General features: G+C 61.0%; 216 protein-coding genes and 12 pseudogenes (1 of these 228 only partly in view). 126 read left to right on the forward strand and 102 right to left on the reverse strand.

The window, feature by feature from the left end:
- The 10 genes and pseudogenes from X265_RS11385 to X265_RS11430 form a co-directional block, all read left to right on the forward strand.
- Positions 1–288, forward strand: the end of a protein-coding gene (locus X265_RS11385; protein WP_128964911.1) for a hypothetical protein. The gene continues 729 nt to the left of window position 1, outside the view; only the last 288 of its 1,017 coding nucleotides appear in the window; the start codon falls outside the window, past its left edge; the stop codon is at positions 286–288.
- Positions 285–1,382: a HupE/UreJ family protein gene (locus X265_RS11390; protein ID WP_244659508.1), complete on the forward strand. Its 1,098-nt coding sequence runs from the start codon at positions 285–287 to the stop codon at positions 1,380–1,382. The genes X265_RS11385 and X265_RS11390 overlap by 4 nt, the downstream gene beginning before the upstream one ends.
- A 1,071-nt stretch (positions 1,383–2,453) precedes the next feature.
- Positions 2,454–4,061, forward strand: coding sequence for a flavin-containing monooxygenase (locus tag X265_RS11395; protein WP_128964912.1), 1,608 nt, complete (start codon positions 2,454–2,456; stop codon positions 4,059–4,061).
- Positions 4,062–4,486: 425 nt separating this feature from the next.
- Entirely contained in the window at positions 4,487–5,248 is a 762-nt protein-coding gene (locus X265_RS11400; RefSeq protein WP_128964913.1) for a molybdate ABC transporter substrate-binding protein, read from the forward strand.
- A gap of 138 nt (positions 5,249–5,386) precedes the next feature.
- Positions 5,387–6,147 (forward strand): IS5 family transposase gene (locus X265_RS11405; RefSeq protein WP_373291760.1). Its coding sequence is split into 2 segments (ribosomal slippage): positions 5,387–5,954 and positions 5,954–6,147, totalling 762 coding nucleotides; the frame shifts between segments, so codons are not numbered across the junction.
- 55 nt (positions 6,148–6,202) lie between these two features.
- A pseudogene (locus tag X265_RS11410) lies at positions 6,203–7,165 on the forward strand (IS701 family transposase); the annotation flags it as partial.
- Positions 7,166–7,446: 281 nt separating this feature from the next.
- Positions 7,447–7,854 carry a hypothetical protein gene (locus X265_RS11415; RefSeq protein ID WP_128964914.1) on the forward strand — a complete coding sequence of 136 codons (408 nt, stop codon included), beginning with the start codon at positions 7,447–7,449 and terminating at the stop codon, positions 7,852–7,854.
- 154 nt (positions 7,855–8,008) lie between these two features.
- On the forward strand, positions 8,009–9,472 hold the full coding sequence (locus X265_RS11420; RefSeq protein WP_128964915.1) for a GH1 family beta-glucosidase: 1,464 nt from the start codon (positions 8,009–8,011) through the stop codon (positions 9,470–9,472).
- 117 nt (positions 9,473–9,589) lie between these two features.
- The gene (locus X265_RS11425; protein WP_128964916.1) at positions 9,590–10,822 is read left to right on the forward strand and encodes an acetyl-CoA C-acetyltransferase; all 1,233 of its coding nucleotides are present in this window, start codon (positions 9,590–9,592) and stop codon (positions 10,820–10,822) included.
- 342 nt (positions 10,823–11,164) lie between these two features.
- Positions 11,165–11,467: an HU family DNA-binding protein gene (locus X265_RS11430; protein ID WP_128964917.1), complete on the forward strand. Its 303-nt coding sequence runs from the start codon at positions 11,165–11,167 to the stop codon at positions 11,465–11,467.
- A gap of 69 nt (positions 11,468–11,536) precedes the next feature.
- Here X265_RS11430 and X265_RS40395 read toward each other — a convergent pair whose 3' ends face one another.
- From X265_RS40395 to X265_RS11465, 8 genes are all read right to left on the reverse strand, one after another.
- Positions 11,537–11,692, reverse strand: coding sequence for a hypothetical protein (locus tag X265_RS40395; protein WP_164938521.1), 156 nt, complete (start codon positions 11,690–11,692; stop codon positions 11,537–11,539).
- A 5-nt stretch (positions 11,693–11,697) separates the two neighbouring features.
- Positions 11,698–14,091: an endopeptidase La gene (lon, locus tag X265_RS11435; RefSeq protein ID WP_128964918.1), complete on the reverse strand. Its 2,394-nt coding sequence runs from the start codon at positions 14,089–14,091 to the stop codon at positions 11,698–11,700.
- 8 nt (positions 14,092–14,099) lie between these two features.
- A complete protein-coding gene (locus tag X265_RS11440) occupies positions 14,100–14,480 on the reverse strand; it encodes an Hsp20/alpha crystallin family protein (protein ID WP_128964919.1) in 381 nt (126 codons plus the stop codon).
- Between the two features lie 184 nt (positions 14,481–14,664).
- Positions 14,665–15,237 carry a YciE/YciF ferroxidase family protein gene (locus X265_RS11445; RefSeq protein ID WP_128964920.1) on the reverse strand — a complete coding sequence of 191 codons (573 nt, stop codon included), beginning with the start codon at positions 15,235–15,237 and terminating at the stop codon, positions 14,665–14,667.
- Between the two features lie 102 nt (positions 15,238–15,339).
- Entirely contained in the window at positions 15,340–15,546 is a 207-nt protein-coding gene (locus tag X265_RS11450; RefSeq protein ID WP_128964921.1) for a hypothetical protein, read from the reverse strand.
- Between the two features lie 88 nt (positions 15,547–15,634).
- Entirely contained in the window at positions 15,635–16,315 is a 681-nt protein-coding gene (locus X265_RS11455; protein WP_164938522.1) for a glutamate-cysteine ligase family protein, read from the reverse strand.
- The gene (locus tag X265_RS11460; protein ID WP_128964923.1) at positions 16,287–16,823 is read right to left on the reverse strand and encodes a carboxylate-amine ligase; all 537 of its coding nucleotides are present in this window, start codon (positions 16,821–16,823) and stop codon (positions 16,287–16,289) included. The genes X265_RS11455 and X265_RS11460 overlap by 29 nt, the downstream gene beginning before the upstream one ends.
- 3 nt (positions 16,824–16,826) lie before the next feature.
- Positions 16,827–17,645 (reverse strand): gamma-glutamyl-gamma-aminobutyrate hydrolase family protein, encoded by an 819-nt coding sequence (locus tag X265_RS11465; protein WP_128964924.1) that lies wholly within the window; start codon positions 17,643–17,645, stop codon positions 16,827–16,829.
- Positions 17,646–17,920: 275 nt separating this feature from the next.
- On the opposite strand from X265_RS11465, the gene X265_RS11470 reads away from it, so the two are divergent.
- The 11 genes from X265_RS11470 (at position 17,921) to X265_RS40400 (ending at position 36,306) form a co-directional block, all read left to right on the forward strand.
- On the forward strand, positions 17,921–18,547 hold the full coding sequence (locus X265_RS11470; RefSeq protein WP_128964925.1) for a MarC family protein: 627 nt from the start codon (positions 17,921–17,923) through the stop codon (positions 18,545–18,547).
- A 171-nt stretch (positions 18,548–18,718) separates the two neighbouring features.
- Positions 18,719–19,372 carry an L-fuculose-phosphate aldolase gene (locus X265_RS11475; protein ID WP_188637457.1) on the forward strand — a complete coding sequence of 218 codons (654 nt, stop codon included), beginning with the start codon at positions 18,719–18,721 and terminating at the stop codon, positions 19,370–19,372.
- Positions 19,373–19,379: 7 nt separating this feature from the next.
- Positions 19,380–21,167 (forward strand): chloride channel protein, encoded by a 1,788-nt coding sequence (locus X265_RS11480; RefSeq protein ID WP_128964926.1) that lies wholly within the window; start codon positions 19,380–19,382, stop codon positions 21,165–21,167.
- A gap of 99 nt (positions 21,168–21,266) precedes the next feature.
- Entirely contained in the window at positions 21,267–22,613 is a 1,347-nt protein-coding gene (locus tag X265_RS11485; protein WP_128964927.1) for an alpha/beta hydrolase, read from the forward strand.
- A 238-nt stretch (positions 22,614–22,851) separates the two neighbouring features.
- Positions 22,852–23,232: a hypothetical protein gene (locus X265_RS11490; protein WP_128964928.1), complete on the forward strand. Its 381-nt coding sequence runs from the start codon at positions 22,852–22,854 to the stop codon at positions 23,230–23,232.
- Between the two features lie 2,737 nt (positions 23,233–25,969).
- Positions 25,970–32,983 (forward strand): type VI secretion system tube protein Hcp, encoded by a 7,014-nt coding sequence (locus X265_RS11500; RefSeq protein ID WP_128964929.1) that lies wholly within the window; start codon positions 25,970–25,972, stop codon positions 32,981–32,983.
- Positions 32,984–33,885: 902 nt separating this feature from the next.
- Positions 33,886–34,047, forward strand: coding sequence for a hypothetical protein (locus X265_RS42050; protein WP_308421739.1), 162 nt, complete (start codon positions 33,886–33,888; stop codon positions 34,045–34,047).
- A gap of 96 nt (positions 34,048–34,143) precedes the next feature.
- Positions 34,144–35,070, forward strand: coding sequence for a non-homologous end joining protein Ku (gene ku, locus X265_RS11510; RefSeq protein ID WP_128964930.1), 927 nt, complete (start codon positions 34,144–34,146; stop codon positions 35,068–35,070).
- Entirely contained in the window at positions 35,067–35,402 is a 336-nt protein-coding gene (locus tag X265_RS11515; RefSeq protein ID WP_128964931.1) for a hypothetical protein, read from the forward strand. Before ku ends, X265_RS11515 begins: the two co-directional genes overlap by 4 nt.
- On the forward strand, positions 35,403–36,077 hold the full coding sequence (locus X265_RS11520; RefSeq protein ID WP_128964932.1) for an HAD family hydrolase: 675 nt from the start codon (positions 35,403–35,405) through the stop codon (positions 36,075–36,077). It abuts the gene before it with no gap.
- A gap of 91 nt (positions 36,078–36,168) precedes the next feature.
- On the forward strand, positions 36,169–36,306 hold the full coding sequence (locus X265_RS40400) for a hypothetical protein (RefSeq protein WP_164938525.1): 138 nt from the start codon (positions 36,169–36,171) through the stop codon (positions 36,304–36,306).
- A gap of 76 nt (positions 36,307–36,382) precedes the next feature.
- Here X265_RS40400 and X265_RS41280 read toward each other — a convergent pair.
- The 3 genes and pseudogenes from X265_RS41280 to X265_RS41940 all read right to left on the reverse strand — a co-directional run bounded on the left by X265_RS41280 (position 36,383) and on the right by X265_RS41940 (position 38,505).
- Positions 36,383–36,651 (reverse strand): annotated as a pseudogene (locus X265_RS41280) (hypothetical protein).
- Positions 36,652–37,444: 793 nt separating this feature from the next.
- Entirely contained in the window at positions 37,445–37,627 is a 183-nt protein-coding gene (locus tag X265_RS11530; protein WP_128969217.1) for a hypothetical protein, read from the reverse strand.
- 743 nt (positions 37,628–38,370) lie between these two features.
- Positions 38,371–38,505, reverse strand: a complete 135-nt coding sequence (locus X265_RS41940; RefSeq protein WP_283815013.1) for a hypothetical protein — start codon at positions 38,503–38,505, stop codon at positions 38,371–38,373.
- 336 nt (positions 38,506–38,841) lie between these two features.
- Between X265_RS41940 and X265_RS41035 the strand changes: the two are divergent.
- A pseudogene (locus X265_RS41035) lies at positions 38,842–38,955 on the forward strand (PEPxxWA-CTERM sorting domain-containing protein); the annotation flags it as partial.
- A gap of 873 nt (positions 38,956–39,828) precedes the next feature.
- On the opposite strand, the gene X265_RS42055 reads toward X265_RS41035, so the two are convergent.
- The 5 genes from X265_RS42055 to X265_RS11570 all read right to left on the reverse strand — a co-directional run bounded on the left by X265_RS42055 (position 39,829) and on the right by X265_RS11570 (position 42,358).
- Positions 39,829–40,047, reverse strand: coding sequence for a hypothetical protein (locus tag X265_RS42055; protein WP_164938526.1), 219 nt, complete (start codon positions 40,045–40,047; stop codon positions 39,829–39,831).
- 298 nt (positions 40,048–40,345) lie between these two features.
- Complete coding sequence (locus X265_RS11555) at positions 40,346–41,401, reverse strand: HD-GYP domain-containing protein (RefSeq protein WP_128969219.1); 1,056 nt, start codon at positions 41,399–41,401, stop codon at positions 40,346–40,348.
- A gap of 20 nt (positions 41,402–41,421) precedes the next feature.
- The gene (locus X265_RS11560) at positions 41,422–41,670 is read right to left on the reverse strand and encodes a hypothetical protein (RefSeq protein WP_128964935.1); all 249 of its coding nucleotides are present in this window, start codon (positions 41,668–41,670) and stop codon (positions 41,422–41,424) included.
- 15 nt (positions 41,671–41,685) lie between these two features.
- Positions 41,686–42,009, reverse strand: coding sequence for a PilZ domain-containing protein (locus tag X265_RS11565; RefSeq protein WP_128964936.1), 324 nt, complete (start codon positions 42,007–42,009; stop codon positions 41,686–41,688).
- On the reverse strand, positions 41,969–42,358 hold the full coding sequence (locus X265_RS11570) for a hypothetical protein (RefSeq protein ID WP_128964937.1): 390 nt from the start codon (positions 42,356–42,358) through the stop codon (positions 41,969–41,971). The genes X265_RS11565 and X265_RS11570 overlap by 41 nt, the downstream gene beginning before the upstream one ends.
- Before the next feature lie 253 nt (positions 42,359–42,611).
- Between X265_RS11570 and X265_RS42240 the strand changes: the two genes are divergently transcribed.
- The 6 genes and pseudogenes from X265_RS42240 to uraD all read left to right on the forward strand — a co-directional run bounded on the left by X265_RS42240 (position 42,612) and on the right by uraD (position 46,365).
- Positions 42,612–42,902 carry a hypothetical protein gene (locus X265_RS42240; RefSeq protein ID WP_373291752.1) on the forward strand — a complete coding sequence of 97 codons (291 nt, stop codon included), beginning with the start codon at positions 42,612–42,614 and terminating at the stop codon, positions 42,900–42,902.
- Positions 42,903–42,922: 20 nt separating this feature from the next.
- Positions 42,923–43,656, forward strand: a pseudogene (locus tag X265_RS11580) (IS5 family transposase); the annotation flags it as partial.
- Between the two features lie 97 nt (positions 43,657–43,753).
- Positions 43,754–44,035 (forward strand): hypothetical protein, encoded by a 282-nt coding sequence (locus X265_RS41295; RefSeq protein ID WP_128969220.1) that lies wholly within the window; start codon positions 43,754–43,756, stop codon positions 44,033–44,035.
- 88 nt (positions 44,036–44,123) lie between these two features.
- Positions 44,124–44,537 carry a DUF3830 family protein gene (locus X265_RS11590; RefSeq protein ID WP_128964938.1) on the forward strand — a complete coding sequence of 138 codons (414 nt, stop codon included), beginning with the start codon at positions 44,124–44,126 and terminating at the stop codon, positions 44,535–44,537.
- Entirely contained in the window at positions 44,538–45,473 is a 936-nt protein-coding gene (gene puuE / locus X265_RS11595; RefSeq protein ID WP_128964939.1) for an allantoinase PuuE, read from the forward strand.
- Positions 45,474–45,477: 4 nt separating this feature from the next.
- A complete protein-coding gene (gene uraD / locus X265_RS11600; RefSeq protein ID WP_128964940.1) occupies positions 45,478–46,365 on the forward strand; it encodes a 2-oxo-4-hydroxy-4-carboxy-5-ureidoimidazoline decarboxylase in 888 nt (295 codons plus the stop codon).
- Here the strand turns inward: uraD and X265_RS11605 are convergent.
- Positions 46,362–49,085 (reverse strand): molybdopterin-dependent oxidoreductase, encoded by a 2,724-nt coding sequence (locus X265_RS11605; RefSeq protein ID WP_128964941.1) that lies wholly within the window; start codon positions 49,083–49,085, stop codon positions 46,362–46,364. The two genes, uraD and X265_RS11605, sit on opposite strands and share 4 nt — an antisense overlap.
- Positions 49,082–49,909 carry an FAD binding domain-containing protein gene (locus X265_RS11610; RefSeq protein WP_128964942.1) on the reverse strand — a complete coding sequence of 276 codons (828 nt, stop codon included), beginning with the start codon at positions 49,907–49,909 and terminating at the stop codon, positions 49,082–49,084. The genes X265_RS11605 and X265_RS11610 overlap by 4 nt, the downstream gene beginning before the upstream one ends.
- A 153-nt stretch (positions 49,910–50,062) precedes the next feature.
- On the opposite strand from X265_RS11610, the gene X265_RS11615 reads away from it, so the two are divergent.
- On the forward strand, positions 50,063–51,412 hold the full coding sequence (locus tag X265_RS11615; RefSeq protein WP_164938527.1) for an 8-oxoguanine deaminase: 1,350 nt from the start codon (positions 50,063–50,065) through the stop codon (positions 51,410–51,412).
- A gap of 103 nt (positions 51,413–51,515) precedes the next feature.
- Here X265_RS11615 and X265_RS11620 read toward each other — a convergent pair whose 3' ends face one another.
- The 4 genes from X265_RS11620 to X265_RS11635 all read right to left on the reverse strand — a co-directional run bounded on the left by X265_RS11620 (position 51,516) and on the right by X265_RS11635 (position 56,222).
- Positions 51,516–52,592: a BMP family ABC transporter substrate-binding protein gene (locus X265_RS11620; protein ID WP_164938994.1), complete on the reverse strand. Its 1,077-nt coding sequence runs from the start codon at positions 52,590–52,592 to the stop codon at positions 51,516–51,518.
- Positions 52,593–52,671: 79 nt separating this feature from the next.
- The gene (locus X265_RS11625; protein ID WP_128964945.1) at positions 52,672–53,589 is read right to left on the reverse strand and encodes an ABC transporter permease; all 918 of its coding nucleotides are present in this window, start codon (positions 53,587–53,589) and stop codon (positions 52,672–52,674) included.
- Entirely contained in the window at positions 53,576–54,667 is a 1,092-nt protein-coding gene (locus tag X265_RS11630) for an ABC transporter permease (RefSeq protein WP_128964946.1), read from the reverse strand. The genes X265_RS11625 and X265_RS11630 overlap by 14 nt, the downstream gene beginning before the upstream one ends.
- On the reverse strand, positions 54,651–56,222 hold the full coding sequence (locus X265_RS11635) for an ABC transporter ATP-binding protein (protein WP_128964947.1): 1,572 nt from the start codon (positions 56,220–56,222) through the stop codon (positions 54,651–54,653). Before X265_RS11635 ends, X265_RS11630 begins: the two co-directional genes overlap by 17 nt.
- A gap of 571 nt (positions 56,223–56,793) precedes the next feature.
- On the opposite strand from X265_RS11635, the gene X265_RS11640 reads away from it, so the two are divergent.
- Positions 56,794–57,906, forward strand: a complete 1,113-nt coding sequence (locus X265_RS11640) for a hypothetical protein (RefSeq protein WP_128964948.1) — start codon at positions 56,794–56,796, stop codon at positions 57,904–57,906.
- Between the two features lie 81 nt (positions 57,907–57,987).
- On the opposite strand, the gene X265_RS11645 is transcribed toward X265_RS11640, so the two are convergent.
- From X265_RS11645 to X265_RS11670, 6 genes are read right to left on the reverse strand one after another with little or no spacing between them, the layout of a single operon-like run.
- Entirely contained in the window at positions 57,988–58,473 is a 486-nt protein-coding gene (locus tag X265_RS11645) for a nucleoside deaminase (protein ID WP_128964949.1), read from the reverse strand.
- 14 nt (positions 58,474–58,487) lie between these two features.
- Positions 58,488–60,020 carry an ABC transporter ATP-binding protein gene (locus X265_RS11650; protein WP_128964950.1) on the reverse strand — a complete coding sequence of 511 codons (1,533 nt, stop codon included), beginning with the start codon at positions 60,018–60,020 and terminating at the stop codon, positions 58,488–58,490.
- The gene (gene biuH, locus X265_RS11655) at positions 60,017–60,700 is read right to left on the reverse strand and encodes a biuret amidohydrolase (RefSeq protein WP_128964951.1); all 684 of its coding nucleotides are present in this window, start codon (positions 60,698–60,700) and stop codon (positions 60,017–60,019) included. Before biuH ends, X265_RS11650 begins: the two co-directional genes overlap by 4 nt.
- Before the next feature lie 10 nt (positions 60,701–60,710).
- Positions 60,711–61,637: an ABC transporter permease gene (locus X265_RS11660; protein WP_128964952.1), complete on the reverse strand. Its 927-nt coding sequence runs from the start codon at positions 61,635–61,637 to the stop codon at positions 60,711–60,713.
- Complete coding sequence (locus X265_RS11665) at positions 61,637–62,749, reverse strand: ABC transporter permease (protein ID WP_128964953.1); 1,113 nt, start codon at positions 62,747–62,749, stop codon at positions 61,637–61,639. Before X265_RS11665 ends, X265_RS11660 begins: the two co-directional genes overlap by 1 nt.
- Positions 62,746–63,858 carry a BMP family ABC transporter substrate-binding protein gene (locus X265_RS11670; RefSeq protein WP_128964954.1) on the reverse strand — a complete coding sequence of 371 codons (1,113 nt, stop codon included), beginning with the start codon at positions 63,856–63,858 and terminating at the stop codon, positions 62,746–62,748. The genes X265_RS11665 and X265_RS11670 overlap by 4 nt, the downstream gene beginning before the upstream one ends.
- Before the next feature lie 319 nt (positions 63,859–64,177).
- On the opposite strand from X265_RS11670, the gene X265_RS11675 reads away from it, so the two are divergent.
- Complete coding sequence (locus X265_RS11675) at positions 64,178–65,551, forward strand: hypothetical protein (RefSeq protein ID WP_128969221.1); 1,374 nt, start codon at positions 64,178–64,180, stop codon at positions 65,549–65,551.
- Positions 65,552–65,656: 105 nt separating this feature from the next.
- Here the strand turns inward: X265_RS11675 and X265_RS11680 are convergent, their stop codons facing one another.
- The gene (locus X265_RS11680; protein ID WP_128964955.1) at positions 65,657–65,878 is read right to left on the reverse strand and encodes a hypothetical protein; all 222 of its coding nucleotides are present in this window, start codon (positions 65,876–65,878) and stop codon (positions 65,657–65,659) included.
- Between the two features lie 354 nt (positions 65,879–66,232).
- Between X265_RS11680 and X265_RS11685 the strand changes: the two genes are divergently transcribed.
- On the forward strand, positions 66,233–66,415 hold the full coding sequence (locus X265_RS11685) for a hypothetical protein (RefSeq protein WP_128964956.1): 183 nt from the start codon (positions 66,233–66,235) through the stop codon (positions 66,413–66,415).
- 21 nt (positions 66,416–66,436) lie between these two features.
- Here X265_RS11685 and X265_RS11690 read toward each other — a convergent pair whose 3' ends face one another.
- The 3 genes from X265_RS11690 to X265_RS11700 form a co-directional block, all read right to left on the reverse strand.
- On the reverse strand, positions 66,437–67,816 hold the full coding sequence (locus X265_RS11690) for a vWA domain-containing protein (RefSeq protein ID WP_128964957.1): 1,380 nt from the start codon (positions 67,814–67,816) through the stop codon (positions 66,437–66,439).
- A 5-nt stretch (positions 67,817–67,821) separates the two neighbouring features.
- Entirely contained in the window at positions 67,822–68,769 is a 948-nt protein-coding gene (locus tag X265_RS11695; protein ID WP_128964958.1) for an AAA family ATPase, read from the reverse strand.
- Positions 68,770–68,911: 142 nt separating this feature from the next.
- Positions 68,912–69,112: a hypothetical protein gene (locus X265_RS11700; RefSeq protein WP_128964959.1), complete on the reverse strand. Its 201-nt coding sequence runs from the start codon at positions 69,110–69,112 to the stop codon at positions 68,912–68,914.
- 227 nt (positions 69,113–69,339) lie between these two features.
- Here X265_RS11700 and X265_RS11705 point away from each other — a divergent pair, with 227 nt between their 5' ends.
- Positions 69,340–70,314 carry a quinone oxidoreductase family protein gene (locus X265_RS11705; protein ID WP_128964960.1) on the forward strand — a complete coding sequence of 325 codons (975 nt, stop codon included), beginning with the start codon at positions 69,340–69,342 and terminating at the stop codon, positions 70,312–70,314.
- A 48-nt stretch (positions 70,315–70,362) separates the two neighbouring features.
- On the opposite strand, the pseudogene X265_RS41300 reads toward X265_RS11705, so the two are convergent.
- Positions 70,363–70,632: pseudogene (locus tag X265_RS41300) on the reverse strand (hypothetical protein); the annotation flags it as partial.
- A 98-nt stretch (positions 70,633–70,730) separates the two neighbouring features.
- Positions 70,731–71,339 carry a S24 family peptidase gene (locus X265_RS11715; RefSeq protein WP_128964961.1) on the reverse strand — a complete coding sequence of 203 codons (609 nt, stop codon included), beginning with the start codon at positions 71,337–71,339 and terminating at the stop codon, positions 70,731–70,733.
- Positions 71,340–71,504: 165 nt separating this feature from the next.
- Here X265_RS11715 and X265_RS11720 point away from each other — a divergent pair, with 165 nt between their 5' ends.
- Both X265_RS11720 and X265_RS11725 read left to right on the forward strand, forming a co-directional pair.
- Complete coding sequence (locus tag X265_RS11720; protein ID WP_128964962.1) at positions 71,505–72,038, forward strand: GcrA family cell cycle regulator; 534 nt, start codon at positions 71,505–71,507, stop codon at positions 72,036–72,038.
- Positions 72,039–72,088: 50 nt separating this feature from the next.
- Entirely contained in the window at positions 72,089–72,652 is a 564-nt protein-coding gene (locus X265_RS11725; protein ID WP_128964963.1) for a hypothetical protein, read from the forward strand.
- A gap of 43 nt (positions 72,653–72,695) precedes the next feature.
- Here the strand turns inward: X265_RS11725 and X265_RS11730 are convergent, their stop codons facing one another.
- Entirely contained in the window at positions 72,696–73,052 is a 357-nt protein-coding gene (locus X265_RS11730; RefSeq protein ID WP_128964964.1) for a hypothetical protein, read from the reverse strand.
- Between X265_RS11730 and X265_RS40415 the strand changes: the two genes are divergently transcribed.
- From X265_RS40415 to X265_RS11745, 4 genes are all read left to right on the forward strand, one after another.
- The gene (locus tag X265_RS40415; RefSeq protein ID WP_164938529.1) at positions 73,051–73,209 is read left to right on the forward strand and encodes a hypothetical protein; all 159 of its coding nucleotides are present in this window, start codon (positions 73,051–73,053) and stop codon (positions 73,207–73,209) included. The two genes, X265_RS11730 and X265_RS40415, sit on opposite strands and share 2 nt — an antisense overlap.
- A 32-nt stretch (positions 73,210–73,241) precedes the next feature.
- A complete protein-coding gene (locus X265_RS11735; protein WP_244659491.1) occupies positions 73,242–73,706 on the forward strand; it encodes a hypothetical protein in 465 nt (154 codons plus the stop codon).
- Positions 73,707–74,093: 387 nt separating this feature from the next.
- The gene (locus tag X265_RS11740) at positions 74,094–74,279 is read left to right on the forward strand and encodes a hypothetical protein (protein ID WP_128964965.1); all 186 of its coding nucleotides are present in this window, start codon (positions 74,094–74,096) and stop codon (positions 74,277–74,279) included.
- 136 nt (positions 74,280–74,415) lie between these two features.
- The gene (locus X265_RS11745; RefSeq protein WP_128964966.1) at positions 74,416–74,757 is read left to right on the forward strand and encodes a phasin; all 342 of its coding nucleotides are present in this window, start codon (positions 74,416–74,418) and stop codon (positions 74,755–74,757) included.
- A 159-nt stretch (positions 74,758–74,916) separates the two neighbouring features.
- On the opposite strand, the gene X265_RS11750 is transcribed toward X265_RS11745, so the two are convergent.
- The 3 genes from X265_RS11750 to X265_RS11760 all read right to left on the reverse strand — a co-directional run bounded on the left by X265_RS11750 (position 74,917) and on the right by X265_RS11760 (position 78,300).
- Positions 74,917–75,237, reverse strand: coding sequence for a c-type cytochrome (locus tag X265_RS11750; protein ID WP_128969223.1), 321 nt, complete (start codon positions 75,235–75,237; stop codon positions 74,917–74,919).
- A 278-nt stretch (positions 75,238–75,515) separates the two neighbouring features.
- A complete protein-coding gene (locus X265_RS11755) occupies positions 75,516–76,346 on the reverse strand; it encodes an alpha/beta hydrolase (protein ID WP_128964967.1) in 831 nt (276 codons plus the stop codon).
- Positions 76,347–76,503: 157 nt separating this feature from the next.
- Entirely contained in the window at positions 76,504–78,300 is a 1,797-nt protein-coding gene (locus tag X265_RS11760) for a ShlB/FhaC/HecB family hemolysin secretion/activation protein (RefSeq protein ID WP_128964968.1), read from the reverse strand.
- Positions 78,301–78,429: 129 nt separating this feature from the next.
- On the opposite strand from X265_RS11760, the gene X265_RS11765 reads away from it, so the two are divergent.
- Complete coding sequence (locus X265_RS11765; protein ID WP_128964969.1) at positions 78,430–79,668, forward strand: FecR family protein; 1,239 nt, start codon at positions 78,430–78,432, stop codon at positions 79,666–79,668.
- A gap of 60 nt (positions 79,669–79,728) precedes the next feature.
- Positions 79,729–82,467: an EAL domain-containing protein gene (locus X265_RS11770; protein ID WP_164938530.1), complete on the forward strand. Its 2,739-nt coding sequence runs from the start codon at positions 79,729–79,731 to the stop codon at positions 82,465–82,467.
- Positions 82,468–82,583: 116 nt separating this feature from the next.
- Here the strand turns inward: X265_RS11770 and X265_RS42060 are convergent, their stop codons facing one another.
- Complete coding sequence (locus tag X265_RS42060; protein ID WP_347339914.1) at positions 82,584–83,093, reverse strand: DUF1236 domain-containing protein; 510 nt, start codon at positions 83,091–83,093, stop codon at positions 82,584–82,586.
- Positions 83,094–83,256: 163 nt separating this feature from the next.
- Between X265_RS42060 and X265_RS42065 the strand changes: the two genes are divergently transcribed.
- Positions 83,257–83,445, forward strand: coding sequence for a hypothetical protein (locus X265_RS42065; RefSeq protein WP_308421737.1), 189 nt, complete (start codon positions 83,257–83,259; stop codon positions 83,443–83,445).
- 410 nt (positions 83,446–83,855) lie between these two features.
- Here the strand turns inward: X265_RS42065 and X265_RS11780 are convergent, their stop codons facing one another.
- Positions 83,856–84,884, reverse strand: a complete 1,029-nt coding sequence (locus tag X265_RS11780; protein ID WP_128964972.1) for a glycosyltransferase family 4 protein — start codon at positions 84,882–84,884, stop codon at positions 83,856–83,858.
- Positions 84,885–85,016: 132 nt separating this feature from the next.
- A complete protein-coding gene (locus X265_RS11785; RefSeq protein WP_128964973.1) occupies positions 85,017–85,226 on the reverse strand; it encodes a hypothetical protein in 210 nt (69 codons plus the stop codon).
- A 172-nt stretch (positions 85,227–85,398) separates the two neighbouring features.
- Here X265_RS11785 and X265_RS11790 point away from each other — a divergent pair, with 172 nt between their 5' ends.
- On the forward strand, positions 85,399–85,815 hold the full coding sequence (locus tag X265_RS11790; RefSeq protein ID WP_164938531.1) for a hypothetical protein: 417 nt from the start codon (positions 85,399–85,401) through the stop codon (positions 85,813–85,815).
- 203 nt (positions 85,816–86,018) lie between these two features.
- Here the strand turns inward: X265_RS11790 and X265_RS11795 are convergent, their stop codons facing one another.
- Positions 86,019–86,279 (reverse strand): hypothetical protein, encoded by a 261-nt coding sequence (locus tag X265_RS11795; protein ID WP_128964974.1) that lies wholly within the window; start codon positions 86,277–86,279, stop codon positions 86,019–86,021.
- A 242-nt stretch (positions 86,280–86,521) separates the two neighbouring features.
- On the opposite strand from X265_RS11795, the gene rocF reads away from it, so the two are divergent.
- The 4 genes from rocF (at position 86,522) to X265_RS11815 (ending at position 89,834) form a co-directional block, all read left to right on the forward strand.
- Positions 86,522–87,499, forward strand: a complete 978-nt coding sequence (rocF, locus tag X265_RS11800) for an arginase (RefSeq protein WP_128964975.1) — start codon at positions 86,522–86,524, stop codon at positions 87,497–87,499.
- 156 nt (positions 87,500–87,655) lie between these two features.
- The gene (gene soxC / locus X265_RS11805; RefSeq protein ID WP_128964976.1) at positions 87,656–88,924 is read left to right on the forward strand and encodes a sulfite dehydrogenase; all 1,269 of its coding nucleotides are present in this window, start codon (positions 87,656–87,658) and stop codon (positions 88,922–88,924) included.
- On the forward strand, positions 88,911–89,450 hold the full coding sequence (locus X265_RS11810; RefSeq protein ID WP_128964977.1) for a c-type cytochrome: 540 nt from the start codon (positions 88,911–88,913) through the stop codon (positions 89,448–89,450). The genes soxC and X265_RS11810 overlap by 14 nt, the downstream gene beginning before the upstream one ends.
- A gap of 105 nt (positions 89,451–89,555) precedes the next feature.
- Entirely contained in the window at positions 89,556–89,834 is a 279-nt protein-coding gene (locus tag X265_RS11815; RefSeq protein ID WP_128964978.1) for a hypothetical protein, read from the forward strand.
- Positions 89,835–89,840: 6 nt separating this feature from the next.
- Here X265_RS11815 and X265_RS11820 read toward each other — a convergent pair whose 3' ends face one another.
- A complete protein-coding gene (locus X265_RS11820) occupies positions 89,841–91,055 on the reverse strand; it encodes a mandelate racemase/muconate lactonizing enzyme family protein (RefSeq protein ID WP_164938532.1) in 1,215 nt (404 codons plus the stop codon).
- Positions 91,056–91,228: 173 nt separating this feature from the next.
- Here X265_RS11820 and X265_RS11825 point away from each other — a divergent pair, with 173 nt between their 5' ends.
- On the forward strand, positions 91,229–91,414 hold the full coding sequence (locus tag X265_RS11825) for a hypothetical protein (RefSeq protein WP_244659490.1): 186 nt from the start codon (positions 91,229–91,231) through the stop codon (positions 91,412–91,414).
- A gap of 139 nt (positions 91,415–91,553) precedes the next feature.
- Here the strand turns inward: X265_RS11825 and X265_RS11830 are convergent, their stop codons facing one another.
- Positions 91,554–92,801 carry an NRAMP family divalent metal transporter gene (locus tag X265_RS11830; protein WP_128964981.1) on the reverse strand — a complete coding sequence of 416 codons (1,248 nt, stop codon included), beginning with the start codon at positions 92,799–92,801 and terminating at the stop codon, positions 91,554–91,556.
- 280 nt (positions 92,802–93,081) lie between these two features.
- On the opposite strand from X265_RS11830, the pseudogene X265_RS41305 reads away from it, so the two are divergent.
- The 3 genes and pseudogenes from X265_RS41305 to X265_RS11845 form a co-directional block, all read left to right on the forward strand.
- Positions 93,082–93,573, forward strand: a pseudogene (locus tag X265_RS41305) (phytanoyl-CoA dioxygenase family protein); the annotation flags it as partial.
- A 225-nt stretch (positions 93,574–93,798) separates the two neighbouring features.
- Positions 93,799–93,975 carry a DUF3606 domain-containing protein gene (locus tag X265_RS11840; RefSeq protein ID WP_128964982.1) on the forward strand — a complete coding sequence of 59 codons (177 nt, stop codon included), beginning with the start codon at positions 93,799–93,801 and terminating at the stop codon, positions 93,973–93,975.
- 52 nt (positions 93,976–94,027) lie between these two features.
- Positions 94,028–94,276 (forward strand): hypothetical protein, encoded by a 249-nt coding sequence (locus X265_RS11845; RefSeq protein WP_128964983.1) that lies wholly within the window; start codon positions 94,028–94,030, stop codon positions 94,274–94,276.
- A 50-nt stretch (positions 94,277–94,326) separates the two neighbouring features.
- On the opposite strand, the gene X265_RS11850 is transcribed toward X265_RS11845, so the two are convergent.
- Positions 94,327–94,512 (reverse strand): hypothetical protein, encoded by a 186-nt coding sequence (locus X265_RS11850; protein WP_128964984.1) that lies wholly within the window; start codon positions 94,510–94,512, stop codon positions 94,327–94,329.
- Positions 94,513–94,821: 309 nt separating this feature from the next.
- On the opposite strand from X265_RS11850, the pseudogene X265_RS11855 reads away from it, so the two are divergent.
- A pseudogene (locus tag X265_RS11855) lies at positions 94,822–96,231 on the forward strand (IS1182 family transposase).
- Positions 96,232–96,389: 158 nt separating this feature from the next.
- The gene (locus X265_RS11860) at positions 96,390–97,349 is read left to right on the forward strand and encodes an ABC transporter substrate-binding protein (protein WP_128964985.1); all 960 of its coding nucleotides are present in this window, start codon (positions 96,390–96,392) and stop codon (positions 97,347–97,349) included.
- A 165-nt stretch (positions 97,350–97,514) separates the two neighbouring features.
- On the opposite strand, the gene X265_RS11865 is transcribed toward X265_RS11860, so the two are convergent.
- The 3 genes from X265_RS11865 to X265_RS11875 form a co-directional block, all read right to left on the reverse strand.
- Entirely contained in the window at positions 97,515–97,889 is a 375-nt protein-coding gene (locus X265_RS11865) for a nuclear transport factor 2 family protein (RefSeq protein ID WP_128964986.1), read from the reverse strand.
- 78 nt (positions 97,890–97,967) lie between these two features.
- Entirely contained in the window at positions 97,968–98,408 is a 441-nt protein-coding gene (locus X265_RS11870; RefSeq protein ID WP_128964987.1) for a nuclear transport factor 2 family protein, read from the reverse strand.
- A 59-nt stretch (positions 98,409–98,467) separates the two neighbouring features.
- Positions 98,468–99,223: an SDR family NAD(P)-dependent oxidoreductase gene (locus X265_RS11875; RefSeq protein ID WP_128964988.1), complete on the reverse strand. Its 756-nt coding sequence runs from the start codon at positions 99,221–99,223 to the stop codon at positions 98,468–98,470.
- Positions 99,224–99,323: 100 nt separating this feature from the next.
- On the opposite strand from X265_RS11875, the gene X265_RS11880 reads away from it, so the two are divergent.
- Positions 99,324–100,226, forward strand: a complete 903-nt coding sequence (locus X265_RS11880; RefSeq protein WP_128964989.1) for a LysR family transcriptional regulator — start codon at positions 99,324–99,326, stop codon at positions 100,224–100,226.
- Between the two features lie 255 nt (positions 100,227–100,481).
- Here the strand turns inward: X265_RS11880 and X265_RS11885 are convergent, their stop codons facing one another.
- On the reverse strand, positions 100,482–102,146 hold the full coding sequence (locus tag X265_RS11885) for a methyl-accepting chemotaxis protein (RefSeq protein ID WP_128964990.1): 1,665 nt from the start codon (positions 102,144–102,146) through the stop codon (positions 100,482–100,484).
- A 466-nt stretch (positions 102,147–102,612) separates the two neighbouring features.
- Between X265_RS11885 and X265_RS11890 the strand changes: the two genes are divergently transcribed.
- The 3 genes from X265_RS11890 to X265_RS11900 all read left to right on the forward strand — a co-directional run bounded on the left by X265_RS11890 (position 102,613) and on the right by X265_RS11900 (position 105,352).
- Positions 102,613–102,828, forward strand: a complete 216-nt coding sequence (locus X265_RS11890; RefSeq protein ID WP_128964991.1) for a hypothetical protein — start codon at positions 102,613–102,615, stop codon at positions 102,826–102,828.
- Positions 102,829–103,166: 338 nt separating this feature from the next.
- The gene (locus tag X265_RS11895; protein WP_244659489.1) at positions 103,167–105,050 is read left to right on the forward strand and encodes a diguanylate cyclase; all 1,884 of its coding nucleotides are present in this window, start codon (positions 103,167–103,169) and stop codon (positions 105,048–105,050) included.
- Between the two features lie 59 nt (positions 105,051–105,109).
- The gene (locus X265_RS11900; RefSeq protein ID WP_244659492.1) at positions 105,110–105,352 is read left to right on the forward strand and encodes a PilZ domain-containing protein; all 243 of its coding nucleotides are present in this window, start codon (positions 105,110–105,112) and stop codon (positions 105,350–105,352) included.
- Between the two features lie 189 nt (positions 105,353–105,541).
- Here X265_RS11900 and X265_RS11905 read toward each other — a convergent pair whose 3' ends face one another.
- From X265_RS11905 to X265_RS11920, 4 genes and pseudogenes are all read right to left on the reverse strand, one after another.
- A complete protein-coding gene (locus tag X265_RS11905) occupies positions 105,542–106,171 on the reverse strand; it encodes a tyrosine-type recombinase/integrase (protein WP_128964993.1) in 630 nt (209 codons plus the stop codon).
- 163 nt (positions 106,172–106,334) lie between these two features.
- Complete coding sequence (gene istB, locus X265_RS11910; RefSeq protein WP_128963656.1) at positions 106,335–107,198, reverse strand: IS21-like element helper ATPase IstB; 864 nt, start codon at positions 107,196–107,198, stop codon at positions 106,335–106,337.
- Positions 107,199–107,206: 8 nt separating this feature from the next.
- A pseudogene (gene istA / locus X265_RS11915) lies at positions 107,207–108,697 on the reverse strand (IS21 family transposase); the annotation flags it as partial.
- An 83-nt stretch (positions 108,698–108,780) separates the two neighbouring features.
- The gene (locus X265_RS11920; RefSeq protein WP_244659512.1) at positions 108,781–109,485 is read right to left on the reverse strand and encodes a methyltransferase domain-containing protein; all 705 of its coding nucleotides are present in this window, start codon (positions 109,483–109,485) and stop codon (positions 108,781–108,783) included.
- Between the two features lie 539 nt (positions 109,486–110,024).
- Between X265_RS11920 and X265_RS11925 the strand changes: the two genes are divergently transcribed.
- Positions 110,025–110,855: an ABC transporter substrate-binding protein gene (locus tag X265_RS11925; RefSeq protein ID WP_128964994.1), complete on the forward strand. Its 831-nt coding sequence runs from the start codon at positions 110,025–110,027 to the stop codon at positions 110,853–110,855.
- 525 nt (positions 110,856–111,380) lie between these two features.
- Here the strand turns inward: X265_RS11925 and X265_RS11930 are convergent.
- The 4 genes from X265_RS11930 to ligD form a co-directional block, all read right to left on the reverse strand.
- Complete coding sequence (locus X265_RS11930; RefSeq protein ID WP_164938995.1) at positions 111,381–112,049, reverse strand: SOS response-associated peptidase; 669 nt, start codon at positions 112,047–112,049, stop codon at positions 111,381–111,383.
- 17 nt (positions 112,050–112,066) lie between these two features.
- Entirely contained in the window at positions 112,067–112,480 is a 414-nt protein-coding gene (locus X265_RS11935) for a hypothetical protein (protein WP_128964995.1), read from the reverse strand.
- Between the two features lie 104 nt (positions 112,481–112,584).
- Positions 112,585–112,746: a hypothetical protein gene (locus X265_RS40420; RefSeq protein ID WP_164938533.1), complete on the reverse strand. Its 162-nt coding sequence runs from the start codon at positions 112,744–112,746 to the stop codon at positions 112,585–112,587.
- A 3-nt stretch (positions 112,747–112,749) separates the two neighbouring features.
- On the reverse strand, positions 112,750–113,673 hold the full coding sequence (gene ligD / locus X265_RS11940) for a non-homologous end-joining DNA ligase (protein WP_128964996.1): 924 nt from the start codon (positions 113,671–113,673) through the stop codon (positions 112,750–112,752).
- Positions 113,674–113,810: 137 nt separating this feature from the next.
- Here ligD and X265_RS11945 point away from each other — a divergent pair, with 137 nt between their 5' ends.
- From X265_RS11945 to X265_RS11970, 5 genes are all read left to right on the forward strand, one after another.
- Positions 113,811–114,005, forward strand: a complete 195-nt coding sequence (locus X265_RS11945; protein ID WP_128964997.1) for a DUF3606 domain-containing protein — start codon at positions 113,811–113,813, stop codon at positions 114,003–114,005.
- A gap of 1,223 nt (positions 114,006–115,228) precedes the next feature.
- Entirely contained in the window at positions 115,229–115,363 is a 135-nt protein-coding gene (locus X265_RS41945; RefSeq protein WP_283815016.1) for a hypothetical protein, read from the forward strand.
- 369 nt (positions 115,364–115,732) lie between these two features.
- Positions 115,733–115,867, forward strand: coding sequence for a hypothetical protein (locus X265_RS41950; RefSeq protein ID WP_283815017.1), 135 nt, complete (start codon positions 115,733–115,735; stop codon positions 115,865–115,867).
- Positions 115,868–116,189: 322 nt separating this feature from the next.
- Positions 116,190–116,450, forward strand: coding sequence for a hypothetical protein (locus tag X265_RS11960; protein ID WP_128964999.1), 261 nt, complete (start codon positions 116,190–116,192; stop codon positions 116,448–116,450).
- A 586-nt stretch (positions 116,451–117,036) separates the two neighbouring features.
- Positions 117,037–117,294 (forward strand): hypothetical protein, encoded by a 258-nt coding sequence (locus X265_RS11970; protein ID WP_128965000.1) that lies wholly within the window; start codon positions 117,037–117,039, stop codon positions 117,292–117,294.
- On the opposite strand, the gene X265_RS11975 is transcribed toward X265_RS11970, so the two are convergent.
- Together X265_RS11975 and X265_RS11980 are read right to left on the reverse strand one after the other, a co-directional pair.
- Positions 117,291–117,533: a hypothetical protein gene (locus X265_RS11975; RefSeq protein ID WP_128965001.1), complete on the reverse strand. Its 243-nt coding sequence runs from the start codon at positions 117,531–117,533 to the stop codon at positions 117,291–117,293. The genes X265_RS11970 and X265_RS11975 overlap by 4 nt on opposite strands.
- Complete coding sequence (locus X265_RS11980) at positions 117,530–117,730, reverse strand: hypothetical protein (protein WP_128965002.1); 201 nt, start codon at positions 117,728–117,730, stop codon at positions 117,530–117,532. Before X265_RS11980 ends, X265_RS11975 begins: the two co-directional genes overlap by 4 nt.
- A 340-nt stretch (positions 117,731–118,070) precedes the next feature.
- On the opposite strand from X265_RS11980, the gene X265_RS11985 reads away from it, so the two are divergent.
- Positions 118,071–118,253 (forward strand): hypothetical protein, encoded by a 183-nt coding sequence (locus X265_RS11985; RefSeq protein WP_128965003.1) that lies wholly within the window; start codon positions 118,071–118,073, stop codon positions 118,251–118,253.
- A 247-nt stretch (positions 118,254–118,500) separates the two neighbouring features.
- The gene (locus X265_RS11990) at positions 118,501–118,833 is read left to right on the forward strand and encodes a hypothetical protein (protein WP_188637461.1); all 333 of its coding nucleotides are present in this window, start codon (positions 118,501–118,503) and stop codon (positions 118,831–118,833) included.
- A gap of 48 nt (positions 118,834–118,881) precedes the next feature.
- Here the strand turns inward: X265_RS11990 and X265_RS11995 are convergent, their stop codons facing one another.
- Positions 118,882–120,402 (reverse strand): FAD-dependent monooxygenase, encoded by a 1,521-nt coding sequence (locus tag X265_RS11995; protein ID WP_128965004.1) that lies wholly within the window; start codon positions 120,400–120,402, stop codon positions 118,882–118,884.
- A 319-nt stretch (positions 120,403–120,721) separates the two neighbouring features.
- On the opposite strand from X265_RS11995, the gene X265_RS12000 reads away from it, so the two are divergent.
- Complete coding sequence (locus X265_RS12000; protein WP_128965005.1) at positions 120,722–121,444, forward strand: Crp/Fnr family transcriptional regulator; 723 nt, start codon at positions 120,722–120,724, stop codon at positions 121,442–121,444.
- A 122-nt stretch (positions 121,445–121,566) separates the two neighbouring features.
- Positions 121,567–121,923, forward strand: coding sequence for a DNA-binding transcriptional response regulator (locus tag X265_RS12005; protein WP_128965006.1), 357 nt, complete (start codon positions 121,567–121,569; stop codon positions 121,921–121,923).
- A gap of 22 nt (positions 121,924–121,945) precedes the next feature.
- Here the strand turns inward: X265_RS12005 and X265_RS12010 are convergent, their stop codons facing one another.
- Together X265_RS12010 and X265_RS12015 are read right to left on the reverse strand one after the other, a co-directional pair.
- The gene (locus X265_RS12010) at positions 121,946–122,191 is read right to left on the reverse strand and encodes a hypothetical protein (protein ID WP_128965007.1); all 246 of its coding nucleotides are present in this window, start codon (positions 122,189–122,191) and stop codon (positions 121,946–121,948) included.
- Between the two features lie 164 nt (positions 122,192–122,355).
- A complete protein-coding gene (locus X265_RS12015) occupies positions 122,356–122,556 on the reverse strand; it encodes a hypothetical protein (protein ID WP_128965008.1) in 201 nt (66 codons plus the stop codon).
- A 1,036-nt stretch (positions 122,557–123,592) separates the two neighbouring features.
- Between X265_RS12015 and X265_RS12020 the strand changes: the two genes are divergently transcribed.
- The 4 genes from X265_RS12020 (at position 123,593) to X265_RS12030 (ending at position 125,893) form a co-directional block, all read left to right on the forward strand.
- Positions 123,593–123,793, forward strand: coding sequence for a hypothetical protein (locus X265_RS12020; RefSeq protein WP_128965009.1), 201 nt, complete (start codon positions 123,593–123,595; stop codon positions 123,791–123,793).
- 127 nt (positions 123,794–123,920) lie between these two features.
- The gene (locus X265_RS12025; protein WP_128965010.1) at positions 123,921–124,250 is read left to right on the forward strand and encodes a nuclear transport factor 2 family protein; all 330 of its coding nucleotides are present in this window, start codon (positions 123,921–123,923) and stop codon (positions 124,248–124,250) included.
- 43 nt (positions 124,251–124,293) lie between these two features.
- The gene (locus X265_RS40425) at positions 124,294–124,470 is read left to right on the forward strand and encodes a hypothetical protein (RefSeq protein WP_164938534.1); all 177 of its coding nucleotides are present in this window, start codon (positions 124,294–124,296) and stop codon (positions 124,468–124,470) included.
- Positions 124,471–124,765: 295 nt separating this feature from the next.
- On the forward strand, positions 124,766–125,893 hold the full coding sequence (locus X265_RS12030; protein WP_244659513.1) for a GGDEF domain-containing protein: 1,128 nt from the start codon (positions 124,766–124,768) through the stop codon (positions 125,891–125,893).
- A 24-nt stretch (positions 125,894–125,917) separates the two neighbouring features.
- Here X265_RS12030 and X265_RS12035 read toward each other — a convergent pair whose 3' ends face one another.
- Both X265_RS12035 and X265_RS41045 read right to left on the reverse strand, forming a co-directional pair.
- A complete protein-coding gene (locus tag X265_RS12035; protein ID WP_244659514.1) occupies positions 125,918–126,556 on the reverse strand; it encodes a response regulator in 639 nt (212 codons plus the stop codon).
- 516 nt (positions 126,557–127,072) lie between these two features.
- A complete protein-coding gene (locus X265_RS41045) occupies positions 127,073–127,333 on the reverse strand; it encodes a VOC family protein (protein WP_208764271.1) in 261 nt (86 codons plus the stop codon).
- 217 nt (positions 127,334–127,550) lie between these two features.
- Between X265_RS41045 and X265_RS12045 the strand changes: the two genes are divergently transcribed.
- Both X265_RS12045 and X265_RS12050 read left to right on the forward strand, forming a co-directional pair.
- Positions 127,551–127,877 (forward strand): hypothetical protein, encoded by a 327-nt coding sequence (locus X265_RS12045; RefSeq protein WP_128965013.1) that lies wholly within the window; start codon positions 127,551–127,553, stop codon positions 127,875–127,877.
- Between the two features lie 114 nt (positions 127,878–127,991).
- Entirely contained in the window at positions 127,992–128,363 is a 372-nt protein-coding gene (locus tag X265_RS12050; RefSeq protein WP_128965014.1) for a VOC family protein, read from the forward strand.
- 176 nt (positions 128,364–128,539) lie between these two features.
- Here X265_RS12050 and X265_RS12055 read toward each other — a convergent pair whose 3' ends face one another.
- Positions 128,540–128,776, reverse strand: coding sequence for a hypothetical protein (locus X265_RS12055; RefSeq protein ID WP_128965015.1), 237 nt, complete (start codon positions 128,774–128,776; stop codon positions 128,540–128,542).
- A 391-nt stretch (positions 128,777–129,167) separates the two neighbouring features.
- Between X265_RS12055 and X265_RS12060 the strand changes: the two genes are divergently transcribed.
- Entirely contained in the window at positions 129,168–129,389 is a 222-nt protein-coding gene (locus X265_RS12060; protein ID WP_128965016.1) for a hypothetical protein, read from the forward strand.
- Positions 129,390–130,032: 643 nt separating this feature from the next.
- On the opposite strand, the gene X265_RS12065 is transcribed toward X265_RS12060, so the two are convergent.
- Positions 130,033–130,275, reverse strand: coding sequence for a hypothetical protein (locus X265_RS12065; protein ID WP_128965017.1), 243 nt, complete (start codon positions 130,273–130,275; stop codon positions 130,033–130,035).
- Positions 130,276–131,270: 995 nt separating this feature from the next.
- Between X265_RS12065 and X265_RS12070 the strand changes: the two genes are divergently transcribed.
- Positions 131,271–131,504 carry a hypothetical protein gene (locus X265_RS12070; protein ID WP_128965018.1) on the forward strand — a complete coding sequence of 78 codons (234 nt, stop codon included), beginning with the start codon at positions 131,271–131,273 and terminating at the stop codon, positions 131,502–131,504.
- A gap of 578 nt (positions 131,505–132,082) precedes the next feature.
- Here the strand turns inward: X265_RS12070 and X265_RS12075 are convergent.
- A complete protein-coding gene (locus tag X265_RS12075) occupies positions 132,083–132,280 on the reverse strand; it encodes a hypothetical protein (protein WP_128965019.1) in 198 nt (65 codons plus the stop codon).
- A gap of 97 nt (positions 132,281–132,377) precedes the next feature.
- On the opposite strand from X265_RS12075, the pseudogene X265_RS12080 reads away from it, so the two are divergent.
- Positions 132,378–133,058 (forward strand): annotated as a pseudogene (locus X265_RS12080) (transposase); the annotation flags it as partial.
- Positions 133,059–133,085: 27 nt separating this feature from the next.
- Here X265_RS12080 and X265_RS12085 read toward each other — a convergent pair.
- On the reverse strand, positions 133,086–133,355 hold the full coding sequence (locus X265_RS12085) for a DUF7662 domain-containing protein (protein ID WP_128965020.1): 270 nt from the start codon (positions 133,353–133,355) through the stop codon (positions 133,086–133,088).
- 268 nt (positions 133,356–133,623) lie between these two features.
- Between X265_RS12085 and X265_RS12090 the strand changes: the two are divergent.
- The 4 genes and pseudogenes from X265_RS12090 (at position 133,624) to X265_RS12105 (ending at position 136,749) form a co-directional block, all read left to right on the forward strand.
- Positions 133,624–133,831 (forward strand): annotated as a pseudogene (locus X265_RS12090) (cold shock domain-containing protein).
- A gap of 78 nt (positions 133,832–133,909) precedes the next feature.
- On the forward strand, positions 133,910–134,176 hold the full coding sequence (locus X265_RS12095; protein ID WP_128965021.1) for a hypothetical protein: 267 nt from the start codon (positions 133,910–133,912) through the stop codon (positions 134,174–134,176).
- Between the two features lie 398 nt (positions 134,177–134,574).
- Positions 134,575–135,033: a PilZ domain-containing protein gene (locus X265_RS12100; RefSeq protein ID WP_244659515.1), complete on the forward strand. Its 459-nt coding sequence runs from the start codon at positions 134,575–134,577 to the stop codon at positions 135,031–135,033.
- Between the two features lie 369 nt (positions 135,034–135,402).
- Positions 135,403–136,749, forward strand: a complete 1,347-nt coding sequence (locus X265_RS12105) for an IS5 family transposase (protein WP_128963208.1) — start codon at positions 135,403–135,405, stop codon at positions 136,747–136,749.
- Here the strand turns inward: X265_RS12105 and X265_RS12110 are convergent.
- The gene (locus X265_RS12110) at positions 136,733–137,359 is read right to left on the reverse strand and encodes a helix-turn-helix domain-containing protein (protein WP_128965022.1); all 627 of its coding nucleotides are present in this window, start codon (positions 137,357–137,359) and stop codon (positions 136,733–136,735) included. The genes X265_RS12105 and X265_RS12110 overlap by 17 nt on opposite strands.
- A gap of 941 nt (positions 137,360–138,300) precedes the next feature.
- On the opposite strand from X265_RS12110, the gene X265_RS12120 reads away from it, so the two are divergent.
- A complete protein-coding gene (locus X265_RS12120; protein WP_128965024.1) occupies positions 138,301–138,744 on the forward strand; it encodes a hypothetical protein in 444 nt (147 codons plus the stop codon).
- A 1,205-nt stretch (positions 138,745–139,949) separates the two neighbouring features.
- On the opposite strand, the gene X265_RS12135 is transcribed toward X265_RS12120, so the two are convergent.
- Both X265_RS12135 and X265_RS12140 read right to left on the reverse strand, forming a co-directional pair.
- Positions 139,950–140,255, reverse strand: a complete 306-nt coding sequence (locus X265_RS12135; protein ID WP_128965026.1) for a hypothetical protein — start codon at positions 140,253–140,255, stop codon at positions 139,950–139,952.
- Between the two features lie 387 nt (positions 140,256–140,642).
- Positions 140,643–141,809, reverse strand: a complete 1,167-nt coding sequence (locus X265_RS12140; RefSeq protein WP_128965027.1) for a hypothetical protein — start codon at positions 141,807–141,809, stop codon at positions 140,643–140,645.
- A 219-nt stretch (positions 141,810–142,028) separates the two neighbouring features.
- Here X265_RS12140 and X265_RS12145 point away from each other — a divergent pair, with 219 nt between their 5' ends.
- Positions 142,029–142,841 carry a PEP-CTERM sorting domain-containing protein gene (locus X265_RS12145; RefSeq protein WP_164938535.1) on the forward strand — a complete coding sequence of 271 codons (813 nt, stop codon included), beginning with the start codon at positions 142,029–142,031 and terminating at the stop codon, positions 142,839–142,841.
- A gap of 266 nt (positions 142,842–143,107) precedes the next feature.
- Here X265_RS12145 and X265_RS12150 read toward each other — a convergent pair whose 3' ends face one another.
- Together X265_RS12150 and X265_RS12155 are read right to left on the reverse strand one after the other, a co-directional pair.
- The gene (locus X265_RS12150) at positions 143,108–144,964 is read right to left on the reverse strand and encodes an ATP-binding response regulator (protein ID WP_164938536.1); all 1,857 of its coding nucleotides are present in this window, start codon (positions 144,962–144,964) and stop codon (positions 143,108–143,110) included.
- Positions 144,883–145,482 (reverse strand): response regulator transcription factor, encoded by a 600-nt coding sequence (locus tag X265_RS12155; RefSeq protein WP_128965030.1) that lies wholly within the window; start codon positions 145,480–145,482, stop codon positions 144,883–144,885. Before X265_RS12155 ends, X265_RS12150 begins: the two co-directional genes overlap by 82 nt.
- Positions 145,483–145,676: 194 nt before the next feature.
- Here X265_RS12155 and X265_RS12160 point away from each other — a divergent pair, with 194 nt between their 5' ends.
- A complete protein-coding gene (locus X265_RS12160) occupies positions 145,677–146,291 on the forward strand; it encodes a PEPxxWA-CTERM sorting domain-containing protein (protein WP_128965031.1) in 615 nt (204 codons plus the stop codon).
- Between the two features lie 888 nt (positions 146,292–147,179).
- On the opposite strand, the gene X265_RS12165 is transcribed toward X265_RS12160, so the two are convergent.
- The 3 genes from X265_RS12165 to X265_RS12175 form a co-directional block, all read right to left on the reverse strand.
- Positions 147,180–147,677 carry a lipocalin-like domain-containing protein gene (locus X265_RS12165; protein WP_128965032.1) on the reverse strand — a complete coding sequence of 166 codons (498 nt, stop codon included), beginning with the start codon at positions 147,675–147,677 and terminating at the stop codon, positions 147,180–147,182.
- Positions 147,678–147,803: 126 nt separating this feature from the next.
- A complete protein-coding gene (locus X265_RS12170) occupies positions 147,804–148,793 on the reverse strand; it encodes a dienelactone hydrolase family protein (protein WP_128965033.1) in 990 nt (329 codons plus the stop codon).
- Positions 148,794–148,866: 73 nt separating this feature from the next.
- A complete protein-coding gene (locus tag X265_RS12175; RefSeq protein WP_128965034.1) occupies positions 148,867–149,967 on the reverse strand; it encodes a helix-turn-helix transcriptional regulator in 1,101 nt (366 codons plus the stop codon).
- A 716-nt stretch (positions 149,968–150,683) separates the two neighbouring features.
- On the opposite strand from X265_RS12175, the gene X265_RS12180 reads away from it, so the two are divergent.
- The 11 genes from X265_RS12180 to X265_RS12235 all read left to right on the forward strand — a co-directional run bounded on the left by X265_RS12180 (position 150,684) and on the right by X265_RS12235 (position 160,685).
- Entirely contained in the window at positions 150,684–150,869 is a 186-nt protein-coding gene (locus X265_RS12180; RefSeq protein WP_128965035.1) for a hypothetical protein, read from the forward strand.
- A gap of 22 nt (positions 150,870–150,891) precedes the next feature.
- Positions 150,892–151,620, forward strand: coding sequence for a sulfite exporter TauE/SafE family protein (locus X265_RS12185; RefSeq protein ID WP_128969229.1), 729 nt, complete (start codon positions 150,892–150,894; stop codon positions 151,618–151,620).
- 9 nt (positions 151,621–151,629) lie between these two features.
- Positions 151,630–152,028, forward strand: a complete 399-nt coding sequence (locus tag X265_RS12190) for a CidA/LrgA family protein (RefSeq protein ID WP_128965036.1) — start codon at positions 151,630–151,632, stop codon at positions 152,026–152,028.
- Complete coding sequence (locus X265_RS12195) at positions 152,015–152,740, forward strand: LrgB family protein (protein ID WP_244659480.1); 726 nt, start codon at positions 152,015–152,017, stop codon at positions 152,738–152,740. The genes X265_RS12190 and X265_RS12195 overlap by 14 nt, the downstream gene beginning before the upstream one ends.
- 181 nt (positions 152,741–152,921) lie before the next feature.
- Positions 152,922–154,472: an amidase gene (locus tag X265_RS12200; protein ID WP_164938537.1), complete on the forward strand. Its 1,551-nt coding sequence runs from the start codon at positions 152,922–152,924 to the stop codon at positions 154,470–154,472.
- Between the two features lie 59 nt (positions 154,473–154,531).
- A complete protein-coding gene (locus tag X265_RS12205) occupies positions 154,532–155,449 on the forward strand; it encodes a hypothetical protein (protein WP_128965039.1) in 918 nt (305 codons plus the stop codon).
- A 58-nt stretch (positions 155,450–155,507) separates the two neighbouring features.
- Complete coding sequence (locus tag X265_RS42245) at positions 155,508–155,672, forward strand: LuxR C-terminal-related transcriptional regulator (RefSeq protein WP_128965040.1); 165 nt, start codon at positions 155,508–155,510, stop codon at positions 155,670–155,672.
- A gap of 1,056 nt (positions 155,673–156,728) precedes the next feature.
- Positions 156,729–157,028: a hypothetical protein gene (locus X265_RS12220; protein WP_128965041.1), complete on the forward strand. Its 300-nt coding sequence runs from the start codon at positions 156,729–156,731 to the stop codon at positions 157,026–157,028.
- A gap of 527 nt (positions 157,029–157,555) precedes the next feature.
- On the forward strand, positions 157,556–158,824 hold the full coding sequence (locus X265_RS12225; RefSeq protein ID WP_128965042.1) for a CaiB/BaiF CoA transferase family protein: 1,269 nt from the start codon (positions 157,556–157,558) through the stop codon (positions 158,822–158,824).
- 64 nt (positions 158,825–158,888) lie between these two features.
- Positions 158,889–160,118 carry an acyl-CoA dehydrogenase family protein gene (locus X265_RS12230; protein WP_128969230.1) on the forward strand — a complete coding sequence of 410 codons (1,230 nt, stop codon included), beginning with the start codon at positions 158,889–158,891 and terminating at the stop codon, positions 160,116–160,118.
- 9 nt (positions 160,119–160,127) lie between these two features.
- Entirely contained in the window at positions 160,128–160,685 is a 558-nt protein-coding gene (locus tag X265_RS12235) for a flavin reductase family protein (RefSeq protein WP_128965043.1), read from the forward strand.
- 31 nt (positions 160,686–160,716) lie between these two features.
- On the opposite strand, the gene X265_RS12240 is transcribed toward X265_RS12235, so the two are convergent.
- The gene (locus X265_RS12240) at positions 160,717–161,625 is read right to left on the reverse strand and encodes an NAD(P)-dependent oxidoreductase (RefSeq protein ID WP_164938996.1); all 909 of its coding nucleotides are present in this window, start codon (positions 161,623–161,625) and stop codon (positions 160,717–160,719) included.
- Positions 161,626–161,802: 177 nt separating this feature from the next.
- On the opposite strand from X265_RS12240, the gene X265_RS12245 reads away from it, so the two are divergent.
- From X265_RS12245 to X265_RS12270, 6 genes are all read left to right on the forward strand, one after another.
- Complete coding sequence (locus tag X265_RS12245) at positions 161,803–162,786, forward strand: ABC transporter substrate-binding protein (RefSeq protein WP_164938997.1); 984 nt, start codon at positions 161,803–161,805, stop codon at positions 162,784–162,786.
- 77 nt (positions 162,787–162,863) lie between these two features.
- Complete coding sequence (ilvD, locus tag X265_RS12250; protein ID WP_128965046.1) at positions 162,864–164,558, forward strand: dihydroxy-acid dehydratase; 1,695 nt, start codon at positions 162,864–162,866, stop codon at positions 164,556–164,558.
- Between the two features lie 125 nt (positions 164,559–164,683).
- The gene (locus X265_RS12255) at positions 164,684–165,529 is read left to right on the forward strand and encodes an ABC transporter ATP-binding protein (RefSeq protein WP_128965047.1); all 846 of its coding nucleotides are present in this window, start codon (positions 164,684–164,686) and stop codon (positions 165,527–165,529) included.
- Positions 165,530–165,543: 14 nt separating this feature from the next.
- Positions 165,544–166,311, forward strand: a complete 768-nt coding sequence (locus X265_RS12260; protein WP_128965048.1) for an ABC transporter permease — start codon at positions 165,544–165,546, stop codon at positions 166,309–166,311.
- Positions 166,308–167,075, forward strand: coding sequence for an ABC transporter permease (locus tag X265_RS12265; protein WP_128965049.1), 768 nt, complete (start codon positions 166,308–166,310; stop codon positions 167,073–167,075). Before X265_RS12260 ends, X265_RS12265 begins: the two co-directional genes overlap by 4 nt.
- Positions 167,076–167,113: 38 nt before the next feature.
- Positions 167,114–168,160, forward strand: coding sequence for a 2,5-dihydroxypyridine 5,6-dioxygenase NicX family protein (locus tag X265_RS12270; RefSeq protein ID WP_128965050.1), 1,047 nt, complete (start codon positions 167,114–167,116; stop codon positions 168,158–168,160).
- Here X265_RS12270 and X265_RS12275 read toward each other — a convergent pair.
- Genes X265_RS12275 through X265_RS12295 form a run of 5 tightly spaced genes read right to left on the reverse strand, consistent with a single transcriptional unit; the run spans position 168,157 to position 173,882 of the window.
- Complete coding sequence (locus X265_RS12275) at positions 168,157–169,149, reverse strand: 3-hydroxybutyryl-CoA dehydrogenase (protein ID WP_128965051.1); 993 nt, start codon at positions 169,147–169,149, stop codon at positions 168,157–168,159. The genes X265_RS12270 and X265_RS12275 overlap by 4 nt on opposite strands.
- A 3-nt stretch (positions 169,150–169,152) precedes the next feature.
- Positions 169,153–170,241 (reverse strand): NAD/NADP-dependent octopine/nopaline dehydrogenase family protein, encoded by a 1,089-nt coding sequence (locus X265_RS12280; RefSeq protein WP_128965052.1) that lies wholly within the window; start codon positions 170,239–170,241, stop codon positions 169,153–169,155.
- Positions 170,238–171,764 carry a class I adenylate-forming enzyme family protein gene (locus X265_RS12285; protein ID WP_128965053.1) on the reverse strand — a complete coding sequence of 509 codons (1,527 nt, stop codon included), beginning with the start codon at positions 171,762–171,764 and terminating at the stop codon, positions 170,238–170,240. Before X265_RS12285 ends, X265_RS12280 begins: the two co-directional genes overlap by 4 nt.
- A gap of 2 nt (positions 171,765–171,766) precedes the next feature.
- Positions 171,767–173,056, reverse strand: a complete 1,290-nt coding sequence (locus X265_RS12290) for an acyl-CoA dehydrogenase family protein (protein WP_128965054.1) — start codon at positions 173,054–173,056, stop codon at positions 171,767–171,769.
- A 7-nt stretch (positions 173,057–173,063) separates the two neighbouring features.
- On the reverse strand, positions 173,064–173,882 hold the full coding sequence (locus X265_RS12295; RefSeq protein WP_128965055.1) for an alpha/beta fold hydrolase: 819 nt from the start codon (positions 173,880–173,882) through the stop codon (positions 173,064–173,066).
- 194 nt (positions 173,883–174,076) lie between these two features.
- On the opposite strand from X265_RS12295, the gene X265_RS12300 reads away from it, so the two are divergent.
- The 4 genes from X265_RS12300 (at position 174,077) to X265_RS12315 (ending at position 179,471) form a co-directional block, all read left to right on the forward strand.
- A complete protein-coding gene (locus tag X265_RS12300; RefSeq protein ID WP_128965056.1) occupies positions 174,077–174,838 on the forward strand; it encodes an SDR family NAD(P)-dependent oxidoreductase in 762 nt (253 codons plus the stop codon).
- Positions 174,839–174,879: 41 nt separating this feature from the next.
- Entirely contained in the window at positions 174,880–175,716 is an 837-nt protein-coding gene (locus X265_RS12305) for an enoyl-CoA hydratase family protein (protein ID WP_128965057.1), read from the forward strand.
- A 97-nt stretch (positions 175,717–175,813) separates the two neighbouring features.
- Complete coding sequence (locus X265_RS12310; RefSeq protein ID WP_128965058.1) at positions 175,814–178,165, forward strand: bifunctional salicylyl-CoA 5-hydroxylase/oxidoreductase; 2,352 nt, start codon at positions 175,814–175,816, stop codon at positions 178,163–178,165.
- A gap of 55 nt (positions 178,166–178,220) precedes the next feature.
- Complete coding sequence (locus X265_RS12315) at positions 178,221–179,471, forward strand: flavin-dependent oxidoreductase (protein ID WP_128965059.1); 1,251 nt, start codon at positions 178,221–178,223, stop codon at positions 179,469–179,471.
- A 9-nt stretch (positions 179,472–179,480) separates the two neighbouring features.
- Here the strand turns inward: X265_RS12315 and X265_RS12320 are convergent, their stop codons facing one another.
- Together X265_RS12320 and X265_RS12325 are read right to left on the reverse strand one after the other, a co-directional pair.
- Positions 179,481–179,939 (reverse strand): cupin domain-containing protein, encoded by a 459-nt coding sequence (locus X265_RS12320; RefSeq protein ID WP_128965060.1) that lies wholly within the window; start codon positions 179,937–179,939, stop codon positions 179,481–179,483.
- Positions 179,940–179,970: 31 nt separating this feature from the next.
- A complete protein-coding gene (locus X265_RS12325; protein ID WP_128965061.1) occupies positions 179,971–181,143 on the reverse strand; it encodes an ABC transporter substrate-binding protein in 1,173 nt (390 codons plus the stop codon).
- 248 nt (positions 181,144–181,391) lie between these two features.
- Between X265_RS12325 and X265_RS12330 the strand changes: the two genes are divergently transcribed.
- The 3 genes from X265_RS12330 (at position 181,392) to X265_RS12340 (ending at position 184,217) form a co-directional block, all read left to right on the forward strand.
- Complete coding sequence (locus X265_RS12330; protein ID WP_164938539.1) at positions 181,392–181,910, forward strand: MarR family winged helix-turn-helix transcriptional regulator; 519 nt, start codon at positions 181,392–181,394, stop codon at positions 181,908–181,910.
- Positions 181,911–182,045: 135 nt separating this feature from the next.
- Entirely contained in the window at positions 182,046–183,737 is a 1,692-nt protein-coding gene (locus tag X265_RS12335) for a benzoate-CoA ligase family protein (RefSeq protein ID WP_128965062.1), read from the forward strand.
- A gap of 15 nt (positions 183,738–183,752) precedes the next feature.
- The gene (locus X265_RS12340) at positions 183,753–184,217 is read left to right on the forward strand and encodes a RidA family protein (RefSeq protein ID WP_128965063.1); all 465 of its coding nucleotides are present in this window, start codon (positions 183,753–183,755) and stop codon (positions 184,215–184,217) included.
- A gap of 14 nt (positions 184,218–184,231) precedes the next feature.
- Here the strand turns inward: X265_RS12340 and X265_RS12345 are convergent, their stop codons facing one another.
- Entirely contained in the window at positions 184,232–184,960 is a 729-nt protein-coding gene (locus X265_RS12345; RefSeq protein ID WP_128965064.1) for a CBS domain-containing protein, read from the reverse strand.
- 204 nt (positions 184,961–185,164) lie between these two features.
- On the opposite strand from X265_RS12345, the gene X265_RS12350 reads away from it, so the two are divergent.
- Positions 185,165–187,000, forward strand: a complete 1,836-nt coding sequence (locus X265_RS12350) for a PHA/PHB synthase family protein (RefSeq protein ID WP_128965065.1) — start codon at positions 185,165–185,167, stop codon at positions 186,998–187,000.
- Here the strand turns inward: X265_RS12350 and X265_RS12355 are convergent.
- From X265_RS12355 to X265_RS12365, 3 genes are read right to left on the reverse strand one after another with little or no spacing between them, the layout of a single operon-like run.
- Positions 186,997–187,956 (reverse strand): CHAD domain-containing protein, encoded by a 960-nt coding sequence (locus X265_RS12355; protein ID WP_128965066.1) that lies wholly within the window; start codon positions 187,954–187,956, stop codon positions 186,997–186,999. The two genes, X265_RS12350 and X265_RS12355, sit on opposite strands and share 4 nt — an antisense overlap.
- Positions 187,957–187,981: 25 nt before the next feature.
- The gene (locus X265_RS12360) at positions 187,982–189,514 is read right to left on the reverse strand and encodes a bifunctional aminoglycoside phosphotransferase/ATP-binding protein (RefSeq protein WP_164938540.1); all 1,533 of its coding nucleotides are present in this window, start codon (positions 189,512–189,514) and stop codon (positions 187,982–187,984) included.
- Positions 189,515–189,525: 11 nt separating this feature from the next.
- The gene (locus tag X265_RS12365) at positions 189,526–190,509 is read right to left on the reverse strand and encodes a zinc-dependent alcohol dehydrogenase family protein (RefSeq protein ID WP_128965067.1); all 984 of its coding nucleotides are present in this window, start codon (positions 190,507–190,509) and stop codon (positions 189,526–189,528) included.
- 174 nt (positions 190,510–190,683) lie between these two features.
- Here X265_RS12365 and X265_RS12370 point away from each other — a divergent pair, with 174 nt between their 5' ends.
- A complete protein-coding gene (locus X265_RS12370) occupies positions 190,684–191,523 on the forward strand; it encodes a universal stress protein (RefSeq protein ID WP_128965068.1) in 840 nt (279 codons plus the stop codon).
- Positions 191,524–191,595: 72 nt separating this feature from the next.
- Positions 191,596–194,286: a bifunctional acetate--CoA ligase family protein/GNAT family N-acetyltransferase gene (locus X265_RS12375; RefSeq protein ID WP_128965069.1), complete on the forward strand. Its 2,691-nt coding sequence runs from the start codon at positions 191,596–191,598 to the stop codon at positions 194,284–194,286.
- Positions 194,287–194,295: 9 nt separating this feature from the next.
- Here the strand turns inward: X265_RS12375 and X265_RS12380 are convergent, their stop codons facing one another.
- Positions 194,296–194,796: a phage holin family protein gene (locus X265_RS12380; RefSeq protein WP_128965070.1), complete on the reverse strand. Its 501-nt coding sequence runs from the start codon at positions 194,794–194,796 to the stop codon at positions 194,296–194,298.
- Positions 194,797–195,072 carry a hypothetical protein gene (locus X265_RS12385; RefSeq protein WP_128965071.1) on the reverse strand — a complete coding sequence of 92 codons (276 nt, stop codon included), beginning with the start codon at positions 195,070–195,072 and terminating at the stop codon, positions 194,797–194,799.
- Between the two features lie 132 nt (positions 195,073–195,204).
- Here X265_RS12385 and X265_RS12390 point away from each other — a divergent pair, with 132 nt between their 5' ends.
- From X265_RS12390 to X265_RS12400, 3 genes are read left to right on the forward strand one after another with little or no spacing between them, the layout of a single operon-like run.
- Entirely contained in the window at positions 195,205–196,341 is a 1,137-nt protein-coding gene (locus tag X265_RS12390) for an ABC transporter permease (protein WP_128965072.1), read from the forward strand.
- 2 nt (positions 196,342–196,343) lie between these two features.
- Positions 196,344–197,114, forward strand: coding sequence for an ABC transporter ATP-binding protein (locus X265_RS12395; RefSeq protein ID WP_164938541.1), 771 nt, complete (start codon positions 196,344–196,346; stop codon positions 197,112–197,114).
- 3 nt (positions 197,115–197,117) lie between these two features.
- A complete protein-coding gene (locus tag X265_RS12400) occupies positions 197,118–198,221 on the forward strand; it encodes an ABC-type transport auxiliary lipoprotein family protein (RefSeq protein WP_128965074.1) in 1,104 nt (367 codons plus the stop codon).
- Positions 198,222–198,234: 13 nt separating this feature from the next.
- Here the strand turns inward: X265_RS12400 and X265_RS12405 are convergent, their stop codons facing one another.
- Positions 198,235–198,552, reverse strand: coding sequence for a c-type cytochrome (locus X265_RS12405; RefSeq protein ID WP_128965075.1), 318 nt, complete (start codon positions 198,550–198,552; stop codon positions 198,235–198,237).
- 151 nt (positions 198,553–198,703) lie between these two features.
- On the opposite strand from X265_RS12405, the gene X265_RS12410 reads away from it, so the two are divergent.
- A complete protein-coding gene (locus X265_RS12410; RefSeq protein WP_128965076.1) occupies positions 198,704–199,417 on the forward strand; it encodes a Crp/Fnr family transcriptional regulator in 714 nt (237 codons plus the stop codon).
- A gap of 1,805 nt (positions 199,418–201,222) precedes the next feature.
- Here X265_RS12410 and X265_RS12415 read toward each other — a convergent pair.
- Both X265_RS12415 and cysK read right to left on the reverse strand, forming a co-directional pair.
- Positions 201,223–202,911, reverse strand: a complete 1,689-nt coding sequence (locus tag X265_RS12415; protein ID WP_128965077.1) for a methyl-accepting chemotaxis protein — start codon at positions 202,909–202,911, stop codon at positions 201,223–201,225.
- Between the two features lie 784 nt (positions 202,912–203,695).
- Positions 203,696–204,745, reverse strand: coding sequence for a cysteine synthase A (gene cysK, locus X265_RS12425; protein ID WP_128965079.1), 1,050 nt, complete (start codon positions 204,743–204,745; stop codon positions 203,696–203,698).
- Positions 204,746–204,941: 196 nt separating this feature from the next.
- On the opposite strand from cysK, the gene X265_RS12430 reads away from it, so the two are divergent.
- Positions 204,942–206,723: an adenylate/guanylate cyclase domain-containing protein gene (locus X265_RS12430; protein ID WP_244659482.1), complete on the forward strand. Its 1,782-nt coding sequence runs from the start codon at positions 204,942–204,944 to the stop codon at positions 206,721–206,723.
- A 665-nt stretch (positions 206,724–207,388) separates the two neighbouring features.
- Here X265_RS12430 and X265_RS12435 read toward each other — a convergent pair.
- A complete protein-coding gene (locus tag X265_RS12435; RefSeq protein ID WP_128965081.1) occupies positions 207,389–207,724 on the reverse strand; it encodes a PilZ domain-containing protein in 336 nt (111 codons plus the stop codon).
- Positions 207,725–208,756: 1,032 nt separating this feature from the next.
- Between X265_RS12435 and X265_RS12440 the strand changes: the two genes are divergently transcribed.
- The gene (locus X265_RS12440; RefSeq protein WP_128965082.1) at positions 208,757–209,359 is read left to right on the forward strand and encodes a PAS domain-containing protein; all 603 of its coding nucleotides are present in this window, start codon (positions 208,757–208,759) and stop codon (positions 209,357–209,359) included.
- Between the two features lie 225 nt (positions 209,360–209,584).
- Positions 209,585–209,710: a hypothetical protein gene (locus tag X265_RS41955; RefSeq protein WP_283815010.1), complete on the forward strand. Its 126-nt coding sequence runs from the start codon at positions 209,585–209,587 to the stop codon at positions 209,708–209,710.
- Here the strand turns inward: X265_RS41955 and X265_RS41960 are convergent.
- Positions 209,707–209,841: a hypothetical protein gene (locus X265_RS41960; RefSeq protein ID WP_283815011.1), complete on the reverse strand. Its 135-nt coding sequence runs from the start codon at positions 209,839–209,841 to the stop codon at positions 209,707–209,709. The two genes, X265_RS41955 and X265_RS41960, sit on opposite strands and share 4 nt — an antisense overlap.
- 350 nt (positions 209,842–210,191) lie before the next feature.
- On the opposite strand from X265_RS41960, the gene X265_RS12445 reads away from it, so the two are divergent.
- Positions 210,192–210,467, forward strand: a complete 276-nt coding sequence (locus X265_RS12445) for a PilZ domain-containing protein (protein ID WP_128969233.1) — start codon at positions 210,192–210,194, stop codon at positions 210,465–210,467.
- Here X265_RS12445 and X265_RS12450 read toward each other — a convergent pair.
- From X265_RS12450 to X265_RS12460, 4 genes and pseudogenes are all read right to left on the reverse strand, one after another.
- Positions 210,464–210,694, reverse strand: a complete 231-nt coding sequence (locus tag X265_RS12450; protein ID WP_128965083.1) for a hypothetical protein — start codon at positions 210,692–210,694, stop codon at positions 210,464–210,466. The two genes, X265_RS12445 and X265_RS12450, sit on opposite strands and share 4 nt — an antisense overlap.
- A gap of 399 nt (positions 210,695–211,093) precedes the next feature.
- A pseudogene (locus tag X265_RS42250) lies at positions 211,094–211,198 on the reverse strand (choice-of-anchor K domain-containing PEP-CTERM protein); the annotation flags it as partial.
- Positions 211,199–211,588: 390 nt separating this feature from the next.
- Positions 211,589–211,717 carry an ATP-dependent DNA ligase gene (locus tag X265_RS42255; protein WP_373291750.1) on the reverse strand — a complete coding sequence of 43 codons (129 nt, stop codon included), beginning with the start codon at positions 211,715–211,717 and terminating at the stop codon, positions 211,589–211,591.
- Between the two features lie 601 nt (positions 211,718–212,318).
- The gene (locus X265_RS12460; protein WP_128965084.1) at positions 212,319–212,681 is read right to left on the reverse strand and encodes a hypothetical protein; all 363 of its coding nucleotides are present in this window, start codon (positions 212,679–212,681) and stop codon (positions 212,319–212,321) included.
- 300 nt (positions 212,682–212,981) lie between these two features.
- Between X265_RS12460 and X265_RS12465 the strand changes: the two genes are divergently transcribed.
- From X265_RS12465 to istB (X265_RS12475), 3 genes and pseudogenes are all read left to right on the forward strand, one after another.
- Positions 212,982–213,170 (forward strand): hypothetical protein, encoded by a 189-nt coding sequence (locus X265_RS12465; protein ID WP_128965085.1) that lies wholly within the window; start codon positions 212,982–212,984, stop codon positions 213,168–213,170.
- A 186-nt stretch (positions 213,171–213,356) separates the two neighbouring features.
- Positions 213,357–214,847 (forward strand): annotated as a pseudogene (istA, locus tag X265_RS12470) (IS21 family transposase); the annotation flags it as partial.
- 8 nt (positions 214,848–214,855) lie between these two features.
- Positions 214,856–215,719 (forward strand): IS21-like element helper ATPase IstB, encoded by an 864-nt coding sequence (istB, locus tag X265_RS12475; RefSeq protein WP_128963210.1) that lies wholly within the window; start codon positions 214,856–214,858, stop codon positions 215,717–215,719.
- A gap of 108 nt (positions 215,720–215,827) precedes the next feature.
- Here istB (X265_RS12475) and X265_RS12480 read toward each other — a convergent pair whose 3' ends face one another.
- Complete coding sequence (locus X265_RS12480) at positions 215,828–216,742, reverse strand: class I SAM-dependent methyltransferase (RefSeq protein WP_128965086.1); 915 nt, start codon at positions 216,740–216,742, stop codon at positions 215,828–215,830.
- Between the two features lie 848 nt (positions 216,743–217,590).
- Here X265_RS12480 and X265_RS12485 point away from each other — a divergent pair.
- The 3 genes from X265_RS12485 (at position 217,591) to X265_RS12495 (ending at position 223,389) form a co-directional block, all read left to right on the forward strand.
- The gene (locus X265_RS12485) at positions 217,591–221,187 is read left to right on the forward strand and encodes a GAF domain-containing protein (protein WP_128965087.1); all 3,597 of its coding nucleotides are present in this window, start codon (positions 217,591–217,593) and stop codon (positions 221,185–221,187) included.
- 12 nt (positions 221,188–221,199) lie between these two features.
- The gene (locus X265_RS12490; protein ID WP_128965088.1) at positions 221,200–221,589 is read left to right on the forward strand and encodes a response regulator; all 390 of its coding nucleotides are present in this window, start codon (positions 221,200–221,202) and stop codon (positions 221,587–221,589) included.
- 750 nt (positions 221,590–222,339) lie between these two features.
- Positions 222,340–223,389 (forward strand): HD-GYP domain-containing protein, encoded by a 1,050-nt coding sequence (locus X265_RS12495; RefSeq protein ID WP_128965089.1) that lies wholly within the window; start codon positions 222,340–222,342, stop codon positions 223,387–223,389.
- A gap of 151 nt (positions 223,390–223,540) precedes the next feature.
- Here the strand turns inward: X265_RS12495 and X265_RS12505 are convergent, their stop codons facing one another.
- Together X265_RS12505 and X265_RS12510 are read right to left on the reverse strand one after the other, a co-directional pair.
- Complete coding sequence (locus X265_RS12505; RefSeq protein ID WP_128965090.1) at positions 223,541–224,437, reverse strand: MBL fold metallo-hydrolase; 897 nt, start codon at positions 224,435–224,437, stop codon at positions 223,541–223,543.
- A gap of 2 nt (positions 224,438–224,439) precedes the next feature.
- The gene (locus X265_RS12510) at positions 224,440–225,426 is read right to left on the reverse strand and encodes a Bug family tripartite tricarboxylate transporter substrate binding protein (protein WP_244659510.1); all 987 of its coding nucleotides are present in this window, start codon (positions 225,424–225,426) and stop codon (positions 224,440–224,442) included.
- A 152-nt stretch (positions 225,427–225,578) separates the two neighbouring features.
- Between X265_RS12510 and X265_RS12515 the strand changes: the two genes are divergently transcribed.
- Positions 225,579–226,385 carry a helix-turn-helix domain-containing protein gene (locus tag X265_RS12515; protein WP_128965092.1) on the forward strand — a complete coding sequence of 269 codons (807 nt, stop codon included), beginning with the start codon at positions 225,579–225,581 and terminating at the stop codon, positions 226,383–226,385.
- 206 nt (positions 226,386–226,591) lie between these two features.
- The gene (locus X265_RS12520) at positions 226,592–227,566 is read left to right on the forward strand and encodes an ABC transporter substrate-binding protein (protein ID WP_128965093.1); all 975 of its coding nucleotides are present in this window, start codon (positions 226,592–226,594) and stop codon (positions 227,564–227,566) included.
- Positions 227,567–227,652: the final 86 nt, after the last annotated feature.

Genomic DNA, 227,652 nt, shown 5'->3' on the forward strand with positions numbered 1-227,652 from the left:
ATCATTGATACGGCGCTGCGCGCATTCGATGCGAGTGCCGTCGAGACGCGCATCGGTCCGGCCGATCCGTCGCAGCTCGCGCGCTACGGCCTCAACCTGCCGCACCTGATTCTGCTGGCGTTCGCGCGCGACTCGTCTGCGCCGCTGGCGCGGCTCGAATTCGGCGCGCCAGCCGATCCCCTCGACCGCTACGCCCGGCTCGCGCCCGACGGTGCCGTGGTCACTGTCGCCGAGTTCGAGATGCGTCGGCTCACCGAGCTGTTGCGTGCGATCGGAGCGGGCTCGTGAGATATCCGCTACTCTGCGCGATCCTGCTTGCCGCCTTCTCGCAGAGTTTGGCGCTGCCGGCAGCGGCGCACCAGATCAACCTCTTGACGACGCGCCTTGCTCTCTCCCACGATCGTACGGTCACCGTCGAGATGGGGCTCAAGGGCAGCGACGTCGACCGTCTGATCGGCACCAGGCTCTATGATGCAAAGGAGGACGCGGTCGATCCCGCCGCCGTCGCCGCTGCCACACCGGCAATCCTCACCTATCTGAATGCGAATCTCGGCATATCAAACAATAGCGGTGTTGCGTGCGCCGCAAGCCAGGGGAGGATCTTCGCCGACGGTGACGGTGTCATCTTCCGCAATACGTATTCCTGCGCAACTGTTCCCGGCGACATCCTCTATCGCTCCATGGTTCTGACCGAGAACGACCCGACCGCGCGGCAGGTCGTCCTCATCGTCCAAGGCGGGCAGGAGGCGCAGGCGCTGCTCGATGCCGACAAAACGACCGTGACGCTGTCGGCGCCGCCACCCTCGCTCGCCTCGACGATGCACAGCTATCTGATCGCCGGCATCGAGCACATTTTTCTCGGCTATGACCATATCGCCTTTCTAGTCGCCGTCGTGCTGTGGGCTACACGGATCATGCCGGTCATCAAGATCGTGACGGCGTTCACGATTGCGCATTCGATTACGCTCTCGCTGGCCGCGCTCGGCATCGTCGTCATCCCAAGCCGGATCGTCGAGCCGGCGATTGCGGCGTCGATCGTATTCGTTGCGATCGAGAATTTCTTCTCGCGTGACCTCGACCGGCGCTGGCGAGTGACCTTCATGTTTGGGCTGATTCACGGTTTCGGTTTTGCCAGCGTTCTGAAGGAGATCGGTGTCCCGCCACACGCGATCGTGCCGGCACTTGCGGCGTTCAACATCGGCGTCGAGATCGGCCAGGTCGCGATCGTTGCAATCGTAATTCCGGCGCTGATCGCCCTTGAGCAACTCGCGGCGATTGGCAGAGCCAAGCCGGCAAGGCGCGCAGCTTTGGTTTATGCGCTGTCGGCTGTGATTACAGTGCTCGGCAGCTATTGGTTCTTCACGCGCGTGCTCGATGCATAACAACCGAACCGATCGGATCGGCTGATAAAAGCATCTCTGCGATCCATTCGATACTACCCGAGCCCGCGCCGGTCGGGGAGTAGCAAGGGGCATCGTCCCGCGCATTGCGCCGGCTTTCATGGCGAGGGACTTTGGAGGGAGCAGAACGGGAGCATCGAATGATAGGCGAGTGCTACTCGTCCAGTCGATAACTAATAGGCGATACTCTCCCCGTCGGTTCCCCCCGATAGCTGGCAAGCGCAATAACTTTCTATGAGAGCACGCTAAATGATCGAGTGCGTCTATCCTTAAGAGGAGTAGGGTCCTTTGGAAGTCCGCTTTGATATGCAGAGCGGAAGAGCCTGAGCCGGCTGACCGATTCTGCGTTTGACCGTAGCCGACCATGCCCAAGCCTCACCGCCTGGCCATGTACGCGCCGGCATATCCGCCCACGGCGCCTTCCCCATGCTGTGACCGTGCTCCCCGTCGGCCTTACGACGAAGGTACTGTACTTGCCGAGCTCACTGCAAAGCTGACGCACGCGCGAGATGCCATCCAGATCTGCGTGTACTGGCCTGCCTGGGGGAGCCATGCTGCAGAGCGACCCGGTGCGCCGTTTCTCGACGCTGCTCGGGAGGGGCCGTTCGTGTGGGTCAGGCGCTAGTTTATAAGCTGGAAGAGATCCTGGATTTGCCGGCCGAGACCATCGCACGCGCTAGGAAGGCGACGAAGCGTCGCTGCGCGCCTGCGATCAGCAGCGCTTTTGTGATGCCAAATACACCTCGTCCGAGCAGCGCCCGTCGATGGCCCATGACATGCAGAGGGTCCGAGAATTTGGTTCCCGCCCGCCGTCCATAAGAGGAGTTGCAGCAGCATTGTTCACATCTGGCCGGCTCGGTCTTTGAAGGAGTGCATTCGAGAGTTTGGAGGGTGACGCCAGGCAGTGAGCTGCATTGAGCAGAGAGGCGACCTTGAGCGCACGTACCGGGACGGTTATGTTAATCGAAATCACCATGGCGCAGCGCACCATCGCCTTACGGCGCTGCCGGAATACCTAGCCTATATTTGGCGGCGTAGTGAGCGAGTGCAGCAATGTCGAATAAACCAATTGAGCTGGACGCGCTGGTTGTTGGCGCGGGTTTTTCTGGTCTTTACCAGCTGCTTCGGCTTCGGGATAACCATGGCTTGAAAGTCAAAGCTGTAGAAGCGGCTCATGGTGTTGGGGGCACGTGGTTCTGGAATCGCTACCCTGGAGCTCGGTGCGACTCTGAAAGCCATGTTTATTGGTACACGTTTTCCCTTGACTTGATGCAACAATGGGAGTGGTCCGAGCGCTATCCTGGCCAAGCAGAAATTCTGCGCTATCTGAATTTCGTTGCCGACAAGCTTGACCTGAAACGCGACATTCAATTCGGTACTCGGGTCGCGGCGGCGCATTATCAGCAAGCCACCAATCGCTGGCACATCCGTGCAGAAACGGGCGAGACCTTTATCGCGAAGTTTCTCATTACTGCAGTCGGCTGCCTGTCCAGTGCCAACGTGCCCGACATACCCGGGCTGAAGACGTTCAAGGGTGAGTGGTACCACACGGGGCAGTGGCCGCACGAAGGCGTCGAGTTTGCGGGTAAGCGGGTGGGAATAATCGGCACCGGATCGACCGCCATCCAGGCGATCCCGGTGATTGCTGATCAAGCGAAGCATTTGACTGTGTTTCAGCGTACCGCGAACTATTCAGTCCCAGCACGCAATGCGCCGCTGACGGCGGATTTCAAGCAGTACGTTAAACGTAATGCTCGCGAAATACGCGCGACCACACATCAAACTTACAATGGCATGGGGTTCAAGGTCGCGGAACGCAAAGCGGTCGACACGCCGCCAGAGGAGCGCGAGAGGATCTATGAGGAGGCCTGGGAGCGCGGGGGGCTGCAGTTCCGCGCATCCTTTGAGGACATGCTCATTTCTAAGGAAGCAAACGACACGGCCGCCGAGTTCATAAAGAGGAAAATCCGCTCGATTGTGAAGGATCCCAGCACCGCAGCGGTCCTCGCTGACATTGATCATCCGTATGCGGCCAAGCGACCGCCGATCGATACCGACTATTTTGAGACTTACAATCGGCCGAATGTCACGCTCGTGGACGTCAAAGCTGCGCCAATCCGGCAGATCTCTGAGACTGGAATTCGCACGGACGAGGCCGAGTACCCCCTGGATATCATAGTTTTCGCGACAGGGTTCGATGCGATGACGGGACCGCTACTCAAGATGGATATCCGCGGTCGCGACGGGATCGCACTGAAGGATGTGTGGGCGGCCGGACCACGCAACTACCTGGGTTTGCAGGTCGCTGGTTTTCCAAACATGTTCACGATCACGGGGCCGGGCAGTCCATCAGTTTTGTGCAATATGCCCGTCGCCATCGAGCAACATGTCGACTGGATCACCGATTGCATCGCTCACATGCGGACTAACGGACTGGAGCGCATCGAGGCACGGGCCGACGCCGTCGATACATGGGTAAGCGAAGTCAACGAGGCTGCTGCCCGAACACTGCTGCCGCAGGCAAAGCATTCCTGGTATCTCGGGGCCAATATTCCGGGCAAGCCGCAGGTGTTCATGCCGTATGCGGGCGGATTGGTCCGTTATCGCCAGATCTGCCAGAACGTCGTTACTCGCGGCTATGAAGGTTTCGCTCTATCCTAAGCATTTGCTACCGAATTCCGGGCCGCCACCTCTCACCGGCCCAAGCGTCGCCGGAAAGTTGCCGCCGCAGGTGCAAATCCTGGTTGACGCCTAGGCCGCTGTGCTCCTGGCGCGGGATACGCGGGGCGCTTGAACAACAAAGGCGACATTCGAGGCCGGGAATATGATTCCCGATTGCTACCTAACACTTTAGCCCTGATTGGGAGGCAGCGGCATCAACCAGGCCGTGTACCCATAAACCCAGCGGCGTGATGCAACGAAGGCAATGTCGGCTTCGCGCCAACAGCGGCTGAGTTCGTGCGGCGGCGCAATATGTCGCGATAGGCCACTTTCGGACCTCCGGGCGATTCGGCGCTTGCAGGCAGGTAAATATGGCGCTGAGCAGTCGAACTGCTAAGCTGCGTGAACCCAGTGTGGAGCACATCATGACAGCGCTGAGTTTTGCGCGCGCGGCATTCCTCGCGTCAGTGTTTATTACATTTCTGGTCGAGAACGGACACGCAGCCGAGCTGCGCGTTCTGGCGGGCGGCGCGATGACTGCGGTGTGGGCTGAGGTGAAACCGAAGTTCGAGCAAGTCACCGGACACCAGCTCGACATCTTCTTCGGCACTACGCCAAATTTGATCAAGGAGGCGACGTCGGGAAAGTCGTTTGACGTCGGCGTCGTGCCGGTCGAGGTGATGCAGGACGCAGCAGCACGTGCAAAGTTCACCGCCGGCACGACATCCGATGTGGCGCGCGTTGGCCTAGGTGTTGCGGTGCGAGCTGGCGCTCCAAAGCCCGACATCGGCACACCTGACGCATTTAAGGCTGCGCTGCTCAAAGCACAGTCGATTGCGACACTGCCGGCAAGCGCTGCAGGTGCGCAAGTGATGAAAGCATTCGAGCGACTTGGTGTCGCCGACGCAATCAAGGGCAAGCTTCAGGCAAAAGCGGCACCAGCGGAGATCGTTGCGGCAGTTGCAAAGGGCGAAGCGGAGCTAGGCGTGTTCTTGCTGAATGTGCTCACCGCTCCTGGCCTAGACGTCGTCGGCCCATTCCCTGCGGACCTGCAGCAAGAAGTCGTCTTTACGGGCGCGGTTGCCGCGGACACAAAGCAAGGAGATGCCGCAAAAGCGCTGCTCGGGTACCTCAAGTCGCCGGAAGCAAGAGCCATCATCAAGGCGAAGGGAATGGCGCCGGGCTGAGGCAACCGGGGGTCATTTTCGACGGTTTCAACAGGATTGTCGGCGGGCTGCCCGTAAGCGTCCAACCGCCGCCTGCCTCGAAGCGTTGCGGCGGACCAGGTCGCTGTGATTCAAGCTTCCAAACTGGGGGTTCGAATCATGCGCTACGAACTCGCCGATCATGAATGGATTGCCATCCAACCCATGCTGCCGAACAAGCCGCGTGGCGTTCCTCGGGTGAACGACCGTGGTGTCCTCCATGGCATCTTCTGGGTCCTGCGATCCGGGGCACCTTGGCGCGATTTGCCTGATCATTTTGGCCCTTACACGACCTGCTGTAACCGTTTCGTCCGCTGGCAGCGGGCTGGCGTCTGGGGCCGCATCATCGACGCGCTTGCCGCTGCCCATGACGCCGCTGTTCAGATGATAGACACCTCCATTGCCCGCGTGCATCAGCATGGAGCCTGCATCACGCGAAACCAGCGCCAGTCGATTGGAAGGTCACGCGGTGGCCTAACGAGCAAAATTCATGCGGTTGTCGATAGCAATGGTCTGCCCGTACGGCTGGCGCTGAGCTCCGGTGAGGCCCACGACGTCCGGCTTGCCGGAAAACTGCTGTCTCGTCTGAAATCCGGGTCAATGCTGCTTGCCGACCGTGGCTATGATGCCGACTGGATCAGAGAGCTTGCTATGAAGAAGGGCGCGTGGGCCAACATCCCGCCGAAAAGCATCGCAGCGATCCGATCTGTTTCAGTCCCTATGTCTACCGCGCTCGCAACCATGTCGAGCGGTTCTTCAACAGGATCAAACAATGCCGTCGGGTGGCGACGCGCTACGACAGGCTCGAGGCCAACTATCTTGCCTTCGTTCAACTCGCGTCGATCAGGCTATGGCGGCGCCTCAATGAGTCCACGTCCTAGCACTACTTTGGCAGATTGTCGATTTTGCCGTGCTTTATAGGATTCTAGTTTTTCAATGATTCATGGGTGGTCGGCTCTTGGAGGGCTGATCATGGCGGGATGGGAAGACGAACTTGAACGCTGGCTGATGCCGTTTTTGGATCGGCTGGGTCACAAGACCCGGCAGCGGATGTGTCCTCTGTATGTTGCAGGACTGATCGGTCCTGGCGATCGCAAGAGCGTTCAGCTGATGGCGGAGCGCCTTGCCACGGGCAACTACGACCAGCTGCACCATTTCATTGCGGACGGTGTCTGGGACGCGACGCCGCTGGAGAGGGAACTGCTCAACCAGGCGGACCGACTTGTCGGCGGCAAGGATGCGGTGCTGGTTATTGATGACACTTCACTGCCGAAGAAGGGCGAACGCTCGGTTGGTGTTGCGGCTCAATATGCGTCGGCTCTCGGCAAAACGGCAAATTGCCAAACGCTGGTATCTTTGACGCTTGCGCGCGGCGAAGTGCCAGTGATGGTCGCGTTACGTCTCTTTCTGCCTGATAGTTGGACAAGCGACGTGGCTCGTTTGAAGCGCGCTCGCGTGCCAGTCGAACACCGAACGCCACGGTCCAAGCCGGAAATTGCTTTAGCCGAGATCGACCGCGCGATGGCAGCCAACGTGCATTTTGGATGTGTGCTGGCGGATGCAGGATACGGACTTAGCGCACCGTTTCGACAAGGGCTAACAGATCGCGGGCTGACATGGGCTGTCGGGATCCCTCGGCACCAGAAAGTGTATCCGGTCGATGTGAAGCTCATTTGGCCGATCACCAAAGTCCGTGGCAAACCACGAAAGCACCACGTGCCCGATATCTTATCGATTGCGGCAGAACAAATGCTGGCCAGCGCCAAATGGAAAACCGTGAGTTGGCGTAGCGGAACGAAAGGTCGGCTTAAAGCTCGTTTTGCTGCTCTCCGTGTCCGCACCGCTGACGGCCCTGCGCAGCGAATATGGGATAAAGGTCAGCAGCATCTCCCAGGCGACGCAAACGAGCCAGACTGCTTCCGGATCGATCCAATCCACTTGACCTCGGGACTGAACACCTAGGGCGAGGACAGGCCAAGAACGGCAATTTCACATCGCGCGCTAGTTGCACCTGCGGGAAGTCGCTTTCCACTTGCGGTGGACCTGCTCCACGGCATTATCGAGCACTCGCAGCCGGCTTGCGACGAGATTCTCCGGATTGGCACGGTGTGCCGGATTAACGCTTTGTTAGTGCTCCTCGTGCGGATGATCGGAAGGGAATACCAGGGGAGGTTGCTCCCATGCTGAAGGACGGCACCTACACGGCGTGGTACAAGACCCCCCTCGACCAGGGCACCGGGATCGTCCATGTCGCGGACGGCCAGATCTGGGGCCGCGACAGCCTGATGACGTATCACGGCTCCTGCAAGATCGATGGCGATCGGTTCACGGCAACCGTGTCGACGAAGCGTCATACGGAGGGACGCGACACGGTCTTCGGTACCTATGATGATCTCACGCTGGACATCGAGGGGACCTGTCCCGACAAGATCGCAACCTACACGGCGACAGCAGGGCAGGCACGGGGAGTGGTCCTTCAGGGAACGCTGATTCTGACGGAACCTTCGGCGGCTCGGCCTGAACGAACCGGGCCGATCCCGGCCTTTAGTCCCGGCAAGCTGCCAAAGCTGCCGAAACGGTCGCGCTGAGCGCAGGCGCCGTCGCGGCTTGCTGCATCGCCTGCTGCGACATGTCGCCCGGAAGCAGCGCGATTCTGTATCCTCAAATTTTGGTGTCGGCGCTTCTCAAATCGCCTGCGTCCCGTCATTGTGCCGCCGCGTCACTCATCTCGGGGCAGCATCAATGTCGGACCAGGTCTCGCGTCGCCAGTTCGCGAAAATCGCGGGAGTATCGGCAGCTGCAATGACGGGCCCGCTTGAGGCCGCCGACGCCAGGCCACCGACCGAGTCGCGCAACGCGCAGACCTTCCCGGCGGGCTTCGTCTGGGGTACGGCGACCTCGTCCTATCAGGTTGAGGGCGCGGTCAACGAAGACGGGAGAGGGGCTTCGATCTGGGACAAGTTCGTCCGTATCCCCGGCAAGATCGAGGACGACACGACCGGGGATCGCGCCGCTGAGCATTATCACCGCTACAAAGCCGACATCGCGCTCATCAAGGAACTCGGCTGCAAGGCCTATCGCTTCTCGGTGGCGTGGCCGCGGGTGTTCCCGGACGGTGACGGCAAGCCCAATCCGAGAGGGCTTGATTTCTACAATCGCGTGGTCGACGAACTCCTGAAGAACGGGATTGAGCCGTGGCTGACGCTCTATCATTGGGACATGCCGCAATCGCTGCAGGACCGTTTCGGCGGCTGGCGCTCGACCGAGACCTGCAAGATCTTCGGCGATTACGCGGCCTATATCGCCGAGCACCTGACCGATCGCGTCAAGAACGTGTTCACGCTGAATGAGAGCGGTCGCTTCGTCTATTTCGGCTATGGCATCGGCATCGATGCGCCGGGCCTCACCTTGCCGCAGGCCGACGTGAACCAGATCCGGCACAACACCGCGCTCGCGCATGGGCTCGCGGTGCAGGCGGTGCGCGCCCATGGCCGCTCCGGCACGCGTGTCGGCCCGGCCGAGAACGTTGATGCCTGCATTCCCGCGATCGATACGCCGGAGAACGTGCGTGCCACCGAGATCGCGCTGCGCGAGCTGAATGCCGGTTATCTCAACGTCATCATGACCGGCCGCTACACCGAGGCGTTCCTCAAATATGCCGGCGCGGCCGCGCCGAGATATACCGACGCGGAATTGAAGATCATCTCCTCGCCGGTCGACTTCCTCGGCCTCAACATCTACGCGCCGCAGCATTACATCGTCGCGGCCGACCAGGGCGCGGGCTTCATGCCTCTGCCGATCCCGAAATCGTTCCCGCACATGAATTCGGACTGGCTGCGCGTCGGCCCCGAAACGATCTACTGGGTGCCGAAGCTGGCCGCCAATATCTGGAAGACGAACGCGATCTATATCAGCGAGAACGGTACCTCCGGCGAGGACCAGGTGACGCAAGACGGCAAGATCTACGACACCGATCGCATTATGTACCTGCGCAATTATCTCGCCCAGCTCCAGCGCGCCACCGCCGAGGGCGTACCGGTACGGGGCTATTTCCTATGGAGTCTGATCGACAATTTTGAATGGGTGTTCGGGCTCAGCAAGCGCTTTGGGCTCTATCACGTCAATTTCGACACCCAGGTGCGGACGCCAAAGCTGAGCGCGAGCTTCTATCGCAACGTGATTGCAAAGAACGCGGCGGGAGCGTGATGGTGGATTTTACGCGCAGCGGAAAATCCCGGCGAGAGGCCGTAGACGCCGCGCATTGACTCCGCTGTGCCCCTGATTCAAAACCACCCCCAACACTGATAACAAGAGGACACGCCCATGAGCGACGCGCTGATCATCGATGCCTGCCGCACCCCGCGCGGCATCGGCAAGGCGGGCAAGGGAGCCCTCTCCGGCATTCATCCGCAGCAATTAGGTGCCACCGTGCTGCGCGCGCTCGCCGATCGGACGGGCATCGACACGGCAGATGTCGATGACATCGTCTGGGGCTGCAGCGCGCAGGTTGCGACGCAAAGTGGGGATCTCGGCCGCATGTCGGCGCTCGATGCCGGCTATGACGTACGCGCCAGCGCCGTGACGCTGGATCGCTTCTGCGGTTCTGGCATCACCAGCGTCAACATGGCCGCAAGCTCGATCATGGCAGGGGCGGAAGACCTCGTTATCGCCGGCGGCTGCGAGATGATGTCGATGGAAGGGCGCCGCGGCGGCGGTCCGATGATGATGGACGCCGGCAATTTGCGGCTTCGCGCCCGGCACCCGCAGTCGCATCAGGGTGTCTGCGCCGATGCCATCGCGACGCTCGAAGGCATCACGCGGCAGGACGTCGACGCCCTCGGGCTGGAGAGCCAGAGGCGCGCCGCGCAGGCGATTGCCGGCAGTCACTTCAAGAAGAGCCTCGTGCCGGTTCATCGCGAGGACGGCAGTCTCGCACTAGACCATGAGGAATATCCGCGGCCGCAGACCACGATGGAGGGGCTCGCCGCGCTGAAGCCGGCGTTTCCCGCGATCGCCGACTATGCGCTGGACGACAAGGGAACGACCTATCGCGGCCTGATCCTGCAGAAATATCCCGATCTCGACATCGACTTCGTGCACCATGCCGGGAATTCGTCCGGCGTTGTCGACGGAGCCGCTGCGATCCTGCTGGCGTCACCGTCTTACGCGAGCGCGCATGGCCTTAAAGCCCGCGCCCGCGTGGTTGCGATGGCGAATATGGGGGACTCGCCGACCCTGATGCTGAACGCGCCCGTCCCGGCCACGCGCAAGGTGCTGGCGAAGGCGGGGCTCTCCATCGACGACATCGACCTGTTCGAGATCAACGAAGCCTTCGCGGTCGTTGCGGAAAAATACATCCGCGATCTCAAGCTCGACCGCGCCAAGGTCAACGTTAATGGCGGTTCAATCGCGCTCGGCCATCCCATCGGCGCGACCGGCTCGATCCTGATCGGCACCGTGCTCGATGAGCTCGAAAGGCGCGACCTCAAGCGCGGTCTCGTCACCATGTGCGCCGCCGGCGGCATGGCGCCGGCCATCATCATCGAACGCGTCTAGCCGATCGCCCGTCGGTTTCTCCCTGTTTTTACGGGGAGGAAGACCGCCGACATGCGGTCCGACCCTTATTTTTCAGGGTGAAACATGCGCCTCCTTTCACAAAGAGGCCGGTCTTCGCTTGTCGAAAGCGGCGAATCAGTTCTAGCAAGATGTCGTGCGGGCCTTTGAAACAAGGCAAAATCCGCTGCTCAAGGCTCCTTCCACCCTGGAAGTGGCTAAAATGCAGGGTTTTTTGCTACAGCGGGGCAAAAAGCCCGTAAAATCGCGACAAAACTGTGCAGAAGGCTATAGGCCTTCGCCGGTTGGTCTAATATGCAGCCGTCACGAATCAGAGGAGACACGATGGCAACCCAAATGTCCAAATCGCAGTTGATCGAAAAGATTGCGACCGCCACAGAGCTTTCCAAGCGCGACGTCAAGAGCGTCATGGAGACGCTGACCGACGTCGGCCACAAGGAGCTCAAGAAGAACGGCCTGTTCCTGGTGCCGGGCTTCGCCAAGTTCGTGGTCATCAAGAAGCCCGCGACCAAGGCGCGCAAGGGCACCAACCCGTTCACGGGTGAAGAGATGATGTTCAAGGCCAAGCCGGCCCGGAAGATCGTCCGCGCCCGCCCTGTCAAGGCCGCCAAGGACGCCGTGGCCTGATAACGCAAAGGCCCCCTCGTATGGGGGGCCTTTTGTTTGGGGCAGCCGCGAGGGCCTGAGACGGAGGGCTCAACCCTTGCGGCGCTTCACCCGGACCGGAATCGGTTGAAGCCGCGGCTCGGGTCCTGCGAGCGCATCGCGCACCCGGTCGATGGCACGATCGAGCAGCTGGCGCAGCCGCTGCGCCTTCCGCGATCTTCTCGCGTCTTCCAGCAGTTTCTTCATCGTGTTCACTCCGCCGCTTCGACCTTGGCTTCATCAGGCTCAAGCGCTGCGGCGATCGCCTCGTCGACGCGCTCCAGCCAGATGAATTCGAGATTGTCCCGCGCGCTTTTCGGGATGTCGTCGTAGTCCCGCTTGTTGCGCGCCGGCAGCATCACCCGCTTCAATCCGGCGGCGGCCGCAGCCACCACCTTTTCCTTGATGCCGCCGACCGGCAGCACCAGTCCGCGCAGCGAGATCTCGCCGGTCATCGCCGTGTCGCTGCGCACCGTGCGATTGGTGAGCAGCGACGTCAGCGCCGTAAACATCGCCACGCCCGCGCTCGGCCCGTCCTTCGGGGTTGCGCCCGCGGGGACGTGAACATGGATGTCGCTCTTCTCGAACGCTTGCGGATCGATGCCGAGCTGCGAGGCCCTGCTCTTGACCAGCGTCATTGCCGCCTGGACGCTCTCGCGCATGACGTCACCGAGCTGACCGGTCAGGATCATCCCGCCCTTGCCCGGCACCCGCGAGGCTTCGATGAACAGGATGTCGCCGCCGACCGGCGTCCAGGCAAGACCCGTGGCGACGCCCGGAATGCTGGTGCGCTGTGCGATCTCGCCTTCGAAGCGCGGCTGGCCCAGTACGGTGGCGATATCCTTCGTCGTCACCACGACCTTGGCAGCCGTGCCCTCGGCAACCTGCACCGCCGCATGGCGGAACAGCTTGCCAATCTCGCGCTCAAGGTTACGCACGCCGGCTTCGCGGGTATAACCCTTGACCACCAGCTTCAGCGCCTCGGGCTCGATCTCGGCCTGCTCGGCGGTGAGGCCGTTGGCCTCCAGCTGCCGCCGCACCAGGTAGCGCCGCGCGATCTCCAGCTTCTCGTCCTCGGTGTAGCCGGCGAGGCTGATCAGCTCCATGCGGTCCAGCAGCGGCCCCGGAATCTGGTCCAGCATGTTGGCGGTCGCGATGAAGACGACGCGCGACAGGTCGAACGGCACGCCCAGGTAATTGTCCCGGAACGTCCCGTTCTGCTCGGGGTCGAGCACCTCCAGCATGGCGGCGGAGGGATCGCCCTGCACGCCACGGCCCATCTTGTCGATCTCGTCCAGCATCATCACGCAGTTGCGGGCACCCGCCTTCTTGATGCCCTGGATGATGTTACCGGGCAGCGCGCCGATATAGGTGCGGCGGTGGCCGCGGATCTCGGCCTCGTCGTGCACGCCGCCCAGGCTGACGCGCACGAAGGGACGCCCCATCGCGCGTGCGATGGACTGGCCGAGCGAGGTCTTGCCGACCCCGGGCGGCCCGACAAAGCACAGGATCGGAGCCTTGCCCTGTGGCGCCAGCTTGCGCACGGCCAGATATTCGATGATCCGGCTCTTGATCTTCTCCAGGCCGAAATGGTCGGCGTCCAGAATGGCGCGCGCCTCCTTGATGTCGATCGGCTTCTCCTCGGGCAGCGCCCAAGGCAATTCGATCAGCCAGTCCAGATAGGTGCGGACCATGCCGGCTTCACCGGCGGCTTCCGGCATGCGCTCGTAGCGGCGCAGCTCCTTTTTGGCATGCGCGTCCGCTTCCGGCGGCATGTTGGCCTTGGCGATGGCAGCCGTCAGCTCGGCGACCTCGGCGGCCTTGCCGTCGCCTTCGCCCAGCTGACGCTGGATGGTCGCCATCTGCTCGCGCAAGATCGCCTCACGCTGCCGCTCGTCGAAGCTGGCGCGGGTCTTCTGGCCGATTTCGTTGCTGATGCGCAGCACCTCCAGCCGCTCGGCGAGGTGCTTCGACACCTTCTCGACGCGCAGGGCGAGGTCGATGGTCTCCAAGACCTCCTGCTTGTCCTGCGGCTTGATGTCCATGAACGAGGTCGCCAGGTCCGCCAGCGCGCCGGGCGCGGTCGTGCTCTGGAACATCGCGACAAGCTCGGGCGGCGCCTGCGGCAGCAGCTCGATCGCCTCGATCGCCTGCCGCTGCAGGTTCAGGGCGCGCGCCTCGATCTCGGGCGAATTCGTGGTCGGCTCGGGGATCTGCTGGATCCGCGCAGCCGGGAACGGCGTCCCCGGCAGGAAGTCGAGAATGCGCGCGCGCTGCACGCCCTGGCAGACGATGTGATGAGTGCCGTCGGGCGCGGTAATATAGCGCACGATGTTGGCGATGGTCGCGACCCGATACAGGTCGTCGGGGCCGGGCTCGTTGATCTCGGGGCTGCGTTGCAGGACGATGCCGATCGGCCGCTGCTCGCGCAGCGCCTGCTGCGCGGCGGCAACCGACTTCGGCCGCGCGATCGCGATCGGCGCGATGGCGCCGGGAAACAGCACCATCTCCCGCACGGGGATGATGATCAGTGCGTCTTCGGGAATCTTCACGTCGGAACCGTTCTCGGAATTGGTCTGTGCGGTATTCATCTGTTCGGTGGCCATGATCGACCTCAGGATTTGGCGAGGCGCAGTGCGACGCAGCCGTCCATCACGAAGCGGCTGATGGCGTAGCGACCAAGGGGCAATGCAATGCGGCGTTCAAAACGCCCCTGCGGCAGTTCGAGCCGGTGGATCCGGGCATTGCGAAGCTCCGGCGGCAATGTGCGCTGTCCGGAAATGACCAGCACGCCGTCATGGATGACAGTCTCGACATTGTCCGGATTGACGCCGGGAAGCGCGACCAGGATCAGGAGTTCGTGCTCGGTCTCGAGCACGTCGATCGGCGGCTCCCAGCAGGCTTCCTGCCGGCCGAACTGCTGGCGCATGCGTTCGCCGCGGGTCAGCTGGTCCAGGGCTTCGGACAGCATCCAGTCGAAGGGATTTTTGGGCATGGCTAAACTCGGGGAAGGCGCTGCGGTTGGAAAACGAGGATATGGGGATGGTTCCCGCAAATTCCAGCATCGCGCGTTTGCAGCATGCCTGGCCCCCGAAGGCGAGGAGCCACTTGCGCTCAGACGCACTGACGCCGCGGAGATGTTCCGCGGCGTCGGAGGTAACAATTGGACGAACCTGATGTCAGGCGGCGGCCCGGTAGTCTTCTTCCGCCTCGAGATTGATGACGGAGGTGGCGAGTTCGCTCAGCGTATGGTCGGTCGCCTCTTCCTCGTCCAGCGTCTCCTGGAGCAGCCTTGCAGCGTCCTGCATGCCGAGCTCCTCAGCCCAGGTACGCAGGGTGCCGTAACGGGAGATTTCGTAATGCTCGACCGCCTGCGCCGCGGCGAGCAGGCCGGCGTCGAGGGCAGGGGCGTTCTTGAAATCCTTCATGATCTCGGCGCCCTCGTCAGTAATGCCGTTGATCGCTTCGCAGGGCTTGCCGCGGGCCGGCTTGCCCAGCATCTTGAAGATCTGGTCGAGACGTTTGACCTGGCCTTGCGTCTCGCGCAGATGCTTGTTGAAGGCGGCCGCGAGGTCCTTCGAGTTGGCCGCCTTGGCCATCTTGGGCAGGGTCTTGATGATCTTGTTCTCGGCGAAATAGATGTCCTTCAGCGTTTCCAGAAACAGGTCGCTCAGTGTTTTCTGGGGCTGGCGCGACCGCGTGCTTCGCGTCGATGATTTCTTGCTTGTGCGTTTCTTTGCTCTTTTGGCCATAAATCCTCCTGTCGAGGTGAACGGGAAGGCACCCCCTTCCTCTATCCTCGCGCGATCAAGACGCGGCGAGGTCAAAGGTTCCCATTCGGGCGCATAAGCCCGCTAGCCGGTTCGCTTGTAGGGGTCTTCCTGACGCTGTCGCTCCTCGGTCGCGCGATCGAGGCGCGCGCGCTCGCTGCGGCGCAGATGGCCGGCCTTCATCACCCCGTAGACGAGCACGCCGCCGAGCACGAACGCGCCGATAAACATCAGCCAAACCATCTGGACCGAGGCGTGCCCCAGCAGCATGCCAACTCCGCTGTCGCTCATGGATGATCTCCACCTTATTTCATTTCTTGCGGTTCAATTGAGCTAAAGCGGCGCCCCGAAGGTCGTTCCTAGTTGCGAACGCGACGCGTCAGACCAGATCGGCCAAAGGCTGCCGGGCCGGAGGGCCCTTCGGTTCGCCGCCCCGGGCGGTGAAGTCGCCGGCCTCGGTGGACGTCCGCAGCCATTTCGTGACGTCGCCGATTGCTTCCCGCGGCGAGCGGCCGAACTTCCGCAGGCCGCGGAAATATTCGAGCTGAAGATGCGCCGACGTGCCGCGCTTGGGGATCGACCTGAGATGCTGGATGTCGTCCTCGATGCCGAGATGCGCGATATCGCCCGCGAGCTTGGCGATCACGGCCTCGAGCCAGCTTCGAAACGAGATCGGCTCGAAGGAGGCCAGATCAATATAGGTGCCGTCGGTTCCGTAGCGCTGGGCCCGCCATCGATTTTCCTCGATTAGCGCGCGGTGCACGGCCGAATGGGTCGCGTTGAGATCGGGATGATGGACGGCGTGCCTGACCAGGGCGCGAAACAAGGCCGCGATCGCCACCGAGTCCACGATCGCCGTGCAGCAGTCGGTGATGCGAAGCTCCAGGGTGGGGTGCTGCAGAGAGGGCCGCAGCGCCCACCAGACATAGGTCGCGTTGGGGACGATGCCGGCGTCGACCAATGTCTTCACATAAGTCTCGTATTCGGCGAGGTTGCGGAACATCTCGGGAAAGCCCGTCCGGGGCAGGGCGTCATTGGCGGCATTGCGGTAGCCCAGCAATCCTGTGGGGGTAGCCGCACCAGAACGGTGAGGACGTCGACAGCGCCAGCAGCAGCGGCAGGAACGGCACCAGTCGGTGCATGATCTCGACACGCAAGTCCGGATCGGGCACCTCGACATGGACGTGCAGCCCGCTGATGGGGTTGCCGAGGCCGACCATTCCGAGATCGTTGATGACCTTGCTGTAGCGGCGCTTGCGCGTCATGCGCTGCTGTTGCGGCTGCGCCAGCGGATGCGTTCCGGCCGCCAGGATGCCGACGCCGTGGTTCTTGCCGACTTCGGCAAGGGCCGCGCGATAGCGCGTAAGCTCGGCTATCGCATCGGCTGAATTCGCCAGCGGGGGCGTCGCGACCTCGATCTGCGATTGCAGGATCTCGGTGGTCAGACGTTCACCGAGGCGTTTCTGCGCCGCCGCCATGTAGGGCTTGGGCAACTCGGAGCGCGGCGCGGCCGATTGGCGGTTGACTAGAAAATATTCTTCCTCGATCCCGAAGCGGTAGCGGTGCATGGCCTATGCGGTCTCCCGCGCTGTCGCATGCTGGTGAACCGCGTCTCCAAATGCCGAGATGATGCGCGCCGAGGTGTGGTCGGTGCTCGCCCAATAGTCGGGATGAAAGAGCGTGCCGAGCGCAAAGGTGCTGGCACCCTCCACGCTGACGGCTTCGATGGAGCCGTCCTCGGCCACTGCTTCCGCGACGAGGCCCGGCGCCAGGTCGGCGATCAGGAAGCTGTGCAGCGAATTCACCGTGATGGTATCCGCGCCGCAGATCTCCTGCAGCAGACCGTCCCTGCGCAGCGTCAGCTTTTGCCGCAGCCGGTAGCGCGCATCCTCATTGTCCGCCCCGGGGGTGCCATGGCGTTTGTCCTCGGGCAGATCGTCCGGCTCCTTCGCCAGCGTGCCGCCGAAGGCGACGTTCAGCTCCTGGATGCCGCGGCACACGAACAGCGCGGGGAGGCCGCGAGCCAGTGCGCGCGGGATCAGGTGCAGCGCGACCTCGTCGCGGAATTCGTCGAAAGGGCCGTCGCGGGCCTCGTCCGCCATCTGGCCATAGCGGGAGGGATGGACGTTGGTCTGCCCGCCGCCGACGAACAGGCCGTCGAGGCCATCGAGATAGGCGTCGATATCCGCCGCGGGTGCCGCCGGCAGGATCCGCGGCACGGCACCGGCCACGAGGCCGATTGCATTCACGCAAATCAGTGCGACCGAGGCGAGCTGTTCGCCGCGCGCAATCATGGTGTCGGAGAGAATGCCGACCTGCGGCGCACCGCCGCGGCCCTGCCACTGCCCGCGCGAGGCGCTGCGCTGCCACTGCTGGAGGCCGTCGGCCACTGCATCCGCCGCGCTCCCGAATTGATGGATCGCGGCCTTGAGTTCTCTGACATTTGCCCCTAATCGAAGCGCCCAGCGGCTGCAGGCAATGGGATCGTGCGGATCAATTCTGGAAAGGGGCTCGTGCAATTGTCTCGACTGCTCTTGCTCGGATGTTGATGCCTTTTGAAACGGCAGTCGGCGCGATTGGTTGCTGGGGCATCGAGCGGCTCGATTTTTTTTCCGAGCTCGAGGGTTAACTTTTGTTATGGCGCATCGCGCCGGGAGGCGCGTGCATGATCGACTTCGCCCTGTCCGCTTTCGTCACGCTGCTGCTCGTGGTCGATCCCGTCGGCCTCGTGCCGGCCTTCCTGGCCGCGACCGCCGGCATGCCTGGCAAGGTCAAACGGACGATCGCGCTGCGGGCGCCGCTGATCGCGGCCTCGATCCTGGTCGTGATCGCGCTGGTCGGAAACTGGCTGCTGCGCCAGCTCGGGATCGGCATTCCCGCCTTCCAGATCGCCGGCGGGCTCTTGCTGTTCGGCGTCTCCTATCAGATGATCTTCGGCGACCGGCCGCATCGCGAGGCGCGAGAGGCCGACAAGGCGACCGCGGAGCACGCCTCCGATGTGGCGGTGTTTCCGCTCGCCATTCCCATGATGTCCGGCCCCGGCGCGATCGCGACGACGCTGCTGCTGGCCGGTGATGCCGGCTATGGGGCCAAGCTCGCCATCATCATGGCCGTCGTCGTGTCCGTCTGCCTGCTCTGCATGTTCTGCTTCGTTTCAGCGCACCTGATCGCACGGACGCTCGGGCGCACCGGCAATGCCGTGCTCTCGCGCGTGCTCGGCATGCTGCTCGCCGCCTATTCGGTGCAGTTCGTGATCAACGGCATTGCGGCCGTACGGGCCAGCCTCGCGTAGGATTGTGACGAACTTTTAATCCATTGATTTTACGATCGATTTCTTGGCGCAATGAGGGCGCAGGCAAGGCCGCGCCCGAACGGGTCCGCTTTCGCTTGCGCTGCCACATTGCTTTGACGTACTTCCGGTCTAACAAGCGCCCATCGCCAAGAAGGTGGAGATGAGATCGAGATGTCGATGACAGTGGACGAGCTCGGCAAGAGACAGGCCATCATCGACGCCTGCCGGCGCATGAACGCGCTTGGCATTAACCAGGGGACATCAGGCAACATCAGCGTGCGGCATGGCGATGGGCTGCTGATCACGCCCACCAGCGTGCCCTATGACGCCATGACGCCGGACCAGATCGTCTTCATGGCAATGGACGGCTCGCACGCGCCCAACCAGAAGCCGTCGAGCGAGTGGCGCTTCCATCTGGACATCCTCAAAGCACGCGACGACGTCAGCGCCGTGGTGCACGCTCATCCGACCTATTGCACCATCCTGGCGATCATGGGCATGGAGATTCCGCCGGTGCATTACATGATCGCTGCCGCCGGCGGCGACAGCATCCGCTGCGCGCCCTATGCGACCTTCGGGACGGCGGAATTGTCCGAGCATGCGGTGCGCGCGCTGGAGGACCGGCTCGCCTGCCTGCTCGACCATCACGGCATGATTGCGATCGGCAAGACGCTCGGCAAGGCGATGTGGCTCGCCGTCGAGGTCGAGACCTTGGCGCGGCAGTATCACGGCTGCCTCCAAATCGGTAAACCGCCGCTGCTCTCCAGCGCTGAGATTGAGCGGGTCCGCCAGCGCATGGCCGGCTACGGCCTATCGGAGGGTTAGGCGGGCAGTGTTCGCGCGGATCAGATATTTCGTTGACGGCAAGGGGACCAACCGCACCATGGTGCGGCTGCGCGCGCTGTTGCGCAGCAATGAGTTCTACCTCATCCCGCTCGCGCTGGTGATCGGTACGCTGGCCGGCGCGATCGTGACGTTGATGGCCGAGATCGCGCAGATCGCCCACGTCATCATCTACGGCATTCCCATCGACGTGCGTCTATCGGCCAACACCTATATCAGTCCCTGGGCGGCGATGCTCGCGCCGGCGCTGGGCGGCCTCTCGCTTGGTGTGATGGAATGGTGGCGGCGGCGGTTGAAGATCTCCAGCGCGGTCGACCCCATCGAGGCCAACGCGCTGCGTGGCGGCAATCTGTCGATGCGCGACAGCGTGGTGGTGTCGAGCCAGACGTTGATCTCGAACGGCTGCGGCGCCTCGGTCGGTCTCGAGGCCGGCTATACGCAGATCGGCTCGGGCATTGCCTCGCTGTTCGGAAAGTTCTTCAATCTTCGCCGCAACGACCTCCGCCTGGTGGTCGGTTGCGGCGCTGCGGCGGCGATCGCGGCGGCGTTCGGCGCGCCGATCACCGGCGCATTCTATGCCTGCGAGCTGATCGTCGGCGTCTATGCCGTCGGCAGCGCCGCACCGATCCTGGCGGCTTCGCTGGCGGGCGCGCTCACGGCGCAATGGCTCGGCGGCGCGCCTTACTCGCTCGAAATCCCCAAGGTCAGCGCCGTCGGCGTCGAGCAATATCTGGCCCTGATTGGGCTGGCTCTCGTCACCAGCGGCGTCGGCATCGCCGTGATGCGGTCCTCGCCGGCGTTCGAGCGACTGTTCAAATGGCTGCCGGTCTGGCTTCGTCCGGTGCTCGGCGGCCTCATCGTCGGGAGCTTTGCCCTCGTCACGCCGCAGGTGCTCGCGGCCGGCCACGGCGCCATGGTGCTCGACCTCTTTCACGAGATGACGATCGGCCTGATCGCGATTGTCATCGCGCTCAAGGTGACAGCCTGCCTGATCTCGCTCGCCTCCGGCTTCCGCGGCGGCCTGTTCTTCGCCTCGCTGTTCGTCGGCAGCCTGATCGGAAAGTTCTTCGCCGCGGTGCTGCTGCTGATCAGCCCGAGTTTCGCGATCGACCCGCTGGTGGCGATGCTAACCGGCATGGCGACGCTGGGCGTTGCCATCGTCGGCGGGCCCCTGACGATGTCGTTCCTTGTGCTCGAGATGACGCGCAATGTCGACGTCACCGCCGTGGTGCTTGCGGGCTGCATTGTCACCTCGATCTGCGTCCGCTTCATGTTCGGCCATTCCTTCTCGACCTGGCGCCTGCATCTGCGCGGCGAGACGATTCGCAGCGCCAACGACGTCGGCTGGCTGCGCAACCTGACCGTCGAGCGGCTGATGCGCTCCGACGTCGGCAAGGTGCCCTCGACCACCACCATCGCCGCGACGCGCCGGGAATTCGTGCTGGGATCGCGCCCCGGCATCGTGATCGTCAACAATGCTGACGAATATGTCGGCCTCGTCCTGCTGCCCGACCTGTTCTCCAGCGACCTCGACACCATCGCCGACGACATCCAGGTCATCGAGCTTGCACGCCTGACCGACATCGTGCTGATCCCGGAAATGAACGTGAAGAGCGCGATGGCCGTGTTCGACGAGGCCGAGGCCGAGATGCTGGCGGTGGTCGATTCCACCGATAGCCGCAAAGTGGTCGGCTTCCTAACCGAGACCTTCGCCCGCCGCCGCTATGTCGAGGAAATCGACAAGGCCACGCGGGGCGTGCTGGGCGCGTTGTCGTAGGCCGAACCCGCCCCGCGGCAGGCTGCCCCTGGCACGCTGAGCGGACTTGCCAGATCGTTCACAACCTCTAGGCTGGAGAGGGACGGTCAGGCAACGGCCTTGGCCGCATTCAGCGACGAGGGACGTGCGATGTCGGACACGCTTCGCCTGTTGCTTGCCTTGCTCGAACTCGGGCCGCGGCTGAAGGATCTGCTGGGGGACAAATGGCCCCCTTACGCCGAGGAATTGCAGGAGCTCGCCAGGCGCGCCGGCGAGGGAGAAGATCCGGGCAAGCTTCGCCAGTCGCTCGACCTCTTGCTCGTGCGCCTGCTCGCGGAACCGCCCGCGGTGGAATTGATCGAGCGATTGATGGAGGACATGGCAGCGCCCGTCGCCATCAAGGAGACCGTGACCCGTCGCGGTGGGGTGTCGTCCGTCGTTCCGGATATTGTCCAGCCGCACACCGATCAAGCGACCGGCGTCGTCACCATCCCCGTCTTCTACGGCACCGATCGCGCGCGCGGCGACGATGCGCCGGCGACCTATTTTGGCGGTGCGCGCGGGACGTTGTCCTTCGGTGTCGCGGAGGTCAGCGTGCCCACCCGCGGACGCGACCTCGGAGAGCTCACCGGTCCCAGCTGGTGGCGCCTCGAATTCTCGCCCAATCCGGCCAAGCACGTGATCGTCAAAAGCGTCGGTCCGCTCAGCCGGGACGCCTTCGTTGTGAGCCTGAAGGATTCGCTTGCGGCGGCAGACCTGCACGACGTCCTGATCTTCGTGCACGGCTACAACGTGACGTTCGAGGACGCAGCACGGCGGGCCGGCCAGCTTGCAGTGGATCTGAAGTTTGCCGGCCGGACGCTGCTCTATAGCTGGGCGTCGGCGGCGGACACCAAGAAGTACACCGTGGATGAAAGCACGATCGATTGGTCGCGCGATCATTTCGAGGCGTTTCTCCAACTTGCGCTCTGCGAAGTCGGCACCGGCAAGGTCCACGTCATCGCTCATAGTATGGGCAACCGCGCGGTGATCAACACGCTCGAACGGGTCAAGTCCTGGCAACTGCCGGCAGGCGCCGCCAAGCTCGGCCAGATCATCTTTGCCGCACCCGACATCGATCGCGACCGCTTCGTTCAGCTCGCGGCAAAATTCAAAGGCTGCGCCGCGCGGCTCACGCTCTACGCTTCCTCTCGCGACGTCGCACTGCTGGCCTCGAAATTCGTCCACGGCTATCCGCGCGCAGGCGAGGCCGGCGAGGCGCTGACGGTCGTCGACGGCGTCGACACCATCGATGCGTCGCTAGTCGACACCAGCTTGGTCGGCCTGCGTCATTCCTATTTCGGCGAGAAGCGATCGATCCTGAACGACATGTTCAACCTGATCGCGCAGCAACTCGCACCCGACCAGCGCTTCGACCTCCAGGTCGCAGGTGACGCGGTCCGGAAATACTGGAGCTACCGGCCCTGAACGCAAGCACCAAGCGTGCGGAGCGCGTCATCACCGCCGTCCGCGTTTTCCGTCGCCCGGGCCGAAGGGCGCGGTTGTTCATGAACCGCTCATGTTGAATGGATCAAGTTCGATCTGGTGTCCGATGTACGATCGTTCAAAGCGCGGCGGATTGCCGCGATCGAGCAACCGTTTCAATGGTTTGCGCATTGTGTGTTGTTTGCCTATCTCTTCTCTGGCGAGAGCAGAGGATGTCAAGATGATTAACAGGACCATGAATTCGAGCGCTGGCCGGGCTGCGCTGGCCGCGTTCACCAGTTTCGCCCTTGTCGTGGCGTCCCTGTCGCCGTCCGCCGCCGCGTCTCCTACGCCGGCCAAGGCAGCGCCCGCCGTGGCGGGGCAAGGCTCATCCAACGCAACCGATTTCAGCGCTGCCCGGCGTCACTATCGGCATTATCGGCGCGGACCGAACGCTGCGGGGCTCGCCTTTATGGGTCTCGCGGCCGGCCTGATCGGCGGCGCGATCGCCGAGAGCCGGCGGCAGGAATATTACGACAACTATTATTATGGCGGCCCGCGCTATTATGGCCCCGGCTACGGCTACTATGGCGGCCCGCGCTATTACTATGATCCCTACTGACGGGCAAAACCCCTGCAGCAGGGTGTTAAGCTCCGATTACAGAAATTCGGAATAACTTATGTATCGCTCACGCCGGCCTGATCTTGAGGGCGATCGTAGGTCGTCACGTCTGCGAGTCGGGATGCGGTGGACGCGGCAGCGTCGGCACGATGGGTAGCGGGCAGCCCGAAACCGCGGGCGGACGAACGGCGCTGTCAAATTCGTCGCGCCCACATTCTTTCGGCGCGTGTGCACATTGCTGAAAGTCCCTGTGGCATCAGCGGCGCGCGTACGACATAACCGTGTGGTCCTGGCCCCAGCCATTTTCGACTTCGATGTTCGGCGCGTCTTGTTCAGCCCAAGAATTCGATAACCCGCAATCCGACAACTGACGGCTTTTCGCAATCGCCGCCCACGCCATTCGAGGCTCAGCTGGTCTGGGACCGTGCCAGAGGCAGAGTTCCGATCCAGCCGGTGCGCAGTCCACTATTCTGTCTAACGAGCCGTCCCTCAACGCCCTTTTGTCCTGCATCCAGCCGCCAGTTCATGCCTTGCGTTTGCTAGACAGCTTTCGGTGTCTTCTGCAGGGCTGGAGTATGGGTGCCGCTCAGGAGCTTCTGAAAATGAGCAATGTTCTGCTGGCAAGTGAACCTTTTCAAGCAGATCGGTTGGCCGTGTGGTTGCTAGGCTAGTGGCGATGCTTCTCGTTCCGAATAAGGGCGCAACACTGCCAGGGAACCATCACCACGCAAACTCTCGCTTGCGGCTGGGTGCCACACCTGAATTCCACCTGGGGCTTGCCGAGCGCTAGATCAGAGCGTCGATCGTTCGTTGCAGCCGAGATATGTTCTTCGCTTCCGTCTCGATTTGACGGTTCGTTTCAGAGTCCAAGGATCGCGCATCCGGGGGCGTGTCGGCCTCTAATCGCTCGATGCGCTTTCGAGATAGTTCAAGGATCTCTTGAAGCTGCTCTTTCCAGAGAGCGGTCATGGCTGCAATGCCTACGCAAGACTAGTCGGCTTAACGTTGTCTCTAATGGTTCATAAATTACATCTCTTTTTGCTTTGTGCCACCCGCAAGAATACCGGATTCGGCGCCCCGAGGCATCGAACCGAAAGGGGCCGCCTCGCAGCGACCCCTTGCCGGTTGAAATGCTTGTTCGGGATAGGAAATCCAGCCCCGGCGGGGGCCAGCTTAGAGCTTTCGGAAGCGCCGATAATCCGGACGAATACCGAAAGCGATGCTGTCCTATTCCTGGACCGGCGAAGGGTCTCACGCCACCAGCCGCAACTTGCTAACCGCCGCCGTCCCGATGATCCGCCGCAACTCGGCCGCGATACCGTCCAGCACCGCACGTTTTTCGTTCAGTAGTTGTAGACTTTACCAGTGACCGTCGGCACGATTACCTCGGCCGCCTTGACCGCCGCGTGGTCGAGACATTTCGCGATCCAGGCATCATCAAAGCCCAGATCACCGGCCAAGGTCGCTGCTGTTCGGCGCTAGTCATGTAGGGTGACAAGCACTGGCAAGCCACTCGCAAGGCTTCGTCTTCGAAAGTCCGGTCTATCCGGGGCAGCCGCTCTACCGTACCGCGATGAGTGCCGCACTGCGCGGCACCAAGCACGAGACCTGCAAGACCAAGACCAGGACTAAGACTAAAACTAAGACCAAGACTAAGACGCCCGGTGTGAGCGAATTGCTTGGCCTTAAGCGATTTGCCCCACGACCTTTGTAGGACCGCTGCCACACTTGCGGGCGAACTCGGTTACTAGCAGGCTGCGATTGCGAAGTGCTTGAGCAAGCCGTGATGGTGAGTTGGCCAATCCAAGGCTCCGTGATGACTCGACTCTCGATGCGATGGTGAAGCGCGGCAAAACCCATGAAGAGGATTTTGTCGATCATCTCGGTAGCAGGGGAGCTCCGTCGCCGTCATTGCCGGTGTTGGCGTCGGTGACGCCTGGGTTGCCCAAACGCCGGAGGCGATGGCGCATGACGATGCGGTGATCGCCCAGGCGGCCTTGCAGGATGGGAATTGAAGTGGTCGCGCCGCCGTGCTGCGGCGCGTTGAGACACCGAGCGGTTTGGGCGCGTCGTCATACGAGGTCATCCACCACAAAGTTCTCCCGTGAGACTAAGGGCAACATGGTCCTGCAGCTCAGCACCTACTCGGACCTACTGGCGACCGTGCACCAGAAGGTTCCGGAGACGGCGTATGTCGTGACACCCGGGACGGAGGACCTTCAACTTGTTGCACTAACCAAAGCGCGGCGCTGATGATGATCAGCACCGGCCAGGTGTCTACAGCGTGGCCGATTTTGCGTCGTTCTACTCACATCAAGCGAAACCTAGTGGCCTTTGCAGCAGTGCCCCGCACGATCGCCGACCCGGCCGACCATTGCGAGGTCTGCTGATGGCGCGGGCTGCGATGCCGGGCCGATCCGCGAGCTTGTGCGGCTATTAATGCTGGCGGGATTTGTGAATTGCTTCACATAACGATGCTGCGAATGCTGTCGGTGCGCAAACTAGATCGTTCTCGCTCCATGTTGCAGACGTGGTCGGCGGATTGGAGCCGAATCTTATGCTAGCATCAAGGCGCCTCCTTGACAGAGGTGGCGTGAAAAGCTTTGATTACCCGCGTTTTCTGAAAAGTGATTTTTTGCTGCACTTGGCGCAGTGGGCGAACGTGTCTTCTAGAGCACCGTCAGACTAAGCTGAAGAGGAAGGCTCGCTGTTCATCGTCAGGCTTCGGAGATATTGCATGTCCGATTCACTTGCCTCTTGGAACCGCATCAAGAACATCTCCGGGTTCAGTGACGGCGTCCATTCCGGACCGCCGCTGGCTGCGCCGCTGACATTGCCGGCGAGTGGAGTTGCGCCCGACAGCGCAGGCGCCTCGCTGGACTACTACGTGCGCTTCTCGATGTATGACGGGACGACGTTCACGGTCGACGGCAACAAGCTGTTCGGCCTGCATGGTTTCTCGTTCAGTGACGACCAGACGCTCAACATCGGCAGCCAGTCGACTGGTGCAGGAGCGGGCAAGGTCACCTTCAATCCCTTGCATCTGAGCTTCTCGCAGCTCGGCCTGGATCCGAAGCTGTTCCAGATGCTCGCCTCTGGTACGGCGTTCAAGGAGGTTGATGTCCTCGGCTACCACGAGAGCGGCGATACCAGCCATCTTGCGGTCGACTACAGCTTTGGCCTGGCTGCAGCCAAGACGTTGGGCATCAATGACAGCGGCATCACCACGCTCGACCTCGAATACGGCGCCGAGGCGATGCAGATCTTCAATCAGCATCTCGACGGCTCATACTCCTCGACCCCGGATGCGACGTCATCCTGGAACCGCATCAAGAACATCTCCGGGTTCAGCGACGGCGTCCATTCTGGACCGCCGCTGGCTGCGCCGCTGACATTGCCGGCGAGTGGAGTTGCGCCCGACAGCGCAGGCGCCTCGCTGGACTACTACGTGCGCTTCTCGATGTATGACGGGACGACGTTCACGGTGGACGGCAACAAGCTGTTCGGCCTGCATGGTTTCTCGTTCAGTGACGACCAGACGCTCAACATCGGCAGCCAGTCGACTGGTGCAGGAGCAGGCAAGGTCACCTTCAATCCCTTGCATCTGAGCTTCTCGCAGCTCGGCCTGGATCCGAAGCTGTTCCAGATGCTCGCCTCTGGTACGGCGTTCAAGGAGGTTGATGTCCTCGGCTACCACGAGAGCGGCGATACCAGCCATCTTGCGGTCGACTACAGCTTTGGCCTGGCTGCAGCCAAGACGTTGGGCATCAATGACAGCGGCATCACCACGCTCGATCTCGAGTACGGCGCCGAGGCGATGCAGATCTTCAATCAGCATCTCGACGGCTCATACTCCTCGACCCCGGATGCGACGTCATCCTGGAACCGCATCAAGAACATCTCCGGGTTCAGCGACGGCGTCCATTCCGGACCGCCGCTGGCTGCGCCGCTGACATTGCCGGCGAGTGGAGTTGCGCCCGACAGCGCAGGCGCCTCGCTGGACTACTACGTGCGCTTCTCGATGTATGACGGGACGACGTTCACGGTCGACGGCAACAAGCTGTTCGGCCTGCATGGTTTCTCGTTCAGTGACGACCAGACGCTCAACATCGGCAGCCAGTCGACTGGTGCAGGAGCAGGCAAGGTCACCTTCAATCCCTTGCATCTGAGCTTCTCGCAGCTCGGCCTGGATCCGAAGCTGTTCCAGATGCTCGCCTCTGGTACGGCGTTCAAGGAGGTTGATGTCCTCGGCTACCACGAGAGCGGCGATACCAGCCATCTTGCGGTCGACTACAGCTTTGGCCTGGCTGCAGCCAAGACGTTGGGCATCAATGACAGCGGCATCACCACGCTCGACCTCGAATACGGCGCCGAGGCGATGCAGATCTTCAATCAGCATCTCGACGGCTCATACTCCTCGACCCCGGATGCGACGTCATCCTGGAACCGCATCAAGAACATCTCCGGGTTCAGCGACGGCGTCCATTCTGGACCGCCGCTGGCTGCGCCGCTGACATTGCCGGCGAGTGGAGTTGCGCCCGACAGCGCAGGCGCCTCGCTGGACTACTACGTGCGCTTCTCGATGTATGACGGGACGACGTTCACGGTCGACGGCAACAAGCTGTTCGGCCTGCATGGTTTCTCGTTCAGTGACGACCAGACGCTCAACATCGGCAGCCAGTCGACTGGTGCAGGAGCAGGCAAGGTCACCTTCAATCCCTTGCATCTGAGCTTTTCGCAGCTCGGCCTGGATCCGAAGCTGTTCCAGATGCTCGCCTCTGGTACGGCGTTCAAGGAGGTTGATGTCCTCGGCTACCACGAGAGCGGCGATACCAGCCATCTTGCGGTCGACTACAGCTTTGGCCTGGCTGCAGCCAAGACGTTGGGCGTCAATGACAGCGGCATCACCACGCTCGATCTCGAATACGGCGCCGAGGCGATGCAGATCTTCAATCAGCATCTCGACGGCTCATACTCCTCGACCCCGGATGCGACGTCATCCTGGAATCGCATCAAGAACATCTCCGGGTTCAGTGACGGCGTCCATTCCGGACCGCCGCTGGCTGCGCCGCTGAAATTGCCGGCGAGTGGAGTTGCGCCCGACAGCGCAGGCGCCTCGCTGGACTACTACGTGCGCTTCTCGATGTATGACGGGACGACGTTCACGGTCGACGGCAACAAGCTGTTTGGCCTGCATGGCTTCTCGTTCAGTGACGACCAGACGCTCAACATCGGCAGCCAGTCGAGTGGTGCGGGAGCGGGCAAGGTCACCTTCAATCCCTTGCATCTGAGCTTCTCGCAGCTCGGCCTAGATCCGAAGCTGTTCCAGATGCTCGCCTCTGGTACGGCGTTCAAGGAGGTTGATGTCCTCGGCTACCACGAGAGCGGCGATACCAGCCATCTTGCGGTCGACTACAGCTTTGGCCTGGCTGCAGCCAAGACGTTGGGCATCAATGACAGCGGCATCACCACGCTCGACCTCGAATACGGCGCCGAGGCGATGCAGATCTTCAATCAGCATCTCGACGGCTCATACTCCTCGACCCCGGATGCGACGTCATCCTGGAACCGCATCAAGAACATCTCCGGGTTCAGCGACGGCGTCCATTCCGGACCGCCGCTGGCTGCGCCGCTGACATTGCCGGCGAGTGGAGTTGCGCCCGACAGCGCAGGCGCCTCGCTGGACTACTACGTGCGCTTCTCGATGTATGACGGGACGACGTTCACGGTCGACGGCAACAAGCTGTTCGGCCTGCATGGCTTCTCGTTCAGCGACGACCAGACGCTGAACATCGGCAGCCAGTCGACTGGTGCAGGAGCAGGCAAGGTCACCTTCAATCCCTTGCATCTGAGCTTCTCGCAGCTCGGGCTGGATCCGAAGCTGTTCCAGATGCTCGCCTCTGGTACGGCGTTCAAGGAGGTTGATGTCCTCGGCTATCACGAGAGCGGCGATACCAGCCATCTTGCGGTCGACTACAGCTTTGGCCTGGCTGCAGCCAAGACGTTGGGCGTCAATGACAGCGGCATCACCACGCTCGATCTCGAATACGGCGCCGAGGCGATCCACGTGTTCGATCTCAATCAAGCGCCAGTTGCGCTGTACGGGAGTGCCACAGGTAACGAAGACAATTCCATTTCCGGGCACGCTATCGCGACTGATCCTGATCAACTTCCCGGCCCGATTACGTACAGCCTTGTATCCAGTCCTCAACACGGAACGATCGATTTCCATCAAGATGGTTCGTTTGTTTTCACGCCGACTGCAGATTTCAATGGGACTGATTCCTTTACGTTCCAAAGCAGCGATGGAGATCTGACGTCGAATGTCGCGACATTCAAGCTGAACGTTCGCGAGGTCAACGACGCGCCAATAGCTAACGCGGATGTCAAAACGACAACCGAAAACAGCAAGCTCGTCTTCGCCGCGTCCGATCTGATCGCCAATGATGTTCCTGGGCCCACGAATGAAGCCGACCAGCACTTGAAAGTGACGTCAGTTTCCGCAACGCCAGACACCCATGGTCGGGTTTCGCTGGTCGGCGGCCAGGTTATTTTTACGCCCGACAAGGACTATATCGGAGGCGCCTCATTCAATTATACGGTCACTGATGACGGAACAACTGACGGCCGCAGCGATCCCCAGAGCAGTTCCGGAATTGTGAGCATTAACGTCCTATCGACGAAAAATCTAACCTACCTGTTGAAGGTGGACGGGATTCAGGGCGATTCGACAGTGAAGGGCTATGAGGGTGCCTTCACGGTTGACGAGTTCACGTTCAACGAGCTGACCAAGCTGGCCGCGGGGGCGGGCGGTGGTGGTGCAGGCAAGGCGCAGTTCGATCCGTTGACGGTCGATATCGGCAGGCTCTCGGCCGGGCTGGTAAAGCTCCTGGCAGATGCAGCGACAGGCAGGCACATCCCCACGATTGAGCTTGTGGGTCTGAAGCCGCAGGGCGATGCGCTGCAGAAGCTCTATGACCTGAAGCTGACCGACGCGACGGTGGCAGGCTTTGCCAGCGACGGCGGCCACGACACGGCGATCGCTTTCGACTTCAACAGAGGCAGCGAGACGATCGCAGGTCAGAATGCCGACGGTTCGCTCAATGCGGGTCAGACCTTCAACTTTACGGCCGGCCCGCTCGCGCCCGTCGACCACGACATCCTGACGGCGTTTGCGCATGATCACAGCGGGCCTCAGCTAACCTACCTGTTGAAGGTGGACGGGATCCAGGGCGATTCGACAGTGAAGGGCTATGAGGGTGCCTTCACGGTTGACGAGTTCACGTTCAACGAGCTGACCAAGCTGGCCGCGGGGGCGGGCGGTGGTGGTGCAGGCAAGGCGCAGTTCGATCCGTTGACGGTCGATATCGGCAAGCTCTCGGCCGGGCTGGTAAAGCTCCTGGCAGATGCAGCGACAGGCAGGCACATCCCCACGATTGAGCTTGTGGGTCTGAAGCCGCAGGGCGATGCGCTGCAGAAGCTCTATGACCTGAAGCTGACCGACGCGACGGTGGCAGGCTTTGCCAGCGACGGCGGCCACGACACGGCGATCGCTTTCGACTTCAACAGAGGCAGCGAGACGATCGCAGCTCAGAATGCCGACGGTTCGCTCAATGCGGGTCAGACCTTCAACTTTACGGCCGGCCCGCTCGCACCCGTCGACCACAACATCCTGACGGCGTTTGCGCATGATCACAGCGGGCCTCAGCTAACCTACCTGTTGAAGGTGGACGGGATCCAGGGCGATTCGACAGTGAAGGGCTATGAGGGTGCCTTCACGGTTGACGAGTTCACGTTCAACGAGCTGACCAAGCTGGCCGCGGGGTCGGGCGCTGGTGCAGGCAAGGCGCAGTTCGATCCGTTGACGGTCGATATCGGCAGGCTCTCGGCCGGGCTGGTAAAGCTCCTGGCAGATGCAGCGACAGGCAGGCACATCCCCACGATTGAGCTTGTGGGTCTGAAGCCGCAGGGCGATGCGCTGCAGAAGCTCTATGACCTGAAGCTGACCGACGCGACGGTGGCAGGCTTTGCCAGCGACGGAGGCCACGACACGGCGATCGCTTTCGACTTCAACAGAGGCAGCGAGACGATCGCAGCTCAGAATGCCGATGGTTCGCTCAAGGCGGGTCAGACCTTCAACTTTACGGCCGGCCCGCTCGCACCCGTCGACCACAACATCCTGACGGCGTTTGCGCATGATCACAGCGGGCCTCAGCTAACCTACCTGTTGAAGGTGGACGGGATCCAGGGCGATTCGACAGTGAAGGGCTATGAGGGTGCCTTCACAGTTGACGAGTTCACGTTCAACGAGCTGACCAAGCTGGCCGCGGGGGCGGGCGGTGGTGGTGCAGGCAAGGCGCAGTTCGATCCGTTGACGGTCGATATCGGCAAGCTCTCGGCCGGGCTGGTAAAGCTCCTGGCAGATGCAGCGACAGGCAGGCACATCCCCACGATTGAGCTTGTGGGTCTGAAGCCACAGGGCGATGCGCTGCAGAAGCTCTATGACCTGAAGCTGACCGACGCGACGGTGGCAGGCTTTGCCAGCGACGGCGGCCACGACACGGCGATCGCTTTCGACTTCAACAGAGGCAGCGAGACGATCGCAGGTCAGAATGCCGACGGTTCGCTCAATGCGGGTCAGACCTTCAACTTTACGGCCGGCCCGCTCGCGCCCGTCGACCACGACATCCTGACGGCGTTTGCGCATGATCACAGCGGGCCTCAGCTAACCTACCTGTTGAAGGTGGACGGGATCCAGGGCGATTCGACAGTGAAGGGCTATGAGGGTGCCTTCACAGTTGACGAGTTCACGTTCAACGAGCTGACCAAGCTGGCCGCGGGGGCGGGCGGTGGTGGTGCAGGCAAGGCGCAGTTCGATCCGTTGACGGTCGATATCGGCAAGCTCTCGGCCGGGCTGGTAAAGCTCCTGGCAGATGCAGCGACAGGCAGGCACATCCCCACGATTGAGCTTGTGGGTCTGAAGCCACAGGGCGATGCGCTGCAGAAGCTCTATGACCTGAAGCTGACCGACGCGACGGTGGCAGGCTTTGCCAGCGACGGCGGCCACGACACGGCGATCGCTTTCGACTTCAACAGAGGCAGCGAGACGATCGCAGCTCAGAATGCCGACGGTTCGCTCAATGCGGGTCAGACCTTCAACTTTACGGCCGGCCCGCTCGCACCCGTCGACCACAACATCCTGACGGCGTTTGCGCATGATCACAGCGGGCCTCAGCTAACCTACCTGTTGAAGGTGGACGGGATCCAGGGCGATTCGACAGTGAAGGGCTATGAGGGTGCCTTCACGGTTGACGAGTTCACGTTCAACGAGCTGACCAAGCTGGCCGCGGGGTCGGGCGCTGGTGCAGGCAAGGCGCAGTTCGATCCGTTGACGGTCGATATCGGCAGGCTCTCGGCCGGGCTGGTAAAGCTCCTGGCAGATGCAGCGACAGGCAGGCACATCCCCACGATTGAGCTTGTGGGTCTGAAGCCGCAGGGCGATGCGCTGCAGAAGCTCTATGACCTGAAGCTGACCGACGCGACGGTGGCAGGCTTTGCCAGCGACGGAGGCCACGACACGGCGATCGCTTTCGACTTCAACAGAGGCAGCGAGACGATCGCAGCTCAGAATGCCGATGGTTCGCTCAAGGCGGGTCAGACCTTCAACTTTACGGCCGGCCCGCTCGCACCCGTCGACCACAACATCCTGACGGCGTTTGCGCACCTGCATCAGGATCTATTCCTAGTCTGATCGTCATCGGATGATCAATAGCACGCGACCTGCGAAGGGGCCGCGAAGCTCAAGTTAGCGGTGTCAGAAGTTGAGAGGGGGTTATCAATCGACGTCTTCGATACGCATACGCGAACGCCGCGAAACTGATTTAATACCCGCGGAGCGTCACGCCGCGTTGAGCTCGGATTCTGTGATGCGCCGGAATTCGAACAGCAATTCCTGAGGGTGCTTGGCAAGATATCCGACCACCTTGCGGTTGCGGAGCAGGTTTGACACGTAGCCGACCGCCAGCACCAGGTTGAATTACGATCATCAGCTCGGCGCCCCGATCTGTCGGATCGGTCCTAGCTTGCGCAGTTCTGAAAAGGAGTTGAGTGCGAGGTGCTTCTCCTTCAGCAGGTCGACCACCTCAGCGAAGTTGCGCAATCAGGTCGGGGCACATCCGCCGCAGCGCGCGATTGATCTCGATGTAGCGGTAATCCCGGTCGGGGCTGAAGCCGATAAGCATCTGTTGCAGCTGATGGGCAACTCGGATCGGATATTCGAGTTCGTCCTGAGGTTATCTCGGCTTTCCCTTCGAGTCAGAAGCCTGAGAAGGTACGAAATAGCCGGCGCAGTACGGCTGACCTACTTTCGGAAGTTATAGAAGGGCCCAACCCGGATAACTTGTAAAATCGAATGCTGGCCTGAGGGCCGGCTCAAGATGGATCAAGGACGCGCAGAAAGCTGGCTGCCCCCTTGTTAAGCGACTCGTTTCAGCCAAATCAGATCATCGCGTTTAGCTTTCCGGATAATGGTTCACCACTGTGCGTCGATTCCTGAATTGGTTCTTCCGCAACCGGGAAACTGGTGCCATTACGATTGCTCAATGGTCGAACCCAATCCTTTGAATCGTCATAGCAGCCGGCGCTCTGCTTCCGATGGGGCCTTCAGTCGGCACGCTCGGTTTCGTCCTGACCGTAGTCTTCAAGGGCGCGCTTTTCGTCTGGGCCGCCGATGAGATCGCCCGCGGCGCGAATCCCTGGCGGCGTTGGCTGGGGGCGGTTGTAGCCGCCTATGAAATGGTGACCCTCCTCACCTAGAACCCTACATTGATCCAGGGGCGGCGAATCCGAGGTCGGAACCGGGGTGCGCCATTCGTCTTAAGTTCGTGTGTCAAGACTCTGGAGTTCCGCGTAATGGCCCCCCACGCCAACTGGAAAGGGTTTCTTCGTCTTTCCCTCGTGACCTGCCCGGTGGCGCTCTTTCCAGCGACGTCGGAGAGTGAGAAGATCGCTTTCAACCAATTGAACCGGTCAACGGGCCGACGGGTCAAATACCTGAAAGTCGACGCCGATACCGGGGAGGGGGTCTCTAGCGAAGATATCGTCAAGGGCTACGAGTTCGAGAAGGGCCAATACATTGAGGTGTCGAAAGCGGAGCTTGAAGAGATCGCGCTGGAGTCCACGCGTACCATCGAGATCGATGAGTTCGTCGATCGTTCCGACATAGACCCGAGATACCTGATCAGGCCCTATTACTTGCGTCCAGACGGAAAGGTGGGCCACGAGGCCTTCGCCGTCATCCGCGAGACAATCCGTGAGATGGAGAAGGTTGCGATCGGCCGGGTCGTGCTCACGAACCGGGAGCATATCATTGCGCTGGAGCCGCTGGACAAAGGGCTTGTCGGCACACTGCTCCGCTACCCCTATGAGGTGCGCAGCGAGCAGGAATATTTCGATGAAATCCAGGGCGTTAAGGTCACAAAAGACATGCTGGATCTCGCCAAGCACATCGTGAACCAAAAGGGCGGGCGGTTCGATCCGGAGAAGTTTGAGGATCACTACGAGAGCGCGCTAGTTGACCTCATCAATCAGAAGCGCGCAGGCAAGACCATCGGCCCGAAGGAGCCGCCCAAGGGCGAAAACGTCGTCGACCTCATGGAAGCCCTACGGCGCAGCGTCGGGCAAGAGGCAACGCCGGCCAGGGCGGCCAAGCCAGCCAAGAAGTCAAAGAAGGCGGGGCCCAGCCAGAAGGAGATGTTGATGCCGATCACCGGCAAGAAGCAGGCAAAGGAGTTGGCTGCCAAGAAGCCGGCTGCTGGAACCCGGAGCAAGTCAGCGTGAAGCATCTTGTCACGCTAGACGGCCGCTACATCGTCGTCCGCAGACGGCTCTGGCGGATAGCGAGCCCGGACCTCGAAGAAGACGAGAAGTCGAAGCTCGTGAAACAGCTCATGGCTACCAGGCGGGCGGTCCGGAACGCGAAGGCTAGTGCGGATCTCGATGCCCAGAGGGCGGCGCATCGGGCGGTGGAAGACGCCAAGCGCGCCTTGGCGAGCGGCGCTCCCGTCTGGTGGAAGGACGGCCCGCCGGACCTCAATCGCTATGTGGCTAAGAACACGCCTTACGCCGAGTGGTATACCGCAATCGCCAGATCGCGCCACAAGGAGGTGTGAATGCCTAAAGCTGCAATCTTCGACCTCGACGGGACTCTTATCGATTCCGTCGATCTTCACGCTCTTGCTTGGCACGAAGCAATGGTGAAGTTCGGCCATGACGTCAGCTTCGCGCAAGTTCGAAGCCAGATCGGAAAGGGTGGCGACAAGCTCATTCCTGTCTTCCTTTCCGAGGCCGAGCAGAAAGACCACGGCGAGGAAATGGAGGCCTGGCGCGGCAATCGCTTCAAAAGCGCCTATTTGCCGCTGGTGCGCCCATTTTCGGCGGTGCCAGACCTGCTGCGCCGGATTCGGCATGCAGGCATCCGGCTTGCAGTCGCTTCGTCGGCTAAGAAAGATGAACTAGCCACATACCTCGATATCGCAGGCATTGCCAATCTGGCGGAAGTGACCACTTGTTCAGACGACGTGCAGCAGTCCAAACCCGCCCCGGACATCTTCGAAACCGCTCTCGGGAAACTCGGCATCACGGGCAGCGATGCCGTAGCCATCGGAGACACACCTTACGACGCCATCGCGGCCAGAAAAGCCGGGATCACGACGATCGGTGTTCTAGCAGGTGGGTTCACCGAGGACGAGTTAAGGCGGGCGGGATGCGCCGAAATTTACCCTGGTCCAGCGGCGCTCTTCGCCTGCTTTGAGAACTCTTTGCTGGCCATGTCGCGCACCGCCTAACAAACAAATCCAGCGAGTGCATTCAATGTCCAGCCTTGAACCTCTGACTGCCCCTGGCGACACATAGAACAGGTCCGCTAGGATGTCGCAAATGACACTTCTTGCTCAGGCTGTTTCGGTCGCTCTTTCTCGCAATCATTTATCGACACGCCTAATGAAACAATTGTTGCTGTTCGAGCTTGCTCGCTTTTTTGTTTGGATTCCCGCCGCAATCCGTGCAGCCAGGTGATGCTGGCGGGATCCAGTTCAGCTGTCAGGACTAACGTTGGATCCATCCGAACCCAATATCGCGATTACCCGCCGCTTCAGCAACTTCCGTCCGGACACTCCGGGCACGTGTCGCCGACCGAATCCAGGACGTCGCAGATCGCCGCGACGGCTTCAGTGGGAGAGGTCCCGAGAGTGGCTGCCGGTGGGCGAGTGCGATGGCGCGATCGCGGGCGTGAGGGTCAGCGCGGTCCTTCGCCCAGCCATGCTCTTCGCATTCTTGAATGGCGCCGGCCTCCTGCAGCACAGCGACCGCCCAGCCGCGCAGCGTCCGGATCACTGATCGCCTTTCCTTTGTCATCAGCATAGTGAGCGCTCCTGCAAGGTCGAATCCGTCCGCCCGCCTGCTCGTTCCGGGCGGTAAGCACGTGGCAGGGATTCGCAGCCGGTAGGGATGAAGCTTGTCCACCTGTTCCGCCGGTCACGTGCCCATCGGTGCCGGCGCGGCTCGGTAAGGCGCCTTCTTGGCTAACAAACTTACGATTGGCTAACAGCTTTGTGAGGGACGACGCCTAATGTCTGCGCGTTAAAGGCCATATACAGCTTGGGCGACTTGGAATGCGCAACAGGCAGAGCGGCTGGCGCTGGTCTATGAACAGATGGAGCAAGGCAACCTCCCGGCACAGTTGCCGCGGTAATCAGGTCTCGCGGATCGGCTCGGCGCGACGGTTGTCCAAACTCGCCCGGCGCCGCTGTGGAAATGCCTGAAGAGTTGAAGCGTGGCTACCCGACCGAGTTCGCGACGGTCCGCCAGATGGTGACGGCGACCATCATGCATGCCAGGCCGAGCCGACCAAGCCGTGCGGCTTCTAAGCCTAAAGACGGTGATCGGATTGCGAGGATAGACATCAAGGGCGGCCTCGCCGCGCTGTGCGGCAATCGCGCGCATCTCGCCGGCGGTCGCCGAGGCCGTGGCGGAGAGCTTGTTAGTGGTAGCATCGCGTGGTAGCAATGCTCCAGCAGCCAAGTTGATTTTACTTGTTTTTCAGTGCTTTCCGGCGTCGCCCTTCGTCTCCCCTAGCGATCGCCAGTTCTTGAAGACTACCGCCGAAATCGCGCTCTCCGCTCGATTGCTTGGGCAAACGCAGCCTCTAAATCCGCTAATGCAGACGCTGGTGAGGAGGATGAACCTCACACAACTGCTCCAATCTCAGCTCCAGCCGCTCGTTCAGCAGCATCAGCGCTCTGAGCGCATCGCGCAGATCGCCGTCACAAGCGGCTACGATCTCATCGACTGCCAGCTCGTATTCATCAAGAGCAGATATGGTGCGTTCTCGTGGCATACGAACAACATCCAAACAGAAACCTAAGTAGATCGCGTCATTATGGGGGCATTTTCCCCGTAATTCACAAGCGGCATATGTTGTTGCGGGGGTGCAACCTGCGCGACCATCGGAGGTGCCAAGTTGGTTCATTGACGCGACCAAAGCGCATCTCAATCTTGCTCCGATAAATAAGTCGCGGGGGATGAAGGTGTTTGATGTCTATCGCAATGGGGCGAGTGACCTGCTCGTTCTAAGTTTAGGCTCGCCGATACCGGCAGCTTACTCCGGAAAAAAGTGGCGCAAGAGCAGACGGAGAATTCTGAAGGTTAGCGATGAGATCAAATCAGCCGTTCAGCGACACGGTTACTACGTTCGCAGCTCGCGGGTCACCAAAGATCGGGTGGTCTAAGCGGAGCGGGAGCCTGCGGCACTCTTCACAACGCCATATCTTCGCAACTCGTGCCCGGCAGCCGTCAAATTGAACCCTACGATTAGACCTAGGCGTCTTAACGTCAGGAGGGCGAGAGGGTCGCACAATTCGATGGAAAGTCCGGCTCTCAATACAGCTATGGTGCGCTGTTCATCGCTATCGAGATCAGCCCATGAGATGTCCACCACATGGCTTTCGCGTTAAACCATTATCTAAGACCCAAATGTGTGTCTGATTTGGCGCAGGATAGCCATGGCGGCATCGCTGTACCGACCGCCTCAAGTATTGATCCAGCTGCCCCGTCCTAATCAGCTCATCGCTAAACAATTGTTCAAAACCCAAATGAGTGCCTGATTTGCCGCAGCATGCCCATCGCGGCATCGGTGTACCGACCGTTAGTTAGATATTGATCCAGCTGCGCTGTGGTAATCATCGCCACAACTGCCACTGCAAAGCCCTTAAACATTGGGCCTCTCCTTCAAAAGACCGCCAACTCGGCGTATTGAAAGATTTAAGCGTTCTCAGAATTTGCTGCCGCCTATGCGACCTAATATGGAAATGGTGGCAGTGATCAGTAACCACTTCCTTAACGGGCCCGATCTCGATGCGCGAACCGGGCTCCGGACATGCACGGTCTCGTCCTGCCAAACTCGGTCCTCACCATCAGGCGTATCATGCGAGCGGGTCGCAAGTGATTTGGGTGTGCTTGGTGACTGCACCGAGGTATCTACCACGCGAGAGTGCCTGCCTTTCAACGCTGGACCTTTTCCAAGGGGTAAGCACCTCCGCAGGCTCCACGAAAGTGGCAGCCGTCCCCGAGCCGTCCACATGGGCCATGATGATGCTCGGCTTCTGCGGCCTTGGCTTCATGGCGTATCGGCGCAAACAGATCGGCAGCGCGCTCGCAGTCACCTGAGCGCCTCCGCATCTGATCGATCACGACAAAGTCGCTCCTGATCGGGGCGGCTTTTTGCTACCATCACTAGATGCTCACCCTTCGCCCGATCGGCCCAGATGACTATTCGGTTCACGAGGAAGGCGACCGATCGGCCGCATCCGCTTCGCTAGCGACCGTGCGCCAGCGCTGTGGCTATGGGCGTCACGGTGACCTTGCCGGGTCCGCCGTTCGACTTAGCCTGTAAGTGCCGAACGGTAGAGCGCAGAAAATAGCTGCTGCTGTTCTTATCTGATTCAAGCTGGCGTTCTGCGTGCGCTTGGCCAACTTGCGGGGAACGTGTTTGATGTCTATGGGCTCGCCGATGCCAGCAGTTTGCTCCGGCAAAAGCTGGCGCAAGGGCAGAAGAAAAATTCGCGGATTGGAGCCTCGGCGTGGCAATGTAAACCACAGCAAAAAACTAAGTAGATTGTGTCACTGGCCTCGCGAATAGTCCGACGATCCCCGCAGACGTGCGAGCTTTTCAGCGTCAATTGCAGCTCGCACTTCTCGTGCCGCTTTTAAGGCCCGCCGCATGAAGGGGTCTTCCGTATCCTTAGTGAAGGTAATGAGGCGGACACACTGCTGGCAGTTGATCTGATGGCCGTCACGCACCCTCTGTGATCGTTCATTGAACAGCCTGGTGCAGAACGGGCATCTGACTTTGACTTTGTCGTCCATCGACGCCGACCTCTACCGATTTGACAAGCTATGATTCTCATCTAGCTGCTGTTTCGATCGAGTAAACCGATCCGCCCACATGCGGTTAATAGCTGTTAGTGATGGCGCACCACTCGTCCGTCCGTCCTTCCCGAACCCTCACGCCGCATCGCTTGGCCCACGTGGCGACTCAGCTTATCGATCCCGCATAAAGCACGCTGCTGCCCCTCCTTCAGCGACACGGAAGCCGCCGCCCGCAAGCCGATCGAGATCGCCAGCGTCATCGAGCTGGTGCAGGGCAGACGGATCTACATCGAGCTTATCAACGCGCCGTTCCTCAAGATGAGAGGCAGCGGCGAGGAATTTCGCGCAGGCATCGCGCTCGCGCTCGAGCGCGGCTGGATCGAGCTGCATGGGTCGGGGACGTTCGTTCGGTTGGTCAACGTGCCGTTCTTCAATATGGGCGGTAGCGGCGAGGATTTCGCGCAGGCATCACGGTCGCCCAAGACGGCGGCTGGCTCGAGCTGCACGAGTCAGGGACGTATCTGCGGCTGATGAAGGCAACTCTTTCGCTTGACCGTGAGAGCTGCAGGTCCCGCCCGCTTTGCCCCGAGAAGCGGACTAAAAGCAGACTGCTCAGAATGGGAGCGATGGGTCAGGTAGCGAAAGTTTAGCTATTCGGTGATTAGTTCCGCGCCATCGGCCGCGCGGGCTACCGATTCAGCGCGACCTCCTTGAATGCAATCACGAGCGCCTTTTCGAGTTTTCCTTGCATGCCCAAGAGAGTGCCGTATGCCTCGGCCCGAGACATCGTCGGCTTATAGTGGCGATGCTCGATCAACGCGGCGAATATGTCGGAGATGGTCAACATTCTAACGATGTCGCTGATGCTGCCGGCGCAGAGCGCGTCCGGATACCCGCTGCCGTCGAGATATTCGTGATGATGCCGGACGGCATCAAGAATTTCAGGTGAGACCCCGGTTTGGGCTTTCATGAATTCGAATCCCGTTACCGGGTGCGTTTCGACAAGTACCCGCTCGTCCGCGTTTAACCGTCCCGGCTTGTCAAGTATCGCTATGGGGATGGCCGCCTTACCGATGTCGTGAAAGATCGCGGCAGAGTACAAGCGCTCGAGATCAGCTGGCTTCAGTCCCAGGCTAAGTCCGAAGTCGATGGCTACGCCGGTAACCAGCAGGCAGTGCTGGTAGGTCCCTTCGTGGTGGCGCCGCACGGTTGCCAGCCACTCGGTAAGCCCTCGCTCCCTGATCCGATCAGCCACCTTTGCGCCCGCTTGTTTCGCGCCGATCACATCCAGCGGCTTGTTCAACGACACCGCAGTGAACATCGATCCGATAGCGTCAACTGCGGCATGGACTGCGATGCCGGGCTGCGCCGCTCCGGCGTCGGCCGACTTAGCTTGATCGTGCAACGCTTCGAATAACCGCGGCGGGCTAATAGTGCTCGGTACAGCGAGTGTGGCTCCAAGTGCATAAGCTTGCGAGATCCCGACGTGAGATGGATGCTCCACGAGGAATATCCGCCGGGGAACCTTGGCTATTCGAGCATTTCTCTTTTTTAGAGCAGCGATGTTATCGATCATCCGCAGATCGGCCCGGACAACCAGCGCGTCGGGTACGTCCGTAAGCTTTGCTTCGAGATCGAGACGTTCACCTGCGACGCGGAATCTTCGGCTGAGCATGCTGCAGAGGTCCGAAAGGCCGACGGCAGTATCGGCCAGAACCTGCACAAACTTTGGAGTAGTGCTCATGAGGTCGGACAATGGATCTCTCACATCCAAAACGATCCCTGTTCCTCAGGTGCTTCGTTCAACCAGATCAGCGCCTCGCGCAATTCCAGGAACAACAATCGCTCTTCCGAGGCGGACGACCCGTCACCGTTGGACAGATAAAGAATAAAGTCCTTGCTCCCATTCCGAAACAGCGCCTCTCTAGCCTCGCAAATTGCTAACGATGAGGCGTCGATAAAGGAAACCGTCCGCGAAAAGAGTAGCTGCATATGATGCAATGCGTTGCTCAAGAAGGGATGTCCCGCTTATGGCGTAGGAGCGGAATTATTCTGTTTTATCGCGACCGCGCGCTTTCTCGTTTTCTCCGTGAGGAAGTGGACACCAACCTGTGCTCCGTTGACCCAAACCAGCTCACACCGTCGAAATGCCAAACCGGTGGAAGACAGAACGAGGAAAAATTCCTGAGCCTTGAGCACGTCGGTGGACCCCTCTACTTCGAGCTTCGCCCCGGTCGCAGAGGCGTCGAGGAGAATGCATCCTCGCCGCCAAGTCCCGTCTGCGCCGACGATGTTGACCAGGTGCTTGTGTTCAAAATGTACGCGGCTGGCCTTTCGGCTGCTCCCCCTCATCGCAATCCCCCAAATTGAAGGCACCAGGTTCAAATGATTGTTTTTCAAAAAGCGTGCGCAGCTCACCGCGCGCAGCGGTGAGGAGCTGATCGATGCGCTCGGACTGAGATATCAGTTGGTTTGCCGTTGTCCTGCTCGACAGTTGCCCGATCAACAATCGAATACTGGCGTTGGCCAGTTCGAGAATGAAGATCGCTCGTCCCAAATCCTCTGCTGAGCTGGGTTCTTGAGTTTCAACGGTCGAGACGAGCGCGCCAACCTGCGTTAGGATGGCGCGTGGATCGAAGCCTGATCGCTTCGACCCAGTGTGGCAGCGGCTAGGCCGGCGGAATTCCAGCACGGTAGACATGTGGTTCAAAATCCGTTTGGGCTTCATTGCCCATCACGCAAATCAACAAACAACAGGCCGCGAGAATATGAGCACAAGCCTCGTCGTTGCCGCCCGTGTGTCACTTGCGGCTTCGCGGACAACAATCAGGTCGCGCGGCGCCCCGTTCAGCCATTTCATCCTTAAGTTGCTAACATAAGTTAAAGAGAAGTTCCATGGAAGGTGTTTAGATACCTTTAGATCCAAGGATTTTGCGGGAGAGGGCGAGGCCGTCGTGCTCGGCACCGTCGGCGTCTCCGATTTCAACGCCCTGCACAGCCGGAAGCACGATCACGAGGTCCAGCTCTATGCCTTCGACGTGCTCGCCATGGACGGCGACGACCTCCGGCCGCTGCCGCTGCACGGATGCGAGACCTTACGCAGAAGTCATCGCCGCGCTCAAGAAGGCCATCGCCGCGCCCTGTCCGACCGAGCGGCTGAGATGGCTGCAGGCCGCGGCGACAACTCTTGCACGCCTAGGGTCTCTACCGAATTAACGAACTCTGATTCCTTTGCACCAACCTGATGCGATGCGGGGGAAGCTCGATGCGTAAGGGACTGTTCTGGCTTAACGACAAGCTGTGGGCTCGGATAGAGCCGCATTTGCCGCCGAACCAGACCGGTCCGGCTCGCGATGACGATCGCCGCATCATCATCGGTATCGTTCACATGGTTCAATGCGGCGCACGTTGGCGCGATTGTCCGCCCGACTATGGTGCCTACACAACGATCTGCAATCGGTTCGATCAATGGGTCAAGCGTGGGCATTGGCAGGCGATCTTCGAAGTGCTTGCCCGCGGCGGCAAGGATGGCGTGACCTTGTCCATCGACGCCACCTCGACCAAGGCGCATCGCTCGGCGAGCGGTGGAAAAGGGGGAGCACAAACAGCGGTCGGCCTCGCGTGGCGGACGGACCACGAAAATCCACGCGCTGAGCGATCCTGATTGCAGGCCTTGCGCATTTCACCTAACTCCGGGACAAGACACCGGCATCGCCGCAGCTGGAACTCGCGCCACCCATGTCGGCCCTCATTGGCGACAAGGGCTATGACGGTGATGGCTTGCGCGCCGAAATCCTCAATCGCGGCGCCAAGCCCGTCATTTCAAACAAATCCAACCGGGTAAGCCTCCACAGCTTCAAAAAGCGCATCTATAAAGGGCGAAATGTCATCGAACGCTGCTTCTGCAGGCTCAAGGACTTCCGGCGCATCGCAACCCCTTACGACAAGCTCGCCAGAAATTTCCTGGCTGCAATTCACCTCGATGGGCGAGCAAATTATCTGGCCCGGGCTAAATTTTCGGCACTCGCGTTCGCGGGCCCGATGGACTTGACGGACGCCATCAGGTTGAATGGGGCAAGCGAGGTTAGGTACGACAATGACGTCGAAATATCTGCTGGTCCTGCTTTTGATCGCCTCGCCGGCTGCGGCGCAGGTGAAGCCTGCTCTCAAAGCCTCGGCGGCGCATCCCGACCCTTGCGCTCCTATCGGGCGCACCGCGGACGGCAAACTGGTCTATTCCATGAAATGCGAGAGCCTGCCGGCACCGCCTCCGCCCCCGGCGCAGGCGGACCTGAAAGAGGCTCCCGCGCCGGCTGCAGAGCCGGAGCCGGAGGTGCGGCGGAGCGGCCTGTTCGGCTGGTCTTACGACCGCAGGTGAAGGGGTGAGCGCCACTTGCGCAAAGCCCGCTGGAGTGCTCTTTCCTTGAAGTCTCCATGGGCCATGGTCCCGGAGCCAGAGACATGAGATGAGCAAACTCGTTATCCGTGCTGGTGATTTCACCTTCGATGCCCGTTTCGAAGAGCAGGCGGCGCCCAAGACCGTTGAGGCGTTTCGCAAGGCGCTGCCATTCGAGAGCCACATCATCCATGTGCGCTGGAGCGGTGAAGCCGTCTGGATGCCGCTTGGCGATCTCGACTTCGGCGTCGGATACGAGAATCACACCAGCTATCCTGCGCCGGGACAGATCATTCTTTATCCCGGCGGCATCAGCGAGACCGAGATCCTGATAGCCTATGGCGGTGTCCGCTTCGCAAGCAAGGTAGGCCAGCTCGCCGGCAATCACTTCATCACGCTAACCTCGGGTCTTGAGAACCTGGCAACGTTGGGCAAGAGCGTGCTGTGGAATGGCGCGCTGCCGATCCGCTTTGAGGAAGTCTGAGTGAGCGATATCAACTACCCCCGTGATCTCCGCGGTTACGGCCGCAACCCGCCGCACCCACAATGGCCCGGCAACGCTAGGGTCGCGGTGCAGTTCGTCGTCAATTTCGAGGAAGGCGGCGAGAACAACATCTTGCATGGCGACCGGGCCTCGGAAGCGTTCCTCTCCGACGTGCTCGGCGCACAACCCTGGCCCGGCCAGCGTCACGCCAATATCGAATCCATGTTCGAATATGGCTCGCGCGCCGGCTTCTGGCGGCTGTGGCGGGTGTTTGGCGAGCGGAAGTGGCCGACCACCGTGTTCGGCGTCGCTACTGCACTCAAGCGCAATCCGGAAATCGTCGCGGCCATGAAGGAGTCCGACTGGGACATCGCGAGCCACAGCCTGAAGTGGATCGAGCACAAGGACATGACGGAAGCGCAGGAGCGCGCCGAGATTGTCGAGGCGATCCGCGTCCATACCGAGGCCACCGGTGCGCGGCCGCTCGGCTGGTACACCGGCCGCTCCTCCATCAATACCAACCGTCTGCTGATGGAGGAGGGAGGCTTCCTTTATCTGAGCGACTCCTATGCCGACGATCTGCCTTATTGGGTGAATGGCGCGAACGGCAAGCAGCTCATCATCCCCTATACGCTTGACGCCAACGACATGCGGTTCATCAATCCGCAGGGCTTTTCCGAAGGCGAGCAGTTCTTCACCTATCTCAAGGACGCCTTCGACGTGCTCTATGCGGAAGGGCAAACGGCACCGAAAATGATGTCGGTGGGCCTGCACTGCCGTCTCGCCGGCCGGCCCGGCCGTGCCGCGGGACTGATCCGCTTCCTCGACTATATCGGCAAGCACGAGCGCGTCTGGGTGCCGACGCGGCTACAGATCGCGCAGCATTGGCACGACAAGCACGCGCATCTTGCCTCTGACGCGTTCGAGATCAGGTGAGGTAATGGCGCAGATTCCGCTCGCCGATCTCAATGCTGCAAGCAAGGCCGATTTCGTTGCGGCACTCGCCAATGTCGTCGAATATTCGCCGTGGATCGCCGAGCAGCTCGCCGGCAAGCGGCCGTTCGCCGGCATCAATCAGCTGCATGCCGCGTTGATGGCGGCGATCCAGGCCGCCGAACCCGACGTGCAGTTGGCGCTAATCCGCGCGCATCCCGATCTCGCCGACAAGACCCAGCGCGCGGCGGGACTGACGGCGGAATCGACCGGCGAGCAGAACAGCGCCGGCCTCGACCGGCTCTCGGCGGCCGAATACGCAGCGTTCGAACGCGTCAACAACGCCTATCGCGAAAAGTTCGGCTTCCCCTACATCGTCTGCGTGCGGCGTTACACCAGGGACTCGATCCTGCGCGACTTCGAGACGCGCCTGCGCAATATTGCCAAGACCGAGACGCGCCGCGCGATCGAGGAGATCGGCCGCATCTCGGCGCTGCGGCTCGATCAGCTGGTTGTTGCCGACGACAAACTGAAAGTGCACGGCCATCTGTCGACCCATGTGTTGGACAATCATGCGGGCAAGCCGGCATCCGGAATCGCGGTGGAGCTGCTTGAGCTCGCCGCGCTCGGCGAGAGCCGCGTGATCGCACGTGGCGTCACCAACGCCGATGGCCGCACCGACCCGCCGCTGATCGGCGGTCGCCCGTTGCCGATCGGTCGCTACGAGCTGCGCTTCGGCATCGCCAAATACTACGCCGAGCGCAACGTACAGCTTGCGGATCCGCCGTTCCTGGACGAGATCCCGCTGCGCTTCGCGATCAGCGAACCGGAGGGCCACTACCACGTGCCGTTGCTGGTCACGCCGTGGAGTTACTCGACTTATCGCGGCAGCTAGCCGCCGAACTTGTCGAGCAGCGCCGGAAACAGCCGATCCGGCTTGAAAGGCGGCGCCGTGAAGCGGATGCCGGTGGCATCCGCAATCGCGTTGCCCAGCGCGGCGGCGACCGGATTGTACGGGCTCTCGCTCATCGACTTTGCGCCGAGTGGTCCGATAGTATCAGACGTCTCGGCGAAGAACACTTCGGTGCGCGGCACATCCGCGAAGGACGGCAGATGGTAGTCGCGGAATTTGGGATTGGTGACGCGCCCCTCCGCGTTGATCACCACCTCCTCGTAGAGCGCCGCCCCCAGCGCTTGCGCGACGCCGCCCTCGACCTGGCCGCGGCACTGCATGGGATTGGCGACGACACCGGCATCGGCAGCCTGCACGCTCCGGAGAACCCTGAGCTCGCCGGTGCCCTTGTTCACGGCGACGCGAAAGCCCTGTACGTTAAAGCCGACCGAGCGCGGCGTGCCCTCGGAACTGCCGTGGCCTGCCATAGGACGACCGCCTTCGCGCGCGAGCTTGGCGAGCTCGACAAAGGACATCCGCCGCACGCCGCTGACGACGAACTCGTCCTCAAGCGTGCAAGTCGCGATATCGCAAAGCCACGCGCCTGCGGCAGCCACCTTCAACTCAGTCGCGAGCTGAATAGCGGCAGCCTGCGTCGCCTTGCCTGCGACGAATGTGCCGGTGCTGCCATAGGCGCCGGTGTCGTGGCCGCCATGGGCGGTATCGGACTGGCGCAGGCGGATCCTGCCGACGGTGGTTGCGAGGATGGTCGCGGCGATCTGCCGGTGCACGGTGCTGGTGCCGTTGCCGAACTCGGCGGTGCCGACGGTGAGCTCGAAGCCGCCGTCGTCGTTGAGTGTGATCATGGCGTCCGCGATGTGGCCGGCGGGCGGCACCGTGTCGATCATGGTCAGCGCGATGCCGTCGCCGGTCAGCCAGTCCGGCGACAGGTCAGGTGGCTGCTCCGCCTGCATCGCGCGCTCGACGAGGTCGATGCACTGGTCGAGCCCGTAGGAGCCGTACAGCACGTCGTGATATTCGGACTCGGGCGGCGACAGCATGGGATCGCCTTCCCTGATGATGTTGCGGCGGCGCATATCGTAGGGACTGATACCGAGCTGCCTGGCCAGCTCGTCGATCGCAGCTTCCACCGCAATGACGGCCTGCGGCAGGCCATAACCACGAAACGCGCCTGCGGGCACCGTGTTGGTGTAGACGACGAATCCGTCGAGCCGCTTGTTGGGGCAGTTGTAGACGGCGATGGATTCGGACACCGCATGGAACATCACGGAGGGGCCGTGATTGCCATAGGCGCCGGTGTTGGAGAGCACGTCGAGCTGGAGCGCGGTGAGCTTGCCCTCCGCATCGGCGCCGGCCTTGATCCGAACCCGCATCGGATGCCGCGTCGAGGTCGCGATGAACTGCTCCTCGCGCGTGAGCTCGAGCTTGACGGGCCGCCCGGTCTTGAGCGCGGCCAGCGCCAGGATATCCTCGACAAACATCTCCTGCTTGCCGCCGAAGCCGCCGCCGACCCGCTCACAGAACACGCGGACCTTGTCGATGGGAAGTCCAAAGATGCCCGAGAGCGCACGCCGGGCCAGGAACGGCACCTGCGTTGACGTGCGGACATTGAGCACGCCTGTCGCGTCGAGCCAGGCAATGCCGCCATGGGTCTCCAGCGCGGCGTGTTGCACGCGGTGGCTGTGGAAGGTGCCCTCGTAAGTGACGGCGGACGTGGCGAGGGCGGCGGCGACGTCGCCAAACTCGCCATGGATCTCTGCGACGAGATTGCGCTGCGCGTCGGCGACGCGGTTCGCGCTGGTGCGATCAGGATGAACGCGCGGTGCTCCCGGCGCCATCGCGAATTCAGGATCAATCAACGCTGGCAAAATCTCGTACTCGACCTTCAGCCGCCGGCATGCCTCCTCGGCCGCGGCTTCGCTCTCGGCGACCACGGCGGCAACCTTCTGGCCGATGAAGCGGACCACGTCGTCGAGGACACGTGTGTCCTCGGGGTCCATCCAGTCCTTCTCGTGCCGCGCCGTCGAGAACAGAACCGCAGGCGCATCCTCATGTGTCAGGATCGCGTGCACGCCGGGCACAGTCATCGCCGCCGATCTGTCGATCGCGATAATCCTGGCATGCGCGTGCGGTGAGCGCAGCAGTTTGATGTGGAGCATGCCGTCAATTTGCGTGTCGAGCGTGTAGCGCGCTCTGCCGCGGACAACATCCGGGCCTGCAGGTGCCGGCAGGCTGCGACCGAACGCGGCGCCGGCTTCGACGCGCTCCTCAACATTGCTCCTGCCGTGGATCGCATCCTCGATCGAGCGATAGCCGGTGCAGCGGCAAATATTGCCCTTCAAGGCGGCGCCGAGATCGGTGCGCTGGGCCTGATTCAGCGAGGCGCAGGTCAGGATCATGCCGGCAGTGCAGAAGCCGCACTGGAACGCTTGCGCGTCAAGAAAGGCTTGCTGCATCGGGTGCGCGCCGTGATCGCTGCCGAGACCCTCGATCGTGGTGATGGTGCGTCCCTCGGCGCGAAACGCGGGAATCAGGCAGCTATGCACGGGCTCGCCGTCGAGCAGCACGGTACAGGCGCCGCAATCGCCGGCGTCGCAGCCCTTCTTCACGCCAAAATGGCCAAGCTCGCGCAGGAACGTGCGCAGGCATTGGCCCGCGCGCGGCGCATGCGGGAACATCGTGCCGTTGATTTCAAAGCTCATGGCGGGGTTGTCCCTAGGAGCTCGGCGCGGATTTCCTCTGCAAGCCGCAGCGTCATGTGCTTGCGCCAGAGCGGCTTGCCATGAATGTCGGTGTGATAGAGATCGTCGGTAATCTCCTCGACGACAGCGGCCCGAAGCGCGTCGGCGTCAGGCTGCTTTGCAAACGATATCTGGATCGGGCGTATGGTCGAGGCAGTTACCGTCAGCTTCAACGTTCCCTTGCTGTCGAGGCTTCCGATCAAAAGGGCCGCGGAGCGGCCGACCGGCGCAAGCGAGATCTGGCGAAACGCGCAGCGGCGTTTCAGTGCCGAAAGCGGTATATCGATCTGCCGCAGCAGGTCGCCAGGCGACAGGCGGTTGCGCTGATTGCCGGTGACGAATTCGGCGACGGGAACCCTCTGTTCGCCGCCGTCCGCTTTCCAGATGGTGCAGACGCCCTCGAGCGCTGATGTCAGCGAGATCATCGGTCCCGCCGGCAGCGACATGCAGAGATTGCCGCCCACCGTCGCCGTCTTCCAGATCTTGAAGGAGGCGAGGAAGGCGCGGCAGCACCGGCTGATCAGCGGCGCTGCGAGCCAATCAGGCGGGCAGGCGAGCGCATCGAGTTGCGAAATCGTGCAGGTGGCTGCAATGCTGAGGTGGCTGTCCGTAGCGACCAGCGCCGGCCATTTCAGGTCGGTGAGATCGATCAGTCGCGTAAGGTGGGCTTGCGGTTCCGAGAACAGCCACGTGCCGCCCGCGAGCCAAGCATCACCTGGCGTCCAAACGGGCAGTTCGGAGCGCGTTTGCGGATGGGAAACCGCTGTGATGGTATTCAAGTCCATGGCTGCGATAGGGCCTGCACCCGGTGAATTGACTCGAGGTAAAGTCTTGCAAGACCAGCGCCAAGTGGCAACAACAAGTCGCGGTCATCACGCTCTCGGGCTGGCCCTTGCCTTGCAAGCCTGCTGTCAGCGGATGTGGGGAGAAGCAGGCGCATGAGCGATGCGAAGCCGATCTGGATCAAGGATCCCCTTGCGATCCTCGCCGATGGTGCGGGGCGCGGGATCGTCGTGAGGCATGGTCGCATCATCGAACTCGTGCCCAAAGGCGGGACGCCTGTGACCACTGACGTTGCGGTGTTCGATGCGAGCGCGGACGTCGTGCTGCCGGGCCTCATCAACACCCATCATCACTTTTACCAGACGCTGACGCGGGCGCTGCCGGCGGCGATGGACCGCGAGCTGTTTCCTTGGCTCCAGGCGCTCTATCCGGTGTGGGCAAGGATGACACCTGAGGCGCTCGAACTTGGGGTGACCGTGGCGATGTCGGAGCTGCTGCTCTCGGGTTGCACGACCACGACGGATCATCACTACGTCTTCCCGGCAGGACTCGAAGAGTCCGTTGACATCGAGGTCGGCGTCGCAAAGCGCCTCGGCATGCGCGTGCTGCTGACGCGCGGTTCGATGAACCTGTCGCAGCGCGATGGTGGCCTGCCTCCTGACAGCGTCGTGCAGGACGAGGACACCATCCTCGCCGACAGCACGCGCGTGGTGGCCAAGCATCACCAGCGCGGGTCGGATGCCATGGTGCAGATTGCGCTTGCACCTTGCTCCCCGTTCTCGGTGACGACGTCGCTGATGCGCGCCACCGCCGATCTCGCCGACAAGCTCGACGTGCGCCTGCACACCCATCTCGCCGAGACCGAGGACGAGAACAAATTCTGCGAGCAAATGTACGGATGCCGCCCGCTCGACTATCTCGAGCAGTGCGGCTGGCTCAATCCGCGGACCTGGCTCGCCCATGGCATCTTCTTCAATGCCGACGAGATGAAGCGGCTCGGCAAGGCCGGGACGACGATCAGCCATTGCGCGTGCAGCAACCAGCTGCTGGCCTCCGGCTGCTGCCCGGTCTGCGAGATGGAGGAAGCTGGCGTCGGTATCGGCATCGGTGTCGACGGCTCGGCCTCGAACGACGGGTCGAACCTGATGCAGGAAGTGCGGGCGGCGTTCCTGCTGCAGCGGGCGCGCTATGGCGTCAGCAAGGTCAGCCACAAGGATGCGCTGCGCTGGGCTACCCGGGGCTCGGCGGCTTGTGTCGGCCGTCCGGAGCTCGGTGAGATCGCGGTCGGCAAGGCCGCCGACCTCGCGCTGTTCAAGCTCGATGAGCTGCGCTTCTCCGGCCATGGCGATCCCCTGGCCGCACTGGTGCTTTGCGGCGCGCATCGGGCCGACCGGGTGATGGTGGCGGGGAACTGGACCGTGATCGACGGCGCGATCCCGGGACTGGACGTTCCGGAGCTGATCCGCCGGCACAGCGCCGTGGCGCGGGCGATGCAGGTGGGGTAGGTAATGAGAAGGAGGGGGCGACCACAAGTGCCGGGTGCTTCTGGCCACCCCCTCCAAACCTCCTCCGGGAGGAGCAGGTGATCTAGGGAATGCAAGAAGCGTGCTACTTGCCCGGTAGCTTGTCGTCCATGCCCTTGACGTAGAAATTCATGCCGAGGATCTGGCCGTCGGCGAGATTGGCGCCGCCCTTGCACTCGATCTCCTTGCCGTCCTGCCCAATCACAGGGCATTTGAACGGGTGCAGCTTGCCTGCGGTGATCGCGGCCTGGGCATCCTCGGCGATCTTCTTCACGTCGTCGGGCATGTTGGTGTAGGGCGCCATCGCGAACATGTGGCTGTCAAGCCCGCCCCAGGTGTCCTCAGACTTCCAGGTGCCGTCGAGCTCGGCCTTGACGCGTTCGATGTAGTAGGGGCCCCAGGTATCGAGGATCGAAGTCAGCTGGGTCTTGGGTCCGAACTTGATCATCTCGGAGTCTTGGCCGAAGGCGAGCTTGCCGCGTTCGCTGGCGATCTGCATCGCGGCGGGCGAGTCCGTGTGCTGCATGATGACGTCAGCGCCCTGGTCGATCAGCGCCTTGGCGGCATCGGCTTCCTTGCCCGGGTCGAACCAGGTGTTGGCCCAGATGATCTTGACCTTGATGTTCGGGTTGATGGTCTGGGCCGCGATCATCGTCGCGTTGATGCCAGAGACGACCTCCGGAATCGGGAACGAGCCGATATAGCCGAGCACGCCGGACTTGGACATCTTGGCGGCGATCAGGCCTTGAATGTAGCGGCCCTGATACCACTTGGACGAATAGGTCGACATGTTCGCGTTGCGCTTGTAGCCGGTGGCGTGCTCGAAATGCACGTTCGGATATTTCTTGGCGACCTTCAGCGTCGGATCCATGTAGCCGAATGACGTCGTGAAGATCAGCTTGTTGCCGGCGCGGACGAGCTGCTCGATGGCGCGCTCGGCGTCGGGACCTTCGGGGACGTTTTCCAGATATGTGGTCTCGATCCTGTCCCCGAGCTCCTTCACCAGCGCCTGCCGGGCAAGCTCGTGCTGGTAGGTCCAGCCGAGATCGCCGATCGGGCCGAGGTAAATGAAGCCGACCTTGAGCTTGTCGGCGGCGGAGGCTGCACTGATGCTCCCGGCAAGCAGAAGGCCGGCAGCTAGCGCAACAAGTGATTTCCTCATCATCAATCTCCAACATCAGGGGAAAGCCACAATCCGCAACGCGCGCGCCCCATCGCGCACGTCCCGGACATCAAAACTCTTAGCGGTCAGGCACGAACACGGTGCCGAGCGCGGCCGGCGCGGTCGAGCCGCCGGTGCGCGCGCGGGAGAGCAGGACCAGCACGATGACGGTCGCCAGATAAGGCAGCGCGGACATGAACTGCGAGGGAATGCCGACGCCCCAGCCTTGCGCGTGCAATTGCAGGATCGTTACTGCGCCAAACAGATAAGCGCCGATCACCAGCCGGCCCGGTCGCCACGACGCGAACACGACCAGCGCCAGCGCGATCCAGCCGCGACCGGCGGTCATGCCGGGAATGAAGAACGGCGTGTAGGCGAGCGGCAGGTAAGCGCCGGCAAGGCCGGCGCAGGCGCCGCCGAACATCACTGCGAGGGTGCGGATGCGCAGCACGGGATAGCCGAGCGCGTGCGCGGAGATGTGATTGTCGCCGCAGGCACGCAGGATCAGTCCTGCGCGCGTGCGGTAAAGGAACCACCAGACGCCGATGATGAGGGCGATGGAGAAATAGACGAAAGCATCTTCGCCGAACAGCACGCGGCCGATCAGCGGAATGTCCGTGAGGCCGGGAATATAAAGCTGCGCGGCCGGCGTGAGCCGCTCGCCGACAAAGCCAGCGCCGATCAGACCCGACAGGCCGACGCCGAGAATGGTCAACGCCAGCCCTGTCGCAACCTGGTTGACAGCGAGGCCAAGCGCCATCAGCGCGAAGATCAGCGACATCAGCGTTCCCGCGACGATGCCGAACAGGGCCCCGATGAAGATCGATCCGGTGAGCCAGGCCCCGCCAAAGCCGCAGGCTGCGCCGACGATCATCATGCCCTCGACGCCGAGATTGAGGACGCCGGACCGTTCGGTGACGAGTTCGCCGGTTGCCGCAATCAACAGCGGCGTCGAGGCGGCGAGCACCGACAGGATGATGGCTTCAACCAGCTCCACGGGCCACCTGACGATTGAGGAAAACCAACTTGAAGCGGTAGAGGATCAGGGAATCGCAGGCGAGCACGTAGAACAGCAAAATGCCCTGGAAAACCTTAGTGACATCTAATGGGATCTTCATTGCGATCTGCGCCTGCTCGCCGCCGATAAAGGTCAATGCGAGAAAAAGGCCTGCAATTAATATTCCAATCGGGTTCAATCGGCCGAGAAAGGCCACGATGATCGCTGTGAAACCGTAGCCAGGCGAGATGCCGGGCTGCAGATGCCCGACGGGACCGGCGACCTCGATGATGCCGGCAAGACCGGCGAGTGCACCCGATACTGCGAAAGTCAGGATGATCAGCTGGTTGGCGTTGAAGCCGCCGAATCGCGCAGCGCGCGGCGCGGCGCCGACCACGCGGATCTCGAATCCCTTGATGGTGCGCCCGAGCAGGATTGCGGCGGCCGCGACGACGAGCAGGGCGATGATCGAACCGAGATGCAGCCGGCCGCCTTCGATCAGCAGCGGCACCGTCGCGACGGGATCGAACTCCGCCGTGGTCGGGAAATTGAAACCGTTCGGATCGCGCCAGGGACCGCGGACGAGATAGTCCAGGAGGAGGTCGGCGACATAGACCAGCATCAGGCTGGTAAGGATTTCGCTCGCACCGAACTTCACCTTGCAGATCGCCGGGATCAGTGCATAGAGCGCGCCAGCGGCTGCGGCGAGGACGAACATCGCTGGTAGCACCCAGCCGCCGGCATCGGTGCCTTGCGTCTTCACGGCGATCCAGCTTCCAGCGACGGCGCCGATCAGGAATTGTCCTTCCGCGCCAATATTCCAGGCGTTGGCGAGATAGCAGAGTGCCAGCCCCATCGCGATCATCACCAAGGGGGTCGCCTTCACCGCGATCTCCTGGAGTGAGTAGCTGTCGGTCAAGGGCGCGATGAAATAGGCATGCAGCGCGAGCAGCGGATTCTTGCCGAGGATCGCGAACAGGATGGTCATGGTCGCGATCGTCAGGCCGATCGCGATCAGCGGAGAGACAAGCGCGATCGTGTTGGAGCGCTCAGTGCGCTTCTCAAGCACCAACTGCATGCGTGGCCTCCTTCGGCTCGAGGCTGCTTCCTCCCATCAGCAGGCCGAGCTTCTCGCGCGTTGCCTCGCTCGCTGCGAGCGGAGCAGACAGCCGGCCGTGGAACATCACGGCGATGCGGTCGGCGATCTCGGCCAGTTCGTCAAGATCCTGGCTGGTCACCAGCACCGCGGCGCCGGCGCTTGCAAGATCGAGCAAAGCCTGGCGGATCACGGCGGCGGCACCGGCATCGACGCCCCAGGTCGGCTGGCTCACCACCAGCACCGCGGGGTTGCGCAGGATCTCCCGGCCGACAATGAATTTTTGCAAATTGCCGCCCGACAGCGATGCAGCTTCCGGATCGCGCTTGGCCTTGCGCACATCGAAAGTCTCGGTCGCCTTGTCCACGGTCTTCAGCGTGGCCGCCGTGTCGATGAAGCCGTGCTTGACCATGCCGCTGGCGGCGTGTCCGGTCAGCAGCGCGTTCTCCGACAGTCTCATGCGCGGCGCAGTGCCGTGGCCGAGCCGCTCTTCGGGCACAAAGGCGGCGCCGAGCTTGCGCCGCTTGGTGATCGAGAGGTGGCCGGCGGCGATGCCTTCGATGACGACCGTGCCGGGATCCTTCGACAGCCGCTCGCCGGACAGTGCCGCGAACAACTCGTCCTGGCCGTTGCCGGCCACGCCAGCGATGCCGAGGATCTCGCCGCCCTTGAGCTCTAACGAGATGTGTTCGAGCCGCACACCATGCGCCTCTTCCGGCGCGAGCGTGAGATCGTTGACGACCAGCCGCGGGATCGTGGTCTTGCGGCCGGCGGCCGGCTTCACCTCCTTGATCTCGCCGCCCACCATCATGCGGGCAAGCGAGGCGGCGGTCTCTAGGCGGGGATTGCAGGTGTGGATCTTCTGGCCGCCGCGCAGGATGGTGGCGGTATCGCAGAGTCGCTTCACCTCCTCGAGCTTGTGGCTGATATAGAGGATGGCGCGGCCTTCGGCCTTGAGCCGTTCCAGCACCACGAAAAGCTGGTCGGCCTCTTGCGGCGTCAGCACCGCGGTGGGCTCGTCCAGGATGAGGAATTTCGGGTCCTGCATCAGCGCGCGGACGATCTCGATGCGCTGGCGCTCGCCCACCGACAATTGCCAGACCTCACGCCGGGGATCAAGCGGCAGGCCATAGGTCTTCGATACCCGCTCCAGCCGCGCCGACATGTCCTTGAAGGATTCCTTGCCGTCGAGCCCAAGCGCGACGTTCTCGGCAACGGTGAGATTGTCGAACAGCGAGAAGTGCTGGAACACCATGCCGATGCCGCGGCTGCGCGCCTCGGCAGGACCGGACAGCACGATACGGTCGCCTTGCCAGTGGATCTCACCGGCGCTGGGCTGGATCAGCCCATAGATCGCCTTGACCAGCGTCGACTTGCCGGCGCCGTTCTCGCCGAGCAGCGCGTGGATCTCCTTCGGCCAGATGTCGATGTCGATGGCATCGTTGGCGAGGGAGTCCCCATAGCGTTTGGTGAGCCCGACCGTCCTGAGCAACGGGGACTCGCCGGAATGCAGGCCGTTGGGCGTCGGATCTAACATTCGCTGGTATGCTGGCATGGATGAATTGCCTCAATAGTGGGCTAGTTTGAACCGCCGCGTAAGGTGTGAAAAAGCGTCATCCCTTGCTCAACGCGTCGGCAGGCCGCCGGTGTCACGATTCGGGGCGCTTTCCGGCCACCTGTTCGGCCCTCGGGCGGCCATTGAGAGTGCATCGTGCGTTCGGAAACCGTTGCAAATTTGTGACGGTTCAAGCCAAATCGGAACCGGCTATGCAGGCTTGACGTGAAGTTGAGCAAAGTGGCCCGCGGCTCGTATGCATTGGACTGCGACGATGGCGATCGTCTTCGACAGCCGTGATTGGGGCGTTGCCTCAACGCAAAAGGCGAGCAGAATCAACCGGGAATGTTTGGCGTCGCCGTCTCTGGCGTCGTCGAGCTTCGGGAAACGTCGCCAAAGAAATCCCCTCAAATGATACGGCGTCACACCACATGGTGCCGAAACAAGCGGCATGCCTTGAAAAAAGTTGAGGCTTCTCACCTCGGGACTTCGGCGCAAGTGTCGCCCGCAGGGGACGTTCATTGCTACGCGTCCAAACTTGGGGGTATTCAGGATGTCGTTTCGTTTCAGGGCAGTCGCAGCCGCGCTGCTGTCACTAGTTTCGCTTGCCACTGGTGGCTTGGCGCAGGCCGCGGATTTGCCGGTCAAGGCTGCGAAGAAGGCGCCTGACCTCCCGTTCTTCCTGGTGATAGACGACCGCGTGTCGTTCTCCTGGATGCCGAAGGGCACCGATCCCGGCATGTGGAGCACCCGCCCGGATGGCAGCATCAACGGCAAGACGGCCAAGCAGGTCTACTCGTTCACCCACTTCGATCTCTGGGCCTATGGTACCAACTTCTTCACCATCTCGATGTTCAAGTCGGGTCAGAACGATCCGTCCAACCCGTGCATTGCCCCCGGCCTGCTGTCCAACTTTGCGGCGGGTAATTGCGCAGGTGCAACCGAGATCTACGGTCTGTTCCGCTCGACCTTGGGCTGGAACGAGCTGTTCAACACCAAAGCCTTCACCGCCGGCCCGTTGCATAACATCTCCTTCGAAGTCGGTATGGACGGCAACAGTGAGAACACCTTCCTCGCGCCTGCCAAGCGCGACGTCGTCGCCGGTCTGCAGTTCGCCTTCGACCTGCCTTACAAGGGTTACATCAACGTTGCGCCCTTGATGTACTGGGAGTTCTCGAACCACAATGCGTTCACGCAGTGCGGCACGGTCTTCGCCGGTGGCACGGTGCCGGGAACGTCGTGCAACTCCGATGGCAACGTATCGTACAACCCGACCTGGGCCGTCGAAATCAACTATTACATGGACCTCGGCTTCCTGCCGCCGAACATGCAGTTCTGGTCGATCAGCGGCCGCGCTGGTTGGTATGGCCCGAAGGGCGACTCGAACGGCCTTCCTGCGCTCTCAGGCGTTGGCCGGATGTCAACCGCCTCCAAGACCGAGCTGAACAGCGAACCGATCCGCCTGACCTTCGACGCCTCGAAGGCGGTCTGGGGTGACAAGTACTCGCACTTCGTCGACCTCTGGGTCGCCTACCGCTACTGGCAGAACAAGTTCGGCCTCGACCACAACGCCGCGCCCGGCGTCTGCACGGTCGCCGCGACCGGCCAGAGCACCAACAGCTGCACCGAGTCCACGGTCTACGGTGGCGTCACGGTGAAGTTCTGATCGGTTGACGGTCTCAAAGATTTCGGTGGCGCCGTGCAGAAATGCGCGGCGCCATCCGTGTTTCGACAGGTACCGCAGCGCCTACTTCGTCCACACGTCGTCGTGCAGTGCCTGGGCCTCGTCTTCGAGCAAAGGGCCCACGATCTCGGTCGGCCGCTGGCCGCTCGCAAACACCTTACGGCAGGGAAGATCGAGCGTCGGGTTCTCTGGGTGGTTGCCGGTGACGCCGCGCAGGCGATGCTCACTGAGGCCGTAGACCACACGACCGATGCCGGCCCAGTAGATCGCGCCCGAACACATCGCGCAGGGCTCGGCGGAGGAATAGAGCGTCGAGCGTGCCAGTACTTCGCGGTTCAGCGTGCGGCAGGCTTGCGTCGCCGCCAGGCGCTCGGCGTGCGCGGTGCCGTCGTGGTCAGGCATGTAGCCGTTCTCAGCTTCGATCAGCACCTTGCCGTCGGTATCGACGACGATGCAGCCGAAAGGATGATTGCCGTGCGTGAGGGAACGGCGCGCGACCACAAAAGAGACGCGCAGGAAGTATTCGTCGCGCTCAGTTGCGCCGCTCATCGCTGACTCCCTGGTCAGTGCCCCGCCATATGCCGGCCGACCACGGTAAGATCGGCCTCGCTGGTTCGTGCTTCATACACGAATTCGCCGTGGAACATCACCACCAGCCTGTCAGACAATTCGAGCAATTCGTCGAGATCCTCGCTGACCAGCAGCACCGCCGCGCCGCGGTTGCGCGCAGCCATGATCTCGGCGTGGATCTGTGCCACGGCCGCGAAGTCGAGGCCAAAGCATGGATTGGCTGCAATCAACACCTCGACATCGCCCGCCAGTTCGCGGGCGAGCACCGCGCGCTGAACATTCCCGCCCGACAGCGCCGAGATCGGTGTCTGGGGCGTGCGGGTCTTGATCTTGTACTGGCCGATCTTCCTCTTCGCCTCGTCGCGGAAAGCGCCGCGGTTGAGCCACCAACCGCCGCTGGCGAAGGGAGCGCGGTCGAACTCGCGGAACGCGATGTTGTCGGCCACGCTCATGCCTCCGACGCAGGCGTTCTTGAGCGGCTCCTCGGGCAGCAGCGACATCTTGTGGCGTCGCATCTCCTCGCGGTTGGCGTGATAGGAATCGCCAGAGATGCGGATCTCGCCGCCCTCGGCCTCGCGCTGGCCGGCCAGGACCTCGACCAGCTGGCGCTGGCCGTTGCCGGAGACGCCCGCGATGCCGACGATCTCGCCCGCGCGCACGGTGAGGCACACGTCATGGACGGCGATGGCGCCGGCATCGTCGACCGCGCGGAGCTTTGAAAGCTCAAGGCGCGCCTGGCCGGCTTCGCCGGTGCGCGCCGGCTGGACCGTGAGCTCCTCGGCTCCGATCATGGTGCGCGCCATGGCATCCGGTGTCAGCTCGGAAACCTTGCCGGCTCCGGCGAGTTTGCCACGGCGTAGGATCGTGACCTCGTCGGCGAAGGCCATGACCTCACGGAACTTGTGCGTGATCATCAAAATGGTCAGCTCGCCTCTGACGACCATGTCGCGGAGCATGCCGAGCACCTCGTCGGCTTCGGCCGGCGTTAGCACAGAGGTGGGTTCATCAAGGATCAGGAAGCGCCGCTTCAGATAGAGCTGCTTGAGGATCTCGCATTTCTGCCGCTCACCTGCGGAGATATCCGAGACCTTCGCGGAGAGCGGCACCTTGAAGGGCATCCGCGCCAGGAATGCCTCGAGCTGTTTCATCTCCTTCGGCCAGTTCACCACGGCCGGCACATCGTCGCGCGCCAGCACCAGATTTTCGGCCACCGTCATGGCCGGCACCAGCGTAAAGTGCTGATAGACCATACCGAGACCGAGCGCGTGCGCATCTTTCGGGTTGGCGATCGCCTGTTCGTGGCCGCCGATGAGGATGTCGCCTTCGGTCGCGTGGTAGTAGCCCATGATGCATTTGACGAGGGTCGATTTCCCGGCGCCGTTCTCGCCGAGTAGCGCATGGAACGAGCCCGGCCGCACCTTCAGTGCGACATTGTCCAGCGCCAGGAAATCGCCAAAGCGCATGGTCATGGCGATGGCGTCGAGGCCGAAGGCGCCTGTTGGCGCGGGCATTTCGCCGATGATCACGAAATCGCTCCGATGAAGGCCTCGGAGGTGGAGACCGCGCCGAACACACCGCCCTGCATCTTGATCATCTTGAGCGCGTGCTCGTGATTGCTCTTGTCCGTCGCGCCGCAGCAGTCTTGCAGCAACACGCATTCGAAGCCGCGGTCGTTGGCCTCGCGCATGGTGGTGTGGACGCAGACGTCGGTGGTGATGCCGGTGAGCACGATGTTCTCGATGCCGCGCACGCGCAGGATCAATTCCAGATCGGTTGCGCAGAACGAGCCCTTGCCGGGCTTGTCGATAACAGGCTCGCCGGGCAAGGGTGCAAGTTCCTCGATGATGTCCCAGCCGGGCTCGCCGCGCACCAGGATGCGGCCGCAGGGACCGGGATCGCCGATGCCGGCACCGATCTGGCGCGAGCGCCAGCGCTTGTTGGCGGGAAGATCGGAGAGATCCGGGCGATGGCCTTCGCGGGTGTGGATGATATGAAAGCCCTGCTTGCGCATCGCAGCGAGCACTCTTTTGATCGGCTCGATCGGCGCCCGCGTTAGCGACAGGTCGTAGCCCATCTTGTCGACATACCCGCCGACGCCGCAAAAATCGGTCTGCATGTCGATGATGATGAGCGCGGTATTTTGGGCGCGGAGATCACCATTATATGGCCACGCATAAGGCTCGGACTTGATGTAGCGCTCGGGCATGATTTGCTCTCTAGCGGGTGATTGACAATTCCGCCGGGGCTCCGGTCAGGGTGCGCTTCGGCGAGCAGGTGATGATCATGATCGCCAGCGTCAGGATGTAGGGCGCGGCGTTGAAGAGGTGATAGCCTGATGTAACGCCGACCGACTGCAGCGCCGGCCCAAGTGCCGCGGCGCCGCCGAAGGCAAGCGAGGCCCACAAGCAGAGCAGGGGATCCCAGCGTGCGAAGATCACCAGCGCCACTGCCGTGATGCCCTGGCCGGACGAGAGTCCCTCGTTCCAGCTTCCTGGGTAGAACAGCGACAGGAACGAGCCGCCGATGCCGGCAAGGAAGCCACCGACCATGGTGGCGCGCAGGCGGATCAGCAGTACGGAGTGACCCATCGCGCGCGCGGCATCAGTGCTTTCGCCAGCGGTGCGGATGAGAAGACCCCAGCGTGTCGTGCGGAACGCCCAACAGAGGACCGGCGCGAGCGCGACGCCGATCAGGAACAGCACGTTGACGCGCAACGCGGCGCGGACTTGCGGGATGTCGCTCCACCAGCCGAAATCGATCGCAGGCAGCCGCGGCGCGGTCGGCTCGATCAGCGGTTTGCCGAGATAGAACGCGAGGCCGGTGCCGAACAGCATCAAGGCGATGCCGACCGCCACGTCGTTGACCCGTGGCAGCGAGCAGATGCCGGCATGGAGCGCGCCCAGCAGCGCGCCGGTGATGCCTGCGGCAAGTACGCCGAGCCAGGGCGATCCAGTGAGATAGGAAATGCCATAGGCGCTCATCGCGCCCATCACCAGCGTGCCCTCGAGGCCAAGATTGATGCGGCCCGAACGCTCGGTGATGCATTCCCCCAGGCTCACGAACAGGAAGGGGGTGGACACGCGAATGGCGCCGCCGAGCACGGCCAATGGGACTGTCCAGAGTCCGATCGATCCGTCTGCCATCAGGACCTGCCTTTCAACAAACCGATGCGCCCGTAGAGCGCGTCGCTGGCTAGCACGAAGACGAAGATGATGCCCTGGAGCACCAGCACGGATGCATCGGGAAGCCCCAGGCGACGCTGCAACAGGCCGCCGCTGGCGCTGATACCACCGAGCAGGATCGCGACGGGAATGATCGCAAGCGGATTTTGCCGCGCGAGGAAGGCGACAAGGATGCCAGTGAAGCCATAGCCGGCGGCGAGATTGGCGTTGGTGCGGCCCTGCACTGCTGCGACCTCGACCATGCCGGCAAGACCCGCGGTGCCTCCGGCGAGAAAGCAGATGGTGAGGATCAGCTTGCTGACGCCGAGACCGACGATTCTTGCAGCGCGGATGTTGCCTCCGGCAACGCGCGCGGCGAAGCCGAACACGGTGTGATAGATCAGGATGTAGGCGGCGATCGCGGCGATCAGGCCGAACACGAGCCCCCAATGTATGTCGGTGCCGGGGATCGAGCCGATCATGTTGGCGGCGCCGATCTCGCGCGTGGACGGTTTGTTGAGACTCGCGGGATCGCGCATGGCGCCTTCCACGAGATGATTGAGGATCGCGAGCGCGATGTAGACGAGCAAGAGGCTCGAAATCGTCTCGTTGACGCCGCGATATTGTCGCAGCGCGCCTGCCAGCATGATCCACAAGCCGCCGCCAATCACGCCGGCGCAGACCATCGCAATCTGGATCGCCAGCGGCGGAAGACCCTGAAGCGCGAGTGCGGCGCTGGTCGCCGACAATGCGCCGATCAGCAGTGCGCCTTCGCCGCCGATGATGACCATGCCGAGCTGCGCCGGCAGCGCCGTGCAAAGTGCGGTGAGGATGAGAGGCGCAGCACGCGTCAGCGTGTTCTGCCAGGAGAACCAGGTGCCGAACGCGCCGTAGTACATGTAGAAATAGAGGTCGAGCGGGTTCTTGCCGGACATTGCGACGAAGATGCCGAAGACCGCGAGTGCGCCGACCAGCGCCGCGCCGGGAATCAGGATGTACTCGATGGTGCCGCCATGGCGTTGCAGAAAATCGGCGTCGGCGGCCGGGGCAACTGCCCCGACCGCTTCGGCGGACTCCGCAGCTTCCGTCGTCACGAAGTCGCTCCGATCACGCCTTCGACGAGATAGTCCATCTTCTCGAGCTCGGGATCCTTCTGGCCGCGATCGGTGCCGGCCGCGATCACCGTCTTGCCCTTGTTGTCGACGAGACCGCCCTTGAAGATGGCGTAGCCCTCTGCCGACAGGAACTTGGCCTTGATGTCGTCGGCGTGCTTGCGCGCCTCGGCGGACACGGCTTCGCCGTAAGGCGAGGTCTTGACGATCTCTTCCTTGAGGCCACCGCGATAGAAGTTCGGGATGCTCTCGCCGGCGGCGATCATCTTGACGAACTTCGGATAGAGCGCCTCCCAATTCCATTCGGCGCCGGTGAGATAGGCTTTCGGCGCCAGCGGCGACTGGTTGGTGTGATAGCCGCAGACGAAGGCGCCGCGGCGCGCGGCGTTCTCGACCATCGTCTTCGGGCCGTCGACATGGCAGGTCAGCACGTCCACGCCCTGGTCGATCAGGCTGTTGGTGGCCTCGGCTTCCTTGACCGGCATCGACCAGTCACCGGTGAAGATGACCTGGGTGGTGGCTTTGGGATTGGCGAGCTTGGCGCCTAGCGCGAAGGCGTTGATGTTGCGCAGCACCTGCGGAATCGGCTTGGCAGCGACGAAGCCGAGCTTGCCGCTCTTGGAGGTGTAGCCGGCGATGATGCCGGAGATGTACTGGGCTTCGTCGATATAGCCGAAATAGCTGCCGGCATTCTTCGGGTCCTTGTCAGTCCAGAGGCCGCCGCAATGCTCGAAGTGAAGCTTCGGGTACTTGGTGGCCATCTTGACCATGTGCGGATTGTAGTAACCGAACGAGGTCGGGAAGAGCAGGGTCGCGCCGTCGAGATTGATCATGGACTCGATCGTCTTCTCGACCGCGTCGGTCTCCGGCACCTTCTCTTCCTCGACGACCTTGAGGCCGGGAATCTTCTTCAGTGCCGCCGCGCCTTGTGCGTGCGCCTGGTTGTAACCGTAGTCATCGCGTGAGCCGACATAGATGAAGCCGATGGTCGTCTCGGCCGCAAAGGTCGGACGGGCGCCGGCCGCTGCGCCGAGGGTGAGGGCGGCGCCGCCCTTCAACAAGTGTCGTCGTGAAATCCTGCCTAAATCCATTGCTTGCTCCCCTTGGCGGAATGGACCGCCTCAACCTCGCGGCGACGCCGGTCTGACGAAGCCCGGGACAGGATGTCGCAAGCTTCGTGCCAGAGGTTAGGGGGAGGGCATCTTCATCTAAGCGTTTGAAATAAAATATGTTTCTTCATTGACCGAATCTTGATCAGAGATGCTTATGATGAAATATTAGGCGCAATAATCTCGTTGTATGCAATTGTGTTGAGCAGCCTTGCCGCTGCGCCGGGACGTCATCGGGGTGAGATACGAATCAATCACGTATGGCGCGGTACCCCGCCGTCGCCGAGATCCCCCGGCCCGTATCAGCAGCGATATTTCCTTGCCGTCACATCGTGGAAATCGATTTTACCAAGGCCTGGCCGCTACCCTCGTCGCCAACGCCCTTCAGGCGGTCAACTTTCTCGGTGATCGGCTCCTGAGAAAGTCGCAACATTCTTCGGCGCTCATCGAGGACCTCTATCGTTACGCGATGGAAAGCGCGTTTTCGCTCTCCGAGGCGTTCCTTGTCACAGGTGCGCCGCACGCCTCAGCCTACTATCCACGCGACTTTGCCTGGTTCTATCCTGATGTTCTCGACCCAGAGACCATCATGGATGAGCAAGACGCGGTGCGGCGGGCGCGCCTTCTGGAAAAAAGCGTTCGCCTGCTGCTGGAGGCGGCTCGCGCCGGCGTCATCACGACAACCATCGTTCCGGCAGGGCGCGGTCGGTATCTCGGCGTGAACTATTTTTCGCGGCCCTCGGATACGCTGCTGGGCATTTTGGCCGGTCTCCAGCAGATGCTCTCCGCCGAGGAGCGGGGGTCGTCTCATCTGGCGATGTCGCAATGCGCCCATGCCGGGCGCCTGTTGCTGGTCGAATATGGCGGCGACCTGAAGCGCGCAATCCTAAAGCTTGCCGGCGAACTCGAGCCGTTCGATGTTCAGGGCACGAGATATTTGCTCTGTGACGCCAGTCGGCCGCGCTCTGCGGCAACCGACACCCGCGCCGAACGTCGGCGTTTCGTCACCAATGCCTGCGTGTACACGACTTTCGTGTGGGGCGTGCAACTCGGCTTGGTCGAAGAGAACGAGCTGAAGCGGCTGCTCGGGCGCGACCTCGCGCAGTACAAGCAGGATCTGCTCAGCCTGTTCGGGAGAGACGGCTATATCAGACATTCGCTGGATGGGCCGGCGGGCACGCCCTCATCCCTGGTCGCGCTCGATTTCGTCGGCGTGCATCGCGGCTTCTGGAATATGAACGATGCGAGCGAGCGCGCATTTTTCGCGGCCACGGCGGATTTGATCATCGCCGAGCCGCGCTTCCGCATCCCCAGCACGTTCCACTTCCTGGTGTCGGCGGACAATCCGCGCAACAAGATCATCCACACGATTGCGGCACCGGCCTATCAGGGGAGATCATCGTGGCCGACTTTCAACGTCGAGTTCGCCGATCGCATGCTGGACTTCGACGAGTACGCCGGCAACGAAACCTACCGGGCCTGCGCGCAAGCGATTCTGAAGGACATCCGCACCGCGACTGAGATCTATGGTGGCTATCAGGAATTAATTTCGGAGCAGGGGCTGAAATATCGCACCTGGGCCTATCAAGGCGCGGTGGCCCATTCCTGGTTTCCACGCTTTCTGTCGGTCTGGAGGAGAGCGTATGGAACGCCGCTCCTCCGGTGGAATGACTGATCCGCGAGAGGCCTCTGGCGGTCAAGCCCATCAGCTCGCTGTCTTCGAAAGCCTTGGCCGACTCAGTGCAGTCAAGATTGCCTTCCGCTCTGCGCAGCGCAGACGTCATGCAGCGACGTCGAGGAGCCGGCACGAGCCACGTACCAGCGCCTTGCGGCCGGTCGCGGTCATCGCGGGCGTGCCGTCGTGAATCACGACGAGTCCGAGCTTGACGAGATCTTCGAGGAGATAGGCCTTCGAGAGGCGGCCGCTCGACACTGGATTACGAAGCGCACGCAGCGCCGCCCATTGGTCCGGTGAAAGATCGAAGTCCACGTCGTTGCTCATGTTGCCTCAAGCGATAGTCATGTTCGCGCGCCCCTGTTAGCGGCGCCGCATGAACACCATGCGACGACAATGAGTCGGGAATTCGGTGAGCGGTTTAGAACCACCCTTCACGAATTGCCTCACGCCGTTGCGCCACAAAGGTTAAAGATTGATCGGACGCGTAGATCGTCCCGATTACAGATCACTAATTGATGATTCTGATTTGATGTTGCGTTGCGACGAATGCGGTGCACGGGAAGCGCTGCTGTCCCATTTCGCGGCGCGATATGCACGCAAGGAATGAGACGCGCGCTTTGTGACTCTGCTACGCTGATTTGCGGGGAATGGCTTTCACACGACAAGGAGTGTGAGTGCATGAACAGGCTGGTGGAGATTCGCAGTCAGGAATCCCTGTGCCGTGAGCGCGCCGCGCTCGATTTTGAGCGCCGGGTTTTCTGGCTCACGCAGGCTGAGGAATGGGAACAGCGCGCGCTCGACGAAATTGCCTATCACTTTCGCGAGTGCAATACCGACCACACAGAGCTTGTACGAAGCTGACGCTCCCCGGGAACCCGGGACTTACTGGTAGGTCGCAACGATGTCGGAGACGGCGCGCTCGAGTTGCTGCGCGGTGGCGCATTGGCGCACCACGCTACAGAAGGTCGCGTAGCGCGGCATCTCGGAATCTCCAAAGCCCCAGGCGAGCCGTCCTTCGGGATTGAGCCAGACCAGTCGCTTTGAGCGCTCGGAGATGCGCCGCAGGATATCGGCGCGCGGGTCGAGATTGTTGCTGCGGGCATCGCCGAGCACGATGACCGTGGTCTGCGGCGTCAGCGTGCTCATGAAATCCTTTTCGAAATCGACCAGCGAAGAACCGTAGTCGGAGGAGCCGAATCCGACCTTGGACATGATCTCCGCCATTGCCTCCTCGGGTGACTTCTTCTCCAGGATCGGGCTGACCTCGATCAGATGCGAGGAGAATGCGAAGGAGCGGACGTCGTCGACCACCTCATGCAGCGAGTGGACCAGGAGCAGGAAGAAATCCGAGACCTGCGCAACCGAACCGGAGACGTCGCACAGCGCCACGATCTTCGGCCGGTCGCGGTGTTTGCGCTTCCATGCGGTGAGGAAGGGGACGCCGCCCCAGGCAGCGTTGCGGCGAAGCGTTCGGCGGACGTCGAGATGGCCGCGGCGCTGGCGCTTGCGTGGCTTCGAGTAACGCTCGCGCAGGCGGCGCGCGATTTGCCGGATCAGGGCGCGCATCTCAGCGATCTGCCGCCGTTCAATGCGGGCGAGCGGTGCGTTGCGCAGGATCTCGTTGCGGAGATTTTCGGCCTCCTCGCGGGCATAGAGCGCAAGTCCTTGCGAGACGGTGTCGCGCACCGCATCGCGTAAGGCATCGAGTCCGGTCCGCAGGCGCTCCGCCAGTGCCGGATTGCTCGCGGTCAGATCGTCGAGATCGTCGCGCAAGCGCTGGAGACCCATGGCATCGAGGATGCGGCTGGAGAAGATGCCGCGCTGGGTGGAATAGCGGATATCGGATAGGGGCGCCGCGCCGGATGCGCTGGCGATCGCGGCTTGTATGGCGTTGCGGTCCTGCGACAGCAGCATCTGGGCGAGCGGGCCAAGTCCTTCGATCGGCTGGCCTCCGCCCGGGTCGCCGGCCGGGTCAGAAGAGGGAGGCTGGTCCGCATTCGGCGAGGCATCGTCATTGTTGCTGGCTTCGGGTTGCTCCGGCGGCGGCTCGGGCTGGCTGAAGAACAGATCAAAGCAGTCGCCGAGCGCGAGCTTCTCGTCCTGCGATTTGGCGAGCGTCAGGAGCAGCGCATCGCGCAAGATAGCGCGGTCGGTCAGACCGACCTGCGCGACCGCACGCATCGCATCGATGCTTTCGGCGGGTGAGACGTGGACACCGGCGCCGCGCGCAGCCCTAAAGAAACGATGAAGGTTCTCGCGCATCGGCGTCAACCGAAGACGTTGGACCGTGCCGCCTTGGCAATGAAGGTCGTGATTTGCGGTGCTGCGGCCTCGATATCAGCCTCGTATTTCAGGAGCACGTTGAGGGTGTCCTTGACCATCTCGGTATCGAGCTCGGAAGCCTGGAGCAGCACCAGCACGCGCGCCCAATCGATGGTCTCGCTCACCGATGGCAGTTTCTTCAGGTCAAGCGAACGGATCTCATGGATGAAGCCGACCATCTGCCGGCGCAGCGTATGAGAGATGCCGGGCACGCGACTCTCGACAATGCGTTCTTCAAGTCGCTGCTCGGGAAAGCCGACATGCAGATGCAGGCAACGCCGCTTCAAGGCGTCGCCGAGATCGCGTTCGCTGTTGGAGGTGAGGATCACCGTTGGTGGTGTGATCGCCGAGACCGTACCGAGCTCGGGGATCGTGACCTGGAAGTCGGAGAGGATTTCCAGCAGCAGCGATTCGAATTCGGCATCCGACTTGTCGATTTCGTCGATCAGCAGCACGCAGCCGCCCGGCTGCTCCAGCGCCTGGAGCAGGGGGCGCGGCTCGACGAAGTCTTTGGAGAAGAATACGTCGCCGAAATCATGCAGCTGGTCGAGGGCGGCGTGCAGCGTCTGCGCGCCGCCAAGGACTTCGCCGAGCTTGTCCTTGAGGATCTGCGTATAGAGAAGCTGCTTGGCGTATTTCCACTCGTAAAGCGCCTTGGCTTCGTCGAGACCTTCGTAGCATTGGAGGCGGATCATCTTCTTGCCGCGCCAAGCCGCGATCGCCTTGGCCAGTTCGGTCTTGCCGACACCAGCAGGTCCCTCGACAAGAATCGGCTTTTCGATCTGTTGCGACAAATAGACGGCGGTTGCGATCTGCCGGCTCGCGATATAGCCCTGCGCGGCGAGGCCATTCTCCACTGCCTCGATCGACGTCGAGGCCTTCTGATCAGCCACGAAAGGGCGCTCCCAAAGGTTTTGCTTGAGGCTTGTTCTGCCTGCGTTCCCGGCAAAGAACAAGCCTCGTTTGGGAGAGGCCAGCTCCGCGTGAATGACGTTTTTTCCGCTCAGCGCAAATATTTGGGCGGCGCCTTCGCGGTCAGTTCCGAAGCAATTCCGGCTTGCGGATCGTCTGTCTCACCTCGGCGCCGCAATCGGCGCATTCATAGATGAAGTCGATCTTGGCAAGGCTCCAATGCGGCTCGACCTCGCGCACATACATCGGCAGGAACCCCATGCACGTCGGGCAATTCACGGGCGCGATTTCGATATCCTGATGATGCTGTACATAGGCTGGCATCTCGGCTCTCCTTCGCAGGCGACCCCCAAATCCCGCGCAGAGGCTACTGCTTGACGCCGCAAATTCTGTCATCAACTCTTTCGAACAGAGGCGGAACAGCCGAGATTTGCGCTCGGCTGTGACATTCTAGTTACGTATATGGACTGTAGCGGGCGGACCAAATGCCTATCTTCTCTGGCCGGTCCGCTTTTCTCGGACTTCCACTGCAACGATAAGGGAGTACGCCCATGACCCACGCTATTCGTTTTCACAGGACCGGCGGTCCGGAAGTTCTCGTTTGGGAGGAAGTCAGCGTCGGCAAGCCGGGGCCGGGCGAGGCGCGCGTCCGCCATACCGCCGTCGGTCTCAACTTCGTCGACATCTACAACCGGTCGGGTCTCTATCCAGCGCAGTTGCCAAGCGGGCTTGGCAGCGAGGCAGCTGGGGTTGTTGAGGAGGTCGGGCCGGGCGTGACGGATGTGAAGCCGGGCGATCGCGTCGCCTATGGAGCTTCGCCGCTCGGCGCCTATTCCGAGGCGCGGCTGATCCCCGCGGATCGGCTCTTGAAGCTACCTGATGGTGTGGACGACAAGACCGCGGCCGCGATGATGTTGAAGGGACTGACCACACAATATCTGATCCGGCAGACCTATCGCGTGAAGGCCGGGGACACCATTCTGCTGCACGCAGCCGCGGGCGGCGTCGGTCTGATCCTAAGCCAGTGGGCCAAGCATCTTGGGGCAACCGTGATCGGCACCGTCAGCAATGACGAGAAGGCAAAGCTCGCCAAGGCACATGGTTGCGACCACGTCATCATCTACAGCCGCGAGGACTTTGTGAAGCGCGTCGATGAGATTACCGGGGGCAAGAAGGTCCCGGTGGTCTATGATTCCGTCGGCAAGGACACGTTCCTGAAGTCGCTGGACTGCCTCGCGCCCCTCGGAGTAGTCGCTCTGTTTGGCCAATCCTCCGGTGCGGTCGAGCCGCTCAATCTCGGTCTGCTCGCGCAGAAGGGCTCGCTCTATGTCACCCGGCCGACGTTGTTCACTTATGCGGCGAAGCGCGAGAACCTGGTCGCGATGGCGAACGAACTGTTCGACGTCGTCAAGTCCGGGGCGGTCAAGATCGAGGTGCACCAGACTTATGCACTGAAGGATGCCGCCAAGGCGCATGCCGATCTCGCCGCGCGCAAGACCATTGGCTCGACGGTTCTCACAGTGTGATGGTCTGCTGGACGATGACGCGGGGCCGCTCACACCTGCGTCATGTCCGCGCTCGTGCTTGCGCAGGTCGCGGGCGTGATCGAGATGGCTGGCCTGGAGATTGATGTCTTCAGACGGGATTTCGGGAAGGGCAGCCTCGGCTAAAATCGCTTCGGTCACGTCCTTGATGGAATTTTCCGCGATTTCGTGAATGAACGAGATGTTTTGGTGTTCCCCGGAGCTGACGCGGGAGACCACCTTGCGCCTGGTGATCTCGGGGTCGACGATCGTTTCGCGGCAGCGCCGCCCGTAGTCGATCATCACGACGAAATACTGCATGAAGCAATCTGCCGCGCCCCAGGCCGGTGCGCGGCAGAGTATGTCTGAAAAATGGAATTAGATCAGGTTGATTTCCAAAAATCGGAAATCCTTGCCCCCTACCGGCCCTTCTTGCGCGGGCGGGCCGACTTGGCGCGCAGCCGCTCAAGCTGGCCTTTGGGCATCGACAGGCAGATCTCTCCAACCCAGTCGAGCTTTACGCCGACGATCGGCTTGGCGTTGAAGCTGGTGAGGTTGACCACAGAGGGGGATTTGCCCCGTTCGATGGTCTTCAGATAACGTTCGCCGGTCTTGAGCCGAACGACGGCCTCTTCGCCGTAGAAGCTCGACAGCGGATGACGTTGGTCCTTGTAGACCACGATCACGTCCCCACTTTCGTATTTGGGCAACATTGAATCGCCGACGATCTCGAAGGCGATGGTTTCTTCCATGATCGGGAAGGGCAGTGTGATGTCGCCGAGTCCCTCCGGCGGAACCTGCTCGTAATCCGGCTCGATCACGGCCCCGGCTCCGACGCGGCCCATGATCGGCGCGAGGTTCAGCTCAAGATATTCCATGATCGGAATGATTTCCGAGGCCTTCACCAGGCGTTCGCCGCCGAGAATCTCAGACACCGCGCCCGGGCGTACGCCCATGGCGGCCGCCAGTCCGCCCTTGCTCTTGCCCGTCTTCTCCAGGCCCCGTTCGATCATCGCAACGTCCAACATGGTGATTCCCTCGATTGCCCATGGCTCCCCGCCTCTTGTAATCCGAAATTCGGAATTGATGCAATTATGAATATCAGAAACTAGCCTTGACTTTAGCATTCGGAATAACGGAATGTGTGATCCGCCTCGGATCGTGCGATCGGGGGCGCATCACAGGACAGCAGCATGGAACTGGGCCATTGGCCGTCGGAGCATTCCGACGCGCTTCGCGACTATTTTCTCAAAGGTCTGTCATATGCGGAGATCGGAAGACAGATTAACGCAAGGTTTGGAACGGCTTACACGCGCAATGCAGTGGCCGGTCGTGCCAAGCGGCTCGGGCTTGCCGCGCCCGGACGGATGGCAGGTCCGTCAATCGTGCCCTCCTTGCCGGGCGACCTCGGTCCGCTCCCGCAACGTCGCGGCGCGTTGCCGGGCCTGACCCTGCCGCCGCTATCAGCGCAGAAGCCCGCCAAACCAGTCAAATTGCGTTGTGTCGGGGTCCGGCCGCGCTTGATCACGCTGCTCGAGCTCGAGCGAGGCGATTGCCACTATCCGTATGGCGGCGACAAGGAGGGAGAGGGGATCAGTTTCTGCGGTCATCCGCGTCAGCCGGGCTCGAGCTATTGCGCGCCGCATTTGCGCCTGACCCGCGGCCCCGGCACCCCGTCCGGCCAAGCCATGGGCACGGTCGTGCTGCGACTGGTCTCTGCGGCCTGACCTGCGCGGCCCAGCGTCCCTTCTCACGTCAATTCGCAAGGAGTCTCCGAGTGCCCCGTGCCAGACGCAATACGTCCTACAAATTGACCGGCCTTCACGACCGGCGATCGCGCGACCTGCCTTTCAATGCGGAACGGGCGGAGGTCGAGATCGACAATCCCTTGGCGCTCGATCTGGACGAGAAGATCATCGCCATGCGGTCGATCCGCAACGATCCGCTCGCCCGGTTGCATTCGCACCACCAGATCGATGAGGCGCAATATCGGGGTGGCCGCGCCTATCAGAATGATTGGGAAAAGGCTGAGCGGGGGCCTCAGGCCATGGATCCGACCCGGGAATATGTCGACGGCACGCGCTCTCGCGAGCTTGTGACCGAGAGCCAGCGAAAGGCTGTGCTGCGGCTGAACCGGGTCGAGCGCGAGCTTGGCACCGACGGCTCAGCCCTGGTGCATGACGTGCTGGTCCTGGGCTTGACCATGGACCAGATCGGGCAGCGCCGCGCCGTCCGCACCCAGCGCTGGAACGACTATTTCGCACGGCGGTTTCGCGAATGCCTCGATCGGCTGGCGCTGGTTTACGGTTTTGCGACGGATGCGTCGGTCCGGCGGCGCTGAATGAGGCGCCGGCGGGGTGTACCGCCGGCAGACCTTCCGCCTCTTACGGATGCGGCATGATCTGATAGGGCGTGGTGTAGGGCTCGACGCGGAGCGAGGCGTTGGCCAGCAGGCCGATCTTCGCGGTGGGCGCCTGTCGCATTTCGCCGTTCTGTCCGCGGTGCACGTTGTACTGCCAGACGGTGAGATCGCCCTTTTGGGCGAGTGCGTGCGCGACCGCACTGGCGTCGTTTCCGCCGAGCGCCTGGAGCTCATCGGGCGACAAGCCGATAATGATCTCGTCCTTGATGGTAACGACCTTGAAAAGGTTCATTTTGATCTCCTGCGCCCATGCGCCCTGTGTCGAAAGTGTGAGAAGCGCAACCGCGGCGCCCTTGATGAGATCGCAGCGAGAAAGCATGCCGTCGTCCTTTGCTGACGCGCGCCCGATCGAACAGTCCATCAGCCAGGGCGCTCGTGATCTGCGTGGCCGTTTCGCAACGCTTGGTCGCGGGATATTGAACGACGGTTCACAGCACGAGAAATATCGGGTGCTGATGAACCATGATGCGGGGTAGCGAGTCCAAGCCGAAAGATCAGGGACCATCCAATGAAATTGACCTACGCTATTTGTTTGTTCGCATCTCTCAGCCGCGTCGGTCCCGCCATGGCCACTGATCCGTTTTATGTCGGAAGTTGGACATTGACGACGGCCGTGGTGGCGCCGTGGGCTGATCCGCACCGCAAACCCGACGATGCGGAGCGCGCGCGACTGATCGGCAAGACGGTCGTTCTGAAAGCCAGGGAAATCTCTGGTCCGCGCCCCTTTGCCTGTGTGAAGCCGCAATACAAAGTGACGGACTACGGTCCCGAAATGATCTTCCAGGGAGCATTCGACGAGATGCAGCATGCTGACGCGAAGGCCGATCCGAAGGCGCTCGCCGTTTCGCTCGGCTTCACCGCGGCGCGTATCAGGACGTTGGAGACCGGGTGCGAGATCGACATTCACTTCGTGGACGATACAACCGCCGAGATAGGGCTCAACAATTACGTGTATACGCTGAGGAAGCGCTAGTCCGCGCTTGCCAGTTTCCGATCATCCGGGAAACGACTTGAAACGTTGGTCGAATTGACAGCTGCCTGGGCCGTGACCACTGATGCTGCTTCTTGACGCAGGTGGGTGACGGCGGCGGGTAGTCCTGTTATCCGGAATTGTTGTGGCGCGATGCTGGCGAAGCATCGCTGCGTATTACGGTTGAGCTTGCCGGATCGGTTGCTCCTTGCCATAGTTGCAACTTACCGGTCGGCCCAAGTCTGTTCAGATGCGTGGCCCAGCGGTGCAAGATGCTGGGATGTTGCGACCTTGATTTTGTCGTCGCCATGGCGTTGGTGACGACGTCCGGTCCTTGATCGGGCTTCCGACGTACGACCCCGAAAGGCCGAGTCCTGTGATAGGTGCGAGATGAAAAACCTCAATTTCGCGGCTGAACTGCATCTCAAACTCGGCGCCCCCGCGAATAGCACCGTCGAGAGCCTCCGCCTGCTGCGAGCCTTTCTCAAGCTGGCGCCCCGCCAGCGCTTCGAGGTCATCAAGCTAGTTGAAGACCTCGTCACCGACGAAACCCTCCCCGAACTTCCCGTGTCTTGAACTCGGCCGCGCCGAGGTTGCGCTTTGTCCAGCTTTTAGGCCCGAGGCAGACCGGCCGGCTCCCGGGAGAGCCTGGCCGCTGGATGATAGTGCGACAAATGTGATAGTCAGTCAGGATAAAGGGAGGAGAGCGACCATGATCGAACCGAAGCTCGAAGTTCCGGCAGAACTGCGCGACCTGGCCGAGAAGACGATCGACCAGGCGGAGAAGGCATTCGGAATGTTTTTCGATGCCGCCACCAAATCGATATCCTCTGTTCCCGGCACGGGTGCGGATGTGTCCAAACAGGCGCTCGCGTTCACCGAGCAGAACATGAAGGCGGCGTTCGAACATGCCCGCAAGCTGGTTCATGCAACCGATCTTCAGGAAGCGATGCGAATCCAATCCGATTTCCTGCGCAGTCAGTTTACCAATGCCGGCGATCACATGCGCCAGATGACCGGCAACTTCATGCAGTCGGGCAAGGGCAAGTCTTGATGATCTAGCCCGACAAGTAAGTCCTGGTTGGGTTCCCGCTTCTCGCGGTGCAGGTCCATAGTGGGCCATTGGATGTGCGCCATCCGCCATTCATCATGTTTCTGCTGATCCCTGTCGGTTCGCCTGACAGCAATTTGCGTTTTGAGGGCGCGGCGCGGGCTACTGCCGCAGCGATCCGATATAGGCCGCCAAGTCGGCGGCTTCGGTCCGGCTCAGGGGAAAGTTCGGCATCTTTGGATGCGGGTCGAGCAGGAAAAAGGCGAGTCTCTCCGCGCTGAAATCGGGCTTGCGCGCAACCGATGCGAAGGAAGGCACGTCGGCGCTGGCCTGGGTCTGGCCGCTCGCGACCACATGGCAGCTCGCACACCAGCGCCGGGCAAGATCAGCCCCGTGATTGGCATCAGCTGCGAAAGCAGGCGACACGCCGAGGCCAGACATTGTCGCGAGCAGAAACCAAATTTGTCTCAAGTGTTCGCGCATCTGATCACCTGCGTAAATTTCACCGCGGACCGTGTACTTAGCCGCAGCACGATCCCGGAAATTGCGAGAGGTCGATGCGGGCAATGATTGACCGCAGCAGTCTGCGGGCCGAGCGATAGAGATGCCTAACCAATCCCGGCACCCTCGCCGGGGGCAGGCCAAGGCTTTCGGTATCCAGCCTTTGAGTATAGTGCGACACGTGCCTCTCCGACGCTTGTGCTGCAGCCTTTCTATCGCGGCCGGGGGCAGTTGCGTTGATCTGCCGCAAAGCGCGGAGGCTAGTAGTCGCCGGGATTCATGATCATCGGGCTGGTCGTATCGGCCGGCGCCAGCGCGCTGCTGGCGCTGTCCCGCAGGAAGCGGTCGAGCGTCGCTTGGATCTTCTCTTTGACCGATTCGGGACCCCGATCGCTCATCTCGGTGTGCTGCGCCCCGGTATGGATGATGTCGATACCGCGCGCCTTGGCCTCTTCCGGCGTCGGCAGCACGCCGGGGTCGGTCACGAAATGCGGATCCTTGGAGCGGAACGACAGGATCTTCATGCGGTCGTTGAGGACGAAGGGCACTCTCAGGTTGTCGAGCGTAATCACCTTCGACACCAGCTCGGGATGCTGCTTGGCGACATACATAGAGACGTCGCCGCCGTTGGAATGGCCAACCAGTGTGAGGTGGTCATAGTCGGCATTCTCCTGCCGTCCCTTCAGCGTGTTCAGCACGAAGAGGATGTTGGCCTCGCAGCGCATATAGACCTCGCGGCGGCCGACATATTGCTGGCCGACATGCGTCATCAGGGGCGGGTCGCTCGGCAGATCCTGCTGGATGCTGGCGACCAGATAGCCGCGGGCCGCAAGGACGTTGGCAAGGAACGAATACTCGGTCGCCTTGACGGTGTTGCCGTTGCTGATAACGGCGACCGGCAGCTTCCAAAGGCCGAGATTGGCCTTGTTCTCGTAGTCGCGCCGCACGGCGATTTCGACCGAGATAGGCCTATGGCGCGAAGCATCGAACAGGGACAGCGTCTCGTGCCGGATCGCAAATTTGCTGACGACGATGTATTGGCCCACTGCAAGGATGCAGAGGAAGGCAAGAATTGCGAACACCCTCTTCATGGTTCCGTCTCAATCACTTTTGACTGAACATGGCTATTGAAAACCGCCGGATCGAGCGATCGTGAGCACGTTACCGGATTAAATTTAGGCAAGTCTCTTGGGGGCAAGTCTCTTGGGGACGGCCCCAATGGGCTCGTTCCAGGCGACGACTGCGCGACTAGAGACAGCCGTTCCTGCCGCGTTCAGGGCAAAGCCTGAAGGCGCTCGACAGGGTGAAGAGGAAACGCGGGCTGCGGCGCTCATTATCCGGCGCCCGGTAGCTCAAGGGCACGGCTACGCCGAAATCTACTTGGAGATCCTGGGGCAGGAAAAACCGCACGCCGGCACCGGCGGACGTCAGGGCCAGGCCCTCGCTCAGCCGGTAGCCGTCGTTCCAGACCGCGCCGGCGTCTCCGAAGGCGTAGAGCTGGTAGCCGCTCCAGTAGCGGAAATTGAGCTTTTGGTCGAATCGCAGTTCGAGCGAGCCGGCAAGGCCGTTGTCCCCGCTGATCTCTGCCGCACCATAGCCGCGGCCGAAGGCGGCGCCGCCGAGATAGAATTGCTGCGAAGTGAACAGCGGACGTGACGCGGTCTGGCTCGCCGCAGCCAGCTTGAGCGACCATGCGTCGTTGAGGGTCTGGTAGCGTGTGAACCAGAAGTTCAGTACCGAGAAGTTCGAGGCCGCACCATCACGCGACAACAGATCGTCCTCGAAATGCGAGGCGCCGAAAACGTCGAGGCCCTGGCGAAAGGTCATCGTCGCGTAGTTGATGCCGCCGAAGCCGTCCTGGAGCCGGTAATCGGCAGTCAGACTCGCAGTCCTGATGTGATCGTTGTACCAGGGGCCGTAAACATCGTGCTCCGAGACGTTGCTGAAGGTCGTCGCCGCAGTCAGGACCAGCGAGGAAGACTGCGACTGTAGAGGGACGATGCTGGCGCGCAGCTCGAACGCCTCGGTCGTAGTGATGTCGCTGGCGAGGCGACGCGCATCGCCGGGCCGGACCGCGCTGTAGAGGACGGATGCACCAAGGCGCACGCCATCGACTCCGACCGGCGTGTCATAGGACAACCGTCCGAAGCCGAGCTCGCGCGGGTCGTTGGCAATCGTCGACAGGTTGACGGCTAGCGTGTCGCCGGGGGCGAGGTAGGAGTTGAACGCGCCGGTCGCATAGCTCTGCCAGGGACCGACCGATGACGAGCCGAGATTGTCCAGGCCGAACGAGGTAAAGACGTGCCACGTTTTGAGATAGACTGTCAGGCGGAAGCGACCGGTCGTACCGCCGATTTCCTCCAGCGCAGTATCGGTGATCCGAACACCCGGCCTGCCGTTGATGAGGAACAGCTGGCGCTCGACTGTTGCGAGGCGCGACGGCCGTTCGGCCAGCACCGGCCCGAGCATCGGCCTCACGCCGAACTGCTCAGCGTCGTCGCCTTTCAGGTTGGCCTCAACGATGGTGCCTTCAATCACCTGGATCCGGACCCGGCCGTCGGCAATGTCCTGAGCAGGCACGATCGCGCGGCTCAGATGAAAGCCCTGCGCGCGGTAGAGATCGCTGATCGCACCGGCGATCGCGGCCAGGTCGGCTTGCGAGACCTGCTTGCCGAGATAGGGCTGGTAAGTGGTGGCGATGCTATCGTGCGGGATGGCGTGGGCGCCGCCGACGGTGATGCTGCGCAGCACAAACTGTGGTCTGGTATCGCCGCCGGTTTTGGGTTGGCCGACCGACGGCAGCTTCACTGCGGGGCGGCTTAAGGATTCCTGCTCGGTTTGGTTTTCGAAGTATTTCTCGGGTTGGCGAGGATCGAAGCCCGGCTGGTGAGCCTGTTGCGCCACCGCTTGTGAGGTTCCGGCAAATATCGGCGCAAGTAGCATCAGTGCGGCAACCAGATACCGTCCGGCCGCGCCGCGCGCGGGGTGTTCTCCGTAGTTCGACGGGGAAAGCTCCAGGTGCCGGTCACGATTTGGTAGCCGCATGATTTTTCATAGTTTTTTATGGTCAATGATCGGTTAACGCGCCCGCGGGACTCCCCGGTTGCTGCTAAGCCAATCTTGAATGATTTCGGATACGCATCAGGCTCGCAGTAACTCAGGCTGGGGTCCGTCATGATTGTCCGAATTGGAATGCAGTGCGCCTTGCTGGCAGCGCTGATCCTGGGAATGGCGGCCGGCGCATCCGCTGCGGATGACGGCGTCTGGTCGGTCAGCAAGTCGTCGGGCGAGGTCTGGCTCGCCACCAGCGGCGCCCAACAGGTGTCCTTGAACCAGGAAGAGAGTCTCAAGCCGGGCGATACCATTCGCACCGGGCGCAACGGGCGCGTACTGCTCGTTCGTGGCGAAGAGACTATTTTGATCTCTCCCAACTCGGTCGTCGGCTTGCCGGCCGAGAAGAAGGAGGGACTTTCCACCACCATCATCCAGCGGGCCGGCTCGATCCTGCTCGAGGTCGAAAAGCGCAACGTCAAGCATTTCGAGGTCGAGACGCCCTATCTCGCCGCCGTCGTCAAGGGAACGCATTTCAGCGTCACGGTGGGTGCAGGAAGCACCAAAGTCGGCGTGCTGCGCGGCCAAGTTGAAGTCTCCGATTTCAGAACCGGCCAGGTCGCTCAGGTCATGCCGGGACAGGTGGCCACCGCTTTCGAGCACGGCGCGCCGGGTCTCCGTCTGAATGGCAGAGGTACGCTCAATCCTATCGAGCAAGGCAAGCCGCGCGCCTCGACGATCGAGCGCGTCCCCGTGCCGAAGTCGGGTCTATCGGCGCCGCGCAACGCGGCGGACGGTCATACCATTCATGCGCTTGGTCTGATCGACAAGGGCACTAAGACAGCCGGCACGCCGACCCCATTGCGTCAGGCCGTTGGAGCTCATGCGCCCAAGGCCGGCGTGGTGCGCATCTCGAACTCGCTTGGCGAGGTCAAGCTGAACTTCCACAAGGTCACGCATGGGCTTGCCCATGAGGCCATCGCGCCGGGGCGGGTGCGTAATGCGAACGCCAGCACCGACACGGTGTGGGGCGACGGCAAGTCGGGGGCGACGACCGCGAGCAACAGCTCGGCCGTCACGGCGATGACAGAGAGTAGCAGTAACGCCGCAGCGAGCTCCACGTCGACGCCATCCAATCCCTCGGGGGCGGTCGCCGCCGCCGGCTCCTCCAGGGATGCGCCGAGCGGAAACAACGGCAACAGAGGAAATGGCGGCAACAGCGGTAACACCGCCAATAACGGCAATGGTAACGGCAACGGAAACAGCGGTGCCACCGGCAATGGCAGCGGCAATGGCAATAGCGGAAACGCTGGCAATGGCGCTAACAACGGCAACCATTTCGGTTGGAATAGGCATCACTAATTTCGGCTGTCATCGTGAGGGGGCACTTGGCGGCGAGCGTCGCCGGTGCAGGGGAGCAAGGTGAAACGCTATCGGCCGCATATCCTGGTCGTGATCGCGCTGGCGGTCGTGCTGTCTACGGGATGGCACAGCTCGCTTCGCAACGCGCTCACGGATCTACGCTTTGCATGGCAATCGCGTATCGCCAGCGGCGACGTCGTCGTGGTGGCGATCGACACGCCCTCGATCGATCAGGTTGGCGTCTGGCCCTGGCCGCGTCGCCTGCATGCCGACCTCCTGCACAGGCTTGAGGCCGCTGGCGCTCAGGACGTAGCTTTCGACATCGACTTTAGCACGCCATCGGATACGGCCTCCGACGAGGCCTTCCTCACCGCGCTCCGAGAAGCCGGAGGCTCGACGATCCTGCCGTCCTTCAAGCAGCCGACGCCAAACGGCGGCGCGACGCATATCAACCGTCCCCTCAAGCCCCTCAGCAACCAATCGTGGCCGGCCGTCGTCAATGTCGCGATCGAACCGGATGGGCTCGTTCGCCGCTACCCGGTCGGCGAGAAGCTCGGTGATGTCCAAATGCCCTCGATGGCCATCGTGCTTGCCGGGCAGGACGTCAATCGACGACCGCCTTTCCTGATCGACTTCAGTATTCAATCGACATCCATTCCCAGCGTTTCGTATGTCGACGTGCTGCGGGGGGACGCCGCGGCGCTCGAGAAGATAAGAGGCAAGAAGGTCATCGTCGGTGCCACCGCACTCGAACTTGGCGACCGTTTCAGTGTCCCAAATGGCCGTATCGTCGCGGGGCCGGTCCTGCAGGCCCTGGCGGCCGAATCGGTGCTGCAGAACCGCATGCTGCACTGGACGTCGGATGTCGGCATGATCGCTGGCCTCGGCCTCATCTGCCTCTTGATGATGTATTCATGGCGCCGTGTCGCTCCGGGGGTCCGCGTCGCGATCCTGATTGCAGCTGGAGCAGCCATCGAGCTGACGGCGGTTCTCGTGCAGCAGCATTGGCCGTTCGTGATTGACACGTCGCTGTTCCACATCGCGATCGTCGCCTATCTGACGGCCATCGCGCTGGATGAGATCGATTTCCGCAGCCTGCTCGGACGCATCGCCGAAAGCCGCTTTCATCGCATCGCGATGTCGCTCGGCGATGGTCTGGTCTGCACCGACGAGGAGCACCGGATCACGGTCTGGAATCCCGGCGCGAGCGCGATCTTCGGCTATATGCCGACCGAGATGATCGGGCGCCCGTTCGAGACACTTTGTGCGAGTCCTGCGGAAGCGGGCACAAAGACCTTCGCCATTCGAGACGCTGCGCGCCAGGCCCTGCTGGTCCCCGGTGGTGCTGTGGTGGTCGAGTTCGAGGGCCGGCGGAAGACTGGCGAGACCTTCCCGGTCGAAGCAAGCTTCTCGGGTTGGCAGGGAACGGATGGGTTCCAATACGGCGCGATCTTGCGCGACATTTCCGTGCGCAAGCGCGAAGCCGAACGCGTCAGATATCTCGCCGAGTATGATGCGCTGACGGGGCTTGCCAACCGCAACACGCTGCAGGCGGCCCTCGTCGGTCTGATCGCTGCAGCGGAACGGCGATCTTCCAAGGTCGTGTTGCTCGTATTCGGGCTCGACGGATTTCAGCAGATCAACGACATGCTTGGACACTCGGCCGGCGACCTCGTGCTGCGGGCCGTGGCTGAGCGGCTGCGGGCCGAATCCGACAGCAAGGCGATCATTGCGAGGCTCAGCGGTGACGAGTTTGCGATTGCGCTGGATTGCGCAAGCGAGCCGATTGGCGCGTTCGCCGAACGGATCGCGCGTGCCTTCGAGGCGCCGCTCGCAACGGGTACGCGCCAACATCGCGTGAGGATCAGCATGGGTGTTGCCGTCTACCCGGACGGTGGACAGAACGCCGACGATCTCCTGAGCAATGGCCATCTTGCGTTGACCAAGGCAAAGCTGACGCGACGCGGCAGTCACGTGATTTTCGAGAGCGCGATCAGGCAGGAGCTGGAAAGCCGGCTGACGCTGGAAAGCGAGCTGGCGCTTGCCGCCGATCGTGGTGAGTTCGAGCTGTTCTACCAGCCTCAGGTTCGCTTGATCGATGGCAGTCTGGTCGGAGCCGAAGCGCTGATCCGCTGGCGGCATCCGGTGCGTGGCTACGTCTCGCCCGGAGAGTTCATGCCGGTCGTCAATACCTCGGCGTTGTCCGAGCGGATCGCGAGCTGGGTGATGGAAACCGCCGCCCGCCAGGCACGCGCGTGGGAATTGTCGGGCAACGCCGTGCGCGTTGCAATCAACCTGTCGCCGTCGCAGCTCCAATCGGGTGATCTTGCGCATTCCGTGGCGGAGTTGCTGAAGGCGACAGGGTTAGCTCCTTCGCTGCTCGAGATCGAGGTCACCGAAGATATCCTGTTGCACGACGAGGCTCGGGTGCTCGACATTTTCAAGCGCATCCAGCAGCTCGGGGTCCGCATCCTGTTCGACGATTTCGGAACGGGCTATGCGAGCCTGAGCTATCTGAAGAAGTTTCCGCTCGACGGGCTCAAGATCGACCGCTCGTTCGTGCTAGGTCTGCTCGCCAATTCCGACGATGCCGCGATCGTCGGCTCGACCATCGGCCTGAGCAAACAGCTTGGTCTGACCGTCGTTGCCGAAGGCATCGAGAACCGCGCTACGGCCGACTTCCTGGTCAGCATGGGATGCGAGGAAGGGCAGGGCTATTTCTTCGGCCGTCCAATGCCTGCCGAAGCCTTCGAGAAACAATTTTGGCCGGCTGAGATCGAAGCCGTCAGCGCTGCGTGACCTGCTCGGAAAGCAGTTTCACGGTCGCACCCCCGTCATCACAGGCTCCCGTCACATGTGAAGGGCCGCAATGTTGCGGCCCTTCTTGCTCGGTTAGGCATCTGCTTTCGAAAGGATCAATCGATCTCTTCGATGACCCGGCGGTCTTGCGGCTCGACGATGTAGGTGTGGCTGTCCCGGTTGATGTACCGGTACTCGCGAAGGGTCGGAGCATCCCGATACACTTCCTCCGGAAAGGCCTCGATCTCCACGCCATCAGGCACGCGCTCGCCGGTCCGGATCTCGGTACGGACTGTGCTGCCCGTCGTCCGCCGCTCATGCTCGACCGGGCGGGCCTTCGCGTGCTTGCGGATCACCTCGCGGTCGCGATCGCTGAACGTCGTCTTGCGCCTCTCGGTAGGTGCCGGCGCCGACGCAGTGGAGCGGCCGGAGTACGGCAGGACGGCCACGATCTTCTCGCTGGACGGCTCAACGATCACGATCTCGTCCTTGACCAGGACGAAATTGTAGCCCCGATATTGCGGCACGATCTCGACAACATCGGCCGGCAAGGGCTGCAGGCGGACATCGCGCGGCACGATTGTGCCGACCGACAGCGAGAAGTTCACGTTGGTCAGCGGTTGCACGTTCAAGTGCGAAATCGACGAACTGATGCGGGTCCGCTGCTGATCGTTGATGTTCACTGACGCGTTCACGTTGGTGTTGGACGAACGATCGGCCGTGGTCTGCTGATTGTTCGGCTGCTGGGCCGTATTGGTCGAGCCGCTAGCCGCCGGTGACTGCGCCTGGTTGCTGCCCGACGCCGGTGGGTTGGCGTTCTGCGTCTGGGTGCTCGATGGTGTGGGGGAGCTTGTCTGCGCCTGGTTCGAAGGCGTGGCGGTCTGGTTGGCGGGCGGATTGGTCTGTGCCTGGTTGGTCGACGTGGCCGACCCCGGCGCCTGCGTGGTGTTGGTGGTGGTGTTTGGGCTCGATGACTGACCTGCGGCAGTCTGACCGGTCGAGGACGGAGACTGTGTCTGGGCCGAATTGGTCGAAGGACTGGTTTGGGCAGATCCTGAAGCCGAGTTGGATGATGGGGCCGACGTCGAAGACGATGGGGGCGTCGTCGATGTGGAGTCCTGTGGATGCTGCGTCGCCGATTGGGTGGAGCTGGATGTGCTCGGAGACGATTGTGCGAACGCCGACGTTGCGATTGCGAGGGCAGCGGTCGTAGCCAGGAATAGACGCTTGTTCATCTGGAACCTCCTAATGTGTATGTTGATCAACCCTTGGTGCGCCGCGCGGTTCCGGACCGGGAAGTTTTGGCAACAGCACGCCTTGCTGCTGGCGCGATATGGCGTGCAGCCAGGATTGGGCGGAACTCAGGGCAAAGTCCGCCCTAACGAGATTCACGCGCCAGCGGCCAGCTCGCGATATTGGCGTTCGTACTCACTCGCCATCCGGCTCGCGGCGAACCGCTGCTCGAAACGGGCGCGGACTCCTCTTCGATCAAGTCGACCAACTTCGTCGACCGCTGCAATTGCCCGTTCCTCGCTGTCCACGATAAAGCCCGTGACCCCGTCTTCCACGACTTCCGGCACCGATCCCGAACGATAGGCGATCACGGGCGTGCCGCACGCCATCGCTTCGATCATGACCAGGCCGAAGGGCTCCGGCCAGTCGATTGGAAACAGCAAGGCGGCAGCACCGGCGAGGAACGGCTGCTTGCGGATTTCGTCCACCTCCCCGACAAGCTCGATGTTCTCGCCATCGATCTCGGGCTCGAGTTTCTTCGTGAAGTAGGTTGTCTCGGCGCGAGGTATCTTGGCGGCAATGCGCAGCGGCATTCGGGCGGCGCGCGCGATCCGTATGGCATCTTCCGGCCCCTTCTCCGCGGTGAGCCGTCCGAGAAAGGCGAGGTACGAGCCCTTTTCGTAGCGAGGCCGGAATAGATCCCGGGGCAGGCCGTGCGGAATCGTCGCGAGCCAGTTCGCGTTCGGCAGCGCACGGCGCTGATTGTCGGAGATGGAGACGAATGGGGCTGTCGGAAAACGCGCGACCACATCGGAGAGGCCCGGAAGGTCGAGCCGGCCGTGCATTGTCGTCAGAAACGGCACCCCGGTTCGGCTCAGCACGGGCAGGGGCAGCCAGTCCACATGGGAGTGGATCACGTCGAAGTCGCGCGCACGCTCCGCGATGGCCTCGATCAGCAGCGCGCAGGCCGCGCTCGGATCGACGCCCTTGCGTCCCAGGCGCAGAGCCCGCGGCCACACCGCGTGCAGCTTTCCCGCCGTATTTGAATCGCCACTCGCGAACAGGGTGACGTCGTGGCCACGCGCGACCAGTTCGTCCACCAGCCAGGCGATCACCCGTTCCGTGCCGCCGTAAAGCCTGGGAGGAACGCTCTCGGCCAACGGTGCAAGCTGGGCGATCCGCATCGATTTAGGCCCCAAATACGATCCGCAAGCCAATCACGATGATCGCGGAGATCACGAAGGAAATCGCGAGCAACGTCCAACTCGGCCTTGTGCTTCCGCGGGCTACGCGCGCGACGAGCATTTTCATGCCCGTCAACATTCGTCTTCGGGAAGCTGGTGCAGATAGGCTATCCCGAAGCTGGCGAGTTCTTCGGTGTCGCTCTCGCGCTCTTCCCCTCTTCTGTGCAGGTGGCGCTCAAGCAGACAGCGCCTGTTGTCGTGAGCGTCGACATCGGGATGCTGGGCCCGATACACCGTCCATGCCGTTTCCGCAGCGTTCTTCAAGACGGTTTCATCGACCATGCTTCACTCTCCGGAGGCGGCTCGTTCGCTGCCAACTCAAGGCACTTCGGAAAGTTTCCGGTTTTTCCCGTTCTTTAGACGAAGAGAGGAAGCAGGCCGGTAGCAGCAACCATTGCCTATTTTTCCCGTTGTCGACGGGGCGCGAGCAATGTGGATGTGAAAGGAAATCTCGATGAATAAGATCGCAATGTCGGCCCTGATGGCCGGCGCACTTGGTCTGAGTTCAATAGCGGCGACGTCTCCCGCCCAAGCTCAGTGGCGAGACTGGGGCCCGGGGATCGCCGGCGGCCTTGTTGCCGGTGCGGTGATCGGCGGGCTTGCCTCCTCGGCCTATGGCTGGGGGCCAGGCTACGGCTACTACGGCTACGGTCCAGGCTATTACGGGGCCGGCTACTATGGCGGGCCCTACGCTTACGATTACGACTATGATGCCCCGTACCGCTGGGGCAGCGGATACGCCACGACCACCTACTACACGCGGCCCGTGACATATGGCTATCGCTATCGCCACGTCGTGCGTCCCGCCTACGCTTATTACCGCGGGTCCTATCCCGTGGTGCGACACCGTTGGCATCATCACCATTGGTGAGCGCTACTTCTGAGCACGACGCTCCTTCCGATCACGATATGGGCCGCGCCCGGGATCGCGCGGCCTTTCTCGATCAGGACGTCATTTGCATCGGCGATGCGTAACGACGAGCCAGTCTCCAGCGGACCGCCCGCAGCCAGCACACCTTCAATAAGGGCAGGGTTGGCAACAAGAGCAGGACTTGGCGCTAATTCTTCGACGCTCTAGCGCCGACGCGCGACCGCGACGCCGAAGAGGAAAGCCACAAACAGGCTGGCCAGGGGCGCTTCGCGTGTGATGGCCGCCACCGTCGCGAGTGGCCGTCCAGGCTTTCGCGCTTCATCGATCGCATTAGTAAGCCGATCGACGGCGGCATGCAGACCTCCCGTCACCTCGCCGATGGTGCGGGACACGTCGGCCGCCGCGTCGATGGCGCGCTCGGCCATACCGGGCTGGGATGTGGACCGGGGGATGTCCGTGCTCAAGCGCCATCTCCAAATTGACGAAACAAACGAGGTCGGCACCTTTGGCTATCCGCGCGTGCGCTTGTTCTGAACAGCGGGCCCGTGGGCCTTTGGCTATCCGCGACAGGCGCCGTCTTGAACGGCGGGTGCCGACCGTGCAGTGAAAATGCGGCGGGCAGGAATTCGTTCCAGCCCCCCGGGAAACGACGGGTGCGAATCTCTGTTACGCTGGATGCAGCCTTTGCGGACCTTAGGAGATTGCCGTGACCGATCGAACCATTGCGGATCGAGCCCGGCGCATCGCGCTGCTGGGCGCCCCCATCGACATGGGTGCTTCGCAGCGCGGTACCTTGATGGGCCCTGCGGCGCTGCGGACGGCCGGGCTTGCAACGCTGCTGGAAAGCCTGGATTTCGAAGTGGTCGATTACGGCGACCTGTCGGTTGCCGAAGTCGGCGATCTCCGCGACAAGCCGCCGGAGAAGGCCAACCACTACCGCGAAATCCAGCGCTGGACGCGCGTGCTCAGTCGTCGCGGCTATGAGATCGCGCAAACCGGTGCTCTGCCGATCTTCCTTGGCGGCGATCACACTCTGTCCATGGGTTCGGTCAATGCGATGGCGCGACACTGGCAGGAGCGCGGACGCGAACTGTTCGTGCTCTGGCTCGATGCCCATGCCGACTACAACACGCCGGAGACGACGATCACGGCCAATATGCACGGCATGTCGGCGGCATTTCTGTGCGGCGAGGCCGGCCTTGACGGGCTGCTGGGCGATGATCGGCGGGTCTCGATTGATCCGAACAGGCTGGACCTGTTCGGCGCGCGTTCGATCGACAAGCTCGAGAAGGAGCTGATGCGTGCGCGCCGGATCAGGGTCGTCGACATGCGCCAGATCGACGAGTTCGGCGTCGCGGTTCTGATCCGGCGTGTCATCGAGCGCGTCAAGGCGAACAACGGCGTGCTGCATGTCAGCTTCGATGTCGATTTTCTCGATCCTTGCGTCGCGCCTGGCGTTGGCACCACCGTGCCGGGAGGGGCGACCTATCGTGAGGCGCATCTGATCATGGAGCTGCTGCACGATTCCGGCGTGGTGGGATCCGTCGACATCGTCGAGCTCAATCCGTTCCTGGATGCGCGTGGCCGCACCGCGCGCACCGCCGTAGAACTGATCGGCAGCCTGTTCGGTCAGCAGATCACCGATCGACCCACTCCCAGCAATGCGATCGCGCCGGGAGAATGACGCCGCGTTTGTGCGTCGCGAAAAATGGAACTGCTCTTGCAGCCGGTGGACTTAGGTCAGTTCTGATCAAAATGGCCTGTTTTTGAAATGCGCGAGAATTGCATATTTGCGTCGTAGAAGCTTTCATGCGGGCCAACCTTGAGCCGAGGGTCCGCAATGAGCAGCAAGAGCGACATCGAAGATCAATCCGCCCGAACGACGCGCCGTCGCTTCCTGCAAGGCGGGGCCGTGGCAAGCGGCGTTGTCCTGGGGGCCGGTGTTTCGGCCGCCGCAGAGACGGACAACCTTCCGCCCCACGTCCCAGATTGGATGAAGACACCCGGCGATCCCATGGGAAGCCAACCTTATGGAGCGCCATCGCCGTTCGAGAAGGGTGTGATCAAGAACATCTCGAAGAACCTGAAGCAGTACATTTCGGCCTCCGGCCGCACGCCGCTGCAGGAGCTTGACGGCATTATCACGCCGAACGGGCTGTTCTACGAGCGGCATCACGGCGGCGTTCCGACCATCGATCCGGTGCAGCATCGCTTGATGCTTCACGGGCTCGTCGAACGGCCGCTGATCTTCACCATGGACGATCTCAGGCGCTTCCCATCGGAGTCTCGCATCCACTTCCTCGAATGCTCGGGAAATCCTGGTTACACCAAACCCTACGGCAAGACGGCTTCGGATCTCGTCGGCCTCCTGAGCTGCGCCGAATGGACGGGCGTCAGCCTGAAGCTGGTGCTCGAGGAGGCCGGGCTGAAGCCGGAGGCCAAATGGGTAATCGCCGAAGGCGCGGACGCGGCCGCTTTGACCCGCAGCATCCCGATCGAGAAGTGTCTTGAGGACGCCATGCTGGTCTACAGCCAGAATGGCGAGCGGCTTCGCCCGCAGCAGGGCTATCCGTTGCGGCTGCTGCTGCCGGGATTTGAAGGCAATATGAATGTGAAATGGCTGCGCCGGCTGCACGTGGCCGCCGAGCCGGTCTATTCGCGCGAGGAGACCTCGAAATACACCGACCTGCTGCCTGATGGCACGGCGCGCGAGTTTTCTTTCTACATGGAAGCGAAGTCTATCATCACGCGCCCCTCCGGCGGCCAGCGTCTGAGCGCACCGGGCTTCCACGAAATCACCGGCATCGCCTGGAGCGGCCACGGCAAGATCAAACGCGTCGAAATATCCCTCGATGACGGCCAGAGCTGGCAGGATGCACGACTGCAGGAGCCGGTGCTGACGCGCGCCCTCACGCGCTTCCGCCTGCCCTGGCAGTGGGACGGCAAGCCCGTGGTGATCCAGAGCCGCGCGATCGATGAGACCGGCTATGTGCAACCGACGCTCGCCGAACTGCTCGCGGTCCGCGGCGAGAACTTCTTCTACCACAACAACGCGATCTGGCCCTGGCGCATCGCGGCCGACGGAGACGTGACCAATGCGCTGGCGTGAGACCTGGATCGTCGTTGTTGCCGTCATTCTGTGTGGCTCGGTCAGCGGAGCGCAGGCGGAAGGTCCATATGGCATCGGCCGGCCGGCAACCGCGGCTGAGATCGCAGGCTGGAACATCGACATTGGGCGCGACGGTCGCAATCTTCCCGGGGGACGCGGATCAGTCAGCCACGGACGCGAGGTGTTTGCGCAGCAATGTGCGTCATGTCATGGCGACAAGGGCGAAGGTGGGGTCGGTGATCGCCTCGTCGGGGGGCAAGGCACGATCGCGACGGCGAAGCCAATCCGCACGGTCGGCAGCTATTGGCCCTATGCGCCGACATTGTTCGACTACATCCGCCGCGCCATGCCGCAGAATGCCCCGCAGTCGTTGAGCGACGAGGACGTCTATGCGGTGTCGGCCTTTATCCTCAATCTCAATGGCGTGGTGGGACCCGATGCGACGCTCGATGCGGACTCGCTTGCAGCCATCAAAATGCCCAATCGTGACGGGTTCGTGGGCGATGCCCGCCCGGACGTGAAGTGATGACGGCGGAGTTCCGAGCTTTGGTTTGGAACTTGCTGGCCGCTTCAGGGGAACCGGGTGGGGAGAACGGAATTAACCTGCGATAGGAAATAAGCGGACCCTTCGATGACCGATGAACGTTTCGCAGATTCCATGTCTACGGCGCTCCGTCACCCCGGCGTCATTGCTTTGATCGTGGCGGCAGTGACGATTGCGGCGATGCTGATCGTCGACCACGGCCCCTGGAGCCGGGCCAAGACCCAACCCGCGCACGTCGCGATGTACGCGACCACGGGTGAAGCGGCACGTGCGGCCGGAGCCATCGTGCTCCCAACCGAACCGAAGTCGCCGATCGAACCCGCGCGGCCGAAGACGTCGCCAGCCGTCAACCCCGTGACGCCTTAGGGTTTCTCAGCTCTTGCGGCCGTAATTCAAGAGTCCGCCGCTCGTTTTCGGCGGATGGGCGCGAAGGGCTTCCTCGTTCGGCTCGGTGCCCCAGCCGGGACGGTCCGGTATGATCAGATGACCGTTCACGATCTCCGGCTCATGCGTGAAGAGCTCGCGGTCCCAGGCGAGACGATCGATGTCGATCTCCATGATGCGCAGGTTCGGCACAGCCGCGCAGAAATGCGCGTTCATCATCGAGCAGAGATGACCGTAGAAGTTGTGCGGCGCGACGTTGACCTCGAAGGCTTCGGCGGCCGAGGCAATCTTCATCGATTGCCACAGGCCATTCCAGGGCGTGTCGATGATCGCCACGTCCATCGCCTGTTCGTGGAAATAGGGCAGGAATTCGCGCAAGCCCAACAGCGTCTCGCACGAGGAGATCGGATGCGGACTTTGCCTGCGGATGTAGCCGAGGGCCTGCGGATTGAAGCTGTCGATCTCGATCCAGAACATGTCGAGATCGGCGATCTCCCGCAGGATCTTCAAATAGCCTTCGGTCTTGGCGTTGAAATTGCAGTCGAGCAGGATGTCGACGTCGGGGCCTGCGCCGTCGCGGATTGCTTCCAGATGCATGCGCAGGTCACGCAGGATCTTGCGGTCAACGTTGATCTCGGGCGCAAAGGGCGAGCCGAAGCCGGGCCGCCAGCCGGTCGGCTTGCCTTCGTCGTAGGAGAAGATGTTGGTCTTGAGCGCGGTGAATTTCTTCTCGCGCACCTCCTGGCCCATCGCCTTGACGCCGTCGAGGTTTTCGATGGCCGGCTTGTACCAGGACGGATGATTGATCCGCCACGTCGCACAATGCGACCAGTAGACCCTGATCCGGTCGCGGATCTTGCCGCCGAGAAGCTCGTAGCAGGGGACGGCGAGGCATTTGGCCTTGGCATCGAGCAATGCATTCTCGATCGCCCCGAGCGCCTGGGCCACCACACCGCCGGCCGCGGGGCGGGTCGCTGCGAACAATTCGGCATGGATGCGCTCGTGCTGAAAGACGTTCTGGCCGATGACGCGCCCCGAGAGCCGCTGGATCGCAGCACCGACGCCGGGTGAGCCAAAGCCCTCGTCAAACTCACTCCAGCCAACGACGCCGTCTTCCGTCGTCACCTTGACGAAATGGTAATTCCTCCAGCCGGCGTCGCAGGCGAGGATCTCCAGACTTGTTGCTTTTGATGATTTTGTCATGTCGCTCCCTGTCGCGCCGTGCGGCGTCTTCTTGATTTGTGTCCCGGTCGCAAGCCTGGGCCCAGCCACAATTGGTAAGCTAACGACCGAGTGCCGTGAAGTCCGCAAACGCTTGACCAGCCATCGAATTTTGACTGTGCCGGCGGAAGCTCCGTAGAAGTCCGGAGGTCGTGATGTTTCTTGGGATCGTCCCGAAATTGCGCCAAGCCCTGACGCTTTTGGCCACAATCGGAATCGACCTTCCGCGCATGAAATTCATGGCGATGATTTCGATCCTGGCGCTGCTCACGATGGGTGGGGCCGCCATTTCCGATCAGATTCTGACGGCCGATCAGCACGTCGCGCACGGGGTGGAGTAGCGCGGCGGGCGAGGGCGCTTTGTCCTTGGGGGAAGACGACGATGCTTTCACTGGATCAGTTCTTGCGATTCATCAGCGTGCCGGCCGTGTTCGCAGCCTTCATCATCGCCTCGCAAATCTCGGCGGCGCTGTCGCCGGTTTAGCCAATCACCGACGAGCCGAGCATCGCGAGCACGGCCAGCGCCATCAGCCCGGTGCCGAGCCAGCCGAGCACGATCAGCCATTGGCGGGCCCTGAAGCGGCCCATGATGGCGCGGCTCGAGACGATCAACATCATCATCGCCATGATCGGAACTGCCACGACGCCGTTGAGCACCGCGCTCCACACCAGCATGTGGATGGAATCGATCCCGGTGAAGCCGAGCCCGAAGCCGATGATGGTTGCGGCGGCGATGATGGTGTAGAAGCCGACCGCCTTCTCGGGCCGTGCCTCCAGCGTGGCGCGCCAGCCGAAGATCTCGGCGACGCCGTAAGCCGCCGAGCCCGCCAGCACCGGGATCGCCAGAAGGCCCGTACCGATGATGCCGAGCGCGAACAGCGCGAAGGTGAAGTCGCCGGCGAGCGGCCGCAGCGCCTCGGCCGCCTGCGTCGCCGAATTGATGTTGGTGACGCCGTTGGCGTTCAGCACCGAGGCCGTGGTCAGGATGATGAAGAACGCGATGCCGTTCGACAGCAGCATGCCGGAGATCGTGTCGACCCTGATGCGCGTGAGCTCGGGATCTCCGCCGCGCCTGGTTTCCTCGCGCAGCGGCTTGTCGCGCGTGCCGAGATTCATCTCCTCGACCTCCTGAGAAGCCTGCCAGAAGAACAGGTACGGGCTGATGGTGGTGCCGAGCACGGCGACGACCATCATGAGATAGTCGGCGCTGATGTCCGCTTTCGGCCACACGGCGGCCAGCAGCGCGGTGCTCCAGGGAATCTTCACGGTGAAGGCGGTCGCGACATAGGCGAACAGCGCCAGGGTGAGGAATTTCAGCCCCGGCGCGTAGCGGCGATAGGGCAGAAACACCTGCAGCAGGGTCGAACCGGCGGCGAAGATCAGCGCGTGCTCGTGGTTGAGCCCGCCGATGACGAGCGAGAGCGATTCCGCCATCGCGGCGATGTCGGCGGCGATGTTGAAGGTGTTCGCCATCACGAGCAGCGCCACCAGCCCGAGCACCAGCCATCGCGGCGCGAGCTCCATCACATTCGCGGCCAACCCCTTGCCGGTGACGCGGCCGATCTGTGCGCTGACGAGCTGGATCGCGATCATGAACGGCGTGGTCAGGAACACCGTCCAGAGCAGTCCATAGCCGAATTGCGCGCCGGCCTGGGAATAGGTGGCGATGCCCGAGGGATCGTCGTCGGCCGCACCGGTGATCAGGCCCGGCCCGAGCCGCTGCAGCAGCGTCGGTGCGGACTTGGTCGGCGCAGCGACGGTGGCGCGCTTGGAGGCTTCAGGTTTGGACCGGTTCGACAGGGCTCACCTTCCGGAAATTGCGAATTCGAGGTTTAAGCGCGAACCTGCCAGGAAAGTTCCCTCGGGCTCGGCCGGCGACCCGCCTCCGCATGCCGCTGCGGGCCGTTGCGGCGCTTCTTGCATCGCTTCGAGACGGGCGCGTAACTCTGCCGCTTGCGGTGAGGCACGACGCTGTCGCGGCCTACACGTTAAAATTTATGGAGCGCTGATGCGGCATGGCATCACGCCCACCCAGGTCAATCCGCTCGCGCCCGATCAAGCCGCTGCATTGACCCGCGACGGTTATCTCCTGCTCCGCGGTGCCGTGCCGGCGGCTTGGCGCGATGCGCTGCGGGCCGCCTTCGACGCCGGTGTAGGCACCGTCGACCAATGGTCGGCGCCCCGCGGAAGCGGCTGGCGGCATGCGCTGGTCGATCTCGATCCAACGGTCCAGCGAACCTGCCGCCTGCCGCTCCTGCTTGCGGCGGGAGCGCACATCCTGGCCTGTCCGGTCTTTCTGGCTCAGGTCGAGGGACGCGAGCCGCTCCCGGGCGGCGGCCATCAGCCTCTGCACCGCGACGGTGCAGGCACCAAAGCCATCGCTGCCCTGGTCTTCCTCGATGCCTACGGGCCTGACAACGGCGCCACGCGCCTCGTTCCAGGCCATCTCGACCGTGGTGAGCCTGATGAGGCTTCAGCGCTGATCATGGCGGGCGAGGCAGGGGACATCCTGGTGATCGACGCTGACTTGCCGCACGGTGCGACTCTGAACCGTTCCGGGCGCGGCGGCGTTCATTGCTGCCGAGCTTCGTGCAGGAGCGTCATCGGCCGACCCAGGATGCGTGCCGCGCCATCCGCGATGTGCGGATGGATACCTCGGAGCTGTTTGTCCCGCTCGGAACGGCGCGGGCAGGCTGGACGTTCTTCTCTCCTACAGGAGGACGCCGTGAAGGATCATCTGACCAAGCGCGAACAGCCGGACCGCAGCAAAATCAACATGAACGAGGCGCTTGAGGTCAAGTATTGGACTCACGCGCTCGGTGTCTCCAGGCAGGAGCTGCAAAAGGCCGTCGACAAGGTCGGCAATTCCGCAGCCGCGGTCCGCAAAGAGCTGGCCCTATGAGGGGAGGAACGTTGAGCTCGCCGAACGGTTTTCCCAACAGGAGGAAACACCGATGAAAGCAGCGACCCTGACCCTGGCGATCCTGCTCGCAATCCCGGCCGGCTCTGCCTCGGCCCACGCGAGCCGCCATGCCCGCCATCACGGCTGGTCCAGCGCGATGAACATGATGCACGGCCCGGGACGGACCGCGGCCCGCACCGACCCGAACGGCACAGCTGGTGGACCGACCAGTCCCAGCGGCACCGGACCGTCGAAATTCGGCGGGCAGATTCCCGGAGCGAGCGGCGCGGCCCGCCAGTAGGCCTCGACGCGCAACGGACCCGGCGCTGGTCGCGGCCGTTGGGCGGCGTCCTACTTGACGCTGACGAACATGCCCCAGGCCGCGGCCAGCGCCGCGCCGGTGAAGACGATCGCCGGGCTGTCGCAGAAGCGCCCGCCGTAGCTGCACACGTCCGCGCCGAACGAGCCGAGCTCGCGATGGCCCGCCGAATAGAACAGTCCCGAAAGCCCAAGCAGTGCGGCGGCGACGTAGTACATTGGCTCCCTCATCGTGAGAACGCGACATGTACCAGCATGGGGCGGACAGATTTCATTCCGCCGAATTCGCTCGGATGCATTCGATTAAAGTTTGAAAGGACCGGCCACGATCCAGTTCGCGCTGATCCGGAGGAGACGTTGGCGCGGATGGCTAGCCGACGCGGCTGCGTGGTCGGGGCCGTAGAGCGTCAGCAAGCTGTTCAACAGCGGACGTACCGCGGAGAGTACGCGGCGGCAGCTTATGACCCTGGCTGTGTGAAAACGGCGGGCGGCTGCTATGATTCTCCTGTGATTCTTTTGGGGGAATCGATGAGGCGCTTCGTTGAAGAGGCGGATCGTGGGCAGCGGACGCTGTTGCCCGAATGCCTCGATGACTTCATTGAAGAGAGTAACCCAGTTCGCGTGATCGACGTATTTGTCGATGCGCTCAGTTTGGCTGAGATGGGCTTTGAGGGTGCTGAGCCGGCGGCCACCGGTCGGCCGTCGTACCATCCCTCGGTTCTCCTTAAGCTTTACATTTACGGCTATCTGAACCGAGTGCAGTCGAGCCGGCGGCTGGAACGAGAGGCCGGGCGCAATGTCGAGGTGATGTGGCTGCTGGGTCGGCTCGCTCCCGATCACAAGACGATTGCCGACTTCCGCAAGGACAACGGCCTGGCGTTGCGCAAGGTATGTGCGCGCTTTGTCGAGCTCTGCCGCGGGATGGGTCTTCTCATGACGTCCAGCGTCGCCATCGACGGAAGCAAGTTCAAGGTCGTGACAACCGGGACAGAAACTTCGCGCGCGCGAAGGTGGAGCGGCGGCGCGCTCAGTTGGAGGAGAGCGTCGCGCGCTATCTGAGCCAACTTGACACGGCAGACCGACAGGAGCCGAGCGAGGCGCTGTCGGCGAAGGTGACGAGGCTTACCGAGAAGCTGACGAAGCTGAAGGAGGAGATGGGCAAGCTTGCCGCCTACGAGAAGCAGATGCTTGCTTCGCCCGATCAGCAAATCTCCCTGACCGATCCGGACAGCCGTTCGATGGCAACCAGTGGCCGCGGATCCGGCGTTGTCGGCTACAATGTCCAAGTCGCCGTCGATACCGACCATGACCTGATCATTGCGCATGAGGTGACGAACAGCGGCTCAGATCGGGCACAACTTGCTAATATGGCCATGCAGGCGAAGGCCGTTCTGAAGACTGAGACGCTCGAGGCCGTTGCCGATCGCGGCTACTTCAGCAGCCCGGAGATCCTCGCCTGCCACGAGGCCGGCATCACGGTAACTCTGCCCAAGCCGATGACTTCGGGCGCCAAGTCGGACGGACGCTTCGGTAAGCAGGACTTCGTCTATTTGCCTGAGGAAGACGCCTATCGTTGTCCGGCCGGGGAGCGATTGCCGTATCGCTATACAAACGAAGAAGCCGACAAGATGCTGCGGCGCTACTGGACCAACGCCTGTAAGAACTGTTCGATCAAACCCCAGTGCACGTCCGGGTCAGAGCGCCGGATTACGCGATGGGAGCACGAGGATCTACTCGACGCCGTGCAGCAGCGGCTCGATGCGAACCCGCTCGCTATGCGCCTTCGTCGCGAGACTGTCGAGGGGAGCGACGCACTTCCTGACCAAGACTCTGCCAAGGGTAGCCGCTGAGATGGCCCTCTCGGTTTTGGCCTATAACCTAACCCGAGTAATGAATATCCTCGGGATTAGGCCGCCGATCGCCGCGGTCGCGGCCTAAGGCCGGCCCAGTCTTGGCTTCAGGCTAACGACCCTGTTAGGACGTATTACACGACCAAGACCCCAAGCAGACATCGGCGCCAAGCTGTTTGTGGTGCCGTAGCGGGTGCATCTGGGCTATGAGATGGTAGTCTGGGAACTACTGATCAGGGGGCATGAATGAGGCGACGGGAGTTCATCGTAAGCCTGAGCGCGCTTGCTACCATTGGTCGATCGAGAGCTCAGGACCAAGTTCGCCATGTTGGGGTACTGGTCGCGAGCCCGAGAACCGAGAAGGCGCTTGAAGCGGCTCTTGAGCAACGTGGGTGGACCTTGGGCCGAAACCTTCAGATCGAGGCACGAATAACCGGGGGCGACACTGATCGAACTCGGCAGGGTGCCCGCGAATTAATCGAGTTGAAGCCTGACGTGCTGTTTGCGGAAACCAACACATCTATGGCGGCGTTGCACGCCGAAGGCACTACCATCCCGACCGTCTTCGTCATGGTCAGTGATCCCGTTGGAATGCATTACGTCGAAAGCCTGTCGAACCCCGGCCGCAACGTCACGGGTTTTACGCCATTTGAGCCGTCGTTGGGAGGAAAGTGGGTCTCTCTCCTAAAGGAGATAGCACCGAACATTGAACATATAGGCCTGGTCTACAATCCTGAGCCCGGAAACAACTCGGCGGCTTTCCGCAAGTCGATCGACCAAATTGCAGATAAGTCGGGCATCGCTTCAGTCGACACACCGACGGGCAACAGTGCGGACATTGAGCGGCTCATTCACTCCCTCAAGGACCGGCCGAATAGTGGACTAATCTTTCTGCCAGACGCTCTCACGACGATGCAAAGTGACCAGATTGTCGCGCTCGTTGCGCAATCTCGACTGCCTGCAATCTACCCGCTTCGCCTATTTTGCCTAGCGGGTGGCCTTATGTCTTATGGAGTGGACATCAACAAAATACATGTCGGAGGAGCGTCCTACGTTGACCGAATATTACGTGGCGTCGATCCCAGCAAGTTGCCAGTGCAAGCCCCAACGGAGCTTGAGCTTGTCGTGAACCAAAGAACAGCCAAGCAGCTCGGTTTGCAACTGCCAGCTACGCTTCTGGCTCGCGCCGACGAGGTGATTGAGTAGAGCGCTCCCGCTGCAGGGCATGAGTCCGCGTGGCCCATCGCTGCCGCATCCAGGGATCGAGGATATGTCGGCTGTCTGGAGTGGACCGGACGTGACCTAGACCGGCCAAACCGTCGCGAATGACCAAAGGCTGACTTGGCAGGCTAAGAGAGAGTGGAGGGAATCTTACGCAGTTGGATTGAGCAGGACCCATAGCCGCGCGATCCGGCTATCGACAATCTCGGCGACGTCGGTGCCGGTGACGGCGACCGGCCCGGTGCGCGGACCCGCCTGCCAGGATAGGCGGGCAAGTCCGTGATGACCGACGGCATGGCCAATCGGCACGAAGGCGAAGTCAGCGCCGAACTGCGCGAGCAGTTGCCCGGCGGCATCGACGATGGCGCTTTGCCCCCGCACCACGTTGGCCGATTCGAACATGACGGGGTCGGCACCGGACAGTTCGGCGACGGCCGCGGTGCGCCTCGCGGCATTGCGCTCATTGAAGACGCGCTCGAGATTGGAGCGCAGCAGACGATCGTAGTCCGGTTCACCGGTCGACATGATGTAGTCCTCGATGTGATGCGGGGGGCGTGCCGATGTGGTGGAGCTCCCGGCATATCGGCATTTTAAGACTTCCGTTCAGCCGGTGATCGCGGCCTGAAGATTTCCCAGCACGCCGAGCTGGGCCATCAGGATCGTGCCCGCCGTATAGCAGTGGAACGACTTCACCTTGCCATTCTCCAGATGGAAGACATCGCAGCACGGTGTATGTATCTCGTTGCCGGTGGCCGGGATGATGCCGGCGGAGAGGGCCAGCGGTCCCTTATGGGTACCGTTCAGTGACAGTTCGACGATGACGACGTCACCGGTGACATAGACCAATCCGAGTTCGCGATGCATGTCGGGGAAGGCATTGGCATAGATGTCGACGGTCTTGCCGATATCCGCACCGTAGTATTTCTGGCCGGCAGAGACATCCCAGAAATAACCATCCGGGGTGAACATCTCGGTGAAACCACGGGAGTCCTGAAGTTCGGCTACGTCGTAGAGCTTGCGGATGATGCGTTCGTTCTCGGTCATGATCTTCGTTTTCGGTGAGATTGCAGGAAGGGGAATGCGATCGGCAGCGAAGGCCGGGTTCAGATCTGGGCCTGGCCGCCATCGACGAAAAGTTCGATGCCGTTGACGAAGCTGGCATCGTCGGAAGCGAGGAAGACGGCAGCCTTGGCGATCTCCTCGGGCTCGCCGACGCGGCCCATCGGAATGCGCGAGGCGAGATAGTCCAGCAGACCCTGCTGCTGGGCAGCGTCGGGGCCGGCGAGTTCGACCAGGCCGGGCGTGCGGGTTGCGCCGGGGCTCAGCGTGTTGACGCGAATGCTGCGGCCCTTGAGGTCGAGGATCCAGTTCCGCGCGAACGAGCGCACCGCGGCCTTGGAGGCGGCATAGACGCTGAAGGCGGCGGTGCCTTCGATGCCGGCTGTGGAGCCGGTCAGGATGATCGAGGCGCCATCCTGGATCAGCGGCAGCGCCTTCTGCACGGTGAACAGCACGCCCTTCACATTACGATCGAAGATGTCGGCATATTGCTGCTCTGTGATCTGGCCGAGCGGCAGCATGGAGCCGCCGCCGGCATTGACGAACAGGACGTCGATGCGGCCGGCCTCGGCCTTCACCTTCTGAAACAGCAAATCGAGGTCCGGGAGCCTGGAGACGTCGGCTTGGACGCCGGTCGCGCTGCGGCCGATCTCGGCAACCGCAGCGTCAAGTTCCGCCCTGCGGCGGCCGGTGATCAAGACTTGGGCGCCTTCGGCGGCGAAGCGCTTGGCGGTAGCAAGGCCGATGCCGCTGCTGCCGCCGGTGACGACTGCGATCTTTCCGTTGAGCTTCTGGGACATGGTGGTCACTCCTGTTCGTCGATGAACAGAAGATGTCGCCGGCCGCGCTGTTCCGATATATCAATGATTGAAAGTCATTGTTGCAGGAATGGTAGTGTCGATGTCCCGACTTCCCGATCTCGAAGGCCTCGCTCTGTTGGCCAAGGTGGCCGAGGAACGCTCCTTTGTCGGCGCTGCCCGCTCGCTCAACCTTTCGGTAGCGACGGTGTCGCGCGCCATCACGCGTCTGGAGGCCCGCTTGGGCGCGCAGGTCTTCAACCGGACTTCGCGCAAGGTGGCGCTGACGGATTTCGGGCGTCGCCTGGCCGAGCGCGGCGCGCGCATGCTGCTGGAGGCCGAAGAGGCCGAAACGGCGGCGCGCGAATTGTCGAGCCGGCCGCGCGGCACAATCAATCTGGCGCTGCCGATGTCGTTCGGCTTGAGGGAGATCGCGCCGATCGTGCCGGAATTCCTGCGTCAGTATCCCGAGATCGCGCTCAACCTCCACCTGAGCGACGCCGCGGTCGATCTGATCGGCGAGGGTTACGATGCCGCGATCAGGATCGCGGCGCTGCCGGACTCATCGCTGCTGGCCCGCAAGCTCCGCGCGATGAGTCGCTTCATCGTCGCATCGCCGACCTACATCGCTCGATACGGGCGACCGCAATCGCCTTCCGAGCTCAATGTGCATCATTGCCTTGGCTATGCGTACCGCGCACGGACCGGCACCTGGCACTTCACCCATGAGAATGGGGAGCAAGTCTCGGTGACGCCTACCGGGCCGCTGTCGGTCACCAATATTGACGCGCTGTTGCCCACTCTGCTCGACGGAATTGGCATCGCCGAGCTGCCGTCATTCGTTGCTGATCCATACGTCATCGACGGACGTCTCGAAGTGCTGTTGCCGGAATGGCAATTGCCGGGCGGCGGCCTCTACTTCATCACACCTTCATCGCGTGTGCGGCCGGCGCGCATCGACGTCCTCAGCGATTTTCTCGCGGCACACTTGTCCCGTCGCGCGTAGGCACCGCGCGCGCCGGCTTGAGCGACCGCTTGTGGCCCATCGCTGCCGCATCGCTCGGCCGAGAATATGTCGGCTGCCACAGGTAGACCGGACCTAACTCAAATCAGGCCAAAACAACGCGATTAACCCGTTGCAGACGTCTTTAGCTAGTGGCGCTTTCGTATCCCAAGGCGCTACTTCAGCCCTCCGCCCTGCGGATTCTGCTGACTTTTCGGATTCTAAATTAGCCGCGGAAGAGGGGGCCTGGCACGGCTGCTAAGCAAGTTCTGCCGACGCGCGCTGCATGTTTGCTGACATGTCCGCGGTGACGATGCTCTGCTCTTCGACTGCGGCGGCTGTCGAGGCGATAAACTCGTTAACACCGGCGATGGCAGCCTTGATCGCCGTAAGGGAGCTCGCGACCTCGCCGGAGATGACGTTGAGCGCGCCAATCTCGGAAGATATCGTGTCCGTCGCTTGCTTGGCTTGGTTCGCGAGATTCTTCACCTCAGAAGCTACAACCGCGAATCCGCGCCCGGCCTCGCCCGCGCGCGCGGACTCGATCGTGGCGTTGAGCGCGAGAAGGTTGATCTGGCTGGTTATGCCGGAGATCATCTCCACAATGCCGCTCATGGCCTCCGCGGCTGCGGTCAGCTTCTGGGCCTGCCCATCGGCGGATTCTACCCGGTTGGTCGCGACCTTGGACGTCTCCCGGGACTTTGCCATCGTCTCGGAGATCTCACGGATCGATGCGCTCATCTCTTCGCTGCCGGCCGCGACCGCCTCGATTAGTCCGCGTGCATTGTCCGCCTTTTTACGGCCGATGACTTGCGCGGTGACGTCGGTGGCGTACTTCACAACCTTGTAAGGCTTGCCATTGAGATCGAAGATCGGGTTGTAGGACGCCTGGATCCAGATCTCGCGACCGCCCTTGGCGATGCGCTTGTATTCGGCAGCCTGGAATTCACCGCGGTTGAGAGTTTCCCAGAACTGACGATAGCCCGGCGTGTTCTTCTCGCTCGGCTCGACGAACATGGAATGGTGCTGGCCTCGGATCTCTGCCAGCGAATAACCCATCGCTCGTAGAAAATTCTCGTTGGCGGTGCGGATCGTGCCGTCCATGTTGAACTCGATTACCGCCTGCGACTTCTGGATGGCGGTGAGCTGGCCGTCACTGTCGGCCGCCTTCATCTTCTGCGTGGTGACGTCAGTTGCGAATTTTACCACCTTGAACGGCTTGCCGTTCTCGTCGAGGATCGGATTGTAGGTCGCAAGGATCCAGATCTCCTTGCCGCCCTTGCCCAGCCGCTTGTATTCGGCGGCTTCGAACTCGCCGCGGTTCAGCTTGGCCCAAAACGCGGCATAGGCCGCACTCGCGCGGTCCTCGGGCGTTACGAACAGGCTGTGATGCTTGCCCTTGATCTCGTCGAGCGAGTAGCCCATCGCATTCAGGAAGTTCTCGTTGGCGCTGATGATGGTGCCGTCCATCTGGAATTCGATCACGGCCTGGGCGCGGTTCACCGCGGCGATCTTGCCGGCATCCTCCATAGTCTTGATCTTGTACGCCGTGATGTCGGTGGCGAACTTGATAAAGCTGACCACCTTTCCGTTCTCATCGCGCAAGGGCGCGTAGGAGGCGTGAATCCAGAGTTCCTTGCCTCCCTTTCCGAAACGCTTGTATTGCGTGGTCTGGAACTCCCCGCGGTTCAGGCTGGCCCAGAAGTCGCGATAGCGGACGCTGTCGCGCTCGGCCGGGCTGACGAAGATGCTGTGGTGCTTGCCCTTGATCTCTTCAAGCGTGTAGCCGCTCATCTTGAGCAAATTTTCATTGGCATCGAGGATGGTGCCGTCGAGGTCGAATTCGATCACGGCCTGCGACTGATCCAGCGCCTCGACCTCCGCGATTGCGTGTCTGACTTTCTTGCTTTGAAAATTGAACACTGCGGCTCCGCACGTGGGTTTGCAATTGCGAGGACAGTCGCTCCCCTGCCTAAAAAAATTGCACGTTCTTGTTGACCAATCGTAAACCCTGCAACACCCCAAGCTTGCCCAGGCTCACAACGTGGTATCTTCGCCGTTTGCAATTAAAGATATTTCCAGAGTGTATGCACGTTAGATTGCGTACGAGCCCGTATTTGTACGGGAGTATCCAAGCCGGTGCACAGACTGAAGAAGGAGATTATCGCTCCTCTACGCCCGAGGACCACAGCCGTGGTGCGGGGGAGCGTGACTAATCCTCTCTCGGTCTCAGTACACGTGTCTGAAAACCGCGCCTCTCAGCTGCCGCTTACGTCGCTCTGACATTGTGCTGATATTGCTGTTCAACTCCGTAGAAGCCACGGATGCCATAGGAGCTACGAGGGCTTAGAATCGTGCAGACGAATCGTGACTAGCACAGACAGTCCTAATGCCTGCTTTGACAGCGCTTCAAGGAGAGCTCGAAAGAGCACTCAAAGAGCTTCAGGACCTTCGCAGAGAGCTTGGCGATCGAATAGTCGTCAGCACCTCGGAGAGCGAACATTTCGGGATCGCGGCCGGCGCAGCCAGTCGGATGAAGGAAATCTGCAGCCGGATCGAGATGCTAACCATCCTTCTGATCGAGGCAAATGGCGGCATAAACTGAGCTTAGAGAGATCTGCACCTCTCTCCCGACACGGTTCCAGACCGGTGGTAAGGGAAGAGCAGCAGTAGGGAAGGGTTAGGGGTTATCATTGCCGCCAAAATCGGCGGCACGCTAGTACCTGCAGAAATCGCCAGAGCCAATGAGCTGCCGGATACCGACAGCATTAGCAATCATTCCTTGAGCAAAAGCGAGGGCTGCGCGGTATGTCGGCCACCCATTAAGCTGATGGAAAGCAAAGCATGATGACCATCATGCCTAAGTGACTACCATGCCTACGACAAGTGAGCGTTGGAATGCCGGGGTCTTCGTTTCAGCGGCAATTGCACAGGAACCCGCGGATGGTCGTCGGGACCTTCCTGGTGCTTATGATTGCCTGCGTGATCGGACTGGTGGCATGGAAAGCCTCATATGCCCGGGAAGCGGCCCTTAGGCAGTCAGCAGATAGCCAAAAGAACCTAACACGCTCGCTTGCCCAGCATGCAGCCAGCACATTCAAAGCACCAGACGTGGCGCTTGCTGGTATGGCCGACTTACTAAAGTACCAAAACCCTCAAAAAGTGCGTTTCGACGCCTACTTGCGGGAGATGACGCAGGCCATGCCACAACTCCGCTTTATCGCCGTATTCGACAGCGCTGGGAGCTGGCGCTATTCGTCAGTTGAGGAGCGACCCGAGTACAGTAACGCTGACCGTCCGTACTTCGCCTACCACCGCGACAACTCCGACACGAAGTTGCTCGTCAGTGGCCCTGTTACCTCCAGGCTCACAGGACTCCCAACCATAATTCTGTCTAGGCGCATTAGCACTCCCTCGGGGCAGTTTGCCGGGGTGATCGTGGCGGCCATCGACTGCCAGTTCTTCACTTCATTCTTCGGCTCATTCAACTTGGGTACCCAAGGCGGAATCAGCATCTTGAAGAGCGATGGCACTCTGTTGGCGCGCTGGCCGGCGGTTGAGAGTATCCGGACAATTGGCGATACGTCCCTCTTCCAACAACGAATAGGCGAAAGCGCCTCCGGATTCTACAGGATCACTTCGCCCTTCGATGGCCTGATCAAGTACGTTGCTTATGAGCAGACCCCAAACTACCCATTGGTCGTCACCGTGGCCCAGTCCGAGGGTGACGTTTTGGAGGGCTGGCGCACTGATCTCGCCTCTGACGCCCTGATTGCTGGGTTGCTCCTGGCGCTGGTCATTGGAGTTGCATGCCTGCTGAACGCCCAATTCCGTTTCGGCGCGCGTGTCGAACGCACCTTGCAAGAACGAGAGGCTCGTTTCCGGCTGCTCGCTGACAATATTGCCGACATCGTGATCGTTATGGATAAAAAGGGATATATCCGCTACGTGTCGCCTTCGGTGGTTACCGTGCTGGATACCTCTGAAGACGCCTTTCTGGGCAAATTGTGCCTCGATGTCGTCCACGAAGATGATCGCGACAGAGTGATTAACGCGAGTAGGCAGTTGAAGGAAGCTGCAGCTTCTCCTTCCGTGCGCTTCCGAATGCGGCGCGCGTCAGGTTCTATCGCGTGGTTGGAGGCTCACTTCAGGATAGCAGAGCGTTTCTCTTCAGCCGATGCGGAGATTGTGGGCGTCCTCAGAGATGTCACGAAGCAGAAGGAGATGGAAGACGAATTGTCCAAGGCCAACTTGAAGTTGGCCCAGCTCGCAATGACGGACGGGCTAACCAAACTGGCAAACCGGCGTAGCTTCGATGCATTCTTGCGAGATGCCTACGCCGCGCATGATGTACTCTCGGTTCTTCTTATCGACATCGACCACTTCAAAGAATTTAACGACGGTTTGGGCCATCCAGCAGGTGATGCATGCCTGCAACAGGTTGCTGAAGTGATTGGCCGCGCAACGGCAAATACGGGAGGCTTCTCGGCGCGCTATGGTGGAGAGGAGTTCGCCGTCATCCTTCCCGGGGTCCCTGAGGAGAAAGCAGCGAGGGTCGCGGACGCCATTCGGCTGTTGGTTCAGCGTCTGAAGATCCGTCACCCTCGATCACCAGCTTCTCGCGTGGCTGTTAGTGTCGGCGTGGCACAAAAGAACCATGCCACATCCGATGAATTCACTTTGATCCGCGACGCTGACATCGCTCTTTACCATGCCAAGAAGCGAGGCAGGAACTGTACGGTGGTCAGTTCGACAACCACCAATCGCGTTGCCGACGCGCCGGACCTTGCACCGTCTCTGGGCAGTCTGCACAGGATGAGAGAGTGATACCGAACAAGCGAGGAGCACGGCGAGTCCCATTCGCCCGTCCCTTCACCGCCAACATCATGGCGATTGATGGCACTTGGCGGCGCGGCTGCACTGTCAAAGACGTATCTGATACGGGGGCGAGGCTCATTGTTGACGCCTCAGATCACGGTTTGCCTCTTAAAGAGTTCTTTCTTGTGCTTTCCGCGACCGGACTGGCGTACCGGCGATGTGAGGTGGCCTGGGTGAACGGTGCAGAAGTCGGCGTGACGTTTCTGAAACAGGCCAACCTAAGACTCAATCGAGCTTCGGTTCCACACTAGTGTACCTGCCAATCGAACGCCCGATTAGCGAACCAGGCATTTGTCTTGCTCCGCAAACGAACGAGTTCGGCTTCAGCTAACGCAAGCTCGATCGAGCTCTGTTGCTCCGGGTTGCGAACACGCAGCTTATGTCGCCTTCTGGCCCGAAGCCCTCTGTGAGGGCAGGGCACGTCTGCTCTGCCCCCGAAGTCAGACGTCGACTTGTTCTGCTATCGCGAGCGCATCGTCTACCTCGATGCCAAGATATCGAACGGTGCTCTCGATGTTCGTATGCCCCAAAAGAAGCTGTACGGCTCGCAGGTTGCCGGTTCGGCGGTAGATCAAGGTCGCCTTAGTCCGTCGAAGGGAATGCGTTCCGAACAGATGAGGGTCTAATCCGATGTCGGAGAGCCAGCGGGATAGGAGGCGGGCATACTGGCGGGTCGTCATATGTCCACCCAATCGCCGGCCTGTGAACAGGTATTCTCCTGGCTTCTTGCAGCTGATACGCAGGTAATCGTCGATTGCCTGCCGGGTTGATTCCGTCAGCTCAAATTTTACCGGCCGACCGGCCTTCTTTTGTCGGACGGTGGCGCGGTCGGCCGAATATCCGCCCGGCGCAAGATCATCAACTTTCAAGGCTACAACGTCGCAGCCGCGCAGCTTGCTATCGATGGCGACGTTGAAAATTGCCAAATCGCGGGTTCGGCCTTCGACCTGGAGCTTTGTTCGGATTGACCAGACGTGCTTGGGACGGAGCGGCGGCTTTGCGCCCATGATCTTGCCCTTGTTCCAAGGAGCGTGTTTCGAGACGACAGGGATGGTTGGGACGTTGGTCATAATTGACCTCCTCAGCTATAGTGAGGCTGGTCATTTTCAGCCCGCACGCCTTCCAAACCCGCGTCCGGTTTGAGACGATTGGAGACGTACTTGGGTCCAATTTGAGCGAAGCGAGGCCCGCCTTTGACCCCAAGCCGACATCAGTGGAGTGAAGCCGTCACTGTCAATCGGCTTGCAAATTTGACCCCTCATCGGCGTCCAATTTTGACCCCTTTGTGCGGCGGGGTTTGCTGGTAGCGCTCGTCTCGTCGGAGCTGGCCGGGATAGCGGAGGCGAGACGAGCGCGGGTGGCGTGATCGTCGTCTCTGCTTTTGAACCGCCAGCTATCGTTGCCGGTCTCGACGATGTCGCAGTGATGGGTCAACCGATCGAGCAGCGCGGTGGTCATCTTGGCGTCGCCGAAGACGCTCGGCCATTCGCCGAAGGCGAGATTGGTGGTTACGATGACGGAGGCGCGTTCGTAGAGGCGGCTGACGAGGTGGAAGAGAAGCTGGCCGCCAGACTGGGCGAAGGGCAAATAGCCGAGTTCATCCAGCACGATGAAGTCCATCCGGGTCAGATGCTCGGCGAGCCGTCCTTGCCGTCCGTTGCGGGTCTCGGTCTCGAGGCGATTGACGAGGTCGACGACGTTGAAGAAGCGGCCGCGGGCGCCGGATCGGATGCAGCTTCTGGCGATGGCAATAGCCAGGTGGGTTTTGCCTGTGCCGGTGCCGCCGACCAGCACGACGTTGCGTTGTTGGGCGATGAAGCCGCCGCCAGCGAGATCATTGACGAGAGTTTGATTGATCGGCGTGCCATCGAACTGGAAGTCGGCGATGTCCTTTGCAAGCGGCAGCTTGGCAATGGTGAGCTGGTATTTGATCGAGCGGGCCTGCTTCTCGTTGATCTCGGCGTTGAGCAGGTCGCCGACAATGCGCTGGGGTTCGTGCTGTCGCTTGACGGCAGTTGCCATGATCTCGTCGAAGGCAGCCTTCATGCCGTAGAGCTTGAGTTCGCCCATGAGGTCGAAGATTTGGGTTCGTTCCATCAGATGGTCCTCCGGAGGTTATCGTAGCGGGCACAATCGGCGATCGGTGCATGACGGAGCGTCAGTGCGGCCGGCGTCATGATGTTGGCCGGTGGGGCGGGTTCACGTTGACGGGCCAGGATATTGAGCACGACATCGGCGGAATGGACGCCATGACCGAGCGCTTCGGCACAGGCCGCTTCCACCGCGGGCAGACCGTCAGTCAGCACCGCGTTGAGGATGTCGACCATCTGCCGATTGCCATCGTCGGTGCTGGCAAGCTTGCGCCGGATCCGCTCGATCGCGGCCGGCAGCACCCAGTCTTTGAAGGGAGCACCGTTGCGCAAGGCGCCGGGTTTGCGGGCGAGTACCGGCACATAATGCCAGGGATCGTAGACGGTATCGCCGCGGCCAAAGGATCGCGGGTGCTCGGCAACGATGCGTCCATCCTGACGGATCACGATGCGATCGGCATAGGCTTGAACTTCGACCGGTCGTCCGACTGCGCTGGCTGCGACCGAGTACTTGTTGTTGTCGAAGCGCACCAGGCAAGTCTTCGAGACCGATGCCGTCACCGCGTGGAAGCCGTCGAAGCGGCCGGCATAGGGAACAAGCTTGGGGCGTTCGGCTTCGAACACGTCCCAGATTGTCTGATCGACCAGCTCTGGATGGCGATGAGCCTTGGCGTAGGCGATGCATTTGTCCAGCAGCCAGGCGTTTAACTCGTCGAGGTTTTTGAACCGCAGCCGCGGCGTGAAGAAGCGTTCCCTGACCAGCCCGACCTGGTTCTCGACCTGCCCCTTCTCCCAGCCCGACGCTGGCGTGCAGGCGACCGGATCGACCAGATAGTGGCTGCACATCTGCAGGAAGCGGCGATTGTAGAGACGCCCTTTACCGACGAAGATCGTCTCTACAGCGGTCTTCATGTTGTCGTAGATGCCGCGGGTGCAGGTGCCTTTGAACAGGGCGAACGCCCGGTCGTGGGCGTCAAACACCATCTCCTGCGTCTCCCGCGGATAGGCCCGCACGAACAGCATGCGACTGTGACAGAGCCGAACATGGGCGGCCTTCACCATCACCGTGGTGCCGCTCAGCAGGACGACCTCGTGGCTCCAGTCGAACTGATAGGCTTCGCCTGGGGCAAAACTCAGCGGGACATAAGCGGCTGCGGTCGATTGCCCGCGTTCCTTGCTCCAGCGCCTGGCGTAACGCCGCACCGCATCGTAACCGCCGTCGTAGCCGCGGCCGCGCAGCTCCTCGAAGATCCGGATCAACGTCAGCTGTTCACGAGCCGATTTAGCCGCGTTCGCCGCCAGCAAACCTTCAAGCTCTACTGCCCATCGTCCCAGCTTTGGTCGCGGCTGCACCTGCCGCTCGTACTCGAAGGAGGTCTCTCCCGACCTCAGCACCTTCCGAACCGTGTTCCGCGAGACCTTCAGATCGCGGGCGATCTCCTTGATCGTCTTGCCCTTGATGAAGTGCTCGCGCCGAATCCGCGCAATCGTCTCCACGATCAGCATCCCCGACCACCTGCTTCATTCCAAAGCAGGCAGCGCAACAGACCAACCTGTAGGGGGTCAATTTTGGACGCCGATCCCCCGGCTTAGGGGGGCAATATTGCAGGCCGAATGACAGCCGTCACCACCAAAGATTGCTGCGGGAATGTCAGCTTGCCACCCGCGAGCATGGACTGATCTAGGCGGGATGCGGCGTAATCGGCAAGCGACTTGATCATCCGCTCACGCTCAGTCGCACCTTTTTCTCTCAAGAGCGCAGCCATCGGAGTCGCAGTAAGTTGGAAGCGGACATAGTCCAGCATAGAGGGGAACGTGATCTGTTTTGTGACGGCGGCCACATCGACAACGTCAAAGCCTGCCTGTCTAGCCCAAGCGTCAACCTCTTGCTCATTGTAAGCGAGGTGCTCCGAACGTTTGGTTTTTGAGGCCTCTTCTCCGAGATGTTCGTCTAGTGCTTGGACAAAAGCGTGCGCCGCTGGCGTTTTCTCAATCGCGCTGTAGACGCTTAACCCCGCACGACCTCCGGGCTTGAGTACCCGGACCATTTCCCTGAGTGCCAGTGGCCGATCCGGGAAAAACTGTAATCCAAGTTGACAGAGCACGACATTAAAAGAGTTTGCATCGAAAGGCAGGTCTAGCGCGCTGCCTTCGATCCATTCGATATCGGAAGACTTTTCCCGTGCCACCGCGAGCATAGCTGTATTGAGGTCAATGCCAACTAACCGTCCGTCATGTCCGCGCTGCTTCTCTAGCCGCGCCACAACGCCGGTACCGCAGGCAACGTCTAGCACGCTTTCCCCTTCGCTCGGCGAGATGCGGTCGAGCGGATCATTGGCCCATACGGAATGATGGCTGGCACGAGATAGCGTTCATAAAGCTCCGGCGCGCTGGCATCCATTTGCCAATGTTCATGGGCCGACATGACCTTCCTCTAATCCTTTGATCAAAAATGGGAAAGAAAGCACTGCGTTGGCGACGACCACGCCGATGCTGGCTGACTTGCCCAACAACCGCAAGGGGGCAAACGACTGCTTTTGGCCCGTTGACCGAGTTGCTGGGCTCTCAGACGGTCAGCTTTTTGACCCTTCAGCGAGCTCGGCAGTCGTTCGCTTTCCCGCCGCTGTTAGGGGGGAGCGGACATCAGGCGGCCAGCTCGTTAATGAGTACACAGCCCTAAGCTAACGCTCTTTGGGGGCATTCGCATGAAACGCCGCCATTTCATCACTCTTATGGGGGGAGCGGCATTGCTTTCGCCGGCGCTGTCGCTTGGACAGCAACCGCCAAGGGTTTGGAAGATCGATTTGGCGAAGCGTCGAGCTGAGCGAGCGAAGTGGAGGCGTTCCGCGCCGTTCTTCGCGATTTCGGATATGTCGAGGGAAAGAATATCAGAATTGATTTTCAATGGGCCGAGCGAGTTGATCAAACGTTTGATCTCGCAAAGCAACTCGTCGACAGCAAGGTCGATGTCATTTTCGCGCCTACGTCCACCCAGGTAGGGCCAGCTCGGCGCTACGGCCACCGTCCCATCGTTTTCGCTCAGCACGCAGACCGGGTGGGGCTTGGAGACGTGACGAGCCTCTCGCGGCCGGGCGGAAACATAACGGGCATGTCCATGCTTCTGACAGAAGTGTCCGTGAAGGAACTAGAGATCTTGGAGGAAATACTTCCCGGAACCACGCGAGTCGGCTTGCTCTGGAATCCGACGACGCCTTCGCATCCGACCGCTCTTAAGGCGGTCGGTCGCGGAGCACAAACGATCGGAGTGGAGCTCGTCCCTGCTTCAGCCAGCACTGTCTCAGAAGTACAGGACAGAGTTCAAGCCATGGCGCACAATCGATGCAACGGGTTTCTAGTCGTGTCATCACCTCTATACACCGTGCAAGCTGAGCTGGTGGCTGAACTTCAGACGAAGCATCGATTGCCTGCCATATTCGCTAATAGGGCCAACGTGAAGGCGGGCGGCCTGGTCAGCTACGGGTCCGATCTAGACGATCTCTATAGGCGTGCCGCCTTCTACATCGGCAAAATCTTCAAGGGAGCTACGCCTGCTGAATTGCCAGTGGAGCAAGCTTCGAAGTATTTTATGGTTCTCAACCTAAAGACAGCGAGGGCTCTGGGCGTTAATGTCTGCCCGACGTCGTGGCCCGCGCAGATCAAGTGATCGAACGAGTCGCCAAGCTGACTTGCATGAATGGCCCATTCCGAAGTTGCGTGTGGCCCGACGGAGGTCCGCTCATCGCGGCAGAGCGGACGCAAGTTCTCAACTAGAGTCGTTTGCATTCTGACGCAACGCGGACCGCCTCTAACAAAGTCACGTCGGTATGCGGCCTCTCATAATAGGCATTTCTCGTCCGGCCGCATTGGCTCAAGCGCCTGAGTTCGCGTCGGCGGCCCGGCAGACAAAAAGACCCCAGCGTCACCAAAGGATAAGTGAGCTGGGGCACAAGTCACCTTCTGGCCCGGGATCACGAACCCGAGCTATCGGGAAAACTCGGCAAGGCCGCCGTCGTTCCGCGATTGAGATGGCGCTTGGGAACGAAACACAAAAAGTGTTGGTTGAAAAGCCGCAGATGCCCGCCCGGGAATCCTTAATTCCTCGGAGTGCGCCGATCTAGATGGCAAAATTGCACATTGCGTATCGGGCAAAGCCCTGGGAGTGGTACCATCGCAAAGGGCTGCCTGCCTTCTATGGTGTCGAAGCCACATCTTCCTTTTCGCTTCCTCGCGCTACGATCTGGAGTGCGGCATCCTCAAGCGGTCGCTGCAGCCCTTTGGCCTTGTCCCAGGGTGCCCGCAGCCATACTTCCCATTCTTCAGCCCTCGTCAGGATCGCCGGCATCGCCTTCGGATGAATCGGCTCGACGACGGCATTCGGCGCGGTGGTGAGAAATCCATAGACCTGATGGGGCCCCGGCACGGGCTTCGTCTTCGTGCCCCGATCACCGTTGAAGGTGGTCCAGATGCCGGCGAACGCAAACAGCGGTCGCGACTCCGCGAGCGCGAACCACACGACGTCTTTCTTCTTCGTCTCCGGGTTGGGCTCCGGTGCGTATTCGGCAAAGCTGTTGACCGGCACGAGACAGCGGTGCTCCGGCTTGAGCCAAGCGCGCCAGTGCGGGGACGAGGTGTTGCGAATGTTGGTCACGGGCGGGCCGCCGGTGCGCGGCGGAGGCGGCATGCCCCAGCGCATCATCACCATCTCACGTTCGCCGCTGCTCGCATCGCAAATGACGGGGGCTGGATAATCCGGAAAGACCCCGGGCATCGGCGCGAGGTTGCCTTCGTAGCGCCTGACCACGCGGAAGAGATCGGCGATGGCGGCCTGGTTCGTTGTGATCGAGTAAAGGTTGCACATGATGCAGATGATATCCTTCAGCGCTCGCCCGGCCACCAGTACGACGCTGGGTGATCGGCTGAAATCTTGGTCGGCCTCAGCGCAACCAGCGCACTTCTTTTGTAGGGATAGCCACGCACCTGCGAGCAGTCCTTGCATCGCATATAGCGTTCGAGCTCGTGAACGGGCGTCGTCTTCGGACGTCTGATAATGCCAAGGGCCACGGTTTGGTTGGTGTCGCAGCCGAGGCATCGCACCTCGAGATAAAGGAAGCCGGCATTGATCGCATCGCCAATCGTCGGCGACGGCTGAGCGGGACCCTTGTAGCCGAGCATCCGGTAATTCCACGCGACGCAAGCGAGCTTGTCAGCTTCCTTACGGGCCTTGACGGCCTCTTCGGCCGACATCTTGATCTGAGTTCCGTAGAGGTGTTGGCGCGATTTCGTGGACATCGGAGTATCAAAGCCAAGCCGCCGGGGCGTTGGCAAATTATCGATTCCTAGTGGTGTCGGCCGGTGGGCCGCTACTGAGTCTCGTGGGTGTGGAAAAGGCTGGCCTAGTGCCGGACCGGCTCCCCCTCGACTGGCTCACCGTGCAGGTGCTCCAGCACTTCGCCAAGATCGCGACAGTCGATCCGCTCGCCGCAGGTCGGGCAGATCATGAAATGATCCTCCTCGCTCGCTGGCGTCCAACCCTCGGTGCGAAACTTTGGCCGCATCGCTCACAAGTCCTCCCTTACGCCTTTGAAGAAGGGATGCCGAACCTTTCCTTCGGCCGACTTGGCGCGATACTCGATCTCCGCGAGCAGCTTCGGCTCAACCCAAATGCCCTTGTGCGCAATGCGCTTGGCATAGGGTTGTGTTTTGCGGATGAGTGGCTGCAAGCGTTTCTGTAGCTCGGCGGCTGAGGTCTTGTCGAAGCCGTGGTCGACCTTGCCGGCATAGATCAGGGCGTCTCCCCTGTGGCGGCCGAGATAGATGCCGTCCCATTTGCCTTCGTCGAGCGCGAAGCCGGCGATGGTCAACGTCTCTCGTTGGGTACATGTTGTCTTGACCCAATTATTGCCGCGACCGCTGGCATAGGTGCTGTCACGAACCTTCGAAACCACCCCCTCCAGGCCAACTTTGCAGGCATGGGCGAACATGTCGCGACCTTCGATCTCGAAGCTCTCGCTGAATTGCACGTCGGTGTCCACAATGATCTTCTTGAGCGCGGCCTTCCGCTGGCCGAGTGGCTCGCGGCGGAGGTCGCGTCCGTTGAGATAGAGCAGATCGAAGGCGACGAGCACGATCTTGCTGGATTTGCCTTTTAACTCGTTTTGCAGGACGGAAAAATCGGTGGTGCCGTCGGCGGCCGGGACGACGATCTCGCCGTCGATGATCGCGGAGCCCGCCTTAATGCGCCAAGCGTCGTCGGCGGCCTTCTTGAAACGCTTGGTCCAGTCATGACCGCGGCGGGTGAAGACCTTGACAGCTTCGTTGGCGAGATGGACCTGGACGCGGTAGCCATCGAATTTGATCTCGTGAATCCATCGCTCCCCCGACGGCACCCTCTCGACCGAGGAGGCCAATGCCGGTGTGATAAAGCCGGGGAAGGGCGCCTTGACGCCGATCTCAGCCGGCCGACGCTGACGGCGCGATGCCACTGACCAACTCCACGCAACCAATACTTCGGATTCGAATCATTCGCCGCGGATTCGTTCCGATCTTGCCGCAGCCAGAGGGCGGCAGCTCGGAACCAACTGAAATCTCCTTGCGTTTCTACAAGGCAAGGAGATGCATCATGGCAGCAGCAAAGAAACAGACCGCCCGTGGCCGAAAGCAGGACCGGGCGCGCGTCGCCGGAGGACAACAATACGAAATCGCCTATGAGGCGAAGAAGACGCGCAAGTCGGCTTCCGCGGTTAAGAAGGCCGTCAAGAAGGTCGGCAACAGCCGCAAGAAGGTCGAGCGCAAGCTCGGGCGCAAGGGGCGATAGGATTTTCAGTTTCAAAGTGGATTTGGTTTCGGACCGGCATACCGCCGATTGGCCGGCAGGAATGCCGGCGCTGGCGCAGCCCCCTGCTTCGCGGAGTCAGCTTCAATTTTTCGTAACAAGAAGATTGAGCCGCGGGGCAAAACATTGGCCGCTGGCATGATCGGAAGGTTTGGCCTAGCCCCGCACGGTCACTCCGCTGCGGCCTTCTTGTTATCCAAAGTCATGATGCACGTATCGAGCCGTCAGCAGACGTTTCCACGATCGGAGCGGAGGATAGGCTTTGACCGAAGCACCAAATCAGCGGAGTTCACTCACCCTGAATTTTCCTCTCTCAGCGCGTGGTTGCGCAGCGGTCTGCCCCTGCCAAAAAAAGGCCCCGCGATAGGGGCCAAGTTTGGGAGGGACCTACAGGTTGCGGAAGCAATCCCTCCCATTCTGGCTCGTTCCTATTGATGCTGGCGGAGCTGCCGCTCCAACTCGATTGCTTGATCTGCGTTATAGGCCCTCTTTAGCAAGGAGTTTCGCTGATCACCCGCTTGTACCCGTTCCGCGCGTTCACGCATGTCTTCAGCGAACTGCGTCAGCCGTGTTTCGAGCGAGTCTGTTTGTTTAAAGCGCCTTCGCTTCTTTCCCATCGCCTGTTCCTTCTACCGATTGACGCGATGCTAGATTTCCAAGCAGGAGGTGGCGGACACATAAGTTAAAATCGCCACATAAACCTTGGACAAGACGCTCGCATGCGAGGCACGTGCCGGTACCTCGGTGTGCGCTGATCGCGTGCGCCGCTGCGGCCTGCGGACGCGGAGATAGGTTTCGCACCCAAAACGATCGCGCGTCGTGAAGCAATCTGTCGCACGTTTTCTTTGAACCAGGAGGCGCGCTGGCCGAATATCTGATTTTGCTCGCGCTCGCAGGCTGGATCGCGCCCGCGCTGTGGGAATTGATCGATCGATGATTTAGCAGAGCTGGCTGTCTTGTTGCCGCGGGAGGCAGCGCCAATCGCCGACCATGCTTTGTTGGGACGACCGCGGCGGTTGTGCGTCTCTGGATCAAAGAGCTGCGAGCGCCACCATGCCTTCAACATCGCTCTCAACACCTCTGGTGAACCGTTGCCCCAAATGCAGTCATCCACTCGCCCTGGCTGACAAGATTTGGAACATCACCACGAAACGCTTTGCCCGCGTGTACAAGTGCCGGTGCGGAGAACTCATGTGGGATGATTGATGGCTAGCAGGCTTCCTGCAAAATCGATCCCGCCTGCGGACCCGGAACGCACCGACGAACTGCAGAAGACGGTGCGCGAGGACATCGAGGAGCAGCGCAAGCTGCTCGAAAAGCTTCGGCGCAAGATGAACTGAGGAATAGGCAAAGAAATTCCCCCTCATCGAACCGAGTATGACTCACCCGCACCGGAGCCATCCGCCGCGGGCGTTTTGTTCAAGGAGACATAATTGCCCGTTTGAGGAGATTGAAATGACCAGGATTCAGGAGACGGATACCCGCTACCAACACGCCGCCCAGCCCATGACGAGCGATGATTAACTGTCGCCCACGTTGGCCGACATTTAGGCTTTGGCGAGAAGCCGGACCGAGCCGGCCATCCACGTGCTGCCCTCTATCATGGTGAGACAGACAGCAAATACCTTCGCGCCTGGCTGCTGCAAAGCAGCTGCTCGATCGCGGCTGGGGCAAGCCTGCGCAGCCGTTGGCGAATAGCGAAAGGTCCCTTGGAACTGTTGACGCGGATCGAGAGCCTGATCCTGCATCCGGATAATCCCTCGGTGTCCGCCAACCCGGTCGAGCGAGCGGACAAAGCGGAGATGCCCCACGATGGTTCCCCAGGCGAGGAGAAGCTGGGATGAGCGAGAAGATGCCGGGAGCTCTGCGTGCCTGTGTCCTCGCAGGCAGAGGAACTGCCAGTCTCGCCCGGTTGGCCACGCTGGATGGCGGAAGCGCTTGCCTAACCACCCGAGCCGGAGGCCGCGAAGAAGATCGCCGAAGCCGAGATGCCGGCCCGCAGCGATCCCGCTTCGGTCCGGAAACTGAGCCGCGTGTCTCCGCGCCCCTGGCGCGCTCCGAGGGCTCCCTTGCCGGACCAATTGAACCTGCCTCCCCGCCAGCGACACGAAGACAGGCAGAGCTATTGCCTTGGCCACAGCCCGAGCCGGTGAACGGATGCTCCACATGAACCCCGCCCTTGACCTGCTCTATCGCCTGCTCGCGATCGGGATCGGCATCTATTGCTCGCGCAAGGTCTGGGTTGGCTATGCCGAGAGGAAGCTCCTCTTCGTCAGCGACGACTGGCTGGACTGGTCGAGATGGTCGCGGCAGGAGTTTGACCGGGACACCATGCCGATCCGGTACTGGGTGCAGATGGGCGGCACGGCCTTTGGCGCGCTGTTGTGTCTCGTCGGGGCGATCATCGGCTGGCAGCCGAACGGCTGAGCGATCCTCATGGGCCCAGCAGCAGGCATACGATGACGAAATAGCCTTGAAACAGTCCTGAAACCAGATCGTCCTGAACTCGCCCGGCGTCGGAACCGACCAACGGAGCGAAAGGAGACAGTCATGATCCAGATCGGTTCGAAGGAAGAAGTCGCGTTGCTGCTGGCGCTGTTCGGGACGCATACCCAGCCCGTCAGGAAGCCGAAGCCGCAGCAAGGCTGAGAGACCAGCCATGGCGGGTCTGGCCGATTGCCTGAGCTTTCTGCGGTTGCTGATCGCCAGGGGAGATCCAAAAGGTATCCCGCTGGCGACGGGCGCCATCGACGACTATCTGGCGATGGCTCCGGTCGCTGCCCGAAGGCGCGGCTGCGGGTGCTCCAGCAGGATGCGATCGCGCTGCATGTCACCTCGGTCGGCGTGCAGCGCTCGTTCGCCGAGACGGTCGACGCCTACATCGAGCGGAAGCTGGCCGACGAGTGAGACGGAGCCGTTGCGCCGGTTTACCAAAGAGCTGGCATCCGTCTTGCTGAACAAGGTCTCAATCCCCAACCCGGCCCACCGGGCCGTATCAGATTGAGGCGATCACATGCCATCACCGTCCCGTTTCGAAGCGACCGCGTCCTTGCAGCTCCAGGCGCTGATTTCCGACCTCAACTGGCGGATGCAGATGCTGGAGCGCGACATCGCCGAGGAAGAGCGCAAGGCCGGCAATTCCGATCCCGGCAGCGCCACCTATCCCATGCTGGCGCTGACCTTGCGTTCGCGCCGCGACAATCTGCGGACCTCGATCGCCGTGCTGGAAGCACGGGTCGAGCCGGCGGGGCAAGCGCCGCGGGCCGCCTAGTTGCGCACCTGCTCTCGAAAGCGGTCAGTCTCGCATGGGACGTTCTGCGAGACCTCGTGCGGCCGCGGGCCCCTCAGCAGGCCGATCTTCCGGTCGAGCTGCCAGACCTCGACGTCGCCACGACGCGCGAACTGCTGTGCGACGACGAGGGCCGAGATGTCGCTGGACGCCTCGAACGCTTCGGCGGAGCGGAAGACGCCGTTTTCGCCGACAAGATAGGCGCGGTATTGGTGTGTCATGTCGGCGCCCTCAGGCCCGGCGAATGCAGCCAAGCATCGATCTGCATCGCCGTCTCGTCCTGCCGCGCGCGGCGCAGCAGCATCTCGCGGCGGCGTCCGGGGCTGAGCGCGCGCGCTTCTTCGCGCAATCGCGCGGCCTCGTCCGCGAGCCTCTGGTGAAGTGTCTTGGTCTGCTTGAAACGACGCCGCTTCAACATGGCGCTGCTCCCATGTTCGAGGAAGGCGGGAGCGCAATCGGGCGTTCTCATCACCGATATCTGCCGGGGGCCTTGCGGTGCTTAACTGTACGACTCGTCTCGGCGAGAGTCTTGATCATTTGATATGTCGGCAGCAGATATTTCCATGTTGTTTTCAACGAGTTGCTTGCTCCACTTGAGCGGCTTACTCATTTTGCGCACCATACTGGCCTAAAGTTCACTTTTGAACAAAAGCGACCTCCGGTAGTTTACCTGCCATCACCGGCCAAGGCTCTGTCCGTGGGCGCCGGTGGCTGAGAGACCGAGCGTGCTCCCGCCTGCAAGGCCAGGGAGTATATCCATGCCGGACGATCGCGCGCCGATCCGTCGCATCCACAACGAAGCATCCGCCATCGCCGAACAGAACGCGCAGATGCGCGAGCAAATCGCAAAAGCGCTCGAGCTCTTGAAGGCGCCCGTGCCCGATACGTTTCTCGGCCGCAAGACACAGAAGCCGTTTCCCAGCGCGGATGGCGAGGAGTAGGAGCACCGACGGGCGCCGTTAGGAACTTCCCGCTTCGCACCTGATTTTGTCACCTGGCCGGTCTGCCGCCGATTGACCGGCCTGGAATGACGGCTCCGGCGCGCGTGCCCCCCGTCTGCGCCGGGGCCGTATTCATGACCATCCTTTCCCGTGCCATCCCTTCACGTGCAGTTCTTTCACGTGCATGTCAGGCAACCGTACCCGATTGCCGGCGTTGGCTCGTCATACACGTTGGAAAGGTTGAGCCATGAGATCATCAGCACTTGTTTGTGCGACCGTCGGCGCGCTGGCGCTGACCGGAATTGCGACGACGGCGCCCGCGCAGGCCCGCCACTTCGGCCCTGCATTCGCCGGCGGATTGATTGCCGGCGCGCTCGTGGCCGGCGCGGCCTCGTCGGCCTATGCCTATGCGCCAGGTCCCGGCTATGCCTATGATGACGGGCCGGCCTATACCTATGGCTACGCGTCGGCGCCGGGCTACTATATCCCGCGGCGGGAGCATCCCTACCGGACCTACGGGGTATACGACGAATCCCAGCACGGCGGGCAGCCGTCCTACACCTCGCCGACGGGCGACTGATCGCAGGCCGCGCCGCGGGCTGGTTTGCTTCGGCAAGGCCTGCGGCGTTTACGCTGCGCCGAACCACCTCGTCAGCGCCTGCGAAAGTCCGCCGCCGCTCTGGTCTCCCACCCAGGCCACATGGCCGTCGGGCCGCACCAGCACGGCGTTCGGCGCTGACACCGCGCCGATGCACGGAAGCTCCCATGCGCCATCATAGACGGTGTCGATGCGCGTGACGCGATCGGCGAAGGGCGCCATGTCGAAGCCCACCAGCCCGCCGAGATCGAGCAGCACGCCGCGCGCCTGATGCAGCAGCGTGAACAGCTGCTGCTTGCGGCCCGCGACGGTCAAGGCGAGATCGGGCATGCGGCGGCCGAGCAGGGGATGGCCGTCGCCGAGATCGTAGTGGATGTCGAGCCCGCTCATCATCGCGCCGTAGCGCCGGCGCGGCTCCTCCATCGAAAGCAGCTCGGACATCACCTCGCGCGCAGCCTTGCGGCCGTGGTCGTCGCGGCGGAGCAGGGCGATCTGCGCTCTTGTGTTGCGCAGCACGCGCGCGGCGACGCCATGGCGTTCGGCGTGGTAGCTGTCGAGCAGGCTGTCGGGCGCGAGGCCCCTTGCGACCAGCGCCAGCTTCCAGCCGAGATTGACGGCATCCTGCAGGCCGGTGTTGAGGCCCTGGCCACCGACGGAGTGATGGATATGCGCGGCATCGCCGGCGAGCAGCACGCGCCCGTTGCGATAGGCGACGGCCTGCCGCGCCGCATCGGTGAAGCGGGAGATCCAGGCCGGACTGTGGACGCCGAAATCGGTGCCGTACACCGCGACGAGCGCTTCGCTGAGATCGCTTAAATCTGGCTCGCCGCTGCGGTCGAGCGTTGCTTCCGTCATCACCACCAGCACGCGACCGCTCTCGCTTCTACTGAGGCCGTGAAAGCCGAGCGCATCGTGACGCAGGCCCCATGCGGGCGTCTCGCGCATCTCGACCTCGGCCATGAGGTTGCTGAGCGTCGCATCGGTACCGGCGAAGTCGATGCGGGCAGCCTTGCGCACGAGGCTGCGGCCGCCGTCGCAGCCGACCAGGTAATCCGCGCGCAAGCTCGCGCCGCCGGCGAGCGTCACGTCGACGCCGGCTTCGTTCTGCGAGATCTCGCTCACCTCGCTGCTCCGATAGACGGGGACGCCGAGCTCGGCGACCCAATTGGCCAGGATGCGCTCGATGTGGCTCTGCCGCAGCGCCAGTCCATAAGGGTGGCGGGTCGGCAGATCGGAGATGTCGAGCCGCGTCCAGGCGAAGCCCGCGAGCTGCGTGACCTTGCCTTCGCGCAGGAAGCGATCCGCGACGCCGCGCTGATCGAGGATCTCGATGCTGCGCGCGTGCAGGCCGCCGGCCCGCGTGCCCGTGAGATCCTGGCTTTCGCGGCGCTCGAGAACCGCGACGTCGCATTGTCCGAGCGCCAGCTCCGCCGCCAGCATCAACCCGGTCGGCCCGCCGCCGGCGATGAGGACGGCATGATCAGGCGCGAGCGCAGGCCGCCCCGGTGAGGCGTGAGCGCGCGTGCGTGCGTTCGGAAGCAGGACAGGCATGTGGTGACCCCTCTCAGGTGGCGTGAGGCGCGGGGGTGTACTCCGGGGGAGGGCGCTTGAAGCAAGGGCGTTGCGCACCACATATTCAGCTGGGAGGAGGGGCTTTGTCCCTCGTCGCGGCGCCGTGCCGAAGGACCGTGCTTCCCCGCTCGGCTGCCAGCAGCGGACAGCCCGTCCGGCGCCTGGCGCGCCCGATCAGAAAAGTGTGGAGGCCGGCAAAAAAGAAGGCCGGTGCGGGCGGCAAGTGTACACTTTGGCACCGTGGGTTCCGTCACGGGAAAGTAATGGTTCCGCATCGCCACCGCGGAATCCAAGCCAAATGCGTCCGAAGCCCGAGAGCTCTCGTCCTCTGAATGACCTCATTGGATCCCTTAGCAGCAAGGAATTCGAGTTCTTCAGGCACTCTTTCGACGTTGGCGAGGGCACCGTCGGACAGGTGCTGTACCATCCCGGCGATCCGGTCGAAAACGTCTACTTCCCCTGCGGTCCTACGCTCCTGTCGCTTGCGATCGCGGCCAACGAGGACCGCGATGTCGAAGCCGTCCTGATCGGCCGGGAAGGGGCTGTCGGCGTCGTCGCCGATGGCGACGGCCTGCCGACCTATTCGCGCATCTCGGTCAAGGCCGGCGGCCCGCTGGTTCGACTGCCGGTGCGCAAGCTGGGCGAGGCCAAAGCAGGTTCGGGCGGATTGGAACGGCTGCTGGCGCGATATTCCCATTACCTGCTGGCGTATCTCGGCCAATCGGCAGTCTGCAACGCCGTGCATTCCATCGAGCAGCGCGCGGCGAAGTGGATCGTGCAGATCATCGAGCACACGGGCGCCGAGGACGTGACGCTCACCCATGAGCAGCTTGCCGCCCTGTTGGGGATCGGGCGCAGCTACGCCAGCCGGATCGTCCAGCGTTTCAAGGCTGAAGGCATTCTGGGCACCGCACGCGGGAAACTTCGCGTCCAGGACCTGCCGGAGCTTCAGCAAAGATCGTGTCAGTGCAGCGGCTGGCTCAAGAAGCACTATACCGAATTGTTTTCGAGTAGTCCCTGAGGCCCTTGCCTGGGAACGCCGGGGCGCGGCCACCGGCCGCCGTCTGCTCGTGCGTTCAGGAGTCGGAAGAGCGCAGGGCGAACCAAAGGCCTCGCACTGACTTATCGGGCAAGGAGGTCATCATGGAACGCTACGCCATACCACGTCTCGCGCTGTTGGTGACGCAGGACACGGAACAGCGCCACTCCCTTGCCGATGCTCTTTCGACCGCTGCATTCGACGTGATCGAATGTGCCAGCCCCGTTGCAGCCGAGCTGATCGTTGCGAAGGTCGGCCCCGACCTTCATGTGCTGATATCCGATCTTTCCCGACCGGAAGATCCCGACGGAACTGCGCTCGCGGAGTTCGCGGCCGCCTTCTTTCCGCATCTAAAGATCATCTCCGTAGCCGGGAACGAGCAACAACCACTTCCGGGCCGCGCGCATCGCCTTGCAAAATCCTGTGCGCCTGATGAGATCGTCAGGCTTGCCGCCGCATGACCGTTTCCCGGCGCGCGCCCGCCTAGCTCTTTCCGCCTCTGACGAGGCGAAAGCGAACAGCCGACAGCTCGTCAGGAGGGACGCGCGCCGGCGTGAACCCGGTATCGACGCGATGGGCGCGCTTGCAATTGGGGCAGACGAAAAGGTGGGCGATGATCGCCTCCTGCTCGTCCCGCACGAGCTCCGAGCGAAACCATCTCATGGCGACATGACAATGAGGGCAGTCCGGGGCTTCGAGCTGGCCCAGAGCGTTCGTCAGCCGTTTCATGTCTGCCCCCTGTGTTGGCAAACAGTAGCAAGCCAGGCGGCTTCGCATTGTATCAAACGATACATAACGGTACCGCAACAACTGAAAAATGGCTGATCCTCTGGAATCCGGATTGAAATTCACGGAGTGGTCATGGCGTGTGCATTCAGCGAAAGGGATTGCGCCTAGTCGTCCTTCGCCAAATCGCCGGGCTGGGCCGGGGCGTCGATGGTTCCACCCTCGCCGTGCAGGAGGTCCCTTGTGTCGTCGTCAGTCTCGCCCGCGTCCTCGATGACGGCCTCCTGCGTCTCGCGCGCGCTATCGATGCGCGTCTTGGGGCCGGGCAGATCTCGCGACGTCCGGGGCGCAGCAGTCTTTGAAGTCATGGCCGCTCCTCCTGATCGACCAACGCGCGAGACGATCGGATCGTTCGTTTGACACTTTGGGCAAAACAGGGGAATGATGGCATCATCGAAATCTTCGGTCAGCCCGCGAGGAGAGCCTCCGCCGCGGGCTTTTGTCTGTCCAAAGTCATGATGGCAGCTGATGAGCCACCAGGAGACGTTTCAGGATCGGCAGCTTGAAGACAGGTTTTGGACCCGAAGGCGACTAATTAGGTGGCCGCAATAGCCGGATTTTCGATTTCCCCTTTCGGCGCTTTGGAGAGTTGTTTCGCCAGATCAATTGCTGCTTGCTCCGTCCAACTGGGATCACTAATCTGGACCGTACCGCTTTCAATTAACTCTCTGAGAATCGGCGTAAGAAGCACTCGTCCATCAGCGCGAAACTCGACCTTTTGACCGACGTTGTTAGCCCCAAAGACGCGCAGTTTTTCCTTCGATGCCTCTGCGAAAGTCAGCTTTAGGATAGGTCTCGCCGTCCGCTAGTCATGGTCGATCGTCGCTCCGCTGAGCAGAACTACGATTTCATCGGCCATGCATCCTGAAATCCAGAGAACACTGGTAAGCGCAAATAGAAACGATCGGCACGTGAGTGACCTCATCCCGACTCCAAGTCGCATCGCTGGGATCCTATCTATTATAGAGGAATACAGCGATATCGCCTATCGAACCCTGGCTGTGTGAAAAGCCACGAGTCAGCTACGATTCCTCCGTTTCCTGATGGGGAATACGGACGGGACGCTTCGTTGAAGGCGCGGACAGATCCGAGCTGACGCTCTTGCCGGAATGTCTGGAGGATTGGGTAGGCGAGGACAATGCCGTCCATGTGATCGATGTGTTTGTCGAGGCGCTCGACCTGCATGGAATGGGGGTTGAGCTTCCGAGAGATGACCCGACCAAGGCGTGCCGGCTACCGAGGGCCGCCTTTGACCCCGAGCGGACGTTTCCTTAGCCTGAGGCAGCGAAAGCCGCGTTAGGAACGAAGAAAATGACCCGGTGTTCAGCTCTCTTTGGAGTCCTGATGCTGAACGCTGAAGAATGCCGCACTCTTGCCGAACAATACCGGGAGCGGGCTAACCAAGAGAGTGTGCCACGCGTCGCGAATGTCCTTCGCAGTGTTTGCCATGCCTACCTCGCGCTGGCTAGCCAGCTCGAACTTCTGGCCTCCGTGGAGCGCCAGGAGATCGCGAGAACCGCCCGGAAGGATGATCCGGGGCCGTAGTTTCGCCCGAGCAGGAAGCGGCCGAAGCTTTGCATTAACGGATTTTAACTCGGCGGACCGCTCGCTGTTCACAAGGGGTTCATTGCTGCTGCCGTAATCCGCCCGCTTCCAGCAAGCAGGCAGGACAATGAGTTCCTTTGATGCAATGGCTGCGGCTCTCGACTGGCTTGATGCCTATCGCGCGAGTGATCTTTCGATCGATGATCTCTACACTGTCGACGCGCAGATACTCTGCGGCTGCGGCGGTGAAAAGGCCATGTCCGGCTCGCTGAAGCGAAAGTCCTATTGGCGCGCGAGGTTCATCGACAAACCGGCTGGGGACCTGATTGATCTCGCCGACTGCGGCGGCGAGATCGTGGCTGTGACCTACCGGACCCCGCAGGATGTCGTCCAAGCCACCCTCTCATTCGACGCGGACAGCGGCCTGATCTCCCTTCATCGCTGCGGCCCGCTCTAATGACAAGAGATCCGGCTGCCCACTCTTTGCCGGAGGACAGGCAATGAAAGACATGCAGATGAGCCTTGAGAAGCTTCGCACCGATGCAGCAGAAGCGGCTCTGGTTCGTGACCTCGCAACCGAGCCTGACAAGAAAGCTCTCTACACCCTGCTGGCGGAGCATCTGTCCAACCTTGCGGACGAGGTGGAGCGGGCAATCAGGAGGCAAGCGCGGGCTTAGCGGGCATGCAGTTCAGTTATCGCGACTTCTGCTGTGAGCCATAACCAGCCTGCGACGAGGTCTGCCGATCCATCGGCTCTTGACCCGAAGCGACCTGCGTCTTTCGTGTCAGTGGTTATCAACAGGAGTGACGACCATTCTCCACGAATCGCGCCCACCACAAAGTGGTGCCGTCGCCGACCGTGACGCTTTGCAGCGCGATAACGCTCCGGGTTAAGTGTTCGCTAACCAGCCGCAGCGCTCTGAATCTTAACGCCTTTGGGGTTTCCTGACGGGAAGATCGGGATAATCTGGTATGGCGCAATCTGCAGTCCAGCGAACGACCATCGAACCTCGCACAGAGTTCAAAAGGGGAGTCGACAAGCGCGCCCGCTTGCGGCGGCAGATGTATGTTGCGCAGATGGCCAGCTTCATCCTGGATGCTGCCATCCTGTTTCTATACGCTCTCAACGGCACCATATCGATTTCGGCTTCAGCGTGGTACGTCGCCGCGGGAGTGGGATGGACCGCGATTGCGTTGATCCTTTCCGAATTGCACTTCAACGACCGCTTTCGAGATCACTACCTCACGGTACCGCAAAGCCTCGGAAGCATAGGTATTGAACTGCTCGCGATCTATTTCATTCCAGAGGTCGGATTCTATTTCGCGTGTATCATCTTCGTGGTGCTTGGCTTCGGTGCCCTTCGTATGTCTGCCCGGCAGACCGGCGTTGTTTGGGCGTACGCTGCGATTGGCCTCACGACCGTCTTCACACTGACTAATCAGCGCATTGCTATGCCGATGGATTCGTATGCAGATCGACATCTAGCTTTGCTGTGCTTCGTCACTGCTCTTGGCAGGTGCGCGTTCACCGGGCTGTACGGCGCTTCCCTGCGCGAGGCACTTTACAGGCGCGGGAATGAACTCAAGCTCGCGCACGCCAAGATCGAGGAGCTTGCACAGGTCGATGAACTCACCGGCGTACTCAATCGACGCTACGTCATGCGGGCTTTGAACGATGAAATGGCACGGGCACAACGTGCCGGTACGCCGTGTTCTCTCGCAATCATAGACATAGACTTCTTCAAGCGCATCAATGACTCATATGGTCATCCGACTGGAGACGAAGTACTGCGAGGCTTTGCACTCATGCTCGTCCGCAATATGCGCTCCATAGATAGGATTGGCAGATACGGTGGCGAGGAATTTCTTGTAGTGATGCCGGATGCCGCAAAAGATCAGGCCGTTTTGGTAATGGACCGGCTAAGGCAAATCATTTCAGAACAGCATTGGGATTCTGTTTCCGATGATTTGAGGGTGACCTTATCGGCCGGAATAGCGCAGGTTCGCCCGAATGATGCTCCTGAGGACACTTTGGCTCGCGCTGACGCTGCCTTGTACAAGGCAAAAGACGCAGGCCGAAATCGGGTTGCTGTCGGTTGAGCATTGTTGGAGAGGTTGATCTGCTCAATGAAGCAGCTGCGCGGCTGTCGATTGCTCAAGCAAAGGCCCCCTCAGGCGGGGGTCTTTCTTGTGCAGGAGTGACTTCCCCTTATGGCCCTTCAGCGACCTGGGGAGCCGCTCCCACGCGGTCTGCAATGACCGGAGCAGACCAATGCCTGCTTCGAAACAACCGGATCGAACGCCCGGCGAATCATGGGCTCGGTCCAAAATTTCGCGGACCTTCAGCGCCAACTTTGCCTGAGTAACTGGCTTTTCCAGAAGGTCTACGCCCTCATCTAGCCGCCCCTGGTGAACGACTGCGTTGCGCGAATAGCCAGTCATGTAGAGAATCCTGAGATGTGGCCGGATCTCTTGCGCTCGTCTTCCTAACTCGCGTCCGTTGATGCCAGGCATAACCACGTCGGTCAGTAGGAGATCGACCGCCTGGTTGTCTTGCAACAGGACCGTCAATGCCGACTGCGCGCCGCCGGCAGACAGAACGCGATAATTGAGATCGCGCAGCACATCCGAGATATGGCTTCTAAGATCGGGATCATCTTCAACGACGAGAATTGTTTCGACTGAGCTGCCCTCCGATAGGAGCTCGCCATCGTCGCTCGAACCGGGCTGCGGCTCACTCCCGGTATATCGAGGGAAATACATCCTGATGCTCGTCCCTTCCCCCGTGCTCGAAGTCCTAGTCAGTATGTTTTTTGATGAAGCGCCTACAGAATGTCGCCGCTGAGATGGCGATGTTCTCGCCCATAATCTCACACGGGTGATCGGCAAATGGAGGCTGATTGCACCCATCCGCGCTGCGTGAAGGCCGGAAAGCGCATCCAAAGCCGCAATACCCCGCCGCGATACTCCCTTTGGCCCGGTCATTGACGATCGGAGCCGACGACATCGGCCGATTGCAATGATTGGCGGCAACGGCCCGCGCCCGACCTGTGCGTTTGCACACAAGCAAGACCCTATGCGGATCTTTCGCGCAGCTCGTAGGATGGGTTTCGCAAGGGCTCAAACCATCCTGCTCACTGCAGCCGTCATGGTCCGCGCTTTCCAGACCCTAAGCCTAAATCGAAACATCTGTCGCCGTTCGACGCCGTGATTTGATGCGGACTTCGAAACAAGACGAACGGCAAATCAAGTTGACCTTTGCCCGACAGGGAAATCCGCTTATGTCGTGCCGGAGCCTGTCTCTCCGTCTGGTGATGCAACGACCACCGTATAGCCGTCGAGATCCTTGATCCAAAGTTCAAGGTGCTGCGCGTTCGGATTGATATGAACCTCTCGCACGACAGCGGCATTGAGTTGACGGGCGCGGGCGACGACTTCCTGGAAATCGTCCACCTCGAACCAAATCAGAATGCCATTACCGATCGCTTGTGCTGGGTCCCCGATCGCACCATGATGATGATCAGCGTTCCAATCGTGCAATTGCAGGATGAGCCCGTCACTCCCCCATTTGCTCGTGTGGTGCCGTGGGTCCCACAATCTTTCATATTGATCACCCCCGTGCCCACCGACACAGCCGAGCAGCCGCTGGTACCATCGGCTCGACTTCCGAACGTCCCGACAGAGGATGAGTGGTTGTGCACGCATTATCCGACGTTAAATCAGCGGTCGCGCCATTACAATTCGGGTTTGTGTTTAGATGTTGCCTTCCTACGCCGGCGAATTCATTGCTTTTACAGGTTGGGCAAAACAGGGGCATAATGGCATCGTCGAAATTTTCGTTCAGCCTGGCGGGAAACACCTGCCGCGGGCCTTTTCATGCAGATGTCATCTTGATGCGGAGGTCGTTGACGAGATCGCGCCCCAGATCACGACAAGGCTTGCGCCCCTTGCAGAACCATCCGGTGGTCTCGCGCATTATGTCGCCATGAACAAGATCTGGTATGCTGCAGCTTTCATCGTCGTCACCGGCATCGTCTTCGGCGCCCTCGTCGGCTTCGACCGGCTGATCGGCGGCGCCGGCTGACATCGGCCGGTCGAGCGCCTTCGATCGTCTCGCGCTCCCGACCTTAAAGCTGACAAAGTCTCGGACCCCAAGAAGAAACATTTTCACGTGCTGCTTTCAATCGGAGTGAACGAGATGAGCCCGTCCGGTGCCCTGGTCGCGATCCTGCCCTGTAACGATCTCGATGCGTCTGAGCGGTTCTACAACAGGCTCGGCTTTGCGCGCCCGGACAGCGAACGGCCTGCGGGAGAGGCGGACACCTATCGCATGCTGTCGAACGGCAAGGGCGGCTACTTGCACCTCACCGGCGCGGTCGAGGGCTGGCTGATCCCGGGCCAAAATCCGTTCGGCCTCTATCTCTACCTCGAGGACGTCGACGCCGCCGCGCGCGAGTTCGGGCAGTCCCCCGAGGACAAGCCGTGGGGGATGTACGAATTCGCGCTTTCCGATCCAGATGAGGCGTTGGTGCGGGTGGGGTGGCCAAGCCGGCTGCGCGCAGCAGTTTGAGGATCACAGCAAGGACTGGATCGTCCCCGTTAGTCCGACCCTTAGACGGATCGTAAGTCTTAGCAACTGTGGTTCCTTACAGTTGTTCAGAACCTCATGGCGGCCGTGCTTCATCACCGCAGCTAGCACGACTTTGGCAGATCTTTGATGTTGCCGCGCTTTATAGGATTTCCGAATCAATTGTTCAATGATTCGCGGCCGTCCTGCACGGGCTCGATGCCGGCGATCTCGACGAGCTTGCGGGCGGCGGTGGCAGGATCAGCGAGGGCGCGGGCAGCGGCGAATTTCATGTGGGCATCGATACGTTGGTCGCGAACCGCACCCTGAAAAGCCACCATGTAGATCAGCGCGCAGCCAATCAGGATGATCCACATAATCGACGCCACCAACAGCCAGTTGTGCGGATGTTTCATGATGATCACGAAGGAGAAGGTTGGCCTCACTGGATCAAAGGATTGTAATTCTCCGGAAAATTACGGACCAGGCACCAATTGCAAGAAAACCGGCGAATCACCTACATCGCCGATGGGCTGGAAGCGGAGACTAAAGATGAGAGTCGCTTCCTTGGAGAACCTTCTGACCTTGGCCACGCTGGTGTCGGCCGTTGTCGTCGTGCTGTGGGGGATCAGGATCTATCAGGGCGGGTGAACTGCCAACCGGCCAAAATCCCCCTATGATCCCCGCGCTCGGCATCGACCGTGAAGCAGCTCTGTGCGCCTCATCACAGTTTTGGGTCGAATAGGCAGAGATAATACCGTCCATCGGTTGGGTCGTCACCGGACCCGAGCACGATGGAGGGATCACATGTCGAAGCACTGCGAACTGGACCTGACCTCGCTGGAACGGGTCAGTGGAGGTATGCGCAACTTGGCTAATTCACCCGCTTACCACGGCATCAGGATCAGCAAAGAGCCTGGCACTGTGGGACAGGGCGATACCATCGACGGCATCCCGTGGGGCGGCGGCGAGGGCTCTTGGGGGACCTTCAATGGTAACCTGCCAGGGGCTGGCAATTGGGGAAACTAAGACCCGCTGCATGGCCGTAACTGCGAATCTGATAGCCTCCGCCTGCGACGGAATCCGGGGAGGCTGGACAGTTGCACCCAAGGCCGTGCGGCATAAATCCCGCACGGCCTCGGCTATTTTCCGGGTTCGGGCCGCGCGACCTCCCGAGCCGCATGCAAGGCCGCCTCGCGCGTCAACACCTCGGCCCGTAGACGGCGGCTATCTGACACTTTTGGAGCCCGCCAGACCGACAAGACCTGCGCGCTCGATCCAATGGCAAACATCCGCGACAACGTGAGCGTTGCTGAGCTGTCCTTCGTCATGGCCGCTGCGGAGCTGGCGGCTGAACGCATCGAGCAGGAAATTCGAATCGGCAATGACGACTGCGTCGGGGCAAGCGCAACGAGTGCATCCGCCATCCGCGGAGCCATCGAAGCTGGCCGAGCCAATCGGACCCTCATAACTTCGTCGAGGCAGTAAGACCGTGGCCGCGCGGTTCAGCTTGGAAACGCGCGGCCGATCTCGGAAGGCTCTTTGGCCGGTGCAGCCGAGAGTCTGATCCCCACCGAAGGGGCAGCATCAGAACGACATGGACGAACTCGCGCGCATGGAGGGAAGGTCTCAGGCTATGTGACGAGCTCGAAAGGGCGGGAAGCGGGTGCGTTCAATTCAGCGTCTGGTGAGCCGTGCTTGGACGCAGCAACTGAGTATAGCAGGCATCGATATCCGATTGATTGGGCGCGGGAAGCCTATCAGCGTTATCAAGCGCTTCAATCAATTCCGGTAGCCAAGCCGCGCTGTCTACGCTGCTGGAGAGTGCACTGCCTGCCGCTCCCTGGGTCTTCATGCCGGGAATTGAGGCCGAGATGACCTCACCGTAGATCGCGTCCAGAAGCATGCCTAACATGATCGCCATCCCCTTGTTGATTGGCGGCGACGCTACGCACGCAGTGTTTCAAAGGTGCTTCGTCGCTTCGGGAAATGGCTTCGTGGCGAGCAAAACACAAGTCCACTGCGTGAAACCTCACGGGTGGTTGTCAGATCGGGCCCTGTCCGCAATAGGCGGCGGCATCTGTGCGGCCGTCCTGCACCGGCTCGATGCCACGCTCGGAGAGCGGAAGCTCCGTTGGGCTTGCGTCTTCGTTGCCGTTTTCGCCCCGTCAAGGGGCTTGCTTGGCTGTGGGACTCGCGCTGGCAAGTGCGGCAACGATGCGCCGTAACGCGATGACCTCCGTCATCTGAAAGCGAAGATCGATCGGTCTTGCGTGAAACAGAATTTGCGAGTGACCTCGCTTGATCGGCATCGTCGCCTCCTGGCCAGGATGATGAAGGGCTTCAAAGTCCGTGGTCGAAGCAACGTTCCTATTTTTCCTGGCGCTCCAGTTCCGGTAAGCCGAAGCCCAGACGGGCTCGTCAGATCTGTTTATGCTGCGAGCGTGTTGTGTCTTGTGAGCGATTTTCTAAAGAGCGATGTAAAGCCCAGCGAAGGTTGCGGCGGAAGTGGAAAGATGGTGGCGCGCGCCGTCCCCGAAAACGGTGGACCGCTGACACAAAGCAAAAAGTCGCCCCGAAAAGGAGCGGCTTTGCTGTGTTTGATGATGAGGACGAATAGCGGGCTGCGAGTGCGTTGCCGGTCTGCTTGCCGATACGCCATCAAGCCGAGGCCGCAGAAGCCGAGGATCATCATCGCCCAAAGACCGATGAGTCTCGTGACGCCAGGCCCGAACGACAGCCGCTCTCGCCCTGGATCGACTTAATGGAGGCTTTGCCGGGTATTAGCCAGACGTGCCGAGGCTCGAATTTCATTGCTGCTGAAGCTGAGCCGCTTCCTCTTTCCCGGCAATCTACGGAGTTGCACTGGAACCCGGCCCCGATAGACTTCTGGAGGGTCGAGGGGAACGCATGGCTAAGCAGAACATTTCATCTTATGATTTGAGCTGGATTTTTCTTGAAGAATTGCAAGCTACCGAGGATTGTCCAACGGGCGTGGCGCTTGCTGTCATTCCGGACGGAGAGGGCGGCGGTTGGCGCGTTGTTATCGAGACACGCAGCCGCCAAATCATGACACCCAAATGCGCTCGCCGGGTCGCAATCATCGAGAGGAGGCTCAGATCTCTCTATACATTAGATGGGTGAGATCAGTGGGCCGCTTGATGGCAGCCCGCCTACTGCCCCAATTAACCCGGACCGCGGGCATCAAGCTTAACGCACGAGTTCGGTTGCCAAGTATGTGCGGCTGGCTACGCTGGTAGCGCCGGACATTTCCCTCATTTCCCCCGGCGCGAGCCGTCGTGCAGATAGCTGCTCGGCGGCTCTGTTCGGAGTTGCGCGATGTCCGCAGCGATACGAGTACAACAGGTTTCGGGATTTCAGATCGTATGCCGCCGGTGTGACAGCATCGGCATTATCTTCGACGGCAAGGAAAACACTCCTCCAACGACCTTGATCACCTGCAGGAATTGCGGTGCACCACGCGGCATGATGGGTGAGCTGCGCGCCCTGGCTTTCTCCGCTGATCTGTCTGAGTGCCAGCCTCGAGACTAACAGATCAGGAAGGGATCTGCCCAAGACTGCCACGAAAAGTAACCCGCTCCGCAGATGACCGATTGAGATTCGCAATGTCAGCATCACGCCAACGAATGGATCATCCGCTCTGGCCTCGGGCTGTCGTGCTCGCCGGCTTCTGCACGCTTGGGCTGGGAGCAATCTTCGTGCTAAGCTGGGTTCTGCTGGCCGTGCTCGGATATTAACGAGCCTGCCGGCACTCCTATTGCGCCGCCGCCAATGGCCCGATTGCCAGCACAACGAGAGTTGCCTACCTGCAGCCGGTCGATTTCGATGCGAAGCGCCAAAGCGCGGTCGAGACGAACCGGTTGAGCTTGACCAAGCGTCTCGATGTCGTAGCCGAGCATGGCAGCGGTCTCCTGCGGGACCCGCTGAAACCCGGCATTAGCGTCGCTCATGCCTCAGAGCCTCCGTGGCGACCCAACAGAGGGCTCCAGGCCGGGCCGCGGGCCGACCTGGGCTGTCGGTATCCCTCGGCACCTGAAAGTGTATCCGGTCGATGTGAAACTCATTTGGCCGATTACCAAAGCCCGCGGTAAACCACGAAAGCACCACGTGCCCGATATCTTATCGATGGCCGCAGAACAAATGCTGGCCGGCGCCAAATGGAAAACTGTGAGTTGGCGTAGCGGGACGAAAGGTCGGCTTAAAGTTCGTTTTGCTGCTCTCCGTGTCCGCACCGCCGACGGCCCTCCGCAGCGAATATGGGATGAAGGTCAGCAGCATCTCCCAGGCGACGGAGCCTGGCTCATTGGCGAGCAACGTACCTCCGGCGAGAAGAAATACTATATCGCCAATCTTCCGGCTGCGACGGATCTGCGCGCGCCGGCCGCCACCATCAAGGTACGGTAGATTTGTGAGCAGGCGCATCAACAGCTGAAGGAGGAGCTTGGACTTGATCACTTCGAAGGGCGATCTTGGCAAGGTCTTCATCGCCACGCCTTGATGACAATGATTGCCTACGCCTTCCTGCAACATCGCCGCCTCGCAAACGCGGGGCGGAACAAAAGGAATCAACGGTCCCCCGCCTCAGCCAACCATGCCAGCCGTACGTCACGCCATCGTCGATCTCATCCTTCGGCCGCCGTCTCAGCAGTGCCCTTATTGCCGAAAGCAAATCCTTGAAAAACGGTGGCTAATACAATCTGCCAATCACGGCGCAACACGTGGCGAGATGCGATGGAATTCGATGGTCTTGCGGCTTAGCGAGACGCTACCCGTTTTGAACCCGGCACTCGTCCACGCTCTTGCTTGGCTGTGACCCGCCTTGAGCGCGCTTTCGTTTCCCCACCATGCGCTGAACCTGTAGGCAGAACGGGGCAGCGGCCGGCCAAGAATTTCTTCGATCTCGGCAAACGTGAATGCGACGCATCGCTCACGGACGCACTCTAGCTTTACACGGAGGGGATCGTAGATCGACATCGAGATCGCCTACCTTGGCTTCTCAATGATATTCGGCAATACCGCCTCTAATGCAGCAGGCAAAAGACTGTGCAAGAACCCATCTCCTTCTTATTGCATTGGTTTAGAAAGCTAACATCCAATCCCAAGTCCGAGACAATCGCAAGTGGCCGAGAGCCGCCGGGCGGCGGCTCGGACTTTCGTCCCAACGGCATTTGCCAGGGCTTTCCTTCTTCGCTTGGGTAATCTTCGGATACAAATCTAATCCATCGAGGAATCTGGAGAGCGCATCGCGGCAATAGGCACCGTCAAGGGGTTCAACGTGAGCAAAGGCTATGGCTTCATTCGTCCGGAAGACGGGGACTAGATGTATTCGTTCACATCACCGCAGTGCAAAAGGCCGGTTACGGTGAGCTGGTAGAAGGTGTTCGAGTTAGCTATGAGCTCACGGCTAACCGGTCGGGCAGGAGTCGGCCGAGGACCTGAGGATCGGCTAAGCTGCGGACGGACGGCAGGGCCGGCAGTGGAGCAATTTTCGATCGCGCTCCATTGCATAATTTTTAAGGCAGGCGGCAATGAGCCAATACGTTGAGGCGCGATACGCGCTGCTTACACTGCACGCGGCTCGCGAGGCGTCGCCGGAACAAGCGCAAACGTTGCTGAGCAATCTCCTTACGGACCTCGGTTCGAGACAGCAGGACCGCGCCGATCACCGCGCGAGCGTGATCGCGGCCATTCGCCATCTTGTCCTGATTTTGCAGGAGCACAGGACACCGCCGGTGTTCTATTGGGAGACGGCGGCGCGCGCGGCGCACCTATGGTGTGAGGAAGCAGCCGAGTGACTGCGATATCGTTACCTCAACAGTACGGGGGTAGACCAGAGTGCCGCCAAATGCACGTGAGGAGCGCGTCAGTACAGAGCTCGTTTGCAATTGGGCTGAGGTGTGTAGCGAAGCTCGAGCAAAAGGCGTCTTCGGCACCAGGATTTTCTGGATTCGCCTTTTTTGTGCCTTCGGAGCTGGGCGGACCAAGGAAGACCGAGACCGGTGGTCTACACGGCGGAGGTATCTGGGGAGATCACCTGCTCTCCCGGATGCAAACGGTAAGCGGGCATGGTGTTCTTATTGCGTTTAATCCGAAATGGTGTTGGCCGATACTCTCGTTGAGGCGCACGCACGTTTAACGTTCTTGCAGGCAAAAGCAGTTACAATTGAGTTTTCGCGGAATTTAAGGAATTGCCATGACTTTTAATTGTGATGCCGAAACAGCGACTCTAGCAAGAGAAATGGCGGCCAAACAACTCGATGTTGAGAGCCAAGCGCTGTTGATCGAACGTCTCGAACGCGATGGCCATGACATGCTTGAGCAGCGACTGAAGCTCGCCAAAGACAGATCAGATCTCGCAAGACAGAAGGCCCAGCTAGCTCGCCTACCGAGAGATAATGTGCACAGTGGCGAACGTCGAAAGCTGGAGCGCATCGACGTCGACGAGGTAGCCTACATTTCGGGCGACGGCTCTAGCCTGCGCTGCCGGGTTATCAATATGTCGGCCCAAGGGGCCGCGATTGAGCTTCCGACCAAGCGGTATGTAAGTTCTACCTTTAAGCTTATGCTCGCAAAAGATCGTATCCTCAGAAGTTGCCGGCTTGTCTGGTCGAGTGGTGACCGGATCGGACTTTTGTTCGAGGATCATCTTTAAGTTGGCGATTAGGGCGAGTACTCATAAATTGTCGATGATGTCCGTTTCGCCCCGGTACAGACCGCCTTTGCGCAACCGCAGCAAATGACGCGATGGCCAGAAGCGGTCGTCATCGAGAGTTTCTACGCTTCGAAGTCGAAGCTGCGAAATCCTTCTCGGTCGGGGATAACTAGCTCCCGTTGCGTGTTCCCCACAAAAGTAGTCGTCCGTGAGGAGCGGCTAAGCGATTGAGGTAGAATCGCATTTATCGTTGTGGGCTGTTTTGGGATTGCAGGGATTTGATGCTTCGGGCCTCGGAACCTTGCGATTTCATTTTCAGGATTCCGTCGAATCGCCAGTCATGATTCCGTCGTCGCATCGGAGGTGGCGATGCGACCGAAGAAGCAAAGGACGACGGGATCTGGCGATCTGTTCCGGGCCAGACTGGACCAGATCATCAACATGAAGCACGAGCTGGTTCAGCTCGCCGGCAAGGTCGATTGGGACTGGGTCGACGGCGAGATCGCGCCGCTCTACAGCGAGAACGGCCGGCCGGGGATCGCGACCCGCTTCATGATCGGGCTGCTGCTGCTCAAGCACATTTACGGCCTGTCCGATGAGGGGGTGTGCGAGCGCTGGGTCCACGACCCGTATTTCCAGTACTTCACCGGCGAAGAGTTCTTTCAGCACGCCTTCCCGCACGAGCGCTCGGACCTGAGCCACTGGCGCAAGCGGCTCGGCGACAAGCTGGAGCTGCTCTTGGCCGAGAGCCTGCGGGTGGCGCACGAGGCCGGCGCGTTGCGCAGTCAGGACCTCAAGCGGGTCACGGTCGATACCACCGTGCAGCCGAAGGCCATCACCTTCCCGACCGATGCCAAGCTCTTGCACGCCGCGATCAAGGGGCTCAACCGTCTGGCGAGGAAGCACGGGGTCAGGCTGCGGCAGTCCTATCTTCGCATTGCCAAGACCGCGGCCATGATGGCGGGGCGCTACGCCCATGCCAAGCAATTCAAGCGGCATCAGCGGCAGTTGCGCATCCTGCGCAGCCGGCTGGGCCGGATCATCCGCGATATCCGCCGCAAGATCGAAGGTCAGACCGTGCTCGAGAACGCCTTCGTCCTCCCGCTCAGCCGGGCCTCCCAGATCCGCTCGCAGCAGCAGCGCCAGCGCGGCTGGAAGCTTTATTCCTTCCACGCTCCGGAGGTCGAGTGCATCGGCAAGGGCAAAGCAGCCGCCCCTTACGAGTTCGGGGTCAAAGCCTCCATCGTCACCAACAACCGCCGGGCTCCCGGCGGCCTGTTCGTGCTGCACGCCAGGGCGCTACCGGATAACCCGTACGACGGTCACACCTTGCGGGATGTCATCGACCGCACCGAGACACTCACCGGCTGTGCGATCGAGCGGGCCTATGTCGACAAGGGATACCGCGGCCATGACGCGCAGAACCCGCGCCGTGTCTTCATCTCCGGCCAGAAGCGCGGCGTCTTCGGGGTCATCAAGCGCGAGCTGCGCCGCCGCTCCGCCATCGAACCCATCATCGGACACCTGAAGGCCGATGGTCACCTCGGCCGCTGCTACCTCAAAGGCCGCGCCGGCGATGCGGCCAACGTCATCCTCTCCGCCGTCGGCCATAACTTCCGGCGCATCCTCGCATGGCTGAGAGCTCTCTGGTGCCTCTTCCTGGCCACCCTCATCGCCGCCAGCAGCGACGGCTCACCGCTCAAATCGGCTTCTTAACGGACGACAAAGTAAGAACTCCTGCCCAATGCAGTCGCGACAGTGCGCGCGATACAGTTTCGAGCGTCAATCCGAGGTAATCAGCAATATCGCGCCGGGACATTGGCAGAGACATAGTATTGGCCCCTGCTCGTCGATCCATCTCGCTCAAGAAGGCGGCAACTCGCTCCACCGACGTTTTGCGACCCGGAAGTAGCATATGATCTTCCGCATGCTCAAGGTTGCTGGTGAGCATGCTGAACAGGTTACGAGCGACCACAGCGTCTGCTTCGGCTACAGTTTGTAACGATTTCCTCTCGATCAGGCGGACGGTGGTCTTGACTACAGCTTCCGCCGTAAATCGGTGCCGTTCCCCGTTATTCAGCCCAAAGATGTCGCCCATCAAGTGGAAAGCTCCGATTTGTCGCCGACCATCTGACAGCATCTTGTAAGTTCTAACGGCGCCGCGCTTTACCTGATAGATGTGCTCCGCAGGCTCGTTCTCGCCATAAATTTCGGCGCCCTTTCGGTAGGTGAACTCAACGAGATTTACGGTTTGGTGAGACGCGCTGGCAAACCCAATATCGTCAATTGTATTGGGCTTTCGGCGATCCGCTACGCGCGCGAACATTGAGCAAGCTCCGCCAACATATCGAACCAATCGTGCGCGGAATGAGAGCTGCCACTCTGCCGACGCTGGCTCGCAAAAGGCAGTGTATTCGGGTGATGTACCTTCGATCCTTGTTACCAAGAGACAATGTTAGGTTGCGAGCCCGCTCGGCCGCTTTTGAAAAAGGCAATGGCAAAGGTCTGCTCCGGGTCGGGAAGCAGCACTGCCGTGAGGTTAGCGATAGGTGCAGAAGCGAAGTCTAGCCCAAAGCAGAATGAAAGAGGCCGTCACCTGAGGCGGCCTTAACATTTGTTGTTGGCCGGAGAACTACAGGCATGAAAATACCGCGCTGGAAATGCGGGGCATGCGGTGAAGTTGCTGACTGAGTATCTAGAAAGGGCTGTCCAGCTCGAACATCTTGCGCGTAGCGAGCGTGATTCCGCGTTCAAGGAGCAGTTGCTCCAGCAAGCCCGGTCCTATCGCAAGCTCGCGGCAAAGCGGGCGAAGGACTACGGCCTCCCGTCTCCAAGCTCGCCAGATGACGCGTAAGGTCTCGGTGCTGAGGCGGCCACACTCTTTCGGCGGTTCGGGATGCCGGATAACGGGACGCGCTGGGCAAGCAACTGGTACGACCTAGTGATGGCTATCCGTGAGCGCTCAAGCATTTCCTTCGTCAACTTGTCTTTGAGGCGACGCCTCTCAGGTAGTTCTCAAGGTAAATCTCGAGGAATTCTCGATCGATTGGCAACATAGGTGCGCGCCACTGCGCTTCAACACATCCCGCAGCCGCTCGGATGTCGCGCTCCACACCGTGAACGTGTGCAGCAACTTAGCGGCGAGATGTTTTAGATGAAGATTAGGTCGGGGGTGCTGTCGCTACTGTACCGCCGATGTTTGATCAATCCCGTAGAAACCAACGCCGCCCCACCTCGTTGAAGCAGCATCATTACGGAGGATGGAAGATGCGCATTTCAGCTCTGCTCACTATCCTGCTGCTCTCGTCTGGCCTCGCTTCCACTGCAGCAGTCGCACAACAATCGGAGAACTCTTCCGATACAAACCAGCCTCAAACGACTCCTGTCCAACCAGAGCGCACGCCACAACAGGCGGACCAGGCTCGCGAGCAGGACCGTCAGAATGCCGAAGACACTCGCGTGAAGCGGGACTGGACGGCGCAGCAACGCGATGAGGACCGCATGGGCATGGACCGCATGCGCCAGCAGCACATGGGCCGCATGATGGAAGACATGGATCATCGCACGATGGGTCGGAATCAGCGTATGCAGCGCAATGAAGACGAGATGGATCGCCACTTTCGATACTACGATGAAGATCGCCCCCACCGTCGCGTAAAGATTTGCTTTGAATATGATAACGGCGACGAATTCTGCCGTTATCGGGACTGAGTGGGGCCGCCAACCGTCCGCACAATATGGCCGGCGGCCCCGACCAGTCACTCGCAATCCTCCGACTTCAAGAGCATCAGCCATGACCGGCCACGAAAGGACCATGTTGACGACCGACCATGCACGCGCGGGGTGCTCGATAACGCGCTATTCGCCGCTGTTCCTAATGAAGCTGCTGGTGAGGGCGAGTCGCTTGGTCAGCGTGGCGACTCAGCTTATCGATCCCGCATGAGGCACGCCGCTGCCCATCCCTTGGCCGACCCCGCCACTGCGGCCCGCAAGCTCATCGAGAGAGGCCAGCGGCATCGAGCCGGTACAGGACGGCCGGATCTACATCGAGCTGGTCAACGTGCCGTTCCTCAAGATTGGCGGCAGCGGCGAGGAATCTTGCGCTGGCATCATGTCACTCAAGAGCGCGGCTGGATCGAGCTTCGCGAGTCGGGGACGTTTCTGCGGCTGACGCAAACAAACGCTCTCGCTTCACCGTGAGAGCTGCAGCTCTCGCCCGCTTTGCCCCGAGAAGCGGATCAAAAGCAGACGTGCTCAGAATTGGCGCGATGGACCAAAAGGGGAAAATGACTCAAGGTCGTTACACTGCTTGAGAGGACGCGACTCTTGCAATAACATGTTGCCCCAACAGGAGTGTAGCGACTACAGGGAGCTACGCTAGCGCCCTCGATCTGCACAACGACGGGATCGTCATCTCCCGCCTGGTAAACGCCGCGGTCGAGAAAGAACGGGTCGACGTTGGCAGCCTGGGAAGCCGAGCAGCAAATGAACAGCAATGCGAAATACAGGGTTACCCTCACAGCTTTCCTCAATTTTCTGCACCCCACGCTGCTACCACTACCAGAAGCAGTGAATGACGAGAATGGGCTGGTTCAAACGGAGCCACTGAGCGAAGGTCGGCTAATGGGATGGTCCGGCCGTGCTCCTGCCCCATCAGCAAGCGAAGCTGGCTAGGGGCGCCAAAGACAAGGAGCACGCCATATCTCAGACACCCAATACCGGAAGCCTCAGATCTATGGGCACGGTCAGAACGTTCGGCGCAGCTCATCGAGCGGTTTGCGCTGACATTCGAAGGGCTGGAAGCCGACGCTACCAGGGTGCGTGGGGCTACCAATCGGGGCGAGGCGCTGAAGATGTCCCATTGCGGTCAATTTGATCAGAGGAGCGCCAAGGACCGCGCGGAAACTTGCATCGGATCATTGCAGTTTTCGCCCGAGGTCTCTTAGGATCGCGTGCAGAAAATCACTCGCATGGTCGTACCGCGCCCCACCGCTCGCGAGTTCATGGGCGCGCGGCTCCACTACAGTACCGACGATTTCTGGCCCGACTAGATCAGCTGCTTCAGACCATTGCTGCAAGAGTCGGTCAGGAATGTATTCCGCAGACCCGAACAACCTCAAAAGGCACTCCTCTCCTTCGGCTTTGTGGTCGTGATGAGCTTTCGCTGCGTAGAAAGCGAATAATCCACGAAAAGCATCTCGGGAAACGGGTGGTTTTGCCATTGCAATTTCCCCGCGGAATGGAATGCTCAACGAAGAGGCCATCTAAAGGCGACCTCAGGAGTTCAATAGAGTGATCTAATATCTGGCCTTGAAACGCCCGCCGCAGCGTTGCCGTTAGTTCAGAAACCGAGTTTTAAACAGAGGTGAATGGAGCGTGCGAGCCCCGGTCACAGAAGCATGCCAAGATAATTCGCTTCTGCCAACAAGAATTTGATGATTGCCGGGAAATTCTGGCAAGTCCACGCGTATGTAGGTTTTGGCGAGCGAGGGATCACGATAATCTACGAAATTTACGTGCTCGACGAGCTTGCAATGCCTTGAGTTTGGATCTGGCTCCCAGCCAGGTCAGCCATCGCTCGCGCGAGCAGCATCGATAGACCCGGCTCCTCACTTTTCCCCGACTTCGCCCTGAGCACTTTCGCACCCTTCATCGGTGTCCCGTCGAAGCGCCGAACCGACGCCGCGTTGACCGGGTTGTACGTCTTCCGCTGCGATCTGTTGGTGATCGACTGAGCTTGCCATCTTGTTGCTCTGGTTGGCTGAGAAGTCGCTGCCGGCGACGCGATAGATCCAGGTGAATTCGTGCCCGAACCAGAGGCGGTATCGCGCAAGCGACTGAGCGCCGATTGTGACCTGTCCGCCGAGTTCATACCTCAGCCAGTTTCGGTCGGCCGCCGCCCGCAACAGTTTGCGAATATGGGCACGCGAGACTGCGAACTTGTCGCTCACATCTGACAGGGAAACGACGCCGGAGGCCCCCAGCCTTGTAATCTCCAGGTGACTGAGGATCTCCATGAAGATGTGGTACCCGCAATGGCGGTCCATGAAGATGCGCACCTCCGGGAGGGGCTCGAACAGAATGTGATGCTCGCGCCGGTAGGCCTCGACATTGCCTCGGACGAAACCCGACAGCACGCCAGGCGTGCGTGCCCATTCGGCGGGAGCTTTCGGCCAGGCGATCACGGGCTCGAGGGCGGAAAAGCGGATCGAGAGATTGTCCTGCATCGTCTCAATGAGGGCCGCCGTCGGACGCAACCGATGCGCCGGTCCGGGCGTGACCGGTTCGTCGGAAACAAGCATGCCACCCTGCCGCAGCAACGCAATCGCGTTTCGGACGGCCGTGGCTCCAGCAAGCTGTCCTTCCGCGCAAATCGCAACCAGCCTCCTCGCGTGGGCGCTCTCGGGGGCGTGCTCGTCGAGATAGAGGACCAGCAGTGCGACAGCCCAAGTCACGGTATCGACGATGCCGGCCCGCCGGGTCAGCGCAACGGAGTGGAAGTCGGCTAGGCCGCGGCAGAAGGCGAGCATAGCTTTGTCGAAATTCGGGTGTTCGACGCGACGCTCAGCTTCGCCTGAGATATCCGCAAGGTCGGGAAAGACGCGGCTCATCCCGCGCTGCGGCGGTAATCCCGTACAGGCCCTGGGCGGAATTGGAGTTCCGCGACCGAAGCTGCCGCACGCAGATGAACCGACGTTGCGGCTTGCTCCGCCCCTGTGCAGGTTTGTTCCATTGAAGCGCTCCAGCCAGTCAACTAAATCGCGCTGCCAAGGCATTGGTAGCGCGTTTTTCCGTGCGGGCAAGAGCGGCGGCCTTGGCCTCGCTCGCTGGTTCTGCCTTTTCGGCCCGCAGCGCCTGCTTTGTAGGATTCTCATGATCTGGAGTGCAATTTATAATTGTGGTCAGGCTTGACCGTTGTGTAGCCACTCCAAGGTGCGGGCCCACTACCGTGCCGATGGGTTTCATGGATGACATCGCGAATTGGAGAGATTGTCGTGCAAGTGAAGAGACTAACGATCGTGCGGATCAGATCATATGTGTGCGCAGCTGCCGCGCTGCTGCTCTGGATGTCGTCCGATGTTCCAGCTGGCGCGACGATCGCGCTCGATGGGGTGTTGAACGCCGTCGCAGACGCATCCATTAACGGAGATAGAGCAAGGGATCTTCAGCGAGAGCATTGGACCGGCACCCCGAAAACGCTGGCTACGAATGTTCTTGCCCGGGCGACTTTCGGGCCCGAATTCGTCACAGCTTCGGGAAACGCGGTTGCGACTTGGAATTCCGCGGACAACGGTTCGGTTTTCTTCCGCAATTACGGTTGGCATTTCATGAATCCGCAGCATGCCGCCGTCGCGGATCTGTCGCACAAGCTCGAGGTGAACGATTGGTCGTATACGTTCAGAGCCACCAGCGACGCCATCTTTGCGATGAATTGGGACATCAGGCTGGTCAGCGGGAATGGATTTGGCCTCAAGGGCTGGACGATCAGTTGGACTGGTGCCGACGCCACCGGATACACGCAACCCGACCTTTTCAATCCTACCGAGTCGGGAATTTTCGAAGGAGCCGTCCGGGCCGGTCGGTTCTATACGATAGCTATCCAGGGCGACGAGGATTTCATCCTCCGCAATGGAGGCCTCTCTATCCAGGACGCAAACTATTCCGGCTATATGAACGGCGCCTTTTCATGGTCGATTTCCAGCGTGCCGGAGCCTTCGACCTGGGCAATGATGCTTCTCGGATTGGCCGGCCTTGGCTATTTCGGTTATTGTCGCTCGGGCGCTGGCTATGCACGGAGAAGTGTGTAAGCGGCAAGACTTGCCACTGGCGCCAGTTCAACACCTAGCAGGTTGTTGCTGAGCGACTTGACCTAACTGCGACGGAGCTGAACCCGATGGCATTGTCGACCGCGGTCGATGAAGTTGCCCGCTTCCGGCTAAGTTATTCCCAGGCGCGAAGATCGCGTTTATGGGTGGTCGTCGAGCTTTGCGGCCTTTAAGCTGAAGCACAAATGCCAACGTCAACGGAGTAATGAGAGGCGGCATAGGTTAAGTAGCTGCGCCAGCGGCAACGCCTACGATGGGTCGCAGCGCTTTATGTTTGCTCCGGCAGTGTGCGCGCGCAGAATGGCACGCAAGCGAATCGGCTTGATCGGCTTGCGCAAAACGACGATGTTGCGGCGAGCTGCTCCGTCCATCACCGCTTTATCGGTCTCTGCCGTCATCAGAGTGAGACGAACTCGATTGCCAAAGGATTTTCCGACCTGATCGGCGAGGTCGAGTCCCGTCGCCCCATTTCCGAGACGATGGTCCAGTAGGACATGGGGCAGGGCATCTGGAGGCGAGGACTGCAGAACTTCAAGCAATTCCATCTCGTTACGACAGCTCACAACTGAAATGCCCCAACTGGTAAGCAATCTAGTCAGCGCATCCTCCACCAGCGCATCGTCTTCAAAAATGACCACCTTCTGCGTCATAGTGCTCTGAAGATCAGTTGAGGCATCAAGTCCGGTTGGAGTTCGAGGAGCCCTCTCTGCGCGGGGCACCTCGACGCTGAATAAGCTTCCGCGACCAACAGCTGATTTGCACGCGACCGGCCACTGCATGCCTGTGCATAGACGCCGGACGATCGAGAGGCCAAGCCCATACCCAAGCTCACGTGCCCTGCCGCTGTTGCCGACTTGATAAAACTCATCGAATATCTTCAGCTGTTCCTCTTGCGAGATCCCGATCCCAGTATCGACGACGCATATCCGGACGGCACGGCCGATCTTGCGCGCGCCCAGCAATATCGTTCCTTGGCGGGTATATTTCACAGCGTTCGAAAGCAGGTTGAGCAGAACTCGCTCGAGCAGGTCTGAAGGCGCCCAGCACCACAGGCTGGTCGGGACGGTCTTCAGACGCAATCCTTTCGCCTCTGCATCAGGGCGGAATTGGTCCGCCAACCGGACGAACAATGCTTGTAGTGAAATAGGGGCGGGGCGCGCCTGACGTAAACTCGCGTCTATGTCGGCGACCTTCAATATCGCGCTAAACTGGCGCTCAAGGGTCGTTACACATTCGATCACTCGCGTGGCGATATCGCGACGCGAGCCGTCATCTTTCGCGCTCAGTAGTAGAGGAGCATATAAACTCAGCGCCTGCAGGGGCTGCTTCAGATCATGACTGACAGAGGTGAAGAACCGAGTGCGCTCAGTCATAGCGTCTTCGACTAGCCTAGTCTGCAATTGCTGTCGCTCGAGCAATCCAGCGAGCTCCAATCGGCCCTCGATCAGCGCGGTAATATTGCGGCGTCCTAACACACCAAGAAACCCAACGAAGGGAAGTGCGAGCAGAAGCAAAGCAGCTCCCAGACGTGTAACATCCGTGCCTTGGGCCAGCAGCCAGCAAGCCGCCGGTAGTATACCAGCAAGCCCAGTTGCGATCAGCGAAGGTAGGAAAGGCGCCGCCGTATAGGCAGACGCAGCCGTGAGATTAATGATCCCCCATAGAGGAACTATCAGCGAGACGATATCGCCATGCTGGTACATCAGAATGGGACCCGAGCTCCAGGCAAGAGCCCTTGCGCCTGACGCAATTGCTCTTGCCCAAGCCCAACTCAATAGTTGGTTGTCTTTCGGCGCGTTGTGGCGAAAACTGCGGTCAAGCAATGAAAGGCAAATGTCGGCGCCGGCGATTCCGCCAAGCCAAAGCAACACGCGCATCCAATCGGCTCGACCAATATGGAGGCATAGGAGCGCGACAAGAATAGCTCCCAGTGTTGAGAATCCCAAAAAGAAGAATCGGCTGGTGTGTGGACGATACAGTGCGCGGATTCGCTCAGCAGCGACCGCATCGAATTTAGTATGAACTAGATCAGCCCGAGACGGGTCGCTTTGAATACCGCTTCCGTTCGGTTGCTTGCGCCAAGCTGCGCGAAAATGTGCTGCCAATGGTTTCTCACCGTGCTCTCTGAAATGTTCAGCCGTTCACTAATTTCCTTATCAAGGTACCCACCTGCTGCGAGAAGAACAATCTCCTGTCTGCGAATTGAAAGCGAGCCGTCACGCGCGCTGGTAAATTCCTTCTCGTCAAAGACCATTCCGCCGGCGAACAACGTTTCGATTGCAGATGCCAATTGAGTAACATCTCGATTTTTGGACAAGCACGCAACGCCACCTAGCTTCTTAACACGCGCAATGAGGTCCGAGGTGACGTCTGCACACAGGATGCCGAGACCCACATCGCAATGGCTAGGAGCGACCGTACGCAAAATCGATATGCCGTCTCCATCGGCTAGCCGGTAGTCGGCTAGGATCAGATCGATATCGGCCCTTGCGTCTACGAGTTGCAGCGCCTCTTGGGTGCCTGAAGCGACAACAACATCAAGATCATGGACCAGCTCGAAGAGAGCGCGTTTTAGCCCCTCCCGATAGATCGGGTGGTCGTCTACAAACAGCATCGTCCGCATGGAACTTACCTATCTCCTATGAAAAACCAAACGCAGAATTTGCGACTGCATCTGTCGATATCGATAGATAGACGGCGGCAACAATCAATTGCACCCTGCTGGGGTACCGTGCCTTAGGGAGGCATAAATAGCCAGCCCTGGCGATCGGCGCAGGTAGACCGCTTGCACGAAAACATGGAGCAGGAGAAATTTCCATGAGGCTCTCGGCGATTTTCTTTTGTATTGGTTTTGGTGGAGCAGCCATGGCTTCCTCTGCTCACGCTTCGATTGTCAATTACGACGCAACAAACCCTGCTGGCACCACCATTATACTTGCCGCGGGAACCTACCAGGTTCAGCTGATCGGCACTGCCGCAGGAGGCGCCTACGATGCTTGGGATCCCTGGTCAGGTGGGACGGTGTCAGGTTGTGACGGTACTGGCGCAAACTGCGCTCAAGGGTGGACCGACCGATTTACGATCTCCTTCAACGGTAATACAACGCAATATCTGTTGCCCAGCAGCTCGTACTTCTCCACGGCGACCCAAGCGCTCACGGCGTATACGACGAGCCCGCTGGATCAGCAGGTTAATGGAGGTCTGTCAACGCCGGCCCCCAATCCAATAACGTTTTCCCTCGCCGCGGCAACTCCGGTGACTTTTGGCGTCGCGGACTTTCCCTATAACGACAACACGGGAGGAGTGTCTCTTGACGTCACTCCGATGACGAGCGCTGTACCGGAGCCGTCGACGTGGGCGATGTTGATGGTGGGTTTTCTAGGTCTCGTCGGTCTAGCTAATCGGCGAAAATCGCGATCGCAGCTGGCTTAGGGTTGCTGCTTCAACGCTTGGCTGCTTTTGCATGCCGGTTGTGCACTCCCGTGCGGCACATAGATGGTTGCGCAGACGATGGCTATTGGTGCTGCAACACAGTCATTGGCCGGATCGGCGCTCTAACGAATCTAACGAACAAGGCTCACTCTTTTCCCGAGGTGGGCCACGCCCTCGATAATGCGGAACTACGGCTGGAGGCTTCACACAAGCCGAGCTATTTCGCTTCCACTTCGTTGGAGCTCCTCGATGCGCGCAATTGGGTTGATCATTGTAGGTATGTTCGCCGGCCTTGCCTGGTCTGTCGAGGCAAAGCAGTGCCCCGCGGACCCGTTCTTAGCATCTAAGACGATCTGGAATTGGGGCGAGTTCCGGACAGGAGAGGTTCGCACCGGCGTGCACCCATGCGGGCGCAAGATGACTTGCATCGGCGGAAAGATTTCGGGCAACGTCATCATCAAGCGATCATGTCATTGGGATTGAAGAAGGCTGATCGCTACTCCGTTCGACAGAGACGTGCGTGTGCTCTCTGGGCAAATCGTCCTTCGCCATCTTGTCGGCATTCGGCCTTTGTTGCCTGTCAAAAACTCATCGCGGTGTGAGCCTTGCTTAGAATTTTTCTGAAGTTCGAGGACGCCGACTCATTGAGGCGCAGCCATAGCTACGGCGTGTACCCACAGACGGTTCTCGCGGATCGGCGCGTGGGTGTCTGCCCCAGGGCGCGGCGGCGGCGGAATAGCGGGTATTTCTCAATTGCCGCTTTGGACCATACCTTCGAAGGCATGTCCAATCAGCAGATCAGCAGCGAAACCATTAGGCGCAAAGAACAGTTCCATCCGAGCCGGCGCGCTTCGAGAGGTCTCTTCGAGTGAAGACCGGGAGGAAACTCTAGGGCTGCCCCTTGACGCGCTCGAACGTTAAAATCCCAACTCCTTCACGCCCGTCAATCGGACTTTTATTCCTTTCGGTCTTGAGGATAAGCTTGTCGTCTCCGACAGAATAGAAACGAACCTGATCCGTTCCAAGTCGGCGACCATCCCACTCGATATCAATGTGATGGATCACTTTGCCGGGTGATAGCGTGTAAGTGCCGCCGTAAGCCAACATCCCCTTGTGCAGTTTGATCCGCTCCTCATCGCTGGGCTCGGCGCGCGGGCGTGGCTGATCGGCCGATACAAAAAACGCGAACATCCGGCCGTCGGCTGCGTAGCTCAGATAGCCGTCGGGTCTTTCGCCCAGTTGGTTGTAACGCTCACCGCTGGCAGCGACCTCTCGGACAAACGACTGCAGCTTCCATGTCCCGAGCAACGGATTTTCGTCGGCTACGGCGTACATTGAAGCAAGCACCATCAGAAACGGCAAAAGGAGCAACGTTCTTCGGGTCATGCGAACCTCCTGGTGATAGGTATGACATCGGCTACGAAACCTGAGTACGTGAAGGCAAACTTTGCCGTCGTTCAGACCGTCAAGCAAAAGAAGCGGCTGCTGGTAAGCGAGTGTGCTGGTACAAATTTATCGATCGAGCTTGAATGCGTCCTTTAAAAATGTCCTGATTGTGCCAGTTGCCCATTCCGTGGCCATGGGGTCGTGGCCCAGGTGTGGGCCGTGTGCAACACAGTCGTCCTTGTAGCTGAAGGGCTGGCTGGTCTCGGCATTGATGAGAAGCCCGCCGGGTCGTTCCTCAATCCTGCATTTTCGCACACTCTCATAGGTCGGAGCGAGTGCGGATGGCTGAGCGCCGAGCGGATTATCGAACGCGTGCGATGCGTTCTGGCATTCGGTCATCTCGACATCCTGGCCGTTTTTCCTGAGCCGCTCCACGTAACTTCTGCACGCCGAAACCGGATTGTAGTCGTCAGATGTACCGGCGAAGATCCGGATGGGCCGCTTCTCAACGTCGCCGTCGTCGATGTAGCTCGTCATACAATCGGGGTAAAACGGTAAATAGGCGACAAAATCCAGACCAGACCTATTCCACATCCGTTGAAACCTCTTCAGACTGGCGTACAGCGCGGCCTGACCGCCCCGCGAGAAGCCCATGAGAGCGATGCGTCGCGGATCGACGCGCGGGTGCTGGCCAACAACCTCGAGTGCACGATAAATGTCGAGGATGAAATTCAGGCGACCAAGCAGTGCTTGGTTGCTGTTCACTTCCGCTAGCCCGCGCCCAGTGAATCCGTCGAGCGCAAATGTCGAGATCCCGGCTGCATTGAGCTCTCTTGACCAATATTCGATTTTTGGCGCGAAGCCGCCAGAGCCATGCTGGAGCACGACGAGCGGCAGGCGACCAGTCCCCTGCGCGATGCGAAGCTCACCGGTTAGAGTGGTTGGCGTGCCGCTCGTATCGCCTGTAAGAAACTGCCGATCGGTCAGCGTCAATGTCTGAATCGATCGAAGCTCGGTTCGCGCGGCGAAATCTCTCACCCCAATCTCGGTGGCTGGAGCAGATGACGAGAAAGCGATTAGAGCAATAACTGCAGCGCCTTGGCAACGGACCTTCATAGCTCGTCCCTCCGATGCTCTTAAGACTTCTCATCCTCTGAAGTCATGCCCGACATTTGGGCGGACGGCCCCTTCATTGGGCGAGTGTTGTCGGTGGCGTAGAGGTCATCAGCAGGTGAATCAGCTCGGCTTGCCGTGACGTCTTCGTTTTATTGAAGATCCGGTGCAAGTGGGTTTTGACCGTAGCCTCGCTGATACCCATGAGGGCTGCCGCTTCTGATAGGCTGAGCCCCGGGAGGAGCGCGTTAAGGACGCGCAGCTCCCCCTCCGTGAGGCCGTAGAGCCTCGCGAAAGCAGCATTGGCCGGCGAGACGGCCTTGACCGGATCCTGAACGAAAACCGCCGCCATTGCTGTGAAGTGACGCGCAGCGCGCGCGCCCACGGACAACGCCGCAACATGAGCGATAAACCCCGAACCTGCCCCATCGGACAGCGCTATGGCGCGACCAGGCCGTCGCACCGGCTTGAAATCCCGTTCGATCTCGCGCAGTTCGGCCGTAAGCAAGTCCTGACCCCTTTGGTCGGTAGCGACGAGTCTGCCTTCCTTGAGCCGGAGGACTTTGCCGGCCCTGACCTGGTCCCGCGCCACGCGATTCAAATACGCCACCCCACCGTCGGCGCGAATGAAGTAGACGCCCGTACTTAGAGCCTCGAGACTTGCTTCGAACATCTCCGAAGCAAGGCGCTTTGCGTTTATGCTGCGGAACATGCGTACCGCCCTGGCAATGTGCGGAGCAATAATGCGCATCCGGGCCAAGTCGCCATCCGTGTAGCGTTCGTCCGTCCGAACGGCTTCAAGAATGGCTCTGCTGCTCTCTCCCGTCGGCATCACCACCATGAGTGTGTCGAAAATATCTTGATCTCGCCATGGCTCGGCGCTGCCGATGGTGATGTGTGGGGCCACCTGGCTTTGAGCGACTGGCTCGCCCGGGGTGATGAACTCGACTTCGCGGGAGCTTACTGGCTCTGCTCGAGACGGATAGGAAGAAATGCGGTGCTCACAACCCGCCTCCACCGAGAACACGAGCCGCTCTTCATCGTTGTCGATCACGATCCTGCAACCGGAACTCCCACTAATTGCTGCCAGCCGGTGCAGCGCGCCGAACCACGGCTCCGATGCCAAGGCGCTCTCGTAGATCGTCAGAATGGTCTCTGAGAGGGGTTCAATGGGCATTTTCGATCGACCCACGCCTCCGGATCAACAGACCCCCACATACCGCAGGCGATCGGGAGCGATGATCCCTTTTTAGAGTACCAGAACACTCGCACAGCGGAAGCCGTGTCGGCGTCAACCGAACGGATGACGCGTCCTTTTCGATTGTTCTGTATTGTCTTTGTGGGGCTGGTGAAGACCGGATCGGACGAAGGATCTTAGCGAAGCGATTTCCTTAAAATTGAAAGGGGGCAATATGGCTCCTCCAGTCCATTTTGCACAAAATAGTGGCTCCACAGCCAAGCCGGACAGCCGAACAGCCGGATCGGGCGCAGCAGGCGTGCTTGTCATGGCCGCGGCTGGAATTATCGTCGCGGTGATGCTCATTGTCGAGAGCACGGCAAGCCCCGCGCAGCGAGACCAGCTCTTTCAAGCAACGCACGTCTTCCCCTAAGCAGTGGCTCAAGACCGCCTTCGTGCGCAATTCAGAGCACAAGTGCAGTCGTGTACCTTCGGAGATGAACGATGAGAGCTTTGGGCTTTGCGAGTCAAACGAGGGCACGCCTTTCCTTCTCTTCTCGCGGTCATGGCGGCATTGGAATTCTCGGCCGAATGCTGGAAGCACTGCATCACTCCCGCGAGCAGCAAGCCCGACGTTTTCTAAAGGACTACCGCCTCCTCCTTGAGGAGCAGCAATCTCCTCGAGACGAGGCTCCGACAACTTTTGGAGGCAAATCATGCGTCTAAATGACGTGTCGCGGGTCGGATCGAAACAACCGAACCGTGGCGTATCAAAGGCCGCAATTCCGGTCATTCTAGCGGTGTTCTTCATCCTGCATTTCATGGCGATTCTGAGCCTGCAGCAGTCAGGTACCGTGAAGAACGACATCGAAGAACAGGCTCTCGGACAATCGCGAGATTAGTGTTCCAATACAGGTTCGTATGATGGTCGGTCCGGAATCTGTTTTGTTGCTGAGCTTGGCCGTCTTCTCCGGGGCTTTCGTCTCGGGAGTCGCAGGCTTCGCCTTCTCCGCCGTTGCAGGCGCGATCTTGCTGCATATCCTGCAGCCGATGGAAGCGGTGCCGCTGATGATGGCGTGCAGCGTCGGCGTGCAGGCGGCAAATCTTTGGGCGCTCCGCCAGGAGATCCGTTGGATCGAAAGTCTCATTCTTACAATCGGCGGACTGCTCGGGCTTCCATTGGCGTTGTGGGCTCTCCGCAACACGGACGCCCGGACGTTTCAACAAATCTTCGGCGCGGTCATCGCAGCCTATGCCGCCTGGATGCTGTTCAGGCCGAGCAACCCTTACGTCCACCAAATGAATCGGGTCAGCAACGCGCTGATTGGCTTCGGGGGTGGTTTGATCGGCGGATTGACAGCGATGCCCGGGGCGCTGCCGACAATCTGGTGCGACCTACATGGCCTTACCAAGAAGCAGCAGCGCGGGCTCGTTCAGCCCTTCATCGCAGTCATGCAAATTGTGGCGCTCTGTATCATGCTGGCCCGTCACGACCTATCACCGAAACTCTTTATCGAAATCGGCTTGAGCATTCCCGCCCTGGCTGCCGGGTCCGCTCTTGGCCTTCTGGTGTTCCGGTCGATCAATGAGGTCGCCTTCAGACGACTGATCCTGGGCGTTCTGTTGATTTCTGGTGCCATGCTTGTTGCCTGAGAGGTCGCCATGCTGGAGCAGATCGCCCGTGTCCTATTTTGGCTCGGCCTCGGCGAGATCCTGACTAAGATGCTCTCGCTGCCCGTTCCGAGCGCCGTGCTCGGTCTCGCTCTCCTGTACGCCGAGCTTTCGGTAAGGGGCGAAGTCCCTCCTGAGCTGGAAAAGCTTGCTGACAAATTGCTCCAGCTTCTCGGACTGCTCTTCGTTCCGGCCGGGGTTGGGGTCATCGCCCACCTGGATGTGTTCCGAGGCGAGGCGCTGCCGATATTGGCGGCCGTGATCGGCGGAACGGCAGTCACCATCTGCACAACGGCCCTGGTGGTGAACCACGTTGCGAGGAGCCGTCGGCGCAATCGCCCGGGCCGGTTCGATGCACCGACGGAAGCAAGGTCACGTGTCCGGTCTTGAGCATCTCGCGCCATCCTCCCTGCGCACTCTGGCTGAGCAGCCGCTGCTCGCCACAGGCGGGACGGTGCTCATTTACCTGGTGGGCAGTCGTATCTCTCGCGCGAGCGGCCACCATCCAATCCTGAATCTCACGCTGCTCGCGATCGTGATCGTTGCGTGCTGCCTCGACGCCATCGGCATTCCCTACGAAACCTACCTGAGGGCAGCGGATCACATTCACTTCATGCTGGGTCCTGCTGTCGTTCTGCTGTCTGTGCCCCTGTTTCGACAACGCGCCACGATCTGCGGCTCTGCCCCTCTGATTGCGTTGGCGCTGACGATAGGCCTGCCGATCGGAATCATAAGTGGGGCGGGTATTGCCTGGGCGCTGGGAGCTAGTCCGCGCGTCGTTCTATCTCTCGCTCCAAAGTCGGTGACCAGTGGCATAGCCCTCGGAATATCCGAGCAGATTGGCGGGGTGCCAGGCTTGACGGTGGTGGTCGTCATCATGACCGGTATCACGGGCGCGGTTCTCGGTCCGATCATCACGCGCCTGGCTAAGATAGAGGATGCTCGCATCGTCGGACTAGCCATGGGCATCGCCTCGCACGGCATCGGCACGGCGCGTGCGCTCCAGATCGGTGAGACAGCCGGCGCATTTTCGGGACTTGGAATGGCGCTGAACGGTGTGCTCACATCTGTTCTGCTGCCGGTCATCATATATTTTATATGATGTTATCTGATGCTGATCGCCGTCCCTCGACGCGAGAAGCTGCGGTCTGCTCGTGCTGATTGTGGGCTGCGTTCGCCGCTTAGGCGTTTCGCGAGGATCTCGCATGCAGCTCCATGCTGCAGATCTTGCGAGAGACTGTGATAGGATAGCATTGGCCGGCGCGAGACGAGCGAGATCTCTGATGGCAACATCTAGCGATGAGTATCTGGAAACCGCCATCTCACCCGGTCATGCGCGGACGCGCCGGGCTATCACCCGGATCGCGCAGGCCGATACTGCCGCAATACACTACTGGTCAGCCACCCGACTCGCGCGAGCGATCCGACAAAAGCAGATCGGCTGCGCCGAGTTGCTGGCGGCGTTTCTGTCCCGAATCGAAAAGCACAATCCGCGCCTCACCGCGATCGTCGACCTCGATCTCGCGGGTGCCCGCAAACAAGCCGAGGCGGCAGATGCCGCTTTGGCGCGCGACAGCGCCGTCGGCCCCTTGCACGGCATCCCTATGACGGTGAAGGATTCCGTTGACGTGGCCGGGCTCGCCTCTACCTGGGGCTTCGGCGAGCTGAAGAACAATCGTCCCGCAAAGAGCGCGCAGGTTGTTGAGGCTTTAACCGAAGCGGGCGCGATCGTCTTCGGCAAGACGAACGTTCCGCTCGGATTATTGAGCTGGGAGACCTTTAACGATGTCTTCGGCACCACCAATAATCCCTGGGATGTGACGTGTTCTCCCGGAGGATCGTCCGGCGGTGCGGCAGCCGCCCTTGCAGCCGGGCTTTCGGCGCTTGAATTGGGCAGCGACAGCGCGGGATCATCGCGCGGCCCAGCGCATTACTGCGGCATCTATGCCCATAAGCCAACATACGGTGTCGTTTCGATCGAGGGACAGTCGCTTCCGGGGGTCGGATCCGTACCCGACATCATGGTTCTTGGACCCATGGCCCGCAGCGCCGAAGATCTCGCGGTCGCGCTTGACGTGATGGCCGGGCCGGACGAAGCCAAAGCCGCAGCTTGGCGGGTCACGTTGCCGCGATCGCGCCTGACCAAGCTTTCGGAGTTCAAGGTCGCCATCATGAGCGAGCATGACGGTTACGACGTTGACCGCGAGGTGCAGGCGCGCCTCGATGAATTGGGCGGATTTCTGTCGCGACGCGGAGCACACGTCAGTTCGCAAGCGCGCCCCGAAATCGATTTCGACGCCGCCCACCGGCTTTGCCTCAATCTAATCTGCGCCTCGGCTGCAGGAGCAATACCGGAGCCTTATTGGACGCAGCTGACGCGCATGGCGCGGCTGACGGCCGCACGAGTTGACTCCGAGCTCACGAGCGTGATCCGAGGCTACACACAATCCCATCGCGAGTGGATCAGAAACGATCAAGTGCGACGGCAGCTCCAGACGACATGGGGCTCATTCTTTCGGGACTACGACGTTCTGCTGACGCCGGTTGCCGCAACTGCCGCATTACCCCACGATCAGAGCAGTCGAATTGATCGGTTCCGCAAGATCGTGGTGAATGGCAAGCGCGTGCCGGCAACTGACCAATGGTTCTGGGCGGGATTGCCTGCGGCCGCCTATCTGCCGGCAACCATCGCGCCGATCGGGTTTACCTCAGCCGGTCTCCCCGTTGGCGTACAGATCATCGGTCCGCAATATTCCGATCATACGTGTCTATCGTTCGCACACCTGCTCGAGCAGGAATATCATTCTTTCGTACCGCCTCCGGGCTGGAATTGAATGCGCAACACGAATTTCGTGTAGTTCTATATTGATGTCAGTCATTTGACCGGAGCATCATGTTTCGGGCTGAATTCAGTGATGAAGCGAGATTCTCGCAGCTCGTGGGCGCGATCTACGATTGCGCGCTGGCGCCGCAGAGGTGGCGGGACACTCTGGCGAGCCTTGCTTCCCTTTTGCGCAGCGCCGGGAGCTCCGTCATCATCAATGAGAGCCACGATACGAAGGCCGGTCACATATTCGAGCATGGCGTCGACCAGAAGTACTTGCGCCTTTTCTTTGAGCGTCACGCGGCAGAAGACTTGCGCGATCCGGTTCAGCAGAGGGCCGTCCTCGGCATTCCAAAAACATTGAAGCTGCTGTGCAGCGAGCAGCCAACGGCCAGGGAGTTTTTCGAGAACTACCTGGGTTCGCAAGGTCTGGGCGACTCGATTGCCGTTCAGATCCTTCACTCCGGACGTCGGATTGGGTGGCTTTCGACGGCTCGCACAGGCGTTCAACCAGTATTTGGCCGGCACGAGCGAGCCCTGATGCAGCTGCTGTCGCCGCATTTGTGTCAAGCGCTTGCGCTTTCAGATGCACTCGATTTGGCCACTCTGACGGCGTCCAATCTCGAAAGGACCATTGATGCCCTGGCCGCGGGCCTATTTTTCACTGATGGAGGAGGGCGGGTGGTCCATCTAAACCAATCTGCGCAGCGGCTCCTTGAGAACGGAGACGGCGTTCGACTTGTTGGGAGTCGGCTGGTCATAACGGATCGCGCCGCGAACGCCCTCCTCGCGAGAGCATTGACTGCGCACGACTATAAAGAAGTTGCGCCGGTTGCCGTGGGTACAATCCTAGCGATACCTGAAGGTGCCAGCCATGGCTATCTGGCGAGCGTGCTGCCGCTCGATGGGGGCATACGGCGCGACTTGATGGCTCCTTTTCGTGCGAAAGCCTGCATCTTCATGCAGGGCGGCGCGACCGTCAGGTGAGGCTCTTGCGCAGCTTTATGGACTGACCGATGCTGAACTAAGGGTTCTGCTCGGACTGATGCCAGGGTTGAGCCTCAAGGAAGTTGGTAAGGCGCTTGGCCTAGGCGAGCCCACCGTGAAAACTCACCTGCAGCGTATCTTCCTAAAGACAGGTATGAGCCGACAGTCCGAGCTAGTTCGCCTTTTAATGGCTCACACTCCTCCGTTGCGCTCAAGCCGATAGCAGACAGTTCCTAAAGCGGAATTCGGTAAAGCGGGGACTCAACTTAGGACGGGATGCTTGTCCGACTAAGACTGTCGATCGGCGCGGCGTTTGCCGCGTCGCCGTCGGAAAGAAATTCAAGTCGTCTATCAGGCGAAGAAGAGGGGCACGTTGGCGTCCGCCGTGAAGAAAGCGGAGAAGAAGGTTGGCACTAACCGGAAGAAGATCGAGCGCAGAGTTCGGGCGCAAGGAAGAACAGGAAGTTCGGATACCGCCGATAGGGCCGGGAAGCGTCCCTGGCGCGCAATCGGGGGCGTTTCGGTTTTTCAACATTGACCTTGACCCGTCGGGCAAAACACCGGCAGAATGGCATTGTGGGAAAGGAGGAGCTGGCCCGCGCCGAGCGATCGGCGGGTTCTTTGTTGGGGACCGGCGACCAGAATGTTGCCTGGATGCACGATCGCGGGGTCGTCACGCCTGTGGTGCCGCTCTAACGGATGGGAAAAGCAAGGAGATCGGAACGGTTAAACGAGGGTCGGCTTCGCGAGGACGGTGGAATGCTTCGATGCAGACTCGCGATCTGAGTTGAGCCGTGTTGCGAGCGCAGTCGTGGCAGGAGAGCGCGAGCTTGCAGAACTGGAGTGGGTAGTTCTCGATTTCGCGCCTGCGCGATCCAACGCCGTTAAAGGCTCCTCTGACTCGTGCAGTCGTGAGGTGACAAAAATCGCACTTTTTGGTTGAACTCGTTGGCTCACGGCAACGGTCAAACGCCAAACACGCATCTATGTAGAACTTGTGAACGCATCTTACATGGAACGCTCGTGACCCTTAGCGGTCGCGCTCGCTAGATCAGAGCAAGCTGCGCTTACGTCTGATCAGTTCCTCTGCTTTGCAGTCTGCCAATGCCTAGATATTCCAGGCATGTTTCATCAGTCACCAAATTGCTGTCTGAGACACGGTCCTGGGCCCTAATCAACGGATCCTATGGCCAGATCTGAAGGGGTCAGCGGCAATCTCGTCGTTCCTTCTACTTCGCCAAGGGCGGTTTGGAGAAGGTTGTAAAAGGATCATCCAGCCATGAAGATGCCGGACGACAAAATCAGGGTCATCGTTGCCAAGATGCTGGCGGAGCAGCAGAGGCTTCAGCATGACAGCGTCGATGCGATCGTGCTGAAGACGGTGGGGTCGGTGCTCGCTTCATTTGGCATCGAGGATGATGACCGAAAGGAGCTGAGGGCAGATTTCCAGCACTTGCGGCGGTGGCGAACGACCCTGGCGCAGGCGCAGAGTTACACCCTCAAGATCGTGATCACAATAATTGCCACCGGCCTGATGGGGGCCGTTTGGCTGGGCGTGAAGGTGTTGCTGGGTAAGTGAGAGCCCGCCGTAGCGTCAAATTTACCGTTCCTTTCCTATGAATGGCTCCATGGCGGAATTCCTGTGGTCGATACGCGTCCGACAAAGACGCTCTGGAGACCTTGGCTGATCTATTTCGGCTAACCTTCTTCGATGATGCAGCGATGTCGCAGTTCGAGCTCGGGGCCTGGTGGCTCGCTTATCATGCCGACGACGGGGTCCGTCGGTGTCGTGCCGTCCAACCAAGTTCGGAATACGCTACTTCGCCAGCGTAGGAGCCATGCAGCGGCATCGGGCAAGGGATTTTCAGCTCCAGGTTAGCGAAGCTTGCTTCATTGACTGGAGATTTCCGCGTTGCGGAAGGTGCTTTTTCGCGCCTTGCAGGTGTCGGCCTCGTGCCTCCGAAATCCAGTAAGGACCCGGCAGCTTGGCCGCTGCCGGGTTCGGAAGCGCTCTGATTGAACCACTTGCGAAGTTGGCTGCGTACGGCTTTAAGTTTGCTTACAGCGAATTCGGCGAGCACAAGCCGATGTAAGGGAGCACCAGGGATGTCCACCAAGCCTCAATTGCCGGAGCGGCCGTCGCGGGCGGCGGGAGGGCCAACCGCACTTGACGGTCTCTTGGTGATTGATTTCACGCGCGTTGTGGCGGGACCCGCCTGCACCCAGACGCTCGCTGATTTTGGCGCGCGCGTCATCAAGATCGAAAACCCCGATGGCGGCGACGATACCCGTGCCTATGAACATGCCGAGATAGGCGGGGAAAGCGCGGCCTATCTCAGCTTGAACCGCAACAAAAGCGGCATCGCGCTCGATCTCGCGGTTCCGGAGGCGCGCGAGATCGCCTTGGATCTGATCCGTAAGGCTGACGTGGTCGTCGAAAACTTTTCCAGCGGGGTCATGAAGAAGTTCGGACTCGATTACGAGGCCGTGGCGCCGCTCAACGCGCGGCTGGTTTATTGCTCTATCTCCGCATACGGGCGCACTGGACCGTTCGCCTCGCGCCCGGGCTTTGATCCCATCACGCAGGCCGAAAGCGGCTTCATGTCGCTCAACGGCTTCGCCGATGGTCCGGCGGTTCGTACGGGGCCGCCAATTGTCGACATGGCGACCGGAATGTCGGCCTGCAATGCCATCCTGCTGGCGCTGCTGGCGCGGGATCGGCTCGGTCGCGGACAGCATGTCGAAGTCGCGCTGTTCGACGTTGCCATGGGGATGACTGGCTTCTATGGCATGGCCTATTTGATCAACGGCGAGAACCCCGGGCGATTCGGCAACTCGCCGAGCGGCTCTCCCACCGTGGGTGTCTATGAGGCGTCCGACGGTCCGCTTTACATGGCTTGCGCCAATGACCGGTTGTATCGACGGCTGGCGGTCGAGGTGCTGAACCGTCCTGATCTCATCACCGATCCGAAATTTGCAACGCGAAAGGCGCGGTCGGAGAACAAGGAGCTCCTGCGTGCGGCTATCGCCGAGGTGTTCGCGAGCGACACTCTCGAGAACTGGATGACGAAGATGAAGCTGGCCAATATCCCGGTCGGTTACCTCCGAACCGTCGAAGAGGGCTTCAATGCGCCCGAAGCCCGCGAACGCGCGCGTCTGAGCCGGATCCCGCATCGCACGGCGCAGTGGGTACCGAACATCGAGCCACCGATCACCATGAGTCTGACCGCGACCGTTGATCCCATGGCCGCGCCGCTATTGGGAGAGCATACAGAACGCGTCATGCGCGAGACTCTTGGTTACGACGACAAGCGGATCGCGGCCTTGGCCGAAAAAGGCGCATTTGGGCCGGGCAAGACCCCCAGGACGGACTGAGCGCCGCTCCAGCTTGATTTGGCAAGGTTCCCGCCGCATAAATACACGAGAGCGAGGGACGCGAATGGCGCTTGGTGAACAGTCGAGCAGGGGGCAATCGGCGGGACCAGTCGCCGACGATCCAGCCTATGCGGCGATGATCGCCAAAACCCGATCTATCGTGCCGCAATTACGGGAGCGGGCGGCTCGCACCGAGGAATTGCGGCACCTGCCACCGGAGACCGAGCGGGATCTGCATGAGGCCGGGCTGTTCCGAATGCTTCAGCCGAAACGCATCGGCGGCGCCGAGCTCGATTACGTCGCTCTGGTCGATTGCGCCGAACTGCTGGGACGAGCCGACGCGTCGGTGGCGTGGAATCTTGCCAATCTGGCAAGCCATCACTGGATGCTCGGCATGTTTGAGCCGAGTGCACAGGATGCGGTCTGGGGCCGAGATCCGGACGTGCTGATTGCATCATCTTTCATTTTTCCGGCGGGCCGCGCCAGCAAGGTGGAGGGTGGATACCGGCTACACGGAAGCTGGCCATTTTCGTCGGGCGTCGGCTCCTGTGCGTGGAATATGCTCGCGAGCGTCGTCTCCTCCGATGATGAGGCTGACGGTATCGAGTACCGCATCTTCCTGTTGCCGAAAGCCGACTACAAGATTCTCGATACCTGGAACGTCGCGGGACTTCGCGGCACGGGGTCATCGGATGTCGAGGTCAGGGATGCCTTCGTGCCCGAGCATATGACTGTCGCGGTCGGGGAACTTGCAGGTGGCGCGACGCCCGGCAGCAAGGTCAACCCCAATCCTCTGTATGCTCTGCCCGTGTTCTCGTTGTTTCCTTATGTTCTCTCCGGCGTCGCGCTCGGAAATGCGCAGGCATGCCTGAACGATTATGTGGAGGTCGTCCGACACCGCATATCGACGTACAATCGCGCCAAGCTCAGTGATTTCCAAAGCACGCAAATCAAGATCGCTGAGGCCTCTGCCAAGATCGATGCTGCGCGCCTGATCATGCGCTCGGCCTGCATCGCGGCGATGGAGGACGCCCGGCGCGGCCACACACCCGACATGGCGACCAAGACCAGATATCGACGCGACGGAGCATTTTCGGTCAATCTGTGCACGGATGCCGTCTCGATGCTATTTGCGGCGAGCGGAGCGCGAGGTCTGTTTACCACAGGCGTCCTGCAGCGGCAGTTCCGCGATGCGCACGCGATCAATTCCCACCTCGCATTCAATTTCGATGCGGCCGGAACCAATTATGGACGCGTGGCGCTCGGCCTGCCGTCCGAGAATCTCACGCTGTGAGGCCGGCCGATGAATGACCTGCCAAAGCAGCCCGCTGCTCTTGATCCAGCCAATGAGTTCGCGAGCGACAGTTCGCAAATCGACCCGCGTGATTTTCGCAATGCACTCGGCACCTACGGCACGGGTGTAACGATCATCACAGCTGCGGCTGTTGATGGAAAGCCGTATGGCATCACTTGCAATTCGTTTGCGTCCGTCTCGTTGAATCCGCCCCTGGTTCTCTGGAGCCTCGGAGTCTATTCATCTAGCCTGACCGTGTTTCAGAACGCCAGCCATTTCACCGTCCACGTGCTGGGCACCTCACAACAGACGCTTGCAAACAAGTTTGCAAAGTCATCCGATGACAAGTTTGCGGGTGTGGACTGGACGCCTGGCCTCGGCAACGCGCCGGTTCTCACCGAGAGCGTAGCGAATTTTCAGTGCCGATCGGTCAATCGCTATTATGGTGGCGATCATGTGATCTTTCTCGGTGCGGTCGAGGCCTATGCCTATAGTGCAAAAGAGCCTCTGCTGTTTGCGCGAGGGACGTATGGCCGCTTTCTGGCCGACGACGCGCGCACGAAGTAGCCGTAGGGACAATTCGAGTGCGCTCGTCAGTTCAGCGATCGGAGGCGGAGAGCTTGTAGATCTCCAACGCGTCCGCGTCTGCGCCGCGCGCGGCCTTGGCCAACCTGAAGATCTGGCCCGCGAGCGTTGCCATGGGCACGGGCGTCGACGTCGCCCGGGCCACGTCGGCAACCGTATCGAGGTCCTTGAGCATCGTCGCGATATGGCCGAGGGGCGGGGAGTGGATGCCCTGGACCATGCGCGGGACGAAGAGCTGAAGCGGGATCGAATCCGCAAAGCCCCCGGCGAGCGCCTCGGGCAGCCGGCTCGCGTCAATACCTGCATTCGAGGCAAGGCGCGTCGCCTCAGCAAGCACGGCCATTGCGCACCCAACGATCACCTGGTTGCAGAGCTTTGTGGTTTGACCCGCGCCAGTTGGACCCATGTGCGTAAACCGGCGCGCCATGGCCAGCACATAAGGCCGGGCCCTCTCGATGTCAGCAGCTTCTCCGCCCGCCATGATGGCCAAGGTGCCTTCTTCGGCGCCCTTGGTGCCGCCGGACACAGGCGCATCGATCCAGCTTGCGCCGTTCGCAGCTTTCAAACGTCCCGCAAGCTCGCGCGCGGCGTCGGGGTGGATCGACGAGAAATCGACTACGAGCTTGCTCGCGCCGGGAGCTGCCGCAAGGCCTTCGGGCCCGAACAACACTTCTTCGACGGCGGCGGCATCTGTCACGCACATGAAAACGATGTCTGAGCTCGTCAACAGGTCGCACGCCGTAGCCGCGCGCTTGGCGCCGGCGTCGACGAGCGGGGCGACCTTGCTCTCCGAGCGGTTCCAGACGCTGACGTGATAACCTGCCTTGAGCAAGCGCCGGGTCATCGGCGTGCCCATCAGCCCCAGACCGAGGTAACCCAGCCTCTCGCCGCCTTGCGGGTTTGTCATGCTTGCATCAGCCATGGGTTGCCTCCTTCTGTCGCGGCGCAGCGCCGCGCGGCCGCTTCGCACCATACCTAACGCATCCCACCGCGATACTAGACCAGCTTGCATGGCTTGCCTGATTGTTTGAACCATGAAACATTTGGGCCGGTTCGGGTTGGTGGCGTCAGTCGGCGCCGGAACAACGGAGTGGGCATGATGCGGGCAGTTTCGGGCTGGATGCTGGCAATAGGGGCCATGGCGGCCATGGTCGTGGGCGCAGGCCCCTCGCGGGCGCAGCAGACCATCCGTGTGGGCTGGACTATCCCGGCCGAGGAATCCAAATACTGGATGATGCGCAGGCCGGCCGAATTTCCCGATATCGGCAAGACCTACAACATCGAATGGACTCAATTTCAGGGCACCGCGCCGATGACGCAGGCCTTGGCGGCCGGCGCCCTGGATTGCGCGACGCAGGCGCCGCTCTCGCTTGCCAACGGCGTGGTCGGCGGCAATCTCAAGGCCTACATTGTGGCGCAGCACGTCTTCGAGAAGCCGGGCGGCTTCTCCGTCTACTGGGCGGTGATGGATGACTCCCCAATCAAAACCATTGCCGATCTCAAGGGCAAGACCGTCGGCATTTCCGTGATCGGCGGCGGCACGCAAGGTCCCTTCAACCTGCTGCTGAAGCAGAACGGCGTCGATCCGGCGAAAGACATCAAGTTGGTTGAGGTCGGCTTTGCTGTCTCAGAGGATGCGCTGCGCCAGGGCCGAGTCGATGCGGTCAACATGAACCAGCCCTTTGCGGCTCGGGCGGAAGCCAAGGGCGGCACGCGCAAATTGTTCTCGCTGTCGCAGGCCATGCCGAACATCGTGCACATTCTGGAAGCCTGCCGCGCCGATTTCGTCGACAAGAATCCTGAGCTGGTCAAGGCCTATGTCCGTGACATCACGTCGGGCATGAAGAAGGCGTTGGCGAACCGTGAAGAGACGCTGAAGGTGGTCAATGAAGTACTGAAAGCACCCATTCCCGTGCTCGACACCTACCTGCTCAAGGACAATGATTTCGGCCGCGATCCCGGTGCTGCCCCGAATTTCCCGGCAATCCAGAAGATGCTCGACATCTATGCGGAGACGGGGATGCTGCCGAAGCTGGATGTCGCGCAGTTCAAACATCCGACGATCGTCGCGCCTCTGCAATAGGCGATCGGGCAGCTCGAAGGATCAATGGGGCGGCATGTCTCGCAGGGTGCGGGACATGGCATGAAGATGATAAAGGCATGAAGAAGTTGCGATCACGGATAACGACTGACGGCCTGGACCGGGCCCCGCACCGTGCCTTCATGCGTGCCATGGGTCTGGATGATGCGGCCATCGCCAAGCCGATGGTGGGTATTGTCAGCATGAAGGGCGAACAGACGCCCTGCAACATGACCCATGACTTCCAGGTGGCCGCGGCCAAGACCGGAATCGAGGAGGCCGGCGGCACGCCGCGCGAATTCTCGACGATCTCGGTCTCCGACGGCATCAGCATGAATCACGAGGGGATGAAGTTCTCCCTGTTCTCGCGTGAGCTGATCGCCGACTCCATCGAAGCCGTCGTTCACGGCCTCGCCTATGATGCCTTGATCGGATACGGCGGGTGCGACAAGACGCTTCCGGGCGTGATGATGGGCATGGTTCGTTGTAACGTGCCCTCGATTTTCATCTACGGCGGAAGTTCGCTGCCTGGCCGCGTCGACGGGCGGACGCTGACGGTGCTCGACTCCTACGAGGCTGTCGGCAGCTTCATGACGGGAGAGATCGATGCCGCGACACTCGAGCGGATCGAGCGCGCCTGCCTGCCGACCATCGGCGCCTGCGCCGGTCAGTTCACGGCGAACACGATGGGGATGGTGTCGGAGGCGATGGGCCTCACCATTCCCAACGTGTCCATGGTGCCCGGCGTTTACGCTGAGCGCGCGCAGATATCGCGGCGCGCCGGACGGCTGATCATGGAGATGCTGACGCGTGGCGGACCGCTGCCACGCGATGTCGTGACGCGAAAATCATTGGAAAATGGTGCGGCGATTGTGGCTGCGACCGGCGGCTCGACAAACGCGGCGCTGCACCTGCCGGCGATTGCCAACGAGGCGGGCATTGCATTCACGATCGACGATGTCGGCGAGGTCTTCGCCCGGACACCGTTGATCGGTAACTTGCGGCCCGGAGGGAAGTACACGGCGAAAGACGTCTATGATATTGGCGGCGCGGCTGTCGTGATCAGAGAGCTGATCAAGAGCGGGCATATCGACGGCAGCTGCCTCACGATCACGGGCCGTACGCTTGCGGAAGAATACGGCGCTGCCAATGCTCCCGATGGTGAGGTCGTCTACGCTGCCTCTACGCCGATCATGGCTGACGGTGGTGTTGCGGTGCTGAAGGGAAATCTTTGTCCCGACGGGGCGGTCATCAAGGTTGCTGGGCTGAAGAGCCAGCTCTTCGAGGGCGTGGCCCGGGTGTTCGAGGACGAGGAGGCCTGCGTCGCGGCTGTTCGCGACCGCAGCTACAAGGCCGGCGAAGTCTTGGTGATCCGCAATGAAGGGCCCGTTGGCGGCCCAGGCATGCGCGAGATGCTCGGCGTCACCGCGCTGATCTACGGCCAAGGAATGGGTGAGAAGGTCGCCCTTATTACCGATGGGCGGTTCTCGGGTGCCACGCGCGGCATGTGCATTGGCTATGTTTCTCCCGAGGCGTTCGTCGGCGGTCCACTGGCCCTCGTCCGCGATGGCGACAGGATCCGGGTCGATGCCGCCGGCCGCCGCATGGATCTGCAGGTCAACGAGCAGGAACTCGCCGCACGCCGCCGCGCTTGGAAGCAGCGCCCGCCGCGGCATCGAGCCGGCGCGTTGGCGAAATATGCGCGTCTGGTCGGTCAAGCACCTGGCGGAGCTGTCACGCACGAGGGGCCCGCGGAGTGGCCGTGGTTTGATTGAGGCACCGTGCGCGTGCGAAGATGACGAAGTGATTGGCAAGTTTCTTGCTAACATCGTAGCTCTGAGAGAGGACGTTCAGCTGAGCCGTTCCAAGACATTTAGCCGTAGGTGACGCGGGAGACGGGATGAAGGTAGTGCCTTCGAGATCGAGTGAATGGGTGAGACCGGTGACATCACAAAGGCCGGCTTCTACGATCATCGATATCGATCGCGTTTCGCAGGTCTTCCAGACCTCGACGCGCAAGGACCACTTGGCCCTGTCAGATATCTCCCTGACGATCGAGGAGGGCGCGTTCGTCTCCATCCTCGGCCCGTCTGGCTGTGGCAAGTCGACGCTTCTTTACATCGTCGGGGGATTTGTCAGCCCAACCAGCGGCACGGCGAAGATAAAAGGACAGCCGATCACGGGGCCGGGCCCAGATCGCGGGCCGGTGTTCCAGGAGTTTGCGCTGTTTCCATGGAAGACCGTGCTGGGCAATGTGATGTATGGGCCTCGCCAGCAAGGCGTGCGAGCAACGCAAGCAGAAGCGCAGAGCCGCATGCTGATCGAGATGGTCGGCCTCAAAGGCTACGAGAATTTCTATCCGAAGGAACTGTCCGGCGGTATGAAGCAGCGCGTCGCGCTGGCCCGGACGCTCGCCTATCATCCCGAAGTCCTGCTGATGGACGAACCGTTCGGGGCGCTCGATGCTCATACCCGGACGCGTCTTCAGAACGATCTCTTGAATATCTGGGAGCGTGACCGCAAGACGGTGCTGTTCGTCACCCACTCAGTTGATGAAGCCGTCTTCCTTTCGGACAAGGTCGTCATGATGTCGACATCCCCCGGTCGCATCCGGGAAGTTATCGATATCGATCTGCCGCGACCGCGGCGCCGCAACGAGTTGTTGCTGGACCCGCGATACCAGAAGTACGTCGTCGACATCGAACGCATGTTCGATGAGAGCGACGAAGTCGAGTCGCCGTCTTGATCTCGCGAGCTGCTATGACCAGACGTGCTGCGCCGGTGCTGGCTTGCATCGGCTTACTGGCAGTGTGGCAGATCGCGTCCCTCGCGCTCAAGAGCGATAGTTTCCCAACTGCGCTTGAAGCGATCCGGACGATCCCGGATATCCTTAGCGACAAGGAATCCCTGATCAATATCCTGGCCTCGCTCCGCCGCATGGCGATCGGGTTCGGCATCGCGGTACTGGTTTCGATTCCGCTCGGCCTGTTGATGGGCCGCAGCCAGGCTGTCGCGGCCTTCTTCAACCCGTTGCTGATGGTAATCTACCCGGTGCCGAAGGCGGCGTTGATGCCGATTATCATGCTGTGGCTCGGTGTCGGCGATATCACCAAGACGCTGGTGATCTTCCTCGGCGTGAGCCTCCCCGTGATTTACCACAGCTTTGAGGGGGCCAAGGCCGTCGAGGAGAAGATGGTGTGGTCGGGCGCGGCGATGGGGCTTTCGCCCTTGCAGCGCCTGATACGGATCGTATTGCCTGCCGCGCTTCCGGAAATCATGACCGGGTGCCGCACCGGGCTGGTGTTGGCACTGATTACGATGATCACGAGCGAGATGATTGCGCGCCAGTCGGGCGCGGGGAATATTCTGTTCAACGCACTGGATATGGGCCAGTACGACACGGTCTACGCCATGATCATCATTGTCGGTGCAATGGGCATTTGCCTGGATGCGGCGTTCGAGGGCATTCGTGCAAGGCTCGTGCGCTGGTCTGAGCCGCAGTTCGACATGCCGCTGAGCTTTTCATGATGCGGCGTCTTCTCTCAGCAAACGTCATGTTTGGGCTGGCACCGATCGTATTGGTGATCGCGCTGTGGCAGGGCCTCGTCTCGTTCGGCTTCGCGCCAGTCGTCCTGCTGCCGCCGCCGGGCGTTGTCTTCGGCCGGCTGCTTCAGCAACTTATGACGTGGACCTTCCAGCAGGAAATCGCGGCGACGCTGATCCGGCTGTTTGCGGGCTTCGCGATTGCGGTCGTGCTTGGCGTCAGTCTCGGCATCGCGGCCGCGGCCAGCCCTGCGATCAATGCCGTAGTTCGGCCGATCGTACGGGTGCTGGCGCCATTGCCGAAGGTCGCCCTCTATCCGGCGTTGCTGCTGTTGCTTGGCTTTGGCCATGGATCGAAGATCACTCTGGTAAGCGCGGATGCGCTTTTTCCCATCCTGCTCTCTACCTATTACGGAGCTTCGATGGTGGAGCAGAAGCTGATCTGGTCGGCCATGGCGGCCGGAACGCCGCGGTATGATGTTCTGTTCAAGGTCGTCTTGCCTGCAGCGATGCCGTCGATCCTGACCGGATGTCGCATCGGCCTTGTCATTTCCTGCATCGTGGTGTTTCTGGCGGAAATGATTACGTCGACGGACGGCTTGGGCCATGCGCTCGTAACGGCGGCCCGCACTTTCCAGGCTGTCGACATGTTCGTGCCGCTGATTACGATCTCGCTGCTGGGCTTGGTCCTGAATGCCTCGCTAGGCGCCGTGCGATCGTACCTCCTGCGGGGCTTCCCTGAGGCTTGAACGAACCAACCAAGAAACCATAAGACCGGGAGTGAACCATGCTGGCTGATCGCATCGAGGCAAAATGGATTGACGCGTTTTGCGAAATCTTTGAGCGATGTGCCGTCAAGGCCGGCGATACTGCGGCGATCCTTTCGGAGACCCAGTCGCGCGCGCTCAACGTACATCTGGCGGAGCTCGCGCTGCTCCGCATGGGCGCCCGGCCGTTCCACGTCATCATGCCGACGCCACGCAATCGCAATATCGTCCCGGTTCGCTCGACGGGGGCCAGCGAAGCGATACAAAAGCTCGGTCCGGTGATCAGCGCGCTTCAGCAGGCCGGGTTCGTGGTGGATTGCACCATCGAGGGTCTGATGCATGCGGTGGAGACACCCGAGATCCTGAAGGCCGGCGCGCGCATCCTTGTAATCTCCAACGAGCATCCCGAGGCGTTGGAACGGATGGTGCCGGATCCGGCGCTGGAAAAGCGCGTGCGCGCCGCGGCAAAGATGCTACGCGGCACCAAGCGAATGCGGGTCACTTCTAAGGCCGGCACAGCGCTGGATGTGGATATGGTCGGGGCTTCGACGGTGGGTGTGTGGGGCTGGACCGACAAGCCGGGTACGCTGGCCCATTGGCCGGGTGGCATCGTCGTCAGCTTTCCGAAAAGCGGAACGATCAACGGCACGCTGGTGATGGCACCGGGCGATATTAATCTCACCTTCAAGCGCTACCTGACCTCACCGGTGAAGATGACCCTGAAGGACGATTACGTCATCGAGTTGGAGGGCGAGGGCACGGATGCGGCGATGATGCGCGCTTATTTGGCCGCCTGGGGCGACCGCGAGGCTTATGCCGTGTCGCATGTCGGCTTCGGCATGAATCCGGGTGCCCGCTATGAGGCGCTGTCGATGTATGACCAGCGCGACACCAACGGCACTGAAATCCGCGCCGTTTCCGGCAACTTCCTGTTCTCGACCGGCGCCAATGAATTCGCGGGCCGCTACACTGCGGGCCATTTCGACCTGCCGATGATGGGAACGACAATCGAGCTCGATGGCGTCGCGGTGGTACGGGAAGGTGTCCTCCAGGACGTCTTCGGTTAGCTGCGGTCGATGACGGGCGGGCGAGCGAGGCCGAAGTGGCGAAGCAGGTCAACCATGGCTTGAAGCCGTTTGGCGCGATAGGCGTCGACGTCCATGCCTGAGTAGTCGAGGAAGCCTGCGCCTGTGCGCAAGCCGATCCGGCCTTCGTGCATGTTGCGAGAAATGACCTCCGGTGCACGATAGCGGTCGCTGCCCAATGCGTCCTCGAGATAGCGGCTGGCGTAGTACAGAATATCCCCGCCGCCCCAATCGATGAACTCGAGTAGCCCGAGCACGGCATAGCGGAACCCGAATCCGTAGCGGATCGCTTTGTCGATCTCTTCCGCGCTGGCGACGCCTTCCTCGACCATGCGCGCGGCCTCATTCATGGCGAGAGCCTGGATACGCGGAACAATGAAGCCGGGCGTCGCTGCGCAGACCACCGGCACTTTGCCGATGCCTTCGAGCAGGGCCTTCACCTCATCGATGATGGCTGGATCTGTGGCCTTGCCGGGTGACACCTCCACCAGCGGGATCAGATAGGCCGGGTTGAGCCAGTGCACGTTGAGGAAGCGACGAGGGTTCACGATGACCCCGGAGAGATCGTCGACGAGGATGGTCGACGTGGTCGATGCAATGATCGTATCTAGGCCGACCTGTCGTGAAGCGGTCGCCAGCACCTCGCGCTTGAGCTCGACGATCTCAGGAACGCCCTCGAACACCATTCCGGCTTCGGATAGCGCGACGTCGCTCTGGCGCGCCGGCAGCACCGAAACCCGCGCAGCGAGCGGTTCGACCTCTGCCTCGGTCAGCAGCCCCAACTTCGAGAGGCTAGTAAACGTCTTTCTGACTTCACCGAGCGCGTCCGCCTCCAGTCTGGCGAAATCATCCTCCGTGCGCGCTTTGACGTCAATCATTGTGACCTGATGCCCGGCATAAGCGAATGCGACAGCGATGCCGCGGCCCATCCGGCCGGCTCCGAGGCAGGCAATGGAGGCGCGTCGGGCCATCGGTCAGAATCCTTCTCGAAGGAGAGTCTGCAGCTCGGCCTTGTGTAGCTTGCCAAGTCCCAAGGTCTCCAACGTGCGGCCGCCTTGTGCAAAGTTCTCGCCGCAGATTGCGCCACCGATGGCTAGGAACGCCTTGGCGAGCGGCGTGGCCACGCCCGCCAGGCTGGCGACGGACACCAGCAGCGACAGCCCGAGCCGCAGATCCTCGCGCATGTAGCGGTGCTCGGTCAGCACGATCCGCTCGCGCCAGTCCCCGGAATCCGTCAGGCGATCATGCGAACCGCGGCCGTACATCCAGATCTCGCCTTCCTTGGCGTAGTGATGAGCGAGCGGAAAATGCGGCGCGCCATATCCAAGCGCCTCGCGCACTGCGATCCGCTCTGCGTCCAGTGCATCCGTCACCCGCCGGATCGCGGCCTGCGTTCCCTCCTTGTGGATGTCCCATCGCTCGAAATGCTCGATCGGACCCGCGTTCATCACGATCAGCGGTGGATGGATGATAGGGCCCGCATTCATCAGCGCGCCGGATAGCGCGTCACCGCAGGGCTCGATCGCATCGGGGAAGGCGCGTCCGATCACCTCCAGTGCGTAGGGGGCCTGGTGGAGCGGGAAGACGCCGACGGGCAGGCGCTTGGCGCGGATGGTAATCGCGACCTCGAATGGGCCATGCTTGCGGGTCAGCCATGGCAGTGTGCCGGTTTCAGCGAAACTCGCTTCGGCCGGATTGCCGACATCGCGCACAGCTTGCGCGAAGATCATCGAGCCGAATGTGGCGGGCGGCAGAAACACGACTTGGCCGTCTCGCAGGTGAGGGGCAAGCAGGCGGGCGATATCCGGCTGAGCAAAGGCAGGAGCGGGACACAGGACCAATTCGACTCCGCTTACGGCTTCGGCGATGTCGGTGGTTACGACCGCCAGCTGGACGTCGTGACGCCCCGTGTGGTCCTTCACAACGATCCGCGAGCCGGCGGCCCGGTGTGCCTCGACCTGCTCTGTGTCGCGGCGCCAGAGCCTGATCTCATGCCCCGACAGCGCAAAATCGCCGGCGGCCGCAAAAGAGCCGTTTCCCCCACCTAGAACCGCGATCTTCAAGATGCTTCTCCTTGCGCGCGCGATTGCGCATCAAGCTGCTTGAGCAGGAAGTGCTGAACCTTGCCCAGCGCGGTGCGCGGCAGATCAGCGACGAAAACAATGTCGCGTGGAACCTTATAGCGGGCGAGCTGGGCTTGAAGGTGCAATCTCAGCTCCTCTGCTCCGAGGCGGCAGCCGGTTCGTGGAATGACATAGGCGATGGGCACTTCGTCCCAACGAGGGTCTGGCCTTCCGATTACGGCGCACTCGCTGACATCTGGATGTTCCAGCAGGACACGCTCAACCTCGGCGGGGTAGACGTTCTCGCCGCCGGAAATGATCATGTTCTTCTTGCGATCGCGAACCCAGAAATAGCCGTCGGGGTCACACAGCCCGATATCCCCCGTGCGATACCAGCCGTCGTGTAGCGCCTCGCGCGTTGCGTCCGCGTTGCCCCAATATTCGAAGAATACGTTGGGACCACGTACCGCTATTTCGCCGGGGGTACCTGCCGGCACGTCACTGCCGGCCTGATCGATCACCCTGGCTTCGCAGCACAGGCCGGCGAGTCCGGTCGATCCCGCGCGCGACAAGTCACCGCCCAGACGCGTGTAGACCGCGATCGGGCAGGTTTCGGTCGAGCCGTAAACCTGGAGCACGGGCACGCCGCGCGCGACGAAGCGGTCGATCAGGTGCGGCGGCACAATGGTGGAGCCGGTGGCGACGGCTTTCAGTGACGACAGATCAGTCGCTGCCCAGGCGGGGTGCTCGCTGACGGCTTGGATGATTGCTGGCACCATCACCGTCAAGCTCGGCCGTTCCCGTTCGATCGCGGCGAGCGCTGTATCGGGCGCAAAACGGGCATGAATAGTGACGGTGGCGCCAAGCTGAAGCGCCGCGGTCGTCTGGATGTTGAGCCCGCCGACATGGAAGAACGGCAGCACCGTCAGCACGTGATCGTCGGACGTCATGTTGTGCATGTGCTGGCTCATGACGCCGTTCCAGAACAGCGCCTCCTGACGCAGCACCGCGCCTTTTGGCCGACCGGTCGTGCCTGACGTGTAAACGATGAGCAACGGGCAGGAGAGATCGGTGTGCGGGTTGCGTCCACTGCCTTCGTTGCGCATCAGAAGACGTTCGAACGGTATGCCCTCCGGTGGCGCAAAATCGAAGCCGACGACGGCAGTGCCCCGCGAGAGTTCGGGAAGAACGCCCTCAAAGGCCTGCTCGAGCACAAGCACCTTGGCGCCCGCATCGGTGAGGATGAAGAGTTGCTCGGCGATCGCCAGCCGCCAGTTCAGGGGTACCAGCATCGCGCCAAGCCGTGCGCAGGCATAGAGCAGGACCAAATAGTCCGGCCGGTTCAGGCTCAGGATTGCGACGCGGTCACCGCGACCGACACCAAACTCCTGCTTTAGGGCTGTGGCAGTCCGCTCGATGCGCTCGGCAAACGCGGCATAGCTCAGCCGTTCGCTTTCGAAGGCAATGGCTGTTTTGGTCGGCGAAAACGCCGCGTTGCGATCGATCAGACTACAGAGATCCACCGTCAATCATCCGTTTCGCCGGCCTCATACAGCGCCTCGCGACCGATTCGGTCGAGGCAGAGCTCAGCCGTCCAGGGCAGCATCAGCGAGCCGCAGCGGCTGTCGCGATAAATGCGCTCCAGCGGCAGCGAACGGAGCATCGCTTGTCCGCCGCAGGTACGGATCGCGAGCGCGGCGAGCTCATTGGCGCCTTCCATTACCGAGTATTGCGCGGCATAGGCGCGCAGCACCTGCTCCTTGCTCGGATTGGCACGCGCCTCGGTGACGGCCTGGAACCAGATCGCCTTGATCTGCTCGAGCTTGATCTGCATCTGCGCGACCGCGATCTGCTTGGTCGGGTACATCCGGCGCTTGACCGGCGGCATGCCCGGCACCTCGCCTCGCAGATAACGCACCGTAAAGTCGTAAGCGGCTTGCGCGAGGCCCATATAGGTTGGTGACAGGGTCAGGAACATGTGTGGCCAGCGCATTGCGGCCTGGAAATAGACCCCGCGCGGCATCAGCGCGGAATCCTCAGGTACAAACACGTCCTTGAACAATAGCGTTCGCGAGACCGTTCCGCGCATGCCGAGCGGATCCCAATCGCCGACGACGGAAACGCCTTGCGACTTGGCCGATATTGCGAGGTAGAGCGTATTGCGACGTGAGGCCTTTTCGCCTTCCTCGATCTCCGTACAGAGCACGCCGTAATAGTCCGCATGGCCCGACAGCGATGCAAAGATCTTCTTGCCGTTGACGATCCAGCCGCCATCGACAGGCTTTGCCTCCGTGCCGAAGGCAACGCCGCCAGCCGCTGCCGCGCCGCCCTCAGAAAAGGGTTGAGAGTAGATGGCGCCATCTTCGACGATGCGCTTGTAATGGATCGCACGCCGCCGCTCATGCTCGGCGCGGGTCTCTGCGTCCATATCGAGGTCATCAGCCAGGGGCCCGGACCACAGCGTCGAACAGACATGCATGTTCCATGTCAGCGCGGTCGCGCCGCAATAGCGGCCAATCTCCGCGGCAGCCAGTGCGTAAGTCTGATAATCGGCGCCCAGCCCGCCGTGTTTCTTGGGGACGGCGATGCCGAGCAGGCCGGCGCGATGCAGGTCGCGAAAGTTCTCAGTCGGGAACGCGGCCTCGCGATCGTAGGCGGCGGCGCGGCCGGCGAAGACGCTCTGGCCGATCTCACGCGCCCGCGCAACGATGGCGGCTTGCTCCTCGCTCAGGCGGAAGGCCACGGGATCGAAGATCGGCGCATCCAGCGCGACCTTGTCGGTTGTGCCGATGGTCTTGCTGACTTGCATGGTCATGACGCAGTCACCCCTGTTTTGTGGCAATGGAATCGACGAAGCTGCTGAGCGCTTTGTCGAAGGCATCTGGTCGTTCAAGGTTGGCGAGATGGCCGACGCCGGGCAGTTCGGCATATTCGGCCGCGGGAATGTAGGTCGCCATCTTCGCCATCATCGGCGCGGGCGCATTGTTGTCCTTGGAACCGGACAGCAGCAGGGTCGGTACGGTAATCTCCTTGAGCGTGCTGCGCTGATCGAACCCGATCAAGGCGAGCATCATGGCGCGATAGCTTGCTTCGGGCACGCTTGCCATGCACTCGCGCGCAAGCTCCATTCCCTTGGGATCGGGATCATCGCCGACGAGCTCCCTCACCAGAGAAGGCGCCAGCGACCTCATGGTCTCGCCGCGATTGAGCGGGCCCAGCCGTGCCTCAAGGAACGATTTCTGCCAGTCGCCATCGGCCTTGCCGAATGCCGGGCTGGTTTGCGCGAGGACAACGGCGCGGGCGAGTTTCGGCGATTGCGTCAGCCATTTCTGGACGATCATGCCCCCTATGGAATGGCCGACCAGAATGGGCTTAGCAGCGCCGATCTGATCAATGAATTGCTGGAGTGCACCAGCCAGGGCAGCGATACTGACGCTGGCGAGCGGGGCCGAGCCGCCATAGCCCGGCATGTCCCATGCGATCGCGTGAAAACGACCGCCAAATGTCGCAAGCTGCTGCCGCCAGGCCCTCGCCGCGCCGCCAATGCCATGCAGGAAAATCAGGGGCGTCGCGCCCGGATTGCCCGTGGCTTCATAAGCGAAACGTCCGTCCATTGTTATCATTGGCGCAGGCTGCGACACGCGACATCCTTTTGCTGGGCCGGCCGATGCTAACAGCCTTGAGGGGGATGGGAAGCGATAATTTTATGCTTAAAGCAATTTTCGGACCGGTCTCTCGCCAGATGGTTCGCGGCATCGGTCCGCGCTTTCGTTGCAAAAATTTGAAGGTTAAAATATATCGGAGAGACGGTCAGCAGATCTTGAGGAGCAAGCGCATGTCCGGATTGCCGCATTCGCCGCATGCGCTGGTGACCGGTGGGGGGCGCGGCATTGGCCGCGCGATCGCGGCCGCCCTTGTTGGCGCGGGCACCACGGTGACGGTGCTCGGCCGGAATGCGGCAACCCTCGACGAAGCGGTCAACGCAGGTGCCGCGCATTTTGCGGCAGTTGCTGATGTTTCAGACGAAATCTCTCTGAACGCAGCCCTCGCGCAAGCCCAGGCGCGGAAGCCGATCGACATCCTGATTGCCAACGCCGGCAGCGCCGAATCCGCGCCATTTGCGAAATCGGACAGTGCCCTTTTTGCGCGCATGATGGACGTCAATTTCCTGGGTGTTGTCCATGCCATTCGTGCCGTACTGCCGGGGATGAAGGATCGCCCCTATGGGCGCATCGTCGCCATTGCGTCAACGGCAGGCCTCAAGGGCTATGCGTATGTGAGTGCGTACGCGGCGGCGAAACACGCCGTAGTCGGTCTTGTGCGTTCGCTGGCGCTCGAAATGGCGGGGAGCAACGTTACTGTGAATGCGGTGTGCCCCGGCTTCACGGACACTGATCTGGTTGCCGGCAGTATCGACAACATCGTGAAGAAGACCGGACGAAGTCGGGAGCAGGCGATCGCCGAGCTCGCCAAGCACAATCCGCAGGGGCGCCTGATCACGCCGCGAGAGGTCGCCAATGCAGTCCTCTGGCTGTGCAGCGAGGACGCTGGAGCGATCACTGGACAGGCGATTGCGGTCGCCGGTGGCGAAATCTAGCGCGTTGCCCGGGCGTGGACCAAGGAAGCTAAGGAGATCGTATGAGCAGACCAGCCAATCCCGTCACCGTGCCGCTCGCGGATTATTCACCGCAGCACTTCCTCCTCGCCGTGGTTGAGGGAGTTGCCACGGTAACGCTCAATCGTCCGGAACGGAAGAATCCCCTGACGTTCGAGAGCTATCGCGAGCTAACGGACTTCTTCCGCGCTTGCGCCTTCGACGATGCGATCAAGTCGATCGTGGTCACCGGTGCCGGCGGCAATTTTTCGTCCGGCGGCGATGTGTTCGAGATCATCGGCCCGCTGGTGAAAATGGACACCAAGGGGCTGACGGCGTTCACGCGGATGACCGGTGATCTCGTCAAGGCGATGAGGGCCTGCCCACAGCCGATCGTCGCTGCCGTCGAGGGCATCTGCGCCGGTGCCGGCGCGATCATTGCCATGGCGTGCGATATGCGGCTCGCGGCGAGCGGAGCCAAGGTGGCATTTCTGTTCAACAAGGTGGGACTTGCCGGCTGCGACATGGGCGCCTGCGCGATCCTGCCGCGGATCATCGGCCAGTCCCGCGCCTCCGAGCTCCTGTACACGGGTCGGTTCATGACGGCGGAGGAGGGCGAGCGCTGGGGCTTTTTCAGCCGCATCGTCACGCCGGAGCAGGTGCTGCCCCAGGCGCAGTTGCTGGCCAAGCAGGTCGCGGAAGGGCCGACCTTCGCCAACACCATGACCAAGCGGATGCTGGCGATGGAATGGGCGATGTCGGTCGAGGAGGCGATCGAGGCGGAGGCTGTTGCTCAGGCCTTGTGCATGATGACGGCCGATTTCGAGCGCGCTTTCGAGGCTTTTGCCAACAAGGTCAAGCCGGTCTTCAGGGGCGATTGAGCGGCGGCCCTTGAGCACCGCTGCCTGAAACCGGACTTGCCAGAAATTATTTTAGGCTTAAAATAGTTTTATGCCCGGGTAAACTGGCGAGGCTCCCATGAAAGTCGCGATTATCGGTGGTGGACCTGCAGGTCTTTACGCTGCGATCCTGCTCAAGAAGCAGCGCCCGAGCGCCGACATCAGCGTGTATGAGCGCAACCGGGCCGACGATACCTTCGGCTTCGGCGTGGTGTTCTCGGACGCAACGCTGGACAATTTCGAAAAGCATGACCTGCCGAGCTACCGCCGCATCACCCAGGAATTTGCCTATTGGGACGATATCGCCGTGCATTTTCGCGGCACGGTACACCGCGTCGGCGGCAACGGCTTTTGCGGCTGCTCCCGGCAAAAGCTGCTCCTAATCCTCCAGGAGCGCGCGCGCGAGCTCGGTGTCAGCCTGCACTTCGAAGTGGATATCGACGATGAGGCTCGCTTTGCTGATGCCGATCTCGTCTTGCTCGCCGACGGCGTCAACAGCCGTTTTCGCGAGAAATATGCCGAGCACTTCCAGCCGGAAGTCGACCTCCGCGCCAACAAGTTCGCATGGATGGGCTCGACCAGGCCGCTTGATGCCTTCACCTTCATCTTCCAGGAGACGGAGTGGGGGCCCTTTATCGCCCACGCCTATCAATACGAAGCCGGGCATTCGACCTGGATCTTTGAAACCGATCCGGACACGTTCGCGCGCGCCGGCCTGACGGGGCTCAATGAGACTCAGTCCGCCGCGCGGATGGCCGATATTTTCGGGTGGTTTCTCGATGGGCACAAGCTGCTCACCAACCGCTCGATGTGGCGCAACTTCCCGATGATCCGCAGCAAACGCTGGGTCAAGGACAACATGGTCCTGCTGGGCGACGCCAAGGCGAGCGCGCATTTCTCGATCGGTTCCGGGACCAAGCTGGCAATGGAAGATGCGATCGCGCTGGCAGAGGCGATGGCCAAGGCGCCTGGCATCGACGCCGCCCTCGAGGTTTATGAGCACGGCCGCCGCGAGGAGGTCGAGAAGACCCAGCACGCTGCCGACGTCTCTTTGGTTTGGTTCGAGCACGTTGACCGGTTCTGGGATTTCGATCCCGTGCAATTCGCCTTCGGCGTGATGACGCGCTCGAAGGCGATCACATATGACAATCTGAAGCTCCGCGCGCCGGATTTTGTGGCCGAAGTCGATAAATCCTTTGCCAGACAAGTGCGGAGCAGCGGCTTCGACGTCGACATCGAGAGGCCGGCGGTGCCGCTGTTTCAGCCATTCCGGTTGCGCGAGATGGAGGTCGCCAACCGGGCGGTGATGTCGCCGATGTGTATGTACTCGGCCAAGGAGGGCGTGCCGACCGACTTCCATCTGGTGCATTACGGATCCCGCGCGATTGGCGGCGCAGGCCTGATCTTCACCGAGATGACCTGCGTCAGTCATGATGCCCGGATCACGCCGGGCTGCGCCGGGTTGTGGAACGACGAGCAGGAGAGAGCGTGGCGCCGCATCGTGGATTTCGTCCATGCCAACTCCGCGGCGAAGATCTGCCTGCAACTCGGGCACGCGGGGCGCAAGGGCGCGACCAAGCTGATGTGGGACGGCATCGATCGCCCGCTGGATGAAGGCGGCTGGGACGTGGTCTCAGCATCGCCGCTGCCCTATTTCCCCGACAGCCGGGTGCCGCGCGAACTTGACCGCGCCGGGATGGTTGCGGTGCGAGATTTGTTCGTCGAGGCGGCCGAGCGCGGCGAGCGCTGCGGCTTCGACATGCTCGAGCTGCATTGCGCTCACGGCTATCTGCTCGCGAGCTTCATCTCGCCGCTGACGAACGCGCGTACGGACGAGTATGGCGGCTCCCTCGAAAATCGCCTGCGCTTCCCGCTCGAGATTTTCCAGGCTCTGCGGGCGGTGTGGCCGAAGCACAAGCCGATGTCGGTGCGTATTTCCGCAACCGATTGGGCCGATGGCGGCATCACGGGCGACGATGCGGTGGCTATTGCCCGGGCCTTCGCTGAGGCTGGCGTCGATCTCGTCGACGTGTCGACCGGCCAGACCGTCCGCGATGCGCAGCCGGTCTACGGGCGCATGTTCCAGACACCGTTCTCCGATCAGGTCCGCAACGAGGCGCGGGTGGCCACCATGTGTGTCGGCAATATCACGACTGCGGACCAGGCCAATACCATTTTGGCGGCCGGCCGGGCCGACCTGGTTGCCCTTGGCCGGCCACATCTGGTCGATCCCTTCTTCACCATGAAGGCGGCGGCCTGGTATGGCGCAAACGAGGCGTTCTGCCCACCGCAATATCTGCCAGGAAAGGAGCAGATTTTCCGCAATAGCGTCCGCGACCGGCAGGATCTCGAGGAGCTTAGGATTAAGGCTAAGCCAAAGACGCGGGCCGAGCTCAAGGCGGAGGCGACAAAGCCGCTTGCAGCGGAGTGACCGCCCGTGCGACCTTAACCCCATTGCCTGGCGTATTCGAGTGGAGTTGAGGGCGATGAAGGCGATTATCGTCGGTGGTGGTATTGGTGGTCTCACCACGGCCTTGATGCTGCGGGCTCGCGGCATCGGTTGCGAGATTTTCGAGCAGTCCGATACGATCCGCGAGCTTGGCGTTGGCATCAACACGCTTCCGCACGCCATGCGCGAGCTCGCCAGCCTTGGCCTGCTGGAGAAGCTCGATGAGGTCGCGATCCGAACCGACCAGCTCTACTACCTCAACCGCCATGGCCAGGAGGTCTGGCGCGAAGCCCGCGGCATCGACGCCGGTCACGACGTGCCGCAATTCTCGATCCACCGAGGCCGCCTCCAGGGCGTTATCCATCACGCCGTCGAGGAGCGGCTTGGCGCGGAGGTCATCCACACCGGTTGCCGGCTCGGTGCATTCACGCAAGATGAGGGTGGCGTCACCGCCTATTTCTTCGACCGCACCGGCGCGCACATCCACACCGCGCGCGGCGATATCCTAATTGGCGCCGACGGCATCCACTCGCGGGTCCGCGACACGCTGTTTCCGAACGAGGGGCCGCCGTGCTGGAACGGCCTGATGCTCTGGCGGGGTGCGCGTGACTGGCCGCTGTTCCTGACGGGCAAGTCGATGATTGTGGCCGGGGGGCTCAATGCCAAGGTGGTGATCTATCCGATCGCGGAGGGTTCAAGCTCGGCCAGCCGTCTCACCAATTGGGCAGTGCTGGTGAAAGTGGGCGAGGGCAACGCGCCGCCTCCACGCAAAGAAGACTGGTCGCGCCCGGGCCGGCGCGAGGAGCTGATGCCGCATGTGACACGCTTCTCCGTTCCTTATATCGACGTGAAGAGCCTGATCTCGGCAACGCCCGAATTCTACGAATACCCGACCTGCGACCGCGATCCCTTGCCCTATTGGTCATCAGGTCGCGTCACGCTGCTCGGCGATGCCGCGCATCCCATGTATCCGGTGGGATCCAATGGCGCCTCGCAGGCTATCCTCGACGCGCGCTGCCTCGCGGATGCTTTGGTGCGCGCCGAACATCCACGACAGGCGCTCATGGAATACGAGAAGAAGCGGCTGCCGATGACCGCGGAGATCGTCCGCTCCAACAGGCGCGGCGGCCCGGAGGGCGTCATCGACGCCGTCGAGCAGCTCGCGCCTGACGGCTTTGACAATGTCGACAACGTTCTGAGCTATTCGCAGCGCGAGGCGATCGTGCGCGGCTATGCCACCAAGGCCGGGTTCGCGGCGGTGCCAGGCCTCGCAGCGGTGCGCGCCTGACGCCAGGGTTTAGCTGGCCCCGGGCGGCGGCGGCAGGAAATGGATGTTGAATTCAGCGGCCATCGCCACCACGTCCTCCGGCTTCTGTTCCTTCATATTGTGAAGGCCCCAGAACAGGTCGAACAGCTTTTTGGTCGGCGACACCCAGAACAGCACTTTTGCGGTCTGGTCCGACTTGTTGAAGATGCCATGTGGGACGCCCATCCCGAGCCGGATCAGATCGCCGGGAGTTGCCTGCGCCTCTGAATTGCCGAGCACGAAGTCGAGCTTCCCCTCCAGCATGTAGAGATACTCATCTTGATCGGGATGGATGTGCGGCGGCACGAACGTGCCCGGTGGCAAGGTCGCATGCCAGGAGAAGCTGTTCTCGGCGCAGCTCTTGGGCACATAGGTCTGGCCGAGGATGTTCCAGGAAATGCCCTGGATTCCCTCGTTGGCCCGCGTGATGCCGGTGATTTCGCTCTTCATTGCAGTCCTCCCTGAACGCGACCCCGCGCTCCTAGTTTGCCTTGCAGTCCTTGGCGTAACGGTCGCCATAATTCTCAAAAACCTTCTGGACAATCTCCGTCTGGAATTTGCCGTTCGGACGCTTGGCGACCTTGGTCAGGTAGAAGTCCTGAATCGGATAGCCGTTGGTGTTGAACTTGAACGACCCGCGTAGCGAGGTGAAGTCCGCCTTCTTCAGGGCGGCCGCAACCGCCTCCTTGTTGGAGAGATCGCCCTTTACGCTCTTGACCGCGCTATCGATCAGCATGGCAGCATCATAGGCCTGGAAGGCATAGGTGCCTGGCACGCTGTTGTAGGCGGCCTCATAGGCCGCGACGAACTTCTTGTTCTGAGGATTGTCGAGATTGGGCGCCCAGTTCGCGCCGCCGAACATGCCGACGGCCGCATCCTGCTGTGCCGGCAAGGTCGATTCATCCACCGTGAAGGCCGATAGCACGGGAATGCTGTCGGCCAGACCTGCCTGCTTGTACTGCTTGACGAGATTGACGCCGAGGCCGCCCGGCATGAACGTGAACAGCGCGTCGGGCTTCTGCGAGGCGATCTTGGAAAGCTCCGGCTGGAAATCAAGCGTGTTCAGCGGCATGTAGGACTCTTCGACGATCTCGCCCTTGTAGTCCAGCTTGAACCCCGCGACCGAGTCCTTGCCGGCCTGATAGTTCGGCACCATCACATACATCCGCTTGTAGCCGCGATCCTGCGCGACTTTGCCGAGGATTTCGTGCACTTGGTCATTCTGGTACGAGGTCACATAGAAGAACGGGTTGCAGTCCTTGCCAGCGAAGGTCGACGGGCCGGCATTGGGGCTGATCAGGAATGTCTTGGATTCGGTGACCGGACGGTGGATCGCCTGCAGGATGTTGGAGAAGATCGGACCGACGACGAAGTCGACCTTCTCGCGCTCGAGCAGTCCTTTGACCTTGGTCACGGCCGCGTCGGGTTTCAACTCGTCATCGACAACGACCACGTCGACATCGCGGCTGCCCATCTTGCCGCCGAGATCCTTGACCGCAAGCGCAAATCCGTCGCGAACCTGCTGACCGAGCGCAGCGGCAGGTCCCGATAGTGTCACGATCACGCCGAGCTTGATCTTGTCCTCGGCGAGGGCAGGGCGCATGGCGGTGCCGAGCAGAAACGCGGCCGCGGCCAAGGTCAGTTGCGTCTTCATGATCTGTCCCCCCGTAATATCGGGCTTGCGTTGCAAGCCGCGTACTTGGATCCGAGCTTATGCCGATGACGCCTGCCGCGGCAAGCAAGCTTGGGAGGTCGCCATCGTATGGGCGCGGCGCATGCAAGCCCCGCGCCAATTACTTGAAGCCTAAAGAAATTCGCCTGCGATCGATTGTTGCAGCTTTGGGCTTGCGGCCGGCGCTGATTTATTTGAAGCTCAAAACGTTGGGAAGCCTGCCGGCGCCCATGCCAGCGGGGAATGATCGCATCGAGATGCTCGATTCCGAGACCAAGGCCGTCGAAACGCCCGAGGACCACGCCGACGAGCTCCGGCTGTGGTTGCGTCTGCTGACCTGCACGACCCTGATCGAGGGCGAAGTTCGCGGTCGCTTGCGGCAACGCTTCGACGTCACGTTGCCCCGGTTTGACCTGATGGCGCAGCTCGACAAGGCCCCCGATGGCATGACGCTGTCGGACGTCTCCAAGCGCATGATGGTGTCCAACGGCAACGTCACCGGGCTCGTCGAACGCCTCGTGGAATCCGGCCATCTCGACCGCCGCACCTCGGAGACGGACCGCCGCGTCCAGGTAATCCGCCTCACAAAACTCGGTCGCGCCGAATTTCGCCGGATGGCTGCGGAACATGAAACCTGGATCGCCGATCTGTTCGCCGATCTGACGCCAAAAGACGTGCGCGAGCTCATGCGGCTGCTGGCCAAGACCAAGGCCTCGGCGCAGAAATCGGCCGCGCGCCGCCGGCCCTAGGCGCCCCGCAATCCCACTTTGCCGCACGAAAATGCATGGGATGCCCAAAATCCGCTATTGCGCGAAATTGTTTTAAGCCTAAAATGTTTTCCAGTAAGTGCTGCCGGGTGCTTTCCATGCGCAAAGGAGCGTGCGATGGCCAACGCCGCCAAGGTTCAAGTCTCGGGCTCGCATGACGCAAACGCTGCGACCGCCCATGTCGACACATTTGCGCGGCAGCATCTGCCGCCGCCCGAGCTCTGGCCGGAGTTCATCTTCACGCGGCCGGAGTTGCAATATCCATCCCGATTGAACTGCGTCAGCTACTTTCTCGACCGCTGGGTCGAGCAGGGGCGCGGCGAGGCGCCGTGCGTCATCAGTCCCGCCGTCAGCTATACCTATCGCGAACTGCAAGCGCTGGTGAACCGCATCGCCAATGTCCTGGTCAGCAAGCTCGGCCTTGTAACCGGAGGGCGCGTGCTGCTGCGCTCGGCCAACAACCCGATGATGGTCGCAACTTATCTTGCGGTGATCAAAGCCGGCGGCATTTGCGTCGCGACGATGCCGCTGCTGCGCGCGAAGGAGCTGTCCTATCCGATCCAGAAGGCAGAGATTACGCTCGCCCTCTGCGACGGCAAGCTCTCCGAAGAGATGGAGAAGGCGAAGCAGGCTGCGCCTGGACTGAAGCGCGTGGTCTATTGGGGCAATGGTGCTCCCGACTCGCTCGAGGCGTTGATCGCCGATGCGAGCCCGGAGTTTAGGGCGGTCGATACGGCTTCCGACGACATATGCCTGATCGCATTCACATCCGGAACAACCGGCGATCCCAAGGGCACCATGCATTTCCACCGGGACATGCTGGCGGTGTGCGATGCTTACGCGCGGAACATCCTGCGGGCCGAGCAGAACGACCGTTTCATTGGCTCCGCGCCGCTTGCTTTCACCTTCGGCTTCGGCGGGGTGCTGTTTCCAATGCACATCGGCGCCTCCTTCGTCGTGCTCGAGAAGACGACGCCCGATGAGATCCTGGCGGCAATCGAACAATACAAGACCACCGTCTGCTTCACGGCTCCGACCGCGTATCGCGCCATGATCAGCAAGCTCTCCGGCCGCGACATTTCATCGTTGCGCAAGTGCGTCTCCGCGGGCGAGACCTTGCCCAAACCGACCTTCGATGCCTGGCTGAAGGCCACCGGCATCAAGCTGATGGACGGCATTGGCTCGACGGAGCTCCTGCACATCTTCATCAGCGCGACTGAGGAGGAAATTCGTCCCGGCGCGACGGGCAAGCCGGTGCCGGGCTATGAGGCCAAGATCGTCGATGACGACGGCAATGATTTGCCGCCTGGCACGATGGGAAAGCTCGCGGTGCGCGGACCGACCGGTTGCCGCTATCTCGCCGACGAACGTCAGCGCAAGTACGTTCAAAATGGCTGGAATATTACGGGCGATACCTATCTGATGGATAGCGATGGCTATTTCTGGTACCAGTCGCGCTCCGACGACATGATCGTTTCCGCCGGCTACAACATTGCAGGCACTGACGTCGAGGCGGCGCTGCTCACGCACCCCTCCGTTGTCGAATGTGGCGTCGTCGGTGCTCCCGACGAGGCGCGCGGGATGATCGTGAAGGCCTATGTCGTTGCCGCACCCGGGGTGATACCGGACGCAAAGCTTGCAGCCGAGCTGCAGGAGCACGTCAAACGCGAGATCGCGCCGTACAAATATCCGCGCGCGATCGAGTTCGTGACGCAGCTACCGAAGACCGAGACCGGAAAATTGAAGCGCTTTGCCTTGCGTCAATTGGCGCAGGCAGCTGCGGCGTCCTCGGGCGTCGCGGCGGAATGAGATGAGGATCGAAAGTTGTCAGTAACGACGCCGAAAGGCCCCCAACTTGCGGTGCTGCCAGCCGCCACCGGGGATGATTCCAGCCCCAAATCTCAGGTGCTGCAGCCCTCGGGCTGGCCGATGCCGAAGGGCTATGCCAACGGTATGGCCGCAGAGGGCCGCCTCGTCGTCACGGGTGGTGTGATCGGCTGGGATGCCCAAGAGCGTCTCGCGGACGGCTTTGTCGCCCAGGTGCGCCAGGCCCTCAGCAATATCGCCGAGATTTTGGCCGAGGGGGGTGCGCGGCCCGAACATTTGGTGCGTCTGACCTGGTATGTCGTCGACATGGACGAATACCTGGCGAATCTGAAGGAACTCGGCCAGATCTACCGCGCCATCTTCGGTGCGCACTATCCCGCGATGGCGCTGGTCCAGGTCGTCCGTCTGGTCGAGAGGGCGGCGCGCGTCGAAATTGAAGCCACCGCCGTCATCCCTCTCTGAGCCGTTTCTGGCGCTCAGCTTGCTTTGGCGAGCTCATCGTCCTCGGGCGAGTTCAAATAGACGCCCGACATGGTATCGACCCAGCAAAGATGGTCGTGCACCTTCTTCACGCCCTCCACATTCTCCGCTGCGACGACCGCGGCTTGACGCGAGCGTTCTTCCGTAATGACACCGCTCAGGTGAACAATGCCGTCGCGCACGATGACGTTCAGCCCGAACGGGCACCAGTCGTGCTTCTCCATGGCATCAATGATGCGGCTGCGGATGTGATCATCGTCGGCGGTCGGGTCGGGCACCTCGCGCGCGAGGCCCGCCACTGCCTGCAGCAAGTTGGCGCGTGACACGATGCCGACGACCTTGTCGCCGCGAACCACCGGCAAGCGTTTGACGTTATTCCGCTCCATGAGCTCGACGATCTCGGCGAGCGCGGTATCCTCCGTGATGGTCACAGGCGATGTGGTCATCACCTCGGAAACCTTGCGACCGTGCTCGTGGACGAAGTCGCTGGCGGACGTGCCGGGGCCGAGGATGAAGCTCAGCCAGCGGCCGCGCTTGCGTCCGGTGCCGATCTCGCTTCGGCGGATGAAGTCGCCTTCCGAGACGACGCCGACCAGCTTGCCTCGGTCGTCGACTACGGTGAGGCCGCTGACGTGACGCTTCAGCATGATGTTCGCGGCCTCGACGATGCTGGTGTCGGGCGTGACCGAGATAACCGACCTGGTCATGATCTGGTGGGCGCGCATGGGAAGCTCCGCTGGCTTTTCGAATTTCGATGGTTAAGTCTAGATCGGGCGCCGAGAGAGCGTTTGACGCAGGTCAAGAGGACGAAGCCGGTTGTTGCGGATTTAAGCGATTGTGATCGGCCTCAGAATTGATGCAGCTCAACGCCCCCAAAGCAGGCGGCCATATCCTGCCCCCACATGCGATCAGCAGCGCACGGGAATCCCATGAACGTTGTGCAAATCCTTCCTCTGCCCGATCAGCCGGCGGCCTCCACCGAGCCTGTTGTGGACGTCGCCCGCTCAGTCACGAAAGCCGAGCCAAACGCGGAGAGATCGACCGTCCAGCCGGTGCCGGAGCCCTACCTGCTCGACCGCACGTTCCACGCCTTGCTCGCGCGGTTCACGGGCGGAATTTCGCCGACAGCCTTGCTGCTCGCCTGGCTTGACTGGGGCTGCCATCTTGCAGGAGCTCCACAGCGTCGAATGGAGATCGCTGAGCGGGTGGTTCGTGACACCGGCCGTTTGTTGGAAGCTGCCGCGCACGCGACCTCACCCGCGCAAGAGCCCTGGTCGGTGATCCGGCCGGACGGACGGGATCGCCGCTTCAGGGCGCCGCAATGGGAGGCCGCGCCGTTCAATATTGTTGCGCAGGCCTTTCTGCTCGGAGAGCGCTGGTGGCACGATGCAACGACTGGCGTGCGCGGCGTCTCGCGGGCGAACGAGGCTATCGTCGAATTCTCTGTGCGCCAGATGCTCGACATGCTGGCACCGTCGAATTTCGCAATGACCAATCCGCAGGTGCTGGAGAAGGCGTTCCAGAGCGGCGGGGAGAATTTCGTGTTCGGCGGACAGAACTGGTGCGGCGACCTGATGCGGTTGCTGTCGTCCGCGAAGCCGAGCAGAGACGAACAGTTCGTCGTCGGCAAGACTGTTGCGGTGTCGCCCGGCAAGGTTGTCTACCGCAACGAGCTGATCGAACTGATCCAGTATCATCCCACCACGGCGCAGGTGCGGCCCGAGCCGATCCTGATCGTGCCCGCCTGGATCATGAAATACTATATCCTCGATCTGTCGCCGCAGAACTCGCTGGTCAAATACCTCACTGAACAGGGCTTTACGGTCTTCGCGATCTCCTGGCGCAATCCGGACGCAAGAGATCGGGATGTTGCGTTCGACGATTACCGCAAGCTGGGTGTGATGGCCGCACTGGATGTGATTGGCCGGATCGTGCCGGCACAGAAGATTCACGCGCTCGGTTATTGTCTCGGCGGCACCTTGCTGTCGATCGCTGCCGCCGCAATGGCGCGCGACGGCGACGATCGCCTCGGCACCATCACTCTCCTGGCCGCGCAAACTGATTTCACCGAGGCCGGCGAGCTGACGCTCTTCATCAACGAAAGCCAGGTTACCTTTCTCGAAGACGTGATGTGGCAACGAGGCTACCTCGACACGGCGCAGATGGCCGGCGCGTTCGCGCTGCTGCGTTCGAACGATCTGATCTGGTCGCGGTTGTCGCGTGACTACCTGATGGGCGAGGCCTCAGCGCCGAGCGACCTGATGGCCTGGAATGCCGACGCGACGCGGCTGCCCTATCGGATGCATTCGGAATACCTGCGAAAGCTCTTCCTCAACAATGATCTTGCTGAGGGACGTTATCGCGTCGGCGGCGGAAACATTTCTCTGTCCGACATTCACATCCCGATGTTCGTGGTCGGCACGCTCACCGATCACGTGGCGCCGTGGCGATCCGTCCACAAGCTTCACTATCAGGTCGATGCCGATCTGACCTTCCTGTTGACCAGCGGGGGCCACAATGCCGGCGTCGTGGCGCCGCCCGACGAGGCTGGGCACAGCTATCAGGTGATGACCAAGGCCGCGGACGCGCCCTATATCGGCCCGGATGAATGGCTGAAGCTGGCACCGCATGTCGAGGGGTCGTGGTGGCCGGAATGGACCCGCTGGCTCAGCGCGAAATCCGGCGAGTTTTGTGATCCGCCACCGATCGGAAATGGCGACATTGATGGCCTTCCCGATGCACCGGGCGACTACGTCCGCACTTAAGGCTTGGGCTCAGCATCCGGAGTGAGGTCGGAGGGGCGCAAGGGTTTGGCCTTGTCGAGTTTCCGATAGGCCATTGAGGCCGTTCGCAGCAACTTCTTTTCGCGCTTGTGGTCCAGAAAACGAATCGCTGCTTCCGGAACGGCCTCCCTCAATGAGGCGGCCAGCGCCTGACCGCGCGCATCATCGTTGAGCTGTCCAAGGGCTTTTTGCGCCTTGCGCAATTGCTTAAGGATCGCCTTTTGCTTCTTCAGCGACTTGTCGGCGAACAGATCCTCCAGCGACTCGATCGAATAAGTCAGTCGCTTGTTGAGAATGCGCAGCTTGTGCCGTTTCTCGACGTCGAGCTTGCGCAGCTTCCGGGCCTTCCTCAGCAGCGTCCTTTCCCAATCGGTCAGTTGCACCATGGCGTGGTTGGCGAGCGGACAGCGGCGAAGTCTGATGGCCTCCTTGCTCCGCCTGGTTGACCAGGGGCCGCCCTCGATCCAGCCCGATGTCTGTTCGACCAGACGGCGATATCTTGCCGATTGCAGCGCGCGGGCCAGCAGGCGGTGACTTTCGGCGCGCTTGTCGTCCCAGTGCTGGAGTTCGGCGAGCTTGCCGCCGGAGGCCATGCGTTCGATCGCAACATCGAGGTCCCGCACCATGCCGAGCTGGCTGTTCAACCATTTCAATTCGGCCCAGACTTTGGGGCGTAGCGCATCGTCGACCATGGGCGAAAAGAAGCGGATCGCAGTCCGCAGATGGGTCAGGGCGATCCGGATCTGGTGCAACGCGTCCGGATCGCCACGGCATGTGCGGTCGTGCTGGGCGAGCACGGCGGCGAGATGACGGCGGGCAATGATCCGAAAGGCCGTATCGCACGCCATACCGGGGCTGAGGCGGCCCGGCCGCCCAACGCGGCCCGCCGGCGGCTTGGCATGGCCGGTGGCCCTCGAACTCGTGGTGGGTCGCGCCATCCTAGCTCGCGCCTATCAGATTGCCTTATTTGCCTTTAGCGATCGCATCCCGGCAGCTTTGGAGCGTCTGCGCTTGTGTTCCGGATGCATCGATGCTCGCCCACCCGACACGCCCGATCTTATAGCGCTCTTGCAATGCGGCAACCTCTTGCGTGGCATCGGAGGCATCGCCGCGCCGGCTGCCGATGCGCGCCTGCCGGGTTGCCAGATCCGCGACGAGGAAGAGTCCGGTGAGAGGCACGTTGCAATCTCGGGCCAGTGCGGCGATGGCCTCTCGCTCGACGTCGCGGGCGAACACGCCATCGATGATCACCGAATGGCCCTGGGCCAGCACATGGTGGGCGCGCTCGGCCAATGTTGCGTAAACCCGCTCTGCAAGTTCGGGCGTGTAGGCGGATGGTGGCAGCCGGTCCGTGTCGGCCACCCCGAACATCTGCTTGCGAATGACATCGCTGCGCAACACGACGGCCCCCGGCTGCGGCGCGACTGATGGTGCGAGCGCCGCTGCCAAAACCGTTTTGCCGGTGCCCGACAGCCCGCCGACCGCGATCAGACGGGGAGCGGGCGGCTGGATCAGCGTTCGGGCAAGGTCAAAATAGCGCCGCGCCTCGTCAAGGATGCGGACATCATCGGAATGTGACTTCAGCCGTGCCAGGGCCACTTGGGCGCGGATCGCGGCGCGAATGGACATGAACAGGGGCAGCGCGCCGAGCGCATCGAGGTTTTCGGACGGCGTCGCGGCAAGATACCGGTTCAGGACAACGTTTGCGGCGAGCGACTGATCGTGGCGCAGCAGGTCCATCAGCGTGAAGGCGAGATCGTAGAGCACGTCGACCGTCGCCATCTGTGCATCGAACTCGATGGCATCGAACAGCACCGGCCGCTGATCAATCAGCACGATATTGGCGAGGTGCAGATCGCCGTGGCAACGGCGCACGAAGCCTCGGCGGCCGCGTTCTTCAAGCAAAGGATGGGTGCGCAGGAATGCATCGTGCGAGGCCCGCGCGAGTTGTTCGATGTCCGCGCCCTGAAGGTCATTGCCAACTCGCAAGCCCGCGCTGTTGCCGTCGATCAGGGCAGGAATCGAGGACATCCAAGCCTTGCCGTCGGCAGGCGTCGCCGCCGCGTGCGATGCCACGATTGCGCCGGCAATGGCTGATGCAAGATCCGCGTCGAACGTTCGCGCCTTCGCCAGATGGTCCAGCGTCTGGTTCTCGTCGAAACGAGACATGTCGACGGCGTATTCGATCGGTCGGCCGCGGCCATTGACCTTTACCGATCCGTCCGGCTCCTCGGTGATCGCGACAACACCGTGGTAAATCTGCGGCGCCAGTGGCCGGTTGATCCGGATTTCCTCCTCGCAGGCCGCCTTGCGCTTCTCAAGGCTGGAATAGTCGAGGAAAGGAAACAGCACGGCCCGCTTGATCTTCAAAGCGCGATCGCCATCGAGAAAGACGGAGGCGCCGTGCGTATCGATCCGCGTCACGCCCTGATGTCCAGCCAGTGTCTGGAAGATCCGTTCCTGGATCGTCGTTTGATTGTCCAGCGAAGCAGACATTCCAAGCACCGTCAGGGCGTCAGGACGGCTGCGCCCAGAATCTGGCCGTTCCTCAGCATGCCCAGAACCTCGTTGGCTTGATCCAGCGGAAATGCCGTCGTCTCGGTGCGCACACCGGCTTGTGGTGCGACCTTGAGAAAATCCAGTCCGTCCTGCCGGGTCAGATTGGCGACCGAAACCAATTGCCGTTCCTCCCAGAGCAAATCATATGGAAAGCTCGGGATGTCGGACATATGGATGCCGGCGCACACCACGCGACCGCCTTTTCGGACGGCGCGCAACGCAGCCGGAACGAGTTCCCCCGCCGGTGCGTAGATAATAGCGGCATCGAGCGGCTCGGCGGGCATTTCGTCGGAAGCTCCCGCCCAGACGGCACCAAGACGTCGCGCGAGGGCCTGAGCGGGGGCATCGCCGCGCCGCGTGAACGCGTAGACGGATCGTCGCTGCCAGATTGCGACTTGTGCAACGATATGGCCGGCCGCGCCAAAGCCGTAGAGGCCTAGTCGCTCTGCGGGACCAGCCAGCACCAGCGAGCGCCAGCCGATCAGACCTGCACACAGCAAAGGCGCAATCTCCACGTCATTGTCGCCTTCGCCGAGCGGAAATGCATAGCGGGCATCGGCGATGGTGTGCGTTGCGTAGCCGCCGTCACGCGTATAGCCGGTGAACAGCGGTGCGTCGCACAGATTTTCCATGCCTTCCCGGCAGTATCGGCATTTTCCGCATGTGAAGCCAAGCCAGGGAATGCCGACCCGGTCACCAAGCGCATGGGTTGCAACATGAGGACCGACGAGGTCGATCCGCCCAATGATCTCATGGCCGGGCACGATCGGATAGCGAATATCGGGTAGCTCGGCGTCGACGACATGCAGGTCGGTCCGGCATACCCCGCAGGCTCCTATCTTCACCCGGATCTGGCCATCGCCGGGGACCGGGTCTGGCCGCTCCTCCATTCGAAGCCGCGCTCGTGGGGCCGGTAACACCATCGCACGCATAAGTCTCTCCGGGGCGAACCGCTCCGACTGAATACCCATAGAACCACCGAGCGGCCAGTACCTTGACTTTGCTCAACGCCCCTCATCGCTTGCGTCGGAGGGCGTTCGGCGCCTTGACGAGAATCAAGGGAGCTGACGAAAAGCGGCCTATTTTGGCTGGCAAGGAGAATCCCGATGGCCATCAAGGACGTCTTTTTGCCGCTTGTCGGTCAGCCGAGTGGGCCTGCGCTCGCCGCAATTGAGAAATGCGTCGCCGTTGCCGCTGACCTCGGTGCCAGAATCACCGGGCTTGCGCTGGAGGACGATGTTTTCGTGCGCCCGAAGGTGGTGTTTCCTAATGGCCCGGAGTCCGCCGAACTCAGCGTTGTGTGCGAGGCGGGCGATATGCAGCAGCTCCTGAATGCATTCACCGAGGCGGCCGCGCGCACTGGTACGCGTGCCCAGAGCCGATCGGGCAGGGTGCCGGCGGACCAGATCGCATCGACCCTCGCGGAGCATGCACGTTTCAGCGATCTCAGCCTAATCCCCGTAAAGGCCCACGATAGCCGAACCGAAAGCATCGTAGAATCGTTCCTGTTTGAATCCGGCAGGCCGCTGCTGCTCTGTCCCGAGCAGCACGCGGGCTCGCTGCGGCCGGAATTCGAGCATGTCGTCATCGCCTGGGACCACTCGGCGCGCGCCGCGCGCGCGGTTGGCGACGCTCTGCCGATTATTCAGGCAGCGGCTTCCGTCCGGGTGGTGACCGTGGCGGAGGACAAGACCGAAGCGATCGCGCAATCGGGTCTCAGTCTTGTCCATCACCTCAGAGAGCATGGGGTCTATGCGTCCTTCGAAACTGTGAAGAGCGGCGGGAGCTCGATCGGCAAGGTGCTGGGGGCTTGGGCGCAGTCCCATGCCATCGACGCCATCGTCATGGGCGCTTATCACCATTCGCGCCTGAATGAGACGGTCTGGGGCGGTGTGACCAAGACTGTCATCGGCCAGCCACCGTGCTGGGTGATGATGTCGCACTAGGTGCGTTTCCAAGTATTATCCGGGTTAGCTTGGTAATTGACGGACCCGTTGCCCGATCGGACGATTGTGACCATGTCGACCTACCGCCTGAAAAACCTGTTGTCGCCCCAGTCAGTCGCCCTCATCGGGGCCAGTCCCCGCCAAGCGTCCGTGGGACGCGCGGTCCTGGAAAACGTTCGCAAGTCCGCCTTCAAAGGGCAATTCGGCCTTGTGAACGCGCGTTATAGCGAGATCGGCGGGATGGCTGCGGTGAGCAGCCTGGCTCAACTGCCTTTCGTGCCGGAGCTGGTCGTCATTACTGCGCCGGCGGGTCAGGTTCCTGACATTATCGATCAAGCCGGGCGTCGCGGCTCGGCCGGCGCGCTGATCGTCTCGGCAGGGCTCGGTCATGGACCGGGTTCGCTCGAGGAAGCTGCCATCGCAGCCGCGCGCAAATATGGCATGCGGCTGATTGGCCCCAATTGCCTTGGCATCATGATGCCAAGTGTCAGCCTGAATGCCAGTTTCGCCGCGCACATGCCGGGAGCGGGAACCCTCGCACTGATCTCTCAATCGGGCGCGATCGCGGCCGGCATGGTGGATTGGGCCGCGCAGCGTGGCGTCGGCTTCTCGGGCATCGTCTCGATCGGTGACCAGATCGACGTCGACATCGCGGACTTGCTCGACTATTTCGCGATGGACCATAAGACGCGTGCCATCCTGCTCTACATCGAGGCCGTCAAGGACGCGCGTAAGTTCATGTCGGCGGCGCGCGCGGCTGCGCGTGTGAAGCCTGTCGTTGTGGTGAAGTCCGGCCGGATGGCGCAGGGTGCGAAGGCTGCCGCCACACATACGGGCGCGCTCGCGGGCGCGGACGCGGTCTATGATGCTGCCTTCCGGCGCGCCGGCGTCCTTCGGGTGTCTGATCTGCGTGAGCTGTTCGATTGTGCCGAGACGCTCGGTCGCATCGGATCGCCGGCGGGAAAGCGCCTGGCTATTCTCACCAACGGTGGCGGCATCGGTGTCCTGGCGATCGACCGGCTGGCGGACCTCGGCGGAATTCCCGCTCCCATGACGCCGGATACGCGCCAGAAGCTGGATGCAGTGCTGCCGCCGACCTGGTCCGGCGCAAATCCCGTCGACATCGTCGGCGACGCCGACGCCTCGCGTTATGCGGCGGCGCTGGAAGTGCTGCTCGAGGATCCCGGCAATGACGCGGTCCTCGTGCTCAACGTGCAGACCGCGATTGCTTCGGCCGCCCAGATCGCCACGACCGTGACCGAGCTCGTCGGCAAATATCGCGAGAAACACCGCAGCTGGGCCAAGCCGGTGCTGGCAGCCTGGGTCGGAGCCGATCAGGAGATCATTGCGACGCTGTCCGGAGCCGGCATTCCGAATTATCCAACCGAGGACGATGCCGTACGCGGCTTCATGCATCTGGTCCGTCATCGCGAGGTGGTCGACGAGCTGAGCCAGGTTCCCCCGGCGATGCCCGACACTTTCGTACCGGATGTGGCGGCTGCGAAGCAAATTGTCACGACGGCCATCGCCGATGGTCGCAAATGGCTTGAGCCCGTCGAGATCAAGCATCTACTTGGGTGCTATGACATCGCGATGGTGCCGACCTATGCAGCTAATAGTATCGAGCAGGCGGTCGCCTATGCGGACGAGATATTCGCACAAGGGGCGACCGTTGTGCTCAAGATCCTGTCGCGCGATATCGTGCACAAATCCGATGTCGGCGGGGTCGTGCTCAACCTGACAACGCCGGCAGCGGTGCGCGGGGCAGCGGCCAATATTCTTGCGCGGGCGAAGACGTTGCGGCCTGATGCCCGCATTGACGGCGTCATCGTGCAAGCGATGGTCGTCAAAGCAAAGGCGCGCGAGCTGATCCTGGGCCTCGCCGACGATCCCACCTTCGGCATGGTGGTCGTATTCGGCCGAGGCGGCACGGCGGTGGAGATCATCAACGACAAGGCCCTGGCGCTGCCGCCGCTCGATTTGCAGCTCGCCCGGGATCTGATCGATCGAACCCGCGTGTCGCGGTTGCTTCATGCCTATCGTGACGTGCCCGCCGTCAAGCAAGACGCTGTCGCCCTGGTCCTAGTCAAGTTGGCGCAAATGGCGACGGACATCCCCGAAATCCGCGAACTCGATATCAATCCGCTGCTCGCGGATGAAACCGGCGTCACGGCGGTCGACGCCCGCATCGCGGTGGGCCCGCCGCAGCGGAAATTCGCAGGCACAGGCCCGGCCAATCTCGCGGTCCGCGCCTATCCGTCACAATGGGAGCGCCGCTTCACCCTCAAAGATGACTGGCACATTTCGGTGCGTCCCCTGCGCCCGGAGGACGAGCCGACCATCCACGAGTTCCTGCGCCATGTGACGGCCCATGATCTGCGCCTGCGCTTCTTTGCGCCGATGAAGGAATTTACCCACGAGTTCATCGCGCGCCTCGCCCAGCTCGATTACGCGCGCGCCATGGCGTTCGTCGCATTCGACGACAAGAACGAGATGGTCGGCGTGGTACGGATTCACTCGGATTCGGTCTATGAGAGCGGTGAATATGCGATCCTGTTGCGATCCGATCTCAAGGGCAGGGGGCTCGGCTGGGCTCTGATGCAGCTGATCATCGATTATGCGAAGTCGGAAGGGCTCAAGACCATCTCGGGCGACGTGCTCAAGGAGAACGTCGTGATGCTCGAGATGTGCAGGCAGCTCGGCTTTGAGGTGAAGCCGGACCCGACCGAACCGGATATCTGCGACGTCCGGCTTAAGCTCTGAGGCTTGCGACTACGAGCGAGCTTCGGACGCTGTGGTTGCGGCAGTGGTTGCGGCAGGCGCCCTGGCCGGCTTTCGCATGTTTTTGACGATGATCGCGATCAGCGGCACCAGCACCGGCACGATCGTGCTGAACGGATGATGGACCGCGCCGGTCAATTCGGCCTGGAATGCGCGGGCTTCGACTTGAAGTGCTTCGATCGATGTGTCGTGGATTTCATTGGCAAGCTCTATGTCGCGGCCTGAGGGCGGACGACCGGCGACGACGAAGAGAACCGCCGCGATGACAAAATTGATCGCTCCGAGAGCGGCGGCTGCGCCGATCGCGCTCCAGATCTGGACCAGCGCGAAATAGGCGGCCAGCTCCAGCATCAGGAGCCCGAATGCGGCGATCAGCGCCGCAAAGGCTCGCAGACCGAGCCCGATCAGCAGGTGGCGGAGCCTGATATCAGCGATGATCCTGTCCGTGCGCCAGAGGGCGCGCAGATGTTTGACTACATTCTCGGTATTCACCTAATGTCTCCTCAGCATGAAGCCGACGACCACGCCGAGCGCAAACGCGGAAGCGAGCGAGGCGACCGGGCGTTCGGTGATGAGATCGTGCAGCTGCTCCTGCTCCTCGCTGACGGTTTCGCCGAGCTCGGCCAGAGCGGCCTTAATCTGATCGGCGAGGGCCTCAGTGCGGTCCTTTGACGTCGCGAACACGTCCTCCCCGGCGGTGCTCAGCAGACGTGTGACGTCAACCTTCAGTGCCTTCAGCTCATCGCTCATTCTGCCAGTATCGAACATTGGCGGTCTCCATTGCATAAGGAAAGCCTATGCGAGCGGACCCAATGGCCATTGATTTGCGTCAATCGGGCTGCTTCATGCCGGCCTAGAACATCAACAATCGGGGACCGGTCGTCTCATGAGGATATGCGTGTGAATTCGGAACCTCTGCTGCTCGCAACGCCATCTGGCGATAAGCTGGAATTACGGCCCGAGGGCCCGTGGATTGCAGCCAATGTAGCAACGCTCGAAACGCTGTCCCGATCGGTCGGTGCGGAGGTCTCTCGATCGAGAGCCGTAACTCTGGATATGTCGGGAATCAGCGCGCTCGATACGCTCGGCGCATGGATCCTGGAGAAACTGTCGCGCCAGGCCGCATCAGCCGGGAGACCGGCCGATATCGTCGGCGTGGCCGATCACTTCAGTGGCCTGCTGGAGGAGGTGCGACAGGTCAACCGCCACACGCCGGCACAGACAGCCGCGTCCAACCCATTCCTGCTTAGGCTGAACGATCTCGGCAAGGCGACGATCGGTGCCCGTGAAGACGTCACGATCTTTCTGCAAATGCTCGGCGCCTTGTTCATGGCCGTGCTTGGCGTGCTGCGCCGGCCCCGCTCGCTCCGGTTGACATCGCTGGTCTATCAGCTCAACCGGATCGGGTTGCAGGCGATCCCCATCGTCGTGCTGATCACGTTCTTGATTGGTGCCATCATTGCCCAGCAGGGTTTCTTCCATTTTCGCAGGTTCGGCGCGGAATCCTACACCGTCGACATGGTGGGCATCCTCGTCCTGCGTGAGCTCGGCGTGTTGATCGTTGCGATCATGGTCGCGGGACGTTCGGGAAGCGCCTATACGGCGGAGCTTGGCTCGATGAAGATGCGTGAGGAGATCGATGCGCTGTCGACCATGGGGCTCGATCCCGTCGACGTTCTGATCCTGCCGCGGGTGGCCGCGCTCGTCATTGCACTGCCAATCCTGACCTTCATCGGATCGATTGCCGCGCTCTATGGCGGCGGTCTCGTCGCGCAGTTCTACGGTGACATGGGGCCGGCGATCTACATCGCCCGGCTGCACGAGGCGATTTCTGTCACTCACTTCGAAGTCGGCATCCTGAAAGCCCCGTTCATGGCGCTGGTAATCGGGATCGTCGCCTGCAGCGAAGGGCTGCGGGTGAAGGGCAGCGCGGAGTCGCTCGGCCGGCAGACGACGACATCGGTAGTCAAGTCGATCTTCCTGGTGATTGTGCTCGACGGCCTGTTTGCGATCTTCTTCGCCTCGATCGGAATGTGACGATGCCCGAGCCGCATGCAGAGATCGCGATCGGGGTTCGGGACCTCGTCGTCGGCTTCGGTCGCCAGACCGTGCTCGACCACCTGTCGCTGGACGTCCGCCGCGGCGAAATCCTCGGCCTGGTGGGGGCCTCCGGCGGTGGCAAGTCGGTGCTGATGCGCACCATCATCGGTCTGATCCCGCGCCGTGGCGGCAGCATCGAGATCATGGGGCAGCCGATCGGCAGCGCGCATGACCGCAGCACGGCCACGAGGTGGGGCATCCTGTTTCAGCAGGGCGCACTCTTCTCTTCGCTGACCGTCCGGCAGAACGTGCAATTTCCGCTTCGCGAAAACCTCACGCTGTCGCAGGAGCTGATGGATGAGATCGCGATTGCCAAGCTCGAGATGGTCGGGCTACGTCCGGAGGACGGCGACAAATACCCGTCAGAACTGTCTGGTGGTATGACCAAGCGTGTCGCACTGGCGCGCGCGCTTGCCCTCGATCCCCCGATACTGTTCCTCGACGAGCCGACGTCCGGTCTTGATCCGATCGCCGCGGGCGATTTCGACGCGCTGATCAGGACGCTGCAAAAGACCCTGGGGCTGACCGTGTTCATGGTGACCCATGACCTCGCCAGCTTAACAACTGTCTGCGACCGCGTCGCCGCGCTTGCCGACGGCAAGATCGTCGCGATCGGCCCGATGCGCGAATTGCTGCAATCCGAGCATCCCTGGGTGCGCGCCTATTTCCACGGCAAGCGCTCGCAGATGCTGCAACACGAGATGAGATGAAACATGGAAACCCGCGCTCCCTATGTGCTGATCGGGACATTTGTGCTGGCTGCAATCCTCGCGGTGTTCGGCTTCGTCTATTGGCTGAACAACACCGGCGGCATCGGCCCGCGTACCAGCTATCACGTCCAGTTCCAGGGACCGGTGCCGGGCCTGCTGGTCGGCGCCGGGGTGCTGTTCAACGGTATCCGGGTCGGCGAAGTGACCCAGCTCGGGCTCGCGCCGGACAATCCCCGCTTCGTCAATGCCACGATCTCGGTGGCCTCGACGACACCCGTGCGGACCGACACCAAGGTCGGCCTTGAGTTTCAGGGATTGACCGGCGTGCCGGTGGTGACGCTGGAGGGCGGCATGATCATCGCCAAATCCGGCGAGCCGCTGACGCTGGTCGCCGAGGCCGGGGCCGGCCAGAGCATGACGCAGGCGGCACGCGATGCCCTGCGGCGCGTCGATACCGTGCTCGAGGACAACTCCGGACCACTCAAGGACACCATCGCCAATCTCAAGACGTTCTCGGACGGGCTGGCGCGCAATACCGGCAAGATTGACGGCATCCTGGCTGGCCTTGAGAAGATGACCGGCGGCGGCACGCCTGCGCAGAAGATTACCTACGATCTGCACACGCCGCAGAATCTCGGACCGGCCGGCAAGACGTTATCGGCGTCGCTGGCCATTCCCGAGCCGACCGCCGTTGCCATGCTCCAGACGCAGCGGATGCTGTTTTCGCCGGTTGGCGACATCAAGGGCTTCGCCGATTTCCTCTGGGCTGATAGCATCCCGAAGCTGGTGCAGGCGCGGCTGATCGACAGCTTCGAAAATTACGATATCGCGCACGCTCCGCTACGGACGGCCGATCTGGGGCAGGCGGACTATCAGCTCCTGATCGACATCAGGCGCTTTCGCATTGCCACCGACGGCGAGAGCCGGGTGGAGATCGGACTGTCGGCGCGGATCGTCGACAAGAACGGCAAGGTGATCGCATCGCGCCTGATCGAGACCAATGAAAAGCTCGACAAGGTCGAGCCGGCCGCCGCCGTTGTGGCGTTCGACGCAGCTTTTGCCCGCATTGCCAAGGACCTGATCGGCTGGACGGTGCAGGCGGTGTGACAGCACCTACGTGCTATTGAAGCGTCTTCAGATAGGACAGTAGGTCATGGATCTGGTCCGGATCGAGTTCGAAGGCCGGCATGTCGGCGTGGCCGGTATAGATGCCTTCGGCGAGCGCTTCCTCAAGGGTATCAATCGGGTAGCGCTGGTGCAGGGTCCTGAACGGCGGAGCCATCTTAAGCGGGCTATCGGAGCGACGGTCGATTGCATGGCAGCGCGCGCAATTGACCCGTGCATAGGATTTGCCGCGTTGTTCGGCCGTCGGCGCGGCAAGCGCGGGCGTGGTCAACAGCAGCACGATCAAGCCGTGGCGCAGTGCGTTTTGAAGCATGGAAATTGGTCCCGTCGAACTCTCGATGCACAATAGGGTGGGGACGGACGCCAAATTTGATCTTGGTCAATCGCGTTTGGCGCAATGCAGTAAAATGCACTCCGCGCGGCGGGATCCGCCAGGGGCGAAACCGGGCGATCGAATGGGTTGGATGAGGGCTTCTGTGACCATGATTGAGCCGAACGGTCATTCTTGCAGCGATTGTGCGGTCCGCGGCTTCGCGGTTTGCGCCTCGCTGGACCCGGCCGAGCTTGGGGAATTCGAGCATCTTGGGCGCCGCGTTCATTTCGCGACGGGAGAGACTGTGTTCTCAGAGGAGGACATCACGACCTCGTTCTTCAACCTGCTCGAAGGCGTCATGCGGCTCTACAAGCTGCTGCCCGATGGCCGCCGACAGATCGTGGGCTTTGCCCTGCCCGGGGATTTCCTGGGGATGAATATGTCGGGCCGCCACAATTTCTCGGCCGATGCGATTGGTGCGGTGACTGCGTGCCAGTTCGCGAAGGTGCCGTTTAGCCGCTTCATCGAAGACCGGCCGCATCTGCTTCAGCGGATCAATGAGCTCGCAATTCGCGAGTTGAGCCAAGCGCGTGACCACATGGTCCTGCTCGGCCGCCGCTCGGCGGACGAAAAGGTCGCGACGTTTCTGCTCGGCTGGCGCGAGCGGCTGATCGCGCTCAAGGGATCGTCGAATACCGTTCCCCTCCCGATGAGCCGGCAGGATATCGCCGACTATCTCGGCCTAACCATCGAGACCGTCAGCCGCACCTTCACCAAGCTGGAGCGGCATGGAGCGATCGAGATCATCCATGGCGGAATCTGTCTGCGCGATCCCGCGCGAGTGGAGGCTTTGGCTGCGGCCTGAAGTTTGGTCTGCGCCGGAGCACTTGATACTTTTTGATCCGGATCAATGACGCCGATGATCGGTCGCAAATAATGCCCAGAACAAGATATTGGGAGGGCACGATGCCGACTGATGCGTTGCTAGTGACCATTGCGGTCGTGACGATGTTTGTCGTATTCGCCGCGGCCTTGGCTTGGGCGGACCGACAGACCAGCGGAGTCCGGCTCGATTCGGATGCGAGGCGTTGAATTTTCCGAGATCATAGTCGTATGTTGACGCGCGCCTCAACTAATAACGGAACGGGGTGCAAAATGAGTCCAACATACTCGCCCAGGTCGAGGTTTTAGTAAGAGGGATATTAGAGCTCACGCCCCGGTGAATGCACCGCTGGTATGGCCGCGACTTTCGAGGACGCGCGTATGGCGTTTGAAAACTAATCGGCGATCCTCCTATCTAAGCGGACGGAAGCCGGTTTCGAGGCATAGGGGGCGCGCGATACTGGACTGCGCGGATGTATGCTGCATGGGTAAAGAGCTAAAGCATGCCATCTACCGGCTTCCCAGCCCTGCCCGGAAATTTCCCAGGTGTTGCGTAGCCGCTGGCCCGGTGCGGCTCTGCTATGCCACCGCCTGATCAAACCGACCGACCACCGGCCTGTGAGAAGTGCACCCGGGGAATGGTGCCGCTGGGAGAATTGCGGGCAATCGCAAGTCGACCGGCGGTACATGTCTACAAATGCCTTGCCTGCCAGCGGATCGTTTCGGCGCCTGTGAGGGAATAAGGCGACCCGTGCGAAGACAACGCCGCCCGCTTAAACAATCGATGGACGGCCTGATCCAGTCCCGGGCGGCGATGACAAATTACGGCGAACCCTCCCTGCGGCCGCTGCTAAAAGTCCACGAAGAACTTGATAGTGGCTGATGAAGTTAGAAGCTAAATCCAGGGACGATGTCCCGAGCTAGCTTGAGCGCCGCGTCGGTATAGCGCCCGTAGGAATAGGCTCTGTGGAGTTGGGACAAGATCGTCAGTCCGATTAGCGCTATTGCAATGCCCTTAAGCATGGTCCTGAACCGGCTTGAATGAGGGTGCTCAAATTCAAAACGGCGATGGGGAGCTAGCCGGGCCCGGTATTCCCATTCCAAGTGCCATAACCAGCGGCAATCGGCACGCGCTCATCTTACGCGTACAGAAACTAAGGAACCATTTCCGCACCACCGTTGCCGCTGGAGCGGGGGGCTCCTCTCGAGCTCGGCGGCTACGCAGCTCAAACAATAAGCGCCATTGACTGGCGTGGTACTGCAAAGTTAGCCATTCGGCCGCGCCTCAGAGTAGCATGCTGCTACCACGAAGTTCGCAGCCGCTCACCCACTCACCGAGCCAGAGACCGCCGCCCGCAAGCTCCTCGAGATCGCCAGCGGAATTGAACCGCTACAGGACGGCCGCATCTTCATCGAGCTGGTCAAAGTGCCCTTCCTCCGGCGCCAGCGGCGAGGAGTTCAGGGCCGGAATGGCACGCGGTGAGGGGGGCTAGATCTGCATGAGTCCGGAACCTATGTCCGGCTCAAGGCCGGCGGCGCCGGCGCCCATTTGAATGCGGAATTCGCGAAGGGCGCGGGCGCTAGCTTCTGAAGGCCAAGCGGTCACATTAGGATCATTGCGAGCATTTTACGAGGGTAGCCCATTGCTCTGACCTCGACCGGGCCAAACCGTCGCGATCTCTGCTTTGATGCTAGAAGCCCCCTCCCGGACATATCCCAGTTTGACCCGCAGCCGAACTCCCTTCGAACGCAGCACGTGAGTGCCAGGGCCCGGCGGTGCTGGCTTGCTCAGGCCGCTCTTATCGTCGTCGCAAACCGCTTGACAGCTTGGGCCAGCCGTTCGGTTTCGTTGCTTAGCGCCTCCGAGGCTCCGTGCACTTTGTCCGCAGCTTCGCCAGTTTCGACGGCGCCACGGCTCACGCGACCGACGTTATTCACGACCTCGTCGCTGCCGTCCGCTGCCTGCTGAACGTTGCGGGCGATTTCTTGCGTCGCCGCACCTTGTTCCTCCACCGCGGCCGCGATGGTCGCAGAAATCTCCGAGATGCGGTTGATAGTGCCGCTGATCTCCCTGATCGCCTCGACCGAGTCTTCGGTGACGGCCTGCATTTGGGTGATCTGGCTGCCGATCTCGTCCGTGGCTTTTGCGGTTTGTGCTGACAGTGCTTTGACCTCGGACGCCACGACGGCGAAACCGCGGCCGGCATCACCCGCGCGTGCCGCCTCGATGGTGGCATTCAGGGCTAGCAGGTTGGTCTGCTCGGCCACCGCGGTGATCATCTTTACAACCTCGCCGATACGACCCGCGGCCCCAGAGAGCGCTGTCACAAGTTCGTTGGTGCGCTGCGCCTGTCCGACGGCGGCGCTCGCGATGCGGTTGGCCTCCTCGACATGACGGCCAATCTCGCAGATCGAAGCCGCCATCTCCTCTGAAGCCGCCGCAGCGGATCCCACGCTCCTCGACGATCGCTCGGAGGCAACGGCAACGCCCTCTGACAGCGTTCGTGTCGAGCGGGCGGATTCGGTGAGGGTGGCGGCGGCTGACTCGATGTCGGCTGAGACCGAAGAGACGGCTTTCACGACGCCCCCAATCGTGGCCTCGAACTCGTCTGCCACCCTCGCGAACTGGGCCTTACGCTCCTCTTCGGCGCGAGCGCGCTGAGAAGCCTCATCGACCTCCATGTCGCGAACGCGCCGCGCGTTGTCCTTGAACACCTGCACGGCGCGCGCCATAGCGCCGATCTCGTCGTGGCGCGAGGCTGAGGGGATCGATACGTCGAGATCGCCGCCGGCAAGCTTCTCCATCGCAGAAGTCATTGCGCCGATCGGGCGCACAACGCCGCGCACCAGAACCAGAAGACCGGCGCAGATGGCGAACGCTACCAGGGCCGACACGATCCACATCACAATCGAAAGGGTGCTGACCGTTGACGCCGCGCTGGCCTCGGTGGCTGTGTTTGCATCGGTCGTCTTCTTGACGATGTTGTCGATGATGGCTCGGTGCGCCTTGTAGGACGAGGCCGCCGCCTCATAGGCTTTCAACGCACTATCGGCTTTGCCCATCGCAAGCGACGGCAACAGGCCTTGCTCGACTGCGTTCCAGAATTTCTTCACCTCAGCATCGGACTTGTCGACCAGCAAGGATTTGAGTGCCGGATCCAGTTCGGACTCCAACCAGAATTCGCGGCGCTCGTCGTAGTCCTTGCGCAGTTGGCTAAGCCGCTCACGGCGCTCCGCAAGCGACGCCGGATCCCGGATGGCCAGAGTAGCCTCGAGGTAGGCTTCGATGACGTACTCCGGGGGCGGAAGGATGTCGGCCACCAAGTCGTTGCCGAGCTTGATCGTATCATAGAGCGGACCGCCAACCTTGATGTGCTGAACGGCGTAGTTGCTAGTGCCAATGACGGCGGCGAGCCCCAGAACAAGAATGATTCCGAAAACGACTATCCCGCGCGAAATGGTCATGCGAAGCGACATGGTGCACCCCAAATGATAGGCCGGCAGGGTGAAATATATTCGCTCCCCGTTAACCGGCCATTTCGCAGGCTATCGGAATTGTGCAATCCGGGCCCTTAAGGGGAAGTCTCAAGCCAAAAGCGTTGGCGCGGCCCTGCTGCAACGCGAATTAATTTCCTCCTGATCGTTTGAGTCGGCAGACGAGTCGGTGCGCCTTGGAAGCCTCTCAGGACCGGCTCAACTGGACTCGGCGGAGAAGTGATCGCCGCAACTTCCGCTTCCCACCCATAGCGAGCGGACATGAGGAATGTCGCGTTATGAGTCTTCTGAGACGAGGCGCCTCGGCAGAGGCCCACTTTGCGAAGGACTAAACCGCTTCGACTTTTTCGAGAAAATCACCGATGTATTTCAGGTAAACCTTTCGTGCGACCGCATCCGACGGGTCGGCGATGACGGTTTGAGGTGGCGGAGCCCCGACGTGTTTCCTTGGCTTTCAAGGCCGAAAGCGAGGAGGTCCGCTGCTTCGGAGTTTCGCTGCTGATGCGCATGACTGCATCATGGTTTGGGTCTTTGGACCCACCGAATACAAGGTTGTGGCGGGACATGGCGTGCTCCTTGTCTTTGGCGCCCCTTGCCAGCTTCGCTTGCTGGCAGGGCGGGAGCACGGCCGGACCATCCCATTTGGGGACATTCCCGCTGCGGTGTTTCGGAAGAAGCACCACGGGAGTAGCCGTGGCAATCCAGATTGCCTCGCCAGGCCTCCGATAAGAGCCACGGTATTCGCTGCCTGACCAAGTCAGAAGGATCAGGGATTGAGTTGTCCACTGGGAGTAGAACGTGAAATTTCCAGCTCTTCCTCGTTCATGTCTGCAGAGACATCTGCAAACAGAGGCGTGCTGAGATAGCGCTCGCCTGTGTCGGGAAGCATGCAGAGAATATTGGCTCCCTTCTCAGCCTCGGCGGCAATCTTCAGCGCGCCAGCAAAGGTCGCGCCGGAGGTGATGCCAACAAAGATGCCTTCTTTCGTCGCGAGATCCTTGCTGCAGCGAAGAGCGTCGGGGCCCGAAATCGACAAGATCCGATCGATCGTTTTCGTCGCAACGACGTCATCGGTAAGTTTTGGAATAAAATCCGGCGTCCAGCCCTGCATTGGATGCGGCTTGAATGTCGGATGCGGTGCTGCCGGAGTGCCATCTGAATTCCGCGATTGAGAGATGCCACTGGCCAGCAGCTGGGCGTCCTGGGGCTCGCAGACGATAATCTTGGTTTCGGGACGCTCCTTGGCAAGCACCCGTGCGACTCCCTTTAATGTTCCGCCAGTCCCATAGCCCGTCACCCAGTAGTCCAACCGATCCCCTGCGAAGTCATCCAGTATTTCGCGCGCGGTCGTCTGCGAGTGCATATCGGGATTGGCCTCGTTTTCGAATTGCCGCGTCATGAACCAGCCATGTGCCTTAGCAAGCTCGATGGTCTTGTTGATCATTCCAACTGCTCGCTCGGCGGCAGGCGTAACGATAACTTTCGCGCCCAAGAACCGCATGAGCTTGCGTCGCTCGACGCTAAACGGCTCGGCCATGGTGATCACAAGCGGGTATCCCTTGGCGGCGCAAACCATGGCGAGGCCGATTCCCGTATTCCCGCTTGTCGCCTCTATGACCGTCTGTCCGGGCTTGAGTTCTCCCGATCTTTCCGCAGCCTCGATGACGCCAAGGGCCAACCGGTCCTTCACTGAACCGAGTGGATTGAAGGCTTCGACTTTCACAAAAAGGTTCACGCCCTCAGGCGCGAGACGATTGATCCGCACGACCGGCGTGTTGCCCACCGTCTCGAGAATGTTTTGATATTTCCGCCCCATGCTCACCTCAATTCGAGAATTCTGAAGCAAAGAAGATCTCGAGAGCCTCGAACGCTCCCCAAATAGTCCCAAATAACAATCAAAGTGAATGCTCCGCAGGGCTCGTCAACCTGCGGGAGAATTTAAACATAGTAGCTGGCGTGAAGGCCGTCGTCCATGCTTTGATGCAGCGATATGTTTGACGCTGGGGACCACTTTGCCCAAAGAGCCCGTACAGCGACGACTTGCGGCGGTGCTGGCAGCGGATGTCGCTGGTTATAGCCGGCTGATGGGCCGCGATGAGGAGCGCACCCTCGCGCAGCTGAAGACATTACGAAAAACCCTCGTCGATCCCACCATCGGTGCGTACCGGGGGCGCATCGTCAAGACCACCGGCGACGGCATGCTGGTCGAGTTTGCCAGCGTAGTCGACGCTGCAAGATGTGCAGTGGAGATCCAGCGTGGCATGGCCGTGCAAAATGCCGAAGTTCCGAAGGATGTCCGGATCGAATTCCGCATCGGAATTCATGTCGGGGACATCATTATTGATGACAACGATATCTTCGGTGACGGCGTCAATATCGCAGCGCGCCTCGAGGGAATTGCAGAGCCCGGCGGCGTCTGCATCTCTGATGATGCGCACAGGCAAATCAAAGGAAAGACCGACATCGTCTTCGATGATATCGGCGAGCAGACTTTAAAGAACATAACCGAGCTGATGCGCGCCTGGCACATCCGGCTTGCTGGTGAAGTGGGTCCTACAATCCGCCAGAACGCGCCTTCAATACGCAATCAAAATCTGCCGATCCCCGACAAGCCGTCCATTGTCGTTTTGCCCTTCGAAAACATGTCGGCCGAACCGGGCCAGGACTACCTCGCCGATGGAATCGTCGAAGCGATTACGGCGGCGCTTTCGTGCATTCGTTCGTTTTTCGTCATCGCGCGCAGTTCGGCCTTCACCTACAAGGGCCGCGCGACAGATGCGAGGTGTATCGGCAAGGAATTGGGCGTCGCGTATTTGCTCGAGGGTAGTGTGCAGAAAGCCGGAAATCGGCTCCGCATTATTGTGCAGCTCATCGAGACGGAGGGGGGCGCTCATGTCTGGAGTTCGCGCTTTGATGGCGCAGTCGACCAGTTTTTTGATCTCGAGGACCGAATTACGGAACAAGTTGCAGGTGCCTTGCAGCCTTCGATCCGCATCGCTGAGATCGAGCGGTCGCGACGGAAGCGGCCACAGGATCTCGGCAGCTATGACTACACGATGCGGGCTATGCCTCACGTCTGGGCACTTGAGAAGGACGAAAGTGCGACGGCCCTGGACCTTCTGGAAAGGGCTCTCGCAATTGATCCTCAATACCCCCTGGCCTTATCGCTCGCTGGTTGGTGCCACGCCCAGCGATCGGTCTACAATTGGGCGGAGGATGTCGCCGCGAGCCAGGCACTGGCGCGGTCCCTTGCCGAGCGCGCGGCAGAAATGAGCGGAGCCGATCCCATCATCTTGGCGGTCCTCGGCGCAGTACACACCTTCGTCCGCAATTATGGTACCGCACGTATGCTGCTCGAGCGTGCCGTCGCGCTTGATCCCAATGCCGCGTGGGCCTGGAGCAGGCTCGGATGGCTCGAAAACTATGCCGATCAACCGGAAAAGGCCATCGCCAATTTCGAACGGGCCCTGCGCCTGAGCCCCATCGACCCCATGAATTTCAACAACTACGTAGGTATCGGCTCGGCGCATGAAATCGCGCAAGAATATGATGAGGCTGCCGCGTACTACCGACGCGCCCTCGAGGAGCGGCCAAACGCCAGTTGGATCTATCGCAATCTAGCAGCAGTTCTGTCGGGAGCCGGCCGGGTCGAAGAGGCGAAGGAGGTCTTTGCCAAGTTAATGCATCACTACCCGGATTTGACGATCTCGAAGTTCAAACAAGCCATGGTGTTTTCTCCTGCGGTCCTCAATCGCATGGGAGAGAATCTCAGGAAGCTCGGCTTGCCCGAGTGATCAGACCGGTGGTTTATCAGGCAGAGCCGTGACGGCGTCCAAACCGCGAGCCTGCGCGGGACCGACTTCCAGTAGAACCCAGCTTAGCACAAAGACTAGTCCGAGCCCGATCACGCAGAAGCTGGCAAGTACGATGATCCAGGGCCAGAGAGGATGGTGCAGCCTGTCTTCGTGTGAGGCGGACATTGTCTGGCTCACCGCTTATCGGATGTACGCCGCAGTGCTTGCCGGCTTAAGTTAACGGTGAGCACCGCGAACATGACCAGCCACGCGCATGCGGTCAGGAGAGCTGAAGCGATGGCACGCATCCCAACCTCCCATGGGAGAGGCCGCTGCGTGTTGGGTGGGTCGACAGCGGCTCCGTGTATGGCCGCTGCTTGTGGGAAGCACCATTGGGGACTACGCGGCCACGGTTACTATAGGCCACTCAATCGGCGCGCCAACTTAAGACCAGTATTAAGCTTGATGCCCGTCCTCAGGGTTAATTCTGGAACGCGCTAACAAAAAGACCGCCAGAAGGCGATCTCTCTGATCCGCTGAAGCAGCGGGGATTAAGCTACGCGGACGTCGACGTTCTTCCGGCGATAGGCCATGAAGCAAACACCGAAGAAGCCGATAACCATCATCAGTTGCTCGGCTGGTGCGCGATATCTCAGGTTGATTGGTTAGGGCAGAACCGTCTCTGCGGAGGCGAAAGCGATCCCGATCCGCTTGCTCGAGCGCCACACAGCTCGACATTCCCGTCGCAAATCCGCAGTCGGAATGCTCAAAGTGAACTCGTGCGGAATTCCGATCTGGCTTGGCACCTCAAGGTGCGCCCCCGCATCTGAGAGATCGCGGACGACGCAGCTGAAGGCGCCCGCCGGCGACTCGATGATAGCGGCCCTGAAGACGCGCCGCCGGCGTATCCTGCGCTTTTCCATGATCGCGAGAATACGAGCGAGAGATGAGAAATTGTTGAAACGTGTCGCGGAAAGTCTCGCTCGAATTCTCGCACGCATCTAAGAAAGCGTTAATCACAAGGCTCCGCCGTCTATCAGGCGAGAATTGTCTAGGGCGCGCCGAACCCGCGGAAAGCGCGACGGGCAGCGGCTCATTGCGTCGCCGACATTGAAGCGCGCTGATGGCAAAAGGCCCGCAGGTCATACTGACGGCCTAAATCTCCCGGCGCTCTAAATCCGCAATTGGATTGGCAACCGGAGCATGGGACTGGAACACCAGCGGTCCCATGTTCGGTCTTAGGATGCAATCGTTCGAATGACGCCAATTTCGGAACGGTGTGTTAAGCTGAGAGAAAGCCCAGGCGACGCCGCAAGCGTGCTGGGTCTGGCAGCCGGCCGGTTAGGAAACGCAAAGGCCGCAGCAGTGAACTGCCGCGGCCCGCGCCTTGTCAAAAATTCCGGGTGAAAAACGATCTGAGTGAAATATGCAGCCAGCCCCGGTAAGCAGCAGCCTACAGCAGCTCTGCCGCGGTGCAATGTGATCCATTTCACAATTGGTAGCGCATTTAGCGCGGTGCCAGCGTGGACCGCGCCATCCTTCGAGAGCACCTAGACCAATCGCGACATCGTGCTGCGATGGGTGAACATCACTTTGCCCCGCAGGAGCGGCTAATTGCGGAATTGGACCGGGATGGTCACGACACCACGGGCGCCGTGAGCGTACTTGCCAGCTTGACGCGCACGCAAGAACTGCATGAGCTGGATATTGAGCGCCTGCTACGTGACCTCGCAGAGTAAGGCCGGCCGCCTCAGTTGGCGCGAGGCATCCCGTAGTTCTCGGGGAGAGACGGTTAAAACCGTATTTGCTTCTCAGTCCGTGTATTTATAAGCGGAACACGTATTCGTAAGGGACTAAGCTGAACAGGCGCGGAGCGATTGCGATGGAGAGACGGCCCCGGTTCGCAGGGGTCTAACGCCTGAACTCGATCGGATGCCGGTCGCTCAGGGGGACGTTGGGCGTGCCATCGTGCGTTAATGGCCCTTTAGTGAGATGCGAGCTAGCGTAATCGATAGCATTCAGGTCCATCGCCCATGGATTTCCAGAGCCAAACACCAGCCGTCGTTACCGCGATCCGCCAGCGCGATCTTCTAATTACATGGTGTCGGCTCTACGCGCGGACGAAAAGGCTGCCAAATCTTTCCGAATATGAGCCGGGCCGTCTAAAAGAGGAGGCCGAGGATCTGGTTTATTACTCCGTCGATGCGACGGCTTGGCCTCCCGTTCTTACGATCGAAAGCGAAGGCACGCGAATGGCTACCGCTTATGGCCAAACCGGAAAAGGGCGCCGGCTAGACGAATATGTCGGACCCCGGCTGGCAGCCTCGGTCATGCCGGTTTATCATTTATGCGTTGCACGGCGATGCCCGGTGTACACCGTTTCTCATTTAGAAGACGCTGACGGCCGCAAGGTAGCGTATGAGCGACTGCTCCTGCCTTTTGGAGCTGACGATGAGATTACTGAGCTGGTCGCCTCTCTTAAGACCATCAGTCCTGATGGCCGATTTGATCTTCGAAACCTGATGACACGCACTGACTTGGTAGCGGCACCGGCTGTGCGCGCCGTTATCGACCGGGGGCTCGTCGGCGGACCCGTGCTGTCAGCAGGTTGGGCTGACGATCTTGAATTTGGGTGAACCCCAAGCTCACCGTCGATCGGACGATGGGGCGACAATGTTAGTTCCGCCAGCAGGCTGCTCCTAAACTCCTCTAGCAGGTGTCGCTTGATCCGGACGAAATCGCCCGGCCGAACCCCATTCCACCTTCCGCCAAGGTTGAGCCAATTCGCGTGCAGTACGATTAAGAGCTTGACTCGCTCGTGGGCCTCCGCAGAAATGCCACGTCGACTGGAAGGAAATCAGATGAGCACCGAAATCGTCACCACCTGCATCAACTGCGTCCCACCCGGAAGCCTTTGGGCAACGCTCTTTGTGGTGGCGATCGGAGCACTGGCGGCGATACAGTACGAGCGCCAGCAGGCTCGCTAATAGCGGAGCAGCGCCAGCATAACCCAGCTGAGCACGAAGATTGCGCCCAGCCCAAGCGCGCCAAAGCCGGTGATCAAGACGATCCAGGGCCAGAGCGGGTGTCGTTCGGGCCCTGATGTCGTGAGGCTCATCGGTCTTGATCCATAATCCAAGGCCCTTTCCGATGCGCCAGAGTACGGCAGTACAGGTGCACGAATAAAGCTAAGCCAGCGAAAACGAGAGGCACGAACCAAAGCATCTGAGCACTTACGTCAGGACAAAGCCGCCGCGCCGAATATGCTGGCGACGGCTTTGCTACGGTTGGGCCGGTCTTAGGGAAATCGCCGGCGCGTTCACCCTAGCTCTCGGCGCGCATGTCGCAACTGAAGTCGCGTGTTAAGCTTGATGCCTAGGAGGTCCGGACAACAATCTGAGCAAGGATGGTTAGAAGTTTAGGTGTTCCGAGCACAGATCCTTCATTTTGACCGTGCAGCTTTCCCTTATGCGAGAGCGGGCGGCCATACGGGAGCGAGTGCTAAAGCCAGGCACTATTGAGTTTGGCGTGAATGCGGTGGCGTGCATGGTCCGTAATTTTTCCGAGCAGGGTGCCGCGCTCGACGTAAGTAGCTCGTTCGGCTTGCCTGATTACTTCACTCTCGTTCTGACCCTGGAAGGCCGCCGATTTTCAGCCCGCGTCATCTGGCGGCAAGATATGCGTATCGGCGTGGCGCTGGAATCCAGCAGTTACGAAGCTACAAGGGCGAAAAGGTCCTGTTAGAATTCATTCTCCGGCAGCGTCCCGGCTGGTGGTTTCAACTCCTCGATACCGGCTTCGATGATGGCGAGATCATCTTGGACAGCTTGAACGGAGCTGGCCGGGTCGATGCCAGAGACCGCCTCCAGTCGCGAAAGTAACTTCCGACGGTGCGCGAGTAGTTCGGCGAGGGCGCGCCGGTCTTTTGTCTTTACGTACCCCGCGACAATCTGCTCCATCACGTTTGACATTTCCTCATCCCCCGATCAACGCCTGGTCTTCGAAGGGTGGGAGGCCACGGCCTCGCTGCGACGCTCTTTCGCTTCGGTGCTTAGGCGGGCAACCGTGGTGATTATCGCCGCAATTAGTACAATCCAAAAGCACACACCGAAGATAAATAAAAGAAGCTTTCGCATATGCTCGCACCGGTGACGAACGAAGCCGACGCGCCGAGTATGTTGGCGCGCCTGCTTCGCCACGGGGATTCCGGACGGGGCAATTGTCCGGTGTAAGCAGCGTAGCGTTCTTGGCAGCGTCGGCAATCTCAGTCACGAATTAAGATTGATGCCCGCGCTGCGGGTTAATTCTGGAACCCGCTAACTAAAAGACCGCCCGAAGGCGGTCTCTCTAAGCGCAGACAAGGCTGAAGATCAGGCGATACTCATGGCGAGGTTCTTCCGCCGATACGCCATAAAGCCGAGGCCGCAGAAGCCTAGGATCATCATCGCCCATTTAGCGAGCTCGGGCACGGCTGAGTTTTTTAAAAACGCGAAATTGTCCATTCCATAGGGGTGAAAGCCACTTGCGCTCGCTGTCCACGTGAGCTTGTGATCACAGGAGCACTAAGAGCGAACGTTGTCCAAGCATTGATGTTGCCGAGAACGGCGGACGTAGTCCCGACTACAACGTTAACGTCGTAGGCCGTCGACGTAATACTCTCACCCTCGGACGATCCGTTTGAGCGAGAGAAGTCCAAGCTTACAAGTGTCTCGGACGAGGTGAATGTGGCTGTATCAGCGTAGGTGCCGGCGCTGCCATTGTGCCCCACAAAGTGCGCCCCGTTCGTGTCCGTCGACGCCGAGCACGACGGCCTCACCGTCGATGTTGAACTGCTGCTCGCGATTGCGCAGCGCGGACTGGGCAATCTACGGAAAGCGGTCGGTGCAGTTATGGCCATTCCTGGTTATGAGCCGCACGGAGCGGCCGTTGCGCTCGACGCGCAGGCGATAACCATCGTACTTGATCTCGTGGAACCAGTCGGGGCCGTCAGGCACGGCCTCGGCAGCGGTTGGCAGGCAGAACTCGAAGACGCGGGACGCGAGAACGCGATAGTCACGGGGCCGCGAATATGCGAATCTCGGGCGGTGTTTTGACGTCGGAATTCTTCAGTGAGGTACCGATGACAATTGCATTGCCATACCTTGGAATTGCGGTCTGCTTCTCACTTGCGGTCTGGTTGGTGAGCTTGGTGCTATAAGGCTTGCTTCGACCCTGATGCGCGAGGTCCGATATTTCTTCGCAAACCCGGAATCGGGGTGGTGCGTGATGGCTGCTATCGCGAGCCATTGGGCTGCGTCAGCGAAGGTCGGCACCCGCGTCTCAGCAACGAACCCATTCAGGTCGTGTCCCAATAGCACCCTGAAGCCGGCATACCAGAAGGTAGCGATCGTGTAATTGATCTCGCTGTTGTAGAGATCTTGGAGAAGGCGAACAGTGGGATCCTGTGGCGCTCTGCAAACTCTGCCGGCACCGGTTTTTAGTGCTGCGTCGGCTCTTCCTCGACGTCCTGCCCGTGCAGGTGATCAATAACCTGGCCTAGATCGCACATCGATCAGCTCGCCGCATGTCGGACATTCGGTTTTCCCTCGCCAGCCATCAAGCCACGCCGCGCAGGGGAAGCGCGAGCTGCACGTCAAAGCTCCGTGTGGCGTTGGTGTTGATGAAGTCCTGCAGCGCCGGCGGGATCTCCGCACCAGTGTGCGCGGCGCGTTCCGCCAGGGCGTCGGCAATGTCGCTGGTTGCGTCGCGCGACCAGCCTTCGACCGGATTGAAGCATACGATCCGCAAGGGGTAAGCGTATTGGCCGGAGATGATATGCCGCAGGATGGTCTCTCGATCAGTGTCGGCTTCGTCGGTCTCGCGCCAGGCGCAGCCGGCACGCGCGCCGAAATCCTCAAGCACCAGATAGATGTCACGGTCGAGGCGATCGGCCGGCACGATCGAGGGCGAGGAACGCATACGCACACTCCGGTACTGTCTGCGGAGAGACGGCCCCGGCTCGCAGGGGGCTTGGGGGGGTATGGGCCGGGGCCGCTCCGCCAGCTCGGCGGCGAGCCAGCGAGACTCAGAAGCCGATATGGGGCCCTTTGTTCCCTCGATGCCCTAACATCAGTTTCAGGGTTGAGAATTGAGGCCTAATCGTCCTGTGTGACACTCATCACGGCGGCGAAAGTCGGCCCGTCGTACTCCTGAGATCAACAGAGAGATCGTTCTCTCAGCCGCGGAATAGTCCGCCGATCTAATTAACAGGAGCAAACCATGCTGAATAGGCACGCCAAGAACTCGGAAAACCGTATGTTGACCGACAGTGAGCTCGACAGTGTCGCTGGCGGCGACATGGCGCTCAATCTGGCGGTGAAAGCATACGAGGCCCTAGGTCAGCGCCTGATGGACGCGATTCATCAGCCGGTAATGTCGCAGTGGACAATCAGTCTTCACATGCGATGATTTGAGCCGAATCTGGAGAGACGGCCCCGGCTCCCAAGGTGGTAAGGCCGGGGCCGCTCCGCAGCCCAGCGGTGTCGTTCGGCCTGCAATATTGACCCCCTAAGCCGGGGGATCGGCGTCCAAAATTGACCCCCTACAGATTGGTCTGTTGCGTTGCCTGCTTTGGAACGAAGCAGGTGGTGGGGGATGCTGATCGTGGAGACGATTGCCCGGATCCGGCGCGAGCACTTCATCAAGGGCAAGACGATCAAGGAGATCGCCCGTGACCTGAAGGTATCGCGGAACACGGTTCGGAAGGTGCTGAGGTCGGGAGAGACCTCCTTCGAGTACGAGCGGCAGGTGCAGCCGCGGCCAAAGCTGGGACGATGGGCAGCAGAGCTTGATGGATTGCTGGCGGCGAACGCGGCTAAATCGGCTCGCGAACAGCTGACGTTGATCCGGATCTTCGAAGAGCTGCGCGGCCGCGGCTATGACGGCGGTTACGATGCGGTGCGGCGTTACGCCAGGCGGTGGAGCAAAGAACGCGGGCAATCGACCGCGGCCGCTTATGTCCCGCTGAGCTTTGCCCCAGGCGAAGCCTACCAGTTCGACTGGAGCCACGAGGTGGTCTTGCTGAGCGGCACCACGGTGATGGTGAAGGCCGCCCATGTCCGGCTCTGTCACAGCCGCATGCTGTTCGTGCGGGCCTATCCGCGGGAGACGCAGGAGATGGTGTTCGACGCCCACGACCGGGCGTTCGCCCTGTTCAAAGGCACCTGCACCCGCGGCATCTATGACAACATGAAGACCGCCGTGGAGACGATCTTCGTCGGTAAAGGGCGTCTCTACAATCGCCGCTTCCTGCAGATGTGCAGTCACTATCTGGTCGATCCGGTCGCCTGCACGCCAGCGTCGGGCTGGGAGAAGGGGCAGGTCGAGAACCAGGTCGGGCTGGTGCGAGAACGCTTCTTCACGCCGCGGCTGCGGTTCAAAAACCTCGACGAGTTAAACGCCTGGCTGCTCGACAAATGCATCGCCTACGCCAAGGCTCATCGCCATCCGGAGCTGGTCGATCAGACGATCTGGGACGTGTTCGAAGCCGAACGCCCCAATCTCGTTCCCTATGCCGGCCGCTTCGACGGCTTCCATGCGGTGACGGCATCGGTCTCGAAGACCTGCCTGGTGCGCTTCGACAACAACAAGTACTCGGTCGCAGCCAGCGCAGTCGGACGCCCCGTCGAGGTTCAAGCCTATGCCGATCGCATCGTGATCCGTCAGGATGGACGCATCGTTGCCGAGCACCCGCGATCCTTTGGCCGCGGCGATACCGTCTACGACCCCTGGCATTATGTGCCGGTGCTCGCCCGCAAACCCGGCGCCTTGCGTAATGGTGCTCCCTTCAAAGACTGGGTGCTGCCGGCCGCGATCGAGCGGATCCGGCGCAAGCTTGCCAGCACCGACGATGGCAATCGGCAGATGGTCGACATCCTCAACGCGGTGCTGACTGACGGTCTGCCCGCGGTGGAAGCGGCCTGTGCCGAAGCGCTCAGTCACAGCGTCCATTCCGCCGATGTCGTGCTCAATATCCTGGCCCGTCAACGCGAACCCGCCCCACCGGCCAACATCATGACGCCGGCCGCACTGACGCTCCGTCATGCACCGATCGCCGATTGTGCTCGCTACGACAACCTCCGGAGGACCATCTGATGGAACGAACCCAAATCTTCGACCTCATGGGCGAACTCAAGCTCTACGGCATGAAGGCTGCCTTCGACGAGATCATGGCGACTGCCGTCAAGCGCCAGCACGAACCTCAGCGCATTGTCGGCGACCTGCTCAACGCCGAGATCAACGAGAAGCAAGCCAGGTCGATCAAATACCAGCTCACCATTGCCAAGCTGCCGCTCGCCAAGGACATCGCCGACTTCCAGTTCGACGGCACGCCGATCAATCAGACTCTCGTCAATGATGTCGCTGGCGGCGGCTTCATCGCCCAACAACGCAACGTCGTGCTGGTTGGCGGCACTGGCACAGGCAAAACCCACCTGGCCATCGCCATCGCCAGAAGCTGCATCCGATCCGGTGCCCGCGGCCGCTTCTTCAACGTAGTCGACCTCGTCAATCGCCTCGAGACCGAGACCCGCAACGGACGGCAAGGACGGCTCGCCGAGCATCTGACCCGGATGGACTTCATCGTGCTGGATGAACTCGGCTATTTGCCCTTCGCGCAGTCCGGTGGCCAGCTTCTCTTCCACCTCGTCAGCCGGCTCTATGAGCGCGCCTCCGTCATCGTGACCACCAATCTCGCCTTCGGCGAATGGCCGAGCGTGTTCGGCGACGCCAAAATGACCACCGCGCTGCTCGACCGATTGACCCATCACTGCGACATCGTCGAGACCGGCAACGATAGCTGGCGGTTCAAGAGTCGAGACGACGATCACGCCACCCGCGCTCGTCTCGCCTCCGCTATCCCGGCCAGCTCCGACGAGACGAGCGCTACCAGCAAAACCCGCCGCACGAAGGGGTCAAAATTGGACGCCGATGAGGGGTCAAATTTGCAGGCCGATTGACAACAGGTCTTCGGGCAAAAGCGCACGTATCCCCCCGGACTGGTTTGCGGTCCTTGATCACCCGAAGCGGCTATCTGCAGCGCGCTTAACAGCGCTCGGCGATGGCTGTCACTTTCCCACGCGCGCTAGGGCTATGTGCAAGGTCGCGGGCGGGTGCCCGAGCGTGGTGTTTGCTCCCCGGTAGCGTTCCCACATTGCCTTGCCGTCGAGATCTTCAACCAGATTGAGACCAACACGGGCGAGATCGTCGACGATTTCATCGGGATAGAATCCCGAAATCCAGGGCTCGCCGATTTGCGCGACGACCTTGGCATTTTCGTTGTGCGGTGATCGCGATGTGTTCGGGGCGAACTCAGCTTGGTCTACATAGGTGAATACAAGTTCGCTCCCCCGAGCACCGCAAGCTGCCACCGAACGCAAGGTCGCCAGATTGGCCTGGCGTGTCAGGTACACCGAAACGCCCAGCCACGAAAAGAATGCTTTCTCATCTGGCCGAAAGTGAGAGCGATTTAAGACAGATACCAAGTCCTCGTTGGCGAGGTCGGCAGCGACGAAATGCACGGACGGTGGAAGCGACATTCCGCATTCCTTGATGCGTTGGATCTTCATCGTCTGGGTCGCCGGATGGTCAATTTCAAAGATCGTCAGGGCGTCGGAAAAAGCAGGGCGGCGAAGCACGAAACTGTCCAGCCCAGCTCCGATCAGGACATATTGTTTGATGCCTCTCATTGCCGCCTCGCGCAGCGCATCCTCTGCATAACGAGAGCGAATCACCACTCCGGGCAGGGCGGTATTTGTCAGCAGGAACTCGTCCAAAACAGAAGCCGGTGTCCGCAGGGCGCGGCCACGCGTGTCCTCATCCATGCGGGCCAATATTCGCGCGGTCATCCTCTCGCGCTCGGCTTCGGAAACGAGTCGATCGCCCCAGGGGTCATTGAAAAGAGGAAAGGGGTCGAACCGCGAATGTAACGCTCTCATCAGCGATGTCACCAGTGCGGTGCGGCTGGGCAATGACTCCATCATTCAGTCCTTCTCCGGACGAATTGTCTCGCTGCACAACAGGGTGCGCCACCGACGAGGCTTCGAAGGTAATGCAACTTGGTGCGCACCATAGCCCGGAAATGGCTCCCGGAGCCGGCTGTATTCACGCCATTGGCGAAGGCTTGGCGCGCCGCTGGGCTGCCGAAATCATAATACTTGCAAGGGGCGCTGCTTGTCTGACTACGAAGTTCCGATGCGGGCACTGAGAAATCGGCTTGCTAGGGCAGACCGGAAGTCGCCAACGCTTGGCCCGACCCACCCATTAACCCATACGAGAGTCACAACTCAGCAGTTGCGCTAGGGGGTTTGGGTGTCCTGACGAGCGATTTTGAAGCCCCATGCGCTTGCTCCATAAAGAGCTGAACAACCGGGCTGACAGCCCGGTTCTTCAGACGGACGACTGCAATCGGCATAGGTGGGGATACGCAGCTCCACCGGAAGCACCTTGAGGGAGCGCTGCTGGGTAGCAAACCATAGCGCTGACTCGTGCAGCATGGTCAAAAAGCGTCCGGTCGCCACGCCGCTATCGCCATTTTCGCCAATGGCGCGCCAGGCTAGCTATAGTCACGGAGATGACAAACCCATAGAATTCGGCCCACACGCTGCGGGGATGCTGTCGCCAATCTGGGACGGTGCTGGTAGCTTCAAACACGGAGGTCTCACAGGCGCGAATTTGCGCCAGCAAGGAATAGGCTGTCCCGGCCGCCATCTGAAAGGTTCTCGGACGATTTGTCCCAAATCCCGCATCGATATTGCTGGCCGACCGGGGTTGACGGTGGAATAATCGTGAGGTTTTGGCCCGGCAGGCTCCGGGCGACATGGATTTATCGATGTCCGCGCTGTCCGAGGACTCCGAGCTTGCGCGCAGGATTGCCGAGCTCGAACAGAAGCTGAAGTCGAGCGTCGCCGAGACCGAGCGCCTGCAGCGCGAGCTGGCACAATCGCGCGAGCGACAGGCTGCCAGTTCGGAGGTTCTGGCGACCATTGCAGGTACCTCCGGTGATGCCGACAGCGCGCTGCAACAGATCGCGGAGACTACCGCGCGGCTGTTCGGTGCCTCTAGCGTCTCGATTCAGCTCGCTGAGAATGGCGAATGGGGAAAAGCCTATCGCTACGGCGCGAGCGCCCAACGCATACGCGAGGCCGTACCGTTGACCGCCATAAAGGTAGGCGGCCGCAACATGCCTGGCGCGGTGGTCGGACGAAACCAGCAAATTCATGCGCCGGATCTGGACAAACTGGATCCCGATTTGGCTGAGTTTCCTGGCCTGCCGCACGCCCGAGCCGCAGGCACACGCACAATGTGCGGCACGCCGCTGCGCAGTCAGGGCAGCGCGATCGGATCCTTGATCGTCCATCGCGACCGACTCGAGCCGTTCTCCGATGACGAGCTCGTGCTGCTGCAAAGCTTTGCCGACCAGGCGGCGATCGCGCTCGAAAATGCGCACCTATTCAACGAGACAAAGGAAGCGCTGGAGCGGCAGACCGCCACCGCCGACATCCTCAAGGTGATCGCCGCCTCGCCGTCCGACGTGCAGCCGGTTTTCGATGCCATCGCGAGCAGCGCCAAGCGCCTGATCGGCGGCTTTTCGACGGCGGTCTTTCGCTTCGTCGACGACGTCGCGCACCTTGCGGCCTTCACGCCAACCAGCCCGGCTGCTGATGAGGTGCTGAAGGCCGGATTTCCGAGCCCTGTCGCCCGATTCGAGCCCTTCAAGCTCGCTCAAGGCGGCAAGCCGGTCCAAATCGCCGACATCGAGGCACTTCCCGACTCGCAGATCAAGCAGATCGCGCGAGCGCGTGGCTTCCGCAGCATGCTGTTCACACCCTTGATGAGCAACAGCATGCCGATCGGCTTGATCAGCGTGACGAGAGTCGAAGCCGGCTCCTTCGTGGATCACCACGTGCAATTGCTGCAGACTTTCGCTGACCAAGCCGTGATTGCGATCGAGAACGCGCGTCTGTTCGAGCAGCTTCGAGCCAGGACGCGTGAGTTGAGTGAGGCCTTGCAGCATCAGACCGCCACCGCCGACGTCCTCAAGGTGATCAGCCGCTCGGCGTTCGATCTGCAGACGGTGCTGGATGCCCTGCTCTCGTCGGCCTGCCGCCTGTGCGACGCCGACATCGGAACGATCCGTTATGAGGACGAGGGGAGTTACCGGCTTGCGGCCACCTATGGCTGCAAACCCGAATGGATCGAGCACTTCCAGACTTACACGACAAGAGCAGAGCGCAGCTCGATTTTTGGCCGAACTATTCTTGAAGGTCGTCCCGTTCGGATTCCGGATGTTCTCGCTGATGCCGATTTTGGTCGTCCGCGGGCACAAAAACTGATGGGCTTTCGGGCCGCGCTCGGCGTCCCGCTCGTTCGGGAGGGGCACGCCTTCGGTGTCATCAACCTGTTCCGCTTTGCCGTCGGTTCGTTCGAGGACAAGCAGATCGAACTGGTAGCAACCTTCGCCGACCAAGCGGTAATCGCGATCGAGAACGTCAGATTGTTCGAACAAGTGCAGGCGAAGACGCGTGATCTCACCGAGGCACTGCAACAGCAGACGGCGACCGCGGACGTGCTCAAAGTCATCAGTCGTTCGGCGTTCGATCTGCAAGCCGTACTCGATACCCTGACCGAATCGGCCGCGCAGCTATGTAACGCCGATATGGCTGCGATGACACGGCAAGACGAGACGGACGGCTTCCAACACGTAACCAACTACAATTTTTCGGTCGATTGGGTGAAGATTGCAGCTGGCTTTCGGCTCCGCCCCGGACGCGGGAGCCTTGTCGGAAGGGTGCTGTTGGCGCGCAAGGCGGTGCAGATTGCTGATGTCTTGGCCGATCCAGACTATTCTTATCCGGAAATGCAGCAAGCAGCCGGATATCGCACGCTGCTCGGAGTTCCGCTTCTCCGCTCTGGGGAGCCGATCGGAGTGCTCTTTTTGGCTCGCAAGGTAGTTGAGCCGTTTACCGACAAGCAGGTTGAACTCGTCTCCACCTTCGCCGACCAAGCCGTTATTGCCATCGAAAACGTCCGCTTGTTTGAAGAGGTACAGTCGAAGACGCGCGACCTCTCCGAGGCACTGATGTATCAGACTGGAAGTGCCAACATCCTGAAAGTGATTGCCTCCTCGCCGACGGACGTCGAGCCAGTCTTGCGTACGATCGTCGAGAGCGCTTGCGACCTCTGTCAAGCCTATGATGCCGTTCTTGTCCTAAAGGAGGGATGCGATCTGGTCGTTCGCGCGCACCACGGGCCGATCGGAATGGGCACACAGACGTGGACCGACGACCGCACCTCCGTGTCGGGGTTCGCGATTGCGGAGAGGGTGCCGATCCACATGCACGATGTCCTCTCCGAGGAAGGTAAGAACTTTCCTGTTGCGCAGGCAATGTCGCGACAGGATGGTTGCCGCACGCTTCTTGCCGTGCCGATGATGAGCGAGGGCGAGAGCATCGGCGCGATCGTACTTCGGCGTGCCGAGGTGCAGCCCTTCAGCGACAATCAGATCACACTCTTGCAGACCTTCGCCGATCAGGCGGTGATCGCGCTCGGCAACGTCCGCTTGTTCGAAGAGGTTCAAGCGCGCACCCGCGAGCTCGCCAAATCCCTCGATGAATTGCGGGCCGCCCAGGACCGCCTAGTTCAGACCGAGAAGCTTGCATCACTGGGCCAGCTCACTGCTGGCATCGCGCACGAGATCAAGAATCCGCTCAATTTCGTTAACAACTTCTCTGCGCTCTCTGCCGAATTGATCGACGAGCTCGACGAGCTGCTTGGAAACGTCGCACTCGACGACAAGATCCGAGCTGAGGTCGATGAGCTTGTGAACATGCTGAAAGGTAATTTTGAGAAGGTCGTCCAGCACGGCAACCGCGCCGATTCCATCGTCAAGAACATGCTGCTGCACTCGCGCGAGGGTTCGGGCGAACGTCGTCTGACCGACATCAACGCGATTGTCGACGAAAGCCTCAATCTCGCATATCACGGCGCACGCGCGGAAAAGCCTGGCTTCAACGTCACCCTCATGCGCGACCTCGATCCCAGCGCCGGGATGGCCGAGCTTTATCCGCAAGAGATCACGCGGGTACTTCTCAACTTGATCTCGAACGGCTTCTATGCGGCGCACAAGCGCAAAGAAGCCAGCGGCGATTCTTTTGAGCCGACTGTGAGCGCGACAACAAGAGCGCTGGCAAGTGAAGTCGAGATAAGGATCCGCGACAATGGCACCGGGATTCCGGCGGAGGTCCGAGAGAAGATTTTCAACCCCTTCTTCACCACCAAGCCCGCCGGCGAGGGAACAGGGCTCGGTCTCTCCATGAGCCACGACATAATTGTGAAACAACACGGCGGCAGGATCGACGTCGAAACCGAGCCGGAGGCATTTACCGAGTTCATCATTACGCTACCTCGGATCGGGGTAAGGCAATAGCGGAGGTAGGAGTTGAGCGTCTACATTCTCATCGTGGACGACGAGCCCGACTTGGAAACGTTGTTTCGACAGCATTTTCGGCGCGAGCTGCGCGCCGGCCGCTTTTCGATGGAGTTCGCGACTTCCGCGCCGGCTGCGCTGCAGCGCGCCTCCGACGTCTGTGATCCCTCGCTGGTCCTGATCCTGTCGGACATCAACATGCCCGGAATGAGTGGGCTGGAGATGTTGCCGGAGATACGCGCCAAGCGCCCTGAGGTCCCAGTGATCATGATCTCGGCATATGGCGATGCGGAAACCCGAAGGACGGCACTTGAGCGAGGCGCGGAGGGCCTGCTGACCAAGCCGATCGACTTCGGGCAGCTTCGCCAAGAGATCGACGCAAGGCTAGGACAAACAGCATGACCGCTACCGTCCTGTAAGTCGACGATGAGCCATATGTGAAGACGCTCGTCCTGCAGAGATTCCGTCGGCAGATTTGAGACGGACAGGTCAACTTCGTCTCTGTGTCGGTCAACGGCCAATTTATGTCACGATTTTCAATACGCGAGTGGCTCTGTGCAGGCCCACCAGACGTGAGGGGCTCGGCCTGTGAGCGAGTTCTTCCGTAACAGCGGATTTGTGACATCGCTGAAGCCGAAAACACGAGCGGCATCCGATTCTGGGTGCCAGCACGTTCTATTTCGCTGCACTCGTATGGCCCGCGCCATCGTCAACATTTCGGTTGGCGCTGCAAATATCAAGATTAGGCGCTGAATGGATGATTTCTGACTCGTTTCATCGTCTAATGACCGGTGAGATCGGTCATCGTCTATGTCGTGTTGCGCAATGAACGACGAATTGGCGTAGCGCGCGAGTAAAATGGACGCGGCGACCCATGACTGAATGGCTCAACGAATTACATTCTATACCGTGGGCCAAGCAAATCAGGCGCGCTCCCTTAGCGAGCATAGCGATTACCGGGGTGTAAAGAACGACTGCTCGGCGCTTGTTAAAAATTTAGCGCAACTATTTGCTTGAAAATTCCGCTTCAACGATAGGAGTGATCTCGCACCTGTTCTTAGTAAGCCGTGCCGAGCGCGCAACGAGCCTCCAGCCCACAAGCCCCAGTATCCAGCCATCGATCACTATTTGAGGACTCATTGGAAGCTGATCATGCGCGTCCACCTCATTGGCGACACCCCTGGCAAGCTCTCAAGATTGCGCGCGGGTCTTACCTCGGAATACACTCTTAGCTCCGAACTGTTAGGAGGGGTAGCTCTGCAAATTGCGGCCGTCGATGCCATAGTCGTCGATGCGGACATGCGCAACCTGGAAAGCATTTCCGCTCTCAAGGAACTGGCGGCAAAGCTAAGCCAGGTTCGCCGGCGCGTGTTCTTGGTCGAGCGAACCAGAAGGCTCTCCATAGCGCAGGCCTACGCGCTTGGAGCGACTCAGGTTCTTCCCAGCACATTCACGCCTGCGCAGCTGATGGCTGAGTTGGACCAGTCGAGGTCGTCGCCCACCGAGATCGGTGAAATCAGGATAGGCGTGCGGGGCGCGACCACGGCGGGAGCTGCGAGCATAGCATCGATGTTCCAGGCGGTGTTAAGAGGCGGAGCCGTCGACGTCGACGAAGCAAGAGATGCGGGCAAAAAGATCGCAAATAGTATTGCCGAGCATGGCTTGTCGAAGTGGCTCGAATCCGTTCGTCGCCATCATGAGGGGACTTATCAGCATTGTCTCCTGGTAACAGGCGTTGCCGTCGATTTCGGCTTGAGCCTGGGTTTGAATCAGATTGACATGGAAAGGTTATACACAGCCGCCATGTTTCACGACATCGGCAAGGCTGCTATCCCGCTTTCAATTCTCGACAAACCGGGGCGCCTCGACAGGGACGAACGCGCCCTGATCGAGACCCACCCGGTGGCGGGTTACGAAGCTCTCAAAGACAACACGGGTATCTCGCCAGAAGTACTCGACGCAGTGCGACACCATCATGAATATCTCGACGGCAGCGGGTATCCCGATGGGCTGTCCGGGCACAGCATCTCCGATATCGTTCGGTTGCTGACGATATGCGATATCTTTGCTGCGCTGATCGAACATCGGCCATACCGCTCCACCATGTCACGTGAGGACGCCTACGGTATCGTCAGCAGCATGGACGGCAAGCTGGAGAAGCCGCTGGTTGGTGCCTTCAGAGAGGTAGCTCTAACCAGGTAAGCAGCAGGAGAAAGAGAGAGACCCGGTAGCGCCGCACGTCCTCGAAGCTCGCCGTATCGGGCGAGCGCCCGAGGAACGCCGCGAAGTTCTTGATCCTTTGCACGTAGTCATGTTGGGTCTTCAGCGCCAACTTGCGGATCAGACGACCTTTTCAGACTTCCAATTTTAGTCTTCCGACAGAGACCGTCTCGCCTATCTCGAAGTTCGACAGATCTTCGCCGACGACGAGCGGCCCGGAATAGGTTTCGCGGGTCGCCGCAATTAGGTCATCTATACTAGGGGCGGGGACGGATTCACTCGCAAGCAGGACGAGATGGGTGAAGGCAGCCAGTTTTGGCTTTGTCTCAGTAAATACTCGCCCAGCCTCCTGCGGCGAAGTGTGATGATTGAGGATGCGCTGGATGACAACTTCATCCAAAAGTTCATGGCGCGCCATCGCTACCTCATGCACCAGAAGATCGGCGCCCGCGCCGTAGCGCACCACGTTGGCGTTGTAGCGAGTGTCGCCGGAGATCACGGCGACCCGGCTCTGGTACTCGATCCGGTAGCCATAAGCCGGCTTGATCGCCTTTCCATGGTCGACGGCGAAGGCAATAACCCTTAGATCGCCGGCCTCATAGACGATGCCGTCCCGGGTAAATTCCTTCACGGCGATAGCGGCGTGCTCGCGGACGAGCTTCTCATCCTCGATGCGAATATCGATGTCCTGCGCATAAGCTGCTTCGAGATGATGCATCAGCCGTGCGGTGCCGACCGGGCCGATCACGTTGAACGGCCGGCGACGGTTGGCGAAATACGAGCTCAGCCAGTCTGTCAGCCAGAGGTCGGGAATGCCCACGGTGTGGTCCGAATGAAAATGCGTAAGCAATAGCGCATCGACTTTGCCGATGGACACACCGAGCTGAAAGAGCCGCATCGTGGCGCCGCGACCCGCATCGATAAGGAGAGTGTGATCGCCCGCCTGGATAAGCGTGCTCGGCCCGAACCGATCTGGACGAGGGATCGGTACCCCCGTCCCGAGCAGCGTCACCCGGAAATCCGCGGTCATTGCTATTGGACCTTAATGCCGGCGTCGGAGACGACCTGGTGCCAGTGTGTGATCTGATCGTCGACCATCCGGCCAAATTGCTCGGGCGTGCCGCCTGCGGGTTCGGCGCCGATCTTTCCTAGTGCTTCCCGCACCGACGGCTTATGGAGAGCCTTGTTGATCGCTGCGTTGAGCTGCGCCACCGTTTCCTTCGGCGTGCCGTGCTTGACCGCGAACCCCGTCCAGTCCTCGACCACCAGCGATGGATAACCCGCTTCGACGATGGTTGGCACGTCAGGAAGGGCCGGCACGCGCTTCGGGCCTGTCACTGCCAGAGCCCGCAGCTTGCCGGACTTAATCAAGTCGACCACAGGCAAGATGGTGATAAACTGGAAGGCGTTGGTGCCGTTGAGCAGGTCGCCGATTGCCTGCGAAAACTGGGCGTAGGGAACGTGCTGGGCGCGCGTCCCGGTCTGCTGCTTGAATTGCTCGCCGATCAGATGCGCGGGCGTGCCGAAGCCCCCCGAGGAAAACGTCAGCTTGTCTGGCTGGCTTTTCAGCAAGGCCACCAGCTCGGCCACTGTTGTAGCCGGCACGGACGGATTCACCACCAGCACATTGTAGGATACGGTCGCCTTGATAACAGGGTCGAAATCCTTGTCGAGGTCAAACGCGATTTTGGGCAACAGGGACGGTGCCGCGACGGATGGCACCGACATCGCATAGATGCTGTTGCCGTCGGCCGGTTGATTCAAGACGTCGGTCGCAGCAATGGTCGTGACGCCGCCCGGGCGGTTCTCGACGATCACGCGCCAGCCTTCGGATTCAGCTAATTCCTTCGAAATGATGCGGCTTACGATGTCGGGCGGAGTACTGGCCGAGTTCGGCGCCACGAATCGAATAGTCCCAGAAGGAAAGGATTGTGCTGAAATCGGCAGGCCAGAAGCTATGAGAAGCGCCACGGCCGCGATTGGCAATGCAGTTCTTTGGCTAAACACGCGAGGCATCATGGAAGTCTCCATCGAGCGATGAACTCTCAAGCCGAGCCTGCAGGCACGATACTTTCGACCGCGCCGCCGTGAGCTGCCACAAGAATCGACGTGCGTTCCGCAATGTGGAACGATATGTTCCACATTGTGAAATCCTTAGCGGGAGAGCTTCGGTGGCAGGACCCAAGATCATCAAGAGCCTGGAGCGAGGGCTCCAGGTGTTGCAGGCACTGCAAATGCAGCCGGACTCCTCGCTGCAGGAGCTCTACGCTCTCACGAACATCTCGAAGCCAAGCCTGCTGCGTATCCTGCATACTTTAGGCCGATCCGGCCTTGTTACCCGCAGACTTGGCGACGGTCGTTATCGGATCGGCGCGACGCTTTCGCATGCGCCCTCACGCCGTGAACATCGCGACAAGATTGCGGAAGCCGCGGCGCCGATCCTTGAGCGTTTGTGCGAGCGCGTGTCCTGGCCGTCTGACTTGATGGTGCCCGCGGGCGATCACATGGAAATTCGCGAGACAACCCGCGCGCGCAGTCCGTTTCTGTTGCAGCAAGAAAGGATCGGATTGCCGGTTAATTGGCTATGGTCTGCGGTCGGAACAGCCTATCTTGCGTACTGTCCGGCGAAAGAACGCCAGCGCGTCATTGACTTGCTACGCAAATCGAATCGCCCCGAAGACCGGTTGGCACGCGAACCTGCGCGGCTGAGTGCCATTCTCGGCGAGGTCCGGGCGCGCGGTTACGGCATACGCAACTCTATGCACACCGGGGGCTACTATGGCGGACCGCCACACTCCGACGGTCTGTTTTCAATTTCTGTTCCTCTGCGGGACGGCTCCCGTGTGCTAGGAGCGATCAACATGCTCTGGCTCAAGAACGCATTCTCGATCGAAGCGTTCGCGGCCCGTCATCTGGGGGAACTTCAGAATGCAGCGGTGGAAATCGTAAGTTCAGTCCGAAGGCGAGGAAAGCGATGATGTCTGCTGTTGGCCCGTCGCTGACCTCGGCCCAGAGCGCTGCGCTGTCACGTTCCGAGGAATGACCCGACCAAGGACATGCGGCTGCCGAGGGCAGCCCCCGAGCCGGAGCGGACACGGGCAGCAGACGCAAACGTGACTGCAGCTGTCGCTGGATGATGCCATGAAACTTGGCTAGTGTACGTACTTCTCATCGGGACGGCCAAATGAATCGGCGGAGTTTTCTGTGTTCGAGCCTGGCTCTCGTATGTATAGCGCAGCGAGCGCAGGCTGCGGGCAAGAGCATTGTCAGGATAGGGTTTCTTACAACTCAGCGCGAACCGAGCCTTACCCCGTTTGTCGGCGCCTTTAGGGCTGGCCTCGACGAACTCGGCTACGTCGAGAATGTAAACCTAGAAATCATCTATCGCTATGGCGACGATGACGTGACGCGCGTGCCGCGGCTTGCCTCCGAGTTGGTAAGCAAGCCCGTCGACGTGTTGGTTGTCCAAGGGTCTGCGGCAACGGTCGTAAACGACCTCAAACTGTCAACTCCTGCGGTATACGTCTTTAGCGGAGACCCTGTGCTGGCTGGCTTGGCCAGCAGCCTTTCCCGGCCAGGCGGCAATATGACTGGCCTAACGCTTATGGCGGCCGAACTCAACGCCAAGCGCTTGCAAATCTTGCGAGATGCCGTTCCAAGTTTGCAGCGTGTTGCGATCATCGGCAACCCGGAGCATCCGGGCTCGCACATCGAGCGCGTATACTCGGAAGAAACGGCCAAAAGACTTGGCGTCGCCGCCGATTTCTTCGGCACGTCAACCCAGGACCAACTCACTTCCGCATTTGCGTCGATGAACCGTAGTCCGCCGCAAGCGATCTCGCTTTTCGCAGATGGCTTTGCCATCCAAAATCGTGCCCCAATAATCGAGTTCGCGATGCGACATCGGGTGCCGGTCATATCGGGCTGGCCAATATTTGCAAGAAGTGGCGCACTCTGCACGTATGGGCCGAAGCTGTCCGATTCGTACCACCGATTGGCCTCATATGTAGACCGCATCCTCAAAGGCGCGCGACCACAAGAATTACCGGTAGAACGACCAACGAGGTTTGAAACCGTCCTCAATTTACGGACTGCAAAAGCGCTTGGACTAGACTTGCCGTCTTCCATTCTAGCATCCGCGGACGAGGTCATTGAATGACCGCTCTTGATCTAGAGTGTGCGGGAATGCGGAAAGGAAGCTTGTGCATAATGTGGGGATGAAGCCTATGATCAGAGGTTGGGCTG

This window comes from Bradyrhizobium guangdongense, assembly GCF_004114975.1.
In the GTDB taxonomy this organism is placed as follows: domain Bacteria; phylum Pseudomonadota; class Alphaproteobacteria; order Rhizobiales; family Xanthobacteraceae; genus Bradyrhizobium; species Bradyrhizobium guangdongense.

What these genes read in the sequence shown, in the direction of transcription:
- X265_RS11395 (WP_128964912.1), top strand. Translation starts at nt 2,454, where the DNA reads ATGTCGAATAAACCAATTGAGCTGGACGCGCTGGTTGTTGGCGCGGGT.
- X265_RS11400 (WP_128964913.1), top strand. Translation starts at nt 4,487, where the DNA reads ATGACAGCGCTGAGTTTTGCGCGCGCGGCATTCCTCGCGTCAGTGTTT.
- X265_RS11415 (WP_128964914.1), top strand. Translation starts at nt 7,447, where the DNA reads ATGCTGAAGGACGGCACCTACACGGCGTGGTACAAGACCCCCCTCGAC.
- X265_RS11420 (WP_128964915.1), top strand. Translation starts at nt 8,009, where the DNA reads ATGTCGGACCAGGTCTCGCGTCGCCAGTTCGCGAAAATCGCGGGAGTA.
- X265_RS11425 (WP_128964916.1), top strand. Translation starts at nt 9,590, where the DNA reads ATGAGCGACGCGCTGATCATCGATGCCTGCCGCACCCCGCGCGGCATC.
- X265_RS11430 (WP_128964917.1), top strand. Translation starts at nt 11,165, where the DNA reads ATGGCAACCCAAATGTCCAAATCGCAGTTGATCGAAAAGATTGCGACC.
- X265_RS40395 (WP_164938521.1), bottom strand. Translation starts at nt 11,692, where the DNA reads ATGAAGAAACTGCTGGAAGACGCGAGAAGATCGCGGAAGGCGCAGCGG.
- lon (WP_128964918.1), bottom strand. Translation starts at nt 14,091, where the DNA reads ATGGCCACCGAACAGATGAATACCGCACAGACCAATTCCGAGAACGGT.
- X265_RS11440 (WP_128964919.1), bottom strand. Translation starts at nt 14,480, where the DNA reads ATGCCCAAAAATCCCTTCGACTGGATGCTGTCCGAAGCCCTGGACCAG.
- X265_RS11445 (WP_128964920.1), bottom strand. Translation starts at nt 15,237, where the DNA reads ATGGCCAAAAGAGCAAAGAAACGCACAAGCAAGAAATCATCGACGCGA.
- X265_RS11450 (WP_128964921.1), bottom strand. Translation starts at nt 15,546, where the DNA reads ATGAGCGACAGCGGAGTTGGCATGCTGCTGGGGCACGCCTCGGTCCAG.
- X265_RS11460 (WP_128964923.1), bottom strand. Translation starts at nt 16,823, where the DNA reads ATGCACCGCTACCGCTTCGGGATCGAGGAAGAATATTTTCTAGTCAAC.
- X265_RS11470 (WP_128964925.1), top strand. Translation starts at nt 17,921, where the DNA reads ATGATCGACTTCGCCCTGTCCGCTTTCGTCACGCTGCTGCTCGTGGTC.
- X265_RS11475 (WP_188637457.1), top strand. Translation starts at nt 18,719, where the DNA reads ATGTCGATGACAGTGGACGAGCTCGGCAAGAGACAGGCCATCATCGAC.
- X265_RS11490 (WP_128964928.1), top strand. Translation starts at nt 22,852, where the DNA reads ATGATTAACAGGACCATGAATTCGAGCGCTGGCCGGGCTGCGCTGGCC.
- X265_RS11500 (WP_128964929.1), top strand. Translation starts at nt 25,970, where the DNA reads ATGTCCGATTCACTTGCCTCTTGGAACCGCATCAAGAACATCTCCGGG.
- X265_RS42050 (WP_308421739.1), top strand. Translation starts at nt 33,886, where the DNA reads ATGGGGCCTTCAGTCGGCACGCTCGGTTTCGTCCTGACCGTAGTCTTC.
- ku (WP_128964930.1), top strand. Translation starts at nt 34,144, where the DNA reads ATGGCCCCCCACGCCAACTGGAAAGGGTTTCTTCGTCTTTCCCTCGTG.
- X265_RS11520 (WP_128964932.1), top strand. Translation starts at nt 35,403, where the DNA reads ATGCCTAAAGCTGCAATCTTCGACCTCGACGGGACTCTTATCGATTCC.
- X265_RS40400 (WP_164938525.1), top strand. Translation starts at nt 36,169, where the DNA reads ATGACACTTCTTGCTCAGGCTGTTTCGGTCGCTCTTTCTCGCAATCAT.
- X265_RS11530 (WP_128969217.1), bottom strand. Translation starts at nt 37,627, where the DNA reads ATGCCACGAGAACGCACCATATCTGCTCTTGATGAATACGAGCTGGCA.
- X265_RS41940 (WP_283815013.1), bottom strand. Translation starts at nt 38,505, where the DNA reads ATGTTTAAGGGCTTTGCAGTGGCAGTTGTGGCGATGATTACCACAGCG.
- X265_RS42055 (WP_164938526.1), bottom strand. Translation starts at nt 40,047, where the DNA reads ATGCAGCTCGATCCAGCCGCGCTCGAGCGCGAGCGCGATGCCTGCGCG.
- X265_RS11555 (WP_128969219.1), bottom strand. Translation starts at nt 41,401, where the DNA reads ATGAGCACTACTCCAAAGTTTGTGCAGGTTCTGGCCGATACTGCCGTC.
- X265_RS11565 (WP_128964936.1), bottom strand. Translation starts at nt 42,009, where the DNA reads ATGAGGGGGAGCAGCCGAAAGGCCAGCCGCGTACATTTTGAACACAAG.
- X265_RS11570 (WP_128964937.1), bottom strand. Translation starts at nt 42,358, where the DNA reads ATGTCTACCGTGCTGGAATTCCGCCGGCCTAGCCGCTGCCACACTGGG.
- X265_RS41295 (WP_128969220.1), top strand. Translation starts at nt 43,754, where the DNA reads ATGACGTCGAAATATCTGCTGGTCCTGCTTTTGATCGCCTCGCCGGCT.
- X265_RS11590 (WP_128964938.1), top strand. Translation starts at nt 44,124, where the DNA reads ATGAGCAAACTCGTTATCCGTGCTGGTGATTTCACCTTCGATGCCCGT.
- uraD (WP_128964940.1), top strand. Translation starts at nt 45,478, where the DNA reads ATGGCGCAGATTCCGCTCGCCGATCTCAATGCTGCAAGCAAGGCCGAT.
- X265_RS11605 (WP_128964941.1), bottom strand. Translation starts at nt 49,085, where the DNA reads ATGAGCTTTGAAATCAACGGCACGATGTTCCCGCATGCGCCGCGCGCG.
- X265_RS11610 (WP_128964942.1), bottom strand. Translation starts at nt 49,909, where the DNA reads ATGGACTTGAATACCATCACAGCGGTTTCCCATCCGCAAACGCGCTCC.
- X265_RS11615 (WP_164938527.1), top strand. Translation starts at nt 50,063, where the DNA reads ATGAGCGATGCGAAGCCGATCTGGATCAAGGATCCCCTTGCGATCCTC.
- X265_RS11620 (WP_164938994.1), bottom strand. Translation starts at nt 52,592, where the DNA reads ATGAGGAAATCACTTGTTGCGCTAGCTGCCGGCCTTCTGCTTGCCGGG.
- X265_RS11630 (WP_128964946.1), bottom strand. Translation starts at nt 54,667, where the DNA reads ATGCAGTTGGTGCTTGAGAAGCGCACTGAGCGCTCCAACACGATCGCG.
- X265_RS11635 (WP_128964947.1), bottom strand. Translation starts at nt 56,222, where the DNA reads ATGTTAGATCCGACGCCCAACGGCCTGCATTCCGGCGAGTCCCCGTTG.
- X265_RS11640 (WP_128964948.1), top strand. Translation starts at nt 56,794, where the DNA reads ATGTCGTTTCGTTTCAGGGCAGTCGCAGCCGCGCTGCTGTCACTAGTT.
- X265_RS11645 (WP_128964949.1), bottom strand. Translation starts at nt 58,473, where the DNA reads ATGAGCGGCGCAACTGAGCGCGACGAATACTTCCTGCGCGTCTCTTTT.
- biuH (WP_128964951.1), bottom strand. Translation starts at nt 60,700, where the DNA reads ATGCCCGAGCGCTACATCAAGTCCGAGCCTTATGCGTGGCCATATAAT.
- X265_RS11660 (WP_128964952.1), bottom strand. Translation starts at nt 61,637, where the DNA reads ATGGCAGACGGATCGATCGGACTCTGGACAGTCCCATTGGCCGTGCTC.
- X265_RS11670 (WP_128964954.1), bottom strand. Translation starts at nt 63,858, where the DNA reads ATGGATTTAGGCAGGATTTCACGACGACACTTGTTGAAGGGCGGCGCC.
- X265_RS11680 (WP_128964955.1), bottom strand. Translation starts at nt 65,878, where the DNA reads ATGAGCAACGACGTGGACTTCGATCTTTCACCGGACCAATGGGCGGCG.
- X265_RS11685 (WP_128964956.1), top strand. Translation starts at nt 66,233, where the DNA reads ATGAACAGGCTGGTGGAGATTCGCAGTCAGGAATCCCTGTGCCGTGAG.
- X265_RS11690 (WP_128964957.1), bottom strand. Translation starts at nt 67,816, where the DNA reads ATGCGCGAGAACCTTCATCGTTTCTTTAGGGCTGCGCGCGGCGCCGGT.
- X265_RS11700 (WP_128964959.1), bottom strand. Translation starts at nt 69,112, where the DNA reads ATGCCAGCCTATGTACAGCATCATCAGGATATCGAAATCGCGCCCGTG.
- X265_RS11705 (WP_128964960.1), top strand. Translation starts at nt 69,340, where the DNA reads ATGACCCACGCTATTCGTTTTCACAGGACCGGCGGTCCGGAAGTTCTC.
- X265_RS11715 (WP_128964961.1), bottom strand. Translation starts at nt 71,339, where the DNA reads ATGTTGGACGTTGCGATGATCGAACGGGGCCTGGAGAAGACGGGCAAG.
- X265_RS11720 (WP_128964962.1), top strand. Translation starts at nt 71,505, where the DNA reads ATGGAACTGGGCCATTGGCCGTCGGAGCATTCCGACGCGCTTCGCGAC.
- X265_RS40415 (WP_164938529.1), top strand. Translation starts at nt 73,051, where the DNA reads ATGCCGTCGTCCTTTGCTGACGCGCGCCCGATCGAACAGTCCATCAGC.
- X265_RS11730 (WP_128964964.1), bottom strand. Translation starts at nt 73,052, where the DNA reads ATGCTTTCTCGCTGCGATCTCATCAAGGGCGCCGCGGTTGCGCTTCTC.
- X265_RS11735 (WP_244659491.1), top strand. Translation starts at nt 73,242, where the DNA reads ATGAAATTGACCTACGCTATTTGTTTGTTCGCATCTCTCAGCCGCGTC.
- X265_RS11740 (WP_128964965.1), top strand. Translation starts at nt 74,094, where the DNA reads ATGAAAAACCTCAATTTCGCGGCTGAACTGCATCTCAAACTCGGCGCC.
- X265_RS11745 (WP_128964966.1), top strand. Translation starts at nt 74,416, where the DNA reads ATGATCGAACCGAAGCTCGAAGTTCCGGCAGAACTGCGCGACCTGGCC.
- X265_RS11750 (WP_128969223.1), bottom strand. Translation starts at nt 75,237, where the DNA reads ATGCGCGAACACTTGAGACAAATTTGGTTTCTGCTCGCGACAATGTCT.
- X265_RS11755 (WP_128964967.1), bottom strand. Translation starts at nt 76,346, where the DNA reads ATGAAGAGGGTGTTCGCAATTCTTGCCTTCCTCTGCATCCTTGCAGTG.
- X265_RS11760 (WP_128964968.1), bottom strand. Translation starts at nt 78,300, where the DNA reads ATGCGGCTACCAAATCGTGACCGGCACCTGGAGCTTTCCCCGTCGAAC.
- X265_RS11765 (WP_128964969.1), top strand. Translation starts at nt 78,430, where the DNA reads ATGATTGTCCGAATTGGAATGCAGTGCGCCTTGCTGGCAGCGCTGATC.
- X265_RS11780 (WP_128964972.1), bottom strand. Translation starts at nt 84,884, where the DNA reads ATGCGGATCGCCCAGCTTGCACCGTTGGCCGAGAGCGTTCCTCCCAGG.
- X265_RS11785 (WP_128964973.1), bottom strand. Translation starts at nt 85,226, where the DNA reads ATGGTCGATGAAACCGTCTTGAAGAACGCTGCGGAAACGGCATGGACG.
- X265_RS11790 (WP_164938531.1), top strand. Translation starts at nt 85,399, where the DNA reads ATGAATAAGATCGCAATGTCGGCCCTGATGGCCGGCGCACTTGGTCTG.
- soxC (WP_128964976.1), top strand. Translation starts at nt 87,656, where the DNA reads ATGAGCAGCAAGAGCGACATCGAAGATCAATCCGCCCGAACGACGCGC.
- X265_RS11810 (WP_128964977.1), top strand. Translation starts at nt 88,911, where the DNA reads ATGCGCTGGCGTGAGACCTGGATCGTCGTTGTTGCCGTCATTCTGTGT.
- X265_RS11815 (WP_128964978.1), top strand. Translation starts at nt 89,556, where the DNA reads ATGACCGATGAACGTTTCGCAGATTCCATGTCTACGGCGCTCCGTCAC.
- X265_RS11820 (WP_164938532.1), bottom strand. Translation starts at nt 91,055, where the DNA reads ATGACAAAATCATCAAAAGCAACAAGTCTGGAGATCCTCGCCTGCGAC.
- X265_RS11825 (WP_244659490.1), top strand. Translation starts at nt 91,229, where the DNA reads ATGTTTCTTGGGATCGTCCCGAAATTGCGCCAAGCCCTGACGCTTTTG.
- X265_RS11845 (WP_128964983.1), top strand. Translation starts at nt 94,028, where the DNA reads ATGAAAGCAGCGACCCTGACCCTGGCGATCCTGCTCGCAATCCCGGCC.
- X265_RS11850 (WP_128964984.1), bottom strand. Translation starts at nt 94,512, where the DNA reads ATGTACTACGTCGCCGCCGCACTGCTTGGGCTTTCGGGACTGTTCTAT.
- X265_RS11860 (WP_128964985.1), top strand. Translation starts at nt 96,390, where the DNA reads ATGAGGCGACGGGAGTTCATCGTAAGCCTGAGCGCGCTTGCTACCATT.
- X265_RS11865 (WP_128964986.1), bottom strand. Translation starts at nt 97,889, where the DNA reads ATGTCGACCGGTGAACCGGACTACGATCGTCTGCTGCGCTCCAATCTC.
- X265_RS11870 (WP_128964987.1), bottom strand. Translation starts at nt 98,408, where the DNA reads ATGACCGAGAACGAACGCATCATCCGCAAGCTCTACGACGTAGCCGAA.
- X265_RS11875 (WP_128964988.1), bottom strand. Translation starts at nt 99,223, where the DNA reads ATGTCCCAGAAGCTCAACGGAAAGATCGCAGTCGTCACCGGCGGCAGC.
- X265_RS11880 (WP_128964989.1), top strand. Translation starts at nt 99,324, where the DNA reads ATGTCCCGACTTCCCGATCTCGAAGGCCTCGCTCTGTTGGCCAAGGTG.
- X265_RS11890 (WP_128964991.1), top strand. Translation starts at nt 102,613, where the DNA reads ATGCCTGCTTTGACAGCGCTTCAAGGAGAGCTCGAAAGAGCACTCAAA.
- X265_RS11895 (WP_244659489.1), top strand. Translation starts at nt 103,167, where the DNA reads ATGGTCGTCGGGACCTTCCTGGTGCTTATGATTGCCTGCGTGATCGGA.
- X265_RS11900 (WP_244659492.1), top strand. Translation starts at nt 105,110, where the DNA reads ATGGCGATTGATGGCACTTGGCGGCGCGGCTGCACTGTCAAAGACGTA.
- X265_RS11905 (WP_128964993.1), bottom strand. Translation starts at nt 106,171, where the DNA reads ATGACCAACGTCCCAACCATCCCTGTCGTCTCGAAACACGCTCCTTGG.
- istB (WP_128963656.1), bottom strand. Translation starts at nt 107,198, where the DNA reads ATGGAACGAACCCAAATCTTCGACCTCATGGGCGAACTCAAGCTCTAC.
- X265_RS11930 (WP_164938995.1), bottom strand. Translation starts at nt 112,049, where the DNA reads ATGTGCAACCTTTACTCGATCACAACGAACCAGGCCGCCATCGCCGAT.
- X265_RS11935 (WP_128964995.1), bottom strand. Translation starts at nt 112,480, where the DNA reads ATGTCCACGAAATCGCGCCAACACCTCTACGGAACTCAGATCAAGATG.
- X265_RS40420 (WP_164938533.1), bottom strand. Translation starts at nt 112,746, where the DNA reads ATGCGGCCAAAGTTTCGCACCGAGGGTTGGACGCCAGCGAGCGAGGAG.
- X265_RS11945 (WP_128964997.1), top strand. Translation starts at nt 113,811, where the DNA reads ATGGCAGCAGCAAAGAAACAGACCGCCCGTGGCCGAAAGCAGGACCGG.
- X265_RS41945 (WP_283815016.1), top strand. Translation starts at nt 115,229, where the DNA reads ATGGCTAGCAGGCTTCCTGCAAAATCGATCCCGCCTGCGGACCCGGAA.
- X265_RS11960 (WP_128964999.1), top strand. Translation starts at nt 116,190, where the DNA reads ATGAACCCCGCCCTTGACCTGCTCTATCGCCTGCTCGCGATCGGGATC.
- X265_RS11970 (WP_128965000.1), top strand. Translation starts at nt 117,037, where the DNA reads ATGCCATCACCGTCCCGTTTCGAAGCGACCGCGTCCTTGCAGCTCCAG.
- X265_RS11975 (WP_128965001.1), bottom strand. Translation starts at nt 117,533, where the DNA reads ATGACACACCAATACCGCGCCTATCTTGTCGGCGAAAACGGCGTCTTC.
- X265_RS11980 (WP_128965002.1), bottom strand. Translation starts at nt 117,730, where the DNA reads ATGTTGAAGCGGCGTCGTTTCAAGCAGACCAAGACACTTCACCAGAGG.
- X265_RS11985 (WP_128965003.1), top strand. Translation starts at nt 118,071, where the DNA reads ATGCCGGACGATCGCGCGCCGATCCGTCGCATCCACAACGAAGCATCC.
- X265_RS11990 (WP_188637461.1), top strand. Translation starts at nt 118,501, where the DNA reads ATGAGATCATCAGCACTTGTTTGTGCGACCGTCGGCGCGCTGGCGCTG.
- X265_RS11995 (WP_128965004.1), bottom strand. Translation starts at nt 120,402, where the DNA reads ATGCCTGTCCTGCTTCCGAACGCACGCACGCGCGCTCACGCCTCACCG.
- X265_RS12000 (WP_128965005.1), top strand. Translation starts at nt 120,722, where the DNA reads ATGCGTCCGAAGCCCGAGAGCTCTCGTCCTCTGAATGACCTCATTGGA.
- X265_RS12005 (WP_128965006.1), top strand. Translation starts at nt 121,567, where the DNA reads ATGGAACGCTACGCCATACCACGTCTCGCGCTGTTGGTGACGCAGGAC.
- X265_RS12010 (WP_128965007.1), bottom strand. Translation starts at nt 122,191, where the DNA reads ATGAAACGGCTGACGAACGCTCTGGGCCAGCTCGAAGCCCCGGACTGC.
- X265_RS12015 (WP_128965008.1), bottom strand. Translation starts at nt 122,556, where the DNA reads ATGACTTCAAAGACTGCTGCGCCCCGGACGTCGCGAGATCTGCCCGGC.
- X265_RS12020 (WP_128965009.1), top strand. Translation starts at nt 123,593, where the DNA reads ATGCTGAACGCTGAAGAATGCCGCACTCTTGCCGAACAATACCGGGAG.
- X265_RS12025 (WP_128965010.1), top strand. Translation starts at nt 123,921, where the DNA reads ATGAGTTCCTTTGATGCAATGGCTGCGGCTCTCGACTGGCTTGATGCC.
- X265_RS40425 (WP_164938534.1), top strand. Translation starts at nt 124,294, where the DNA reads ATGAAAGACATGCAGATGAGCCTTGAGAAGCTTCGCACCGATGCAGCA.
- X265_RS12030 (WP_244659513.1), top strand. Translation starts at nt 124,766, where the DNA reads ATGGCGCAATCTGCAGTCCAGCGAACGACCATCGAACCTCGCACAGAG.
- X265_RS12035 (WP_244659514.1), bottom strand. Translation starts at nt 126,556, where the DNA reads ATGTATTTCCCTCGATATACCGGGAGTGAGCCGCAGCCCGGTTCGAGC.
- X265_RS12045 (WP_128965013.1), top strand. Translation starts at nt 127,551, where the DNA reads ATGTTGCCTTCCTACGCCGGCGAATTCATTGCTTTTACAGGTTGGGCA.
- X265_RS12050 (WP_128965014.1), top strand. Translation starts at nt 127,992, where the DNA reads ATGAGCCCGTCCGGTGCCCTGGTCGCGATCCTGCCCTGTAACGATCTC.
- X265_RS12055 (WP_128965015.1), bottom strand. Translation starts at nt 128,776, where the DNA reads ATGAAACATCCGCACAACTGGCTGTTGGTGGCGTCGATTATGTGGATC.
- X265_RS12060 (WP_128965016.1), top strand. Translation starts at nt 129,168, where the DNA reads ATGTCGAAGCACTGCGAACTGGACCTGACCTCGCTGGAACGGGTCAGT.
- X265_RS12065 (WP_128965017.1), bottom strand. Translation starts at nt 130,275, where the DNA reads ATGTTAGGCATGCTTCTGGACGCGATCTACGGTGAGGTCATCTCGGCC.
- X265_RS12070 (WP_128965018.1), top strand. Translation starts at nt 131,271, where the DNA reads ATGGCTAAGCAGAACATTTCATCTTATGATTTGAGCTGGATTTTTCTT.
- X265_RS12075 (WP_128965019.1), bottom strand. Translation starts at nt 132,280, where the DNA reads ATGCTCGGCTACGACATCGAGACGCTTGGTCAAGCTCAACCGGTTCGT.
- X265_RS12085 (WP_128965020.1), bottom strand. Translation starts at nt 133,355, where the DNA reads ATGTCGATCTACGATCCCCTCCGTGTAAAGCTAGAGTGCGTCCGTGAG.
- X265_RS12095 (WP_128965021.1), top strand. Translation starts at nt 133,910, where the DNA reads ATGAGCCAATACGTTGAGGCGCGATACGCGCTGCTTACACTGCACGCG.
- X265_RS12100 (WP_244659515.1), top strand. Translation starts at nt 134,575, where the DNA reads ATGACTTTTAATTGTGATGCCGAAACAGCGACTCTAGCAAGAGAAATG.
- X265_RS12105 (WP_128963208.1), top strand. Translation starts at nt 135,403, where the DNA reads ATGCGACCGAAGAAGCAAAGGACGACGGGATCTGGCGATCTGTTCCGG.
- X265_RS12110 (WP_128965022.1), bottom strand. Translation starts at nt 137,359, where the DNA reads ATGTTCGCGCGCGTAGCGGATCGCCGAAAGCCCAATACAATTGACGAT.
- X265_RS12120 (WP_128965024.1), top strand. Translation starts at nt 138,301, where the DNA reads ATGCGCATTTCAGCTCTGCTCACTATCCTGCTGCTCTCGTCTGGCCTC.
- X265_RS12135 (WP_128965026.1), bottom strand. Translation starts at nt 140,255, where the DNA reads ATGGCAAAACCACCCGTTTCCCGAGATGCTTTTCGTGGATTATTCGCT.
- X265_RS12140 (WP_128965027.1), bottom strand. Translation starts at nt 141,809, where the DNA reads ATGCCTTGGCAGCGCGATTTAGTTGACTGGCTGGAGCGCTTCAATGGA.
- X265_RS12155 (WP_128965030.1), bottom strand. Translation starts at nt 145,482, where the DNA reads ATGCGGACGATGCTGTTTGTAGACGACCACCCGATCTATCGGGAGGGG.
- X265_RS12160 (WP_128965031.1), top strand. Translation starts at nt 145,677, where the DNA reads ATGAGGCTCTCGGCGATTTTCTTTTGTATTGGTTTTGGTGGAGCAGCC.
- X265_RS12165 (WP_128965032.1), bottom strand. Translation starts at nt 147,677, where the DNA reads ATGACCCGAAGAACGTTGCTCCTTTTGCCGTTTCTGATGGTGCTTGCT.
- X265_RS12170 (WP_128965033.1), bottom strand. Translation starts at nt 148,793, where the DNA reads ATGAAGGTCCGTTGCCAAGGCGCTGCAGTTATTGCTCTAATCGCTTTC.
- X265_RS12175 (WP_128965034.1), bottom strand. Translation starts at nt 149,967, where the DNA reads ATGCCCATTGAACCCCTCTCAGAGACCATTCTGACGATCTACGAGAGC.
- X265_RS12180 (WP_128965035.1), top strand. Translation starts at nt 150,684, where the DNA reads ATGCGTCTAAATGACGTGTCGCGGGTCGGATCGAAACAACCGAACCGT.
- X265_RS12185 (WP_128969229.1), top strand. Translation starts at nt 150,892, where the DNA reads ATGGTCGGTCCGGAATCTGTTTTGTTGCTGAGCTTGGCCGTCTTCTCC.
- X265_RS12190 (WP_128965036.1), top strand. Translation starts at nt 151,630, where the DNA reads ATGCTGGAGCAGATCGCCCGTGTCCTATTTTGGCTCGGCCTCGGCGAG.
- X265_RS12200 (WP_164938537.1), top strand. Translation starts at nt 152,922, where the DNA reads ATGGCAACATCTAGCGATGAGTATCTGGAAACCGCCATCTCACCCGGT.
- X265_RS12205 (WP_128965039.1), top strand. Translation starts at nt 154,532, where the DNA reads ATGTTTCGGGCTGAATTCAGTGATGAAGCGAGATTCTCGCAGCTCGTG.
- X265_RS42245 (WP_128965040.1), top strand. Translation starts at nt 155,508, where the DNA reads ATGCCAGGGTTGAGCCTCAAGGAAGTTGGTAAGGCGCTTGGCCTAGGC.
- X265_RS12220 (WP_128965041.1), top strand. Translation starts at nt 156,729, where the DNA reads ATGAAGATGCCGGACGACAAAATCAGGGTCATCGTTGCCAAGATGCTG.
- X265_RS12225 (WP_128965042.1), top strand. Translation starts at nt 157,556, where the DNA reads ATGTCCACCAAGCCTCAATTGCCGGAGCGGCCGTCGCGGGCGGCGGGA.
- X265_RS12230 (WP_128969230.1), top strand. Translation starts at nt 158,889, where the DNA reads ATGGCGCTTGGTGAACAGTCGAGCAGGGGGCAATCGGCGGGACCAGTC.
- X265_RS12235 (WP_128965043.1), top strand. Translation starts at nt 160,128, where the DNA reads ATGAATGACCTGCCAAAGCAGCCCGCTGCTCTTGATCCAGCCAATGAG.
- X265_RS12240 (WP_164938996.1), bottom strand. Translation starts at nt 161,625, where the DNA reads ATGGCTGATGCAAGCATGACAAACCCGCAAGGCGGCGAGAGGCTGGGT.
- X265_RS12245 (WP_164938997.1), top strand. Translation starts at nt 161,803, where the DNA reads ATGCGGGCAGTTTCGGGCTGGATGCTGGCAATAGGGGCCATGGCGGCC.
- ilvD (WP_128965046.1), top strand. Translation starts at nt 162,864, where the DNA reads ATGAAGAAGTTGCGATCACGGATAACGACTGACGGCCTGGACCGGGCC.
- X265_RS12255 (WP_128965047.1), top strand. Translation starts at nt 164,684, where the DNA reads ATGAAGGTAGTGCCTTCGAGATCGAGTGAATGGGTGAGACCGGTGACA.
- X265_RS12260 (WP_128965048.1), top strand. Translation starts at nt 165,544, where the DNA reads ATGACCAGACGTGCTGCGCCGGTGCTGGCTTGCATCGGCTTACTGGCA.
- X265_RS12265 (WP_128965049.1), top strand. Translation starts at nt 166,308, where the DNA reads ATGATGCGGCGTCTTCTCTCAGCAAACGTCATGTTTGGGCTGGCACCG.
- X265_RS12270 (WP_128965050.1), top strand. Translation starts at nt 167,114, where the DNA reads ATGCTGGCTGATCGCATCGAGGCAAAATGGATTGACGCGTTTTGCGAA.
- X265_RS12275 (WP_128965051.1), bottom strand. Translation starts at nt 169,149, where the DNA reads ATGGCCCGACGCGCCTCCATTGCCTGCCTCGGAGCCGGCCGGATGGGC.
- X265_RS12290 (WP_128965054.1), bottom strand. Translation starts at nt 173,056, where the DNA reads ATGACCATGCAAGTCAGCAAGACCATCGGCACAACCGACAAGGTCGCG.
- X265_RS12300 (WP_128965056.1), top strand. Translation starts at nt 174,077, where the DNA reads ATGTCCGGATTGCCGCATTCGCCGCATGCGCTGGTGACCGGTGGGGGG.
- X265_RS12305 (WP_128965057.1), top strand. Translation starts at nt 174,880, where the DNA reads ATGAGCAGACCAGCCAATCCCGTCACCGTGCCGCTCGCGGATTATTCA.
- X265_RS12310 (WP_128965058.1), top strand. Translation starts at nt 175,814, where the DNA reads ATGAAAGTCGCGATTATCGGTGGTGGACCTGCAGGTCTTTACGCTGCG.
- X265_RS12315 (WP_128965059.1), top strand. Translation starts at nt 178,221, where the DNA reads ATGAAGGCGATTATCGTCGGTGGTGGTATTGGTGGTCTCACCACGGCC.
- X265_RS12320 (WP_128965060.1), bottom strand. Translation starts at nt 179,939, where the DNA reads ATGAAGAGCGAAATCACCGGCATCACGCGGGCCAACGAGGGAATCCAG.
- X265_RS12325 (WP_128965061.1), bottom strand. Translation starts at nt 181,143, where the DNA reads ATGAAGACGCAACTGACCTTGGCCGCGGCCGCGTTTCTGCTCGGCACC.
- X265_RS12330 (WP_164938539.1), top strand. Translation starts at nt 181,392, where the DNA reads ATGCCAGCGGGGAATGATCGCATCGAGATGCTCGATTCCGAGACCAAG.
- X265_RS12335 (WP_128965062.1), top strand. Translation starts at nt 182,046, where the DNA reads ATGGCCAACGCCGCCAAGGTTCAAGTCTCGGGCTCGCATGACGCAAAC.
- X265_RS12345 (WP_128965064.1), bottom strand. Translation starts at nt 184,960, where the DNA reads ATGCGCGCCCACCAGATCATGACCAGGTCGGTTATCTCGGTCACGCCC.
- X265_RS12350 (WP_128965065.1), top strand. Translation starts at nt 185,165, where the DNA reads ATGAACGTTGTGCAAATCCTTCCTCTGCCCGATCAGCCGGCGGCCTCC.
- X265_RS12355 (WP_128965066.1), bottom strand. Translation starts at nt 187,956, where the DNA reads ATGGCGCGACCCACCACGAGTTCGAGGGCCACCGGCCATGCCAAGCCG.
- X265_RS12360 (WP_164938540.1), bottom strand. Translation starts at nt 189,514, where the DNA reads ATGTCTGCTTCGCTGGACAATCAAACGACGATCCAGGAACGGATCTTC.
- X265_RS12365 (WP_128965067.1), bottom strand. Translation starts at nt 190,509, where the DNA reads ATGCGTGCGATGGTGTTACCGGCCCCACGAGCGCGGCTTCGAATGGAG.
- X265_RS12370 (WP_128965068.1), top strand. Translation starts at nt 190,684, where the DNA reads ATGGCCATCAAGGACGTCTTTTTGCCGCTTGTCGGTCAGCCGAGTGGG.
- X265_RS12375 (WP_128965069.1), top strand. Translation starts at nt 191,596, where the DNA reads ATGTCGACCTACCGCCTGAAAAACCTGTTGTCGCCCCAGTCAGTCGCC.
- X265_RS12385 (WP_128965071.1), bottom strand. Translation starts at nt 195,072, where the DNA reads ATGTTCGATACTGGCAGAATGAGCGATGAGCTGAAGGCACTGAAGGTT.
- X265_RS12395 (WP_164938541.1), top strand. Translation starts at nt 196,344, where the DNA reads ATGCCCGAGCCGCATGCAGAGATCGCGATCGGGGTTCGGGACCTCGTC.
- X265_RS12400 (WP_128965074.1), top strand. Translation starts at nt 197,118, where the DNA reads ATGGAAACCCGCGCTCCCTATGTGCTGATCGGGACATTTGTGCTGGCT.
- X265_RS12405 (WP_128965075.1), bottom strand. Translation starts at nt 198,552, where the DNA reads ATGCTTCAAAACGCACTGCGCCACGGCTTGATCGTGCTGCTGTTGACC.
- X265_RS12410 (WP_128965076.1), top strand. Translation starts at nt 198,704, where the DNA reads ATGAGGGCTTCTGTGACCATGATTGAGCCGAACGGTCATTCTTGCAGC.
- X265_RS12415 (WP_128965077.1), bottom strand. Translation starts at nt 202,911, where the DNA reads ATGTCGCTTCGCATGACCATTTCGCGCGGGATAGTCGTTTTCGGAATC.
- cysK (WP_128965079.1), bottom strand. Translation starts at nt 204,745, where the DNA reads ATGGGGCGGAAATATCAAAACATTCTCGAGACGGTGGGCAACACGCCG.
- X265_RS12435 (WP_128965081.1), bottom strand. Translation starts at nt 207,724, where the DNA reads ATGCGTGCGAGAATTCGAGCGAGACTTTCCGCGACACGTTTCAACAAT.
- X265_RS12440 (WP_128965082.1), top strand. Translation starts at nt 208,757, where the DNA reads ATGGATTTCCAGAGCCAAACACCAGCCGTCGTTACCGCGATCCGCCAG.
- X265_RS41955 (WP_283815010.1), top strand. Translation starts at nt 209,585, where the DNA reads ATGAGCACCGAAATCGTCACCACCTGCATCAACTGCGTCCCACCCGGA.
- X265_RS41960 (WP_283815011.1), bottom strand. Translation starts at nt 209,841, where the DNA reads ATGAGCCTCACGACATCAGGGCCCGAACGACACCCGCTCTGGCCCTGG.
- X265_RS12445 (WP_128969233.1), top strand. Translation starts at nt 210,192, where the DNA reads ATGCGAGAGCGGGCGGCCATACGGGAGCGAGTGCTAAAGCCAGGCACT.
- X265_RS12450 (WP_128965083.1), bottom strand. Translation starts at nt 210,694, where the DNA reads ATGTCAAACGTGATGGAGCAGATTGTCGCGGGGTACGTAAAGACAAAA.
- X265_RS12460 (WP_128965084.1), bottom strand. Translation starts at nt 212,681, where the DNA reads ATGCGTTCCTCGCCCTCGATCGTGCCGGCCGATCGCCTCGACCGTGAC.
- X265_RS12465 (WP_128965085.1), top strand. Translation starts at nt 212,982, where the DNA reads ATGCTGAATAGGCACGCCAAGAACTCGGAAAACCGTATGTTGACCGAC.
- istB (WP_128963210.1), top strand. Translation starts at nt 214,856, where the DNA reads ATGGAACGAACCCAAATCTTCGACCTCATGGGCGAACTCAAGCTCTAC.
- X265_RS12480 (WP_128965086.1), bottom strand. Translation starts at nt 216,742, where the DNA reads ATGATGGAGTCATTGCCCAGCCGCACCGCACTGGTGACATCGCTGATG.
- X265_RS12485 (WP_128965087.1), top strand. Translation starts at nt 217,591, where the DNA reads ATGTCCGCGCTGTCCGAGGACTCCGAGCTTGCGCGCAGGATTGCCGAG.
- X265_RS12495 (WP_128965089.1), top strand. Translation starts at nt 222,340, where the DNA reads ATGCGCGTCCACCTCATTGGCGACACCCCTGGCAAGCTCTCAAGATTG.
- X265_RS12505 (WP_128965090.1), bottom strand. Translation starts at nt 224,437, where the DNA reads ATGACCGCGGATTTCCGGGTGACGCTGCTCGGGACGGGGGTACCGATC.
- X265_RS12510 (WP_244659510.1), bottom strand. Translation starts at nt 225,426, where the DNA reads ATGATGCCTCGCGTGTTTAGCCAAAGAACTGCATTGCCAATCGCGGCC.
- X265_RS12520 (WP_128965093.1), top strand. Translation starts at nt 226,592, where the DNA reads ATGAATCGGCGGAGTTTTCTGTGTTCGAGCCTGGCTCTCGTATGTATA.